Here is a 164,835-nt window from a genome sequence, read left to right as displayed (position 1 = left end):
ATGCCGAAGGCACTCACCCCGGCGATGAGGGGCGTGTCGGGGCGGGGCCAGGGGCCGTTGGTGTTCTGCACGCGGAGGCGCAGGGCGTCGAGAGGGATGTCGGGGTTGGTCGTCCGGTAGTTGAGGCTGGGCGGAAGTTCGCGGTGCTGGAGTGCCAGGACCGTCTTGACGAGGCCGGCGATTCCCGCCGCGCCCTCGAGGTGGCCCACGTTGGTCTTGAGGGAGCCCACGCGCAGTGGCTCGTCGGAGGGCCTTCCCTCGCCAAGGGCCGCGCCGAGGGCGGCTGCCTCGACCGGGTCGCCGACCGGTGTCCCGGTTCCGTGGAGTTCGACGTACTGGATGTCGTGCGGGGCGGTCCCGGCGTTGCGCAGGGCGCGGCGGATGACGTCTTCCTGGGCGCGCGGGTCGGGAGCGGTGAGCGTGTCACCACCACCGTCGTTGTTGACGGCGCTGCCGCGGATGACGGCGCGGATGGGGTCGCCGTCGGCGAGGGCCCGGTCGAGCGGCTTCAGTACGACGAGGCCGCCGCCCTCGCCACGGACGAACCCGTTGGCGCGGGCGTCGAAGGCGTAGCAACGGCCGTCGGGTGAGAGCGCGCCGAAGCGGTGGGGGTAGAGGCTGCTCTCCGGGGCGAGTTGCAGGTTCACGCCGCCCGCGAGGGCGAGGTCGCTGTCGCCGCTGCGCAGGCTTTCGCAGGCGAGGTGGACGGCGACGAGTGAGGACGACTGCGCCGAGTCGAGGGTGAGGCTGGGGCCGCGCAGGCCGAGCAGGTAGGAGACCCTGTTGGCGACGAGGGCGCGGTGCGTGCCGGTGAAGGACTGGTGGGTGACCGCTTCGGGTCCGAGCGCGTGCAGCAGGGTGGCGTAGTCGTCGTGGGCGGCCCCGATGAACACGCCCGCGCTGGTGGAGCGGAGGTGTTCGGGCAGGATGCGGGAGTCCTCCAGGGCTTCCCAGGCGAGTTCGAGGACGAGGCGCTGCTGGGGGTCCATGGCGTCCGCCTCACGTGGCGAGACACCGAAGAAGCCTGCGTCGAAGCGGTCGACCTCGTCGAGGAATCCGCCCTGGCGGGGTACGCCGTCCCCGGACGTGTCCTCGGCGGACGCGAAGGTGAGCCACGGGCGATCGGCGGGAGCCGGACGCACGGCGCTGTCACCGTTGCGCAGCAGGCGCCACAAGCCGTCGGGGTCGGGCGCGCCGGGCAGACGGCAGGCCAGGCCGACCACGGCGATGGCCCGCTGGGGCGTGGCGTTGAGCCCGTACCGTGTGCATTCTGACTCGCTCATTCCACTCCACCAGCTTGTTGGCCCAGCCCGTGTGGACCGCAGACGTCGGGTACGGCATGCGTGCGGCGCACGGCATGGCCGGCGGCCCGCGTCGGCCGGGCAGGGGTCGGACAGCGGATCGCGGGACGCCGGGCTACTCACGCTAGGGGCGCAGGGACTAGGGCGGCCCCTAGATTCATGCCGGGCCGTGGCGTGCCGGGGGCGGCCTCGGGGAGGTGTGTTTCGGGAAACGCCCAGACATGGCCCGGGGCACGGCGTCGGGTGTTGCGTTCGTCGGGGTTCTCCCCCCTCAATGAGGCAACACCGCCCGGGGGCGGTGATGTGTCCGGGTCTCGGGTCGGCGTGCGCGACGGAGCTTTGGCCGGTCCGGAGGAGGCGGAGGTATATCCATGACGAACGCGGAACTCACGGACCTGCGCGGTGCCCTGATCAAGCTTCGTGGCAGCCTGGAGTCGCTGCGGCTGGCCGACGGTGATTCGCCGTACGTCCGCAGACTGATGAACGATCTCGACCGGTTCCAGCTGGACATGGAGGATGTCACCGGCGCCGGAGTTCGCTCGTCGGCGCTGTACCGGAGCAGGCGTGGGCGGGAGGTCGTACGGATCAGCGACGGCCCGTATCAGCATCTGCCGTGGCAGGACGCCGACGACGAGGGGATCGGCGGTCACCGCCGCTGAGTGTGCGGGCGGGGCCTCGGTGACGTCACCGGGGCCGCGGCCGAAAAGCGCCGGACTCCCCCGGCGGGCCTGGGGAGTCCGGTGGCGGCAGGTGGTGCCGCAGGGTCACTTCACGTACTCGGGCACGGCACGGGGCGGCCAGCTGCCGACCGTGAGGACTCCCATCGAGTAGGCGCGGGAGACGAGCGCGGCGCGGTTGGGGGCCTTGAAGCGGCGCAGCATCAGACCGACGTGGTACTCCACGCCCTGCCGGCTGAGGTAGAGGCGCGAGGCGAGCTGGATGGTCGAGGCTCCGGTGGCAACGCCCTCCAGGATGCGGGCGTCCAGGGCGGTGAGCACCGGCGTCGGTTTGGCGGGGCGCTCCGCTGCCTCGGCCGGCTCGTCCTCCGGGCTCATCAGGACGACGACACCTGACAGGTCGTCCCCCTCCCCCTTGACGGCTATGCCGGTGATCTCCGCGGAGAAGACACGGTCGTGCCCGCGCATGGCGACCACTCGCTCGACGAAGCGGCTGCCGTTGCCGTTCGAGAGGTGGGTGAAGTGCTTGGGCAGGATGTTGCGGGCGCTCGGATGCAGGACGTCGTAGATGCTGCGTCCGCAGATCTCCGTGGAGGAGCGGGCGACATGACGGAAGAAGTCGGCGTTCGCCGCTTCTATCTTGAGGCCGGCGTCCAGACTCGCCATGCAGGTGACGTGGTGCGGGGCGCTGTGCCGCCGGTCGCCACGGCGACTATTGCGCGATGCTTCGGGAAGGCCACTGACCAATGCCGACCTGTCGGCGTAGGGGAGCATGGAATTCCTCTCCTGAACGTCAACGCGGAACTATTGCTTCGACAGCGGAAGGCAGAGCAGAAAGCCGCTGCGACGAATATTTCCATTCTTTTTCTGCGCCGCTGTCGGCGACATTAGGTCGGCCGTGTGCGGGGAGTCAACGACGGTCGGGGTCAGCGGGGAAATACTGCGGTGCCCCCGTAGGGCGGGTTCGGTCATCGCGCGTAGCTTCGTTCGGTGGACCGGTTCGGTACGGTCACACATGCACAGCGCGGCGAGGCATGCACCCCCGGAGCCCGTGTTGCGCCGTCGTGGCAAGGATGTGTCGCGGGCGGGAAGGGAACGGCCGGTGCAACACTCCTGTCTGCACTTTCAGTCGAAGATCGGACAATCGTAACGCGAGCGCCCGCATGCAGCAGCGTCGGCCTCACCGCCCACCGAAGGCGTGACATGACGATCCGATAACGACATCGTGATCATGGTTTGGCCACGAAGAAACAGGGGAATCGCGTCGGCCCGTGCGGGCGGGGGCCCGGGGGTTCCACCGGGCTCCACAGGCATTCCGGGAAGCGAAGAAGCACACCGCCGTGGTTGCGTTCGGATGCGTTCAATTCCGTTCGCTCATGCGGTGCGGCAAGGAATATCCCGGCAGGGATAAACCATGAAGACACGAGGGAACCCGGCACTCGTTTTCCGTCTGAACGCGCACCGATCCGCTCGCCGGCTCAGCCGCGCGGTGCCACGTACAGGCTCTGGGTGCTCCGGCCGAGGGGGCCCTTCTCGTCGTGCAGGGCGGACTCGGCGAGGCCGATGCCGGCGCCGTCGACCATCGTCCGGGCGTCCAGGCAGACCCACTCTCCGTCGGGATGGCGATGCATGCTGACGGTGAGGTCGGTGTTGATGAAGACGTACCGGTGGAAGTCCAGCTCGGCGCTGACGCCGTTGCCCGAGTCTGCGGCGATCAGCACCCTGCTGAGCGGTGTGATCTCCTCGCCCGCCACCAGGGGCACCCGCATGCGCATCCACGCCTGCGCCGGGCCGGGCTCCAGGAAGGAACCCGCCGCGAAGCGCACCTCCATGGCGGTGTGGTAGCCGCGGTCCCACGGGACGGGGAAGAACGGCTTCGCGGGCGCGCTCGCCGGGCCGGGCACCTGGGGGCCCGGTGACACCTCGGGGACCGACTGCGGCGCCGTCTTCAGGAGCAGAGCCGTCACGCGCATCACGTCCGCGCCGCCGTCGGGCGTGAGGACGGCCTCGACCAGTTCGGTACTGCGTCCCGAGCGCAGCACGCGCACGGCCACGGTCAGCGGCCGGATCGGGACCGGGCGCATGATCTCGTACGTGAGCCGGGCGACCCGCAGATCCGGCCGGGCCCCGGGCCGCCGCTCTACGGCCAGGCCGAGCAGCGCGGCGGGCGGGCCGGCGTGCTGGGAGTCGGCGTCCCACGGCCCTCGGGTGGAGGGGGTGGGGAGGAACCGGTCCTGGGTCTCCCGCTCGTAGAAAGCCTCTGCTTCCGACACCGGTGTGCCTTCCCTCCGTGGTCCGCCGTCTCTCCCGCACCATGCTACTAAGCGCTTGCTCATTCCGGCAGGAGGCCGGAGCGGGCCGGCGACGCCGCTCACTCTGCCGGACCGCCGAACCAGTGCCCTGCGGCCCGCTCGAACGCGTCCCGGTCGACGTCGCCCTCGCCCTCCCGGGCGACGATGCCGTCGGGGCGGACGAGGACTGGCGCCCAGTCCCAGGTCGTTCCGCGCCGGCCCGGCCATGTACCGGATCCGCCCGGCCCAGCCCTTCGCCGCATCACGCAGACGGCGGTCGGTGGTGACGTCGAGGGCGACGCCGCGGCGGCCGGTCAGCGAGCGGGAGCCGGAGCCGGAGCCGGAGCCGGAGGACGGCTACCTGGAGCGGCTGGCCGGCGGGTATCGCGTCGTGGGCCGGCGGATCGCGCTCGAACGACACGGTCCCACCGGCGGCCTGGCCCGCGAAGCCTTCTCCCCCAGCCTGATGGCGGGTCTCGCCGGAGTCGTCCACACCCTCCTGAGCATGCCTCCCCGCCGCCGACCTGCCCGACCCTCTCCTCCTGGACACTCTCCTCCCGGACCCTCTCCTCCCGGACCACAGCACACCCGGGTGAGGCCCCGGCCGCTGTTCCGGAAGGCCGCCGCGGCCCGTGGCGCGCGGCCCGGCAGAATGGCGGCATGAACGACAACCAGAACACCAGTGCGACGGCCGCCGAGTCCAGGCCACCGCTGACGGCCGGCCTCACCGGCGCCGAGCTGCTGCGCTGGTACTGGACCCTGGACGAGCTCACCGGCCTCGCCCGCACCATGGGCGTCGCGCGCCACGGCGGCAAGGCGGCCCTCACCGCCCGGCTCGCCGCGGCGCTGGACGGCCTGCCCCTGCCCGCCGCCCCGGCCCGCCGCCGCCCGGCGAGCACGCAGTTGACCGGACCCGTCGACGGCGACACCGTGATCCCGGCCGGGCAGCGGTGCAGCCAGGTCCTGCGGAGGTACTTCCTCGAAGCGATCGGCCCCGGCTTCCACTTCGACGCCTTCATGCGCGACTTCATCGCCCGCGGCCCCGGGCGGACCCTGGCGGACGCGGTCGCCCACTGGCACGCGACCCGCCCGGACGCGGCCCGGCCCCGAGAGATCGAGGAGCAGTTCGAGTACAACCGCTTCACCAGCACCTGGCACCGCCGGAACCCGGCCGGCACCCGCGCCCAGGCCCGCGAGGCCTGGCACGCCCACCGCGCGCTGCCCAGACACCCCGGCGGCGACTGACGGCGCGCCCGCTCCTCGGGCGAGGACGCGGGTGAACGTACGACGGCGGCACAGCGGTCTTCCGTACTATCGCTACGCGACTTCGCGCATGTCATGGGGTCGCCGCTCATCGGCGGCGGCACCGAGGAAGGGTGTGAGCGTCATGTCCGAAACCACCACCCGTACCACCGAGTTGACTTCCCAGTACGGCGCCCAGGTGGCCGGCGACCTGGAACGCAACCTCAAGGAGCAGGAACGCCTCAGCGGTGAGATCGAGGCGCTGCACGAGAAGCTGGCCGCCCTGCGGCACGATCACACCGTCCTGGTGAACATCCAGCAGGCCCTCGGCATCCCCGCGGCGCCCGAGGCATCTCCTGTCGAACCGGCCCGGTCGGTGCCCGCTCCCCGTAAGCAGACGGCCGCGGCGCCGGGCGCGGCCGGGAAGGTGAAGGCCCGCAAGCGCACGGGCAGGAAGACCGCCACCGCCGCGCCCTCCCCCGAGCCGGCTCCGCCCACGCTGGTGGACCTCGTACGGGAGCACCTCGCCGGCCAGGACGAACCCCGCTCGGCTGCCGAGATCGCGGTCGCGCTGGGCGAGCGGCATCCCGAGCGGACGGTCAGGACGACCGTGGTGCGTACGACGCTGGAGGGTCTGGTGGCCAAGAGCCAGGCCCAGCGCACCAAGCAGGGCACGTCCGTGTTCTACACCGCGCCCGACCCGGCCGCTCCTGCCGCGCAGGCGTCCCCGCAGTCCGCCTGACTCCCGGACGTCGCCGCCGGGCCCGGCCGGTCGGGCACCGGGTCTGCCCGCGGGTCGGCCCCGGTGGTCCTTGTGGTGCGGTCGTCGGCTGTCGAGGGTGGGCGTGAGGACTGCTCTCGTCCAGGGGCGTCCACCATCGGATCAGGAGTTCCTTTGACGCGCGAGCACTTGGCGATGAACGCATCTGCTCAGCCGAAGCCCCAGGCCAAGCCGGCCCCTCGGGCGGTCGGTTCGAGGGGCTGGACGCCCGGGGCGCCGGTGGACCGGGGCGGTGTGACGGCCCTTCAGTCGGCCGCGGGCAACGCCGTGGTCGCCCGGCTGGTCGAGGAGCGGCGGCACCCGCACGACGGTCCCGACTGCGGACGTACGGACGGCCCGGGGCACCTGCCGGCCGTGCAGCGCGCCCCGCTCCATGTCACGAGCGAGGGGGACGCGACCACGGGCCCGCAGGCCGTGGACTCCGACAACGAGCAGGAGGTCCGCCGGTTCGTCTTCGACTCGATCCTCAAGGGCAACCACGAGGCGGTCTCCCTCGTCATCAAGCGTCTCGAGGCCCTGGTTCCGCAGCCGGCCTACCTCGCCGGCCTTCGCGAGGTGGTGGAGCAGGCCCCCACCGAGGAGCGCCCGCGGATCCCGCCCCTGGTCCACTTCATCTGGATCGGCGGCAACATCAGCAAGGACGCCCTCGACAACGTCCTGGCCTGGGCGGGGAAGGCGCAGAACTCCGACTGGCGCATCAATCTCTGGACGGACCGGCGCAGCAGCTGGTCGCTGGGTGACTCGGCCAGGGTCAAGTGGGCCAGGTCGATCGAGTTCAAGAACATCGAGGACGCGATCGACGACCGGCTGGCGGCCACGTACGAGAAGGCCACCAAGGGGCCGACGAAGGCGTATCCCTTGGCCTCCGACATCGCCCGGTACAGCATCCTCAAGAGGCTCGGCGGGGTGTACGCCGATGTCGACCTGGGGTCAGGGACGATCGATCTCCAGCAGGCCCGGCCCACGCTCCGCGAGAACGACGTCCCGGCCCTCGGACCGCTCATCCGTGACAGGACCAGCCTGAACGCGCCTCTCGCTGCGGCGGGGGCCCCGCCCGTCACGGGGGTGCCGACCGCGGAGCAGGTCAGGACCGCGGCACGCTACCTCCTCGACACGGGCGGGTACGGCAACCACTTCATCATGGCGCAGCGGAACTCCGCCGTCATGGAGAAGCTGATCCAGAAGATCGCGGCGTCCGTCGGGGACATGGACGCCGACGAACTGCACATGGCCGGCCCCGCCGCCACGGGCCCCTTCGCCCTCATCCGGGTGGTCGACGAGCACCTCAGCGCGGAGTTCGGCGTCGAGCGCCTGCAAGCCGGGGAACACCAGCTGTTCCAGCGGGCGGGTCAGCAGTTCCACGACCACATGGAGTGGCTGACCGCGGAGAGCGAGAACCAGGACTACTGACGCGGCCCCGGCACCGGGCGAGGCTCTGAGCTACCTCAAGTCGCTTGGCGCACCGGGTACATGGCGGTCACGATGATCCGTATGACGGGCATCGGCAAACTGAGCGGCAAGCAGAACCTCGTCCTGACGATCCGGGACTCGGACGTGATGGCGGCGGTGCTGCGCGAGGCGCTGGCGCAGGCCACCCCCGAGGAGCGCCCGGGCCTGGAACGCGCGGCCGCCCTGATCGCCGTCACCGCCACGGACACCGACAGCCGGCTGCGCGCCCGTTGGGTGCGTGACCGGCTGGCCGCCACCGGTTTCACGGGCGATGTGGGCTCGGTCGCGGCGGTGAAGGCACTGCGCCAGGCGGAGCCCCGGCTGAGCCTGGTGGCGGCGGTGGAGTTGCAGAAGGCGGCGGTGGCCCATCCCTAGCCGGGGGTCCTCTCGGCTGTGACCAGCAAGTACTCCCACTCCATGGCGCCGTGCGCGAGATGCTGGGCGGCCAGATCCGTGAGGGCCGCGTCCAGGGCGGTGACCTTGTCGGGGTCGTCGGCGACCGCGCCGTAGACGGCGACGGTCGGGCCGTAGCAGTTCTTGAAGAACTCCCGGAACTCCTCCGGCCTGGAGAACCGGTCGACGCGGAGCATCCGGCGACGGGCGTCGACGCCGGTCACCCGGTCGCCGAGCAGCGAACGCACATGGCTCTCGTCGCCCCACAGCGGCGCCGGCTGCGCTCCGGGCGGTGGCGGTGGCGCGTACGGGCGCATCGCGGTGAACATCTGCCCGACGAACCCTTCCGGGGTCCAGTTGGCCAGGCCGATCGTGCCGCCCGGGCGGCACACGCGGACCAGTTCGTCCGCGGCCTGTTGGTGGTGGGGGGCGAACATGACACCGACGCAGGACACCACGGTGTCGAAGTCCGCGTCCGGGAAGGGCAGTTCCTCGGCGTCGGCCTCGCGCCACTCCAGCTCGGCGCCGCGCTCCGCGGCAAGGTGACGTCCGGCCTCCAGCAGTTCCGGGGTCAGGTCCACCGCCACGACGTCGGCCCCTTCGAGGGCGGCGGGGATGGCGGCGTTCCCCGAGCCGGCCGCGACGTCGAGCACCCGGGTGCCCGGGCGGACGCCGCTCTCCCGGACGAGCGCGGGACCCAGGTCCGGGATGACGTCCGTGGCGACGAGGGGGTAGTCGCCCAGCGCCCACATGGCGCGGTGTCTCGCCTTCAGGGCCCGGTCGGCCTGCGCCGCATCACTCGAGTCGGACATGACGGATCCTCCGCTCCCCTGCCGTGCGCGTACGGTCCCGGGCGGTGGCCTGCGCCCGGACGTGTCCACCCGAGCAGCGCCGGCTCCGGCGCTTCCTACGACTGTCTCACGGTTCGCCCCGCTCCGCCGGGCCTCGGACGGGGCCCCCGCGGAGCGGGGGTGGGCGGCCGCGGGCTGCGATCGCGCCCGCGCCCCGTCCGGGCGACCATGACAGGGCCGGCGCAGCCGGCACCCCCTTCCTGCGGATCCCGGAGGTGGCCGCACTGCACACCGCGCTCCCCGTGATCTTCGCGATCTGTGCGGCGCTGAGCAACGCGGTCGCGACGGTGCTCCAGCGCAAGGCGGCGCTGACCGTGCCGCGTTCCCCGGGGTTCCGGGCCGGCCTGATGCTCGACCTGCTGCGCAGGCCCGTCTGGCTGGCGGGGATGCTCGCGGTGGTCACCGCCGCGGTGTGCCAGGCGGTGGCGCTGGCGACGGGGCCGCTGACGATCGTGCAGCCCCTGTTCGTGCTGGAGCTGCCCCTCACCCTCGTCGCCGCCTCCGTACTGCTGCACCGGCATCTGCCGGGCAGGGGCTGGCTCGCCGTGGCCACGGTGGTGGGCGGACTCGCGGTCGCCCTCGCCGCCGCGTCCCCCACCGGCAACCGCACCCAGGTGGCGCTGGACCGCTGGGTCCCCGCTCTCGCCGTCTGCCTGGGGACGGCGGCCGTGCTGGCTCTCGCCGCCCTGCGGCGACCGGAAGGCCGGGCCCGGGCGGCCTGTCTGGGTGCGGCGGCGGCGATCGGTTACGCCGTGACCGCGGCGCTGATGAAGTCCTCCACCCACATCCTCGACGAGCAGGGGCTTGTGGGCTTCTTCACCGCCTGGCAGACGTACGCGTTCGCCGCCACCGGCGTGTGCGCGCTGTTTCTGCTGGAGAACGCGATGCAGGCCGGCCCCCTGGTCGCTTCTCAACCCGCGCTCACCCTCGGCGACGCGACGGTGAGCCTCGTCCTCGGCATCACCCTCTACGAGGAGGTCGTCCGCTCCGGGTGGTGGCTGCTGCCCCAGCTGTGCGGGGTCGCGCTGGTGGTCTCGGGGGTCTTCGCCCTGTCGCGGACTCCCGTCACGCGGACGCTGGTGGTGCCTCGGCCGCCGTCAGGTGCGCCGCGACGGTCGTGAGGCGTTCGGCCGTCGCGCCGGGACGGGATCCGGTCATGGCGGTGAGCCCGACGGCCGCGGTCGCGTGACGGAGGGCTCTGAAGCGGACGGCGGGGTGCGGTGGGATATGGCCGCCGTGGTGCCGCGCACCGGGGCGGTCCGGCGCACGATCGCCCAGTCGGGCGAGCGGCCGAGGAGTCCCGCCGCGGCCTCATGGGGGTCGATCTCCTGGGTGCGGATCCCGACGTCCGGCGGCGGGGGCCAGGAGAAGGCCGAGGCGACGGCGCCGACGCCCGGTCGTCCGCCACGCCCGGTGGCGGCCTGCCGAGCGGCGGTCTCCGCCTCCTCGAGCAGAACAGCACCCCGTCCCGCCTCGCCGCCCTGGCCGAAGGAGACGTCGAACTCCCGTGATCCGCGCCGCCTAGGCCTTCGAACCGGGCTTCCAGTCCTGGGCGAGGAGCCCGAGCAGCACCTCGTCCAGGAACTCGCCCATCACCCAGGCCGAGGAGCGCAGCACGCCCTCGCGGACGAAGCCGTTGCGTTCGGCGGAGCGCAGCATCGGGGCGTTGTCCGCGAGCGTCTCGATCTGCAACCGGTGCAGACCGCGCACGACGAAACCGTAGTGGCACAGCACCGCGACCACGTCGCTGCCGTAGCCCTGGCCGCGGGAGGACGGCAGCAGCCCCAGTCCGATGTGCGCGACCCGGTTGTGGTTGTCGATGCCCCACAGGGTCGCCGTGCCGACCAGCGTGCCGCCCTCCAGCTCCACCACGGAGAACGGGACACTGCCCTGTGCCTGGTCGTCCACCACGAGCCGCGGGTCCTTCGAGCCGGGCGTGATCGGCCGCCACGGCCCGCCCTCGGCCCGCGAGGCGTTGACCACGTCGTTGTAGAGCTCGGCCCGCAGGATCGGGATGTCCTCCTCGTGCCGGGCCCTGAGCCCGACCTTGCTGCCTCTCAGCATGTGAGCTTCCTATCCGGCCGGACCGGCCGACGGCAAACCGATTTCGGCGGCTGCCGCGAGGCCCAACAGGCCTCCGCCGGAGGGAAAACGGAGGGAGAACGGAGGGAAATCGGAGGGAAATCGGTCAATCGGTGGTCTGCCGGCCGTCACCCGCCACCGCCACAATCGCCCGTATGACGATCACCACGGTCGCTCCGCCCACCCGCCCCACCTCCGTCGGCCTGGCCCGCGCGTTTGTGACGGGCGGGGTGATCGGCGCGCTGCGGCCGCTGCTCGCGGAGGACCCCGCCCCGGGGCCGCCGCACGGGTCCCGTGCGGCGGCCCCGGCGTTCTAGTGCCGCGGCAGGCAACGTTTGCCCGTCACGGTGCGGCGTCCGGTGCGTTGCTCTCGGCGTGCCGGCCGGAAGTCCTCGTACTGGACGTACTTGGGCTTTCGGCCGGTGCGGCGAGAGTGCGTGCCGGGCGTCGCGACGGGGCGAACGTTGCCTGCCGCGGCACTAGCGCGCCGTGACCTGGTCGGTCTCCGTCGGGGCCTTCGTGCCGGACGACGTGATCACCTCGGAGTTCCCGCTCCCCCGGTCCATGAGGCCGCCGGTGAAGGCGAGGCCGAGGCCCGCGGCGGCGAGGGCCGCGCCGACCAGGGCGGGCGAGGCCCAGCCCCAGCCGGCCGAGATGGCGAGGCCGCCGAGCCAGGCGCCGCCCGCGTTGGCCAGGTTGAACGCGGAGTGGTTGGAGGCCGCCGCCATCGTCGGGGCGTCCTTCGCCTTGGCCATGAGCAGCATCTGCACCGGCGTGGTGACGAGGGCGCCCATCGCGCCCATGACGACGAGCGTCAGCAGGGCGGGCACGGTGCTGTGGACCGTGAAGTAGAACGCCACGAGCGTCGCGCCGAGCAGGGCGAGCCCGCCGTACAGCGTCGGGCGCAGGGCGCGGTCGGTCAGCGGGCCCGCGATCAGCGTGCCCAGCGTCATTCCGGCGCCGTAGAGCGCGAGGACCAGGGTGGTCGAGGAGTCGGAGAGGCCCGTCAGATGCGTCAGGATCGGCACCAGGTAGCTGTAGACGGCGAAGAAGCCGCCGAATCCGACGACGGCGGTGGCGAGTCCGATGGCGACCTGCTTGTTCCCCATCGCCCGCAGTTCGTGACGGATGCCCGCCCGGGAGCCGCGCGGCTGGTGGGGGACGAAGGCGGCCAGCGCGGCGAGGGCGATCAGGCCGATGACGGCGACCGCGCAGTAGGCGTACCGCCAGCCGAACTGCTGGCCGAGCGCGGTACCGGCCGGGACGCCGACGATGTTGGCGACGGTGAGGCCCAGGAACATCCTCGAGACGGCGCGTCCGGCCCGCTCGGGGGCGACCAGGCGGGACGCCACGACGGCGCCCACGCCGAACAGGGCGCCGTGCGGCAGGCCCGCCAGGAAGCGCGCGGCGAACAGCCAGCCGAAGGTGGGGGCGAGGGCGGACGCGACGTTGCCGATCACGAACAGCCCGGACAGCAGGAGCAGGAGCCGCTTGTGGGGGATGCGGGCGCCGATGCCGGTGAGGACGGGGGCGCCGACGACGACGCCGAGCGCGTAGGCGGAGACCACGTTGCCGGCTTGCGGGACGGACACGCCGATGCCGTCGGCGATCTGGGGAAGCAGTCCCATCGTGGCGAATTCGGTCGTACCGATGCCGAACGCGACGACGGCGAGGGACAGCAGGGCCAGGGGCATGGAGCGGGGGTACCTTTCGGGGGCGGCGATCCGGATGCGGCGGAGCGGGCGGGGGACCGACATCGCCCTGCTCCGGTGGCCAGTCGCGCCGGCCGCCATTGCCCGGTGCGCCCCCCGGGGCAGGGGAGGCCCATCAAGGTCCAGCAGCGGCAGGGGCCTGCGCATTCCAAGATCGGACCCTGCCGCCTATGGCCTTCGTCACAGGCCGGGCGGGAGCTACCAGATCAGGCACCAGTAGCCGTCGGAGGTGCCGACGCCGATACGGCCGGCTTGCGGCACGAGCCGGGGGTCGGGGTCGCCCTGTGCCGACAGCGAGCACACCGGGTCGCCGACCGTCCCCGAGGCGGCCATGCGCTGTGCGGCGGCCTCGGCCACCGGCGACGTGAACCAGACGGTCGTGGGCGCCGAGCTGCTCGCGGCCGCGGAGGGCGGTGTCGGAGCCGGGGTGGAGGGCGTGGAGGGCGTGGAGGGCGGTGCGGAGACGGTCGGCGTCGGGCGTGGCACCGCGGTGGCGGTCTGCGCCGGGCGCGCTGACCGAACGGGCGTGCGGGACGGCGTCGGTTCCGGCGCCGTCCTCCGTGGCGTCGCCGACGACACGGCATGGCCGCCGGGGTGCGTCGTGGCCACCGGTGGTCGGGAGCCCGACGGATGCGGGGGTACGGGCCGCGACGTACTCGAGGTCCGGGGGGAGGCCGTCCGCGACGGCGAGGGCGCGAGGGTGGGCAGGGACAGGTCGGACGAGGCCGTGGGCGACGGCCGGGACGTACCGTCGTCGTCCGAGGCCGTCAGCGCCCAGACGCCCAGGCCACCCGCGGTGAGGACGACTGCCGCACCCACGATCCACGGCGCTCTGTGCGGTGGGCGTCGGTGACGGCTCATGCCTCTCACTGTCGGCCCGCCCGCCGGTCTTCTCAAGCGGTGGGGCACCTTTCGTACCCTTGCGGCATGCGGATACGCCCCACTCTGAGCTGGACGCCCACCGAGGGCCTGCCGCCGGGCACCACGGATCTGGAGCCGGTCGTCGACGCCCTGAGCGGCGGCGGGGTGCTGGTGCTCAGCGGGGCGGGCCTCTCCACGGAATCGGGCATCCCCGACTACCGGGGCGAGGGCGGCAGTCTGAGCCGGCACACGCCGATGACCTACCAGGACTTCACCGCCGAGGCGCAGGCGCGGCGCCGGTACTGGGCGCGCAGCCACCTCGGCTGGCGCACCTTCGGCCGGGCGCGGCCCAACGCCGGGCACCGGGCCGTGGCCGCGTTCGGGCGGCACGGGCTGCTCTCGGGGGTGATCACCCAGAACGTCGACGGGCTGCACCAGGGCGCCGGCAGCGAGGACGTCGTGGAACTCCACGGGAGCCTGGCCCGGGTGGTCTGTCTGTCCTGCGGTGCCTTCAGCCCGCGCCGGGAACTCGCCCGTCGGCTGGAGGAGGCCAACGCGGACTTCGCGCCGGTGGCGGCGGGCATCAATCCGGACGGGGACGCCGACCTCACCGACGAGCAGGTCGGGGACTTCCGGGTGGTGCCCTGCGCGGACTGCGGCGGCGTCCTCAAACCCGACGTGGTGTTCTTCGGCGAAACCGTGCCGCCGGGGCGGGTCGAGCACTGCCGACGGCTGGTCCAGGGGGCGACCTCGCTGCTGGTCCTGGGTTCCTCACTGACGGTGATGTCCGGGCTCCGGTTCGTCCGCGAGGCCGCTCAGGCCGGGAAACCGGTGCTGATCGTCAACCGCGACGCGACCCGGGGCGACCGCCACGCCCTCACCCGCGTCGCGCTCCCGCTGGGCGCGGCCCTCACCACGGTCGCCGACCGGCTGGGCCTCGGCCTCCCCGGCACCCCCTGAGCACCTCACCTCACCCCACCTCGGTAACGCCATCCCGTGACTTGAGCGGAAAACGCGTCGGAGAAATCATCGGTAACGCGTCCGCTCCCTGCGCAACGACATAGGCGACGCGGCATGTTCACGGTATTTCGCGGTGTCCCGACCGCCGTAGCTCCGACCGAGGTGGAGTCATGTCTGCTGCCCAGCACACTTCGCTGCCGTTGACGGCAGCCCAGAGCGGGGTCTGGTTCGCGCACCAGCTGAATCGGAATTCTCCCGTCTACAACGTCGGCGAATTCGTGGAAATCCACGGGCCGGTCGACGGGGACCTGTTCGAGGCCGCCCTGGCGCAAGTGGTCGAAGAGGCCGGGGCGTTGCGCATCCGGCCGGTGGAGGAACGCGACGGTCCGCGACAGGTGCTCGGCGGTCCGCCCGGCCCCCCGCTGATCCGCCTCGACCTGTCCGGCGAGGACGACCCGGAGGGGGCGGCGCGCGCGTACATCGCCGCGGACCTGGCCCGGCCCGTGGACCTGGGCGAGGGGGAGCTGTACGCGTACGCCCTGATCAAGCTGGCCGAGGACCGCCACTTCTGGCACCAGCGCTACCACCACGTCCTCGTGGACGCGTTCGGGGCGGCGGCCGTCACCGGGCGCGTGGCCCGCGTCTACACCGCGCTGGCCGCCGGTGAGCCGGCCGACGAGGATGCCTTCGCGCCGTACGGCGCGCTGCTGGAGGGCGAGAGCGCCTACCGGGCTTCCGAGCAGTACGGCAAGGACCGGGCGCACTGGACCGAACGGTTCGCCGACCGTCCCGACGAGATCGCCACATTCGCCGGCTCCGGGCGCGCCGCCCCGCCCTCGGACTCCTTCCTGCGGCACGTCACACGTCTGTCCCCCGAGGTGCTGGACCGTCTGCGGGCGACCGCCCGCGCCGCCCGGACCTCCTGGTCGGCCGTCGTCGTCGCGGCCGTCGCCGCGCAGCTCCACCGGGTCACCGGGCTGCGGGACATCACGGTCGGCATTCCCGTCTCCGCACGCCATGGCGCCCGGGCGCGGAACATTCCGGGAATGGTCTCCAACGAACTCCCGCTGCGCGTCATCCTTTCCCCGGAGATGACGGTCGGAGACGTGTTACGGAATGTCGCCGGGGAACTCAGGAACCTGCTGCGGCATCAGCGTTATCCGTACGGGGATCTGCGTCGTGATCTGAGACTTCTGGACGAGGGGCGACATCTTTTCGGCCCCATGGTGAACATCATGCCCTTCGATTTCGACGTCACGTTCGCCGGGCATCCGATCACCGTTCACAACATGTCGAACGGGCCGGTCGGCGACCTCTCGATCGCCGTGTACGAACGCTCCGACGGCAACGGGCTCGAGTTCTCGTTCGACGCCAACCCCGCGCTCTACGAGGCGGACGAACTGGCCCGGATCCAGGAGCGTTTCCTCGCCTTCCTCACCGCGATGGCCTCGGCGGACCCCGGTCTCCCGCTCGGCCGACTGGACACCCTGACCGGCCCGGAGATCGAGGCGGCCCGGTCCGGTGCCGGGGAACCGCCCCGCCCGGTCGCCCCCGCCACCGTCGCCGATCTGTTCGCCTCCCAGGCCGCCCGCACCCCCGACGCCCGCGCCCTGGTCTCGCCCGGCCGCACGCTCACCTTCCACGAGCTCAACGCGTCCGCCAACCAGCTGGCCCACCTGCTGGCCGGCCTCGGCACCGGACCCGAGCAGTGCGTGGCCCTGGCCCTCCCGCGCGGCGCCGACACCGTCGTCGCCCTGCTCGGTGTCCTCAAGGCGGGTGCCGCCTATGTACCGCTGGACCCGGAGCACCCGGCCGAGCGGACCCGGCAGATCCTCGCCGAGACCGCCCCGGCGCTGATCCTGACCACCGCCGCACTGGCCGAGGCGCTGCCCCGGGACGACGGCGCGCCGGTGCTGCTCCTGGAGGACGCCGGGCTCGGTCTGCCCGGACTCCCGGTGTCCGACCCCACGGACGAGGACCGCACCCGGCCCCTGCTCCCCCGGCACCTCGCCTACGTCATCCACACCTCCGGCTCCACCGGCCGGCCCAAGGGCGTCGCCGTCGAGCACCGCAGCCTGAGCAACCTCCACGAGCACCACCGGCGCGTCCTCATCGAGCCCGCCGTGGCGGAGGCCGGGGTGGAGCGCTTCCGGGTGGCGCTGACCAACGCGTTCGTGTTCGACGCCTCCTGGACGGCGCTGCTGTGGCTGGTCGCCGGGCACGAACTGCACGTCGTGGACGACGCGACCCGCCGGGACGCGGCTGCGCTCGCCGCGTACGCCGACCGGCACGCCGTCGACCTGCTGGACACCACGCCCACCCATGCGCGCCAGCTGCTCGACGCCGGGCTGCTGGAGGGCGGGCACCGGCCCCGGGTGCTCGTGCTCGGCGGCGAGGCCGTCCCGGACGACCTGTGGGCCCGGCTCCGTGCCACCCCGGGCCTGACCGCCCGCAATGTGTACGGGCCGACGGAGTGCACGGTCGACTCGATGTACTGCGATCTGCGCGCCGCGGCCACCCCCGCGATCGGACGCCCCGTCGACAACCTGGCGGCCCGTGTCCTGGACGGCGCGCTGCGGCCCGTGGCGGACGGGGCCGTCGGTGAACTCTTCCTGTCCGGCGCCGGACTGGCCCGCGGCTATCTGGGCCGGGGCGCGCTCACCGCGGAACGGTTCGTCGCCGATCCGTTCGGCGCTCCCGGCGAGCGCATGTACCGCACCGGCGACCTCGTCCGGCGGGGCGCGGACGGCCTCCTGGTCTACGTGGGCCGGGCCGACACCCAGGTGAAGCTGCGCGGCTTCCGGATCGAGCCCGGGGAGATCGAGTCCGTCCTGGCTGGCCATCCGGCCGTCGCCCAGTGCGCCGTCGTGGTGCGCGAGGACCGGTCGGGGGTACGACGGCTCGTCGCCTACGTCGTGACCGTCCCCGGTGCCGCCCTGCCGGACGCCGGAGTGCTGCGGGAGTACCTGGCCGCGTCCCTCCCCGAGTACATGGTCCCGGCCGGTTTCGCGGCCCTGGACGCCCTGCCCCTGACCCACAACGGGAAGCTCGACCGGGACGCCCTGCCCGCTCCGGAGATCACCGGCGCCGCCGGCAGCCGCGCGCCCCGCACCTCCGTCGAGCGGACGCTGTGCGCCCTGTTCGCCGAACTCCTCGACGTGGACCGGGTCGGCATCGACGACAGCTTCTTCGCCCTGGGCGGCGACTCCCCGCTGGCCGTGCGCCTGGCCGCGCGGGCCCGGGAGGCCTCGGTCGTCATCGCGCCCCGGGACGTGTTCCGGCACAAGACCGTCGCCGGGCTCGCCGAGGTGGCGCGCCGGCACCCCGAGCCGGGCGAAGAGCGGCCGGTCCGCCCGCTGCCCGGCCCGGACGACGCCGAGCGTGCCGCCCTGGCCGCCTCCCACCCCGGGCACACCGCCGTCCTGCCGCTCACCCCGCTCCAGGAGGGGATGCTCTTCCACGCCCACTACGAGGGCACCGCGGGCATCGACCCGTACATCGCGCAGACCGCGTACGAACTGACCGGCCCGCTGCACACGGAGCGGCTGCGGACCGCCTGCGACGCGCTCCTCGCCCGGCACGAGTCGCTGCGCGCGGCCTTCACGCACTCCTCGGCCGGCCGGGCCGTCCAGGTGATCACCGGGGCGCACACCGTGCCATGGACCGAGCTGGACCTGACGGGGCTGCCGGCGGACGGCCAGGAGGCGCGGATCGCCCGGGAGCTGGCCGCCGACCGCACCCGCCCGTTCGACATGGCCCGCGCGCCCCTTGTGCGGTTCCTGCTCGTACGTCTGGCGGACGAACGGCACCTGCTCGTCCTCACCGGCCATCACATCGTCCTCGACGGCGCCTCGCTCGGGCTGGTCCTGGACGACCTCCTCGACGCGTACAGCGGCGGTGACGGGCGCGCACCGGCCTCGCCCTCTCTGCGCGACTACGCCGAGTGGCTCGCCGCCCAGGACGGGCAGGCGGCCGAGAAGGCGTGGGCCGCGGCACTGGAGGGCGTCGAGGAGCCGACGCTCGCGGTGCCCGACGCGGATCAGGACCGGGCGCCCGTCCTGGCCGAGCAGGTCCGGGTCACCCTCGACCCCGCGCGCACCGCCGCGCTGACCGCGACGGCGCGCGCCCGCTCCCTCACGCCCAACACCGTCGTACAGGCCGCGTGGGCGGTGACGCTCGCGCAGCTGACCGGCCGTGACGACGTCGTCTTCGGCACCACGGTCTCCCTGCGCCCGGCCGAACTGCCCGGCGTCGAGCGCCTGGCCGGTCTGCTGATCAACACCGTGCCGGTACGGGTCCGGCTCGACGCGGGCGAACCGCTGGAGCGGCTGCTCGCCCGCGTCCAGGACGAGCAGGCCGCCCTCTCCCCGCACCACCATCTCGGTCTCACCGGCATCGGCCGGACCATCGGAGCGGACCGGCTCTTCGACACCTCCACGGTCTTCGAGAACCACTCCGGGGACACCGGGGCCGTCCGGGAGTCGGCCGGGCTGACCGTGCGCGCCGCCGACGGTTACGGCGCCACCCACTACCCCCTCACGCTGATCGCCGAACCGGGCGAGCGGCTGAGCCTGCGGCTCGCGTACCGGCCCGACCTGGTCGAGCGGACCACCGCGCAGGCCGTCGTCGCGCGCACGGCCCGGTTCCTGGAGGCGTTCACCAGCGCGCCGCACGCCCCGCTCGCCGCCGTGGACCTGCTCTCGGCCGAGGAGCGCGGCCGCGTGCTGCACGCGTGGAACGCCGCCGTCGCGCCCCCGTCGGACACCGCGATCCACCGGCGGTTCGCGGAGCAGGCGGCGCGCACGCCCGACGCCGTCGCGCTCACCGGTGACGCCGGCACCCTCACCTACGCCGAACTCGACGCCCGCTCCGACGCGTTGGCCCACCGGCTGCTCGCCCTCGGAGTGCGGCCCGAGGAGCGCGTCGCGGTCCTCCTGGAGCGCTCGCCGGAGCTGATCGTCTCGCTGCTGGCCGTGCTCAAGGCGGGCGGCGCGTACATGCCGCTGGACGCCCGCTCCCCCGCCGACCGGCTGCGCGCGACGGCGAACGGCACGGGGGCCCGCGTCCTGCTCACCGACCTCGCCGCACGGGACACGGCGCGGGAACTCGCCGTCGGGCGGCTGCTCGTCGTGGACGAGCCGACACCGGAGGTGACCGATTCCGCCGGCCCGCTCCCCGAGGTCCGTGCCGACCAGCTCGCCTACGTCCTGTTCACCTCCGGGTCGACCGGTGAGCCCAAGGGGGTCGGCGTGACCCACCGGGCGGTGCTGGACCTGGCCGGGGACGGCGCGTTCGGCGGCGAGGCCCACCGGTCGGTGCTCCAGCACTCCACGCAGGCCTTCGACGCGGCGACGTACGAGATGTGGGTGCCGCTGCTCTCCGGCGGCCGGATCGTGCTCGCCCCGCCCGGACAGCTGGACGGACCGTCCCTGGAGCGGCTGGTCGCCGGGCACGGCGTCACCGCGCTGTGGCTGACGGCCGGGCTGTTCCGGCTGCTCGCCGAGGAGTCGCCGGGCGGTTTCGCCGGGCTCCGGGAGGTGTGGGCGGGCGGTGACGTCGTCCCCGGCCAGGCCGTGCGGGCGGTCATGGCCGCGAACCCGGGGCTGGTCGTCGTGGACGGCTACGGACCCACCGAGACCACCGTGTTCGCCGCGCGCCACCGGATGCGGGCCGGGGACGCGATACCGGCCACGGTGCCCATCGGGCGGCCGATGGACGGCATGCGCGCCTACGTCCTCGACGGCGCGCTGCGGCCCGTACCGCCCGGTGTGGCCGGTGAACTGCACCTGGCCGGCGCCGGACTGGCCCGCGGCTATCTGGACCGCCCGGAGGCGACCGCCGAGCGCTTCGTCGCCGACCCGTTCGGGGCACCGGGCGGGCGCATGTACCGCACCGGTGACCTGGTCCGCTGGAACGACCGGGGGGAACTGGTCTTCCTCGGCCGCGCGGACGATCAGATCAAGATCCGCGGATTCCGGGTCGAGCCGGGGGAGATCGAGGCCGCCCTGGTCCGGCACCCCCTGGTGGCCCAGTGCTGTGTCGTGGCGCGCGAGGACAGTCCCGGCGTCAAGCGGCTCACCGCCTATGTGGTGCCGCCGCCGGGCGGCGAGGCGCCCACGGAAACCGAACTGCGCGCCCATCTGGCCCCGTTGCTCGCCGACTACCAGGTGCCGGCCGCGTTCCTGCCGCTGCCGTGCCTGCCGCTGACCCGCAACGGCAAGATCGACCGGCGTGCGCTGCCCGCCCCGTCCGTCACGGCAGACGCCGCCGGACGCGCCCCGGCCACGCCTCGTGAGGAACTGCTCTGCGCCCTCTTCGGCGAGATCCTCGGCCTGGCCTCGGTCGGTCCCGACGACGCGTTCTTCACCCTCGGCGGCGACTCCATCCTCTCGGTCCGGCTGGTCGCACGGGCCCGCGGGGCGGGGCTGGTCCTCACCGCCCGGGACGTCTTCACCCACCGCACACCCGCCGCGCTCGCGGTGATCGCCCAGGACCTGGCGGCCGAGCCGCCCGCCTGGGCCGAGGAAGCCGAACCTCCCCCGATCGCCCTGCCCGACGACGAACTGGCCGAACTGATGGCCGCATGGGAGTCCGCCCAGTGAACGCGACGCCGCACGCCGCGCCCCGGTCCACCGCCGGGAACCGCCCGGACCTCGACATCCTGCCGCTGACACCTCTCCAGGAGGGCATGCTCTTCCACGCCCTGTACGACGACGAGGGCAGCGACGTGTACACCGTCCAGACCTCGCTGGAGCTGACCGGCCCGCTCGACCGGAGCGCCCTGCGGACGGCCTGCGAGGCGCTGCTGACGCGGCACCCCGCCCTGCGGACCGGGTTCCTCCAGCGCGGGACGGGGCGGGCGGTCCAGATCGTGCCGCGCACGGCGGAGGTGCCGTGGGCGGAGGACGACCTGAGCCCGCTGCCGGCGGCGGAGCGGTCCACCGCGCTCGACCGGATCACCGCCGAGGACCGGGAGCGCCGCTTCACCCTCTCCGCCCCGCCGCTCGTCCGGTTCCGGCTGCTGCGCATGGACGCCGAACGGCACGTCCTGCTCCTGACCAACCACCACATCCTGCTGGACGGCTGGTCGCTCCCGCTGGTGCTGCGGGATCTGTTCGAGCTGTACGACCGTGGCGGCAGCGCCGACGGGATGCCGCCGGCGCCGTCCTTCCGCCGGCATCTCGCCTGGCTGGCCGCACAGGACCGGGAGAGCGCGCGGGCGGCGTGGCGCGCGGCCCTCGGCGGCCTGGAGGAGCCCACGCTCATGGGGCCCACCGGTGCGGGCGGCGGGGCGTGCGGGTTCCCGCGGCGTCTGGTCACCCGTCTCACGGAGTCGCTGACCGCCGAGCTGACCCGCTCCGCCCGTTCCCGCGGTGTCACGGTCAACACGCTGGTGCAGACCGCCTGGGCGTTGCTGCTGGCCCGCGCGACCGGCCGGCAGGACGTGGTGTTCGGAGCGACCGTCTCGGGCCGGCCGGCGGAACTGCCGGGCGTGGAGGAGACGGTGGGCCTGTTCATCAACACCGTGCCGGTCAGGGTGCGGCTGGACCCGGCCGAATCGCTCGGCGCCCTGCTGGAACGCGTCCAGGAGGAGCAGGCCGCGCTGCTCCCGCACCATCATCTCGGTCTCGCCGACATCCAGCGGCTGACCGGTCTCGGCGACCTGTTCGACACGGCGGTCGTCTTCGAGAACGCCCCCTTCGACGAGGAGTCACTGGAGCGGACGTTCGGCGGGGTGCGCGTCGCGCTCCTGGAGGACACCGCCACCACGGGCACGATGCACTACCCACTGAGCCTGGTGGCCGTACCGGGGCGGCGGCTGCGCCTCGACCTCAGCCATCAGCCCGGTGTCGTGGACGCGGCGGCGGCGCGTGGGCTGGCCCGTGCCCTGACGCGGATCCTGGCCGCCCTGGCCGCCACCCCCGGCCTGCCCTGCGGCGGCGTCGGCGCGCTGGACACCGAGGACCGTGCGGCGCTGTCGGACGCCGGAACCGGCCCGGCCGTCGCGCATCCGGCGACCACCCTGCCCGAGCTGTTCGCCGCGCAGGCCGCGCGCACGCCCTCCGCCCCGGCCGTCGTCTTCGAGGGCACGACCCTGACGTACGCCGAACTCGACGACCGGGCCTCCCGGTTGGCGCACGCCCTGGTGGCCCGGGGCGCCGGGCCGGGGCGGATCGTCGCCGTCGCCCTGCCGCGTTCCCCGGACCTGCTGGTGACGCTGTACGCCGTGCACAAGGCGGGGGCCGCGTATCTGCCGGTGGACCCGGACTATCCACGGGACCGGGTGCGCTACATGATCGACGACGCGTCCCCCGCGCTGGTGGTGACCCCGGAGCTGTACGGGCGGCTGACCGAGGAGGCGGTGGCCGACGGCGGGGAACTGCCGCGCGTGGACCCGTCGGCGCCCGCCTACCTGATCTACACCTCCGGTTCGACCGGCCGCCCCAAGGGGGTGCTCGTCCCCCACCGGGGCATCGTCAACCGGCTGCTGTGGATGCAGTCCGCCTACGAACTCACCCCGGCGGACCGGGTGTTGCAGAAGACCCCGTCCAGCTTCGACGTGTCGGTGTGGGAGTTCTTCTGGCCGCTGATCACCGGGGCCGCGCTGGTCGTGGCCCGGCCGGAGGGCCACAGGGATCCCGCGTACCTGGCGGAACTGATCCGGCGCGAGGGCGTGACGACGCTGCACTTCGTGCCGTCCATGCTGGAGTCCTTCCTGCGCACTCCGGGGGCCGCCCGCTGCACGGGCCTGCGCCGGGTCATCTGCAGCGGCGAGGCGCTCCCCACCGCGCTCGCCGACCGCTTCCACGACCTGTTCGACGCCGCCGGCACCGAACTCCACAACCTGTACGGCCCCACCGAGGCCTCCGTCGACGTCACCCACCGGCGCAGCACGCGCGGCGCGTCGACCGCCTCGGTGCCCATCGGCCGCCCGGTCGACAACACCGGCGTCCGCGTCCTCGACGCGGGACTTCAGCCCGCCCACCCGGGTGCCCCCGGCGAGCTGTACCTCTCGGGGGTCCAGTTGGCCCACGGGTACCACGGGCGGCAGGCGCTGACCGCCGAGCGGTTCGTCGCCGACCCGTTCGGCCCGCCCGGGTCACGGATGTACCGCACCGGCGACATCGTGCGCTGGACCGAGGAGGGCGAACTGCTCTACCTGGGGCGGGCGGACGACCAGGTCAAGCTGCGCGGCTTCCGGATCGAACTCGGTGAGATCGAGTCCGTCCTGGCCCGTCACCCGTCCGTGGGCACCCCGGCGGTCGTCGTCCGCGAGGACCAGCCCGGCGTCAAGCGCCTGATCGCGTACGTCGTCCCGGCGGACCCGGCCGGTGCGGCGGAATTCGACGCCGAGGAGCTGCGCGCCCACTGCGCCGACGGTCTGCCGGAGCACATGGTCCCGCAGGCGTTCGTACCGCTGGCGGACCTTCCCCTGTCGCTCAGCGGGAAGCTCGACCGCAAGGCGCTGCCCGCGCCCGCGTTCACCGCCGTCGGCGGACGGGCCGCGCGGGGCCCGGTGGAGGAGACCCTCTGCGCGCTCTTCTCGGAGGTCCTCGGGGTAGCGGGCGTCGGGCCGGACGACGGCTTCTTCGAACTCGGCGGCGACTCCATCCTGTCCATCCAGCTCGTCACCGGGGCCCGCCGCGCCGGACTGGCCCTCACCCCGCGCGACGTGTTCCGGCACCGCACGGTGGCCGCGCTCGCCGCGGTGGCCGGACCGGTGGGCACCACGCCCGCCGCCGAGCCCGAGGAGGCCGGCACCGGGCCCGTGCCGCTCACGCCCATCGCCCACTGGCTGCGCGAACAGGGCGGCCCGGTGGCCGGGTTCCACCAGTCCCAGCTGGTGCGTGTCCCGGCCGGGCTGCGCGAGGAGGATCTCGTCGCGGCGCTCCAGGCCGTCCTGGACCGGCATGACGCGCTGCGGCTGCGACTGGGCGACGGCGGTGGCGCCGAGTGGGCTCTGGAGGTGACCGAGCGGGGTTCCGTGCGGGCGGCGGACTGTCTCACCCGGCAGAGCGATCCCGGCGGGACACTCGCGGACCTCGCCACGGCGGCGCAGCGGGACCTCGACCCCCGGGGCGGCCGGCTCCTGCGGGCCGTCTGGCTCGACCGGGGCGAGACGGAACCGGGCCGACTGCTGCTGGTGGTGCATCACCTCGCGGTGGACGGCGTGTCCTGGCGGATCCTGCTGCCCGATCTCGCGGCGGCCTGGCGGGCGGCGGTGGCCGGGAAGGACGCGTACGCCGCGCTGGACCCGGTGCCGGCCTCCCTGCGCACCTGGTCGCACCGGCTCACCGAGGCCGCCCACTCCCCGGCGCGCACGGCGGAACTGCCCCTGTGGCAGGCGATGTCGACCGCCGAGGACCCCTTGCTGACCGAGCGGCCGCTCGACCCGGCCCGCGATGTCTACGCCACCCGCGAGGACATCACCCTCACCCTGCCCGCCCCGGAGACGGCCGCGCTGCTGACGACCGTGCCCGAGGCGTTCCACGCCGGAGTCGACGACATCCTGCTGACGGCCCTCGCCCTGGCCGTCGCGCACTGGCGGGGAGGGGAGCGAGGGGGCGGCGTCCTCGTCGACCTGGAGGGCCACGGCCGGCGGGAGGAGCTCGCCCCCGGGCTCGATCTCTCCCGTACGGTGGGGTGGTTCACCGCCCTGTATCCCGTACGTCTCGACGCGACCGTCACCGACTGGGACGACGTGTGGTCCGGCGGGGCCGCGCTCGGCCGCGCCGTGAAGACCGTCAAGGAACAGCTGCGGGCGGTACCGGACCGGGGCATCGGCTACGGACTGCTGCGCCATCTCAACCGCGACACCGGTCCGCTGCTCGCCTCCGGCCGCACCCCGCAGATCGGCTTCAACTACCTGGGCCGCTTCGTCACGGGCCGCGCCGCCGACTGGGAGACCGCCGACGAGGGGGACGCCCGTGTCTCCCCGGCCGACGCCGGGATGCCGCTGCCGCACGCCGTCGATCTGAACGCCGTCACCGAGGACGGCCCCGACGGCCCCCGCCTGGTGGCCAACTGGTCCTGGCCCGGCGCACTGCTCGACGCGGCACGCGTGCGGGAACTCGCCGACACCTGGTTCCGGGCGCTGCGCGCACTCGTCGCCCACACCTCAGGCGGCGGCGGAGGCGGTCTGACCCCTTCCGACCTCGCCGTGGTGGCCGTCGCCGGCGAGCGGATCGGGCAGGACGAGCTGGAGTCGCTCGAAGCGCGGTGGGCACGGCACGCGTTGACCGACGTACTGCCCCTCTCACCGTTGCAGGAAGGGCTGTTGTTCCACGCGCTGTACGACGAGGAGACGGCGGACGTCTACCACGTGCAGCTGGCTCTCGCGCTGGACGGCCGACTCGATCGCGCCGCCCTGCGAGCCGCCTGCCGCGACCTGGTCCGCCGGCACGCCCCGCTGCGCACCGCCTTCGGCACACTCGCCTCGGGCACACCGGTGCAACTCGTGCTGCGCGACGTGGAACCGCTCTGGGCGGAACACGAGCTCGCCCCGCTCACCCGGGAGGCCGAGCGGGCGGAGATCCTCGCCGCCGACCTGGGCCGCCGATTCCCCCTCACCGAGCCGTCACTGGCCCGCTTCACCCTCCTGCGAGAGGACGAGAACCGCCACACCCTGATCCTGACGGTCCATCACCTTCTGCTGGACGGCTGGTCCCTGCCGGTGCTGCTGCGCGATCTGTTCGTCCTGTACGAGGCCCGGGAGCGCGGTGCCGGGCAGGTGCCCCGGCCGCTGCCCGCGGCCGGCGTGCGCGACCATCTGGCCTGGCAGGCCGGGCAGGACCGGGACGCCGCGGAGAAGGCCTGGCGGGACGCGCTCGACGGGCTCGACGGTCCGACCCTGCTGGCCCCGCGGGCCGCGCGCGGCGGCACACCGTTGCTGCCGGAGCGGGTCGTGACGGAGCTGACCGAGGCGGAGACCGCCGCGCTGAACGGGCTGGCCCGGACCCACGGGGTCACGCTCAACACCCTGATGCAGACGGCCTGGGCGCTCGTCCTGGCCGAGGCGACGGGCCGGCGTGACGTGGTCTTCGGCGCCACCGTGTCCCTGCGGCCGCCGGAGCTGGCAGGGGTGGAGCACGGGGTCGGGCTGTTCATCAACACGGTGCCGGTGCGGGTGCGGCTGGTGGACGGTGAACCGCTGGAAGGTCTGCTCGCCCGCGTCCAGGACGAGCAGTCCGCCCTCACGCCGCACCACCACCTCGGTCTGCCCCGCATCCACGCGCTGGCCGGCGGCACCCCGCTCTTCGACACCTCGACCGTCTTCGAGAACTACCCGGCGGACATGGCCGAGGTGCGTGCCGCGGGCGTGCGGCTGTCCGGTCTGGAAGGCCGGGACGCCTACCACTACCCGATGACCCTCATGGGCGTCCCCGGCGACCGGCTCCATCTGCAACTGCGCTACCGGCCCGACCTGTTCGACCGCGCCACCGCCGAGCGCACCGCCGCGCGGCTCCGCCGGGTGCTCACCGGGCTCCCCGGGCGGCCGTCCCCGGCGGAGGGTCCCGTGGACGCCGTACGCGCGCTGTTCGCGGAGGTCCTGGGTCTCGACCATGTGGGCCCCGACGACGACTTCTTCGCCCTGGGCGGCGACTCGCCGCGCGCGCTGCGGCTCGCGGGCCGGATCCGCGCCCTCGGCCTCGACCCGCGGCTCCCGGTACGGGCGGTCTTCGACCGGCCGACGCCTCGGGGGCTCGCGGGACGCCTCGGCTGACCGCCGGCACCGCGGTCCCCGCACCTCCCTCACCTCTCGCCTCTCACCACACCCCTGTCCCGACACCCTGGAGGAACCCGTCATGAGCAGCCCCTTCGACAACCCGGACGGCACTTTCCTGGTCCTCGTCAACGACGAGAACCAGCACTCCCTGTGGCCCTCGTTCGCCGAGGTGCCGGCGGGCTGGGCGGTGGCCCGGCCGGAGGGCTCGCGCCAGGACTGCCTGGACTACATCGGCGAGCACTGGACGGACATCCGTCCCGCGAGCCTGGTGCGGGCCATGGACGCCGACGCCGTACGGGCGCGGTGAGCGCGCCCCTCGCGGTGGCGGCCGTCGCCTTCCTGGCCCGTGCGAGCCAGCTCGGTCTGTTCTCGGCGGAGGCGCTCATCCTCCTCGACCGGGGCGTGGCCGAGGGCGCGATCGGGCTGGTGATGGCCGCCGCCGCGGCCGGCGGGGCGCTGGCCCAGCTCGCCGCGGGCCGCTGGGGGCACCGCTGCCGCACCACCCGGATGACCCTGCTCGGCACGGGGGTGCAGAGCGCCGGCTGTCTGGCGTTCGCCACGCTCACCCCGTGGTGGAGCCTGGCCGCCGCCGACTTCCTGCTGATGGCGGGAGCGGCGCTGACCGCCACGGGGCTGCGCGCCACCCTGGCCGCGCGGGCCCCCGGCGGCCGGGTGCCGCGTGCGGACCAACTGGAGCGGGCCTACGGGCGGTTGACGGCCGCGCAGATGCTGGGCGCGCTGGTCGGTCCGCTGGGCGCGGGAGCCGTACTCCTGCACGGGAGTGCGGGGGCGGCGTGGGCCGCCGCCGCGGTCGCCCTCACCGCGACCGCGGTGGCGGGCACGGCTGACCGCCGCGACCGCCACGACCGCGCTGCGGCGGGCCCCGCACACGGCACTGGGCGACCCGCCGACGCGGAGTCGCCGCCGGAGCCGGCGGCCCCGGCCGCCCGGCCCCTCCTGTCCGGTCCCCGGCCCCCGCTCCAGGTCACCCTGTGGCCCCTCCTGGTAGTGCTGTTCGGCATCACCGCCCTCTACGGCGGCTACTCCGTGGTCTGGGCGGTGTACCTCCGTGGGCTGGGCGCCCGGGACACGGTGATCGCCTGGTCGGCGGCCTGTCTGGCGCTGCCCGCACTCGTCCTGTCGCCCCGGGCCGGTGCCGTCCTGCCCCGGGTGTCCCGGCCCGTCCTGATCCGCTGCGCGGCACTGGTCATCGGCTGCTGCGCCTGTCTGTACCCCCTGGTCGGCTCGGTGGCCGCGGCGGTCGCCCTGTCCCTCGCCGAGGGGGTCCTCCTGGCCGTCGCCCTGCCGCTGGTCTCCGCGCAGGTGGCGCGGGAGGCCGGACCCGGCCGCACGGCGCGGGCCTTCGGCCTCCTCGGCACGGCGGACGCCCTCGGCAGCGGCCTGGGCACGGCGCTGGGCGGGGCGCTGCTCGCCCAGGGCGGTGCGGGCGAGGCCTTCCGGTTCAGCGGCGTCCTGTGCCTGCTCTGCGCCGCCGCCTCGCTGGTGCCCGTCCTGCTGCGTCCACCCGTCTCCCCCTCCTCACCCCCGATGTCCTTCTCTTCAGAAACCGGCAGGTCACCGCATGTATCACGGTCTTCCCCTCGAATACGTCCTGTCCGCCGCTGAGACCGAGCAGATCCAGGAGGCGCTCGCCGGCCTCCGCGACTCCTCCCCCACTCCCGCGCAGCCCGCGTTCTACGACCGTCACTGGGACGCCGCGGCCCACCTCCCGCCACGACTGCGCGGCTTCCTGGAGCACTTCCGTCGCACCGAGCCCGCCGCCGCCCTGGTGATCCACGGTTTCCCGGTCGACGACGCGGCCGTGGGGGCCACCCCGGCGCACTGGGCGGACGTACCCGTCGACGGCCCGCCCCTCGACCAGGAGCTGTTCCTGGCGATGGTGGGCACGGCCCTCGGCGACCCCTTCACCTTCTCCACCCTTCAGCTGGGCCGGGTCGTGCAGAACCTGCTGCCCATCCGCGGCGACGAGCTGCGGCAGAGCGGTCACGGCAGCGAGTGCCTGCTGGAGTTCCACACCGAGGACGGCTTCCACCCGGGCCGCTGCGACTATCTGCTGCTGTTCGGGATGCGCAACGACGAGCGGGTGCCGACCATCGTGGCGTCCGTGCGCGACGTCAAGATCAGTGACGAGACGGCGGATCTGCTCCGCACGCCGCGCTTCCTGATCCGCCCCGACGACGAGCACGTGCGTCAGCTCCAGGAGCGCCACCCGGGCCACCCGGCGCTGGCCGGCATGCTGCGGATGCAGTCCGACCCCGAGCCCGTGCCGGTCCTGTCCGGTGACCGGGAGCGCCCCTATCTGCGCGTGGACTATCCGTTCATGACGTGCGCCGGCCAGGACGGGGCCGCCCAGCGGGCCCTGGACGAGCTGATGGAGGAGCTCGAGCGGGTCCAGCTCGACGTGGTCGTGGACCAGGGCAGCCTGGCGGTGGTGGACAACTACGTCGCCGTACACGGCCGCAGGCCGTTCCGGGCCGCGCACGACGGCAGGGACCGCTGGCTCAAGCGCATGATCGTCAGCCGTGATCTGCGCAAGACGACCCCGCACGCCTCGCCCGGCGCCGCGCGGGTCCTCTTCTGACCGCCCTGCGCACACTCCTCGAAGAACTCGATCCCCGCAAGGAAAGGGACTGCACATCATGCGCACCATCGTCGTGTCCGGTGGCTCCAGCGGTATCGGTCTGGCCACCGTCGAGCGCTTCGCGCGCGCGGGTGACCGTGTGGTCAGCCTGGACGTCGCCGAGCCGCGGGACGAGCCCGCCGGCCCGGTCTCGTGGGTCCGCTGCGACGTCGCGGACTGGCAGGCCGTCGAGGACGCCCTGGCCCGGGTGCACCGGGACCACTCCCTGGACGTCGTCATCGCCAACGCCGGCATCAGTGTCCGTCACGGTGTCCTCGACCTCACCGAGGAGGCCGCGCGCCGCGTGGTCGACGTGAACCTCCTCGGCACCCTGGGAATGTGGCGCGCCGCCGCCCGTCTGATGGCCACCGGGGACGGCGGGGTGCTGCTGGCCACCGCGTCCGTCAACGGCCGCCGCGGTTACCCGTACTACGCCGACTACAACGCCACCAAGGCCGGCATCATCGCCCTCACCCAGACCTTCGCCCTGGAGCTCAGCCCCCGTATCCGCGTGGCCTGTGTGAGCCCCGGGGCGGTGCTGACCCCCATGCAGCTCGCCGAGTACACCGACGAGATGCTGGCCGGCGTCAACGCCCGGATCCCGGCCGGCCGGCACGCCTCCCCCGAGGAGATCGCGGCCGCCTTCCACTACCTGGCCTCGCCCGAGGCCGCCTTCCTGACCGGCCAGGAGCTGGTCGTCGACGGCGGTGAGACGGCGGGGGCGACCACCGCCGAGTTCGGTACGGCCGCCCGCGCCTCCGTCCCGGCCTAGGGCGGGTGTCGAAAGTCCCGTCTGGCCCGCGGGCGGACGACGCTGCTTTCGACACACTCCCCAGGGCGCCGCCTCCCGTCCGACCACCGGCCCGCCCGGCCGGGCGGGCCGGTGGTGGTGCCGTACACGCGACAGACCACACGCCCGGAAAGGCAGGACCCGACACATGACAGCGACCACCCAGGACGCCGTCGCTCCCCCGGGCGGCTCCGGCACGGTCCCGCCGGACGCGTTCCGCGCCGCGATGACCCGCTTCGCCCGCAGTGTCACCGTGGTGACCGCCTATGACGGAGCGGACCCGGTCGGCTGCACGGCCACCGCGGTCCTCTCCCTGACCGACCGGCCGCCGACCCTCCTCGTGTCGCTGGCCTCGGACAGCGGAACGCTGGGCCACATCCGGGCCGCGGAACGCTTCGGGGTGAGTGTGCTGCCGTACCGGCTCCGCGCGCTGGCCGCCCGGTTCGCGGAGCTGCCCGCGGCCCGGCGTTTCGACGGGGTCGACCACGACGGCGCGTACGGCGCTCCCCTGCTCGGCGGAGCGGTGGCCGCGGTGGTGTGCCGTGTCACGCGGTACGTGGCCCTGGGGGACCACACCCTGGTCGTCGGCCAGGTGGTGCACGTGGCGACGGACGAGGGCGCGGAGCCCCTGATCCACTTCGCCCGGCGGCAGACCCGGCCCGAGCGGTGACCGGGACGCTCCCGGTGCCGGTGCGCGGGCTCACCAGATCGGCGGGTGCAGCGCGAGGACGAGCAGGGTGCACGGCGAGTGCGCCTCGTTGAGCTCGTAGCCGAAACCGCTCGGCACGTAGAGGGCTTCGCCCACCCTCAGGCGCAGTTCCAGGGGACGGTCCAGCACGGCGCGGGCCCGTCCGGGCGGTGCGGGTTCGACGCGGCCACCGCAGCTGCCGCGCACGGGCAGCAGCACGAGGTCGGTCGCCGCGGTGTTGCCGCCGCTCTGCGTGCCGGGGTCCAGCGTCAGGTACGAGCTCCCGACCCGGCAGGCCAGCAGTTCACCGAGGCCGGAGGTGAGCGCGTCCGTCCCGGCGGCCACGCCGGCCGGTTCGGGGTCCGCGCGCCCGCGCCGCGGGTGGCCGTCCTCCGTCGGATCGCCGTCGACCAGCACGGCGTCGACGCCGTCCGGCCACACCAGGGCCGGCCCCCTGTCGCGGTGCACCGACAGGCACAGGGCCAGATCCCTGACGAACAGTTCCAGACCGGATTTTCCCTGGCCCCGGTCTCCTTCGTAGTCCACGTCCCGCTCCGCTCCGCATCGCACCCGCAACGTCCCGCGTGCCGTGGTTCACGCGCGGACGGCCCGTACGTGGTACACGGGACATCCCGGGAAGGGCAGGTCTCCTGTTCTTCCGCCACATGACCGCAGGGCGAGCGGTGCCGTGGCTCCGGCCCGCACCTGCGGTTTGCAGGAACTCTGCTGCACACGGAGGGAGTTGCGGGAGTCCCGGGATCACGGTACCGAACCGGCGGCGGCCCGTCTCCGCCCCGGCGATGTCCCGGGAGTTCCCCCAGCGATGCGCGCGGACTCAGTCCGCCGGGCCCGTGCCGGAGCCGGCCTCCGGGGTGTCGTCGAGGAGGCCCTGCTGCGCCGCGAGAACCCCCGCCTGGAAGCGGCTCTCGGCGCCGAGGGTCTCCATGATGTCCGCGATGTGTTTTCTCGCGGTGCGCAGGGACATGCCGATCCGGCGGGCGATGCTCTCGTCCTTGAGGCCGGCCGCGAGCAGCCGGACGATCGTCCGGTGGATGTCCTTGGCGACGAGTTCGAGGCCGTCGGCGGCGGCGTCGGAGAACGGCGCGGCCTGCGTCCACGCCTGCTCGAACACCTCGCACAGGTAGTGGACGACCGAGGGTTCCCGGATCACCACCGCGCCCCAGGTGCCGCCGCGTTCGGGGATGAAGGCCACCTTGCGGTCGAAGACGATCAGCCGGCCGAACAGCTCGTGCGCGGTGCGGTACTCGGCGCCGAGGGCGGACACGGTGGCCACATAGGCCTGGCTGGGTCCGTTGAAGCGTGCGGTGTGGTGGTAGAGCGTGCGCATCCGCACCCCGCGGGAGAGCATCGCGGTGTCGCGGGCCAGCGCCTCCTGGAGGACGGCGGGCACCCGGTTGCCGCCGGGCTGGCTGGTGAGCATCTCCTCGGCGCACTCCTCGGCGGCCCGGTTCAGGGCGGCGCGCACCTCCTCCACTCCGGGGATCACCTCCAGATCGACCGACCCGCGGCTGAGGCTGTCCCGGTAGTGGCCGCGCAGATCGGCGAACTGGTCGCGGACGCGGTGCAGTTCGGTCTGCTGGGTGCGGATCGCCGACTCCATGGAGATGGTCACCACGGCGGCCACGAGGTCCGGATCGACCGGGCGCAGCCGCGCGGGGTCGTCTAAGTCGGCCTTGAGCAGGCCGAGTCCGGTCAGGGAGACGACGGCGCCCTCCGCCTCCGCGCGGCTGAGGCCGAGTTCGCGGGCCGCGCGCTCGGGGTCCATGCGTCCGTTCGCCGCCACCCATCGATAGAGGGCGACCTCCCTGTCACTGAGCCGTACAGGCGGGTCTATTGCCCGGTTCTGTTCAGGTATAACCATTACATCCCCTGTTCGCTTTGCTGCGGGGCAGCTTGGTGAGCACCTCGATCGCTGGCCATGACCCCGTCGGGACGGAAGTCTTGAGGCACCGGAGATCGAATACACGGAACTACCGGTTCCGTTCAAGAATTCAGAACCAGGAGTGCCCCATATGAAATCCTTCCGTGCCACCGCCGCAGCGTCCGTCCTCGCGTGCATCGCATTCGGCACGCTTATGGGAGCGACCCACACCCTGTCGGCGCCCGCGCCCGGAACGGCCACGCACTCCGTGCTCGCCGGCACGGTGGAGACCGACGACGACAGCGGCTGGGGCGGTCGGTACGCCAACGACGTGGTCACCGAAGCGGCCGGCATCGTCACCGACGGCGACAGCGGCTGGGGCAGCTCGGGCAGCTGAGCCGGTCCGCACACGGCTCGACGAGCCCCGGGAACGGCGTGACGGGATCGGGCAGACGGTCACCACTCGGCTCGCACCCCCACCGTGTCGTCCCCCGATCACGGCGCACCTTAACCCGCCCCGCCGGAGTCCGGCGCGGCGGCGCGCGCGACACGCCCGGCAGTCCTGACCGTCGAGCCGGCGAAGGCCCGGCCGCGAGGCCCTCGTCTTCACCAAGAAAGGCACACCTGTGAGTCCGTTCACCGTCGAAATAGTGAAGCAGCTCAGCGACCGTGAGCTCGAAGTACTCGGCTATCTCGCCGAGGGCCACACGTATTCCTCCATCGCGCGCAGAATGAATCTCAGTCCGCACACCGTGGACACCTATCTGCGCAGAATCCGGGGAAAGGCGGGAGTCAGCAACCGGGCACATCTGATGGTGCTGGCGCTCCAGGTCTCCCGGCGCCTCGACCTCGGCCTGGCCCAGGCGTAGAGCTGCTTCCCCATGACGGCGGAGGGCGCCGGCGGATGATCCCGCCGGCGCCCTCCGCCGTCGTGCCGTGCCCCTCGGGGCGTGAACCGCTCAGCCGGCTGCCGCCCCGGCCCGCTCGCGCCGCTCGGCCTCCTGCCGTACCAGTGGCAGCAGCGTGCGGCCGAACTCCGCGGCGTCCCGCAGCGGTTGGTAGCCGCGCAACAGGAACGTCGTCACGCCGATGTCCAGGTAGTCCAGCAGGGCCCGGGCCACCGTCTCCGGAGTCCCCACCAGCGCGGTGGAGTTGCCGGCCGCCCCGGTGGCCGCCGCGGGCGCGGTCCACAGGGCCCGGTCGTGGCGCTCGCCCCGCGCCGCGGCCGCCAGCAGCCGCCGCGAGCCGGCGTTCTCGGGGTGCACCGAGGGTCCGAGCGGCAGGGGCGGCCGGGCGCGGTCGAAGAAGGACCCCGCCGTGCCGCGCCGCCGGATGGCGTCGAGGATCCCGTGCGCCCGCTCCCAGGCCTCCTCCTCGGTCCGCCCCAGGATCGGCCGGAAGGACACGCTGATCCTGGGCGGCGCGGTGCGTCCGGCCGCGTGGGCCGCCGCCCGTACGGCCGCGATCTGTTCGGCGGTCCCGGCCAGCGGCTCGCCCCACAGCGCGAACACATCGGCGTGCTTGCCGCCGACCCGGTGGGCGGCTGCCGAGGATCCGCCGAAGTACAGCGGGATCCGCGGGTGTTGCAGCGGCCGTACCTCGGAGCGGAAGTCGTCGAACCGGTAGAAGCGGCCCTCGTGCCCGAACCCTTCCGGTTCGCTCCAGGCCCGCTTGACCACGTCCAGGAACTCGTCGGTCCGGGCGTAGCGGTCGTCCTTGGCCAGGTGGTCGCCGTCGCGCCGCTGTTCGGCGTCGTTCCCGCCGGAGATGACATGGACGGCGAGCCGACCGCCGCTGAGGTGGTCGAGCGTGGCGAAGGACCGCGCGGCGGCGGTGGGGGCGAGGATGCCCGGCCGGTGGGCCAGCAGCAGCCCGAGGCGCTCGGTGTGCGCGGCCACGTGGGCGGCGACCTGGGCGCCGTCGGGCGAGCTGGAACTGTGGCCGATCAGGACACGGTCGAACCCGGCCTCCTCGTGCACCCGGGCGAACCGCCGGGTGAACTCCGGGTCGACGGCGGGCCCGTCGGGGCGGCCCTCGGAGTCCTTGGTCCCGATCATCCCGATGAACTCAACCGGCACGGTGGTCACCGCCTCGCTCTGCGTGGATCCGGGGGTCTCCCCCGCGCGGCCCGGCGCCGGACGCGGCCACCAGGGCCGCGCGGTCCAGCTTGCCGTGCGGGGTGAGCGGCAGCCGGTCGAGATAGTGCAGCCGCTGCGGGAGGAGGTGCGCGGGAAGCCGCCCGGCGAGCCGCTCGCGTACCAGAGGCGGTGGGAGCACGTCACGGTCGGCGACCAGACAGGCGGCGAGCACCGGCGTACGGCCGCTGTCGTCGACCAGGCAGGCGGCCCCGTCGACACCGGGCAGGGCGCGCAACTCCGCTTCGATCTCGCCGAGTTCGACGCGGAACCCGCGCAGCTTGACCTGGCCGTCCATCCGTCCCGCGTAGTACAGCCGGCCGTCGGCGTCGGCGACGGCCCAGTCGCCGCTGCGGTAGTGGCCCCCGGTGAACCGTTCGGCGGTGAGGGCGGGACGGCCGAGGTAGCCGTGGCTCACGCCCGCCCCGCCGACCCACAGCTCACCGGGTTGCCCCGGTGCCACCGACTCGCCTTTCCCGTCGCGCAGTTCGACGGTCAGGTGGCTCAGCGGCCTGCCGATCGGGGTCCGTCCGGGACCGGCCTCGCGCAGTACCTCCGGTGTGAGCGTGCAGTGGGTGACATGCACGGTGGTCTCCGTGATGCCGTACATGTTGGTGAGGGTCGCGGCGGGTGCCGTGCCCGCGGCCCACCAGCGGCGGATGTCGTCGGGCACGAGGGCCTCCCCGCCCAGGACGACATGGCGCAGGGCCGGCAGCCGCACCCCGCCGGCCGCCGCCTCGGTGACGAGGTTGCCGAAGGCGGAGGGCACCTGGTTGAGGACGGTGACCCGTTCGGCCGCCAGCAGGGCGGCGAAGGCGTCCGGGTCGGCGGCGGTGTCCTTGTCGACCACCACCGCGCGGCCGCCGTACAGCAGGGCGCCCCAGATCTCCCAGACGCTGAAGTCGAAGCTCCAGGAGTGGAACAGTGTCCACACGTCGTCGGCGCCGACGTCGAACAGCGGGATCGCGGCGTCCAGCAGGGCCAGCACCTGCGCGTGCCCGACGACGCAGCCCTTGGGCGCGCCCGTGGAGCCGGAGGTGTAGATCGTGTAGGCGGTGTCCGATGGGAGGACGGGGGCTGCGGGGGCGGCGGGGGCGGGCGGACGCGAGGTGAGGACCAGCGGTCCCGGTTCCGCGAGCACGGTCTCGCCCGGTGCCGGGGGACCGTCGGTGAGGACCAGACGGGTGCCCGAGTCGTCGAGCAGATAGCGCTGCCGCTCCTGCGGATACCCGGGGTCGACCGGCAGATAGGAGGCGCCGGCGCCCAGGATGCCCAGGAGTCCGGCGAGCGCGTACCGGGTCCGCCCGGCGCGCAGGGCGACGGGCTGACCGGGGGCGATCCGGCCGTGCAGGGCGCGGGTGACGGCGTCGGCCTGTTCGGCGAGCCGGCCGTAGGTGACCGCGCCCGAGGCGTCGGTGACCGCCGTACGGTCCGGCTCGCGGGCGGCGATCGCGCGGAACCGGGCGTCGAGGCGGTCCCCGGCGGGCGGCTGTGGGGACCTCATACGGCACTCCTGTCGTCCGCAGCGGCGGCGGCCCGCTCGCCGGCCAGGGCGTGGGCGAGGTAGCTGGCCACGTCGTCGGGGGTGGTGCCGCGTCCGAAGACACGGTCGGCGCCCAGTTCGGCGGCCATGGCCGGGTCGAAGCGCGGTCCGCCCACCACGAGCAGGGGCCGGCGGCGCCCGGTGAACGCCGCGTCGAGTTCGGCGCTGAGTTCGCGCACATTGGTCAGGTGCGCGTCGCGCTGGGTGACGGCCTGGGAGACCAGGACGGCGTCGGCGCGTTCGCTCACCGCCCGCCGCACCAGGTCGGCCACCGCGACCTGGGCGCCGAGGTTGACCACGCGCATCGAGTGGTAGTACTCGAGACCCTTCTGCCCGGCGAAGCCCTTGATGTTGAGGATGGCGTCGATGCCGACGGTGTGGGCGTCGGTGCCGATACAGGCGCCGACCACGACGAGTTCGCGGCCCAGGCCCTCGTGGACGCTCTCGTCGACCTCCTGGGCGGACAGCAGCGGGTACTCCCGTTCCACGACGTCCACGGTGTCCAGGTCGACCCGGTGCACGACCGCGCCGTAGACGACGAAGAAGGCGAACTCCTCCCCCACCGGCCGGGCGTGGACGAGCAGCGGGCGTTCCATGCCCATGAGGCGGGCCAGCCGAAGGGCGGCCGCCTCGGCGAGGGGGCCGTGCGGCAGGGGGAGGGTGAACGACAGCTGCACCATGCCGTCGTCGGTGGTGTCGCCGTAGGGACGGACCGCGGGCGGCGGCCCTGCGGGGGTGTTCATGGCCGGTCTTCTCCTTCCGGTCCGGGGTCCGGGGACCCCTCCAGCAGTTCGATGGCGGGATTGCGGTAGCCGGGGGCGCGTTCGGCCACCCCGTCCCGGCCCCGGCCGCCGTCGGCGGGGCGGCGCATCCCGCCGAAGGTGCCCGCGGCGATGGCGTCCAGCAGGCCGCGCCCGTCCAGTCCCTCCAGCAGGTCGACGGCCTCGCGCAGCACGGTGTCCGCGCGCCGGGCGATGACTCCGCCGGGGGCGGGCCGGAAGTCCTCCTCCAGGGCGCCGGCGGCGTCCATCACATAGCGGACGTTCTGCAGCGCGAGGTCGCGGTCGGAGAGGAACGGGGTGACGACGGCCTCGGTCATCATGCCGACGAGCAGGATGTTCTGCCGGGTCAGCGCCCCGGCCAGGTTGAAGAACCCGTTGAGCAGATAGCCGCGGAAGACGTCTCCGGTCATGTGGCGGGTCGGCGGCATCCACTTGAGGGGGGCGTCGGGGAACAGTTCGCGGGCGAGCAGGGCGTGCGCCAGCTCCATGCGGAAGGAGTCGGGCAGGTCCGGGTCGATCTCGAAGGCGTGCCCGAGGCCCAGCTGGGCGTCGGTGAGTCCGGCCTCCTTGCCGAAGTACTCGTTCAGGAGCTGGCTGGCGGTGACCGTGTGGGCCGCCTGCATCGCGTCGGCGGTGGTGAGGTAGTTGTCCTCGCCCGTGTTGATCACGATGCCGGCGCGGGCGTGGAGCTGGCGGGAGAACCGCTGGTCGACGAAGGTGCGCAGCGGGTTGATGTCGCGGAAGAGGATGCCGTACATCGAGTCGTTGAGCATCATGTCGAGCCGTTCCAGGCCGGCCAGTACGGCGATCTCCGGCATGCACAGTCCGGAGGCGTAGTTGGTGAGGCGGACATAGCGGCCGAGTTGCGACGACACCTCGTCGAGGGCGGCGCGCATCAGCCGGAAGTTCTCCTGGGTGGCGTAGGTGCCCGCGTAGCCCTCGCGGGTGGCGCCGTGGGGGACGTAGTCGAGCAGCGACTGGCCGGTGGAGCGGATGACGGCGATGACGTCGGCCCCGCCGCGGGCCGCCGCGACGGCCTGGCGGACGTCCTCGTGGATGTCGCCGGTGGCCACGATCAGATAGACGAGCGGTCCGCGCGGCTCGCCCCACTCCCCGATCAGGCGCCGGCGTTCCCGTCGGCGGCCGTCGATGACCGCGAGGCCCCCGGCCATGGCGTGGCGGGCGTCGCGTACGGCGTGCTCGGCGGCGGCGCCCTCGGGGAGCCGGAAGGACACGTCCCGGGCGGTGGCACGGGCGGCCAGTTCGGTGAGGTCGCGGCTCGGTCCGGTGCGCAGCGCGTGCCAGACCGGCAGCGCCACCCCGTGTTCCAGACCGACCTGGTCGCGTACGGCGTCCACCAGCCGGTTGGCCCAGGGGATGCCCTCGGCGTCGGCGCCGGAGAGCCCGGCCAGCCGCAGCGCGGCCCGCTCGACGGCCACGGTGGTGTGGGAGCGCGCCAGGTCCACCACCGGGCGCCCGGCGCGTACGGCCAGCTCCCGGGCGCGGCGCACCAGGCGGGGGTCGAGGCCGAGCTTTCCGGTGGTGGTGGCGGGCGGCCGGGCGGCGGCGCGGGCCGGTGCGCGCCGGCGGTCGAACAGTGCCCGCACCCCCGGCTCGGTGCGCACCAGGTCCAGGGCCTGTTCGGCGTGGCCGGGCTGGTAGCCGTTGCCGATGAGCAGGGTGACGTCGGCGCGCAGCCCTTCGGCGCCGAGCGCGGCCGCGGGGAACGAGGTGGCCATCGAGAAGAAGACGACGGTGCCGCCGTCGCGGGTCGCCAGCACCGCCGCGTGCTCGCAGCCGGACACGTCGGTGCAGACGACGGTGATGTCGACGGGACCGCCGCATCCGTCGAGCTTCCCGCTCAGCGCGACCGCGTCGCGGGCGTCGGCCCGCAGGACCGTGCCGGCCAGCCCGGAGGCGGTGAGCGCGGCCTCCTCCGCGTGGTCGGGCACGACGCCCACCAGCCGTCCGGCACCCGCGCGGCGGGCGGCCGCCAGTGCCAGGCTGCCCGACTTGCCGGCCGCGCCGAGCACGGCCACCGAGGGCGCGGTGCCGGAGCGGGCGGTGTACTCGGCGACGGTACGGGCCGTCAGCGCGGGCGCGCCGCAGACGTCGAGGACCGCGAGGGACAGCTCGTCGGGCAGGTCGGCGGGCAGGGCCGCGGCGACCGACCGCCCGAAGAGGACGGCGTGCCCGCGGGCCGGTACGCGCTCCCCCAGCCCGTCCCAGTCCCGCAGCCCGTCGGTCAGCGTCAGAGGCGTCAGGGTGAGGGAGACCAGGCTCGCCACCCGGTCGCCGGCCTTGAGCCCGAGCGGGGTGCGCGGCCCGGCCTCGGCGACCGTGCCGATCAGCATGCCGCCGGAACCGGTGACCGGGTTGTGCATCTTGCCGCGCTCGCGCACGATCCGGCACACCGCGTCCCGTATCGCGTCCCCGTCGCCGCCGTGCTCCTCGTGGAGCTGCCGGTAGGACGCGGCGTCGAGGTTGAGGTACTCCACGTCGATGCGCAGCTCGTCCTCGCGCAGCGGGGAGTCGGGGTCGAGCCGGTCGGCGGCCTGCGGCAGCACTCCGGCGGGGGCGAGCACCCGGTGCAGTCCGAGAGGCGAACTCTCCTTGCGCGCACCGGCGTTCACCGGGCCTCCTCCGGCCGCCACCGGGCCCAGTACGCCTGCCCGGCGTCGGGCAGGGTGTGCAGGGGGTCGTAGTAGTGGTGGGTGCGGCGCAACGCCTCGGGGTCGTCGTGCTCGACGGAGGTCAGATAGTTCTTCGACCAGTCGGAGATGCCCCGTTCGCGGTCGTAGGCGTCGGCCTGGTGCACCCAGCGTTTGCCGACGTAGGGCACGTCGCAGACCAGCCGGGGGGTGGCGAAGCCGGGCAGATAGCCCATGACGGCGTGCTGGAGGCGCTGGGCCTCGGCCAGCGGCAGCCGCCAGTGCTCGGCGCCGGGCACGATGTCGCAGAGGTAGAAGTAGTACGGCATGATCTGCGCGCTGTCGAGCAGGGCGAAGCACAGGTCGAGCAGGGCCTCGGGGGTGTGGTTGACGCCGTGCAGGAGCACACCCTGGTTGCGTACGTCGCGCAGTCCGGCGGCGAGCAGGGCGCGGGAGGCCTCGGCGACCAGCGGGGTGATCTGCTGGACGTTGTTGGCGTGGGTGTGCATGGCGAGGCCGACGCCGCGCGCGGAGGCCTTGGCGGCGAGCTGGGCCATGCCGTCGAGGACGTCGGGGGCGAGCCAGTGCTGGGGCAGTCCGACCAGGCCCTTGCTGGCGAGCCGGATGTCCCGGATGTTGTCCAGGTCCAGGAGCCGGTCCACGAAGGAACGCAGCCTGGGCCAGGGCACGTTGGCGACGTCGCCGCCGGAGACCACGACGTCCCGCACGGTCGGGGTGGCGCGCAGATAGGCGATCATCCGGTCGAGGCGGTCCGCCGGGCGCAGGACGAACCGGTATTTGTCGATCTGCGGGGTGGAGGTGCCGACCAGGTCCATGCGGGTGCAGTGCCCGCAGTACTGCGGGCAGGTGGTGACGAGTTCGGCGAGCACCTTGGTCGGATAGCGGTGGGTGAGGCCCTCGACGACCCACATCTCGGCCTCGTGCAGGGAGTCCCGGGAGGCGAGCGGGTGACTGGGCCAGCGGGGGTGGCGGTCGCTGGCGACGGGCAGCATGTAGCGGCGGACGGGGTCGGCGTACCAGGCGGTGGTGTCCGGGGCCGACAGGGGGGCGATGGTGTTCAGGACATGGGGGGTGAGCAGGATCGGCATGGTCGCGAACTGCCGTTGGTCGGCCGCGAGGTCCTCGTAGAACGCGTCGTCGAGACCGGTCCCGGCCACCTCGCGCAACTGCCGTACGCCCTTGACGCAGTGGGCGCGCTGCCACTGCGGGTCGCGCCACTCGGCGGGGGTGACCTGCCGCCAGGCCGGGAAGCGCCGCCAGTCGGGCTCGACGGCCTCGTGCCGTCGGTAGCCGTACGGCTGGGCGAGCGCACCGGCCGTCTCCCGGGTGGGGGGCGCGGCCGGCGGGGGTGCGGTTCTCACGGGGTGCCTCGGTTTCTCCCGGCCGTGGGCGGCGGGTGGGGTCTTGGAGCGGGGCGGACGGTCAGGGCCGTGCGCCGCCGGTGGATCGGGTCCGGGTGGGCGCCCGGTCAGCCGGTGCCGGGGTGGGCGGGTGTCCCATCGACAAGGGCAACAGGGGCGACGACGTCGAGGGCGTCGAGGAGCCGGGCGAGGGCGGCGGGCGCGCCGACGGAGACGCGCAGATGCCCGTCGAGGCCGAAGCGGCCCGCGTCGCGGACGAGGATGCCGTGGTCGCGTTCCAGCAGCCGTTCGGCCCGTGCGGAGTCGGGCACCGGCACGGCGAGGAAGTTGGTCACCGACGGCAGCGCGCGGCGCCCCCGGGCGGCCAGGTCGGCCCGGAACCGTTCGCGGGCGGCGGCGTTGCCCTGCCGTACCCGCTCCAGGTGGCCGCGGTCGGCGAGCGCGGCCACGGCGGCGGCCTGGGCGGCCCGGTTGACGCTGAACGGCATGCTGCCCTGCACCTCCCGCAGCCGCCCCACGAGGTCGGCGCTGCCCACGGCGTAGCCGATGCGCAGCCCGGCCAGCCCGTGCGCCTTGGAGAAGGTGCGCAGGGCGAGCAGGGGTGCGCCGGTGCCGAGGTGGTCGAGGACCTGGGGGGTGCCGGGCGGGGCGAAGTCCAGATAGGCCTCGTCCACCACCAGGGGCGTGCCGGTGGCGGCCGCCCGCTCGACGAGGAGGTCGAACGCGGCGCGGTCGAGGGCGCCCCCGGTCGGGTTGTGCGGGTTGCACACGTACACCACACCGGCCCCGTCGAAGGCGTCCGCGAGGGCGGCGAGGTCGCCCATGGGGACCTCGCGGCAGCCGCGGCGGACGTTCTCCAGACAGATCCGGTAGCCGGGGAAGGTGCCCGCGGTGGTGACCCCGGGGCGTCGGCGGTCGCCCAGGCACAGTGCGGTGAGCAGGACCAGTTCGTCGCTGCCGTTGGCGACGGCGATCTGGTCCGGGCCCACGCCCAGCAACTCGGCGAGGGCCTCCGCGGGTGCGGTGCGGGCGGGGTCGGGGTAGGTCCCGGTGGCGTCGACGGCCGCGTGGGCGGCGCGCAGGGCGTGCGGGCTGGGGCCGAAGGGGCTCTCGCTGAGGTGGAGGCGGACGGGCGCCCCGGTCGGGGTGCGCGGGACGGCGGGGGCGGTCACCGCGCACCGCCGAGCAGAAGGCCGAAGCAGTAGCTGCCGGGCTCTGCCTCCAGGGTGAGGAAGCGGTGCTCGGCCCCGGCGGGGACGCGCAGCAGGGCGGGTGAGGTCAGCTCGTGCCGGTCGCCGTCGACGAGGACCTCGATGCGGGCGCCGCCGGGGTGGGGCGAGACCAGGAAGTAGATCTCGTCGACCTCGTGGCGGTGCGGATCGGCGACCGGCCTGCCGACCAGGTGGTCGATGGGGCCGCCGGCCAGCTCGACGGGGACGCCTCCGAACATGTCGGCGGTGAGGTAGAAGGGCGCCGGTGCGTGATGTCCGGCCACCGGCAGGAACTGCGGGATGTCCGTGCGGATCTCGGCAACCGCCGTACGGGAGGCGGGAGTCGGCGTCTCGGTGGTCATACGGGGGCCTTTCATCGGTCGGTGGGCGCCTTCATCGGTCGAGGGGGCGCCTTCATCGGTCGAGCGGGGCGGGCCGGGCCGGCGCCGCCAGGTCGCGGGCGCGCAGGGTGCGGCCGTCGGCGAAGGTGTAGGTGAGGGCGTCGAGGGCCCGGTCGAGTACGGCGACCATCGCGCGGTGGTCGTCGGCCGTACCCCAGAGCACGGCCAACTCACCGGTGCCGACGCCGGGTTGCACGAGGGTGCCGGGCTGTACCCGGGTCTCGTAGCCGTCGAGGCCGGGCAGGGCGAGCGCGTCGGCGACCCCGTGCACGCCGGTGAGCAGGCCGCCCTCGGCGGGGGTCGGCACCGCACGGGCGTACACCACCCGCTCCTGCGGCGCCCCCGTCCGGGGGGCGGCACCGCCCAGCGCGAGATGCCCCGCCAGCGCCACCGGGTCCAGTCCGCCCGCCAGTCGGCCCAGGCCGCTCTGGAAGCCGCCCAGCCTGCCGTTGACCTCGATCAACCGGGGTCCCCGGGCGGTCAGTTTGATCTCGGTGTGGGTGACGCCGGTGCGCAGGCCGAGTGCCTCGACCGCGCGGCCCGCCAGATCGAGCACCGCCGCCCGTTCGGCGTCGGCGAGCGGCGCCGGCCAGTAGTGGCCGACCTCGCGGAACGGCGGGGCGAGCGGGAACTTGCCGGTGACCGCCCAGTGCGTGACCCGGCCGTCCGCCACCGCGCTCTCCACGGAGACGTGGTCACCGAACGGGGTGCGGTCGACGCCGGCCAGATACTCCTCCAGGACGAGGGCCGTCTCCCGGTCCGGGCCGGTGAGCAGCGCGGCGGCGAGCGCGGCGCCGGTGCCGGCGTCCCGCACCAGGTGGGTGCTGCGACTGCCCTCGCCGCAGGCCGGCTTGAGGACGGCGGGCAGCCCCACCGCGGCGAGCGCGGGCGCCCAGTCGTCCGGGGTGCGCAGCAGCCGGGACCGCACCGGGTCGACGCCCCGCTCACGGAGCCTTCGCCGCTGCGCGTACTTGTCCGTCAGCAGTCGTACGGTGGCGGTGTCGTGGTAGGGCAGCCCGAGCCGCGCGGCCAGTTCGGCCGTCGTTGCGAGTCGGCGCTCGCTGAAGGTGAGCAGGGCGTCGGGGCGGTGCTCCCGAAGGAGCGCGGCGGCCTCTTCGAGATCCTCGTCGACCGGCACGACCGGCGCCAAATCGGCCAGCAGTGGGGCGAGTCGCTCGGTGTGCGCCGAGCGGCACACGGCGAGGAGGACGTCGCCGAGCGGTGCGAGACGGTCCACGACGTCCGCGGGGGCGACGGAGCCGAAGTCGTAGACGACGGCGATGACGGGGCGTGGCATGGCCGGTTTCCTCAGGCGTCGGCGTGGTCGGGGTCGGGCGCGTACCGCACGCCGGAGAGGGTGGCCGCGAGCGCGGTCGACGCGGGTGGGCGGGTGCCGGGCTCGGCGCCGAACATGCCGAGCGCCGGCTCCAGGCCGCCGATCTCGGCGGGAACGACGCGGGCCGCCTCCCAGTCGGCGCGGCGCAGCCGGTAGCGGTCGCTGACGGCGCGCTGTCCGCGTACGGCGTTGGTCTGGGTGCCGTCGTGGGCGAAGCCGAACTTGCGGCACACGGCCTGCGAGGCCGTGTTCTCCCGCCGTACGACGGAGAGGGCGTCCTGCGCTCCCAGTCCGGCGAAGGCCAGTTCGAGGACGGCGGCGCGCGCGTGGCCGCCGAGGCCGAGGCCCTGGTGGCGCAGGCCCAGCCAGGAGGTCAGGAGCACCTCGCGGGTCACGGTGAAGTCGCGTGCGCCCAGGGACTGGGAGCCGACCACCTCGCCGTCGTGCACGACCACCAGGTAGAGCGTCCAGTCCTCGGGGCTCCAGTCGGCCATGGCCTTCCAGTGGCGCTGGAGGACCCGGCGGGCGACGGTGGCCGGGTCGCCGTCGGTCCATTGGGAGAAGAAGGGCATGAACCCGGGGGCGTGCACGCCCTCGGCGCCCAGTGCGGCGAGCGCGTCGAGGTCCCGCGGGGTGGGGCAGCGCAGCTCGACGAGCGGGGTGCGCACGGTGATACCGCTCAGCGGCCAGTGCTGCATGACGGGTTCCTCTCCTGGGAGTCGCCGGCGGCGGGGGCGGGGGCGGCGGTCGCGGGTTCTTCGGTTTCCGGCGCCGGGTCGGGCAGGTCGGCGGCGGCCGGCAGGGTGCGGCGCAGGGCGGGTCCCACGAGGGCGACCGCGGCGCAGGCGGCGACCAGGGCGACGACCAGCGGGAGGCCGTCGGCGAGCGGCAGCGTGGCTCCGGCGAGGAGGGGACCGGCCACCGAGCCGGTGGAGACGGCGACGGACAGCATGGCGTTGACCCGGCCCCGGGCGCGTTCGTCGGCGAGGTCGTTGAGCAGCCCGGTGACCACGGGGAACACCAGGGCCTCCCCCACGGACAGCAGCAGCACCCCGGCCATGGCCGTGACGGTCGCCGGGGTGCCGTGCTGGCGGCCCGCGACCAGGACGAGGGACCAGGCCGCCGCCCACAGGACGCCGGTGAGGGACAGCACGGTGCTGCGGCGCACCCGCTGGATCCGTTCACCGAGGACGACCTGGGTGAGCACGGCGGCGACGATGTTCACCGCGAAGGTGCCGGACAGTCCCTCCGGGCCGACCGCTCCGCCGGCCGTGAGATAGCCGGGCAGCCCCGACCTGAGCTGCCCGTACGACACCAGCGAGCACAGCGCGACCGTGCCCAGCAGCACCGCGAGAGCCCGTTGTCCCAGCACCTCGCGGTAGCCGACCGGCCCCTGCGCCGACGGCTCGCGGTCGCCGCCGCGCCCGATGCGCGGGAGCAGCAGGAGGAGGGCGGCGCCGGCGGCCAGGAAGGTGAGGCCGTCGGCGACGTAGAGCGCCGCGAAGCGGGCCGCGCGGGACCCCGGTCCGGAGGCGGCGACCAGGCCGCCCACGAGCACGCCGAGCCCGGTCATCGCGTTGAACACCGCGTAGTCGGCGGAGAAGGCGAGCCCGCGCTCCCGGGCCGTGGCGGCACCGGCGTACAGATAGCGCAGGACGGTGCCGACCCCGCTGATGCCGAGCCCGTAGACCACGGCGGCGGTGAGCGCGGTCGGGGCCGAGGTGACGAAGGCGTACAGGCCGGTGCCCAGGCCCGCGACGCACATCACCAGGCCGACGACGGTACGGGGCGCGAGGCGGTCCAGGACCGCGCCCCAGGCGAGGCCGCCGACGACGGAGGTGGCGGCCTGTACGGCGAGGGTGGCGGCGGGGATCCAGGACGCGAGGCCGCGGACCTGGTCCAGGTAGATCCAGAGGAACGGCAGGACCAGGCCGCCGCCGAAGGAGTTGACCGCGTTGACGGCCAGCACGGCCCGGGTGCGCGGGGAGAACTCCCGCAGGACCGCGAGGGGGTGGGCGCTCACCGCGCCTCCAGGACGTACAGCCACGAGTGCGGGGTGCCGAACGGGACCGTGCGGACCGGGTGCAGTCCGGCGGCGGCGAACAGCTCCTCGTACGTCTCCTTGGTGTGCAGCGGTACGCCCATGAGGGCGTGGGCGAGTTCGTAGCCGAGGGAGAACACCGGCAGGGTGGCGGAGCCCTCGGCGTCGGGGCGGAGCATGGTGTCGGCGAGGACGAAGGTCCGGGCGGCCGGGAACGCCTCGCGCAGCCGGGTGAACAGCTGGGGGCGGGTCCCGGGGTCGGCGAGCAGGTCGTGCAGCAGGAAGAAGCTCATCACCGTGTCCACCTCGGCGATGGCGTCACGGTGGGCCTCGCGGTGGCACACGTCGAGCACGTCGGTGCGGATCGCCCGGACCCGGTCCGTCAGGCCGGCCTCGGCGATGGTGCGGTGGCCGAGTTCGGTGGCGGGGCCGCTGATGTCCAGGCCGAGGCCGCGGGTGCCGGGGCGGGCGCCGACGACCCGGCTGACCCGGGCGGAGATGCCGCTGCCCAGGTCGGCGAGGGTGTGGAAGTCGATGCCGTCGAGGACCTCGTCGAGGGTGGTGGACATGAAGGAGCGGTCGTTCTGGCCGGAGCCGAGGGCGACCATCGCCTCGTCGCGCAGCAGGGTCTCGCCGAAGGTGGCCTCGCCGGTGGCCAGCCGGGCGGCACCGGAGAAGAGGTCGCTGTAGCCGCCGACGGCCCAGGTGAAGTAGCCGCGCATCCGGAGCGTCTCGCGTCCGGCGTCGGTGAGGACGGCCGTGTCGCCGCCGTCCTCCAGCCGCAGCCAGCCGCAGACGGCGGCGGCGCGCAGGACCTCGCGGACGACGCGGTCGCGGACGGCGGGCCCGGCGGAGCGCACGAAGCCGGCGATGTCCAGGCGGGGGTCGGCGGCCAGCAGGTCCCAGACGCCGAGCCGGTCGAGGGTGTGCACGACGGTGGCGGCGACATAGCCGTTGAAGGCCTGGTCGACACCGATCGGGGCGGGCGCGGCGCCGTACCAGTCGGCGGGCAGCGTGTGCGGCGGGGTGTGCAGGAGCGTCATCGTGATTCCGTTCCGTGTCGGGCGAAGGAGGGTCGCGGGGCGGCGTCGGTCTGGGCCAGGCCGAGGAGTTCGTCGAGCAGCTGCCGGAGGTCGAGCGTGGCGGTGAGCGGTTCGTAGACGGCCAGCGCCAGCGCCCAGTGGGCGGGTCCGGCGCGCAGACAGCAGCGCACCAGGGGCGAGTCGCGCAGCCGCAGCGGCTGTCGTGCCTGGTCCAGGACCGCCGTCCGCAGGGCTTGCGGGCCGCCGTCCGGGTCGGGGGCGAGGTGGGCCGGCCGGGCTTGCGGGGTGGGCAGGGTGCGGGCTCGCCATCGGCCGCCCGGTTCGGCGAAGACGGTGCGCAGGGCCGGGTGCCGGTGCTGGAGTTCGGTGAAGGCGGCGCTGAGGGCGTCCGGCGCGGGGGGCGGTCCGGGGACGACGGCCGCGACGGCCGCGTTGTGGTCACCGGAGGAGCCGTGCCGGACCAGGTCGTAGAACAGCCAGCGCTGTTCGTACGGCGTGAGAGCGCGCGTCGCGGACGCGTCGGCCGGAGCGGACCCGCCGGGTTCGCGGCGCCGGAACGGATGGCCGGGCAGCCGGACCCGGCGCCCGGGGCGGCCGAGCGAGGTGTCGACGTCGTAGCCCTGCCGCCACAGGGCGGCGAGCAGCCGCGCGGGGGACGCGCCGTCGGCCGGGTCGAGGACGAGCGCGTCGGTCGCGTCCGGGTGGGGTGTGCCGATGCGGACGATCGGGGTGTCGGCGTGCTCCTCCGGGAGTTGCTCGCCGGTGGCCGGGGTGCCCGTCGCCGCGGCGAGGAGGGCGTCGGTCAGGGGGAGGTCGCCGCGTGCCGCGGCGGCGGCGAGGGCGCCGGGACCCGTGCCCCGTATGGCGCACGGGGTCACACCGCGAGCGCGCAGCCAGGTCACCAGGCCGTGGAGGACGGCGACGGTACGGGCGGCCGCGCAGTCGGCGTGTTCGCGGGCGAGCCGCAGGGCGTCGGCCACCTCGGGCAGGTCCACCGGCGCCAGGGCCGACGCCGTGCCGTCGAGCAGCAGCAGGGGTCCGCCGCCCGGGGCCCGCACGGGCGAGGGGGTTGTGGTGGGGCCCGTCAGCAGGGCGGCGACGGCCTCGGCGGCCGAGCGGGCGGTGACGGCGTCCCGGCAGGGGAAGCGTTCCCGGCCGGTCCACAGCGTCAGGGCGACGTCGTCGAGGCCGGCGTCCGGCGTGCTCTCCAGCCATGCCGCCAGACGGCGGCGCGTCTCGGCCAGGGACTCGGGGTCCCGGGCGGACACGGCCAGCACCCGGAGGGGGTCCGTCGGGGTCGGGGGTCGGTTCACCGTGGGTCACACCCTTTCCGGCTGCGGGAGGAGGGCCGCCGCCGGAGCGGCCCGGTGCTGCTGCACCACCACGTGGGCGTTGGTGCCGCCCACCCCGAAGGCGCTGACGCCGGCCGTGCGCGGCCGGTCGGCCCGTCCGGTCCAGGCGCGGCCCTCGCCCAGCAGGGACAGCCGGCCGCCGGGGGCCAGCTCGTCGATGGGCTCGGCGACGTTGGGGGTGGCGGGCAGGTGGCCGTGGTGGACGGCGAGCACGGCCTTGATGAATCCGGCGATCCCGGCGGCGGTGTTGCAGTGCCCGATGGAGGCCTTGACCGATCCGACGGCCACCGGCGGGCCCGACCGGCCCAGGGCGTCGGCGAGGGCCGTGATCTCGATGGCGTCGCCGAGCCGGGTCCCGGTGCCGTGGGCCTCGACGAAACCGATGTCGGCGCCGCTGACTCCGGCGGCCGCCAGGGCGTCACGGATGACCCGCGACTGGCCCTCGACACCGGGTGCCGAGTAGCCGATGCGTGCTTTGCCGTCGTTGTTGACCGCGCTCCCCCGGATCACCGCGTACACCGGGTCCCCGTCGCGTTCGGCGTCGGCGAGACGGCGCAGCAGCACCGCTCCGGCGCCGAAACCGCCCACGGTCCCGGAGGCGCGCCGGTCGAAGGGCCGGCACATGCCGTCGTCGGCGTAGAGGAAGCCCGGACGGTAGCGGTAGCTGCCGTCGGAGGCCGGGTCGAGGGAGACCGCGCCGGCGAGGGCGTAGTCGCTGCTGCCGGTGAGCAGGCTGCGGCAGGCGAGGTGGACCGCGTACAGGCCGGTGGAGCAGGCGGTGTCGAGCAGCAGGGCCTCGCCCCACAGGTCGTGCAGATAGGCGAAGCGGGAGGCGACGAAGGTGGGGTCGGCGTTGACGACGTCGTCCACCCGGGCCTCGGGGTCGGTGTCGAGGACCTTGGGGCAGCCGGCGTAGAGGCTGGTGCGGGAGGCGATGTCGGACAGGCGCAGGGAGGCGTCCTCCACGGCCGACCACAGGACCTCGTGCAGTACTCCCTGCTGGGGGTCGCCGTGGCGCAGGTCGTCCTCGCCGAAGCCGAGGAGGTCGGCGTCGTAGCGTGCGCCCTCGGCGGCCATGCCCCAGCGCGCCACCCGCCGCTGCCCGTCGGGCAGTTCGGTGACGAGCGGTCCGGGTCCCTCGGTGAAGCAGTCCCGTCCGGTGCGCAGGTTGTCCCAGAAGGCGGCCAGGTCGGCCGCGCCGGCGAACCGCGCGCCCATGCCGATGACGGCGACGGCGTCCTCGTCCGCCCCGGTCGGCACGGCGAAGCCCGTGCGGCGGGGGGCGGCCGGGCGTGGGCCGTCGCTTCCGTCGCCGCCGAGCAGCCGGGTCTGCGACCGGACGGTGGTGTGGCGCAGCAGATCGGCGATGGAGGGCCTGGTCCCGGTGGTGCGGCGCAGTGCCGCCTGGAGCCGGACCAGGAGGAGCGAGTGTCCGCCGACGTCGAAGAAGTTGTCGTCGGGGCCGAAGTCCCGCTCGCCCAGCACCTCCCGCCACGCGTCGTGGACGGTGTCACCGGGGCCCGGCGCGGGGGCGGTGGCGGCGCGGGTCTCGGGCCGGGCCGGCGCCGGGGTGTCCTCGGGGCCGGGCAGGCGGCGGCGGTCGATCTTGCCGTTGGGGGTGAGCGGGAGTGCGTCGAGGACGATCAGGTGGGAGGGGACGGCGTACGCCGGCAGGCTCGCCCGCAGGTGCCGCAGGACCTCCGGCCGGTCGCCGGGGCGGGCGAGCACCGCGTAGCCGACGATCTCCTTCTCGTCCCGCGCGTTGCGGCGGCTGGTGACGAAGGCCGCGGTGACGTCGGGGTGGGCGCGCAGGGCGGACTCGACCTCGCCCAGCTCGACCCGCTGGCTGCGGATCTTGATCTGGTTGTCGGCCCGCCCGATGAACTCCAGCCGGCCGTCGGCGGTCCACCGCACCCGGTCGCCGGTGCGGTAGAGCCTGCCGCCCGGCTCGACGCCGAACGGGTCGGCCCAGAACCGCTCGGCGGTGCGGGCGGGGTCGCCGAGGTAGCCGAGGGCGACACCGCTGCCGCCGAGGACGAGTTCGCCGGGCATGTACGGCGGCGCGGGGACGAGGGTGTCCTCGAAGACGACGTGGGCGCGGGTGCCGGGGACCGGGGCGCCGATGGACAGGGTGCGGGCGGCCTCGGGCACCTCCTCGACGGGGAACCAGGTGGAGGTGAAGGAGTTCTCCGTGGGGCCGTAGCTGTGCAGCAGGGTGCCGGGACGGGCCCAGCGCAGCGCCTTGCGCAGATGCGGTACGGAGACCAGTTCGCCGCCGAAGTACACCCGGCGCAGTGTCTGGAGGAGGTCGGGTGCGTCCTCGATCAGGCGGTTGAGCAGCGGGGTGGTGACCAGCAGGGTCGTCACGCCCAGGTCGCGCAGGGCGGTGCGCAGGGCGGGCGGGTCGAGGACGAGTTCCTTGTCGAGGACGGCCAGCCGGGCGCCGTGCGTGAGGGCGCCCCAGATCTCGTAGGTCGCGCCGTCGAAGTTGAGCGGGGAGAGGTGGGAGACGGTGTCGTCGGGTCCGAGCGGCAGGAAGTCGGGCCGGTGCATCAGGCGCGCCACGCCGCCGTGGTGCAGCAGGACGCCCTTGGGACGGCCGGTGGAGCCCGAGGTGTAGAGGACGTTGAACACGCCGGAGGGCCGGATGTCGACGGCGGGCGGCGTGGTGGGGAGGACCGCTGCCGCGCGGGCGATGGCCTGCGGGGTGTGGACGGGCAGGCCGTCCGGCACCCCTGCCGTTCCGTCCGTCTCGGCGATGAGCAGCCGGGGGCGGGCGTCGTCCAGGACCAGGCGCAGCCGGGCCTCGGGGTGGTCGGGGTCGAGCGGCAGATACGCGGCTCCGGCCATGGCGACGGCCAGCATCGCGGTGATCGTGTGCGTCCCGGGCCGCAGCAGCAGCGCGACCAGGTCCCCGTCCCGGACGCCGGCCTCGGACCGGAGCCAGTGCGCGGCGCGGGCGGCGTTCTCGGTGAGGGCGCGGTAGGTGAGGGTGTGCTCGCCGTGCACGACGGCGACGGCGTCGGGTGCGCGGCGGGCCTCCCGCAGGACCAGTTCGGGCACCCCGGTCCGCGGGGCGGTGTCCTCGGCGTCCGGGGCCTCGGTGCCGCCTCCGGGTGCTTCGGCCAGCGCGGCCAGCAGTTCCCCGCAGCGGGCGCCCGGGCGCCCGGCGGCCGACAGCAGCGTGTCGAGCTGACGGGCCATCAACGCGGCGGAGGTCCCGGTGTACAGGCCGGCGTCGTAGTCGATGCGCAGTTCCAGCCGGTCGGTGTGCTCCAGGGCGGCCAGGGCGAGGTCGTACTTCGCCGAGGCGGTGTCCAGGTGCACCACGCGCACGGTGGCTCCGGGCACCTCCTCGGCGCCGCCGGTGTGCGGCTGGTGCAGGAACACCGCACGGTACGGCGGAGTCGCCGCCGGGGGCGGGGGTCCGTCGGTGGCGAGCGCCTCCATGGAGTCCAGGACCTGTTCGCCCAACCGCTGTGCGTAGGCGCCGAACTCGTCGTCGGCGGCCATGCGGCTGCGGACCGGCAGCACCCGGGTGAACAGCCCCACCGCGTCCTCGCTGCCCGGCTCGTCACGGCCCGCGAAGGGCATGCCCAGCACACCGTCGCCCTCGCCGGACCAGGCGTGCAGCAGCAGGCTCCACGCGGCCAGCAGCACGACGGCCGGCGAGACGGAGTGACGGACGGCGACCTCGCGCACGGCGGTGAGGCGCTCCGGGGACAGGGTGCGCTTGACCCAGCCGGCCGTGCCCCGCAGCCGCTGCTCGGCCCGGACCAGGTCGGGCAGCGGGCCGAGGGCGACGGGGTCGTCGGCGAGGAGGTCCCGCCAGTGGGCGGCCGGTGCGTGCCCGGTGAGGCCGGGCGCCACGGCTTCCGCGGCCGCTGCGGCTCCCGTGGCTTCCGTGGCTTCCGTGGCTTCCGTGGCTTCCGTGGCGGCGGTGGCGGCGGTGGCGGCTCCGGAGCCGGCGGCGGTGGCGGCACGGGTGCGGTAGGCGGCGAGCACGTCGGCCGCGAGGACGTCCAAGGTACGCCCGTCGGCCACGATGTGATGCACCGTCAGGACGACCAGGGCGCCGTCGTCGTGGAGCAGTGCCTCGGCCCGCAGCAGGGGCGCGCCGCTCAGGTCCAGGGGACGCTGCGCCGCCCGGACCGCCTCCTCCCGCGCGGCTTCGGAGCGGCACGAGCCGGACCGCCGTACGACGCTCAGCGGAAGCGGCGCCGCCGGCTCCGGGCGGAACCGGAGTTCGCCGTCGTCGGTGTCGAAGCGACCTGCCAGCGCGGGCCGTCGCACCAGCAGGCCGGCGAGGGCCGCCCGCAGGGCCGGGACGTCGAGGTCGCCGAGGAACTCCAGGGCCAGCGGTACGTTGTAGCGGCCCGACTCCGGCTCGCTGCGGTCCGCGAGCCAGATCTCCGTCTGGGCGGCCGAGACCGGCAGCCCCGCCGTGGGGCCGCTCACGCCTCGGCCGCCAGCGTCTCGGCCAGCTCGCGCACCGTGGGGTTGCGGAAGAGGGTGCGCACCGGGATCTTCCGGTCCAGCTCCGCGCCCAGGTCCCTGACCACGTGCAGGGCGCCCAGGGAGTGGCCGCCGACCTGGAAGAAGTGGTCCTCGTCGGTGAATTCGTCGTGCCCGAGCGCGTCGGCCCAGGCCTTGCGCACCAGGGCGGTGAGCGCGCCGGTGCCGCGTGTCTCGGATTCGGTCGCCGTCACGGCAGTCGTGTCCTTCCGTTTCTCGTCTTGGCCGTGTCCCGCGGGGGATCGGCGCTCGTCCGCTCAGGCGGGCGGTGTCTGCTCGTCGGGCACCAACGCCCGGTAGGTGTCGTCCACGGAGTCCCACAGCCGCGGGAAGAGGCTCCGCTCGGCCATGGCACGGACGCCCGCCGTGGACTGGCCGCGCAGGCTCTTGGGCAGGTCGTCACGGCCGACCGAGGGGCCGGCGGCCGGGCCGGTGGCGGGGGCGTTGGCAGGGGCGGTCTCGGGGTGGCCGCCGAGTTGGGACCACACCAGCCGCAGATGGTGGTGCTTCCACGCGGCGACCGCGCCGTCCAGCCTGAGCAGCGCCTGCCGTACGAGGGCGAGGTCGGGGGCCCGGTCCTCGCGGGCCGGGGACGCGGCGCGGCCCTGCGCCGTGACGACTTCACGCATGCCGATCCCCTCGCGGGCGAGGGCGGCCTCCGTCTCCTGCCACAGCGCGGCGGCCGCACGGCGCAGATTGCGGGCGCCGGGCGAGTCGAGACCGGTGGTGTTCTCCGGGAAGGTCTCGCGCATCCGCAGCAGGCTCTCCTGCGGCAGGAAGTCCAGCAGCACGCACAGGGCCCGGACCGCGACGTCTCCCGTCGCGGCCGCGCGTTCCAGCAGCTGGGCGGCGAGGAGGTAGTCGCGCCCGCCCAGCCCCTGGGCCGCCCGCCGCATCTCGTAGTGCATCTCGCACCACGCGTACTCGGTGATCAGATGGACCGTCTGGAACAGCCGCTGGTCCGGGTGGACCAGTTCGTCCTCCGGCAGCAGCGCCGACAGTGCGGCGGTGAGCCGGGTGTCCTCCTCGTAGTTGCTGCCCCGGTCGTACTCGTACACGAAGAGGCGGTTGCTCTCCGCGGGGTTCATGGTCCGGCGGGCCGTTCCGGGCCTGCCGGGCTGTGCTCGTCTGCTCATCGCTGTGGACGCCTCCGGGCGGGTGTGCGTGGGCGTGGGGGGGCCGGTTCGGCCGGTTCGGCCGGTTCAGCCGACGAGGGCGCCGTGCCGGTCCCGGGCCGGGAACAGCCGGTTGTCGAGGACCGCCGCGAGGTAGGGCACGCCCTGGGTGTATCCGGTGCCGGAGCGCTCGCCGATCATCCGCACGGCCAGGCGGTAGTGGGTCTGCTTCCACCGCTGGTGCACCGATTCCAGCCGGTCGGCCGCCGCCCGGAGCACCGCGTCGTCCGCGGCGTCCAGCCGGTGTGCGGAGATCAGACCGTGCCAGGTGTCCTCGACGGTGGCCTGTCCTTCCGTCACCCATGCGTGCACCTGCGGCACGGAGGTGTAGGCGGAGGAGGCGAGCCGTGCGCGGCTGGGTGTGGAGCACAGGGACTCGAAGGTCTTGTAGCCGGCGGACTGGATGGCGCTGGCGCCCTCGGTGAACACCCGGAAGGCCTGGAAGGCCTCCGGGCGCATGGTCGCCAGCAGCGAGAACAGCGGCAGGGACTCCTTGAGGATGTCGGCGACGGCGCCGACGAGGTCGGCGGCCTCCCGGGGCCGGTCGCCGTCGAGCCGCCGTACCGCCGTGGCCAGGGCGGACGACATGAACGTGAACGTCGTCTCGAACGACTGGAGGGTGCGCAGGAACAGGTATTCGTCGTGGAGGACGTACACCGGCTGCACGCTGCCCGCCAGCACCCGTGCCTCCTCGGGGCCCGCGGTGCGCAGGATCTCCGCCGCGAGCGGGCCGGCGGGGGTGCGGCCCGGTACCGCGGCGACGGCCGCGGGGTCCACGGCCGCGCCCGGCGGCAGCGTGCGCAGGGCGGCGGGCTCCATCACCCGCACGGCCAACCGGGCGCGCTTGGCGACCAGTTCGGGCGAGGGGGGCATGCCGAGCGGCGCGTCCGGGGTGTCCGTCTCCGACCGTCGCTCGAAGCGCAGGAGGTCGGCGAGCAGGAGCAGCAGCACCTCGTCGCGTGAGCGGAGCGCCGCGCGCCAGTCGGCCGGGGCGGGCCGGGTCAGCAGGGACAGAGCGGTGTAACTGGCGTAGTCGTAGCGGTCGTCGTGCTTGTCGAGGACGACGTCGAGGAACCGGTGCAGGAAGGAGGGACCGTCCGGGCCCTCGGACTCGGGGAGCGCCCCGCGTATCCCGTCCAGCAGGCGCAGGAGGGCGGGGTCGAGGAAGTGCTTGCCGACCGACCGCAGATGCGTGAGCAGCGGGGTGTAGGGGAACTCCGCGGGGGTCCCGGACACCGTCCAGGCGCGCAGTTCCTCGACGACGTCGCATGCGTTCCGCACACGGGAAGGGGAATTTCGAGAGCCCATGGAGAGGTGTCCTTTACTCGGGACGAGTCTTTCTGGACGAGATCCTCCGCCTCCCGCCGCGGGCCTTAAAGTCACCGATATCCGGTCACGTCGCCTCGGTCACGCACACCCGGTTCCGGGTTCGCGTGACACATTCCCGCGAAGCGAAAAAGCTCACAACGCAATGCGCTGAGACAGCCCCCCGAAAGGGGTGTCCGGCCCGCCCGGACGCCATTTACATGCAGCACGCAACGAAGTGCGTACGCCCCGTGAGCGGCACCGCTGCCTCTATGGTCGCTCTCTGGCCTGCCGCCGACGCCGCCGAGCAGGCCCGTCCCTGTCCCCGACGAAAGCAGGCGAGCGAAGTTTTGCCGACCGCGACACCCACCTCAGCGCCCCCGGCTCCCCCGACCGCTCCGAAGACGGTCACCGTCACCGACCCCGCACTCGTGAAACGCGCCGTAAAGGCCGCCGCAGTGGGGAACGCGATGGAATGGTTCGACTTCGGCGTCTACAGCTATATCGCGGTCACTTTGGGCAAGGTCTTCTTTCCGTCCGGGAATCCGACCGCCCAGCTTCTCTCCACCTTCGGCGCGTTCGCCGCGGCCTTCCTGGTCCGCCCGCTCGGCGGGATGGTCTTCGGGCCGCTGGGCGACCGGGTCGGCCGCCAGAAGGTGCTGGCCCTCACCATGATCATGATGGCCGCGGGCACCTTCGCCATCGGGCTGATCCCGTCGTACGCCTCGATCGGCGTCGGAGCCCCGCTGCTCCTGCTGGCCGCCCGGCTGGTGCAGGGCTTCTCCACCGGCGGTGAGTACGCGGGCGCCTCCACCTTCATCGCCGAGTACGCGCCCGACAAGCGGCGCGGCTTCCTCGGCAGCTGGCTGGAGTTCGGCACGCTCGCCGGATACATCGGCGGCGCCGGTCTGGTCACGGTGACGACCGCCCTGCTGTCCACCGAGGACCTGCTGAGCTGGGGCTGGCGGATCCCGTTCCTGATCGCGGGCCCGATGGGCATCGTCGGCCTCTACCTGCGGATGCGTCTGGAGGAGACTCCGGCGTTCGCGGCGGAGATCGAGAAGGCCGAGGCAGGCCGGCCGAAGGTGCCGCTGCGCCGGATGGTCACGGGACAGTGGCGGGCGCTGCTGCTGTGCGTCGGCCTCGTGCTGGTCTTCAACGTCACCGACTACATGCTGCTGTCGTACATGCCGAGCTATCTGACCAGTGAACTCGCCTACGACGAGACGCACGGTCTGCTCGTCGTGCTCGGCGTGATGACCCTGATGATGGTCGTCCAGCCCTTCGCGGGCGCCCTCACCGACCGGGTGGGCCGCCGGCCGGTGATCGCCGCGGGCTGCGCGGGCTTCCTCCTGCTCTCCGTCCCCGCCCTGCTGCTGATCCGCCAGGGCGGTCTGCTCGCGATCGCCCTGGGCATGGGCGCGCTGGGTCTGCTGCTGGTCTGCTTCACGGCGGCGATGCCGGCCACGCTGCCGGCACTGTTCCCGACGAACGTCCGCTACGGATCGCTGTCGCTCGGCTTCAACGTCTCCGTCTCCCTCTTCGGCGGCACCACCCCGCTGGTCGTGACGGCCCTGATCGGGGCGACCGGAAACATGATGACGCCCGCGTACTACATGATGGCCGCGGCCGTCGTCGGCGGCGTCGCGGTGTGGTTCACGACGGAATCCGCGGGCCACCCCCTCCCCGGCTCGGCCCCGTCCGTGGAGGGCCGGGACCGGCGCGGTGAGGCTGTGCCCCATCGGCCGCGGCCCCGGGCGTAATTCGCTTGACCTGGTCGTGGGTCGACGCGGCATGGTGTCACCCGCACCGCGAGGCCTGGTGCGGGTGACACGGGGAGGCTGCGGCAGTGACGGAGATCCGTTCCACGAACGAGCAGGACCTGGGGGTCTTCGTCGACACGCTCCACGCGGCGTTCGGGCGCTTCCCGGAGACACCGGACGAGGGCCGGGGCGTGTGGTGGTCGGCGCTCGAGATGGACCGCGGCGTACTCGCGACGGCGGCGGACGGACGGCCCGTCGGGACGGCCGGCGCGTACTCCTTCGAGCTCACCCTGCCCGGTGCGATCATCGTCCCGGCCGGCGGGGTGAGCGCGGTCGGGGTCCTGCCCTCGCACCGACGCCGGGGCGTGCTCACCGCGATGATGCGGTATCAGCTCGCCGAGCTGCGGGCCCGAGGGGAGTTCCTGTCCGTGCTGCTGGCCACCGAGGCCACCATCTACGGCAGGTTCGGCTACGGACCGGCGACCTACACGCGACAGCTGACGGTGCCGCGCCACCGGGGCGACTTCGCCCTTCCCCGGGCGGGCGGAGCGGCCGGCCCGGACACCGGCACGATCGAGGTGCTGCGGCGCGCCGAGTGCGGCGAGATCCTGGAAGAGGTCTACGACCGCTACCGCCGCGCGCAGCCCGGCGCACTGTCCCGGCCGCACCGCTGGTGGGACCTGGGCGCCGGTCAGCCCCCGGTCTCTCCGGCGCCGCGCCATGTGGCCGTCCACCGTGACGCCGACGGTGTCCCGGACGGCTACGCCAGCTATGCGATCGGGGAGTCCGACACCCTGACCGTCGACGAGACCATCGCCACCGACGACGCGGTCTTCACGGCCCTGGCCCGGTTCGTCCTCGGACACGACCTGGTCGGTCAGGTCGTGTTCAAGCACGTCCCGCCCGGGCACCCGCTGCGCCGGCAGCTCACGGACTTCCGCGCCGGGCAGGTGGGCGGCGACACCGACTGGCTCTGGGTGCGGCTGCTGGACGTGCCCCGGGCGCTGACCTCGCGCGGCTGGTTCACGGACGGCGAGCTCGTCCTCGACGTCGACGACCCGTTCCTCGGCGAGCACGGCCGCCACCTGCTGACCGTCCGGGACGGCAAGGCCGACTGCGTCCCGACGGACCGGGAGCCCGACCTCTCCCTGGACGTGCGCGACCTGGGCTCGCTCTACCTCGGGGGCACCACCCCGAGCACGCTCGTACGCGCCGGCCACATCCGGGCCCACCACCCGGACGCGGCCCCTCTCGCCGACGCCCTCTTCCGGGCCGAGCGCCCGCCGCACTGCCTGCACTGGTTCTGAGCACCCGCCAGCCGTCACGCCGAAGCGGCGGAGAACTCAGCCGGCCGTCAGCTGTCGCAGCGGGTCGCCGGCGAGGAAGGCGGCGATGTCCTCCACCGCCTGCGTGTAGAAGGTGCGGTAGTTCCGCTCGCTGACGTAACCGAGGTGGGGCGTGGCGAGGACGTTGGGCAGGGTGCGCAGGGGGTCGTCGGCGGGCAGTGGTTCGGTGTCGAAGACGTCGAGGCCCGCTCCGGCGATCCAGCCTTCGCGCAGGGCGCGCAGGAGGGCCGTCCGGTCGACCAGGCCGGCGCGGGAGGTGTTGATCAGATGGGCGTGGGGGCGCATGACGCGCAGTTCGGGTTCGCCGAGCAGGCCGCGGGTGCGGTCGGACAGGACGAGGTGGAGGGACACGAAGTCACTCCGGTTCAGCAAGTCCTCCTTGCTGCCCGCGAGTTGGGCTCCCGCTTCGGCGGCGCGCGCTGCGGTGAGGTGCTGGCTCCAGGCGAGGACCCGCATGCCGAAGGCGGTGGCGACGCGGGCGACCCGGGTGCCGATCCTGCCGAGGCCGAGCAGGCCCAGGGTCCGGTCGGCGAGGTCCTGGCCGACGGTGGACTGCCAGGGGCCGCCCTCGCGCAGGGACCGGCTCTCGGTGGTGATGTGCCGGGCCAGGCCGAGCAGGAGCGCCCAGGTCAGCTCCACCGGCGGGGTCGGGCTGCTCGCCGTACCGCAGACCGTCACCCCCTGCGCCGCCGCGGCGGCGAGGTCGACGGAGGCGTTGCGCATGCCCGTCGTCACCAGCAGACGCAGACGGGGCAGGCGGCGCAGGAGGTCCGCGTCGAAGGGGGTGCGCTCCCGCATGATCACGACGATCTCGCAGTCGGCCAGTGCGGCGGCGAGCACGTCCCGGTCGGTGACGTGCTCGCGGAGGACGCGCACGTCGACCTCGTCGTCGAGGACGCTCCAGTCCGCCAGGGCCAGGGCGGCGCCCTGGTAGTCGTCGAGCACGGCGCAGCGAAGGGTCATGCGGACATTCTGCCCGGCAGGGATGATCACCGTGCGGTCGGGCGATCATGGCCCTTGCTTCAGGTGGTGGGCGGGAGGCTCCGCAGGGCCGCGCCGAGGACGGCGACGCCCTCTTCGATCTCGTGGGCGGGGCCCGCCGCGTAGCCGAGGACCAGGCCGGGCCGGCCGGGACCGATGCGGTGCCAGGACAGGGGGTGTGCCTTCACGCCCCGTTCCAGGGCGGCGGCGGCCAGGTCGACGTCGCGCAGGCCGTCGTCGCCGAAGGTGACCATGAGGTGCAGCCCGGCGGCCGCCCCGTGCACCCGGGCGCCCGGCAGGTGTTCCTCGATGGCCCGCAGCATCACGTCCCGGCGGCGGCGGTGGCGGCGCCGGACATGGCGCAGGTGCCGTTCCAGGTCGCCCGAGTCCATCAGCCGGGCGAGGACCAGCTGGGTGAGGATGCCGTTGCCGAGGTCGGCGTACCGTTTGGCGGTCACCACCGCGTCCAGCCGGTCCGGCGGGACGAGCAGCCAGCCGACACGGAGCGCGGGCGCGAGCAGCTTGGAGACGCTGCCCGCATAGCAGACCCCTTCGGGCATCAGGGAGCGCAGCGCCGGGACCGGTGGCCGGTCGTAGCGGTGCTCGGCGTCGTAGTCGTCCTCGATCACCACTCCGCCGTCGGCCGCCCAGCTCAGCAGTTCGCGGCGGCGTTCCCCGTCGAGGACGACACCGGTGGGGAACTGGTGGGCCGGGGTGAGCAGCACCGCCCGGGCGCCGCCGGCGCGCAGTGCGCCCACGTCGAGGCCGCCCGCGTCCACGGGAACGGGCGCGAGGCGGTGGCCGCCGTACTCGAGCTGCTGGCGTGCCCCGAGCGACCCGGGGTCCTCGACGGCGACACGGCGGATCCCCTCCTCCCACAGAAGCCGCCCGAGCAGGCCGAGCGCCTGCGCCACCCCGGCGACCACCACGACCTCGTCCGGGTCGGCGCGGATGCCGCGGTTGCGGGCCAGCCAGCCGACGACCGCCCGGCGCAGGGAGGGGGCGCCCCGGGGATCGCCGTAGCCGAAGTCGGCCGGACCGACCCCGGCGAGGACGGCTCGCTCGGCGCGCAGCCACGCGGTGCGGGGGAAGGCGGCGAGGTCGGGGACGCCCGGGGAGAGATCGATACGGCAGGGCGTGGCACGCAGGGCGTCGACGACGCCCTCCCGGTCGACCGAACGGAAGACCGCGGGCCCGGGCACCGGCGGCACGGGGACGGGTGACACGGGCGCGGGGCCGGAGCCCGGGGTGTCGCGGGCCGGGCCACCGGGCCGGGCGGGGGCGCGGGGTGGGGCCGGGGCCGCCACGACCACCGTGCCGAGCCGGCCCCGGCCGGCGATCTGTCCGGACTCGGCGAGCCGGCGGTAGGCCTCGGTGACCACCCCCCGGGTGACGTGGAGCTCCTCCGCGAGGACCCGGCTGGCGGGCAGCCGCGTTCCGACGGGCAGCCGGCCGTCGGCGACGGCGGACCGGAGCTGGTCGGCGAGCCAGGCGATCCGTCCGCCGGGCGGTGCCTGCCCGATGTCGAGCTGGAGGAAGTCCGAGCCGACCGCCCCGCCCGGCGCGGACGCGTCTGCCGGTTTGGACCCCTGTACCGGTGACTTCTTGGACCTGCCCATGACGTCCATTGTGCGGGCACCGTGGACGCCATGGACACACCTTCCGCACCTTCCGCGCCTTCCGCTCCTTCCGCTCCTTTGGCCCGGCTCGTCCCCGGCATGGTCGGGATGACGCTGGTCGGCAGCAGCGTCACCGTCTCGCGCACGCTCGTCGACGCCCCGTTGTTCACCACCCAGGCGGTCCGGTACACGGCCGCGACCGCGATCCTCCTGGTCATGGCCCGGCTGGCCGGTGCCCGGCTGCTCCGGCCGCGAGGACGGGAGTGGCTGTGGCTGGCGGGGATCGCGGTGAGCGGTCTGGTGCTGTTCAACGTGGCCGTGGTGCGGGGCGTCGCCCATGCCGAGCCCGCGGTGATCGCCGTCGCGGTCGCGTGCGTACCGCTGGTCCTCGGGGTGCTGGGCCCGGTGCTGGAGCGGCGCGGGCCGAGCCGGCAGGTGCTGCTGGCGGCACCCGTCGTGATGGCGGGTGCGGTGCTGGTGGAGGGAACGGGCCGCACCGATGCCGTCGGGGTGGCCTGGGCGGCGCTGGCCCTGGGCTGCGAGGCCGCGTTCACCCTGCTCGCCGTACCGGTGCTGCGACGGCATTCCCCGTGGGGGGTGTCCGTGCACGCGATGTGGCTGGCGGCCGTGCTGCTGGCCGTGCTCGGCGCGGTGTCGGAAGGGCCCTCGGCGGTCGGGGAGTTGTCCGGCGTCCAGTGGGCGGCCGTCGGATATCTCGCGCTGATGGTGACGGCGGTCGCCTTCGTCCTGTGGTACTCGACGGTCCGCGCCGTCGGCTCCGGCCGGGCCGGGCTGCTCACCGGCATCGCGCCGCTCGCCGCGGCGGCCGTCGGCACGGTCTCCGGCGGCGGCACGCCCAGCGCGTCGGTATGGCTGGGCATCGTCGTACTGATCCTCGGCCTGGTCGGTGGCATCCGCCCACGCCGCGTGCCCGCCGGGGAACGGCACCCGCACCGCACGGAATATCCGGTGCCGCCGCGCCGCCCGGATGCCAAGGTGTGAGGGTTCGTATCCGCCCGAAGGAAGAGAACCCCCTGGCATGGCCGTCATCCACCGCACCGTCCTCGAGCCGACCAAGCTGGAACTGCTCACCGCCTGGCTGCCCTCCCGCCCCTGGTACCGCGGGGGCGCGGGTGAACCGCGGTTGACGAAGGCCGGCGGCTTCCGGCTGGACGATCCGCAGGGCGAGGTCGGGATCGAGTTCATGGCGGTCACCGACACCTCGGCTGCTCCCCCGGTCACCTACCTGCTGCCGCTCACCTATCGCGGCGCCGCGCTCGACGGCGCGGAACACGCCCTGGTGGGCACCATGGAGCACGGGGTGCTGGGCCGGCGATGGGCCTACGACGGCTGCCACGACCCCGTGCTGGTCGCGCAGTTGGCGGCCCTGATCGAGGGACGCGCGCAGGCCCAGGACCAGAACGTCAGCGACACCCCCGACCGGGAGGTCGTCGTCTCCCGCACCGGTGAGGGCTCCCTCCCCACGGACTTCACCGCCGCCGACGACCGGGAGGGCACCGCGCTCACCTCACCGCACGGCACGGCCCTGCGGCTGCACCGCGTCCTGCAGCCCGCCCCGGACGGCCCGTTCGTCGCTCCGCGGGGAGCGGTCGGCCAGGTCACCGGCTCCTGGCAGCTCCCGGACGCCACCCGGGCCCGAGGCGTGTTCGCCGTCCTGCGCACCGGCACCCGGGCGTAGCCCTCCTGCCTCCGTGCGGCTCCGGCCGGAGACTCATGTGCACGATCCCCCCGACGGCGCTCGTCCTGCTCGGCATCGTCCGCGTCCAGGTGGGCTCGGCCCGGGCCAAGCACCGGTCCGTGTCCCACAGCTGGTCGAGCAGCGCCGTCTGGAGGTCCCCGGCGGTCCGCGTCCACCGCCGGGACTCCTCCTGTCTGCCCGACTCATCGGCCAGTTCGCCGAGTTGCCGGAGCTGGAGGACGAGGAAGGCGGCCAGGTCGGCGGTGACGACCACGCGCTCGGGGTCGAAGGTGGTGGCGTTGTCCCAGCCGCTGTCGTTGCCGTGCTGGTAGTGGGGCAGTTCAGCGTCCGGTGCTCGTCGCGCGGTGGGCCAGAAGTCGGTCCAGCGCCGCAACCGGTCGTAGGTCGCGGCCAGTTCGGCCCGGCTGGGCGGGGCGGGGAGCCGGCGGCGCAGCTGGCCGAAGGCCCAGCCGTGGATGGGCGGCTTGACGAAGTTGTGGAGGACCGAGATCGTCCTCAGCCCGGCCGGGAAGGCGAAGGGCACCCAGTCCGCGCCCGTGCGCCGGCAGGCGTCGTACGAGGCGGAGGACGCCGCGCACACCGGGTCCGGCTACTCCAGGAACGGTCCGGAGGGCTCGACTGGCGACGTGTCGAAGTTCTACACCTCGGGCGGCTACGACGTGGGCGGACTGCGCACCGGCTCGGACGTCACGCTCGACTTCACCGTGGACGTGCCCGAGGACGGCGACTACGACCTGCGCGTCTTCGCCAACTCCCTCAACACCTTCGACAAGGTGAAGGAGCGGGCACCCACCAACGCGTCCTGCGGGTGGACGGCGAGGCGGACACCGAGCAGGAGCTGTACCTGCCGCTCGGCTACAAGTGGGTGGTGTGGGACCACACCGACACCGAGGTCCACCTGACCAAGGGCAGGCACACCCTGACGCTCGCCGCGAGGAGCCTCGACGGCCGGCGCGCCACGCAGGGCGACGCGATCGTCGACCGCCTCACCCTGTCCCTGCCGGACGCCTCGGCCGGCACCCGGGTGTACGAGGGCGAGCTGGCCTGGCTGGGCGGCGGGGCGCGCCCCGTCTACACCCTGCCGAAGCACACCCCGGCCCCCGCCACCGGCTCGGGCGCGGCCCGGCTCGCGAAGGGCCAGACGGCCACGTTCTGGGTCTGCTCCCCCGCCGACCGGGAGGCCACACTGAGGGTCGACACCCTGGACGGCTCGGGCGCCCTGCTCTCCGTCGACGGACACGACGTCCTGCGTCTGGCCAAGGGGCGCGACGCGGTGGCGGTCTCCCTCTCGGCCGGCGTCAACAAGGTGACGGTGACCGGGGGTTCGTCCGCCACGCTCGTCGACCGTCTCACGGTCACACCCTCCGAGGGCGCGCTCCCGGTGCGTACGTACGAGGCGCAGGACGCCACGGTGGCGGGAACGGCCTCGCTCGTCCCGCTCTCCCTGGCCACCGACGGCACGGCGATCACCGGCATCGGCGGCGATCCGGGCAACGGCAACACGGCGACGTTCACCGTCTCCGCCGACCGGGCCGGTCTGTACGCGCTGCGGATCCGCTACTCCGACCCCGAGCAGTCCCCGGCCACCCACTACAACCCGGACCCGCTCGCCCGGCACGCCGACCTCTCCGTCAACGGCGGCGCACCACGGCGGGTCGGCTTCCCGCACACCTTCCACCAGAACGACTTCTGGGAGCTGACCGTCCCGGTCCGGCTCGTCGAGGGACGGAACACGATCGCCTTCCGGTCCGAGGAACTGCCGAACTTCGACGGCACCACCTACGCCTCGGACACCTTCCCCGGTGTGCTCCTGCGCTCCCGCTACGCACCGCTGATCGACCGGATCGCGGTCGCGCCGTACGCCGAGGAGGTGCGCTTGAGGTGACCTGACCGGCCCCGCGTCCCCGTCGGCCGGTTCAGCCGTCCGCCGGGGCCGGGTCCGGCCAGGCCCCGCGGTCCAGCAGGTCCAGGACGAGTGCCGCGATGTTCCAGGCGTCGTCCTCGCCGCGGTGATGACGCCCTTCGAGGGGCAGTCCGGCGATCTTCAGGGCCTGGCTCATGCCGGGCTTCCTGCGCAGGCCGTGGGCGGTGGTGAAGACGGCCTTGGCGTTGGTGTGGCCACGCTCGACGGGATACCCGAACGGGTACGCCACCCGGTCGGCCAGGCTCTGGCGGGCGAACTGGCGGCGGTCGTAGTCGCCCCAGCTCGCCCAGGGCCGCTCCGCCGCCGCGTACTCCTCGGCGAGCAGGCGGCACGCCTCGGCGAAGGTCATGCCGTGCGCCACGTCCGCCTGGGTCAGGCCGGTCAGTTCGGTGCAGAAGGCACTGACGGTCGACCGGGTGGGGCGGACCATGATGCCGTGCCGGGACAGGCGGCGCCGGGCCCGGAGGTCGACGACCGTGAGACCGATCTCGATGATCTCGTTCACCGAGCCCGGCGGGGGTTGTCCGTCCCAGCAGGTGGCTTCGACGTCGATGACGTTCAGGAGGGTCGGGTGGTCGTCGCGCATGGCGCGAGGCTACGAGGGGGCGGGACCGTTCGGCATCCGTATTTCCGCCCCGGCGGGTCATGGCCGGGTGCCGCGGGTGAGGACGACGGCGTAGCGGCACTCGGTGTCGGTGGTGTTGGCGAAGGCCCGTTCTTCGGGTTCGCCGAGTTCGACGGTGTCGCCGGCGTCGAGTTCATGGACGGTGTCGCCGTCGTGGAAGGTCAGGTGTCCGTCGAGGACCCACACGATCTGCCGTACGAAGGCGAAGGCCGCGGCCGGATACGGCACATGGGCGCCGGCGGGCAGACGGATCTCGGCGACCTCGGCGGGGAAGTGCGGGCCGGTGATCTGGCGGCGCCGGTAGCCGGTGCCGGGGTCCCGCCACTCGGGCACCTCGGCCCTCCGGCGTACGCCGGTCCCCGCCGCCCCTCCCGGGTCCTCCCGCGCGGCTTCGGCCTCGGCCTCGGCCTCGGTGAGGGCGAGCAGGGAGGCGACGCTGAGCCGGAACGCGGCCGAGAGCTTGCCGAGGACGACGGCGGTGGGGCTGCTCTCGCCGCGCTCGATCCTGCTGATCATGGCCTGGGAGACACCGGAGGCGTCGGCGAGCTGGGCCAGGGTCCAGCGGCGGCGTTCCCGTTCGGCGCGGACTCGGATGGCGATCTGCCGCACCAGGGGATCTACTATGTTGGACATGAATCCAATATACGAGAGAAGCGGGGCGGTGGTGACCGTCCGGCGCGCACGGCCGGATGACGCCGAGGCGGTCCGCGCGATCCGCAACCACGCGGTCGAGCGGTCGACGGCGCTGTGGACGGACACCCCGCAGTCCCCCGCCGAGGGGGTGGCCTGGCTGGCCGCCCATCTGGAGCGCGGCTCGGCGTTCGTGGCCGAGGTGGAGGGCGAGGTCGCCGGGTACGCCGTCTACGGTCCGTGGCGGGAGCTCGACGGCTACCGCGACACCGTCGAGGACTCGGTCTACGTCCGCGAGGGCCGGCACGGGCTCGGCATCGGTTCGGCGCTGCTCGACGCGCTGGTCGCCGCGGCGCGCGAGGCCGGCCATCACATCATGATCGCCGCCATCGAGACGGAGAACGCCGCGTCCGTCCGGCTGCACGAGCGGTTCGGCTTCCAGGACGTCGGCACCGTGCGGGAGGCCGGCGTCAAGTTCGGCCGCCGGCTCGATCTGACGCTCATGCGGCTGGCGCTGAGCCGCTGACCGTCAGCCGGTGGGCCCCGGCTTCACCAGGCCGCTCCGGTACGCCATGACGACGAGCTGTGCGCGGTCACGGGCGTCGAGTTTGGTCATGGCCCGCTGGATGTGGCTGCGGACGGTCAGCGGGCTGAGGACCAGCTCGCCCGCGATCTCCGCGTTGGACTTGCCGTACGCGGCGAGCGCCATGACCTCGCGTTCGCGCTCGGTGAGCGATCGGACGGCCTCGGGGAGGTCACCGAACTCGGGGGCCTCGGGTGTGGCCAGGAAGCGGGTGATCAGGGCCCGGGTGGCGGCCGGGGACAGCAGGGCGTCGCCGGCCGCGACCGTGCGGATGCTGGACAGCAGCACCTCCGGACTGACGCCCTTGCCGAGGAAACCGCTCGCTCCCGCGCGCAGCGCCTTGGCGACGTTCAGGTCGTTCTCGAAGGTGGTGAGAATCAGCACGCGGCTCTCCGAGAGCTCCGGGCGCGCGCAGATCGCGGCGGTGGCGGCCACACCGTCCACGTTCGGCATACGGATGTCCATGATGATCACATCGGGCCGGTGGGCGTCGGCGAGATCGAGGGCCTCCTGGCCGTCGGCCGCCTCCGCGACCACGGTCATGTCCTCGACCGAGTCGATGAGGATGCGGAACGTGGCCCGCAGCAGAGCCTGGTCGTCGGCGAGCAGGACACGGATGGTCATGGGGCGCGGCTTTCGTCGGGGCTGTCGAGCGGAAGGGTGCAGGAGACCTCGAAGCCGCCGTCGGGGCGGTGGCCGGCCTCGAAGGTGCCGCCGACGGAGGCGGCCCGCTCCCGCATGCCGACCAGGCCGAACCCCCGTACGGCCCCGGGCGGTTCCGGCGTCCGCCCGGCGGCGGTGGGGTTGGTCACGGTCAGGGTCAGCGACCGGGGGGTGAAGGCGAGCCGGACGCGCGCGGTGCGGGGCGCGGCATGTTTCGCGACGTTGGTCAGCGCCTCCTGGACGATCCGGTAGGCCGTCAGATCGAGTACGGGCGTGAGGGTGCGGGTCGGCCCCTCGGCGGTGACGGTGACCTCCAGGCCCGCCGCGGCGCAGGCGTCGGTGAGGTCGGGCAGGTGGCCGAGTCCGGGGGCGGGGGCCAGTTCGTCGGCGGGGTCGCTCTCCTGCCGCAGCAGGCCGACGGTGGCCTTGAGCTCGCGCAGGGCCGCCGCCGTGGTCTCCGGGAGCTTCCCGACGATCTCCAGGGCCTTGTCCGGGTCGTGCCGGGCGAGGTGGGCGGCGGTGCCGGCCTGGGCGTCGGCGAGGGTGAGGTGATGGGCGACCACGTCGTGCAGCTCCCGGGCGATGCGCATCCGTTCCTGGATCACCCGGCGCCGTGCCTCCTCCTCCCGCTGCCGGTCGGCGTGTTCGGCGCGGGCCACCGCGTACTCGCGGCGCACCCGCACATAGCTGCCGAAGGCCGCGGACATGAGGACCCAGGCCGCCGGATTGACGGCGCCGAGGACCACGGAGTCCTGGAACGAGCTGAGCAGCAGGCCGGTGAGGACCATGCCGGCCGCGGTGGCCACGGCGCTGTTCCAGGCCGTCCGTCGGGGGGTGTGCAGGCTCATGGAGTACTGGGCGACGAGCAGCGGTCCCATGAGGAGCGGGGTCAGCAGATAGCCGAGGGCGCCCTGGGCCATGGTGCACAGGGCGGTCACGACGAGGACGCGCAACGGGTGGCGGGTGCGCCCGCGCAGTGCCGCGCAGGTCAGCACGGCCAGCGCGATCCCGGGCCACACGGAGGGGTTCTCCGGCATCAGCGCGCGGGTGAGGAGCACACCGGAGACCGTGAAGGCGAGCAGCAGCGCCTCGGGACCCCTGCGGCGGACCTGGGCCTGCCACCGCCGGCTTCCGCTCATCGCACTCCGCCTCATGCTCACGACGCTCCGTGGGTCACACCATCGTCTCCGGTGCCGTGACCCACGGGGCGTCCCCGGTCACGTCCGGGCCGGTTCCTGGGCCACGGGCTCGCCGCCGGCCGGTGCCCCCGCGCGCACCGGCGGCGCGGTGAGTCCCGAGCCCTCGACGTCGATGTCGGGCAGCAGCCGGTCGAGCCGGCGCGGCAGCCACCACGCCTTGTCGCCGAGCAGGGCCAGCACCGCGGGCACCAGGGTCATGCGTACCACGAAGGCGTCGAAGAGCACCGCGGCCGCGAGTCCGAACCCGATGGTCTTGATCATCGATTCACCGGAGCCGATGAACCCGGAGAATACCGCGATCATGATCACGGCCGCCGCGACGACCACCCGCGCGCTGTGCCGGAACCCGGTGACGACGGCCTGCGGGGCCCGGTCGCCGTGGACGTACGCCTCCCGCATGCGGGCGACGAGGAACACCTCGTAGTCCATGGCCAGTCCGAAGACGATGCCCACCAGGAAGATCGGCATCAGGCTCATGATCGGGCCGGTCTGCTCCACGCCCAGCAGTGCGGCGCCCCAGCCCCACTGGAAGACCGCGACCACCGCGCCGAGGGCGGCCAGCACCGACAGCAGGAACCCGACGGCGGCCTTGACCGGCACGAGCACGGAACGGAACACCACCAGGAGCAGCACCAGGGCCAGCCCGACGATGACGGCCAGGTAGGGCACGAGCGCGTCCTTCAGAGCCTGCGCGACATCGATGTTCATCGCCGTGCTCCCGGTGACCTCGAAGGTCGCCCCCGTCTCCCGCTCCAGGCCGGGGCGTGCCCCCCGGATGGTCTGGACGAGGGCCTTGGTCCGCTCGTCGTTGGGGCCGGTCGTGGGCACCGCCGAGAACAGCGCGGCGTCACCGGCCCGGTTGAACTGCGGGGCGGAGACGGACACGACCCCGCGGGTCGCGCCGATCCGCTCCGCGATCCCGCTCACGGCCGTCTCGGGATCGGTCGCGTCCTTGACGTCGACGACGATCGTCAGCGGACCGTTGAAGCCCGCCCCGAAGCCTTCGGCGAGTGCGTCGTAGGCGCGCCGCTCCGTGGACGACACGGGTTTCGACTCGGCCCCGGGCATGCCCATCTCCAGGTGGGCGGCGGGTACGGCGAGGGCGCCCAGGCCGGCGACACAGGCCAGGAGGACGGCGACCGGGCGGCGCAGCACGAACCGCGCCCACCGGGAGCCGCGGTTGTCCGGGCCCGCCTCGGGGCGGCCCCTGCGGACCGAGCGGGCCAGGACGGCGTCGGGCCACATCCCCAGCAGGGCGGGGACGAGGGTCAGGGCGATGAGGACGGCGACGACGACGGCACCGGCGGCGCACAGCCCCATCTTGGTGAGCATCGGCACGCCGATCACGGCCAGACCGGCCAGGGCGATGACGACGGTGAGGCCGGCGAAGACCACGGCGGAGCCGGCCGTACCGACGGCGAGCCCGGCCGCCTCGCCCGGGGCATGGCCCCGGGCGCGTTCCTCCCGGTAGCGGGAGACCACGAAGAGGGCGTAGTCGATGCCGACCGCGAGGCCGAGCATCGAGGCCAGCGTGCCCGTGGTCAGCGACAGACCGAAGGTGCTGCCCAGGGCCATGATCGCGGCCGTGCTGACCCCGACGCCGATGACCGCCGTCAGCAGCGGAAGGCCCGCGGCCGCGAGCGAGCCGAAAGTGATCAGCAGGACGACCGCGGCGAGGGCGATGCCGATGACCTCGGACGAGCCGCCGGCCGCGGGCTGCTCCGCCAGCGCGGTCCCCCCGACCTCCACGGTGAGGCCGGCGGCGCGCGCCTCGTCGATCGCCTTCTCCAGTGCCTTCTTGTCGGCGTCCGTGAGGTCCGAGGCCCCGACCTTGAAGTTCACCGTCGCGTAGGCGGTGGTGCCGTCCTTGCTCACCGCGCCCGCCGTGAACGGGTTCACGGCGCTCACCACCTCGGGCTCGCCCGCGGCCTCCTTCACGAGCGCGTCGACGGCGGCGCGGTTCGCGGCCGCGGTCACCTTCTCGCCGTCGGGTGCGACGAACACGATCCGCGCGTTCGCGCCGTCGGCGGAGGAGCCGGGGAAGCGCTCCCCGATCAGGTCGAAGGCCTTCTGCGCCTCGATGCCGGGCATGAAGGACGTGCCGTCGTCGGAGGAGGCGGGGGCCTTGGCCGCGCCGAGGCCGACGGCGCCGAGTATCACTGCCCACAACAACGTCACGAGCCAGCGCCGCCGGAACGCGGTGCGGCCCAGGCGGTAGAGCAAGGTAGCCACGGAAAAAGGATCTCCAGGTCGGTGGTGCTGGTCTGGTTTCGGGTCGACGACCAGCCTGACCGGAGAAGGGGTGCCCGGACATCGTGCGCGTGCTGGCACTTCCGCTTGGTGCCAGGGCACCAGCCGGGCCTTCGCGGATCAGCCTCGAGGAGGAGATCGGATCGTGCGCAGGGACGACGGACCGCCGGTCCCCGTTCCGACGAACCGGCGGCGGCGGTGCTCAGCCGAAGTACGCCTGCTCGTTGACGTGGAACATGTAGTTCCGCCAGTTCGCCCGGATGTAGGTGAACCGCGCGGGGTCGTAGCTCCACAGCCGGTCCAGCGCGCCGGTGATCAGGCCGTCGTTCGCCCGGACGAAACCCAGGACCGCCTCCGCGACCGGGGCGTACGACCAGTGCCAGCGTTCCTGGCTGATCGCCGGGGTGTCCTGGGCCGACGCGGCCGAGTACGTCTGGAGGAAGCCGTAGCGGGACGCGTTCGCGCGCAGCCAGGCGTAGTGGGCGGCCTGCGGGCCGTCGTCCGTCCAGTTCTGGGGGGTGGTGTCGAAGAAGTCGGCGTCGGAGCCGAGGTGGTGGCGTGAGACGCCCGGCGCGGTGGAGGTGCGGAGTATCTCGATCTGGCGCTCGTCCGGGGTCATGGACGCCCAGACCGTGCGGTGGGATGCCTTGTCGGGGTCCCACTGCGGGTCCGTGCCCAGCTCGGTGGGGTACGTGGCGCGTGTCTCGTCGGTGATGACGCCGAAGGTGCCGGCGCCGCCCGAACCGGTGCGCAGGAAGTCGTACTTGCGGTCCCATATGGTCCGCTGGGTGGCCGCGGTCCGCACCCGGGAGACGACGACCGCGGCCCGGTCGGTGCCCGTGCCGGCCGCCGCGGCGTCCGCCAGGGCGTTGACCTGGGTGTCCAGCTCCGTCGGGATCGCGTCCGGGGCGGTGCCCGTGCCGGTGATCCAGGCCGCGACCGCCGCCGGATCCGCGGCGTCCAGCAGGGCCGTGATGTCGCTTCGGCGACCGTCGATGTCCTGCTGCGAGGAGAACACCCGCGGCGGCGGGGTCTCGTCCCCGAAGGCCGACCAGCCGACCCCGGCCGTGCCGAGGGCACCGGCGCCGGCCGTGGCCAGCAGCAGGAACCTTCGCCGACTGGGCCTTCTGTGGCGCCCCGGGACCGGCTCGTCGTTCGTGCCCTGCATGGTTGGCCCTCTCTCGACTCCACGCGGACGCGCCCTGCCCCTTGCCCGCCCCCGAACTCAGGGCACTCTAAGGGATACGAGCGGAGTTTCCGAGTCCGGGTCCCGTCAACCTCCTTTTCGGACAGGGCTGTTGACCAGCCGCGCGGCCGTAGCGGCACAGCCCTATGACGATGGTCATAGAATGGGCCGGTACGGGTTCCGAACGGCCGGACGAAGGGGCGGGGGTCAGGGATGGCGACGTCCGGGCGCGGGCCGCGCGAGCGGATGGTGTTCAGCGCGGCCCAGCTGCTGCGGCGCGGCGGGGTCGCCGCCACCGGGATGCGCGAGGTCGCCGTGCATGCCGCGGCACCGCGCGGCTCGCTCCAGCACTACTTCCCCGGCGGCAAGGAACAGCTCGTCAACGAGGCCGTGGGCTGGGCCGGACGGTACGCGGGCAAGCGCGTCGCCCGGCTCCTGGCCGCGCTGCCGGAGCCCACGCCGAGCGCGCTGTTCGCGGAGATGGTGCGCCAGTGGACGGACGAGTACGAGACCGCCGGCTTCGCGGGCGGCTGCCCGCTGGCCGCCGCCACCGTGGACTGCGCCGGGACCACCGCGTCCACGAGGGAGGCCACGGCCGCCGCCTTCGCCGCGTGGACCGCACCGCTGGCGGCGGCCCTGACCGGCATGGGCGTACCCGGGGGGCGGTCGGACGCGCTCGCCACGCTCATGATCAGCTCTCTGGAGGGCGCGATCATCATGGCCCGGGCGGAGCAGGACGTACGGGCCCTGACGACCGTGTCCCGGGAACTCGGCCCGCTGCTCGACGCGGCGGCGGGCAAGGCCGGTTGACGGCTTCCCCGGCGCGGACGCGCCCACCCCCCGACGACTTCGAGAGGGACGTATGACGGAAGCACACGACTGGGTGGGCGAGGCGGTCGCGGTACGGCGGTTCCAGGAGCGGCTCGGGCTGCCGGGACTCGTCGACGTGCACGTCCACTTCATGCCCGAGAACGTGCTGCGCAAGGTCTGGGACTACTTCGACGCGCTCGGCCCGCTGACCGGTGGCGTCGAGTGGCCCATCACCTACCGCGCGGAGGAGACCGAACGCCTCGCCGTGCTCCGGGACTTCGGCGTCCGCGCCTTCACGTCGATGGTCTATCCGCACAAGGAGGAGATGGCGCGGTGGCTGAACGGCTGGGCCGCCGGCTTCGCCCGCCGCACCCCCGACTGCCTGCACACCTCGACCCTGTTCCCCGAGCCGGGCGTCGAGTCCTACGTCAGGGAGGCGATCGAGTCGGGCGCGCGCGTCTTCAAGGCACACGTCCAGGTGGGGGCGTACGACCCGGCGGACGACCTCCTCGACCCCGCCTGGGGACTGCTCGCCGAGGCCGGGGTCCCGGTCGTGATCCACTGCGGCTCGGGTCCCGCGCCGGGCAAGTACACCGGCCCCGAGCGGGTGGAGCGGGTCCTCGCCCGGCACCCCCGCCTCCGGCTGATCGTCGCGCACATGGGGATGCCCGAGTACGAGGACTTCCTGACCCTCGCCGAGCGGTACCAGGAGGTCAGACTCGACACCACGATGGCCTTCACCGACTTCGCGGACCGTTTCGCCCCGTTCCCCCCGGACGCCCTGTCCCGGCTCTCCGGCCTGGCCGACCGTGTCCTCCTCGGCAGCGACTTCCCCAACATCCCCTATCCGTACGTCCATCAGCTGGAGGCTCTGGAACGCCTGGGGCTGGGCGACGGCTGGCTGCGGGGCGTCTGTCACGACAACGGGGCGCGTCTGTTCGGGCTGGAGTGAGCGCGGTGGGTCCACGGCGTTTGATTGCCCCGGCCGGGGAATCCGTGGTAATTCTCCGCCATGACCGCGATTTCCCCGTTCACCCCTGACGCCGTCGACTGGCGCATCCTCGACGTCCTCCAGCGCGACGGCCGGGCCAGCTTCGCCGACCTCGCGCGGGCCGTCTCCATGTCGCCCAGCGCGGTCACCGAGCGGGTGCGACGACTGGAGGAGGCGGGGATCATCAGCGGCTACGCGGCGGTCGTGGACCCGGAGAAGGTCGGGCTGACGATCCTGGCGTTCGTGCGGCTGCGCTACCCCAACGGCAACTACAAGCCCTTCCACGACCTGGTCGAGGCGATGCCGGAGATCCTGGAGGCCCATCATGTGACCGGTGACGACTGTTTCGTCATCAAGGTCGCGGCGCGTTCCATGCGCCATCTGGAGGAGATCTCCGGCCGCATCGGCACCCTGGGCTCCGTCACGACCAGCGTCGTGTACTCGTCCCCGCTGCCCCGGCGCCCCGTGGGCCACTGAGACGCACGGTGCCCCGTGCGGTGGACCGAGGGCCGAGAATCCGACGGAGCGGGCCGTCGTCGACGAGCACGGCACGGTCACCGAGTGGTGCGCTGCCCGGCCACCCGGCGGCGGAGATCGTCGGCAGTCGGGCCGTCACCCCTGGCCGACGGGGAGCCGCCCGGCGAGGCACCGCCCGGAGGCGTTCGGCGCGGGGGCATCCGCCGCCCGCGTGACCGCAGTCGCCCTCATGCCACGCCCGCGGCGTCGAGCAGGGTGACGACCGTCGGCGTGATCAGGCCGGACAGGGTGTCGGCCTTGATGCCGGCCCGGGCGCTCGCCCCGTCGAAGAGCAGGATGAGCTGACGCGCCAGCAGCTCCGGGTCGTGCGCGCCGCCGCGGACGGCCTCGGTGCGGAAGAAGTCGGTGAGGCCCAGCTTGATCCTCCGGGCGACTCGGCTCGCCGGATGCTCCGGGTCCTTGAGCTCGATCTGCACGGCGAGATACGGGCAGCCCCGGAACTCCGGCGCGGCCGACTGCGCCGCCAGCTCCGCGAAGACGTGCAGGATCCGCTCGCGCGGTGTCCCGGCGGCGTCGCCCTCGGGCAGCAGCCGGGCGGCGTAGCCGGCGGCCCGCCGCTCCAGGCTCGCCGCCAGCAACGCGTCCTTGCTCTCGAAGAGCTGGTACATCGACCGTTTGGACACCCCCGCCGTCCGGCACAGCGCCTCGACACCGATCCCGACACCCTCGGTGTAGGCCAGCGTCGCCGCCGCGTCCAGCAGCCGCTCACGGGAACCGGGCTTCGCGTCCATGGTCATGGGGAGAGGCTAGCTCCGGGGAGCGCCGACCCGGAACCGCGGCGTCTCACGGGGCGAGCTGGGAGTGGAGGGACACCACGTCGCCCGTCGGCGCGCCCTTCACCCAGCGGGTGATGTCGTCGGCCAGGACCAGGACGGAGTGGACGGTGAGGACGTGGCCGCCGCCGTTGGCCTCGAGGACCGGGACGAAGGCGCGGGTGAGCAGGAGCGGGCCGTAGAAGTTGATCTCGTCAGCGCCCTCCTCGGCCACTCCGCCCCGTAAACCGTTGGAGGCCCCGTTTCCCCCGCTCCTATAGTGGCCGCCATGCGCACCGCCTACCCCCGAACTCCCCATCTGCCCTGGTCACCCGGTGTCTCCGCCGACGATGTGCGGGCCACGGGCCTCGAGGGGTTCGCCGGGCGGGAGGTCGTCGTCACCGAGAAGCTCGACGGGGAGAACACCACGCTGTACGCGGACGGACTGCACGCGCGGTCCGTGGATTCCGCGCACCATCCGTCCCGGGCGTGGGTCAAGGCGCTCCAGGGGCGCGTGGCGGCGCGGATACCGGCGGGATGGCGGGTGTGCGGCGAGAACATGTACGCCCGCCACTCCCTCCCGTACGACACCCTGGACGGCTACTTCTACGGCTTCTCCGTCTGGGACGCCCGCGACCGGTGCCTGGGCTGGGACGAGACCGTGCGGTTCCTGCGCGGGCTGGGGGTGCCGGTGCCGCCGGTGCTGTGGCGCGGGGTGTTCGACGAACGGGCGCTGCGGCGGCTGCGGGTGGAGACCGGGCGGCAGGAGGGGTTCGTCGTACGGACCGCGGAGGGCTTCGCACGGGCGGAGTTCGCCGGGCGGGTGGCCAAGTGGGTGCGGTCCGGGCATGTCACGACGGACACCCACTGGATGCACACGGCGGTGGTGGCGAACGGACTCGGCCCCGCCGCGCCGCTGTGGGCCGTACGGTCCGGAGCGGCGCCGGACGCGCGGGCGCTGGCCGCGCGTCTCGGCATCCCCCGCCTCGACGCGAAGGCGAGCGGCGACGCGCACGCCGCTCTCGGCACGGCCCCCGGCCCCGGTGCGGCCGCCGGCTCAGGTGCGGCCCCCGGCTCAGGTACGGCCCCCGGCTTCGACGCGGCCGCCGCCGAGGACGTGGCCGCCCGGCTGGACGTGCTCGGTCGCGGCGGGGACGCCCGGCTCGCGGGGGTGCTCGCCGCGCTGCTGCACCGCACACCCCGGGCGAGGCTGCTGAGCGGGGCCGCCGGGGCGCTGGGGGTGCCGCTCGCGCGGCGGGTCGCCGATCTGGTGGGGCTGCACGGCGCGCTGCACCGGCCGTACCCGGACGGGGAGCGGCGGGCGGGGCTCGTGCGGATGTCGTTCGCGGCCGATCTCGGAGTGCTGCACGCCGTCGCGGGGGCGGTCGCCGGGGACGACGAGGCGCGTGAGCAGGTGGAGTGGTCCGCGCTGCACGCGCAGGAGGCCGGGCTGTTCGGTGAGGCGCCGCTGGGCGCGCTGCGGGCCGGGCTGCGCGAGGCGCTGGAGCGCGACGGGATCGGCGGCGCGGCGGCGGACCGCTGCTGGACGGAGACGCGGGAGGCGTACGCCCGGGGGCGGGTCCGCACGGTGGCGGAGGCCGTCGCGGCGACCTGGCGGTGGCGGGGCGGACAGTCGCCCCGGCTGGTGCAGCTCGTGGGGCCGTCCGGCAGCGGCAAGAGCGCCTTCGCGGCGCGGCTGGAGGGCGTCTCGGCGTGTGTCTCGCTGGACGGGCTGCGGGAGGCGCGCGGCGCGCGGGCGGACCAGAAGGCCAACGGGGAGGTGCTGCGGGAGGGCCTGGACCGGCTGGACCGGGCGCTGGCGGCCGACGCCGGCCAGGTGGTGTGGGACGCCACCTCGCTCAACCCGCACCAGCGGTCCCTGGTGCACGCCGTGGCCCGCCGCCGCGACGCGCTGGTCACGCATGCCGTGCTGGTCACGGGCGAGGACGAGCTCGTACGACGCAACGCCGGGCGTGCGCATCCGGTGCCGGCCGACGTGCTGGCGGGGCAGCTGCGCCGGTACGTGCCGCCGTACCCCGGCCAGGCGCACCGGACCTGGTACGTCGGCGCGGACGGGACCGTGCAGGACCGTGACGGCACACTGGAGGGGGAGGACGGCTGATGCGTACCAGCGAGGAGATCTACCACCGGGTGCGCTGGGATCCGCGGTTCGACCCCGCGCGGTTCGTGCTCGGCATCAACCAGCGCCATGCCGCGCCGAAGCGGGTGCCGCTGCCGGCGTTCGTGCCGGGCGGCGAGATCCCCTGGCACCGGGTGCTGTTCGTGGAGGCGGACGGCGAGCTGGTGTGGGACCGCGCCACCGGGGTGGACCGCATCGACGCCTCCGGCGCCGGCCGGGTGCGCGAGGCGCGGCGACTGCGGGCGCCCTTCTTCACCGCGCGCACCCCGCACGCCTGGGACGCGGTGGCCGGACGATGGCGGCCCGCCCCGCCGTCCCCGGCGCCGGCGCCGGACGCGGGGCGCGACCGGGTGCGGATCCTGACCTGGAACACGCTCTGGGACCGCTACGACAGCGACCGCATCGACACCGCCCGGCGCCGCCCGCTGCTGCTCGAGGCGCTGGAGCGCGCCGACGCGGACGTCATCGCCCTCCAGGAGGTCGAGGCGGGGCTGCTGACCATGCTGCTGGACGCGGACTGGACACGCGCGGGCTACACCCTCGCCACCGACCCCTACGGGAAGGACGTCGACGACTGCGGGCTGCTCCTGCTCAGCCGACTGCCCGTGCGGGAGGGGGCCCTGCACGTCCTCGGGCACCACAAGGCCGTCACCGCCCTCGTCGTGGACACCGCGTCGGGACCGCTGACCGTGGCCGCCACCCATCTGACGAGCGACCACTCCGAGGACGGGCCGGCCCGGCGCGCCGCCGAACTGACCCGGCTCGCCGAGGGGCTGTCGGGTGTGCCGGGCGGTCTGGTCCTGGTCGGCGACTTCAACGACGGCGGGCCGGGACCGGCGCGCACCCTCGGCATGCTCGACGCCTGGACCGAGACCCACGGGCCGGGCGACGACTCCCCCACCTTCGACCCCGGCGTGAACCCGCTGGCCGCCGTCTCCTCCCTCAGCGGCCGGGCCTCCCGCCTCGACCGGGTCTTCGTCCGCCCCGCCGACGGCCCGCGCGTGACCGGCGCCGCGCTGCTCGGCGACACGCCCACCCCGCAGGGGCCGTACCTCTCCGACCACTACGGGGTCGCCGCCGAGCTGTACTGCGGCACCGGTGCGCCCGTCGACATGCTCGACCTCGCGCCGACGCCCCGTACGGCACTGGCCTGGGTTCCGCCGCGTGAGCTGTGGCCCGCGATCCAGGATGTGCGCCGGGACCACGATGTGCAGATCCGGCGCTGGCCGCCGCACGTCAACGTGCTGTTCGGCTTCGTCCCCGAGTCGGAGTTCGAGCGGGCGGCGCCGCTGCTCGCCACGGCGGCCGCGCAGGTCCAGCCGTTCACGGCCCGGCTCGACGGGCTGCACAGCTTCGGGCACCGGCACGGCGCGACCGTGTGGCTGGACCCCGCCGCGGCCGACGAGACGCCGTGGGCGGAACTGTGGCAGGCCCTCGTACGGCGCTTCCCGCGCTCCCGGGGGCACCACGAGGGGTTCACCCCGCATCTGAGCCTCGGCCGGACCGCGGACCCGCACGCGGTCGAGGCCGACTGCGCGGCCCGTCTCTCCCCCATGACCGCGCGGGTCGGCGAACTGGTCCTGCTCTCCCGGCGCGGCGACGAACCGATGCGGCCGCGGGCCACGGTCGCCCTCGGCACCGGCGAGGTGCGCTGGCTGCCCGAGCCCGCGGTCGGCCGCCCCGACCGGGACTGGGCGGACTGGGCCGGACCCGCCGCCGGCCAGGACGTCCTGCCCGCCGCGGACGGGGCGGCGGCCGAGCGGGTCGTACGGCGCCTGGCGGACGCGTTCGCCGAGGGCGCGGTCGAGGTGGCCGGGTCCCGGCGCATGGGCTGCGCGTTGGCGGGCGCCGACCTCGACGTGGTGGCCGCGCTGCCGGGGGCGGTCGACCTCGCGGCCGTACGGGAGCGGGTCACGGCGGCGCTGCCGGACGCGGCGCGGGTGCGTGAGGTCGTCGGCGCGCGGGTGCCGGGGCTGCGGTTGCGTGCCGAAGGGCTCGACGTGGACCTGGTGGTCGTGGGGACGGGGCCGGTGCCGCCGCGGGACGCGGTGGCGCGGCGGGCCGAGCTGGGCGAGGCCGCGGCGGTCGCGCTGAGCGCGGTGTCCGACGCCGACGCGGTCCTGACGGCGGTGGGCGCGCAGGGAGCGCCGGGGTTCGCTTCGCTGGCGCGCACCGTGAAGGCGTGGGCGCGGGCGCGCGGGCTGGACTCCGCGCCGTTCGGCGGGCTGCCCGGGGTGGCGTGGGCGGTGCTCGCGGCCCGTACGGTCCGGGAGGCGCCGGCCGGCGCGGACGACACCGAGCTGCTGCGGCGGTTCTTCGGCACCTGGGCCGCGTGGGACTGGCGCGAGCCCGTCGCCCTCACCGGGGAGGGCCCGGCGGACGGGGGCGCGCTGACCGTGCTGACCCCCGGCGCGCCCGTGCGCTCCTGCACCGGGCAGGTCGGGGCCGGTACGCGGGATCTGCTGAGCCAGGAGCTGTACCGGGCCTGGGACCTCGTGGAGACCGCGGCCGGGTCCGGGACGGATCCCCGGCCGGCGCTGCTGTCGCCGCCGCCCCTGCACCGGCGCCACGCGGCCTGGGCGGTGGTGACGGTCCGGGCCCGCCGCCCGGAGGACTTCGACGAGCTGAACGGGCGGGTGCGGGGACGGATGCGGGCGCTGCTCGCGGCGCTGGAGGAGTCGGGCGTGCCGGAGGCCCACGCCTGGCCGCGGACGCTGCTCGCCGAGCCGGCGACCGCGCGGTACGCGATCGGGCTCGGGCGCACCTCACCGCGTGCCGGGGAGCGGCTCGCGAGCGTCGCCGACCGCTGGCTCACGGGCCTGCCCGGGGTCGAGTGGGAGTGCGTCGAGGGCGGGGCGCTGCCCACGCCGAAGTGATCCCCGCCGGTTCCGTGGAGTCCCAAGCCCGAGCAAAATACATACATTTGTGCGACAAGTCGATGCATATCCCCTGGGGGGATTTTCGCCAGTATGGTGGCGGGCGAATCCACGGCAGCCGGTACGACGTCGGGCTGCCGCATGCCGTCAGGGGGGCAGAGCCATACGGGTGCTCGCGGAGAGATACGAACTGGTGGAGGCGGTGGGGCGCGGTGGCATGGGGGAGGTCTGGCGCGCCACGGACCGGGAGCTCGGCCGTACGGTGGCGGTCAAGGTCCTGCCGCCGGACCTCACCCGCCACGAGGAGTTCCGCGTCCGGTTCCGCCGGGAGGCGCGCACGGTCGCCTCGCTCAACCACCGCAACGTCGCCGTCCTGCACGACGTCGGCGAGGACACCACGGACGGCGAGACGACGCCGTTCCTCGTCATGGAGTTCATCGAGGGGCGCACGCTGACCGACGCCCTCACCGAGGGGCCGTTCACGGTCGAACGGGCCCTGGCCGTCGGCAGGGACATCGCCGACGCCCTCGCGCACAGCCATGGCCAGGGCCTCATCCACCGGGACATCAAGCCGTCCAACGTCATGCTGACGTCCGGGGGCGACATCAAGGTCCTGGACTTCGGGATCGCCAAGGTCGTCGCGGAGACCACCACCCGGCTCACCGCCACGGGCATGACGGTCGGCACCCCCGCCTATCTCTCCCCCGAGCAGCTCACGGGGCGGCCGGTGGACGGCCGTTCCGACCAGTACTCCAGCGGCTGCCTGCTGTACGAACTGCTGACCGGCCGTCCGCCGTTCGTCGGCGACTCCCCGTTCGCGGTGATGCACCAGCACATCAGCCAGGAGCCTCTCGTACCGTCCCGGCTGCGCCCGCAGATCCCGGCCGCCGTCGACGCTCTCGTGCTGCGGACGCTGGCGAAGGACCGCGAGGAGCGGCTCGGCAGCGCGGCGGAGCTGCGGGAGGCGCTGGCGCAGACCCTCGCCGCGCTGAGCGCGCCGGTGACGGCACCGGCCCGGCAGGCCGCCGCCCCGGTGCCGGCCGCGCCTCCCGCGCCGCCCGCCCCCACCGTCCCGCCCGCCCGCACGTCCGCCTGTCCCCAGGCGGGACCGGGCCACACGACACTGGCCCGGCAGGAGACCCGCACCGCTCCCACACCGCCGAGGCCCGTCGGCCCGCCACCGGGTGAGCCGCCCGGCCCGGACGCCTCCGACGGCGGCTCGCCCCCGGACCCCGGCGCCTCGTCCCGTACGCGACGCTTCCCCCTCGGCACCGGACGGCTCGTCGCCCTGCTGGGCCTCGCCGCCTCCGGTGTCGTCACCATCGGCTACCAGGATCTGTACGACGACTCCCTCGCACCGCTCATCGGCGTGTGGGTGGCCACCGCCGTGCTCGGGCTCGCCCTGTTCCGCTGGTTCCCCCTCACCTCGACGTGCCTGTGGTGGGGCGCCGGGGCCCTGGCCGTCGCGAGCGTCACGGCGGGCGGTGCGGCCCCCGACTCCGGCTACTCGTCCGAGTACGGATCGCTCTACTACTACGACTCCTACAGCAGCGAGTACTACGGGGCCTCGCCCGACGGGTTCGACCGCGTCGAGATCTTCGCCGCGCCGCTGCTCGCCCTCGCCGTGCTCTGTCTGGTCCGCGCACTGCGCCCCCGGACCCCCTCACCGCTCGCGGCGGCCTGCGCGCTGACCCTGGGCGGCACCGGAGTCGGCTGGCTGGCCTTCGACGACGAGGGCCAGACCGGGGTGTTCTCGGTCGCCTGGGGCCTGGTCGTGATCATGGCCGTCCTCCTGGAGATCCGTGCCCGCCGGAACACCCCGCCCCGCGCCCGCCGCCGGCTGCGGTTCGTGGCCGAGTAGCGGCGGGCCGCGGCTCGCCGCGCACACTTCCCTCGAACGGTCAAAGGAGCAGGGTGACCCCTCGTACGGATCTTGCGGACTCGGTCGAGTCGATGCAGCAACTCGCCACCGTCTGGCGGGCCATGGTCCTCGACCGGGACGCCGAGGCGGACGTCAGGGACCTGCCGGGGATCGCCGTCCGCTGGGCCGACTGCCGCTTCGCCTTCTGGAACTGCCTCACGCTCACCGAGGTGGGGGCGGACGCGGCCCTGACCCGACGGCGCCTGGCGGAGGCGGCGGACATCATGCGGGCGAAGCGACACCCCGGCTTCCTCTGGGTCTTCGAGGACCTCCTCGGCACCGGGGCACGCGCGGGTCTCACGGAGGCGGCCGAACGAGCGGGCCTCGCCTACGCCTTCCCCGGCACCGGCATGGCCGGTGATCTGCTCCCGCTCCCCGAGCCCGCCCACCCCGACCTCACGTTCGTCCGCGTGAGCACCGACGAGCACCTGCGCGCCTACGCCGACCTCAACTCCCGCGCCTACGGCTTCCCCCTGGCCGACGGCCGCGACGGACTGGCCGGCTCCACGCTCTGGAAGCGGGGCGTGCACGCCTGGCTGGGCCTGCGGGAGGAGATCCCGGTGACCTGCGCCGCGACCGTCGAGGCCGACGGCCGGCTGTTCGTCGTCCTCGTCGCCACGGACCCGCGGTGGGAGCGCAGGGGCTACGGCGAAGCCGTGACCCGGAAGGCCCTGTACGAAGGCGCCCGGGCCACCGGACTGACCCGGGCCACCCTGCACGCGACCGCGGCGGGCGCCCCGGTCTACCCCCGCATCGGCTTCGCGCCGAACTCGCCCCTGCGCTTCTACGGCCTCCGGTAGCCGCCCGCCCCGGCACGGCGGCGGGCCAGGCCCGCGTACGTCACCGCGAGGACGACCGACAGGGCGACGATCCCGGTCGGCGCCACGGCGAGCGACAGCAGGTCAGGGCCCCGCTCCCGCGCCACGGCCATCTCCAGTGCCGCCGTGGTCACCGCCGTGAACAGCCCACAGGCGAGGAGCACGGCGACGACCCGCCGGCTCCGGCCGGGGCCGGCGGGACGCGGGTCCGCGCGCAACTCCGCCCAGTCGTGCGCGGCCTGACGTGCCTCACGCCGCCGCTGTACGACCGCACGGCCCCGCAGGACCGCCGTGACGGCCGCTCCGGTGACCGCCGCGGCGGCGGGCGCCCACCAGGCCTCCGCCAGGACCAGCAGCAAGGCGATGACCCCGGTCGTGCTCCAGCCGCTCAGACAGGCGGCCGCGGCGGTGCGGCGGGAGTCGGGACGGTCGGCGCCGGCCCGCAGGTCGACGAGGGCCGGCAGATACCAGACACAGCCGGACACGGTCACCATCGCGGCGCCGAGAGCGGCGACGGGCTGGACCACGGCCTAGCCCTCCGCCTCGAGCGCGGCGATCTCCGGGTGGCGCAGGTCGAAGGCGGGCGACTCGCTGCGGATGCGGGGCAGGCTGGTGAAGTTGTGGCGCGGGGGCGGGCAGGAGGTGGCCCACTCCAGGGAGCGGCCGTAGCCCCAGGGATCGTCCACGGTGACCGGCTTGCCGTACTTGGCGGTCTTCCAGACGTTGTAGAGGAACGGCAGGATCGACAGGCCGAGCAGGAACGCCCCGATGGTGGACAGGGTGTTGAGGGCGGTGAAGCCGTCGGCGGCCAGGTAGTCGGCGTAGCGGCGGGGCATGCCCTCCGCGCCCAGCCAGTGCTGGACCAGGAACGTGAGGTGGAAGCCGACCGTGAGCGTCCAGAAGGTGATCTTGCCGAGGCGTTCGTCGAGCATCTTGCCGGTGAACTTGGGCCACCAGAAGTGGAAGCCGGCGAACATCGCGTACACGACCGTGCCGAAGACGGTGTAGTGGAAGTGGGCGACGACGAAGTACGAGTCGGAGAGGTGGAAGTCCATCGGGGGTGACGCGAGGATCACTCCGGTGAGGCCGCCGAAGACGAACGTGACGAGGAAGCCCGTGGTCCACAGCATCGGCGTCTCGAAGGACAGCGAGCCCTTCCACATGGTGCCGATCCAGTTGAAGAACTTCACGCCGGTCGGGACGGCGATGAGGAACGTCATGAAGGAGAAGAAGGGCAGGAGCACCCCGCCGGTGACGTACATGTGGTGGGCCCACACGGTCACCGACAGGCCCGCGATGGCGATGGTCGCGCCGATCAGGCCCATGTAGCCGAACATCGGCTTGCGGCTGAAGACGGGGATCACCTCGGAGACGATCCCGAAGAACGGCAGCGCCAGGATGTAGACCTCGGGATGTCCGAAGAACCAGAACAGGTGCTGCCAGAGCAGGGCGCCGCCGTTCGCCGCGTCGAAGACATGGCTGCCGAACTTGCGGTCGCACTCCAGCGCGAACAGGGCCGCCGCGAGGACGGGGAACACGATCAGGACCAGGACGCCGGTCAGCAGCACGTTCCAGGTGAAGATCGGCATGCGGAACATGGTCATGCCGGGGGCGCGCATACAGATGATCGTGGTGATGAAGTTGACGGCGCCGGCGATCGAACCGAACCCCGACAGCGCCACGCCCATGATCCACAGGTCTGCGCCGAGGCCCGGCGAGTGCACGGAGTCCGACAGCGGCGCGTAGAGGAACCAGCCGAAGGACGCCGCCCCGCCCGGGGTGAGGAAACCGAAGGCCGCGATCGACGAACCGAACAGGAAGAGCCAGAAGGCCAGCATGTTCAGCCGGGGGAAGGCGACGTCCGGGGCGCCGATCTGGAGCGGCATGATCCAGTTGGCGAACCCGGTGAACAGCGGCATCGCGAACATCAGCAGCATGATCGAGCCGTGCATCGTGAACGCCTGGTTGAACTGCTCGTTCGACATCAACTGGAGTCCCGGCCGGGCGAGTTCGGCCCGCATCAGCAGCGCCAGCACGCCGCCGACGATGAAGAACACGAACGCGCTGACCAGATACAGCGTGCCGATCCTCTTGTGGTCGGTGGTCGTCAGCCACTCCACCCAGGAGGGCCGGGCCGGAGTCTCCGCGTCCCTCCCCCGCGTGGTCTCCACCAGTTCTGTACGTACCTCGTCCACCGGTGCGTGTCCTCCCCTTGCTTTCCTGACGGCCTTGCTTTCCTGACGGCCTGGCTTCCGGCCGGCTCGGTTCCCGCCGACCCAAGATCACCGCAGGGAGGGAGACGCCGATAGGGTCGAACGGCCCCCGGCTGGTCCCGGGCCCGGGGCCCGAAGGTCCCGGACCGGGACCCGGCCGTCACCGTCGGCCCGGCGCCACGCGCAGGCCGGTGCGGGTCGCGCCCGCCGGCCAGAGCACCTCGACCTCGACGCCGCGGGCACGGGCGTAGGCCACCAGATGCGCGGTGGCGTCCCTGCCGTTGGAGGGCGAGCCGTCCCACACGGCCACCAGGCGCCGGCAGCCCGCGATGATCTCCTCGTCGGCGCCGACGCACGCGTCGCGGTCGCCGGGGTCGTACGTCAGCAGCCGTACCTCCCGGGCGAGCAGCAGCAGCTCCCCCGTCGGCACCCGGTCCCGCTCGGGCAGCAGCGCGGGCACCATGCCGCTGGTGGGGATCACCACGACCAGGTCGCGCCCCGCCACCCGCAGCGCCCGGGCGAAGGCCACCGGGGCGCCGCCACCGGCGCGCACCACTCCCGGGTCGCCGCCGGGCTCCCCCTCCAGCCGAGCCACCAGTTCGGCCTCGATCAGCCCAAGGCTTTCCGAGGTCACGTCGGCGTGGCCCACCACCGCGATCATCCACCGCTCCTTCCGTTCGGTCCTCGCGCTCAGTGAAGTCAGGGCCGCGCAGGCGCGGCTAGGGTCGAACGGCCCTGACCCGGAGCACTCCGCACACCGCCGCCCGGCGCCGGGCGGCGCTGCCGCCGGACACGGCGGTCGCCGCGGTTCCGGATATGGTGTTTTCGTATGAAATGTTGCCCAGGGTGAGGTCGTACGGTGGATACTCCCCGGAGAACGGGCCAGGTGCCGGAACGGCCCTTGGAGGCGGTCGGGTACGCGGGTGTGCTGCGCGAGCTGCTGCCGATCGCGCTGTGGCGGGAGGACGCGGACGGCCGGATCGTGGAGTGGTCGCTCGCGGCCCAGGATCTGCTCGGGTACCGGGCCGAGGACGTGCTCGACCGGCCCGCGTCGGCGCTGCTGGTGCCCGAGGGCAACCGTGCGCTGGCCGATGAGCTGACGTACCGCGTGCACAGCGGGGAGACGGTCGTCGGGACCCTGTCCGTGCGGCATCGCGGCGGGCATCAGGTCACGATGGAGATGTGGATCGTCCCGGCCGCCGGTCCGGACGGGCGGGCCGGGGCGATGCTGATCGCCGTGGAGACCTCCCAGGTCCTGCGGATGCGGGACTCGCTGGCGGCGCTGGAGAGTCTGTTCAGCCAGTCGCCGATCGGGCTGGCCACGCTCGGCACCGATCTGCGCTTCCTGCGCGTCAACGACGCGCTCGCCCGGATGAACGGGGTCTCGGCCGCCGAGCACGTGGGCAAGCGGCTGACGGAGGTCGTGCCCGGGGTCAACGCGCTGGCCCTGGAGTCGACGATGCAGGAGGTGCTGGACCGGGGCACGGCCGTGGTCGACGTCCGCCGCAGCGGACGCACCTCCGCCGACCCCCACCGGGAGCGGACCTGGTCGTGCTCCTACGCCCCGCTGCTCGACGGCGCGGGCCGCACGCTGGGGCTGATCGCGTCCCTCATCGACATCACCGAGAGCCAGCAGGCCGAGCGCGACGCGGAACGCGCCCGGCGCCGCTTCGCGCTGCTGGCGGAGGCCGGCACCAGGGTCGGCACCACCCTGGACCTGCAGCAGACGTCCGAGGAGATCGTCCGGATGCTGGTGCCGCAGCTCGCGGACTCCGCCGACGTACAGCTCCTGGAGGAGGTGATGGCACCCGACGAGCCCACCGACGCCGTGCACGGGGTGGTCCGGCGCATGGCCGCCCTGTTCGCCGACCCCGCCGCGCCGCGGGCGAAGCTGCGCCCGGGTCTGACGTCCCGGCTGGAGCAGGGCTCCCTGTACGAGCGGGTCATCACCGAGGGGCGCCCCACCAACCTGTACCGGTCGGACGTCCGGGCCCTGGTGACCGACCCCCGCGCCGACGAACTGCGCGCCTACCTGATGAGTCTGGGCTCCGCGCGGCTCGTCCCGCTGGTGGCCCGGGGCAAGGCGCTGGGCGCGATCGTGGTGACCCGGCTGCGCAGCCGTGAGCCCTTCGACGAGCAGGACTGCGTGCTCATCGACGAACTGGCCGCACGGGCCGCCCTGAACATCGACAACGCGCTCATGTACACCCGCCAGCGGGCGGCGGCCCTGACCCTGCAACGCAGCCTGACGAACAGCGCGCTGCCGGACGTGCCCGGACTCGATCTCACCGGACGGTACCTGCCCGCCAGTGAGCACGACGTCGGCGGCGACTGGTACGACGTGATCGCACTGCCGGACAACCGCACCGGGCTGGTCATCGGCGATGTGATGGGCCACGGCATCCATGCGGCGGCCGTGATGGGCCAGCTCCGCGCGGCGGTGCGGTCGCTCGCCCGGCACGGCATCCGTCCGGCCCGGATGCTCCGCTCGCTGGACGCCGTGGTGGCCGACATGGGCGAGGACCAGATGGCGACCTGCGTGTACGCCGTGCACGATCCGGCGACCGGCGGCTGTCTGATCGCCCGGGCCGGGCATCCGCCGCCGGCCGTGGTGACCCCGGGCGGCGCGATCACCTTCCTGGACGGGTCCCCGGGCACCCCGCTGGGCACCGGTGGGCGGCGGTTCGCGACCGAGGAGGTCCCGCTGCCGCCCGGCAGCCTGCTGGTGCTGTACACCGACGGGCTGATCGAGGCCCGCGGCAGCGACCTCGACCAGGGCCTGGACCGCCTCGCCCGGGCCCTGCGGCGCCCCGCGCCGTCGCTCGCCGCGCTCTGCGACGGCGTCCTCGAACAGATGCTGCCGCACCCCGCCCAGGACGACGTCGCGGTGCTCATGGCCCGCCCCCAGTGACCGGGGGTCCCCTCGGTCCTGGGACGGCGTGTGATGCTGGCGGCATGACTGATCAGCACGAGGTCGCCATCGTCCGCCGGGCGGGCCAGGACCTTTCTCCCGACGACGGACTCTCCGGGCTGCTGGCGGCCTACCACCTGCGGACCCAGGACGAGAAGGGCGAGGGCGTCGAGCGGGTGGAGGAGCTGCCGGAGCGCTATCGCGAGGAGGTGCGGGACCCGCGGGGCGCGTTCGGGAAGGACGTGGTGCTGCTCGCGGTGAGCGGGGGCACCGCCGTGGGCTGTCTGGTGGTGACCGGGCCCGTGGCCGGGCGGTGCGAGGTGAAGCGGCTGTGGACGCAGCCGGCCCTGCGGGGCCGCGGTGTCGCGTCCGCGCTGATCGGAGCCGCACTGGCCCAGGCCGGGGAGAGCGGCGTGAGCGCGGTGCGGTTGTCGGTGTGGCAGTGGCGGACGGGGGCGATCGCGCTGTACGAGCGGCTCGGATTCACCGTCGTGGAGTCGTGGGACGGGCGGGAGCGGCTGGTGTGCATGGAGCGCGCCCTCTGAGGGTCCCCGGCCCGTTCGGTGACCTGTACGGCCCAGCGCTCGCTCCCTCCCGGGTGGTCCCGGTGGCGGGACTGCACGGATCACGGGTGTCTGGACCCAAGAGGTGTGCAGAGAGAGCGGGAGACCATGGAGCGCAAGCGCGAGCGCCTCGGGACGCCCCGGGCCGCCGGGATCGCCGGTGTCGTCTTCGCGATCCTGCTGGGCGTGGCGATCGTCCTGTTGCGGACCGCCCTGCCCGGCGGGGCCGACGGGCATCACATCACGGTCGACGCGGCGCAGCGCAAGACCGTGCAGACGGCGCTGGGGCTGCTGCCGTACGCCGGGATCGCGTTCCTGTGGTTCATGGGGGCCCTGCGCGAGCAGGCCGGGGAAGCGGAGGACCGGTTCGTGTCCACGGTGTTCCTCGGCAGCGGCCTGGTCTTCGTCGCCACCTTGTTCGGGTGCGCCGCGGCGGCGGTGACCGTGCTGGACGAGAACCAGCAGGACGCCCCCTTCGGCCGCCACTTCGCGTACACCCTGCTGACCACGTACGCGATGCGGATGGCGGCGGTGTTCATCCTCACGACCTCGACCATCGGCCGCCGGCTCGGCGTCCTGCCGCGCCCGCTGGTGCTCCTCGGGTTCGCCGCGGGTCTGACGCTGCTGCTGGTGGGGGCGAGTCTGCCCTGGTCGGAGCTGGTCTTCCCGGCCTGGGCGCTGATCATCGGTCTGGACATCCTGCGGGGCCGGCGCGCCTCGGCTGCGGGGCGGCGGACCACCTCGGCATGAGCGGGCCGGACGCCGGCCTCACCCGAACGGGCCGCTCCTCGTCGCCGCCCGCCCGGTGACGCCCGACGCTGGTCGCAGGGGGCTCGACAGGGCCGTAGGAGAGGACCGATCCCGTGCCGAGGATTGCCGTCGATCTGAACCGCTGTCAGGGATACGCGCAGTGCGCGTTCCTCGCCCCCGAGGTCTTCGCCCTGCACGGCGACGAGGCGCTGCTGTACGACCCGGAGCCGGACGAGGGTCAGCGGGAGAAGCTGGCGCAGGCGGCCGCGGCCTGCCCGGTGCAGGCCGTGCTCGTCGACGCGGTGGACTCCGTGGACTCCGTGGACTCCGTGGCCGCAGCGGCCGGGGCGGTGTCCGACCGGTGAGCGGTGACGGGTCCCTGGAACGGTTCCGGCGCGAGGGTCGGGTCGTCGTGGTCGGCGCCTCGCTGGCGGGTCTGCGGGCCGCGGAGACCCTGCGCGAGAAGGGGTTCGCGGGCTCCCTCACGATGATCGGGGACGAGCCCCACGAGCCGTACGACCGGCCTCCGCTGTCCAAGACGGTGCTGCTCGGCCGGGCGGCCGCCGAGCGGACCGCGCTGCCCCGGCTGAAGGAGGTCGACGCGACCTGGCGGCTGGGCGTCGCCGCGACCGGGCTGGACATGGCGGGCCGACGGGTGCGGCTGACCGACGGCGACGAGGTGCCGTACGACCGGCTGCTGATCGCCACCGGTGTGCGGGCGCGGCCGTGGCCGCGCGAGGCGGAGGCGGAGCTGGACGGTGTGTTCGTGCTGCGGACCCGGGACGACGGCGCGGCGCTCGCGCGGCGGCTGGCGGCGGGGCCGAAGCGGGTGCTGGTCGTCGGGGCCGGGTTCACCGGCTCGGAGATCGCCGCCGCGTGCCGGGAACGCGGTCTGGCCGTCACGGTGGCCGAGCGCGGGGCCTCGCCCCTGGTCGGCGCGCTCGGCGGGGTGGTGGGCGCGGTCGCCGCCGACCTCCAGCGCCGGCACGGTGTGGATCTGCGGTGCGGGGTGATGGTGACCGCGCTGGAGGGCGACGCCGCGGGACGGGTGCGGGCCGCGCGGCTGTCCGACGGCTCCACCGTGGAGACGGACGTGGTGGTCGTCTCGCTGGGCGCCACCCGCAACACCGAGTGGCTGGCCGGGTCCGGACTCGGGGCCGGGCCCCGCGGTATCGCCTGTGACGCCGGCTGCCGTGCCTTCGACATCCGCGGGATCGTCACCGACGACGTGTTCGCGGCGGGCGACGTCGCCCGGTGCCCGCACCCGCTGTTCGGCTACCAGTTCCTGTCGCTGGAGCACTGGGGGAACGCCGTCTCCCAGGCACGGGTGGCGGCGCACAACATGCTGAGCGAGAGCACCGACCGGATCCCCCACCTGGAGGTGCCGGCCTTCTGGTCCTCGCAGTTCGGGGTGAACATCAAGTCGGTCGGGGTGCCGTCGCTGGGGACGGAGATCCTGATCGCCCAGGGCTCGCTGGAGGAGCGCCGGTTCGTCGGCGTGTACGGCTACCAGGGGCGGATCATCGGCGCGGTCTCCTTCGACCAGGCCCGCTGGCTGCCGTTCTACCAGGAGCTGATCGAGACGACCGCGCCGTTCCCGCCGGAGTTCGCCACGGTCGACCGGCGCGCGGAGGGCCGGCGGCCGCTCGACGCGGACTTCCCCGACCCGTCGGTGCCGACCCACGGCCCCACCGTGACCCTCAGCGGGTACTCGCCGGCCGACCGCCGGATGACGTTCACCCCCGCGCACTGACCCGCCACGGCCACGAGCCACGAGGACCCGCCATGACGCCATCGCCGCTGCACCAGATCCTGGACTACGCCAACCGCGCCGACCCGTACCCGATCTACGAGGAGCTGCGCAGGACACCGGTCCATCACGAGGGTGACGGGCCGTACGTCGTCAGCACCTACCACGAGATCCTCGGTCTGCTGCACGATCCCCGGGTCAGCTCCGACTCCCGGACCGTGGCGCGCACCCCGCACGATCCGCTGGCCGAGCCGGACCAGCAGGAGAGCGCGCTGCCGCCGAGCTTCCTGCGGCTCGACCCGCCGGAGCACGACCGGCTGCGCCGGATGACGAACCGTCCGTTCGGACCGCCGCACTCCCCGCACCGGGTCGACGGGATGCGCGGCGAACTGCGGGACATCGTCACCGGTCTCATCGACGGCATCGGCGATCCGGACCGCTTCGACCTGGTGGACCAGTTCTCGTACCCCTTCCCGGTGACGGTGATCTGCCGGCTGCTCGGGATTCCCCGCGAGGACGAGGCGCGGTTCCACACCTGGGCGGACGCCATCGCCGCGAGCCTGGACCCCGACCCGGACGCGGATCCCGCCGAGCGCGGCAAGGGCGCGCACGACGCGCGGATGCAGTTGGGCATGTATCTGGCCGGGCTGATCGAGGAGCGCCGCAGGAACCCCGGTGACGACATGCTCTCCGCGCTGGCCACGGCCCAGGGCGAGGACGGCTCGATGACCACGATGGAGCTGCTCAGCACCGCCGCGCTGCTGCTGATCGCGGGCCACGAGACCACTGTCAACCTGGTCACCAACGGCATGCTGACCCTGCTGCGCAACCCCGGCTCACTGCAACGGCTGCGGGCCGACCACCGGCTGGCCGTGCCGATCGTCGAGGAGCTGCTGCGCTTCGAGCCGCCGGTGCAGCTGGTGCCGCAGCGCGTCACGCTCGCCGATGTCGAGGTCCGGGGCGTCACCATCCCCAAGGGCTCCTCCCTGTGGCTGGTGCTGGCGTCCGGCAACCGGGACCCGCGGCGCTTCGAGAACCCGGACCGCTTCGACCCGGACCGCCGGGACATCCAGCACCTCGGCCTCGGCAGCGGCATCCACAGCTGCTTCGGCGCGCCCCTGGCCCGGCTGGAGGCCCAGTTCGCCCTGTCGGAGCTGGCCCGGCGGCTGGAGAACCCGCGGCTGCTGGAGGACCCGCCGCCGTACCGCCGGAACGCCGTGCTGCGCGGGCCCCGGCATCTGCGGATCGCGTGCGACGGGATCCGGGCCTAGGCATCGGCTGCCCGGGCCCGGTCCCGCTCCGCCTCCCGCCAGCGCGGCACCTGGCTCGCCTCGGTCAGCTCCTTGAGCTCGGAGGGGACCTCGGCCTTCGGGAGCCGTGGCGTCATGGTGTTCTCCTCGGTGTGAGCCGGTTCGGCCGTTCGGCATGAAGACACCGGCGGAGGACGGGATGTGACAGGGGTGGTTGAGGGGCCCGATAACCCGCATGCCCGCAGGGGTGTGGTTCTGCGATCATGCCGGGATGTTCCGGTCGCTCGAACACCTGGTCATCCGTCACACGTACCGCCTCCCCGCCCCCGTCGGCCCCGCCGGTGAAGGAGGCGGCGCGGCACGGCAGTTGGACGCCGCTCTGATGTCGGTGGGCTTCAAGCTCTCGGCGGACCTGCTCGGGCATCTGTCGGGGCTGTCCGAGAAGACGGTCGCCGAGACCGCCGTACGGACGCTTCGGACCGTCCGTGAGCTGGTCGGCGACCATGTCCGGCACAACGTCTACTTCGTCGACTTCCCGGCCAACGTGCCGGACACGTACGACTTCTGGACCCGCTGCATCAACGAGGCGCTCGCCGACGACGCGTCCCGCGCGAGCACGCTCGCCCAGCTGAGCACGGGCGTGGTCGACCTCCTCACCCTGCCGTCGTACGGCACCTTTCAGCACTCCTACGAGGAGATGCTCGCCGCGCACGAGGAGCTGATCGCCGCCGCGGGCGACCGTCTGACGGTCCTGCACCTGGGCGGCGCTCCGCAGGACGAGGTCACCGCGCTGTATCTGGCCCTCGCGGGCAGCGTGACCCCGCTGGGCGAGGACGGCCTGCGCGACCTCGGAGTGCTCGCGGAGCACTGCGCCGGCGGCCCCCAGCCCGAGGCGATCCCCGTCCGGGAGAACCGCGCCGTCGTCAACCTCGCCCGTCTGCGCGTCGGCGCGGACCTGCTGCTGGACACGGTCACCGATGTGCTGCGGCTGGCCTGCGCGCTGTCGGGCGGTGATGCGACCCTCGTGGAGCCGACCCGGTTCCGGTCGCCGTCCCGGGCGGTGCGGCGGGCCCTGCTCGCCGGTCTCGACCAGGTCGTGGCCGCGGCCCCCGCCAAGCTGGCCGACGTCACCGCGCACCGCGAGGCGTTCAAGCGTCTCGGCGAGCGGCTGCATCCGCACGAGTACCCGCACTGGCCGCACGCCGCCGAGGTGTTCGCGGTGGCCCGGGGCGAGCGGGAGGCCCCTTCCCTCGACCGCCGCGTGGAAGAGCTGCTGGACGCGGACGACGTCGGCGCGGCGGCTCAGTTGCTGACGGCCGCCCCGGGCCGGCTGTTCCGCTCGCTGGACCGTCTGCTGCGCCTGTGCCGTACCCAGGACGAGCGCGACGCCGTCGTGGCCGCTGCCGAGCGGGTCGCCCCGAAGGTCTCCGGGCGGGTGCTGCTGTCGGTCCGCGAGCACTTCCACAACCGGGCCGAAGAGCCCGCCGAGAGCCGGGTGTTCGTCAACCGCATGGGCCGCGGCTGGGTCACGGCCGACACCCGGCCGCCGGTGGGGGCGGCGCAGCGCGAGCGGCTGATCGAGGTCCTGGACGCGCAGACGCGCCACCGCCTTCCGCGGCCGGGGCACCTGCTGGTCGACCCCGACGTCCTCGACGTGGCGCTGCCGCTCAGCGGCAAGGCGACCGCGGCCGGGCTCGGCGTACTGCCGCGCGGCTCGCTCTCCCGGGTGGACGGGGAGCTGTTGCGGTTCTTCGTGTACTGGAAGCAGACGAGCCGAACCACCGACTTCGACCTGTCCGCACTGCTCCTGGACGCCTCGTACGAGAGCCTCGGCTGGCTGTCGTACACCGAGCTCACGCAGGTCGAGGGCGCCCACTCGGGAGACGTCACCGACGCGCCGGACGGTGCCTCGGAGTTCATCGATCTACGGCTGGGGGCGGCGCGCGGGGACTTCATCGTCCCGCAGGTCAACATCTTCTCGGGAGAGGGGTTCGAGGAGGTCGAGGAGTCGTTCTTCGGCTTCATGCTGCGGGACGCCGAGCAGCGGGGGCGGCCCTTCGAGGCGCGGACCGTGCGGATGAAGTCGGAGCTGCGGGGCCCGGGCCGGGTCGCTCTGCCGCTGGTGTTCCTGCGCGGCCCCGGCGGCGACTGGCGGGCGAAGTGGCTGCACCTGCATCTGCGGGGCAGGGTGGCCTTCAACCGTGTCGAGGAGAACCGGGTCTCGGTCGCGACGCTGGTGCGTGCGGTCGTCGAGCGGGAGCAGCTCACGGTCCGGCACCTCGTCGGCCTCATGGGCGCCGGGACCACCACGGTGTGGGACGGCGGGACGGTCCCGGACGGGCCGGTCACGTACGTCGGTCTGGAGCGGCCCGAGGGGCTGCACCCGGATTCGGTGGTCGTCACGCGGGAAAACCTGCGCGACCTGATCCCGCGCTGACTGCTACCGTTGCCTTCGGGCGAGGCCATGAACGGGCTTCCTTCTCCTCACTCTCACTGATCCAGTCCGTTCGCTTTCCTCCCCTCTCGACCTCACGCCGGGGTGCCGCAGGGCACCCCGGCGTCGTCATGTCGTCAGTGGTGCGGGTGGTGCGGGGCGGTGAGCGCCTCGAAGGTGTGGCTGAAGTACCAGGTGTCCTGGGCGATGCCGGAGCAGGAGTCGGAGCCGCCGGTGCCGACGCAGCCGCCGTTGTCGCGCTGGAGCGCCCAGAAGGAGAGGGTGTTGATGCCCTTGGCGGCGGCCCACTTCCCCACCGTGACGGCGTCCTCGGTGGTGAAGGTCTCCTCGGGGCCGTAGTCGTCGATGCCGGGCATCTCGATGACGCCGATCATGTTCCAGAGCCTGGTGGAGCTCTTCTTCGGGTAGAGCGCGGCCAGTTGGTCGTGGAGTCCGGCGGCGGCCGTCGCGGTGTCGGCGGCCATGTCGTGGGGGGCGCCGTCGTAGTAGTCGAAGGTCATGAGGTTGACGACGTCCACGCGTGCGCCGTTGTCGACGGCGTTGCGGAGCACGGCCAGGCCGTTGGCCTGGAGTCCGGTGGTGGAGGTCGGCAGGGTGTAGGAGAACTGGACGCTGTGGCCGGTCCGCTCCGCCCAGCGCTCGACCTTGGCGATCGCCTTGTTGCGGCGGTCGATTCCGGCGGCGTTGTCGATGGAGTCGCCTTCGATGTCGAGGTCGATGCGGGTGATGCCGTAGGTGGTGACGAGGCTCTTGAAGACGGCGGCGATGGCGTCGACGTCGGTGCAGCTGTCGGCGAGTTCGGTGCCCGTGGTGTCCGCGGACCAGCCGCCGAAGGACGGGACGGCGTTGCCACCGCGGGCCTGCATCTGCGCGATGTCACGGCCGAAGGTGTCCTTCGAGATCGGCCGGCCGGTCTCACCGTCCCAGTACGCGGTGCAGGAGCCGGGCACGGCCGTCTGGAGGAAGGCCAGGGTGAGGTACTTGTTGCCGGAGGCGGCGGCGAGCTCGGCCGGGCTCTGTCCGGTCCAGGTCTCGAAGTACGGCGCCACCACCTGGGCCGGCATGGGCTTCGCGGCGGCCGGCGGCGTGTCCGGCGCGGCGAGTGCGGCCCCTCCCCCGAGGGCCATGAGTCCGACGGACAGAGAGGTCGCGCTCAGACAGGACAGCAACGTACGCACAGAACCAGGTCGTCTCACTGACGCTCCCGTGGTGAAGGGACGTGACGGGGCCACGGAGGCACGGGGCCCGCGGGGTGAACAGCGACCATATTTGGACTAGACCATTTAACTGTCAAGGTTCTTTACAGTTATCTGACCTCAGCGGGCCGGAGGGTGGCGACGGAGGGGCCCTCCGGGCGGACCGTGATGCCGTAGGACGTCCTGGTGGGGGTGCGGTGGAAGGTCACGGTGTGGGCGGGGAGGAGGTGTTCGAGGAGAACCGTGGATTCGCGGAGTGCGAACTGCACGCCGAGGCAGGCCCGGGGGCCGATGCCGAAGGGGAGGTAGGCGCCCGGGTGGGTGGGACGGCCTTCCGCGGTGCTGAAGCGGCGGGGGTCGAAGCGCTCCGGGTCCGGCCAGAGTCCGGGGTCGCGGTGGGTGAGGTACGGGCAGACCAGGAGGTCGGTGCCCGCCTCGACCGTGCAGCCCGCGAGGACGTCGTCCTCGGCGGCGTGGCGCGGCAGGATCCAGGCGGACGGGTACAGCCGGAGCGTCTCGTGCACCAGTGCCTGGAGCGCCCGGCGGCGCTGCGCGGAGCCCTCGGCGCCGGCGGCGAGGGCCTCCGCACGGGCGGCGGGATTCCGGTCGAGGAGGAGGTGGAGCCAGGTGAGGGTGGTGGCGGTGGTCTCGTGCCCGGCGACGAGGAGCGTGACCAGTTCGTCACGGATCAGCCGATCGGTGTACTCGGGGCGCTCGGTGGCGGCGTCCAGCAGCACCTGGAGCAGGCCGGGGCCGTCGGGGCCCGCCGCCCCCTCGCGGGCCGCCTCGACGGCACGCCGGGCGACCGCGTCGATCCGCGCGAGGTCGGCGGCCACCGCCTCCCGCGCGTCGGTGGCGTCGGCGGGCAGCGTCGGCAGGGCGGCCGCCACGGCCGCGACCGCGGTCAGCTCACGCTCGGTCTCCTCGTCGACGGCGTACCCGGTGAGGGAGCGCCAGATGGCGTCCAGGGCGAACCGGCGCATCTCCCGCCCGACGTCGAAGGTCTCCCCGGTCCGGGCGTACGCGCTCCAGCGGGCCGCCGTGGTCCGGGCGGCCCCGTCGATCCGCCGTTCGTAGCGGCGCATCCCGGTCCCGGTGAACTGGGACTGAAGCAACCGGCGTTGCCGCTTCCAGGCCTCACCGGTGGCGGAGAGGACACCGTCACCGACCAGCAGCCGGGCCCGGTGCGAGCGCTTGACGTACCGGTCCGGCCGCCGGGCGAGCACCTGCTGCACCGCGTGCGGGTCGGTGACGAGCACTGTGAGGCCCGGCCCGAGCCGCACCCCGGCGACACCGCCGACCTCTTCGCGCAGCCGAGTGAGCAGGTCGACCAGTTCGCCGCCCGCCGCGCGCCAGCGCGCCACGAGCCCCGGATCGGCCTCCGGTACCGGCTGCCCCGTCCCGGGAACGCACGACGGAGGGCTGAGGCTTGCTTCGCTGTCCACGTTCCTTCTCCTGGTCGGCCGTTGCCGTGGCGCTCGGACCGGAGCACCGGCACCACGGACTGTACGGGAGAAGGCACACCTGGTGACAGCCCGGTGACAGTCCGTCAGGGGCGTACCGGGGAGGTGTCCGACGGGGGTCCTACGCGACGTCGTACGCCTCGGGGTCGAACCGCGCGAGCCTGCGGCGCAGCCGGCCCGTCGACCAGGGCCAGCTGAAGCTGTTGAGGCCGTTGGCGTCGAGGTAGTAGCTCGAACAGCCGCCCGCGTTGTACACGGTGGCGGGCAGGGCCTGCTGGACCTCCGCACCGAAGGCGGCCTGCACCTCGGGGCGCACGTCCATGCTGGTCCAGCCCGCCGAGCGGAAATGCCGTACCGCTCCCGTCAGATAGGCGAGTTGGGCCTCGAGGATGGTGTACGCGGAGGAGTGGCCGGTCCCGAGATGCGGGCCGAGCAGGATGAACGCGTTGGGGAATCCGGTGACCGTGGTGCCCAGGTAGGCCTCGGGGCTGCCCTTCCAGTGGTCGTCGAGGCTCACGCCGTCGGCGTCGAACACGCGCCCGGCGATCGGCATGTCGAGGATGTGGAAGCCGGTGCCGAGGATGATGGTGTCCACGTCCGCCGTACTGCCGTCCGCGCCGGTCACGCCGCTGCCGTCGACGGCGCCGACCGCGGTGGAGTGGACGGTGACGTTGGGCCGGGTCAGGGCCGGATAGTAGGTGTTCGACAGCAACAGGCGTTTGCAGCCGAGGGTGTGGTCGGGCGTCAGGGCTCGCCGCAGCCGCGGGTCCTTGACGGCGGCCCGGAGGTGGAGTGCGCCCACCTTCTGCACCGCGCGCAGGAGGGAAGAGTGGCGGAACCCGATGCCGAGGGCCTCCAGAGCGGCGTACTCCGCCCCCCGCAATGCCTGTTGGGCCCCCGGAAAGTGCCGCAGCAGCCGGCGCTCGGCGGCCGGCACTCCGCAGCAAGGGCCATCTGTGCCTGGCCGTCCTCGACGACATCCGGGCCGAGCAGCTCGCGCTGCTCACGGAGTCCGTGCTGCGCGACCCGGGGGCCGAGGACCGGCTGGCGGCCTTCGCCGCCTGGAGCGAGGCCCATGTCGGCGCCGAGACCTGGACCGTGCTGGAGGTCGAGTTCCTCACCGGCGTACGGCACGACGAGGAACTCCGGCGAGAGATCACCGCCCGGGTCACCGCGATCCGCGAGGCGCTGGCCCTGCTGATCGAGGCGCTGGCCCAGGAACTGGGCACCACACCGGCGATGCCGCCCGAGCAGGCCGCGATGACGCTGCTCAGCCTGGGCATCGGCCTCGGTCTTCAGCGCGTGGCCGACCCGTCCGTCCCGACGGCCGTCCTCACCGACACCCTGCGGCTGGTACTGCGGCTGGACCGGTAGGTCCTACCGGCCGCCGGTTCTGGCGTCGTACGCCCGGCGGGCCTGTTCCACCCTGTCCAGGTTGGGCGACCAGTCGGCGAGGGTCGCGAACAACGGGGCGAGGCTGCGGCCGAGTTCACTGATCTCGTACTCCACGCGCGGGGGCACCTCGGCGTGATAGGTCCGCACGACCAGGCCGTCGCGCTCCAGCTGACGCAGTCGCTGGGTGAGCACCTTGGGGGTGATCGTGGCGATCCGGCGTTCCAGCTCCACGAAGCGCTGGCGGCCGTACTCGTTGAGCGTCCAGAGGACCGGCGTGGTCCAGCGGCTGAAGACGATGTCGACGACGGGGGCGATCGGACAGGCATTCTCCGGGGCGATCCCGGCCCCTTGCGCTGTGCTCTCCGTCACATCCAGCCCCTTCTCCCGATACTTTCCTCTAGGTACCTACTGTCCTTCCGATAGTAGCTTCGCCGTGTCCCGAGGAACCCGGAACACGGAACGGAGTGAGTGCAGATGATCGTGGTGACCGGTGCGACGGGCAAGGTCGGGCGGCCGCTGGTGCGGGCGCTGGTGGCGGCGGGCGAGGAGGTGACGGCCGTCTCCCGGCGCATCTCGGCGGACGAAGCGCCGGCGGGGGTGCGGTACCACCAGGGGGACCTGGCCGATCCGCGGAGTCTCGCACCCGCCCTCGACGGGGCGGCGGCGCTGTTCCTGCTGACCTCCGGCGACTTCGTGGCGGCGGGCGGCACTCTCGGCCCGGCCCTCGAAGCGGCGCGGGCCGGCGGCGTCCGACGGGTCGTGCTGCTGTCCTCGCAGGGTGTCGGCACGGGGGACCACTCCCCCGAGCTGGAGGACGCCGTCACCCGGTCGGGCCTGGACTGGACGCTGCTGCGGCCGGGCGGCTTCCACTCCAACGCACTGCTGTGGGCCGACGGCGTGCGCGAACGGCGCGTGGTGACGGCCCCGTTCGGGGACGTGGCGCTGCCGGTCGTCGATCCGGCCGACATCGCCGAGGTCGCCGCGACGGCCCTGCGGGACGCCGCGCACGTCGGCCTCACCCATGAACTCACCGGTCCGGCCGCGGTCTCGCCCCGGCAGCAGGCCGCCGCGATCGGGGACGCGCTGGGCGAACCGGTGCGGTTCGTCGAACAGAGCCGGGACGAGGCCAGGGCGGCGATGGTGCGGTTCATGCCCGAGCCGGTCGTGGACCGCACCCTCGACATGCTCGGCGCACCGTCCGCCGCGCTGCGGCGCGTCAGCCCGGACGTCGAACGGCTCCTGGGCCGCCCGGCCCGCGCCTTCGCCACGTGGGCGGCCCAGCACGCCCCGGCCTTCAAGTGACCTCGGACGACGGCCGGGAACCATGGCCGAGCGGGACTAGGACGCCTTCTTGGCCGCCGCGTCCAGGGCACTCTTCAGAGCCGGCAGCCCCTGCCCAAGGAGTGTCTTCTCCAGGCTGTGGTCGCTCCTGCGGCCCGTCCGCTCGCCCTGGGCGAAGCCGTCGGTGTCCACGACCTGACCGCACCACTCACCGTTCCCGACGGACTGCCCGTCGAACGGAACGACCGCGCCCTCCCCCAGTGACACCCAGCGCTCGTCCTCCCAGCGCAGGGCGAGGACGTAGGTGTGGTCCGGCACGACCCGCGGGGCGTCGCCGGTCAGCTCGGGGATCAGGGTCTTGCCGTCGGAGCGCAGCACGTTCCAGCCCAGGCCGATGTAGTCCAGGGAGGACCCCACGGTGGGATGGGAGCGGGTGGTGGAGGTGAACGGCTTGTCCTGGACCTCCAGTTGGACCGTCCGGTCCACCTCGTAGCTGTAGGTCCCGGCCGACAGCTCCTCCCGCCCGCTCTCCCGCTCCTCGACCGCCCGGCCCACGACCACCACGTCCGCGTACCGCACCCAGTCCTTCGCCGTCTCCGACGGGTAGCGGTTGACCGCGAGCCCGCAGCCGTTGACGGTGTCGAGACCCGGCCAGCCGATCAACACGCCCGCGACCACGCCGATGGCCGCCGCGCCCGCGACGACCGGACGGCCCGTCAGACGGGCTGGTAAAGAGTTTCTTCGCACCCGATGATCTTGATGCGCGCGCGATCCGCCGGCCGTGACGCAGGTCACTTTTCCAGTCACAGCCCTGTCACAGCCCGACCGGCCACGGCCATCTGTCCGAATCGCGGGTCCGAACGGCCAGGCCACCTGGTCGCGGCCTGGTCCGCACGCCTGGTAGGAAGGGCAGATGGCCCCTCATGATCTCGACCCGTCGGAGCGACTTCTCGCCGAACGCGCCTGCGAGCGGGTGATCCTGGAGTTCGTCCGCCGGCTCGACCTCGGTGACCCGAGCACGGTCTGCGACCTCTTCACCCCCGACGGCAGCTGGGAATGGCCGCACGACTCCCGGCGCGTCGAAGGCCGCGAGGCGCTCCGCGCGTACTTCGGCTCCCGCCCCGCCGACCGCCTCTCCCGCCGCATCTGCACCAACATCCTGGTCACCGTCGACTCCCCCGACACCGCCACCGCCACCACCTACTTCGCGACCTACCGCGTCGACGGCCACACCGAGGGAACCTTCGTCACCCCCCGGCTGCCCGCCAACATCGGCCACTACGAGGACACCTTCCGCAGAGTCGAGGGCACCTGGCTCCTCACCACCCGAACCCTCCACCTCGCGTTCGGCGGCCCGACGGAACGCCTGGCTCCCGTCGACCGGGACGCATGAGCAGGGCCCAGGGGTACGGGGTACGTCGTCCTGGAACGCCGCTCCTGAGCGCACCGGACCGGGGCGGCCGCCCTGGCCAGCCCGCCGACGGCGCGCCGCGGGCAGCCGTTCGACGGCGGTGCCGGATTGCGACTCGCCGAACTCCCAGCCCGCGACGAGGGAGCAGCGGCGGTCGTCGAGGGCATCGGTCGTGAAGGGCCGGCGGTCGCCGCCGCTGTAGTGGGCGCCGCCGCTGTAGCGGGCGCCGCGGTCGCGGGCGTCCTCCTCGTCGAACGGCGTCAGGTGGTCGGGGCCGTGTGCGGTGCAGGTCTCGGCGCGCGTCGCGTCGCGTCGGTGAGCGTGCCGTCGGTGGCTACGCGCAGCAGCACGGTCAGCCAGACGTCGAGCTTCCCGGCCGCCGCCCGGGCGAGCGCGCGGGCGATGTCCTTGGGCCGGCGGTCGTTGGTCAACAGGCCGAGCCCGTATGCGAGTTCGGGGAAGTCGGCGAGCTCGCGGGACACGTCGTGGGAGCACCACCAGGTGATGCCCCACAGGTCGGGGCAGTCGAGGGCGTGGCGTACGGTCGCCGGCCGGGACGAGGGGCGCGGGGGCGCCGACCTCCTGGAGCCGGACGGGGCGGTGCGGATCCTCGGCCCGGGCCTTGCTCAGTTCGACGAGGTGGGCCGCGTGGTGCTCGGCGGGCACGGAGGTCCGGCCGTGGCGCTGGGCCGTGCCGTTGAAGACCCCGGAGTGCACGGTGGACGGACGGCGCCGGGGCCATGGCATCGGTCGTGGACGAGCTGTACGCGCTCGGCCACCAACGGATCGTGCACATCGCCGGACTGCCCGACCTCGCCCACACCCGGCGCCGGATCCGCACCCTGCGCGCCGAGGCGGAGCGGCGCGGGCTGACGGAGGTGCGGTCGGTGCCGACCGACCACTCGGACGCGGAGGGCGCGGCGGTCACCCGCGCGGTCCTCGACGGCCCCGCTCCCCCGACCGCCCTGATCTACGACAACGACGTGATGGCCGTGGCCGGCCTCGCGACCACGGCCGAACCCGGATTCGCCGTACCGGCCGACGTGTCGGTGGTGTCCTGGGAGGACTCCGCCCTGTGCCGCACGGTCAAGCCGTGGCTGTCCGCGCTCTCCCGGGACAGCGTGGAGTTCGGGCGGACGGCGGCGCGCGAGCTGGTCGCCCTGCTGGACGGCGGGCCCGCGGGGACGGTGCGGGTGCCGGTGCCGGGGTTGATCGTCCGGGGCAGCGCGGGGGTCCTCCGGGAGGGGGCCGGGCCGATTGCGCCACCAGGGGGAAGGCGCGTCCATGCGGGTGGCAAACGCGGCCGCGGCAAGCCGACTCCGGCATGACCGGCGTTGTACAGGACACCCCCTCCACCCGCTAGGGAAAGGCCGTTCCATGCTCCGTACCACTCTGCTCGCCGTCTGCGCCCTCATCACCGCCGCCGCGACCGGTTTCCTCGCCACGACGGCGATCCGCAGCCGCTGACCACCCGGGCTCGCCGCGCGCGTGCGCGGGGCGGGCCCGGGCGTCACGGCGCCCGGCGGCACGGCGACCGTCACTCTGCCCCGCGAGGGCGAACATGCGTGGCGTGCGGTCCGGGTCGCCCGCCGGCGCTCAGCCGGAGAAGTGCCGTACCAGCTCCTGGGCGACCGCCTGTGCGGCCGGTGCCGTCCATCGCCTGCGGTGGCGCGCCAGCCGTACCGGGACATCGGCGAACCGGGGTCCGCCGAGCCGCACCAGCCGTCCCTGGTGCAGCTGTTCCTCCACGGTCGTGAGCGGCAGCAGGGTCAGTCCCAGGCCGGCGGCGACGCAGGAGCGGGCCGCGTCCACGCTGCCGAACCGGGTCAGCCGTGGCCGGGCCCCGGGCACGGCGAGCAGCCGGCTCTCCAGGGCGTCGCTGTAGGAGCAGCCCTGCTCCAGCAGGAAGAAGCTCTCCGCGGCGAGGTCCGCCCAGGTCACCTCCTGGGCGGGCACGGCGAGCGGGTGGCCGGGGGCGCAGACGAGGGCGAGGGGCTCGTGGGCGAGGGGCTCGGTGGTGACATCGGGGAAGTCGGCCTCCTCCTCCAGCAGCAGCGCCAGGTCGAGGCGCCCGGACCGCAGACCCTCGAGGCACTCCGCCGTGCCGGCGGCGTCCAGGTGGATGTCCACCTCGGGGTGGCTCGCGCGCAGGGCCGCGATCACGTGCGGCAGCCGGGTCGCGCACAGGGACTCGGGCGTCCCCACGGCCACCCGTCCCGCCACCGCCCCGCCCCCACCGCCGTCGGCTCGCAGCCGGGCCACGGCGTCGAGGACGTCCTCGGCCCTGCCCAGCAGCCGCCGGCCGGACTCGGTGAGCAGCGCGCCCGTGGGAAGGCGGTCGAAGAGGCGGGTGCCGAGCTCCCGTTCCAGGGTGCGGATGTGCACGGTGACCGTGGACTGGGCGAGGTGCAGCTCGGCGGCGGCAGCGGTGAAGCTGCCGGTCCGGGCGAGGGCGGCGAAGCTGTGCAGCAGGCGGGTGTCCACGGGGTTGAGGGTATGCGACCTCCCGATCGATGGGATCGGTCTTCATCGTTGGACCCGATGGGCCCGAGGATGGCAGCGTGGGGACATGACCACCGACGCGAGCGGGACGAGCCCCGTGAACCACTCCGAGCCGACCGGCGAGATCCTGCGCTACGCGGCCTTCACCCACGATCCGGCGGGCGGGAATCCCGCCGGGATCGTGCTGGACGCCTCCGGGCTCGACGCGGCGGAGATGCTGGCCGTCGCCGCCGAGGTCGGCTATTCGGAGACGGCCTTCGTCACGGAGCGGGACGACGTGGCGCGGCGGTTCCGGGTGCGCTACTTCAGCCCGCTGGCCGAGGTGGCCTTCTGCGGGCACGCGACCGTCGCCCTCTCCGTGGCCCTCGCCGGGCGGCTCGGTCCCGGTGAGATCGTCCTGGACACCCCCGCCGGTGAGATCCCGGTGGCGACCAGGGTGGGCGAGGACGGCGCGGTGCTGGCCACGCTCACCAGTGTCCCGACGCGTTCCCGCCCCGCCTCCGGCGCCGAGCTGGACGCGACGCTCGCGGCCCTGGGCTGGGCGGCCGGCGATCTCGACCCGGCGCTGCCGCCGCATGTGGCGTTCGGCGGCAATGACCACCTGGTGCTCGGCGCCGCCTCCCGGGCCCGCCTGGCGGACCTCGACTACGACTTCGACGCTCTCGCCGAGGTGATGCGGCGGCACGGCTGGACCACCGTCCACCTGGTGTGGCGCGAGTCGCCGGAGCGCTTCCACGCCCGTGATCCGTTCCCCGTCGGCGGTGTGGTGGAGGACCCGGCGACCGGCGCGGCGGCCGCGGCCTTCGGCGGTTACCTCCGCGCGCTCGGGCTCGTCACCGCCCCGGCCAGGATCACGATCCGCCAGGGAGAGGACATGGGCCGCCCCAGCGACCTGCTGATCGACGTGGACCCGGAACGCGAACGGACCCGGGTGACGGGCCGGGCGGTGCCGATCGCCCAAGACCTGTCCCCGGCCGGGCCGGGGCGCTAAGGCAGCCCCGTCGCCTCCGCCGTGATCGAGCGCAGCAGCCGGTCGGCGTAGGCGCGGAAGCGGCTGACCATGTCGAAGCGCCGGGGGTCGAGGACCCACTGGAGTTGCAGCCCGTCCATCACCGCGGCGGTCTCCTCGGCCACCTCGATGACATCGGTTCCCTCCTTCAACTCGCCGCTGTCCACGGCGCGTTGGAGGGAGGCCGACATGACGGCGACGAGTTCGGCGTAGCGCCGTACGAAGTAGGGGTGGGCGGGGTGCCCGGGGTCGCCGGCCTCGGCCGCGAGGACGTTGAACATGCGGGTGCGGCCGAGCCGGGCGGCGTTGTACTCGGTGAGCCGGACCAGGTTCGCGTAGCACTCGGCGGCCGTGGAGAAGTCCTCGTCGAAGAACTTCTCCTTGTCGTGCTGCTCGGTGCGTTCCAGGACCTGGACGAGGAGGTCCTCCTTGCTGCGGAAGTGGTGCAGCAGACCTCCCTGGGTGATGCCCACGTCCTTGGCTATCCGGGCCAGGGAGGAGGCGTGGAAGCCCCACTGGGCGAAGTGCTCGACGGCGGCGTCCAGAATGCGCAGCCGCCGCTCGTCACCGACGGCGTATGTTCCGCGGCCGGCGGCTTTGCCCGCCCTGCTGCTTTCCTTCTGCTCCATGCCGGTCACCATAGCCCGCCCACAGACCGCTCCCTGATGATGCGGGGCACAGGTCCGGGACCGCCGGTTACACGAGTAACTTTCCCCACTTTTCAAGCCACGTGCAAAGTGATTCAGGCCACTTGAATAAAACCTAGTACCCACTCGGTTTTGCTGCTTCCCTGATCAGGCCGGTGCGGCGAAGAAGCCGCCCCCGTCCCCATGGAGAGCCGCCATGGCCCTGAGCCACGACGCCCCGCTCGGCGAGTCACCCGCCCCCACGCCCGAATCCGCTCGCGCGGGGGGACCCCCGTCGACCGCCGTCACGCCCGTCGCCCCTGTCACCCCCGCCGACGCCTCCCCCAAGGCCTCCCCCAAGCTGATCCTCGCCCTCGCCTTCGCCCAGTTCGGCGCCTACCTCGCCGTGCTCACGCCGGTGATGGTGACCCTCGCCCTGCGGGTGAGCCAGATCGTGCCGGAGGCCGACCGGGGCACCGCCCTCGGGCAGGTGCTCAGTGTCGGCGCACTGCTCGCGATGCTCGGCAACCCGGTCTTCGGCGCCCTGTCCGACCGCACCACCAGCCGCTTCGGCCGCCGCCGCCCCTGGCTGGTCGGCGGTATGGCCGCCGGGCTCGTCGGACTGCTCGGCGTCGCCCTCGGCGGCAGTGTGCCGGTGCTGATGGCCGGCTGGGCCGTCGCCCAGCTCGGCATCAACGCCACCCTGGCCGCCCTGACCTCCTGTGTCCCCGATCTGATCCCGCCGCAGCAGCAGGCCCGGGTCTCCGGCTTCATCGGCATCACGACCTCGCTCGCGATGATCGGCGGCTCGGTGCTCGCCCAGGTGTTCAGCGGCTCGATGGCGCTGGCCTTCCTGGTGCCCGGGGTGATCGGCCTGGCCGCCGTCGGCTGCCTCGCGGTCGTCATCAAGGACCTGCCGGCCCGCGCCGGCGCCTTCGAGCCGTACGGCGTCCGGGAGTTCCTGCGGAGCTTCTGGGTGAACCCGCGCCGGCACCCCGACTTCGCCTGGAACTTCGCCGGCCGGTTCCTGGTCTTCACGGGCGCCTCCTGTGTGACCAGCTACCAGGTCTACTTCCTGATGGACCGCCTCGGGTACGACGACACGGCGGTCACCGGGAAGGTCCTGGTCGGCACCCTCGCCATGGTGGTGTCGATCGCCGCCGGCTCGCTCCTCGGCGGTCAGCTCTCCGACCGCTCCGGGCGCCGCAAGCCGTATGTGCTGGGGTCCTCCCTGGTCATGGCGGTCAGCCTGGCGATGATCGCCACCGCGCAGAGCTTCGGGATGTACGTCGCCGCCCTGGTCGTCTTCGGCTTCGGCGAGGGTCTCTATCTCTCCGTCGACATGGCGCTGGCCGCCGCGGTGCTGCCCAACCCCGAGGAGTCCGCGAAGGACATGGGCGTGCTGAACATCGGCAACGCGCTCCCCCAGTCCCTCGTGCCCATCGTCGCCCCCGCCTTCCTCGCGATCGGCGGCGGCGGGAACTACGGCGCGCTGTTCCTCTTCGGCGCGGTCGCCGCCGTACTGGGCGCGCTCGCCGTCCAGTTCATCCGCTCGGTCAAGTAGCCGACCCCGGACCCCGTCCCGCACCGTCCCCCGTCCAAGGAAGAAGCCCGGATGACCACCCCCGCGTACCGCGATCCGAACCTCCCCGTCGAGCAGCGGGTCGAGGACCTGCTGGCCCGGATGACCCTGGAGGAGAAGGCCGGCCAGCTCTTCCACACCATGCTGAGCATGGCGCCGGGCGGCGCTCTCGCCGAGGACGGCCCGTTCCTCCGGTACGGCACGACCGAGCTGGTCACGGGCCGTCATCTGACCCACTTCAACCTGCTGGGCCAGGGCGACGCGGGCGCCATGGCCCGCTGGGCCAACCGGATGCAGGAGCTCGCCGCGGCGACCCGCCTCGGCATCCCGGTCACCCTCTCCACCGACCCCCGGCACGCGTTCACCGACAACCCGGGCGCCTCCTTCAACTCGGGGGCGTTCTCGGCCTGGCCCGAACCGCTGGGGCTGGCCGCGATCGGGGACGCGGAGCTGGTGGAGCGGTTCGCGGACACCGTCCGCCGCGAGTACCTGGCCGTCGGTTTCCGGGTCGCGCTGCATCCTCAGATCGACCTGGCCACCGAGCCGCGCTGGTCACGCCAGTCGGGCACGTTCGGCTCCGGCGCGGAGCTGAGCGGCGAGCTGGTGGCGGCGTACGTACGGGGGCTCCAGGGGCCGCGGCTCGGCCCGCGGTCCGTGGCCGCCATGGTCAAGCACTTCCCCGGCGGCGGCCCGCAGAAGGACGGCGAGGACCCGCACTTCCCGCACGGCAAGGAGCAGGTGTACCCCGGTGGGATGCGCGAGTACCACCTGGCCCCGTTCCGGGCCGCGATCGAGGCCGGGTGCTCGCAGATGATGCCGTACTACGGGCAGCCCGTCGGCACCGACTGGGAGGAGGTCGGGTTCGGCTTCAACAAGGACGTGCTGACCGGGCTGCTGCGCGAACGTCTCGGCTTCGACGGCGTGATCTGCACCGACTGGGGTCTGCTCACCGACGCCGAGATCCTGGGCGAGCCCGCCGAGGCCCGCGCCTGGGGCGTCGAGCACCTGAGCGTCGCCGAGCGCGCGGCGAAGGCGCTGGACGCGGGCACCGACCAGTTCGGCGGGGAGCAGTGCCCCGAGGTGATCGTGGAGCTGGTGCGCTCCGGCCGCGTCCCGGAGGAACGGATCGACGCCTCCGTACGACGCCTGCTGCGCGAGAAGTTCGTGCTGGGGCTGTTCGAGAACCCGTACGTCGACCCCGACCGCGCCGAGGAGATCGTCGGCGCCGCCGAGTTCACGGCCGCGGGCGAGGCGGCCCAGCGGCGCTCGCTGACCGTCCTCACCGGCAACGGCCTGCTGCCCCTGCGGGGGCGCCCCGACCTGTATGTCCGGGGCATGAGCGCGGAGGCGGCCGCGGCCTACGGCAATGTCGTCACGGACCCGGCCGACGCGGAGGTCGCCGTGCTGCGGCTGCGCACCCCGTACGAGCCGCGTCCGGGTGCCTTCGAGTCCTTCTTCCACGCGGGGTCGCTCGCGTTCCCCGAGGAGGAGCTGAAGGAGATCCTGCGGCTCCTGGACACCGTGCCCACCCTGGTCTGCGTCAATCTGGAGCGGCCCGCCGTGCTCCCCGAGATCGCGGAGCGCGCGGCGGCCCTGGTCGCGGACTACGGCGCGTCCGACGCGGCCCTGCTGGACGTGGCCTTCGGCCTCTCCCGCGCCGAGGGCCGGCTGCCCTTCGAGCTGCCCCGCTCGATGGCGGCCGTCGAGGCGTCCCGCCCGGACGTGCCCAACGACACCGAGGACCCGGTCTTCCCCTACGGCCACGGCATCGACGTGCCGTAGGGGACGGAAGGCCGCGGGGTCAGCGGGCGGCGAGCAGCCGCAGGGTGTCGATGACCCGGTTGGAGAAGCCCCACTCGTTGTCGTACCAGGCGACCACCTTGATGTGGCGGCCGTCGACACGGGTGAGCTCGGAGTCGAAGATCGACGAGGCCGGGTTGCCCGTGATGTCGGAGGAGACCAGCGGGTCCTCGGAGTATTCGAGGATGCCCGCGAGGGGGCCCTCGGCGGCCGTGCGGTAGGCGGCGAGGACCTCGTCGCGCGTCACGTCACGGGCGACGGTGGTGTTCAGCTCCACGATCGAGCCGACCGGGACGGGCACCCGGATCGAGTCGCCGGACAGCTTGCCGTCGAGGTTCGGCAGCACCAGACCGATCGCCTTGGCGGCGCCCGTCGTGGTCGGCACGATGTTGACGCCGGCGGCGCGGGCGCGGCGGGGGTCGCGGTGCGGGCCGTCCTGGAGGTTCTGCTCCTGGGTGTAGGCGTGCACGGTCGTCATGAAGCCGTGCTCGATGCCGGCCAGCTCGTCGAGCACCGCGGCCAGCGGGGCGAGCGCGTTGGTCGTGCAGGAGGCGTTCGAGACGATCGTGTGCAGTTCCGCGTCGTAGGCGTCGGTGTTGACGCCGTAGGCGAGGGTGACGTCGGCACCGTCGGAGGGCGCGCTGACGAGGACCTTGCGGGCACCCGCGTCGAGGTGGGCGCGGGCGGCCTTGGCGGAGGTGAAGCGGCCGGTCGCCTCCAGCACGAGGTCGACGTCGAGCGCGGCCCACGGCAGCTGGGCCGGGTCGCGCTCGGCGAGCACCTGGATCCGGTGGCCGTCGACGACGAGCGCGCCGTCCTCGACGGTGACCGGGCGGCCGAGACGGCCGGACGTCGAGTCGAAGGCGAGGAGGCGGGCCAGGGCGGTCGGCTCGGTGAGGTCGTTGACGGCGACGACCTCGAGGTCGGTCTCGCGCTCCAGCAGCGCGCGCAGCACGTTGCGTCCGATGCGGCCGAATCCGTTGATGGCGATGCGAGTCATGAATCGTGTCCCTTCGAGTCGCCCCCAGCCTCGCGTGCGGCGGACATCGGTGGCCACGGCGTGAGCGCCATGGTTCGCAAGGATCTCGCCAGGCCGCGGGAGGCTGTGGAGGGCACCGCGGAGGGCGCCGCTACTCGCCCCGGGTGAAGGTGCGCCGGTACTCGCTGGGGGTGGTGCCGAGGATCTGCTGGAAGTGCAGCCGCAGGTTCGAGCCGGTGCCGAGGCCGACGTCGCCGGCGATCTGCTCGACACCGCGCTCGGAGCGTTCCAGCAGTTCCCGGGCGCGGTCGATCCGGGCGCGCATCACCCACTGCATCGGGGTGTAGCCGGTGTCCTCGACGAAGCGGCGGGAGAGGGTGCGCGGCGAGACGGCCGCGTGCCGGGCGAGGGTGTCCAGGGTGAGGGGTTCGTCGAGGTGGTGCAGGGCCCATTCGCGGGTGGCGGCGAACCGTTCGCCGAGGGGCTCCGGCACGCTGCGCGGTACGTACTGGGCCTGGCCGCCGCTGCGGTAGGGCGCCGCGACCAGCCGCCGGGCGGCGTGGTTGGAGGCGGAGACACCGAGATCGCCGCGCAGGATGTGCAGGCACAGGTCGATGCCCGAGGCGGCCCCGGCCGAGGTGAGGACGCTGCCCTCGTCCACGAACAGGACGTTCTCGTCGACCCGCACGAGCGGGTGTTTCGCGGCGAGGGCCCGGGTGTAGTGCCAGTGGGTGGTGGCGCGTCTGCCGTCGAGCAGACCGGTCGCGGCGAGCGCGAAGGCCCCGGTCGAGATGGCGGCCAGCCGGGCGCCGCGGGCATGCGCGGCGCGCAGTGCGTCGACGACCCGCGGCGGCGGGTCCTCGCGGTCCGGGGACCGGTAGCCGGGGAGGAAGACGATCTCGGCCCACTCCAGGGCCTCCAGACCGTGCGCCACGTGGTACGACAGCCCGTCGCCACCGGTGACCAGACCGGGTTCCGCCCCGCACACCCGGACCTCGTACGGCATGCTGGCGCGGGTCGTGAACACCTGGGCGGGGATGCCGACGTCGAGCGGCTTGGCGCCTTCGAGCACGAGGACGGCGACGCGTCGGAGGCGGGAGGACGACACGCGCCCCAGCCTACGGCGTGCCCGGCCTCAGGCCTCGACCGTCACGTCCACCACCGCGTCCCGCTCGTCGAGGCGGACGGCCGGCCAGTACCCGTCCAGCAGATGCTTTCCGCAGGAATCCGTGAAGTGCAGGACCACCTCGCCGTCCCCGTCGACCACCATCGTGTTGAGCACCAGGTCGGCCGCCGCCTCCGCCAGGTCCTCGGCCGTCGGCGGCTCCACGCTGAAGCGGCGCACCACGGCTTCGACCGCTCTTCGTTCCAGTTCGGCACGGTGCTCGGCGGCCCGGCGCAGCCGCGGCGCCAGCCGCTCCGCCTCCGCGGGATCCTCCGTGTCGATCAGCAGGACGACGTCGCCGGGGCCGTCGTAGGTGATCACAGCCCCGTGGAGCCGTCGAGGCGTTCGCGCAGGAGGTCCGCGTGGCCGTTGTGCCGGGCGTACTCCGCGATCATGTCGACGAGGATCCGCCGCAGGGAGATCGGCTCCCCGGTGCTCCTGCGGATGCCGGTCTCCTCCAGGGAGGCCGCGGCCCCGGTGATCCGCCGGGAGCGCTCGCACTCCTCCTGCCAGACGGCGAAGTCCTCGGTGACCTCGCCGTCGAGCCTGTCGAAGTCCTGGTCGGGGTCGTCGTCGGAGTAGTGGAGCAGGGGAACGTCCTCGCCGGCGAACTGGATGCGGAACCACCAGCGCTCGGCGCCCGCCAGATGCCGTACGAGCCCGTGCAGGGACAGGGCGGACGGCGGGACCGCCCTGTCGTTGAGCTGTTCCGGAGTCAGGCCGGAGCACTTGAGCGCGAAGGTCGCCCGGTGCCAGTCCAGGACCGCGCTCAGGGTCTCCCGCTCGCCCCCCGTGTACGGAGGGGCGGGGCGGTCGTCGTCGCTCCACCTGGGTGCGTAGTGCAGCGGTGCGGGTGTGTCGGTCATGCGGCCGAGTGTGTCAGGCACCACTGACAACGGGGCCGGACGAGCGGCGCAGGCGGAGGGTGAGGATCTGGAAGGGGCGCAGGGCGAGGCGGACCTCGCCGTCGGTGACCTGATGGCTCGCCGGGTCGGGCAGGGGGCGTTCCAGCAGGTCGGTTGTCTCGGCGGAGACGAGGGGGAAGCCGGGGGTGAGGGTGGCGCGGGCGCGGACGCCGTGGGCCTCGAAGAGGCGGACGACGACGTCTCCGCTGCGGTCGTCGGCGAGTTTCACGGCCTCGACGACCACGCCCGGGTGGTCGACGGTGACGAGGGGGGCGACCGGGGTGCGGCCGGTCCGGGTGCGTTCGGGGAGGTTGAGGTGGTAGCCCTCACGGACGGCGTCGGCGAGGTCCGCGCCGATCAGCAGGGCGTAGCGCAGCCGGTGCACGCCCTGGTCCTGGTCGGGGTCGGGGAAGCGGGCGGACCGCAGCAGGGAGAGGCGGACCGTGGTGGTGGTGCCGCCGTCAGGGCGGACGTCACGGGTGATGTCGTGGCCGTAGGTGGAGTCGTTGACGAGCGCGGCGCCCCAGTCGCGTTCGCCGACGTGGAGGAAGCGGTGGGCGCAGACCTCGAACTTGGCGGCGTCCCAGCTGGTGTTGGTGTGGGTGGGGCGTTCGACGTGGCCGAAGGGGATCTCGGCGGTGGAGTGCGCGGCCCGCACGTCCAGCGGGAAGGCGGCCTTGAGGAGCTTCTCGCGCTCGTGCCAGTCGACGACCGTGTCCACGAGCAGGCGCCGGGACCCGGCGGGGAGGGTGAGGGTCTGCTCGATGCGGGACGCGCCGAAGGACCGGACGACGCGTACGGCGCCGTCCTCGGTGGCGGTGACCGAGTCGGCCTCGGTGAGGTCGCGTACGGAGGTGCGGTAGAAGGCGTCGATGTCCCAGGCGTCCCACTGGTTGGGGAAGTCCTGGTGGAGCTGGAGGAGGTTGGCGCGGGCGCCGGGGGCGAGGGCCTCGCGGTCGGCGGTGAGGTCGTGGGCCGAGGTGATCAGGCCGTGGTGGTCGACGGTGACCCGGACGAGCCCGTTGTCGAGGACGAAGCCGTCGTCGGTGGCGCGCGGGCGCACCGGGGCGGCGGGGTCGTCGGTGCGGGGCGCGGCACCGAAGGCGGCGATGCCGGCACGGGCGTGCGGGGCGGCGTTGAAGACCAGGGTGCCTTCGCCGTCGTCCGCGAGGCTCCCCTGGGCCGCGTCGATCAGGTCCTCCAGTTCCCGGGCGACGGCCGCGTAGGTCTCCTCTGCCTCCCGGTGCACCCAGGCGATGGAGGTCCCGGGGAGGATGTCGTGGAACTGGTGGAGCAGGACCGTCTTCCACAGGCGGTCCAGGGCGTCGTACGGATAGGGGTGCGCGTGCCGTACGGCGGCGGTCGCGGCCCACAACTCGGCCTCGCGCAGGAGGTGTTCGCTGCGCCGGTTGCCCTGCTTGGTGGCGAGCTGGCTGGTGAGGGTGCCGCGGTGGAATTCGAGGTACAGCTCACCGGACCAGACGGGGGCGCCGCCGGCCGCCTCGTACTCGGCGTGGGCGCGGGGGAAGAAGTCGGCGGGGCCCTCGACCGCGATGCGGGCGGAGCCCTCCAGGTCCTCCATCCGGGCGGCGCGGGAGAGCATCTCGCGGGTGGGGCCGCCGCCCCCGTCGCCGTAGCCGAAGGGGATGAGGGAGCTGTTGCTGCCGGCCTTGTCCTGGAAGTTCCTGACGCTGTGGGCGACTTCGGCGCCGGAGAGTTCGCCGTTGTAGCTGTCGACGGGCGGGAAGTGGCTGAAGATCCGGGTGCCGTCGATGCCCTCCCACCAGAAGGTGTGGTGGGGGAACTTGTTGGTGGTGTTCCAGGAGATCTTCTGGGTGAGGAACCAGCGCACCCCGGCGAGCTTCATCAGCTGCGGCAGGGCGGCGTTGTAACCGAAGGTGTCGGGCAGCCACATCTCCTCGGTCTCGACGCCGAACTCCTCCAGGAAGAACCGCTTTCCGTGGACGAACTGGCGGACCAGGGCCTCGCCGCCGCTGATGTTGGTGTCGGGTTCGACCCAGAGGCTGCCGGTGGGCAGGAACTGCCCGGTCTTCGCCTTCTCCTGGGCGCGGGCGTAGACCTCGGGGCGGTGTTCCTTGAGCCAGGCGAGCTGCTGTGCCTGGGACATGACGAACTTGAACTCCGGGTGGTCGTCCATGAGCTGGGTGACGTTGGAGACGGTGCGGGCGACCTTGCGGACGGTCTCGCGCAGCGGCCAGAGCCAGGCGGTGTCGATGTGGGCGTGTCCGACGGCGGAGACGCGGTGGGCGCTGGCGTGCGCCGGGGCCGCGAGGGCGGGGGCCAGGGCGGCGCGGGCGGCTGCCGCGCTGCCGCCGACGTCCTGGAGGTCGACGGCGTCCAGGGCCTGTTCGGCGGCGCGCAGGAGCTGCCAGCGGCGCGGCGAGTCGGGGGAGAGTTCCCGCATGAGCTGGTCGAGGACGTCGAGGTCCTGGACGAGTTCGTACACCGGCCGGTCGACGACCGCGAGGTCCAGCCGCCGCAGCCGGTACAGGGGTTCGCCCGGGTCGGCGGCCGGGTCGCCGAGCCAGGGGGCGCGGCCGCCCACCGAGGTCGGGCCGAAGGTGAGTTCGCCGGGCGCGGTGTGCATCACGACCGGGTTGGCGGCGGCCTCGATGTACGCCGTGAACTCCTCTCCCCCGGCGGCGGATCCGGTCACCGGCAGCCAGGTGTTGCGGGGGTTGAGGGCCTTCACGGCGGTGCCGTCGGCGCGGTAGACGAGCCCTTCGGCGGAGAAGCCGGCCGAGTGGGTGGCGAAGCCGAGGTCGAGGACGGCCTCGACGGGGAGTCCGGCCCAGTCGGCGGGGATCGTGCCACTCACCTTGAACCAGCTGGTCGTCCAGGCCGGCCCCCACCGGTCGCCCGTGCGGGCGGGGCGGTAGGGGGCGGTCAGGCCCTCGCGCACGGGCACGGGTTCGCCGGGAACGTCCCAGACCTCGATGCGCAGCGGGACCGAGCGGGCGTGGACGGCGGGCCGTATGCGCTCGTCGAGCACCCGGCGCAGTCGCTGCTCGGTGAGTTCACGGTCGTTGTGCATGGCTGTCTTCTCCGTGGGGGGTCGTGGGAGGGGTGCTCATCCCTTGAGGGCGCCGCCGAGGGCGAAGCCGCCGCCGAGCTTGCGGGAGAGCAGCAGGTAGAGCATGACGACGGGCAGCGAGTAGAGGAGCGAGAAGGCGGAGAGCTGTCCGTACTGCGTCTGGTCGTGGGCGCTGAGGAAGGTGAACACGCTGACGGACGCGGGGAGTTTCTCCGGGGACAGCAGCAGGATGAAGGGGACGAAGAAGTTCCCCCACATGCCGATGAAGGTGAAGATGGTGACCACGGTGACGCCGGGGCGCATCAGCGGCAGGACGACCCGCCACAGCACCTGCATCGCGTTGGCGCCGTCGATACGCGCCGCCTCCTCCAGGACGATCGGCACGCCGTCCATGAAGTTCTTCATCAGCCAGATCCCGAACGGCAGCGCGGACGCGGCCAGGAACAGGGTCGTGCCGGGCATCGAGTCGATCAGGTTCACCTGCACGAACATGCTGTAGACCGGGATCATCACGGCGGTGATGGGCAGTCCGGTGGAGAACAGGATCGTGTAGAGGAACGGCCGGCGCAGCCGGGAGCGGTAGCGGGACAGCGGGTAGGCCGCGAGGATCGAGACGACGACGGTGATCAGGGTGCCGAAGCCGCACAGGAGCAGGCTGTTGAGCATCGGCCGGTAGGTGGTGTCGACGTTCAGGATCGCGTCGAAGTTGTCGAGGGTGAAGGTGTCCGGCCACTTCAGCCGGAAGGTGTTGAGGTTGCTGACGGAGGCGAGGGCCATCCACAGCAGGGGCAGGACGTAGGTCACCGACACCGCCAGCAGGACGAGGTTCACCCCCAGCCGGCCGAGGCGGGAGCGGCGTCGCGGGGACGCGGGGCGGGTGGCGGACCGGTCGCGGCGGGCGGAGCCGGTGGGCGTTTCGACGGCGACGGCCATCACTCGTCCTCCAGTCGGAGCAGCCGGATGTACACGGCGGAGAACAGGGCGCCGACCACCAGCAGCACGAGCGCGATGGCGGTGCCGTATCCGATGAGGCTGTTCTGGAACGCCTGTTGGTACATGAACACGGGAAGGGTCTCGCTCTTGTTGCCGGGGCCGCCGCGGGTCATGGTGTAGATCAGGCCGAAGACGGAGAGCGTCTGGAGCGTGATCAGCATCAGGTTGGTCAGGATCGACCGGCGGATGACCGGCAGGGTGACCCGCCACAGCCGCTGCCAGGGGCCCGCGCCGTCCATCTCGGCGGCCTCGACGAGTTCTCTCGGCACGTCGTTGAGGGCGGCGGAGAAGACCATCATCGAGAAGGCGGTGCCGCGCCAGACGTTGGCCAGGCAGACCGCGAGGATCGGCAGGGTGTAGAGCCAGTTCTGCCGCGGCAGGTGCAGGGCCGCCAGGAGCGAGTTGAGGGATCCCTGGTCGTAGAAGAAGGCGTACATCAGGTAGCCGGCGACGACCTCGGGCAGTACCCAGGCGGCGATGACCACGCCGTTGGTGAGCGAGCGGACCGGCTTGGACGCCTTCTCCATCAGGACGGCCAGGGCCAGTCCCAGGGTGTTCTGTCCGACGACCGCGGAGCCGATCACGAACACCAGCGTGAGGCGTACGGAGTTGAGGAAGTCGGAGTCGCCGAAGGCGCGGGTGAAGTTGTCGAGGCCGGTGAAGTGGGTGCCGGAGGCACCGGTCAACTGCATGTCGGTGAAGGCGTAGTACACGCAGTAGGCGATCGGGCCGGCGAGGAAGACGACCAGCAGGACCACCGCCGGCAGCAGCGGCAGGCCCCGCAGGAGGCCGCGGACGGGCACGGGGACCCCGCGGGACCGGCGGTGGCCGTCGGTCCCGCGGGGAGCTTGGGCGAGTGCGGTCACGAGGTGCCCTTGGCCGTCTTGTCGTCACCCACGGCGGCCGCCACGTCGCTGTCGTAGGTGGCGGCGGCCTTGTCGACCGAGGCCTGGCCGGTGGTCACGGACTCCATGGCCTTCTGGATGGCGGTGGAGACCTGGTTGTAGGTGGGCAGGCCCGGCCGGTAGTGGGTGTCGGCGACGAGGGCGGTGAAGAACTCGTTGGTGGGGACGGACTTCAGGTACGTCTCGTCGGTGGCGACGTCGGTGCGGGTGGCGATGGTGGCGTTGAGGGCGTTCCACTTCGCCGAGTTGGTCTTCGTCTGGATGGACTCCAGGAACTTCCAGGCGAGGTCGGCGTTGCCCGCCTTCGCGGGGATCGACCAGGCCCAGCCGCCTGACATCGATGTCTTCCCGGGCGCCTGTCCGTTCTGCGTCGGCATGGCCGCCGTGCCCATGGTGCTCTCCCACGCGCTCCACGGCTTGGCGCTGGTCGAGCCCCAGTTGTTGGGCATCCAGGAACCGTCGATGTCGATGGCGAGCTTGCCCTCGGGGATCAGCTCGGTGCCGACGGTGGTGCCGAAGTTGGCGCCGAGGGCCTGGTCCACGGACGGGCCGAGCTTCTCGCTGAAGACGGTGTGGACGAACCCCAGCGCGTCCTTGAAGCCCTGGCTCCCGACGACCCACTTCTTCTGGCTCGCGTCGTAGAGGGACTTGTCGCCGGCCGGGGTGCCGTACAGGAGCATCTCGAAGCCCTGCATGGAGGAGGCCTCGCCGCCGGCGGTGCCGGTGTAGATGTTCATGGGGGTGACGCCGGGCAGCTTCGCCTTGATCTTTCTGGCGGCGGCGAGGACGTCGTCCCAGGTCTTGGGCTGCCAGGGCACGGAGATCCCGGCCTTGGCGAGGAGCGTCTTGTTGTACCAGATCCCGCGGGTGTCGGTGTTGTCCGGGACGCCGTACACCTTGCCGTCGGAGGCGCCGGTGACCGCGCCCTTGGCGGCGGTGGCGTACTGCGACCAGTCGGCCCACTTCGCGGTGTAGGCGTCGAGGGGCTTGAGGTAGCCGCCCGCGATGTCGGAGTTGATCAGCGCGGTGTCCTCGTAGACCAGGTCGGGGGCGGTCGAGGGGGACCGCATCATGAGCTGGATCTTGGTGTAGTAGTCGTTCTCGGAAGCGGTGACGGGGACGAGCTTCACCGTGGTGCCGGGGTTGGCCTTGGTGAACTCCTTGACCATCGAGGCGAGGTAGTTCGCCTGGAGCTTGTTGCTGCTGTTGAGGTTCTGCCAGTAGACGACCTTGACGGTTTTGCCGGAGCTCCCGGAGGAGCCCGATCCGCAGGCGGTCGCGGTGAGCGCGGTGGCGGCGGTGAGGGCGGTGACGATGGCGAGTTTCGAGCGCACTGGGGTTTCCTCCGGAACGAAAAAACCTGTGGGAAGCCGCGCGGGACGCGGACGCGCCGGCTCGGTGCGGGCGGCGCCTCCCTCGCGTCACCCTGCGCGTCCGGTCCGTTCGACCCGGTTTGGTGGGCGACAGCTAAATCCAATGGATGGATTAAGTCAACGCTTCCGGCATGTAAACTTCCGGCCGTGCGGCGTGATGTGATGGCGGGAACGTCGCGATGTGGACATGAGGCGGGGGTCAGGTGATGGACAGGTGACGAGGCTCGGCGGCACGAATCTGCCGCGGGTGGGCGGCTACAACCAGGCCGTGGTGCTGGACGCCATCCGCACACGCGGCGCGGTCAGCCGTGTCGAGCTGGCCGCGCTCACCGGCCTGACCAACCAGACCGTGTCGAACGTCGTCCGCAAGCTGCTCGACGCCGGTCTGGTCACCGAGACCGGGCACGCCCCGTCCAGCGGCGGCAAGCGCCGCACGCTGCTCTCGCCCCGCCCGGACGGCGCGTACGCGGTCGGCGTCCATCTCGATCCCGACTCGGCCGTGATCGTGCTGGTGAACCTGGCGGGCGAGGTGATCGTCAGCCGCCGGCTGCGGCTCACCGCGCCGGACGTCCCCGCCGACGTCGTGGACCGGGTCTCCCGTGCGGTGCAGCGCCTGATCGTCCGCTCCGCGGTGGACCCGGCCCGGCTGCTCGGCCTGGGCATCGCCGCGCCCGGCCCGATCGACGGCTCCTCGGGCTGTGTCGTCAGGCCGCCGAACCTTCCCGGCTGGGACCGGGTGCCGCTCGTCGAGATGTTCGCCAAGGCCACCGGTCTGCCCGTCGCGCTGGACAACGACGCGACGGCCGCCGCGATAGGCGAGCGCTGGATCGGCGGCGAGGCGCGGGCCGGCAGCTTCCTGTTCATCTACCTGGGGACCGGCATCGGCGCCGGGATCGTCCTCAACAACACGGTCCTGCACGGGGATTCGGGCAACGCCGGGGAGTTCGGCCATATGCCCGTCGAACCCGGCGACCGGGTCTGCCACTGCGGCGCCACCGACTGCCTCGGCCCCTACTGCAGCCCGGCCGCGATCATCGACGACCTGCTGCGGCGCTACGGCCCGGTCGCCGCCGACCGCATCGGGGTGACCGGTGCCGCCGCCTCCCTCCACGACGACTGGAAGGCGCTGCGCCGGGCCGCCCGCGCCGGTGACCCCGACGCCGAGGACGTCGTACGACGCGCCGCTCGCCTGATCGCGCAGGCCACGCGCGGTGCGGCCAGCCTGCTGGACGTCGGCCGGGTCGTCCTCGGCGGGGAGGCACTGCGCGGCATCGAGCCGATCCTGCTGGAGGAGATCGACAGCGCCGTCAACCGCACCTCGGTGGCCCGCTCCATCCGCCCCGTGGTGATCGAGCAGAGCGTCATCGGCGACACGGTGGGGGCGATCGGGGCGGCCTCACTGGTCCTGCACGGGAACTACGCACCGGGCTGGCGAATGCTCACGGACGGGGCGGGCTGAGGGCACCCGCCGGAGCGGGGGTGGCACAGAAGCTCACGCATGCCTGTCCCGAACGGGGGCCCACCGCTGTGATCGGCTCTGGGGGGCAAGCCGACGCGATGCCAGTCCCGGACGGCCGCCTCGGTCACTCCTGCGGGGGGCCGAAATCGACGCGATGCCAGTCCCGGACGGCCGCCGACCGCCGCGGTCACCCCTGCGGGGCCAGGGCGGGGCGGTACCCGGTCCCAGACGGGGGCCCACCGCCACGCTCAACCCTGCGGGAGCGAGAACGGCGCAGTACCAAATCCCGGACGAGGGCTCCCACGCTCCCCCTGCGGAGCCGAGGGCGGCGCGGTGCCGGATCCCGAGCCGCGCTCAGCCCTGCGGGGGCGAGGGCGGGGCGGCACGGGGTCCCGGACGAGAGCCCACCCCCACGCTCCCCCCTGCGGAGCCGAGGGCGGCGCGGTGCCGGATCCCGAGCCGCGCTCAGCCCTGCGGGGGCGAGGGCGGGGCAGCACGGGGTCCCGGACGAGGGCCCGACTCCGCGCTCAACCCTGCGGGAGCGAGGGCGGCGGGGTGGCGGTCTCCGGGATGGTTCGGCCTCCGTGGTCGCCCGGGTGGCGTAGGGCGCAGAGGAAGCCGATGGCGAGGGCGACGGCCATGCCGTAGAAGACCCATTGGTTCGCTTCCGCGAAGTCCATACGGATCGCGGACATGGCGTCCCGCATGGTGGTCGCGACCGGCCCGGTGCCGGTGGGGGTGCGCGCGTCGCCGTTGCCGGTGATCGCCTGGGTCACGTCCCGAGCCACGGAGTGCGCCGTGTCGGACGGCACCCCGCGTGTCTCGAGGGTGTCCACGACGTGGTCGTTCATGGAGTGGGTCAGCATGGTGCCGTAGACGGCCAGGCCGACGCTGGCCGCGTAGTTGCGGACGGTCTGGGTGATGCCGGTGACCTCGCCGTAGGAGGCGTCGATCGCGCGGTTGACGGCGTCCGTGGAGGCCGGGGCGAGGATGAAGCCGATGCCCGCGCCGGCCAGGGCGGCGTAGGGCCACTGGTCGTGCATGGACAGGTCGGTGAGTTTGCCGGCCCACAGCGCGAAGCCGACGGCGCCGACCACGCAGCCGGTCTTCATCGCCGGGCGGGCGCCCCGCTTGTCGAGGATGCGGCCGCCCCACTGGGAGGCGACGGCGAACCCGACGAAGAAGTACAGCAGATACAGGGCGGCCTGGTTCGGCGAGGCGCTGAGGGAGACCTGGGCGTACACGGATGCGAAGAAGAAGACCGGGACGAACGCCAGCATGGCGAAGAACAGCACCAGCGTGTCCACGGTGAAGGCGCGGTCGCGGAAGACCGCGAGGTCGACCAGCGGGTGGCGAGTGCGTGGTTCGAGGCGGCGGAAGACGTACAGGACGGCGAGGCCGCCCACGATGCAGGCCCAGGTCGCGGCGCTGTCCCAGCCCCAGACCGAGGCCTGCTGGAAACCGAGGACGCTCACGCCCATGCCGACGGCGATGAGCAGCGCGCCCCGGACGTCGAGCGGCTCGTCGCGGCGCCGGTCGGAGATCCGGGCGAGCGCGGTGAGGATCAGTGCGACGAGCGCGACGGGGACGTTGACCCAGAAGATCGCCCGCCAGGTCCAGTCGGTCAGCCAGCCGCCGAGCAGCGGGCCGAGCGCGGTGAGGGCACCGGTGATGCCGAAGAACAGGGCGAGGGCCCGCCCCCGCCGCTCGACGGGGAACACCGCGACGACGACGGCGAGCGCGGCCGGGAAGAGCAGCGCGGCCCCCAGTCCCTGGGTCGCCCGGAAGACGATCAGCCAGGTCAGCGCGTAGTCCCCGGTGGGGACGCAGCCGCACAGCACCGAGGAGATCACGAAGATCAGCGTGCCCGCGACGACCACGCGGCGCGGGCCCCACAGATCGGCGAGGCGGCCGCCGAGGGCGAAGAACGCGGCCAGGGCCAGCAGATAGGCGTTGACCACCCACTGCATGCCGGAGCTGGACAGTCCGAGTTCGGAGACGATGTCCGGCGCCGCGATCGACACGATCGTCTGATCGATGAAGGTCATGGCGACCGCGAACATCATGGCGGCGAGCGCCAGCGGCTGGGAGGCCGCGCGCCCGGCACCGAGCGCGCTCTCGTCGCGTCGCGTGTGCGTTCGACTCACCCGGCCAGTCTGCGACGGCCGGCGCGCAGGCGCACTCCGAGCCGGGGCGCCGGGCGAGCGGCGAGGGCCGGAAAGGTTCCCGATGACGGCTTGAACGACCCCCGGACGTACGGCAGTTGAACACTCGGCGCGCGGCCCGCAGGGGACGCGGGGCGTCCTTACGCTGACGCGCGTGCGAGATCCACTCCAGGCGGACCACGACCGCCACGGCACCCCCCGATCCTCCTTGACGGCTCCGGCGCCCCGCTCGGCCGGCCGCCGCGGTCGCCCGAACCCCCTGCTGGGGTTGCAGCAGACGGCCGGCAACGCGGCGACCGTCGCCGCCCTGGGCGCGGCGGGGACGTCCACCGCTCGCGGCCGCTCCCCGATGGCGGCGCTGCCGGCCGTCGTCGAGGAGGGAGCCCTGGAACTCCCGCCGTATCTGTGGGACATGACGGCGCCGGGGCTGTCCACGGCGTACGGTCTCACCGGCGACGCGTTCGTCACCGCCACCCTGGCCGACGCCGTCGGGCGCCGCGACGGCGTGGTCGCGGAGATCGCCGCCGAACTCGCCGGGCGGCCCGAGTCCTTCTACGGGAGCGGCCGGGCCTTCGCCGTGACCGGTGCGCGGGGCACGGACCGCTACGACGTCACGGTCCGCGTCTCCCGCGCCGACGACGACCGGCACGCCCTCTTCTCCCCCGACGGTCCCGGCGCCGAGGACGCCGCCACCAAGGTGGACGTGCAGCACAACACCGCCGCCACGGTCGCCCAGAGCACGGGCTCGTCCGCGTCGAAGGGCGCCGCCTTCACCGCGTTCGGGATGGCACCGGTGGCGCCGGGCGTCTGGGTCGGCGGAGCGGCGACCGTCAACGCCCAGCCCTTCCAGTCCTCCCGGGACTCCCGCAGCCAGCGGAACATCGCGGAGCCGCGCGTCCTGCGCAGCGACAAGGGGTCCGTCGAGGTGCCGCGCAAGGTCCGCTACCGCGTGCGGATCATGAAGGACGGCGCACGGGAGGCCCAGCACTTCAGCGGGCCCGGCACGCTCACCATGCGGGTGCCGGTGGAGCATCTGGTGCCGGCCGCCGCCGGGCCGGCGCCCCGCCCGGCTCCGGTGGCCCCCGACACCGCGCGGGCGGTGTCGCTGGCCGACTCCATGGCCCCGCTCGCCGTCTCCGACACCGCCGCCCCGCACCAGGGCGGGGGCGGGCTGTTCGACGCGGTCGCCTCGGCCCTGCACCCGTCGCTGACCTGGCCCGGCGCACCCGGCCGGGCCCGGCTGTACGAGGCCACGGCCACCGCGACCGTGCTGGAGGACCTGCCCCGGCTGCTGCGGGACGGGGTCGTGGGCGAGGACCTGACCAGCCGGGACGGCACCACCACGGGCACCTACCGGATGCACGCCACGATCACCGGACTGGCCCCCGGCTGGAGCACCGGCAAGACACAGCTGCGCACCCACCAGCAGGCGCAGCACGGGGTGACGGACACCGCGGGCAAGGGGCGCGGCGGCACGTTCGGCGTCGGCCCCGCGGGCGGCTTCGGTGTCCTGGGCAACGCGGCAGCCGTCCGGGGCACCGTCATGCCCGTCGCGGGCGCGCGCCAGACCCGGTTCAGTGTGGCCGAGCAGACCGTGTCCAGCCGGCAGGGCGCGGAGGTGCGCGGCGACAAGGTGCTCTATCTGGGCACGGTGCTCTTCACGATCGAGGGCACCGGCCCCTCGTCGCCCCTCACCCGGGCCCGCGGCGGCGGTCGTACCGCGCACCACGGCATGCAGGTCTGGATCAGCCTGCGCGCCGACGAGGCCCAGGAGCTGGGGCTGCCGCTGCCGGAGGGCGTGACGGCCGGGGAGTTCGTCAGGCGTCCGCCACAGGTCCCGCAGGACACCGAGGGCGAGCAGCGGCAGGGGGTAGGGGACACGAAGGGCAAGGCCCGGGCGACCTCGCGGGACACGGCCGGGCAGGAGGCGGCCGGGCAGGAGGCGGCCGGGCAGGAGGCGGCCGGGAGCGAGGCCGCCCCCGGGCACGTCGTACGGCATCTGCCCTTCGGCGCGATGGGCTCCAGTGTGGCGATCAGCCGGCTGGACACCGCGCCGATGATGCGGGCCGTACGGGAGCTGTTCGCGACGGACGCCCGGCTCGTCGGCTATCTGCCCGCCTTCGGCGAGGAGGCGCAGCCGCGTGAGCCCGGCGCGGAGGAGGCGGAGGTCCAGCGGCGCAACTACCGCGAGCTGGTCACCGTCCTGTCGGAGACCAATCTGCGCGTCCACAAGGACCAGTTGCTGTCGACCGGCATCCGGGTACGGCTGCGCCGCAAGTCCCGCCTCCACACCCACGACGTCCAGCTGAGGGTGACCGGCTCGCTCCGGGAGACCGGCCACCTGGGCGACATCAAGGACTGGCTGGTGCGCAGCCACTCCGGTGTCACCAGCAACCTCCAGAGCGGGCGGGCCAGTTCGCGCAGTGTCGGCGGGATGGCACTGGGTCAGTTCCGGCTGATCCCGGGTGCCCTCACACTGTCGGCGCGGGGCGAGAAGGGCCGTACGACGACCCGGCGCGGCCAGGCGGGGCCGACCCTGCGCACCGATGTCCTCACCAACGGGTCCGAGGACGCGAGCGTGTTCGGCGGCGCGCTGAGCCTGAACGTCGGCGTGACGATGACGACCCGGCAGCGCAAGACGGCCCGCTCCCTCACGCCCGGCGCGCCGGGCCGGGACGTGCCCGAGCCCGAGTTGCTGACGACGCTGCCCGTCGACGCGCAGGACGTGCGGCTGCTCACCCCCACCGCGTTCACCCTGGACGACGAGGCCAAGGGACGGCTGGACGCCGGGACCTCCGCGCGCACGGCCGGCCGGGCCGGCGCACCCGCCGACTTCGCGGCGGCGGGCATCGGCGATCTGGCCGGCCTCGCCCCTCGGCAGCCGGGTGGGCGCAGTGTTCGGGACTGGACGCTGGTGGAGACCGTCGGGGACGGGCAGCCGCTGCGGGACCTGGCGTTCGAGCTGCTGGCGCGGGCGGCCGCCCGCAACCAGGAGGCACGGGAGGACCGGGCGCTCCAGACGGAGGGGCTCGCACCCCGGCTGGCGATCGAGGAGCGGTTCGCTCCGCAGGCGGTGACGGCGGCGCTGCGGCAGGCCGTCTCCGCGGGCTGGGTGGTGCGGAACCTGCGGTACGCGCGGCGGCTGGCCGCGCTGAACGGCGCCGTCGGCACCCGCCTCGCGCTGACCGCGCCACGGGTCGTCCACCAGGGCACCGGGGCGGGCACCGAGACCTTCGTGCTGGGCGGACACCAGGTGACGGGGCAGGAGGGCATGAGCCACACGGTCTCGGCGCAGGGCGGCCTGACGGGAGCGGAGAACGGCACCGAGTGGCGTATCGCCGAGGGGGTCATGGCCGGCCGTTCCCTGGGCAGCGGCGACACCACGGCGTCCACCCTGGTCGGCACCGTCGAACGCAACGCGCACACCTCGCGCAAGAGCCCGCTGTACCTGGTCCAGTGCGACCTGGTGGTGCGGATGGTCGCCGAGGTCGCGGTGGCCGGCGGCGGTCCGTACGTGGCGCGGGGCGGCCGTACCGTGCCGGCGGCCGTCGGTGTGTGGCTGACCGAGCGGCAGCTGCGCGCGGCGGGTCTGAAGGTGCCGGGCGAGGAGGGGCGCGAGGCCGCCTCCGGGTCGGGCACCTCGTCGGCGAAGCAGGACAGCGGCGCGAAGGCCGCCGGGAAGAGCCACGCCCCGGAGACCTCCGGTGGCGCGTCCGCGGGCTCGTCCATGCTGCCGCCGGTCACGGTCCCGGCCCTCGCGCAGTCGCTCCCCCTGGGCTTCGGCATGATCGAGGACCTGCCGGACTTCGTGCCGCTGCTGGACCGGATCCGCGGCCGGCTGGGGGCCTCCCTCGCCGACGACCTGCTGCCGCGCACGCGGCTGACCGACCGCAACGACAATGTGCAGCGGCTGTTGCGGGTGCTGGACCGGGACGGTTCGGCGGGTCTGCTGTCGAGCGCCATGGACGGCGGCGTGGACGTCGAGCTGTTCGACGGGCGCAAGCGGCCGTACCGGGCGGTGTTCGGCATCCGCAGGACCGGGCGGGGCAGCTTCGTCGAGACGGCGTCCGACGGCCGGGACATGGAGTACATCACCTCCGCCGCCGCCCAGCGGGCCGCCGCCCACGACGAGAGCGACACCCGGGGCGTCGAGGCGGTCCTCGCGGGTTCCGGGAAGCCGGACGGCGGCACCGGTCAGGTGAAGAGCGTCGGCGCGGCCGCCGGTCTCGGCGTCTCGGCGAGCGACGCCCGCCGTTCGACGAGCGTCGGGCGGGCCCAGCTCGGGGTGAAGACCGTCGCCGAGGCGTCGGCCGCGCCGTCGGCCCGGATGCACGTACCGATCGAGGCGACGCTTCAGATCTTCTCGGGCAACCGCCGGGTCGCCCTGGCGCGTCTGGACGGTCTGAGCCTGACGCACCGCGTCCTGGCGGCCGATCTGCGGGCGCTCGCGCGGCTCGCGCCCGTGCCGCCGCAGCAGGTCGGCCGGCACGCGGCCGACCCCGAGGAGGGCGGCGCCGACCGGCTCGGCCCGTGGCGGCGCACCGGGGCCCGGCTGCCCATGGAGGCGCAGGTCAACGGGTTCACGGGCACACCCCGGGTGCGGCAGGCGGTGGACGACGCGGTCGCGCGGGCGGGCGGGAGCGCCCGGTTCCGGACCGGCGGCGAGGCGGCGTTCCATCTGCTGCGCGAGGCCGTGTCCACGGAGTGGCTGATCGCGGCCCTGCCCCTGCTGACCTCGGCGGGCGTGGATCTTCCGCCGGTCCACGCGACCGGTGCGACGGGGCAGGACCTGCGCACCTCGCTGCACGCCCGGCTGCGCGCCGGGCGGGTGCTGGGCGTCGGGGACAAGATGACCTTCGAGACGGTGGCGCAGAGCGGGCTGGACGCGCCCCGGCCGACGGGTGCGGACGGTCAGCAGGCGAACGAGCACGGCAGGTCGGCGCGCGGTCTCTTCGGTGCGGGCACGCTGAACGCCGACGAGTTCCGGATGAACCAGCTCCTCGGTGTCGTGGACGGGTCCGGCAGCGCCGCCTCGACGGCGGCGAACGCGGCCGGTTCCCTGCCGCTGCACAAGCCCAAGTCCGAAGCGGTTCTGGTGCAGTTCACGCTGGACGTCCGGGTGGTGGCGGAGGTGACCGACCGGGTGCGCTCCGGAAAGCGGTCGACGGCCGTGCGGGACGTGACGCTGCCCGACCCGGTCGTCATCCGGATGCCGGCACCCGCGGTACGCCGCATGCTGTCCGACCCGGCCCACGCCGCGCTGCTGCGGGACCCGCAGAACCACCTCCGTACCCGCCCGGACGCCGACTGACCGAGAGCTCCCCGGGCGGCCACCCCTTCCTCGCATGGTCGACGGCGAGGGGTGGTGGGACGCTGGAGGTGAGGGGCGTCCTCGGAGCAGCCGGGAGGATCGATGGGGCGTGACGTCCCGGCGCTGGTCTTCACCCGCGAGGACCGTCGCCGCTACCGGATCAAGATGCAGGAGTGCCTGGAGGTCCTCGCGCAGATGCTGCGCGAGGAGCGGTTCGAGTCGGAGCGGCCCCGGGTGGGGCTGGAGATCGAGCTGAACCTGGTCGACGACGAGGCCGAGCCGGCGATGCGCAACAGCGAGGTGCTGGAGGCGATCGCCGACCCGGCGTGGTCGACCGAACTGGGCCGGTTCAACCTGGAGATCAATGTGCCGCCCCGGCGGCTGACGGAGGGCGGCCCCGACGCCTGGGAGTCCGAGATCCGGGACGCGCTGAACCACGCCGACCAGCGGGCCAGGACCGCCGACGCCCGGCTCATCATGATCGGCATCCTGCCCACCCTGCGCCAGGAGGACGTCGGCGAGGACACCCTGTCGGAGAACGCGCGCTACCGGCTGCTCAACGACCAGGTCTTCGCGGCACGCGGCGAGGATCTGCGGATCGAGATGGACGGTGTCGACCGGCTGCGCACCTATGCCGACACGATCACCCCGGAGGCCGCCTGCACCAGTACCCAGTTCCATCTCCAGGTCTCCCCGCAGGAGTTCGCCGGCTACTGGAACGCCGCTCAGGCCATCGCCGGGGTACAGGTCGCGCTGGCGGCCAACTCGCCGTTCCTGTTCGGCAAGGAGCTGTGGCACGAGACCCGCGTCCCGCTGTTCGAGCAGGCCACCGACACCCGCCCGCAGGAGATCAAGGCGCAGGGCGTACGGCCCCGGGTGTGGTTCGGGGAGCGGTGGATCACCAGTGTGTTCGACCTGTTCGAAGAGAATCTGCGCTACTTCCCCGCGCTGCTGCCGCTCTGCGACGAGCAGGACCCGGCCCGGACCCTAGACGAGGGCGACATCCCCGAGCTGGGTGAGCTGACCCTGCACAACGGCACCATCTACCGCTGGAACCGCCCGGTCTACGCGGTCGCCCACGACCAGCCGCACGTCCGCGTGGAGAACCGCTGTCTGCCGGCCGGGCCGACCGTCGCCGACACCCTCGCCAACGGCGCGTTCTACTACGGGCTCACCCGTGCCCTGGTCGAGGAGGAGCGGCCGGTGTGGTCGCGGATGTCCTTCCAGGCCGCCGAGGACAATCTGCACACCGCCGCCCGCCACGGCATCGAGGCCCCGCTGTACTGGCCCGGCATGGGCGAGGTGCCGGTGCCGGAACTCGTCCTGCGCCGGCTGCTGCCGCTGGCGCACCGCGGCCTGGAGCTGTCGGGCATGGACGCGGCCTGGCGGGAGCCGCTGCTCGGCGTCATCGAACAGCGCTGTGTCACCGCGCGCAACGGGGCGGTCTGGCAGAAGGAGATGTTCCACCGCATCGGCGCGGCGGCACACCTGGACCGCCATGAGGCGCTGCGGCTGATGACCCAGCAGTACATCGACTACATGCATCTCAACGCCCCTGTGCACACCTGGCCGGTCGACTGACCGGTCGCTGAAACGCCCTCAGGCACCGGGAGGCACCCGTGGCGCACACACCGACCGTCGACGTGCTGATCGCGGGGGCGGGCCCGGTCGGGCTCAGTGCCGCCGCCGAGCTGGGCCGGCACGGCGTCCGGTGTCGGCTGGTCGACCGGCTGCCGGCCCGGCTGCCGTACGCGAAGGCGGTCGGCATCCAGCCGCGCACCCTGGAGATCTGGGACCGGATGGGCCTGGCCCGTACGGTCCTGGAGGTGGCGGCCGTGGTGCGCGGCCAGCTGGTCCACGTCAACGGCCGGGAGACGGCGCGCATCGAGACGGCGCTGCCGCCCGAGGTGCCGTACGGCTTCGCCGCGCTGCCGCAGTACGAGACCGAACGGCTGCTGGAGGAGTACCTCACGGGCCTCGGCACGGTCGTCGAGCGCGGTACCGAGCTGCTGTCCTTCGGCCAGGACCCGGACGGGGTGACCGTACGGCTGCGGACCGCCTCCGGTGCCGGGGAGGAGCTGCGGGTGGGGTATCTCGTGGGCTGCGACGGGGCGCACAGCACGGTCCGCAAGGGGCTGGGGCTCGCCTTCGAGGGGGACGCCTTCGGCGAGGAGTACATGCTGGGCGATGTCGAGGCGGACTGGGATCTGCCGCACGGGTACGGCATCCGGTCCAGCCATCGCGCCGAGGACGGCAGCACGGACGATGTGCTGGTGTGCGTCCCGCTGCCGGGTGCCGGGCGTTACCGCATGTCGATGCTGGTGCCGCCGGAGCTGTCCACGCGGGCGTCCGGCACGGGGGACGGGGTCGCGCACGGTCTCGAGGGCGGGCGGGCACCCGAACTGTCGCATCTCCAGGCCGTCGTCGACCGGCTCGCCCCGAAGCGGGCCACCCTCTCCCGGCTGCGCTGGTCCTCGGTGTTCCGGATCAGCCATCGCATCGTGGACCGGTACGGCGACGGGCGGGTCTTCGTCGCGGGCGACGCCGCCCACATCCATCCGCCCACCGGCGCCCAGGGCATGAACACCGGGATCCAGGACGCCTGCAACCTGGCCTGGAAGCTCGCCCTCGTCGTCCGGGGGCAGGCCGGGACCGCGCTGCTGGAGACGTACGACGCCGAGCGCCGGCCGGTGGGCGAGGAGGTGGTCGGGCGGACCGTGCGGCACGCCACGCAGGGTTTCGAGGCCGACCCCGACGACCCGCGGACGATCCTGTTGCGCGAGGCCCAGCTGCTGGTGGGGTACCGGGGCGGCCCGCTCGCCGGCCGGCCGTACGGGCCCGCCGACGCGCCCCAGCCGGGCGACCGGGCACCGGACTGCACCGGACTGACGCTGCCCACGATGGCCTTCCCGCTGCGGCTGCTCGACGTCCTGCGCGGCCGGGCCGGGCACGTCGTACTCCTGTACGCCGCCCACGCGCACGACCTGGCCGAGGCGGCGGACGCGGTCGAATCCGTCGTGGAACCCCTGAGGGCGGCGAGCGGGAACGCGGCTGCCCGGCCGGCGACCGTGGCCGTCCTCGCCCGCGAGGCCGCCGCGGTCGCCCCCGACACGCTGGCCGTCGCCGCGTACCGCGACACCGGCGGGGAGTTCGCCCGGCTGTACCGGCCCGAAGGCCCGACCGGATACGTCGTCCGCCCGGACGGGCATCTCGGCGCGCGCTTCCCGCTCGCCGACACCGCCGCCGCCCTGTCCGAGCACCTCGCGGCGCTCTCCGTACGGCCCCCTGCGCCCGGGTGAACCGTCCGGATCCGGTCACACCTCAACGGATGTTGTGCACTTTCTTGACGAGCATCACGGGAGAGCCTAACTTCGCGGTGTCCCTCCCCCCGCTCAAGGGAGACCGCGATGTCCCCGTCCCCCGCACAGGCCCGCCAGTTGCGCCGGGTCGCCCTCTCCGGACTGCTCGGCACCGCCGTGGAGTTCTACGACTTCCTCGTCTACGGCACGGTCGCCGCCCTCGTGTTCGGCGAGCTGTTCTTCCCTGGCGCCGATCCCGCCGTCGGCACCATCGCCGCGTTCGGCACGTTCGCCGCCGGCTATGTCGCCCGCCCGCTCGGCGGCGTCCTCTTCGGTCACTTCGGCGACCGGCTCGGCCGCAAGTCGATGCTGCTGCTCACGATGGGCCTGATGGGCGGCGCCAGTTTCGTCATCGGTCTGCTGCCGACGTACGACACCATCGGCGTCTGGGCGCCGGTGCTGCTGATCACCCTGCGGGTGGTGCAGGGCATCGCCATCGGCGGTGAGTGGGGCGGCGCCACGCTGATGGTCGTCGAGCACGCCGGGGAGCGGCGGCGCGGCCTGTGGTCCAGCTTCACGCAGATGGGGGCTCCGCTCGGCTCCCTGATCTCCGCCGCGGTCGTCGCGCTCGTCGTCACCCTCCCGAAGGACGAGTTCGCCGCCTGGGGCTGGCGCGTGCCGTTCCTGCTGAGTGTGCTGCTGCTCGGCGTCGGGCTGTTCGTCCGGCTCCGGGTGGTGGAGAGCCCGCTCTTCGCCGAGGTGAAGCAGCGGCGCACCGAGGCCCGGCTGCCGGTCCTCGAGGTCCTGCGGCGGCCGCGTCCGGTGCTGCTGGCCTGCGGTGTCGGCATCGGCGCCTTCACCGCCCAGTCGCTGCTGACGAGCTATCTGATCGCCTACGCCACCGGCATCGGCTACGCCCGGCCGCAGGTGCTGACCGCGCTCACGGTCTCCGCCGCCGTCGCCCTGGCCGTCCTGCCCTGCGTCTCCGCGCTGTCCGACCGGGTCGGCCGCCGGCCGGTCGTGCTCGTCGGCGCCCTGGCTTCGGCGGCGCTGGCCTTCCCCGTCATGGCCCTCGTCGACACCGGGTCCCCGGGGCTGCTGATCCTCGCGGTGGTCCTCGGCCACGGCATCGCCCAGTCCACGATGTACGGGCCGCTGGGCGCCCTGTTCAGCGAGATGTTCGGCACCCGGGTCCGCTACACGGGCGCCTCCCTCGGCTACCAGGGCGCGACCCTGATCGGCGCGGGCTTCTCCCCGATGATCGCCGGCAGTCTGGTGGCCGGCAGCCACAGCGGCACCCCCGTGGCCCTGCTGCTGTGCGGCGGCTCCCTCGTCACCGCGCTGACCGTGTGCTTCGTCCGCGAGACCAGCCGTACGTCCCTCTCCGGCGACCTCGCCGAGAGCTCCTCCGCCCCCCACGCCCAGGAGATCACCGCATGACGACCCGCACCCGCACCGCCTCCGTGGCAGCGCTCCTGCTCACGCTCACCACACTGCCGGCCACGGCCCTGGCGGCGACGGCCGAGCCGGCCCACGTGGAGGGCCGGCTCCCCTCCGGGGCGACGTACCTGATGGACGTCCCCACCGACTGGAACGGCACGGTCCTGCTGTTCAGCCACGGCTACGCGGCCGGCCCGGCCAACCCCGCCCAGGACGCCCCCGACGACGCGACCAAGGCACTGCTCCTCCAGCAGGGCTACGCCCTCATCGGCTCGTCCTACGCCACCACCGGCTGGGCGGTCACCGACGCCGTCCCCGACCAGCTCGCCACCCTCACCACCTTCACCGAGCGGTTCGGCGCGGCCTCCCGCACGATCGCCTGGGGACGGTCGTACGGCGGACTCGTCACCACCGCCCTCGCCGAGCGCGCCCCGCAGCGCATCGACGGCTCGCTCTCCCTGTGCGGACTCGTCCACGGCGGCGTCGCCAACTGGAACAACACCCTCGACCCGGTCTTCGCCCTCAAGACCCTGCTCGCCCCGGACTCCGACCTCCCGCTCGTGGACCTCCCGGACCAGCGGACCGCCACCGCCGCGGCGACCGTGCTGACCGCGGCGGTCGACGCCGCGCAGACCACCGCCCGGGGCCGGGCCCGCATCGCGCTCGCCGCCGCCCTGCACAACATCCCCGTCTGGAACCAGCCCACGCAGGTCCGCCCCGCGGCGACGGACTGGGACGCCCAGCAGGCCAACCAGTACACGGCCGTCCGGGGCCTGCTGAACGCCGGCTTCAACCGGCGGCAGGAGGCCGAGGCCCGCGCCGGCGGCAACATGACGTGGAACACCGGCGTCGACTACGCGCGGCTCCTCGCCCGGTCGTCCGTACGCAAGGAGGTCACCGAGCTGTACAAGGAGGCCGGGCTGTCCCTGCGCACGGACCTGGCGGCCCTCAACCGCGCCCCGCGCATCGGCGCCGACCCGGACGCCGTCGCCTGGATGAGCCGGACCAGCTCCTTCACCGGGAAACTGACCAAGCCGCAGTTCTCCGTCCACACGATCGGCGACGCCCTGGTACCGGTGCAGACCGAGAGCGCCCTGCGCCGGGCCGTCACCGCCGCCGGGTCGTCGGCGCTGCTGCGGCAGGCGTACACCGACAACGCCGGGCACTGCACCTTCAGCGCCGCCGAACAGCTCGCCGCCCTGCACACCCTGGAGGACCGCCTCACCACCGGCCGCTGGCCGGCGACGGACGCCGGCGCGCTCAACTCCCGTGCGGTGGCGGCGGATTCCACGACACCCGCCCGCTACACCGCCTACCGCCCCGCCCCGTACCCACGGCCCTACGACCTTGCCCACCCGGCCGACGGCCGGTGACCTGGCACGACCGCCCGCGGCAGGACCGGCGGGCGGTCGTACGCTTGCTCCCGTGGCGGACAACGACATCCTGGACACCTCGGACGGCGACGCTCCGGACGGCGACGCCTCCCAGGCCCCGCAGTCGCGCCCGCAGTCGCTCATGCTCGCCTTCTTCGGCAATCACGTGCTGGAGGAGGGCGACCTCTGCGTGTACTCGGGCAGCATCATCGACGTCCTCGGCCGGGTCGGGGTCGGCGAGCAGGCCGTGCGCTCCACCCTGACCCGGATGGTCAACCGGGGGCTGCTCCGGCGGCAGCGGGAGGGCCGGCGGATGTACTTCGGCCTGACCCCGCACGCGACGCGCATCCTGCACGACGGCCGCACCCGCATCTGGAGGCAGGGCGCGGTCAACGACGACTGGAACGGCTCCTGGACCCTGCTGGGCTTCTCCCTCCCCGACTCCTGGAAGCGCCAGCGCCACGATCTGCGCTCCCGGCTGGCCTGGTCCGGGTTCGGCGCGCTGTACAGCGGGCTGTGGATCGCCCCGGGCGACGTCGACGTGTCCGCCGTCGTCGACGAGCTGGGGCTCGCGGACCACGTCAAGATCTTCCACGCGCGGGCCGACCAGGCCACCGACATCGAGCTGATGATCCGCGACACCTGGGACCTGGAGAGCATCGCCGCCCGGTACGTCACCTTCGACAAGCGCTGGACCGCGCACCTGGGCGCCGGCTCCGGGGAGGATCCGATCGGGACCCGGCTGCGGCTGGTCAGCGAATGGCTGTGGACCATCCGCACCGATCCCCGGCTCCCCGCCCGCCATCTGCCGCCCGCCTGGCCGGCCCGCGCCGCCCAGGAGACCTTCCGTCAGGTGGCCGAGCAGACCGAGGCACCCGCCCTGCGCGGGGCTCGCGAGCTGCTGGAGACCGCGCCGCCGCGCTGAACGGCCGCCGTCCTCACGGCTCCAGGGCCGGGATGCCGTCCAGACCGGTGTCGCGCATGATGCGGTCGACGGTCTCGGTGAGGCTGCTGGCGGCGCCGATGACGGTCTCGGCACCGCCGGGCAGCAGGTCCAGCTCCCGGTACCAGGCGCGCAGCTCGCGCTCGCCGACCTCGTGGGCGATCGGCTTGGTCGCGTGCCGGGCGAGGGTCTCCTCCCACGGCACATGGAGGTAGTAGGCGTGGGTGGGGCCGCGGTGGTCGGTGCGCAGCCGCGCGAGCATGTCGCCGTAGCGGTCGGCGTGGAGGATGCCTTCGAGGACGACGTGGTACCCGGCGTCGAGGGCGTAGCGGGCGACGGTGTCGATGAGGCCGATGTTCGCCGCGCCCGGCCGGTCCCGTTCCCGCAGGACGATCCGGCGGAGGTTGTCCTGGCCGACCAGCGCCAGCCCTCGTCCGAAGCGGTCGCGCAGACCGGCCGCGACCGAGGACTTCCCGGAGGCCGAGTTGCCGCGCAGGAGTACGAGCCGGGTCCGTGCGGTGCCCACCCTCACACGTGTCACCTTACCGGCGGCGTCGGCGCCGTCGGCTGTGCGAACCCGTAGATTGGGTGAACTGATGTACGCAGGCCGGACGTTGGGACGTATGTTGTGCGGTGACCGACCCTTGAATCGACCGGAAGACGGACGCTCCTCATGACCGAGCACGTGACGACGCCCGGAGCGGCGGCGCACCAGAAGATCGACACATCGGTGCCCCACTCCGCCCGGATCTGGAACTACTGGCTGGGCGGGAAGGACAACTACCCCGTCGACGAGGAGGCCGGTGACGCGTACACGGCCGTCTTCCCCGGCATCGTGACCATCGCCCGCAGCAGCCGCGCCTTCCTGAAGCGCAACATCACCCATCTGGTGGCCGAGGCGGGCATCCGGCAGTTCCTGGACGTCGGGACCGGTCTGCCGACGGCCGAGAACACCCACCAGGTCGCGCAGCGGATCGCGCCCGAGACCCGGATCGTCTACGTCGACAACGACCCGATGGTGCTGGCGCACGCCCGTGCCCTGCTCTACTCCGCACCGGAGGGTGCGACCGCCTACGTCGACGCCAATGTGCTGGACCCGGACCGGATTCTGGCGGCCGCCGCCGAGACGCTGGACTTCTCCCGGCCCACCGCGCTGATCCTCAGCAACATCCTGGGCCATGTCGCCGATTACGACGAGGCCCGCTCCATCGTCGACCGGCTGATGGGCGCCCTGCCGTCGGGCAGCTACCTGTCCGTCAACGACGGTTCGCTGGGTGTCGACCCCGTCTTCGAGCAGGCCCAGAACGCCTACAACGAGAGCGGGGCCGTGCCGTACAACCTGCGGACGCCCGAGCAGATCACCTCCTTCTTCGACGGTCTGGAACTGCTCGATCCCGGTGTCGTCTCGGTCCCGCTGTGGCGCCCCGAGGCCGGCTCCCCGGAGCCGCAGGTCATCGGCGAGCACGGCGGGCTGGCGCGCAAGCCGTAAGGGGTCACTCCCCCAGGTCGAGGAAGTCCGCGACCAGGAGGGCGAACTCGTCCGGGGTGGCGAGCCGGATACCGAGGGTCTCGGCCTTGGTCCGCTTGGAGCCGGCTCCTTCTCCCGCGACGACCAGCGAGGTCTTCCCGGAGACGCTGGAGGAGGCGCGGCCGCCCGCCCGTTCGACCAGTTCGTTCATCTCGTTGCGGCTGAGCTTCTCCAGCGGGCCGGTCATCGCCCCCGTGACCACCACCGCCATGCCGGCGAGCGGACCGGCGGCGGACGGCTGCGGGGCCGGGGCGTCGGGGTCGCCCTCCGTGGCGGTCCCGGTGTCCTGGGCGGACGGCGGTGTGGCGCCGGGCTCGGTCATGTTGACGCCGGCCGCGGCGAGCTTGTCGATGAGCGGGGCGAGTTCGGCGAGTTCCGCGACGATGGACGGGGCCTTCTCGGTGCCGATGCCCTCGACCCGCTGGATCGCCTCGGCGTCGGCGGCGCGCAGGGCGTCCATCGTGGCGAAGTGGCGGGCGATACGGCGGGACATGGAGCGGCCCGTGCCGCGCACGCCCAGGGCGCAGAGCACCCGGGACAGCGGGCGCTCCTTGGCTCTGCCGAGCGCGGTGAGGAGGTTGTCGGTGCTGGTCTCGCCCATCCGCTCCAGACCGAGGAGCTGGTCCCGGGTGAGGGTGAACAGGTCGGCGAGGTCGGCGACCAGGCCCGCCTCGACGAGCTGCACGACCCGGGTGTGGCCGAGGCCCTCGATGTCGAGCTGGTCGCGCCCGGCGGCATAGGAGAGGGAGGCGACGAGGTGGCAGTTGCGGCCGTTCTCGCAGCGCCAGCGCTGCTCGCCGGTGTCGATGCCGGCGCCGCACCGGGGGCAGGACTCGGGGAAGGCGATGGGCTGTTCGTCGCCGGTGCGCAGATGGGCGACGGGGGCTTCGATGCGGGGGATGACGTCACCGGCCCGGTGGACCATGACGTGGTCGCCGAGGCGCAGATCGCGGCGGGTGATGTCGGCCGGGTTGTGGAGGGTGGCGTAGGTGATGGTGGAGCCGTCGATCGCGACGGGTTCGAGGACACCGCGCGGGGCGATGATGCCGGTGCGGCCGACGTTCCACTCGACCGCGAGCAGGCGGGTGATCTTCTCGACGGCCGGCAGCTTGTAGGCGATCGCCCAGCGCGGGGCGCGGGAGCCGGAGCCGGCGGTCCGCTGGTCGGCGGCCAGGTCGGCCTTGATGACGATCCCGTCGATCCCGAACGGCAGCTCGGCCCGCAGCGCGGCGATCTCCTGGACACGGGCCAGCACCGCGTCGGCGTCGGCGGCCGTGGTGCCGGGGACGGCGGTGGTGGCGGTGGTGTTCACGCCGTAGGAGCCGGTGAGGGTCATCAGGTCGCTGTGCGCGCCGTCGGCGAGGGACGCGGCGAGGGCCGGTTCGGTGGCGGGCAGGGGCAGCAGGCCGTAACCGAAGAACGTCATGGGCACGGTGTAGGCGCGGTCCTTGGCGCGAAGGGTGCCCGCGGCGGCGTTGCGGGGGTTGGCGAAGGGCTGTCCGCCGTGCGCCGTGCGCACCTCGTTGGCGTGCTCGAACTGGGCGGTGGTCATGAGGACTTCGCCGCGCACCTCGACGGTGACGGGTGCGGTGAGCCGGTCCGGGAGGCCCTCTATGGTGCCGATCGCGTGCGAGACGTCCTCCCCGGCCGTCCCGTCGCCCCGGGTGATCAGCCGGGTCAGGCGGCCCTCGGTGTAGCGGGCGGCGATCGCGAGGCCGTCGAGCTTGGGCTCCACGCTGAACCGGGTGACGTCATGGCCGACCCGCCGGGCCAGTGAGGCGGTCCACGCGGTGAACTCCTGCGGCGAGAACACGTTGTCCAGACTGAGCATCGCCACCGTGTGCGGCACGTCCCCCTCGGCGGCGCCTCCGGCGACCTTTCCGGTCGGCGAGTCGGGCAGCGTGTCCTCGGGGTGCCCGGCCTCCCACTCGGCGATGGCGCGCACCAGACGGTCGTAGGCGTCGTCGTCCAGCGTCGACGTACCGCCCGCGTAGTAGGCGGCGGCCGCCCGCACCGCGTCCTGCACCGCACGCGCGTAGGCCTCGGCGTCCGCAATCACTGCAACTGCACCAGGTGTCGTCATGTCCTTCATCCTGCCTGCCACCACTGACAACGCCCCTGCGGGCGGCCGGGGGCGGGGTGCGGCGGCACGGGTGCGGGCGGGCGGACTGGGCGGATGGACAGGGTGCGGCCGATGGGACGGGACCCCGCTCCCGAGTGGTACGGGCGCCTGCGGGTGCGCACCGGGGAGCCGGTCCGGCCGACTGGCCGACCCGGCGTGCGCCGGGGCGGGGCGGTGGCGGCTTCGGCACGGTGGCCGGGGTCGCCGCGCCGCGCCGGGCTTCGCCGCCTACGTACGGGTCCTGCGCGGCCGGTGCGGTGGTCGGAGGCGGCCGCCGGGTACGGCCGGACGGTCGGGCCGGGGGCGGAGTGGCACCGGCTCGCCGGTGTGGACCGCGATGACCCCAACCGGTCGGAGGACGGTCTGCCCGGCGTGTGGGACGAGCACCCCTGGGAGGGGCCGGCCCCGCCGGTCGTGGTGCGGGCCCTCGTCCCGGCCCTGGCCCGGCACACGCGGACGCCGGGACACTGCTGGTTCGGTCTGTGGGAGGGCCACGGCCGCCGGGACTTCGCCGGGGTGCCCGCGTTCCCCACCCCCGGCCGGGACGAGGTGCTGCTCTCCGGGTCCCTCGCCGATGTGCTCTCGCCGGTCTCCGTGGACGAGTTCGCCGAGCTGCCCGATCCGTGGTGGCCCGAGGACCGTGCCTGGTGCGTGGGCGGGGACGTGGACCTGGTCAGCACCTGCGTCGGCGGGTCGCCGGAGCTGATCTCCGGCCTGCTGGCCGACCCCCGGCTGGAGACCCTCCCCGTCTCCCCCGACGACCGGCCCTGCTGACGCGGGTCAGGCCGCGCGGGCCCGGCGCCGTGCCGCGAGCACCGGCACGGTGGCCGGCACGGGCGGGGACACGGGCGGGGCCTGGAGGCGTGGGGGCGCCGCCTGGGGCCGTACCGCACGCACCCGGTAGGTCGTGCGGCTCCGGTCGGCGACGGGCTCGCCCAGGGATATCCGGCCGGTGGCGCGCAGTTGGTCGCACTCGGCGGTCGGCAGGGCCACATAGCAGCCGCCCCTGCCGGTGACGGAGTCCAGCGGCCGCCAATAGCTGTACCGGTGCCGCCCGTTCGGATGCACGGTCACGAAGACGGGATGGCTCGCATCACTGACGATCCGCAGGACATCCGCCTCGGCCCGGGTCAGCGGGGCGTTGCGGCGAGGGGCGTCGGACAGGCGCGGAGCGTCGGCGGGCGGCATGGGCGGTGACCTCTTTCAGGGACAACGGCTGTACACCGTCTACCCCGCAGGAGCGAAGTTGATCTCTGTTCCGCGCATTCTTCAGCAGGACAGTGACATTACTGTTGCGCTGCGACGGGAAGGCTTCCCGGATACGCCGTTTTGTCCGCACCGGGGACCGCCGAGGAACTGCTGCCGGCCGCTCCGGTCGCGGCCGAGGCCGTACGGGCGCTCGTCGTCCGCCGGCGGACGAAGCGGATCAGCAGCGGGGGGAGAAGAGGGCCGGGCCCGTGGCCGGGAAGGCCGACGGGTCCGCCTGTCCGGTGTCGTCGACGGTGAACTCCCGTGTGTCGGGGCCGAGTCCGCGGCCGGGCTCGCCCAGCCGCGCCTCCCAGGCGTACACGCCGTCGCCGGTGTAGGTGTAGGCCGAGAGGTCGGGGTAGCGGTCGTGGTTGAAGTCGGCGACCTCGATGTCCTTGGTGGGGCCGAGGTCCAGCTGCCGGATCCTGCGGGCGCGGCCGGTGTTCGAGAAGGGGCCGAAGCGCAGTTCGGCGAGTTTCGGGGGGATCGGGTCGTCGCCGAGCTGGTTCTCGCCGGCGACGACGACCAGATCGCTCCAGCCGTCACGGTCGAAGTCGGCCACGGCGGCCCGGACGTAGTTCTGGTGGGTCCCCGCGTGATCGGCGAGGGCGCGCCGCCCGGCCCTGTTCTCGTACGGCGTGCCGAACCCGAAGGTGACGGTCAGGCCGGCACCCTGGCGCGTCGGGTCGGCGACCCGGTCGGGGCGGCCGTCGTCGTTGAGGTCCGCGATCAGTTCGCCCGAGTCCGTCACACAGGCCGTGACGGAGGACGGCCCGTCCGGGGTCGGGGGCGGCGGGCCCAGGACGTCCTCGCAGCCGGTGAAGAAGAGCAGACCTGCGGCGACGAAGACTCCCGGGGTGAACCTGCCCATGTGTCTCGTCCGATACGGACGATCGGGCGCCGTGGAGAACATGGCGCCCAACTATCGCACACGGGTGCGATGTTGTTCGGCCCCCTCGCGATCGACGGCGGGGAGTGCAACCGTGGTGGCCGAAAACGTGTCTCAGCAGCCGTGGCCCGACGGTTCCCGGGGCCGGAAAGGCGCGGGCGCGCCGTGGAAAGGGGGTGGCGATGAGCACATGGGCCGTACCGGGGTACTCCGAGTCCCTGGAACTCGGTTCCGGAGCCGGCGGACGGGTGGTGCTCGCCCTGCACGAGCCGACCGGTGTGCCGGTGGCCGTGAAGTACCTCAGCGAGTCGCTGCGGACGCGACCCGGTTTCCTGCGCGGTTTCCGCGCCGAGGCGGAGCTGCTCGGCGGTCTGCACAGCCCGTACGTGGCCGGTTTCTACGAGTACGTGGAGGGCACCGAGGGCGCCGCCATCGTGATGGAGCTGGTGGACGGTGTGTCCCTGCGGACCCTGCTCGCCCGGCAGGGCCCCCTGACGCCGGAGTCGGCGCTGGCCGTCCTGAAGGGCTCGCTGCTCGGTCTGGCCGACGCCCACCGGGCCGGTGTGGTCCACCGCGACTACAAACCGGCGAACGTCCTGGTCACCCCGGAGGGCGCGTCCAAGCTCGTCGACTTCGGGATCGCGGTGGACGCCGGCCTCAGCGCGGGCGTGGCGGGCACGCCGGCCTACATGGCGCCGGAGCAGTGGACCGGCGCGCCGGCCTCCCCCGCCGGGGACGTGTACGCGGCCACCGCCACGTTCTTCGAATGCCTGACCGGCCACAAGCCCTACCCCGGCGACAACATGGCCCAGCTGGCGGTGCAGCACGCCGAGGACCCCGTCCCGGTGGAGGAGGTGCCCGAGGCCGTGCGCGCCCTGGTCCGCCGGGGACTGGCCAAGACGGCGGCGGAACGCCCCTCGGACGCGGCGGCCTTCGTGGCGGACCTGGAGCGGGCCGCCGTGGGGCAGTACGGCGAGGACTGGGAGGAGCGCGGCCGGGGACGGCTGGCCGCCCTCGTGGCGTCGCTGCTCTTCCTCCTGCCCTCGGGCCGCGACCCGTCCGGTACGAGCACCACCACCGACGAGGCACGCACCGTGCTCGGCCGGGACGCCTCCGGCGGACGGCTGCGGCCGTGGCGGCCCACCGTGCCGGGCGCGGCCGTGGCGGCGGCCGCCGTGCTCGTCGCGCTCCTGCTGGGCCAGGGCGTCGGCCAGGGCGCGGGAGCGGCCTCCCGGCAGGAGACCCGGGCACGGGCCACGACCAGCCCCACCCAGACGGCCGACACCGGTCCGCCGCCCTCGGCGTCGGCCTCGCCCTCACCGTCGGCGACCGAGTCCTCCGCGCTCCCCAGCGCCTCACCGTCGGACTCGGCCGGTGACGGGTCCGCGTCGCCGTCGGCGGTCGCCACCGACCCGTCGGCGTCACCGGACGCCTCCTGGACCGCGCCCACCCCGAGCGACTCGGCGAGCCCGACGACGAGCCCGTCCCCGTCGCCGTCCCCGTCCTCCCCCACCGCCGTCAAGGACGTCACGGTGTCCGCCTTCCGGCAGACGGGCCCCGCCACCGCCACCACCACGATCACGGTCACCGCGGACGGCACGGGCCCCGTCACCATCACCCTCGCCTGGTTCACGGGCAACGCGGCCGGGCAGGCGGGGACGGCGGACGGCACCGAGTCGTACCGGCGCAGCGGTGCCCGTCAGTACACGCTGACCGTCGACCACACCTTCCAGGGGACCGGCTGCTACTGGACCGTGCAGGCCTCCACCAGCCCCGCCTCCGCGGACGGCGGCGCCTCCCAGCAACTCCTGACCCGGGGGTGCGAACTCCGATGACCACCCCTCACGAGGACTACGACCGGGACGACTACAGCGCCACCGCACTGGACAGCTTCTGGGTCGAACGCGGCGACGACGGCACCACCGTGGTGCGTGCGCGGTCCGACGACGGCACGGCGGTGATGAACCCCGGGGCCGCGGACGGCACGGCGGTGATGGACCACCGGTCCGAGCACGGCACGGCGGTGATGGACCCCGGATCCGACGAGCGCACGGCGGTGGCGGGAGACCCGTCCGACGCCGGCGATGTCGTTCCGCGTGGGCGGGTCGACGGGACCGTGCTGCGCTTCGGACCGGGCGTCACCGCCCGGCAGGGAGCGACCGCGGGGTCGGCGTACGGGGTGCACACGGTGACCGTGCCGGCCGCGCCCCCGGCCCGTCGGCACCGCCGTCTGCGCCGGCACGCGTTGCCCGCGCTGGTCCTGGTCGCCGCCGTGCTGTTCCTGCTGTGGCGGCAGTTCGAGACGCCCGGCCTCGCGGTGAGGGGCGTCTCGGCGGCGGCCGCCCGAGGCAGCACCGGCTGCGACGCGACGGCGGACGTCGTCGGTGTCGTGCGCACCGACGGCCACGCGGGTCGGCTGTCCTACCGCTGGGTCCGCAACGACGGCACCGAGTCCGACGTCCTGCACGCCACGGTCGCCGAGGGGCACCGTGAGGTGCGGGTGCATCTGCTGTGGACCTTCCAGGGGCAGGGCCACTACGCGGCCACGGCGGAGCTGCGGGTGCTGTCCCCGGACGGCAGGACGGCGCGGGCCGCCTTCACGTACGACTGTCCGTAGCGGGCCGGCGGCCGCGGGCGGCGGCCGCGTAGTGGCGGGCCAGGGCGTGGAAGGCCTGCTTCGGTTCCCAGTGCCAGTCGGAGCGGGGGTCGCCGGGACGGTCCTGGACGGTCCGGGTGATGGCGTAGCTCGCCATGTCGAGGTCATGGCGGGGATCGCCGGCCCGGTGCGGGGTGTCCGGGGTGACGAACTCGAAGGCCATCGCGGCGTACAGGCCCATCGACTCGAAGACTCGCAGCAGTGAGACGAGGTGGTCGGCCTGGGTGCGCTCGCTGCGCACGAGGTCGCCCTTGATCTCCGGCGGTCGCTTGTCGTGGTCGATGACGTCCCAGGCCATGCCGCCGGCCTCGGGGGCGCCGCGGTAGGTGCAGCTGCCGAACTCGGTGACGGCCAGCGGTTTGCCCAGACGCAGGTAGCGGCGGAGTTCGCGCACATGGTCGGCGGGGCGCGGGTGGGCGGAGTAGTAGTCGATGCCGACCACGTCGAACAGGGACCAGTCGACACGGTCGTCCTGGGCTGCGGCGTAGCCGAGGCGGCCGTCGAAGACCGAGCGGGCGGTGCGGGCGGCGCGGGCCGTGAAGGCGTCGAGCCTGCGCTGGGTGACGACGGGGTCGTAGGCGCCGGTCAAGAGGGTGCGGACCCGTTCCAGGACGGTGTCGCCGGGGACGATGCCGGGCACGAACAGCTGGAACTCGCAGCCGACGCTGAGGTCGACGCTCGCCCCCTGGCGGCGCAGTCGCCGGGCGAAGCGGCCGGTCTCGGCGAGGTGTTCGAGGATGTCGCGTGGGGGGATGTCCGCCGGGGTGGGCTGGAGCCATACGTGCAGTCCGTGTTCGGCCACCTCGCACGCGGTGGCCTCGAGGCGTTCCACGCCGTCGCCGGTGACGTCGACCGTGTCGGCGTGCAGGTCGCGTCGGACGGCCCGGATGTCGGCGCGCATCCGGTGGGCGTTCCAGGCGGTCGCCGGGGTCTCGCCCTCCGCCACCGTGTAGACGACACCCCGGTGCCGCAGTCCGCGGCGTCCTTCGGCGGCACGGGCGGCTCCCGCCGGTCCGAGTGCGCCGGCCAGGCCGGCCGCCGCGGCCCCGCCCAGGAAGCGGGCCCGGCTGATCCCTTCGGTTTTCTCCATGCCTCCACGGTGTCGGGGCGAGGAGTCGCGCGCAGTCGGCCGATGGTCGCTTCCGGTACGACGAAGGTGGGTGCCTCGCCCGGCCGCGCTAGCCGGACATCTCGCGCGCCCAGCGTTCCACGACCGGTACGCAGGTCTCGGCGAAGTGCTCGTAGTCCTCGGGCGTGTTGTAGACGTGGGCGGACAGCCGGAGGTGGCCGAGGCCGTCGAAGCTGGTGAACGCTGCCTCGACGCCCAGTTCGGCGGGGGCCCGGTCGCGGAGCGCGTCGGCCGCGATCCGGCTCGCTCCCAGGCCGCCGGGCAGGCGGACCAGGCGCATACCGGGGACGGGCATGCCCACGTCGACCGGTTCGGACGGGGTTCCGGAGCGGGCGAAGGCGGCCGCGACGACCCGGGCGCCGTACTCCGCCAGGTCGTCCATGTAGCGGCGGGCCGTGTCCCAGCCCCAGGTGTCGTCGATGAACCGCAGCGCCGTGGGCGCGGCCAGGGCGCCGGTGGCGTCGAGGGTGCCCTGGTGGTCGAAACGGTCGGGGAAGGGCTCGGCCGCGCCCCAGGAGTCGATCAGCGGGTGGAGGTCGTCCCGCAGGGGGCCGCGGGCGACGAGCACGGCCGAACCGCGCGGTGCGCAGCCCCATTTGTGCAGGTTGCCGACCCAGGCGTCGCAGTCCAGGCCGGTGAGGGGCGCGGCGAGGAGGCCGGGGGCGTGCGCGCCGTCGACGAGCAGGGTGATGCCGCGCCGTGCCGCCTCGGTGGCGACGCGCTCGACGGGCATCAGCCGGGCGGTGGCGGAGGTGATCTGGTCCAGGACGATGAGTGCGACCTCGTCGTCCACCTCGGCCAGCACGGCCCGGTACGCCTGGTCGGCGTCGGCGGCGAGGGGCACCCGCGCGGTGCGCACCCGGCCGCCCCAGCGGCGGGCGAGCCGTTCGGCGCCCATGGTGACGGCGCCGTAGCCGTGGTCGGTGACCACGATGTCCCCGCCGGGCCGGTCGGCGAGCGCGGCGAAGACGACACTGGCTCCGGCGCTGGCGTTGGGGACGAGCGCCAGGTCCTCGGGGTCGGTGCGCAGCCGGCCGGCGATCTCTGCGCGGGCCGCCGCGAGCCGTGCGGGCAGCGTCGGGAACCAGACGACGGGTGCCCGCTCCATCTCTGCGCGCAGCGTGTTCTGCCGTTCCTGTGCCACGCCCGGGACCGCGCCGAACGATCCGTGGTTGAGGTGGCGCAGGCCGGGGTCGAGGGTCCAGCCCGCCGTCGCGGGCCGGCCGTCGGGCAGCGTCAGCGGACGGGGCGCGGTGATCACTTCGCTCTCGCGCGTCAGGAGAAGAAGCCCCTCGGTGCGGGCAGTCCGGGGCTGAGTGAGGGCCCGCCGGCCATGACGCGGTCCAGGTCGCGCTTGATGCGTTCGGCCTCGCCTCGCACCTGCGCGGGGATGTCGCCGCGTTCACTGACGAGGCGGTGGTAGATCGGCGTGTCGTCGAAGACGGAGAACACGGGTGGCTCTGCTTTCGTGGACGGTCGGACGGGCCGACGCGGTGGAACGGCTTCGGACACGGCACCGATCCGGCGGGCGGATCGGCGCTGCCGTGACGTCACCTGACGGCCCGCAGCGAAACCGGTGTCGGCGACATCATCGCATTGTCCCCGGTTCGGCCCGGTGCTGATGACCATGGATGGCCGTCCGTGACAAATCGGAGACTTTGACTCCGGTTTCATGGTGCAGCGATACCGCAACTATGGGCTAAGCTAAGGCCAAAGCTGAAGAGCGGAACTCCCGTTCCTCGGTGACGCGTTGGTGGTCCAAGGAAAGACGCCCCGCTTCCTGCGGGGAAATGCAGGTGCAAGGCCTGCCCGGCGCTCGGATGCGGACCCCGTACCACTCCCGTGGTGCGGGGTCCGCGCGTTACCGGGTTCAGACCTCGAGTTCGGATTCCAGCGCCTTGAGCCGGTGGCGGGCGAGGGCGAGGTTGCTGCGGCCGCGGTCCAGCGCGAGGTACAGGAAGAGCCCGCCGCGCGCCCGGGCCAGGGGCCTGATCAAGTGGTACTGCGTACCCAGGGTGATGAGGATGTCCTCGATCTCCTCCTGCAGGCCGAGCGACTTCAGCGTGCGCTGTTTGGCCCGTACGACCTCGGTGTTGCCGGCCGCGGCCAGCTCCAGGTCCAGCTGGGGCCCACCGCCCAGCACACCGAGCGACATCCCGCTCTCGTAGTCGACGAGGGCCACCCCCAGGGCACCCTCGATGCTCATCGCTTCCTTGAGCGTGCTCTCAATGGTCACGCTGGCGCCTCATTTCCGTACAGACCAACCGGTGTTGATCGTTTACAACGACAGCCGGTGTTAATTCTGGGAGCGTTGATTTCGAACGAGCACATCTTTGGCCAGTCTTGCGATAGTTGGCAAATAAAGTACTGTGCTGGGCAGGGCAAGCGAAGGGGCACAACCAATGGCTCTACTCGAGGCCGCCCTCGCCCGAGTCCTGCAGACGCCCGGCATCGCCGGCGCCGCTGTGGTGGACTCGGTGACGGGCCTCTCCTACGCCTCGCTGGGGGAAACGGGCGCGAGCCAGGACGCCCACGACCTCGTCGGTCTCGCCGACGGCGGCCTCCGGCAGGCGGGATGCGCCGACGAGCTGGAGAGCATCGTCGTCACCACCCCGAGCACACACCATGTGACCCTGAGCGTCGCCCGGGACCGCGATCCGGTCCTGCTGTGCGCGACCGTGGACCGGGACCGGACCAACCTGGCCTGGGTACTGCAGGACCTCACCCGGCACGCGGACGCACTGCTGGCATGAGCCGGAACGACGACGCCGAGAAGTCCCCCGCCCCCCGCAACCTCCCCTCCCTCCTGTCCGGCCTGCACGCGCAGCGCCGTTCCTGCACCGTCTCCGTCACCGGCAGTCCCGGCGGCACCCTGCACGTCCGCGACGGCCTGGTGGTCGCCATGGAGACTCCGGGCGCACCCGGGGCCGAGGCGATCCTGCTCAAGTCCGGCCGCCTCACGGAGGAGGCGTGGACGGCCGTACGCGCCACGGACAGCACCCATGAGCATCTGGCACAGGAGCTGGTCGCCACCGGGCTGATCGGCGCGGGGGAGCTGGAGGTCGTCAGCCTGGGCGCGCTGTTCGACGCGGCCTTCGCGCTCTCCCTCAACCGGCCGACGGACTGGGAGGTCGGCGATCCCGTCCCCGTGCTGTACGCCGGGGGCGGGGTGCCGCCGGAGCGGCTGGTCGCCGAGACGACACGCCGCTTCGGGATGCTGGAGAAGGAGCCCGGCACGATCGCGCGGTCCGCCCGTGACCGTGTCCACCCGACCCCCTCCGCCGGCCTGCCGGAATCCACCGCCCGCCTCTCTCCCCGTCACCTGGACCTCCTGACCGCCGTCGACGGACGCCGGACACCCCGCGACCTCGCGTTCTCGCTGGGTCGCGGTCTGTTCGCCGTCCTGCTCGACCTCCGGCATCTGATCGGGCTGCGGCTCGTCGAGTACACGACCCCGCCGGGCGCCGCCGGACGCCCGAGCACCGCGCCCCGTACCCCCGCCGCCGCGCCGCCCGCCCCCGCGACGACCGGACTCCCCCGGCGCCTGCCGCGCCGCACCGGCTCCCAGCCGGCCTCCCCGGACTCCTCCGAGCACCGCGCCTGACCCGGCCGGTTCCCCCGTCGCGCCCGTCCCGTCCCCGCCCGCACCGCTCACCAGGAAGAAGACAACATGAGCGACCCCGTGAACGACATCCTCGTCTCCTTGCGGGACAAGGTGATGGGTGTCACCGAAAGCACGCTCGCGACCGTCGACGGGCTGGTGGTCGCCAGTGACGTCAGCAAGACACACGCGGAGTCCATGGCCGCCGTGGCCGCGGCCACCCTCTCCCTCGGGCGCCGCCTCGCCGACCAGGCCTCCACCGGCACCCTGCGGGAGATGAGCGCCCAGTGCAGCGCCGGGCATGTGATCGTCACCGCGGTCGGGGAGCGCGCGCTGCTCGCCGTCATGACGGACGAGGGCCTGGACCTGGCCGCGTTCCGCCGGGAGATGCCCGCGCTGGTGGCGGAGCTCGGCGGCATCCTGGACTCCGACACCCCGGACTAGCGGCCCCCCGGCTCATACCGGATCACCGTCGATCTCCACCTCCCCGGCCCTCTCGATCCCCTCCCCGTCCTCGGGCTCGTCGTCCTCCTCCAGCAGATAGGGCGGGCGCATGACCACGAGGCGCTGCACCTCGTAGGACATCTCGGTGACCCCGGGATCGGGCGGCGGGTGGTAGCGGCCCGCGCACACCGACAGGTTGACGATCAGGTACGCGTACCAGCCGCGGCCCACGCCCCGCCGGTCGACGAACACCTGCCGGCCGTTGACCCACCAGACGACGGACCGTCTGCCGAACTCGACGCGCAGATCGATCCAGGCGCCGGGGCGGATCGCCGGGTCCCGGTAGTAGAGGTTGCCGCCGCGGACGTGGTTGGTCAGCTCCAGGAGATCGGGATTGTCGGGGTGGTACTCGAAGACGTCGATCTCCTGGTCGCCGTCCCGCCAGGTCCAGATCGCGGGCCAGGCCCCCATCTCGTACGGCAGTCTCACCCGTGCCTCGAGCACGTCACCGGTGCGGACGGTAAAGGCCTCCTCGCTCCCCTCCGTGGTGAGCAGGCCCGCGTTCCACCGCCCGTCGCGGCGACGGGTGGCCCGGAACGTCCCCGAGCGGGAGTAGGCGGGATCCGAGACCAGGTAGTCCAGTTTGTTGTCGTCGGGATTGATCGGTCCGCCGTTCGGATACGCCCACGAACGCCCCGCCACCCACTGGCTGGTGGAGGTGAAGTCCGCGGTGAAGACGGCCGCGGGTCCGCGCCGGGCCGCGGTGGCCTCGGGCGGACTGTCGGATGCGGGATTCTCCATGGCCGGATGCTGCTCCGCATATGTCCAGGGCATGCGGGCGGGCGGCGGATCCGCCGCAAGGACAACCCGTGTGAGTGACAGCCCTCGGCGTGTCGTGCCTCGCGGTACGAAAAACGGCTCCCAGCAGCGGAAAGGCCGGCCGGCGGATGCCGCCGTCGCTCAGGCGATGCCCCCGTTGGCGAACACGACCTGCCCGTTGATCCAGCGGCCCGGGCCGGCGAGGAAGGCCACGGTGGTGGCGATGTCCTCCGGGGTGCCGAGCCGCTCCAGCGGGGGCTGCGCGGCGAGGCGCGCGATCGCCTCCTCGTCCTTGCCCTCCAGGAAGAGCGGGGTGGCGGTGGGCCCGGGGGCCACCGCGTTCACCGTGATGTCCCGGCCCCGCAGCTCGCGGGCGAGCACCATCGTCATGGCCTCCACGGCCCCCTTGCTCGCCGCGTAGGCGGCATAGCCGGGGAAGGCCAGCCGGGTCACCGAGGTGGAGAAGGTGACGACGGCGCCACCGGCGCGGACCCGCCGGGCCGCCTGCTGGGCCACCACGAAGGTGCCGCGCACATTGGTCCGCGTCAGGCGGTCGAACGCGTCGAGGTCGTATGCGGCGACCGGCCCGAGGACCATGACGCCCGCGGTGTGGACCACGACGTCGATCCCGCCGAAGGCGCGCTCCACCGCGTCGAACGCCGCGGCCATCGCGTCCTCGTCGGCGACGTCCCCGCCGACCGCGACCGCGCTGCCGCCGGCGGCCTCGACGGCGGCGACGGTCTCGTCCGCCGCGGCCTTGTTGCCCGCGTAGTGCACACCGACGGCCATCCCGTCGGCGGCGAGCCGCTGGGCGACGGCCCGGCCGATGCCACCGGAAGCGCCGGTGACCAGGGCGACCCGCACGGGGGTCGGCTTGCTCTCAAACATGGTCATTGCCTCCCAGTCTTTAATGAACGCAACGTCCATATAACCATATGGTGAACGCCGCGTCCATATGTCAGGGTGGGCCGATCGGACGAAACCCGGGAGGTCGGCGCCGTATGACGGAACCAGCAGAACCGGCGCGGACGGCAGGACCGGCGCGGCGCGGGCGGGGACGACGGCCCGCCGACGAGGTGCGCGCCGACGTTCTCGGCGCGGCCGGTGCCCTGCTGCTCGACAAAGGTATGGGCGCGTTCACCATCGAGGCGGTCGCCGAGCGGGCCGGCGCCAGCAAGACCACGATCTACAAGTGGTGGCCGTCGAAGGGGGCGCTCGCGCTCGACGGCTACTTCCACGCCGTGGAGTCCGCGCTGGCCTTCCCGGACACCGGTGATCTGGAGGCCGACCTGACGGCGCAGCTGCGGTCCTTCGTCCGGGTGCTCACCGGGACCCCGGCCGGCCGGGTGATCGCCGAGCTGATCGGCCAGGCCCAGACCGACCCGGATCTCGCCGCCGCCCTGTCGCAGCGCTACTCCGGCCCGCGCCGGGAACTGGCGGTCCGGCGGATGCGGCGGGCGCGGGAGCAGGGGGAGCTGCGCGCCGACGTCGATCCCGAGGTGCTCGTGGACCAGCTCTGGGGTGCCTGCTACCACCGGCTGCTGCTGCCCGGCCCGCCCGTCACCGAGGAGTTCGCCACGAGCCTGGTCGGCAATCTGATGCGCGGCGTGCGCGCCTGACCGGTACGCGGTCAGGGCCCGCCGACCGGCGGCCGGCTCAGCCGCAGACCGCGGCGCTCCCCGGCCGTCATCGCGCCCCACACCCCGTACCGCTCGCCGTTCCGGACCGCCCAGGTCCCGCAGGCGCGCATCACCGGGCAGCGGCGGCAGACCGCCCGCGCCTGCTCGATCTGCCGCCGGGACGGGCCGTCCTCGCCGATCGGGAAGAACAGCTCGGGGTCCTCGGAACGGCAGGCCGCCGCCTCACGCCAGTTCAAGGAGGGGAAGGAGTTCATCGGCACCTCCGGCGAACGCTTCGCCGGCTCCGCCGGGCAGCCAGGCTGCACGACGACGCCCTTCGCATCTGCGGACCCGGCGGAGGTAGAAAGAAATATAGGCACTTCGAACCGTTTCGGCCATGGCCGCGGAGGATGCGGTTCCGGGCGGTGGGCGGCGACGGGCGCCCCCGCGGCGACGAGGAGGTCACGGCAACCATGAGAGCGGCCGGAGCCGGGGGCCGCGGCCCCCGCGAGCGTCTGGGCGAGGGCCTGTTCACCCGGGTCGCCGGGCCGGACGGCGCACGCCGCCGGGCCCGTATCCACGGCACGCCCGGCCCCCGCTGGTTCGGCCCGGAGCGGCCGGTCCGCCGGGTGCACGGGGACGCCTCCATGTTCATCGGCGGTCTGTCCGCGCTGCTGCTGCAGTCGCTGCATCCGCTCGCCATGGCCGCCGTGGCCGCCCACTCGGGGTTCCGGGGCGACCCCTGGGGCCGGCTCCAGCGCACGAGCACCTTCCTGGCCACGACGACGTACGGCACCGCCGAGGACGCCGAGCAGGCGTGCGCCCGGGTCCGGGCGGTGCACGAGCGGGTGCGGGGGCTCACCGGGAGCGGAGAGCCGTACCACGCCTCCGATCCCCATCTGCTCGGGTGGGTGCACGTCGCCGAGACGGACAGCTTCCTGCGCGCCCATCAGCGCTACGGCGCGCGTCCGCTGTCGGACGACGAGTGCGACGGCTATGTCGAGGACATGGCGCGGGTCGCCGTGGAGCTGGGCATCCCCGGTCCGCCCCGGAGCAGGGCGGAACTGGCCGAGCGGCTGACCGCGTACCGGCCGGAGCTGGCGGTCACCGAAGAGGCCCGGGAGGCCGCCCGTTTCCTGCTGCTGCACCCACCCGTACCGCTCGTCGCCCGGCTCCCTTACGGGGTGCTCGCCGCCAACGCCGTCGCGCTGCTGCCGCGTTGGGCCGCCGAGCAACTGCATCTGCCCAGGCTGCCGTTGGTCGAGGACGTCTGCCTGCTGCCGCTCGGCCGCGCCACGACCGCGACGATCCGCTGGGCGATGGCACCGGCCCGCCGGCGCGTGACATCGGCCACCGGCTGAACCCGTGACGTACGGCTCGCACATGCGGGCCCCGGCCCCTCAACTGCCGTACAGACGCGCGAACACAGTCCTTCCCACCTCTGGCCCTGGCGGGCTACCGGGCGGTATACAAAATCCGGCGAACAGCACGGCGGCCGCCCGGGCCGCCGGCGCCGGCCCGGGCGGGCTCGGGGGGAGGAGCTGCGATGCAGCGCGAGGTACGCGGCGAGGCTTCGGTCGGACAGCGTCGCAGAGGGGTCACCTTCCTTGCGGTACTGGGTGGTTGTGCCCTGGTCGCCGCGTCAGCGGTGCCCGCGGCGGCACATGGCGGGGGCGACGGGGGCGGCGGGAAGACGACGGAGTACGTGGCCCTCGGGGACTCGTACACCTCCGGCCCCCTCATCCCCCTTCAGATAGACGCCAACTGCGCCCGGTCCGACCACAACTACCCGTCGCTCGTGGCGGCGCGGCTAGGTACGACCCCCTTCAAGGACGTCAGCTGCTCCGGGGCGACGACCGAGCAGATGTGGAAGGCGCAGGGCACCAACGGCCCCCAGCTCGACGCGCTGGGCCGCAACACCGACCTGGTGACCGTGCAGATCGGCGGCAACGACGTCGGTTTCGGCACCATCATCGGGACCTGCGCCACACTGGCCGCGCAGGACCCGGCCGGCAACCCCTGCCAGAAGTACTACGGGGCCTCCGGGGTGGACCAGTTGAGCGTCACGATCGCCCGGACGGCGCCCAAGGTCGCCCAGGTGCTGCGGGACGTGCACCGCCGGGCGCCGCACGCGCGGGTGCTCGTCGTCGGCTATCCGGACCTCCTGCCCGACGACGGCATCGGCTGCGCGCCCTCGGTGCCCTTCGCGGCGGGGGACTTCCCCTACCTCCGGGACACCGAGAAGCGCCTCAACCTGATGCTGCGTCTGGTGGCGTACGGGAGCCGGGCGGAGTACGTCGACACTTACGGGCCGACCGTCGGCCACGACATGTGCAAGCCCGCGGCGGACCGCTGGATCGAGCCGCTCCGGCCCGCCTCCCCGGCGGCTCCCGCCCACCCCAACGCCAAGGGCGAGGCCGCCATGGCCGAGGCCGTGCTGCACCGCCTCGGCAAGGGACGGCACGGCCGCTGACGGGCTCCTCGGGTCAGGACAGCACCCGGCGGGCGTACGGCACCAGCCGCACCGGCCCCGACAGTCCGTGGTCCTGTCGGGCGACGGTGCCGAAGACGGCGGGCTGCGCCGCCCTCAGGCGGTTGACGAGCGGGGTCGCGACCTCCACCTCGATCAGGTTCCGGCCGGGGCGCAGCAGCGCGCCGACCTCCACCACGGGGTGGAGCCGGTCGACCGCCGGTGCGCGTGTCCCGTTCACCGTGACCCGTACGGTGTCGCTGACCTGGCCGAGCTCCAGCCGGGCGTCGTGGGCGGCCGTCCAGTCGTCCGGCAGGGTGACCGTCGTACGGTAACGGCCGATGCCGGCGGAGTCGGCGAGGCCGGGGATGCGTGACCAGGGCAGCAGGGTGTCGAGCACGAGGGTGCGGTGCAGGCGTTCGGTCTGCGTCGGACCGGCTCCCGGCGACCAGTCCTCGACCTCCAGGTCCCAGCGTTCGGGGGTGATCGGGTCGGGCACGGACGCGACGGTGGCGATGACGGTACGCCCCGTGGAGAGACGGGTGCGATACGTGCCGGGCGCGCCGGCACGTATCGTCAATCCCCTTTCCGTGTACAGGACTTCGGGGGCGTCCGTGGTGACGGCGTGCGGGCGGTTCCCGTGCCGGTCACCGAAGAGACCGGGTCGGCCGAGTGCCACGATCACGGCCTGTCCGGGCTGGAGGGCGACCCGCAGGGTGATGTCGTCGCCGTCCTCGGTGTAGCGGGCGAGGCGTACGGCCCGGCCGGTCCAGGGGTCGAGCAGATACGGCACGGTCGTGCGGCCCCGGGTGCGGCGCAGGGTGACGTCGTGGTCGATCGCGGCCACGGGCGGCTTGACGGTCTCCGCGTGCTTGCCGTTGCACAGGTAGTAGAAGTCGGCGTCCTCGGTGGCGCGGTGGGCGTTGAGGAGGGTGGAGGCGGTGGCGTGGCGTACGTCGGCGGTGACGCCCAGGCCGGCGAGGGCGTCACCGACGGCCGCCTTGTCGGTGACGCGGACGACGGTGGGGAGGGCGAGCAGACGGCCGAGGATCTCCCGCAGCCCGTCGGTCTCGCCCTCGCCCGGCACTCCCGGGGTGAGCGCCTGGTCGAAGGCGCCCAGCAGGACGACGGGCAGTCCGGCGCGGGCCAGGGCCAGCAGTCTGCGGGCGTCGGGGAGGGCGAGGGTGGGGGTGGAGCCGTAGAAGAAGTCCCCTTCGACGAACAGGGCCTTGTAGGCGGGCCCGTCGGGGGCGAGGCGGCCGCCGCGCACGGTGGCGTTCGGCAGGTCCAGCAGGGGGCCGCTGAGGAACTGGTGGGTCCAGCCGAGCGGGACTCCGGTGGCGGTGAACCAGGAGGCGCCGATGCCGGTCGCGGTGTAGCCGGTCTGGCGGAGGACCGCGACGTCCGCGCGGGCGGTGCCGGTCTGGAGGACGGTGTGGACGCGGCCCAGGTAGTCGGCGATGTCGTTCAGGTGGCGCCAGGTCGGCTGGCGCGGTCCCCATGACTCGCCGTAGCCGGGCCCGCCGTTGTACGGGCTGAAGGCGGCGAAGCCGGGCCAGCTCGCCCCGGGGACGGTGGCGTAGGAGAAGCCGTGGACGACGGTCTGGTTGACGCCCGCCGCGTAGGCGCCGCCCATGGTGCGCAGGAACCGGTCCCAAGTGGTGCTGTACGCCGACCCGTTGTAGGCGCCCGCCTCGCAGGACAGGACGGTGTGCCCGGCCATGTCCCGGCCTCCCGCAAGACAGCGGTAGTCGTCGAGGTTCTTGAAGCCGAGCGACTCGCCCTCGGGGATGTCGAGGAGCGCGGCCGAGGCGATGGCGTCGGTCTGCAGACCGTAGGGCTGGGCGCGCAGCTCCATGCCGAAGGAGTGGGCCCAGTCGCGCAGGGCGCGGACGTGGTGCCGGTTGAAGAGGCCGGAGACGGTCTCCCAGAAGTCGTGCCGGATCTGGCGGGTCAGCTGTGCCTCGAAGGCGAACACCTGGTTGGAGCCGTCGAGGATCACGGCGGGCAGATACGGCAGCAGGGGGCGTCCGGTGTGCTTCTCGAAGGCCTCCGGCAGCCCCGGGGTCCAGGTCAGTCCGGCGGTCTCCAGCTCCACGGAGTCCTCGAAGAAGGCCCCGCCCGCCGCCCTCAGCAGGCCGCGCAGGGACGGCGTCAGGATCTCCCGCTCCCAGAAGCCGGTGACGGCGGCGGTGCCGGCCGCGCTGAGGTGGTCGACCACATGGGCGGCGGGCGACGAGTGGGGGCCGGACTCGGGCTGCTGGGCCGAACCGCGCAGCCAGTAGGCGATCAGCACCCAGTCGCCGTCGTCCGGCGCGGTCCAGGTCAGACCGGCGTCGGTGACGGTCGCGGTGAGGTCGCGGACGCTGGAGGGGTCGAGGCCGGTCTCCTTGCGGGTGGAGTACGCGGGCTCGATCCGGGCGGCCTGCACGGCGAGGAGCAGTTGGCGGGTCACGCCGGTCGCGGGGGCGTGGCCGGGCGCGGGCACCGGGCCGTCGTAGCGGGATCCGGCGGTCAACCGGACGCGGCCGAGGACGAGTTCGCGGGCGGCGCCCTCGTCGTCCGGGGTGAGGCCGGGGACGGCGACCGGCCAGCTGGGGCCCAGGGTGAGATCGAGGGTGAGACCCCGGCGGGCGGCGCGGCGCAGGGCCGCCTCGACGCCCTCGCGCCACGGCCGGCTCGCCCAGCCGTGGTGGGCGGTGTCCAGGACCGACTTGTCCTTGACGCTGTGGTGGACCGCGGCGATCTCGGCACCGCCGAAGCCGGCATCGGCGATCGCGTCGACCTCGCGGGCGATCTCGTCGGGGTCGACCAGACCGTCCGGCCACCACCAGCGGAACCTGGGACGCAGGCCGCGCACCGGATGGGCGAACCAGTCGGCGTGCGGGCCGGGGCCGTGGGCGGTTTCCGGCACCCCCGCCACTGCCGCCGCGGCGGGTCCCGGGCCCACCGCCGCGACGGCTCCCGCCGTGAGCCCGGCGGCCAGGACGGTACGGCGGGACGGGCCGCGCGACGAGACGCTCTCCGGCACAGGACGCTCCCCAGGGTGATGACCACGAGTGATTGAATCGTTTCAATCGCCTTCTCAAAACGCCGGAACGTTATGCCGCGCCCTCACACGAGGTCAAGAGGTGTGCGTCCGCGCCTCGTTGGTGTGCCGGATCGGTCATGATGCCGTGATGGAGCGACGTTTCATCGGGACGGCCGAATGGGACGGCGGGGGGAACGGCGTCCTGGACGGCACCGGCATCACCGAGCCGTCCGAGGCCTCCCACGCGGTCGTCGTGATCGACGTGCTGCGGGCCTTCACCACGGCCGCCTGGGCGTTCGCGCGCGGCGCGGAACGGATCGTCCTCGCCGAGTCGCTGGAGGAGGCCCGCGCCCTCAAGTCCCTTCACGCGGACTGGCTCACGCTCAAGGACGGACCGCCCGCGCCGGGCTTCGACACCGTCAACTCCCCCGCCCTCGTGCGCCGTCTCGACCTGACGGGGCGCACCCTCGTACAGAAGACGGCCCACGGCACCGCCGGCGCCCTCACCGCCCGCGACGCACCGCTGCTGCTGTGCGCCGGCTTCACCGTGGCCGCGGCGACCGCCGGCGCGCTGCGGGCGGCACGGCCCCGGCAGGTGACGTACATGATCACCGGCGATGACGGGCGCGCCGAGGAGGACCTCGCCTGCGCCCGGTACATCGCCGACCTGAGCGCCGGACGTACGGCGGACCCGGCGCCGTATCTGCACCGCGCGGCCACCTCCGCCGCCGCGGCCGAACTCGCCGACGGGGTCCGGCGCGGCTATCGCGGGATCCACCCGCGGGACACGGCCCTGTGCCTGGAGGCGGATGTGCACGGCTTCGCGATGGTGGCGGCGGTGGAGGGGGGACGTGTGGTGCTGCGCCGCCGGGACGAGGGCCGATGACCCGCGAAGGAATCATGGAAGGGAAATCCCTTTGCCGGGATTCGCCGCACGAGTCGAGACTGGGAGCATGCTCGGATTCGTGAGGACCGACGACGAAGCCCTCGTCTCGTGCCTGGGTGACCCCCAGCGCACGGTCGCGGCGTACCGCGAGCTGCTGCGACGCGGGGAGAGCGCGGTGGGCGCGATCCGCGCCGGACTGCGGGACGCGGATCCGGCCGTCCGTGAGGGCTGCTGCCGCCTTCTCGACCACCTGGTCGACACCGCGTCGATGGGCGAACTCGTCGCCATGGCGGACGATCCCGACGCTCGCGTCAGGATCGCCGCGTTCCATGCCCTGGCCTGTGACCGATGCAAGGGCGACACCTGCGCTCCGGGCCCCGACCAGGTGCTCGAACCCGCCCTCCGCCATCTGGCCTCGGACCCCGACCCGCAGGTCCGGGCCCGGGCCGCCGAGTTGGTCGGCAAGTTCGCCCACTCCGATGCACGCGCCGTCGCCGCCTTGAGGGCGTCCCACGCCGACGACCCGAGCCGCGCGGTACGGAAGAAGGCGGGCTGGTTCGCACCCGGCGGCACCGTCTACCGCCGGACCCGTCCGACGGCCACCAGGGTGAGGACGGGCCACCGCCGTTCGAGCCGATGACCGGCCCACCGGCTCTGTGACGTCGCCGATGCTCTCGCGGAAGGTGATCAAGTCGACGCAGGTGACGCCCGCTTCCGGCCTGATCCGCCCTGCGCAGGGCGAGCCGATCAGACCCCGGGTGGTCCCGCGCCGCCCTGGAGGCGTTCCAGGTCCGAGGGGCGTACCTGGATGACCACGACGGCGATCAGGGCGGCGAGGGCGGTGAAGATGGCGGCCATGATGAAGGCGGCCGAGACGCCGGCGGTGAGGACGTGGTCGGACCAGGGGGCGGGGAGTTGGCCGGTGCGTTGGAAGCGCAGGCGTTCGGCGGGGGTGGCCTGGGCGAGGAAGGCGGGGATCTGGTCGTTCGCCTCGTTGCGGCTGGCCGTGCCGTACATGGTGACCAGGATGGACAGGCCGAGTGAACCGCCCACCTGCTGGGTCGCGTTGAGGAGACCGGAGGCCGCGCCCGTCTCGGGCGTGGGGACGTTGGAGAGGGCCATCAGGGTCAGCGACACGAACTCCATGCCCATGCCGAGGCTGAAGACGAGCATGGGGCCGAGGATGCTGCCCGCGTAGGTGGAGTCGACGTCCGTGAGCGTCAGCCAGCTCAGACCGGCCGCGGCGAGGATCGCGCCGACGACCATGAAGGGCTTGGGACCGTAGGTCGGCAGGAACCGTGAGGCGAGTCCGGCGCCGACCGCGATGACCGCGCTGACCGGCAGGAACGCGAAGCCTGCGGCGAGCGGGCTGAAGCCGAGCACGTTCTGGACGAAGAGTGTCAGGAAGAAGAACATGCCGAAGATCGCGGCGGCCAGACAGAGCATGATGCCGTAGGTGCCCGCCCGGTTGCGGTCGGCGAACATGTGCAGCGGGGTGATCGGCTGCCGGGAGCGCCGCTCGATCAGGATGAACACGGCCAGGACGACGACGGCCGCGCCGAACGAGGCGAGCGTGAGGGAGTCGCGCCAGCCGTCCTGCCCGGCCCGGATGAAGCCGTAGACCAGCAGCACCATGCCGACGGTGGAGGTGAAGGCGCCCGCGAGGTCGAAGCGGCCCGGGTGGCGCTCGGACTCCTTGATGTAGCGGGGGGTGGCGAGTGCGATGAGCAGGCCGATGGGGACGTTGACGAACAGCACCCACCGCCAGTTCAGGTACTCGACGAGGATGCCGCCGGCGAGCAGGCCGATCGCGCCGCCGCCCGCCGAGACCGCAGCGAACACGCCGAAGGCCCGGTTGCGTTCGGGTCCCTCGCGGAAGGTGGTGCTGATCAGGGCGAGGGAGGTGGGGGAGGCGATGGCTCCGCCGACGCCCTGCAAGGCGCGCGCGGACAGGAGTTGGGCCTCGTTCTGGGCGAGGCCGCCGAGCAGGGACGCGAGGACGAACAGCAGCACGCCGACGATGAACACGCGCCGTCTGCCGAGGATGTCCCCCGCCCGGCCACCGAGCAGCAGCAGCCCGCCGAAGGTCAGCGTGTAGGCGTTGACGACCCACGACAGGCTGGTGGTGGAGAAGTCCAGGGCGCGCTGGATGTCGGGGAGCGCGATGTTCACGATGGTGATGTCGAGGACCACCATCAACTGGCACGAGGCGATGACCAGCAGCGCCATCGCGTTTCCGCCACCGCCGTTCTGCGGGGCGGTGGTCTCGGTCGCGGGGGTCGGCTGCGGAGCGCTGGTCATGACGTCGTGTCGCCCGCCCGGAGCGGGCCCGAGGAAGGTGACCGTGGACGGTGGTGTCCAGGGCCGGATCCACCGTTCGACCGTACGCCCCCGCCCAGACCGTCACCACTCGATCATCCGGGGGACACGGCGGTGCCGGGCCAGGACTCCCCCGCAGTCCTGGCCCGGCCACCGGCCCCGCGGGTATCGGTGCCGCGGTTGATCACCAGCATGCGACAGGTGCGGGCGGTATGTCGTTGGCAGACGGTCCACGGCTCGTTGGCACCGCGTCCACATCCGGCCCGCCGCCGTGAGAATGCGGCGCACCCACAACCCGTCCGCCGCCATGAGAATGCGGCGCACCCACATCCCGTCCGCCGACATGACAGTGCGGCGCGCCCACATTCCGGCCCACCGCCGAGGGAGTTCGGTGCCCCTCCCCCGGAGCGCCGCCGTGCGAAGTCACACCTCCCTCTCACTCACCGCCGCGCGAGGCCGCCGGCTCGGACCCCCGCCCGCACCGCTCCCGCCGCCGCGCGAAGTCACCACACCCCCCTCTCGCTCACCGCCGCGCGAGGCCGCCGGCTCGGACCCCCGCCCGCCCCGCTCCCGCCGCCGCGCGAAGTCACCACCGCGTCCCGGCCATCGCGGCGCGCCGTCACCGCCTCGGCAGCCCCCCGCCCACCACCCTGCGGAGCCATCGTCACCGCACCCCGCCCGTCGTCGCGCGAAGTCAGTGCCTGCTCGCGCACTTCGCTGGGCGGGAGGCCGTAGGCGGTGCGGAAGGCGCGGGTGAACTCGGCGGCGCGGAGGAAGCCCCAGCGGGCGGCGACGGCGTGGATCGGCAGGGCGCGCAGGGCCGGGTCGGCGAGGTCGCGGTGGGCGCCGGCGAGGCGCTGGTCGCGGATGTAGGCGGCGATGCCGACGCCTTCGTCCTGGAAGAGGCGGTACAGATAGCTGCGGGAGATGTGGTGGGCCTCGGCGATCCGGGCGGGGGTGAGGTCCGGGTCGGCCAGGTGGCGGCGGACGTGGTCCTTGATGTGCAGGACGAGGGTGCGGCTGCGGGTCTCCGGCGGCAGGCTCGGGTCGGCGTCCACGGCGTGTGCGAAGGCGACCGTGACCAGGTCGGCGACGACCGTGCCGAGCCGGGGGGCGTCGGAGGGCCGGTAGGGCTTGGTGTCCCCGATCAACTGGCGCAGGAACTGGGCCAGCAGCGCGCCGCTGCCCTCGCGGCCCGAGATGAGACCTCCCAGGATCCGGTCGACGCGGTGCCCCGGTACGGCCACCAGGGTGCGCGGGATCTCCACGCCGACGATCGTGACGGGGTCGGCGCCGGTGGTCACGTCCCAGGACCGCGACGAGGAGTTGGTGTGGAAGTCGTTGATCCGGTAGACGGCCTGGCGCCGGTCCCAGACGGCCGCGCCCTCGCCCTTCAGCAGCAGCGACAGATGGTACGTCTCGGGGTCGGACTGCCGGACGAGTTTGGCCGTGCGGTGGAACGTGAGGGGGTCCATGGTCGCCGGCCACACGACGACCTCGCCCAGCTCGATCACGCGCTGGTGGCCGCGGTAGTCCTCGGTGCGGTCGGTGCTGAGCCGCATGGGTGCGTGGGTGCTCCCCATGCGTTGGGCCCAGGCGTCGAAGCGGTCGCGCGGCGGCAGGTCCATCGTCCGGAAGACCGACTCTCGCAACATTCAAGCAGTCAATCACACAGGTCATCACGCCTGTTGAGGGTGGCTCTCCGAGCACCCGCGGTCATATTACCGAACCGTAACCTACCGACCAGTACCCGCGGTAACCCCCCGGTCGGTACGGTCCTGACAGTTCGTCTAAGAGCGGTACGGGGCTGCGGTCGGGACGACCGGCGCTCCGTGCCGTCCCCCACCCGAGCCGCAGAGGAAGGCTCGGGCCTCCCCTCTCCCCCGGAGGTCCGCCATGCCCGCCCCCACCAGACTGCTGGCCGCGGCCGTGACCGTGGCTGCCTGCCTCGGCACGACGGCCGTCCCGGCCACCGCCGCCGGCGACACGGACACGGACGCCGTGGTCTCCCGCGGTGTCACCATCCCCACCTTCTACAACCCGCCCGCCACCCTCCCGGCTGCCGACGGCACCCTGGTCCGCACCGAACCCCTCCCCCTCGCCCTGAGCCTGCCCGGCGTCGACGGTCCGCTCCCCGGCACGGCGACCCGGCTGATGTACAAGTCCACGGACTCCGCCGGCGGGCCCGTCGCGGTCACCGGCGCCTACATCGAGCCGACGGCCGCCTGGCGGGGCAGCGGGGCGCGTCCGCTGGTCGCGGTGGCTCCCGGCACGATGGGACAGGGTGACCAGTGCGCCGCCTCCCTCGGACTGGAGCATCCCCTCACCGTCAATCTCCAGACCCTGTCGGTCGGTTACGAGAACCTGGCGATCTACCGGCTGCTCGCGCGCGGCATCGCCGTCGTGGTCACCGACTATCCCGGGCTGGGCGCGACGGACCGGCTGCACACGTACGTCAACCGGGTCGACGAGGCGCACGCCGTCCTGGACGCCGTCCGCGCCGCCCGTTCCCTCGGCGGTACGTCGCTCACGACCGCCTCCCGGGTCGCGCTGTACGGCTACAGCCAGGGCGGCGGAGCCACGGCGGCCGCAGCCGAACTCCAGCCCTCCTACGCCCCCGACGTCACGCTCGCCGGCACCTACACCGGTGCCCCGCCCGCCGACCTGGCCGCGGTCACCCGGGCCATCGACGGCAGTGACCTCGCGGGGGCGCTCGGCTGGTCGGTGAACGGGTTCGTGCAGTCCGACCCCAAGCTGAAGCCGATCGCGGAGGCCCATCTCAACGCGGCCGGCAAGGCGGCCCTGAAGGATCTGTCGACCATGTGCGTGGGCGACGCCCTGCTCGCCTACAACTCGGCCCGCAGCACCTCCTGGACCACCGACGGCAGCTCGATCAGCGACATCGTCGAGGAGGAGCCGGCGCTCCAGGCGTTCCTCGCCGACCAGCGCATCGGCACGCTGAAGCCGACCTCCCCGGTGCGGCTGGCGACCGGCACCGCCGACAACCTCGTCCCCCACGCCCAGGCGCGGGCGCTCGCCGTGGCCTGGTGCGCGAAGGGCGTGGACGTCACGTACAAGCCGGTGGTGCTGCCCGGCCTGGGCCGGGCGGTGCTCAACCACTTCGCTCCCCTGCTCATCGACCAGGGCGACGCGATCTCGTGGCTGACCGACCGGCTCGACGGAAAGCCCGCGTCGTCGAACTGCGCGACGCTGCCGCTGAAGCCGTGACGCCGTGACGCCGTGATGCCGTGACGTCACCCGTGGAGGGAGCGGCGGACCGCTCCCTCCACGGGCCTAGGCTGAGGTCATGGCCGAGATCGAGGTGGTGGAGTTGCTGGTGTCCGCCGGGCACCGGTTCGCGGGGCGTCCCTCGGACGGACCGGCGGACGGTCCCGAGGACGAGCGGGCGACGCGGGTGGAGGTCCGGCGGGGCCTCGGGCTGGTCGGGGACCGGTACTTCGGCCGTCCGGCGCACCGGGACGCGGCGGTGACCATCATGGCCGCGGAGAGTCTGCCGGTACGCCCCGGCAGCACCGTGGGGCTGCGGCAGACCCGGCGGAACATCCTGCTCCGGGGCGTCGACATCGACGCGTACGTCGGCTCGACCATCGCGCTCGACAGCGGGACCGGTCCCGTGGTGTTCGCCGTGAACCGGCCGGCCCGGCCGTGCGCCTGGATGGACGTCACGGTCGGGCCGGGGGCGCGGCGGTCACTGCGCGACAAGGGCGGTGTGCGGTGCACGCCGTTGTCCGACGGTGTACTGGCCGTCGGGCGGGCGACGTTCGAGGTGCTCGACACACCGCCCGGGCCCGCCTAGGGCGTGTGCCGAAAGTCCTGTCCGGCCCGCCCTCCGGGCGGACGACGCCGCTTTCGGCACACGCCCTAGGCGAGGTGGTAGCTGTCGCCGTAGACCTTCCAGTCCAGCGGCGGGTCGAGGTCGAGGTTGCCCTTGTGCAGGAAGACCCGCTGGGCGGTGTCGACGCGGCTGGTGTCGCTGTGCGCCTCCTCCTGTTTCATGGCCCAGACGCGCGCGTCGAGGAAGGCGTTGAGGTACGTCGTCTCGTTGCCGCCCTGGGCCGGCGGCTTGGCGCTGCGCAGGGCCCGCTTGCGGATGTTGCGGAAGCTGGTGGGGTCGTCGCCGTCGCCGTGCATCACGATCGCGTCGTAGTACGTGAACTGGCCCAGGGCCCGCAGACCGTCCGCCTTGCCCTGCTTGACGGCCGGGTTGAAGTAGACCCGGTCGCGTTCGTCGTTCTGCGCCTGCTGGAACGCGGTGTCCTGGGCGGCCTTGCGCCAGTCCTTGGGGTAGTTCGGGTCGAGCCCCGCGTGGGAGTCGCTGCCGTCGACCGAGCGGAGCGCCGGGAGGTACTTGGCGAGGACGTTGCCGGGCTTGCGGTCGGTGTAGAGCTCCACGAGGTCGAGCATGTCGCCGGTGCCGGAGCAGAAGCCGATGATCCCGGCGGTGTAGCCGCGGCCGTCGCCGATGTCCTCGATGTACTTGTACTGGGCCTTCCAGTCGAGCGAGGAGTTCTCCGCGCTCGAGACCAGCTTCATCGCGATCTCCTTCTTCGCCGGGGCGTCGAGCCCGGCCGCGGTCACGGCGCCCGCCCGGGACGGGGCGAGCAGCGGGGCGGCCGCGACGGCCCCGGCCAGGGCGCCGGTGAGGGCGAGGAAGGTACGGCGGGAGGCGGGAATGGGCACCACGGTGACTCCAGGGGGAAGTGGGGGGTGGGGCGAGTCTGTGCCTGTGCTGGTGTGCTGCTGTGTCGCCGGACTGAACTGACAGGAAAGTTTCCTATCAAGCCGTCGGCGGAGAAGTAACCCCACCGCAAGAATGTTCGTACGATCGAACGAACACACTTCCGGCCAACTCCGCGCGAGGGCACCCCGGGCTCAGCCCAGCTCGGTGAGTTCCTGATCGTGATGGGTGATCCCGAGGCCGACGGCGCGCAGCGCGATCTCACGCCGCTTCTCGGACGGCCGGTGGTCACCGAAGTCGCGCCAGTACCCGAGGGACA

At 73.5% G+C, this 164,835-nt stretch carries 133 protein-coding genes and 6 pseudogenes; 67 read left to right on the top strand and 72 right to left on the bottom strand.

The genetic code is table 11. From position 1 onward, the window contains the following. A partial coding sequence (locus tag AQJ64_RS38580) for a beta-ketoacyl [acyl carrier protein] synthase domain-containing protein (protein WP_169809756.1) occupies positions 1-1,283 on the bottom strand: 1,283 nt, incomplete at its 3' end. Between the two features lie 389 nt (positions 1,284-1,672). On the opposite strand from AQJ64_RS38580, the gene AQJ64_RS38575 reads away from it, so the two are divergent. Further along, positions 1,673-1,960 (top strand): hypothetical protein, encoded by a 288-nt coding sequence (locus AQJ64_RS38575; RefSeq protein WP_055634125.1) that lies wholly within the window; start codon positions 1,673-1,675, stop codon positions 1,958-1,960. Between the two features lie 105 nt (positions 1,961-2,065). Here AQJ64_RS38575 and AQJ64_RS38570 read toward each other — a convergent pair whose 3' ends face one another. The 3 genes from AQJ64_RS38570 to AQJ64_RS51410 all read right to left on the bottom strand — a co-directional run bounded on the left by AQJ64_RS38570 (position 2,066) and on the right by AQJ64_RS51410 (position 4,532). Next, positions 2,066-2,644 carry a helix-turn-helix transcriptional regulator gene (locus AQJ64_RS38570; protein WP_055634124.1) on the bottom strand — a complete coding sequence of 193 codons (579 nt, stop codon included), beginning with the start codon at positions 2,642-2,644 and terminating at the stop codon, positions 2,066-2,068. 812 nt (positions 2,645-3,456) lie between these two features. Continuing rightward, positions 3,457-4,251 carry a thioesterase family protein gene (locus AQJ64_RS38565; protein ID WP_055634123.1) on the bottom strand — a complete coding sequence of 265 codons (795 nt, stop codon included), beginning with the start codon at positions 4,249-4,251 and terminating at the stop codon, positions 3,457-3,459. 98 nt (positions 4,252-4,349) lie between these two features. Continuing rightward, positions 4,350-4,532 carry an aromatic-ring hydroxylase C-terminal domain-containing protein gene (locus tag AQJ64_RS51410; protein ID WP_206189698.1) on the bottom strand — a complete coding sequence of 61 codons (183 nt, stop codon included), beginning with the start codon at positions 4,530-4,532 and terminating at the stop codon, positions 4,350-4,352. 397 nt (positions 4,533-4,929) lie between these two features. On the opposite strand from AQJ64_RS51410, the gene AQJ64_RS38560 reads away from it, so the two are divergent. From AQJ64_RS38560 to AQJ64_RS38545, 4 genes are all read left to right on the top strand, one after another. Then, positions 4,930-5,514, top strand: a complete 585-nt coding sequence (locus AQJ64_RS38560) for a DUF6434 domain-containing protein (RefSeq protein WP_059203385.1) — start codon at positions 4,930-4,932, stop codon at positions 5,512-5,514. 142 nt (positions 5,515-5,656) lie between these two features. Beyond that, positions 5,657-6,253, top strand: a complete 597-nt coding sequence (locus tag AQJ64_RS38555; protein WP_055635553.1) for a hypothetical protein — start codon at positions 5,657-5,659, stop codon at positions 6,251-6,253. 174 nt (positions 6,254-6,427) lie between these two features. Continuing rightward, positions 6,428-7,702 carry a glycosyltransferase gene (locus tag AQJ64_RS38550; protein WP_099054020.1) on the top strand — a complete coding sequence of 425 codons (1,275 nt, stop codon included), beginning with the start codon at positions 6,428-6,430 and terminating at the stop codon, positions 7,700-7,702. 81 nt (positions 7,703-7,783) lie between these two features. Continuing rightward, the gene (locus AQJ64_RS38545) at positions 7,784-8,116 is read left to right on the top strand and encodes a hypothetical protein (protein ID WP_055635572.1); all 333 of its coding nucleotides are present in this window, start codon (positions 7,784-7,786) and stop codon (positions 8,114-8,116) included. Here AQJ64_RS38545 and AQJ64_RS38540 read toward each other — a convergent pair. Next, positions 8,113-8,946 (bottom strand): class I SAM-dependent methyltransferase, encoded by an 834-nt coding sequence (locus tag AQJ64_RS38540; RefSeq protein WP_055635555.1) that lies wholly within the window; start codon positions 8,944-8,946, stop codon positions 8,113-8,115. The two genes, AQJ64_RS38545 and AQJ64_RS38540, sit on opposite strands and share 4 nt — an antisense overlap. Positions 8,947-9,209: 263 nt before the next feature. Between AQJ64_RS38540 and AQJ64_RS38535 the strand changes: the two genes are divergently transcribed. Continuing rightward, entirely contained in the window at positions 9,210-10,106 is an 897-nt protein-coding gene (locus AQJ64_RS38535) for a DMT family transporter (RefSeq protein ID WP_055635573.1), read from the top strand. Positions 10,107-10,298: 192 nt separating this feature from the next. Further along, on the top strand, positions 10,299-10,496 hold the full coding sequence (locus AQJ64_RS38530; RefSeq protein WP_055635556.1) for a hypothetical protein: 198 nt from the start codon (positions 10,299-10,301) through the stop codon (positions 10,494-10,496). 10 nt (positions 10,497-10,506) lie between these two features. On the opposite strand, the gene AQJ64_RS38525 is transcribed toward AQJ64_RS38530, so the two are convergent. Further along, positions 10,507-11,049 (bottom strand): GNAT family N-acetyltransferase, encoded by a 543-nt coding sequence (locus tag AQJ64_RS38525; protein ID WP_055635557.1) that lies wholly within the window; start codon positions 11,047-11,049, stop codon positions 10,507-10,509. Between the two features lie 173 nt (positions 11,050-11,222). On the opposite strand from AQJ64_RS38525, the gene AQJ64_RS38520 reads away from it, so the two are divergent. Further along, positions 11,223-11,384 (top strand): hypothetical protein, encoded by a 162-nt coding sequence (locus AQJ64_RS38520; protein WP_157880999.1) that lies wholly within the window; start codon positions 11,223-11,225, stop codon positions 11,382-11,384. A gap of 162 nt (positions 11,385-11,546) precedes the next feature. Here the strand turns inward: AQJ64_RS38520 and AQJ64_RS38515 are convergent, their stop codons facing one another. Together AQJ64_RS38515 and AQJ64_RS49875 are read right to left on the bottom strand one after the other, a co-directional pair. Next, positions 11,547-12,761, bottom strand: a complete 1,215-nt coding sequence (locus AQJ64_RS38515) for an MFS transporter (protein ID WP_055635574.1) — start codon at positions 12,759-12,761, stop codon at positions 11,547-11,549. A gap of 216 nt (positions 12,762-12,977) precedes the next feature. Continuing rightward, positions 12,978-13,136, bottom strand: a complete 159-nt coding sequence (locus AQJ64_RS49875; protein ID WP_167738989.1) for a hypothetical protein — start codon at positions 13,134-13,136, stop codon at positions 12,978-12,980. 7 nt (positions 13,137-13,143) lie between these two features. On the opposite strand from AQJ64_RS49875, the gene AQJ64_RS38510 reads away from it, so the two are divergent. From AQJ64_RS38510 to AQJ64_RS38470, 9 genes are all read left to right on the top strand, one after another. Continuing rightward, positions 13,144-13,632: a hypothetical protein gene (locus tag AQJ64_RS38510; RefSeq protein ID WP_157881000.1), complete on the top strand. Its 489-nt coding sequence runs from the start codon at positions 13,144-13,146 to the stop codon at positions 13,630-13,632. A 74-nt stretch (positions 13,633-13,706) separates the two neighbouring features. After that, positions 13,707-14,600, top strand: coding sequence for an NAD-dependent protein deacetylase (locus AQJ64_RS38505; RefSeq protein ID WP_055635560.1), 894 nt, complete (start codon positions 13,707-13,709; stop codon positions 14,598-14,600). A gap of 170 nt (positions 14,601-14,770) precedes the next feature. Then, positions 14,771-21,202 carry a non-ribosomal peptide synthetase gene (locus AQJ64_RS38500; protein WP_079062185.1) on the top strand — a complete coding sequence of 2,144 codons (6,432 nt, stop codon included), beginning with the start codon at positions 14,771-14,773 and terminating at the stop codon, positions 21,200-21,202. Then, positions 21,199-27,324: a non-ribosomal peptide synthetase gene (locus AQJ64_RS38495; RefSeq protein WP_055635562.1), complete on the top strand. Its 6,126-nt coding sequence runs from the start codon at positions 21,199-21,201 to the stop codon at positions 27,322-27,324. The genes AQJ64_RS38500 and AQJ64_RS38495 overlap by 4 nt, the downstream gene beginning before the upstream one ends. 82 nt (positions 27,325-27,406) lie before the next feature. Further along, positions 27,407-27,634, top strand: a complete 228-nt coding sequence (locus tag AQJ64_RS38490) for an MbtH family protein (RefSeq protein WP_055635563.1) — start codon at positions 27,407-27,409, stop codon at positions 27,632-27,634. Further along, positions 27,631-28,953, top strand: coding sequence for an MFS transporter (locus AQJ64_RS38485; protein WP_055635564.1), 1,323 nt, complete (start codon positions 27,631-27,633; stop codon positions 28,951-28,953). The genes AQJ64_RS38490 and AQJ64_RS38485 overlap by 4 nt, the downstream gene beginning before the upstream one ends. Continuing rightward, positions 28,910-29,929: a guanitoxin biosynthesis L-enduracididine beta-hydroxylase GntD gene (gene gntD / locus AQJ64_RS38480; protein WP_055635565.1), complete on the top strand. Its 1,020-nt coding sequence runs from the start codon at positions 28,910-28,912 to the stop codon at positions 29,927-29,929. The genes AQJ64_RS38485 and gntD overlap by 44 nt, the downstream gene beginning before the upstream one ends. 58 nt (positions 29,930-29,987) lie before the next feature. Then, entirely contained in the window at positions 29,988-30,740 is a 753-nt protein-coding gene (locus tag AQJ64_RS38475) for an SDR family NAD(P)-dependent oxidoreductase (RefSeq protein ID WP_055635566.1), read from the top strand. A gap of 166 nt (positions 30,741-30,906) precedes the next feature. Continuing rightward, the gene (locus tag AQJ64_RS38470; RefSeq protein WP_055635567.1) at positions 30,907-31,428 is read left to right on the top strand and encodes a flavin reductase family protein; all 522 of its coding nucleotides are present in this window, start codon (positions 30,907-30,909) and stop codon (positions 31,426-31,428) included. A 30-nt stretch (positions 31,429-31,458) separates the two neighbouring features. Here the strand turns inward: AQJ64_RS38470 and AQJ64_RS38465 are convergent, their stop codons facing one another. Then, positions 31,459-31,992 carry a hypothetical protein gene (locus AQJ64_RS38465; protein WP_055635568.1) on the bottom strand — a complete coding sequence of 178 codons (534 nt, stop codon included), beginning with the start codon at positions 31,990-31,992 and terminating at the stop codon, positions 31,459-31,461. Between the two features lie 289 nt (positions 31,993-32,281). Further along, a complete protein-coding gene (locus AQJ64_RS38460) occupies positions 32,282-33,232 on the bottom strand; it encodes a helix-turn-helix transcriptional regulator (RefSeq protein ID WP_206189765.1) in 951 nt (316 codons plus the stop codon). A gap of 310 nt (positions 33,233-33,542) precedes the next feature. Here AQJ64_RS38460 and AQJ64_RS38455 point away from each other — a divergent pair, with 310 nt between their 5' ends. Then, the gene (locus AQJ64_RS38455; protein WP_159060334.1) at positions 33,543-33,725 is read left to right on the top strand and encodes a hypothetical protein; all 183 of its coding nucleotides are present in this window, start codon (positions 33,543-33,545) and stop codon (positions 33,723-33,725) included. Positions 33,726-33,954: 229 nt separating this feature from the next. Further along, positions 33,955-34,197 (top strand): response regulator transcription factor, encoded by a 243-nt coding sequence (locus tag AQJ64_RS38450; RefSeq protein WP_055635571.1) that lies wholly within the window; start codon positions 33,955-33,957, stop codon positions 34,195-34,197. Positions 34,198-34,287: 90 nt separating this feature from the next. Here the strand turns inward: AQJ64_RS38450 and AQJ64_RS38445 are convergent, their stop codons facing one another. From AQJ64_RS38445 to AQJ64_RS38370, 16 genes are all read right to left on the bottom strand, one after another. Then, the gene (locus AQJ64_RS38445; protein WP_055635575.1) at positions 34,288-35,406 is read right to left on the bottom strand and encodes an LLM class flavin-dependent oxidoreductase; all 1,119 of its coding nucleotides are present in this window, start codon (positions 35,404-35,406) and stop codon (positions 34,288-34,290) included. After that, entirely contained in the window at positions 35,396-36,967 is a 1,572-nt protein-coding gene (locus AQJ64_RS38440) for an amino acid adenylation domain-containing protein (protein WP_059203384.1), read from the bottom strand. The genes AQJ64_RS38445 and AQJ64_RS38440 overlap by 11 nt, the downstream gene beginning before the upstream one ends. After that, positions 36,964-37,749, bottom strand: coding sequence for a lysine 5,6-aminomutase subunit beta (kamE, locus tag AQJ64_RS38435; protein WP_055636811.1), 786 nt, complete (start codon positions 37,747-37,749; stop codon positions 36,964-36,966). Before kamE ends, AQJ64_RS38440 begins: the two co-directional genes overlap by 4 nt. Further along, positions 37,746-40,421: a lysine 5,6-aminomutase subunit alpha gene (gene kamD / locus AQJ64_RS50310; RefSeq protein WP_206189820.1), complete on the bottom strand. Its 2,676-nt coding sequence runs from the start codon at positions 40,419-40,421 to the stop codon at positions 37,746-37,748. Before kamD ends, kamE begins: the two co-directional genes overlap by 4 nt. Next, a complete protein-coding gene (locus AQJ64_RS38425; protein WP_059203383.1) occupies positions 40,418-41,821 on the bottom strand; it encodes a KamA family radical SAM protein in 1,404 nt (467 codons plus the stop codon). Before AQJ64_RS38425 ends, kamD begins: the two co-directional genes overlap by 4 nt. 107 nt (positions 41,822-41,928) lie before the next feature. Beyond that, the gene (locus AQJ64_RS38420; protein WP_055638055.1) at positions 41,929-42,993 is read right to left on the bottom strand and encodes a pyridoxal phosphate-dependent aminotransferase; all 1,065 of its coding nucleotides are present in this window, start codon (positions 42,991-42,993) and stop codon (positions 41,929-41,931) included. Continuing rightward, positions 42,990-43,394: a cupin domain-containing protein gene (locus AQJ64_RS38415; RefSeq protein ID WP_055638056.1), complete on the bottom strand. Its 405-nt coding sequence runs from the start codon at positions 43,392-43,394 to the stop codon at positions 42,990-42,992. The genes AQJ64_RS38420 and AQJ64_RS38415 overlap by 4 nt, the downstream gene beginning before the upstream one ends. Positions 43,395-43,446: 52 nt before the next feature. After that, positions 43,447-44,730 (bottom strand): ATP-grasp domain-containing protein, encoded by a 1,284-nt coding sequence (locus AQJ64_RS38410; protein WP_063788864.1) that lies wholly within the window; start codon positions 44,728-44,730, stop codon positions 43,447-43,449. An 11-nt stretch (positions 44,731-44,741) separates the two neighbouring features. Next, positions 44,742-45,467, bottom strand: a complete 726-nt coding sequence (locus tag AQJ64_RS38405; RefSeq protein ID WP_059203382.1) for a GNAT family N-acetyltransferase — start codon at positions 45,465-45,467, stop codon at positions 44,742-44,744. Next, positions 45,449-46,792, bottom strand: a complete 1,344-nt coding sequence (locus tag AQJ64_RS38400; protein ID WP_059203381.1) for an MFS transporter — start codon at positions 46,790-46,792, stop codon at positions 45,449-45,451. The genes AQJ64_RS38405 and AQJ64_RS38400 overlap by 19 nt, the downstream gene beginning before the upstream one ends. Further along, positions 46,789-47,853, bottom strand: coding sequence for a methyltransferase (locus AQJ64_RS38395; protein WP_059203380.1), 1,065 nt, complete (start codon positions 47,851-47,853; stop codon positions 46,789-46,791). Before AQJ64_RS38395 ends, AQJ64_RS38400 begins: the two co-directional genes overlap by 4 nt. Continuing rightward, a complete protein-coding gene (locus AQJ64_RS38390) occupies positions 47,850-49,166 on the bottom strand; it encodes a CurL C-terminal domain-containing protein (protein WP_107120643.1) in 1,317 nt (438 codons plus the stop codon). The genes AQJ64_RS38395 and AQJ64_RS38390 overlap by 4 nt, the downstream gene beginning before the upstream one ends. A gap of 6 nt (positions 49,167-49,172) precedes the next feature. Continuing rightward, entirely contained in the window at positions 49,173-53,663 is a 4,491-nt protein-coding gene (locus tag AQJ64_RS38385; RefSeq protein ID WP_055635876.1) for a non-ribosomal peptide synthetase, read from the bottom strand. Beyond that, the gene (locus AQJ64_RS38380) at positions 53,660-53,914 is read right to left on the bottom strand and encodes an acyl carrier protein (protein WP_055635877.1); all 255 of its coding nucleotides are present in this window, start codon (positions 53,912-53,914) and stop codon (positions 53,660-53,662) included. The genes AQJ64_RS38385 and AQJ64_RS38380 overlap by 4 nt, the downstream gene beginning before the upstream one ends. A gap of 63 nt (positions 53,915-53,977) precedes the next feature. Continuing rightward, positions 53,978-54,856 carry a hypothetical protein gene (locus AQJ64_RS38375; RefSeq protein ID WP_157881016.1) on the bottom strand — a complete coding sequence of 293 codons (879 nt, stop codon included), beginning with the start codon at positions 54,854-54,856 and terminating at the stop codon, positions 53,978-53,980. A 66-nt stretch (positions 54,857-54,922) separates the two neighbouring features. After that, positions 54,923-56,176, bottom strand: coding sequence for a tryptophan 2,3-dioxygenase (locus AQJ64_RS38370; RefSeq protein WP_055635879.1), 1,254 nt, complete (start codon positions 56,174-56,176; stop codon positions 54,923-54,925). 374 nt (positions 56,177-56,550) lie between these two features. Here AQJ64_RS38370 and AQJ64_RS38365 point away from each other — a divergent pair, with 374 nt between their 5' ends. Both AQJ64_RS38365 and AQJ64_RS38360 read left to right on the top strand, forming a co-directional pair. Then, complete coding sequence (locus AQJ64_RS38365) at positions 56,551-57,963, top strand: MFS transporter (protein ID WP_055635880.1); 1,413 nt, start codon at positions 56,551-56,553, stop codon at positions 57,961-57,963. An 86-nt stretch (positions 57,964-58,049) separates the two neighbouring features. Next, positions 58,050-59,270 (top strand): GNAT family N-acetyltransferase, encoded by a 1,221-nt coding sequence (locus AQJ64_RS38360; RefSeq protein ID WP_055635881.1) that lies wholly within the window; start codon positions 58,050-58,052, stop codon positions 59,268-59,270. Positions 59,271-59,306: 36 nt separating this feature from the next. Here the strand turns inward: AQJ64_RS38360 and AQJ64_RS38355 are convergent, their stop codons facing one another. Continuing rightward, positions 59,307-60,272, bottom strand: a complete 966-nt coding sequence (locus tag AQJ64_RS38355) for a D-2-hydroxyacid dehydrogenase family protein (RefSeq protein WP_206189778.1) — start codon at positions 60,270-60,272, stop codon at positions 59,307-59,309. Positions 60,273-60,331: 59 nt separating this feature from the next. Then, positions 60,332-61,909 carry a MocR-like pyridoxine biosynthesis transcription factor PdxR gene (pdxR, locus tag AQJ64_RS38350; RefSeq protein ID WP_059203388.1) on the bottom strand — a complete coding sequence of 526 codons (1,578 nt, stop codon included), beginning with the start codon at positions 61,907-61,909 and terminating at the stop codon, positions 60,332-60,334. A gap of 99 nt (positions 61,910-62,008) precedes the next feature. On the opposite strand from pdxR, the gene AQJ64_RS38345 reads away from it, so the two are divergent. Then, the gene (locus AQJ64_RS38345) at positions 62,009-62,911 is read left to right on the top strand and encodes a DMT family transporter (protein ID WP_055632741.1); all 903 of its coding nucleotides are present in this window, start codon (positions 62,009-62,011) and stop codon (positions 62,909-62,911) included. 37 nt (positions 62,912-62,948) lie between these two features. Next, complete coding sequence (locus tag AQJ64_RS38340; protein WP_055632740.1) at positions 62,949-63,608, top strand: maltokinase N-terminal cap-like domain-containing protein; 660 nt, start codon at positions 62,949-62,951, stop codon at positions 63,606-63,608. 88 nt (positions 63,609-63,696) lie between these two features. On the opposite strand, the pseudogene AQJ64_RS47040 reads toward AQJ64_RS38340, so the two are convergent. Continuing rightward, a pseudogene (locus tag AQJ64_RS47040) lies at positions 63,697-64,143 on the bottom strand (MGH1-like glycoside hydrolase domain-containing protein); the annotation flags it as partial. Here AQJ64_RS47040 and AQJ64_RS38330 point away from each other — a divergent pair. After that, positions 64,115-65,514 (top strand): annotated as a pseudogene (locus AQJ64_RS38330) (LamG-like jellyroll fold domain-containing protein); the annotation flags it as partial. The pseudogenes AQJ64_RS47040 and AQJ64_RS38330 overlap by 29 nt on opposite strands. 31 nt (positions 65,515-65,545) lie before the next feature. Here AQJ64_RS38330 and AQJ64_RS38325 read toward each other — a convergent pair. Next, positions 65,546-66,139, bottom strand: coding sequence for a 3'-5' exonuclease (locus tag AQJ64_RS38325; protein ID WP_055632738.1), 594 nt, complete (start codon positions 66,137-66,139; stop codon positions 65,546-65,548). 57 nt (positions 66,140-66,196) lie between these two features. After that, positions 66,197-66,811, bottom strand: coding sequence for a helix-turn-helix domain-containing protein (locus tag AQJ64_RS38320; RefSeq protein ID WP_055632737.1), 615 nt, complete (start codon positions 66,809-66,811; stop codon positions 66,197-66,199). Here AQJ64_RS38320 and AQJ64_RS38315 point away from each other — a divergent pair. Then, positions 66,810-67,334 (top strand): GNAT family N-acetyltransferase, encoded by a 525-nt coding sequence (locus AQJ64_RS38315; protein WP_055632736.1) that lies wholly within the window; start codon positions 66,810-66,812, stop codon positions 67,332-67,334. The two genes, AQJ64_RS38320 and AQJ64_RS38315, sit on opposite strands and share 2 nt — an antisense overlap. 3 nt (positions 67,335-67,337) lie before the next feature. Here AQJ64_RS38315 and AQJ64_RS38310 read toward each other — a convergent pair whose 3' ends face one another. The 4 genes from AQJ64_RS38310 to AQJ64_RS38295 form a co-directional block, all read right to left on the bottom strand. Beyond that, entirely contained in the window at positions 67,338-68,015 is a 678-nt protein-coding gene (locus AQJ64_RS38310; RefSeq protein ID WP_055632735.1) for a response regulator, read from the bottom strand. Beyond that, positions 68,012-69,193, bottom strand: a complete 1,182-nt coding sequence (locus AQJ64_RS38305) for a sensor histidine kinase (RefSeq protein ID WP_055632734.1) — start codon at positions 69,191-69,193, stop codon at positions 68,012-68,014. Before AQJ64_RS38305 ends, AQJ64_RS38310 begins: the two co-directional genes overlap by 4 nt. Positions 69,194-69,271: 78 nt before the next feature. Beyond that, positions 69,272-71,485, bottom strand: coding sequence for an MMPL family transporter (locus tag AQJ64_RS38300; RefSeq protein ID WP_055632733.1), 2,214 nt, complete (start codon positions 71,483-71,485; stop codon positions 69,272-69,274). Positions 71,486-71,705: 220 nt separating this feature from the next. Next, positions 71,706-72,671, bottom strand: coding sequence for a D-alanyl-D-alanine carboxypeptidase family protein (locus tag AQJ64_RS38295; RefSeq protein ID WP_055632732.1), 966 nt, complete (start codon positions 72,669-72,671; stop codon positions 71,706-71,708). 231 nt (positions 72,672-72,902) lie between these two features. Between AQJ64_RS38295 and AQJ64_RS38290 the strand changes: the two genes are divergently transcribed. The 3 genes from AQJ64_RS38290 to AQJ64_RS38280 are packed head-to-tail and all read left to right on the top strand — an operon-like array spanning position 72,903 to position 74,967. After that, positions 72,903-73,499, top strand: coding sequence for a TetR/AcrR family transcriptional regulator (locus AQJ64_RS38290; RefSeq protein ID WP_055632731.1), 597 nt, complete (start codon positions 72,903-72,905; stop codon positions 73,497-73,499). A 52-nt stretch (positions 73,500-73,551) separates the two neighbouring features. Then, on the top strand, positions 73,552-74,451 hold the full coding sequence (locus AQJ64_RS38285) for an amidohydrolase family protein (RefSeq protein ID WP_055632730.1): 900 nt from the start codon (positions 73,552-73,554) through the stop codon (positions 74,449-74,451). Positions 74,452-74,511: 60 nt separating this feature from the next. Continuing rightward, a complete protein-coding gene (locus tag AQJ64_RS38280) occupies positions 74,512-74,967 on the top strand; it encodes an Lrp/AsnC family transcriptional regulator (protein ID WP_055632729.1) in 456 nt (151 codons plus the stop codon). A 227-nt stretch (positions 74,968-75,194) separates the two neighbouring features. Here the strand turns inward: AQJ64_RS38280 and AQJ64_RS38275 are convergent, their stop codons facing one another. Further along, positions 75,195-75,764, bottom strand: a complete 570-nt coding sequence (locus AQJ64_RS38275; protein ID WP_055632728.1) for a TetR/AcrR family transcriptional regulator — start codon at positions 75,762-75,764, stop codon at positions 75,195-75,197. Between the two features lie 130 nt (positions 75,765-75,894). Further along, a pseudogene (locus tag AQJ64_RS48640) lies at positions 75,895-75,993 on the bottom strand (short-chain dehydrogenase); the annotation flags it as partial. A 75-nt stretch (positions 75,994-76,068) separates the two neighbouring features. Between AQJ64_RS48640 and AQJ64_RS38265 the strand changes: the two are divergent. The 4 genes from AQJ64_RS38265 (at position 76,069) to AQJ64_RS38250 (ending at position 83,516) form a co-directional block, all read left to right on the top strand. Beyond that, positions 76,069-77,901, top strand: coding sequence for an RNA ligase family protein (locus AQJ64_RS38265; protein WP_055632742.1), 1,833 nt, complete (start codon positions 76,069-76,071; stop codon positions 77,899-77,901). Continuing rightward, positions 77,901-80,795 (top strand): poly(A) polymerase, encoded by a 2,895-nt coding sequence (locus AQJ64_RS38260; protein ID WP_055632726.1) that lies wholly within the window; start codon positions 77,901-77,903, stop codon positions 80,793-80,795. Before AQJ64_RS38265 ends, AQJ64_RS38260 begins: the two co-directional genes overlap by 1 nt. A gap of 169 nt (positions 80,796-80,964) precedes the next feature. Further along, entirely contained in the window at positions 80,965-82,656 is a 1,692-nt protein-coding gene (locus AQJ64_RS38255) for a serine/threonine-protein kinase (RefSeq protein WP_159060333.1), read from the top strand. A gap of 92 nt (positions 82,657-82,748) precedes the next feature. Further along, entirely contained in the window at positions 82,749-83,516 is a 768-nt protein-coding gene (locus AQJ64_RS38250; protein ID WP_206189833.1) for a GNAT family N-acetyltransferase, read from the top strand. Here the strand turns inward: AQJ64_RS38250 and AQJ64_RS47035 are convergent. From AQJ64_RS47035 to AQJ64_RS38235, 3 genes are all read right to left on the bottom strand, one after another. Next, positions 83,501-84,061, bottom strand: a complete 561-nt coding sequence (locus AQJ64_RS47035) for a hypothetical protein (protein WP_206189832.1) — start codon at positions 84,059-84,061, stop codon at positions 83,501-83,503. The genes AQJ64_RS38250 and AQJ64_RS47035 overlap by 16 nt on opposite strands. 3 nt (positions 84,062-84,064) lie before the next feature. After that, complete coding sequence (gene ctaD, locus AQJ64_RS38240; protein WP_099054076.1) at positions 84,065-85,705, bottom strand: aa3-type cytochrome oxidase subunit I; 1,641 nt, start codon at positions 85,703-85,705, stop codon at positions 84,065-84,067. A 202-nt stretch (positions 85,706-85,907) separates the two neighbouring features. Continuing rightward, the gene (locus AQJ64_RS38235) at positions 85,908-86,408 is read right to left on the bottom strand and encodes a hypothetical protein (RefSeq protein ID WP_055637054.1); all 501 of its coding nucleotides are present in this window, start codon (positions 86,406-86,408) and stop codon (positions 85,908-85,910) included. 225 nt (positions 86,409-86,633) lie between these two features. Here AQJ64_RS38235 and AQJ64_RS38230 point away from each other — a divergent pair, with 225 nt between their 5' ends. The 7 genes from AQJ64_RS38230 (at position 86,634) to AQJ64_RS38200 (ending at position 95,408) form a co-directional block, all read left to right on the top strand. Next, positions 86,634-88,658 (top strand): SpoIIE family protein phosphatase, encoded by a 2,025-nt coding sequence (locus AQJ64_RS38230; protein ID WP_240512850.1) that lies wholly within the window; start codon positions 86,634-86,636, stop codon positions 88,656-88,658. Between the two features lie 44 nt (positions 88,659-88,702). Further along, positions 88,703-89,203 (top strand): GNAT family N-acetyltransferase, encoded by a 501-nt coding sequence (locus tag AQJ64_RS38225; RefSeq protein ID WP_055637052.1) that lies wholly within the window; start codon positions 88,703-88,705, stop codon positions 89,201-89,203. Positions 89,204-89,329: 126 nt separating this feature from the next. Then, positions 89,330-89,971 (top strand): hypothetical protein, encoded by a 642-nt coding sequence (locus AQJ64_RS38220; RefSeq protein WP_055637051.1) that lies wholly within the window; start codon positions 89,330-89,332, stop codon positions 89,969-89,971. A gap of 113 nt (positions 89,972-90,084) precedes the next feature. Then, on the top strand, positions 90,085-90,336 hold the full coding sequence (locus AQJ64_RS38215) for a ferredoxin (protein WP_055637050.1): 252 nt from the start codon (positions 90,085-90,087) through the stop codon (positions 90,334-90,336). Continuing rightward, complete coding sequence (locus tag AQJ64_RS38210) at positions 90,333-91,724, top strand: NAD(P)/FAD-dependent oxidoreductase (protein WP_059203377.1); 1,392 nt, start codon at positions 90,333-90,335, stop codon at positions 91,722-91,724. Before AQJ64_RS38215 ends, AQJ64_RS38210 begins: the two co-directional genes overlap by 4 nt. A gap of 32 nt (positions 91,725-91,756) precedes the next feature. Further along, positions 91,757-92,992, top strand: coding sequence for a cytochrome P450 (locus AQJ64_RS38205; protein ID WP_055637846.1), 1,236 nt, complete (start codon positions 91,757-91,759; stop codon positions 92,990-92,992). Between the two features lie 250 nt (positions 92,993-93,242). After that, complete coding sequence (locus tag AQJ64_RS38200) at positions 93,243-95,408, top strand: TerD family protein (RefSeq protein WP_055637845.1); 2,166 nt, start codon at positions 93,243-93,245, stop codon at positions 95,406-95,408. A gap of 134 nt (positions 95,409-95,542) precedes the next feature. Here AQJ64_RS38200 and AQJ64_RS38195 read toward each other — a convergent pair whose 3' ends face one another. The 3 genes from AQJ64_RS38195 to AQJ64_RS38185 all read right to left on the bottom strand — a co-directional run bounded on the left by AQJ64_RS38195 (position 95,543) and on the right by AQJ64_RS38185 (position 98,968). Beyond that, a complete protein-coding gene (locus AQJ64_RS38195) occupies positions 95,543-96,553 on the bottom strand; it encodes a chitinase (RefSeq protein WP_420876577.1) in 1,011 nt (336 codons plus the stop codon). Between the two features lie 179 nt (positions 96,554-96,732). Beyond that, the gene (locus tag AQJ64_RS38190) at positions 96,733-98,067 is read right to left on the bottom strand and encodes a cytochrome P450 (protein ID WP_059203376.1); all 1,335 of its coding nucleotides are present in this window, start codon (positions 98,065-98,067) and stop codon (positions 96,733-96,735) included. Positions 98,068-98,206: 139 nt separating this feature from the next. After that, positions 98,207-98,968 carry an NAD(P)/FAD-dependent oxidoreductase gene (locus AQJ64_RS38185; protein ID WP_240512975.1) on the bottom strand — a complete coding sequence of 254 codons (762 nt, stop codon included), beginning with the start codon at positions 98,966-98,968 and terminating at the stop codon, positions 98,207-98,209. Here AQJ64_RS38185 and AQJ64_RS38180 point away from each other — a divergent pair. Next, positions 98,968-99,459: a TetR family transcriptional regulator C-terminal domain-containing protein gene (locus AQJ64_RS38180; RefSeq protein ID WP_240512974.1), complete on the top strand. Its 492-nt coding sequence runs from the start codon at positions 98,968-98,970 to the stop codon at positions 99,457-99,459. The two genes, AQJ64_RS38185 and AQJ64_RS38180, sit on opposite strands and share 1 nt — an antisense overlap. Positions 99,460-99,462: 3 nt before the next feature. Here AQJ64_RS38180 and AQJ64_RS38175 read toward each other — a convergent pair whose 3' ends face one another. Then, positions 99,463-99,855, bottom strand: coding sequence for a winged helix-turn-helix transcriptional regulator (locus AQJ64_RS38175; RefSeq protein WP_206189944.1), 393 nt, complete (start codon positions 99,853-99,855; stop codon positions 99,463-99,465). A gap of 99 nt (positions 99,856-99,954) precedes the next feature. On the opposite strand from AQJ64_RS38175, the gene AQJ64_RS38170 reads away from it, so the two are divergent. After that, a complete protein-coding gene (locus tag AQJ64_RS38170; protein ID WP_055638712.1) occupies positions 99,955-100,782 on the top strand; it encodes an NAD(P)H-binding protein in 828 nt (275 codons plus the stop codon). Between the two features lie 36 nt (positions 100,783-100,818). Here AQJ64_RS38170 and AQJ64_RS38165 read toward each other — a convergent pair whose 3' ends face one another. Continuing rightward, positions 100,819-101,508: a hypothetical protein gene (locus AQJ64_RS38165; protein ID WP_063788879.1), complete on the bottom strand. Its 690-nt coding sequence runs from the start codon at positions 101,506-101,508 to the stop codon at positions 100,819-100,821. 166 nt (positions 101,509-101,674) lie between these two features. Here AQJ64_RS38165 and AQJ64_RS38160 point away from each other — a divergent pair, with 166 nt between their 5' ends. Next, on the top strand, positions 101,675-102,154 hold the full coding sequence (locus tag AQJ64_RS38160) for a nuclear transport factor 2 family protein (RefSeq protein WP_055638708.1): 480 nt from the start codon (positions 101,675-101,677) through the stop codon (positions 102,152-102,154). A gap of 395 nt (positions 102,155-102,549) precedes the next feature. Here AQJ64_RS38160 and AQJ64_RS48635 read toward each other — a convergent pair. Continuing rightward, positions 102,550-102,895 (bottom strand): annotated as a pseudogene (locus tag AQJ64_RS48635) (glycosyl hydrolase); the annotation flags it as partial. On the opposite strand from AQJ64_RS48635, the pseudogene AQJ64_RS47030 reads away from it, so the two are divergent. Beyond that, a pseudogene (locus tag AQJ64_RS47030) lies at positions 102,883-103,500 on the top strand (substrate-binding domain-containing protein); the annotation flags it as partial. The pseudogenes AQJ64_RS48635 and AQJ64_RS47030 sit on opposite strands and share 13 nt — an antisense overlap. Before the next feature lie 268 nt (positions 103,501-103,768). On the opposite strand, the gene AQJ64_RS38145 reads toward AQJ64_RS47030, so the two are convergent. Then, positions 103,769-104,656 carry a LysR family transcriptional regulator gene (locus tag AQJ64_RS38145; protein ID WP_059203375.1) on the bottom strand — a complete coding sequence of 296 codons (888 nt, stop codon included), beginning with the start codon at positions 104,654-104,656 and terminating at the stop codon, positions 103,769-103,771. A gap of 85 nt (positions 104,657-104,741) precedes the next feature. Here AQJ64_RS38145 and AQJ64_RS38140 point away from each other — a divergent pair, with 85 nt between their 5' ends. Further along, complete coding sequence (locus AQJ64_RS38140) at positions 104,742-105,665, top strand: PhzF family phenazine biosynthesis isomerase (RefSeq protein ID WP_055638782.1); 924 nt, start codon at positions 104,742-104,744, stop codon at positions 105,663-105,665. Here AQJ64_RS38140 and AQJ64_RS38135 read toward each other — a convergent pair. Beyond that, positions 105,662-106,312, bottom strand: coding sequence for a TetR family transcriptional regulator (locus AQJ64_RS38135; RefSeq protein ID WP_055638784.1), 651 nt, complete (start codon positions 106,310-106,312; stop codon positions 105,662-105,664). The two genes, AQJ64_RS38140 and AQJ64_RS38135, sit on opposite strands and share 4 nt — an antisense overlap. A 214-nt stretch (positions 106,313-106,526) precedes the next feature. Here AQJ64_RS38135 and AQJ64_RS38130 point away from each other — a divergent pair, with 214 nt between their 5' ends. Together AQJ64_RS38130 and AQJ64_RS38125 are read left to right on the top strand one after the other, a co-directional pair. Continuing rightward, positions 106,527-107,873, top strand: coding sequence for an MFS transporter (locus tag AQJ64_RS38130; protein ID WP_059203374.1), 1,347 nt, complete (start codon positions 106,527-106,529; stop codon positions 107,871-107,873). Positions 107,874-107,924: 51 nt separating this feature from the next. Then, positions 107,925-109,673 (top strand): glycoside hydrolase family 3 protein, encoded by a 1,749-nt coding sequence (locus tag AQJ64_RS38125; protein WP_055637100.1) that lies wholly within the window; start codon positions 107,925-107,927, stop codon positions 109,671-109,673. A gap of 19 nt (positions 109,674-109,692) precedes the next feature. Here AQJ64_RS38125 and gap read toward each other — a convergent pair whose 3' ends face one another. The 8 genes from gap to AQJ64_RS38085 all read right to left on the bottom strand — a co-directional run bounded on the left by gap (position 109,693) and on the right by AQJ64_RS38085 (position 119,027). Continuing rightward, positions 109,693-110,691, bottom strand: a complete 999-nt coding sequence (gene gap / locus AQJ64_RS38120) for a type I glyceraldehyde-3-phosphate dehydrogenase (RefSeq protein WP_055637101.1) — start codon at positions 110,689-110,691, stop codon at positions 109,693-109,695. A gap of 130 nt (positions 110,692-110,821) precedes the next feature. Then, positions 110,822-111,778, bottom strand: a complete 957-nt coding sequence (locus AQJ64_RS38115) for a GlxA family transcriptional regulator (protein ID WP_055637102.1) — start codon at positions 111,776-111,778, stop codon at positions 110,822-110,824. A gap of 27 nt (positions 111,779-111,805) precedes the next feature. Beyond that, positions 111,806-112,156 carry a hypothetical protein gene (locus AQJ64_RS38110; protein ID WP_055637103.1) on the bottom strand — a complete coding sequence of 117 codons (351 nt, stop codon included), beginning with the start codon at positions 112,154-112,156 and terminating at the stop codon, positions 111,806-111,808. Beyond that, complete coding sequence (locus tag AQJ64_RS38105; RefSeq protein ID WP_055637104.1) at positions 112,153-112,701, bottom strand: DinB family protein; 549 nt, start codon at positions 112,699-112,701, stop codon at positions 112,153-112,155. The genes AQJ64_RS38110 and AQJ64_RS38105 overlap by 4 nt, the downstream gene beginning before the upstream one ends. Before the next feature lie 13 nt (positions 112,702-112,714). Continuing rightward, complete coding sequence (locus tag AQJ64_RS38100; protein WP_055637105.1) at positions 112,715-115,795, bottom strand: alpha-mannosidase; 3,081 nt, start codon at positions 115,793-115,795, stop codon at positions 112,715-112,717. Between the two features lie 36 nt (positions 115,796-115,831). After that, positions 115,832-116,728 carry a carbohydrate ABC transporter permease gene (locus AQJ64_RS38095; RefSeq protein WP_079062180.1) on the bottom strand — a complete coding sequence of 299 codons (897 nt, stop codon included), beginning with the start codon at positions 116,726-116,728 and terminating at the stop codon, positions 115,832-115,834. Beyond that, a complete protein-coding gene (locus AQJ64_RS38090; protein ID WP_055637106.1) occupies positions 116,728-117,591 on the bottom strand; it encodes a carbohydrate ABC transporter permease in 864 nt (287 codons plus the stop codon). The genes AQJ64_RS38095 and AQJ64_RS38090 overlap by 1 nt, the downstream gene beginning before the upstream one ends. A gap of 59 nt (positions 117,592-117,650) precedes the next feature. Then, positions 117,651-119,027: an extracellular solute-binding protein gene (locus AQJ64_RS38085; RefSeq protein ID WP_055637107.1), complete on the bottom strand. Its 1,377-nt coding sequence runs from the start codon at positions 119,025-119,027 to the stop codon at positions 117,651-117,653. Positions 119,028-119,280: 253 nt separating this feature from the next. Here AQJ64_RS38085 and AQJ64_RS38080 point away from each other — a divergent pair, with 253 nt between their 5' ends. Beyond that, on the top strand, positions 119,281-120,525 hold the full coding sequence (locus AQJ64_RS38080) for an ROK family transcriptional regulator (protein ID WP_240512856.1): 1,245 nt from the start codon (positions 119,281-119,283) through the stop codon (positions 120,523-120,525). Positions 120,526-121,052: 527 nt separating this feature from the next. Here AQJ64_RS38080 and AQJ64_RS38075 read toward each other — a convergent pair. Next, positions 121,053-122,591 (bottom strand): MFS transporter, encoded by a 1,539-nt coding sequence (locus tag AQJ64_RS38075; protein WP_055638450.1) that lies wholly within the window; start codon positions 122,589-122,591, stop codon positions 121,053-121,055. A 253-nt stretch (positions 122,592-122,844) separates the two neighbouring features. Between AQJ64_RS38075 and AQJ64_RS38070 the strand changes: the two genes are divergently transcribed. The 6 genes from AQJ64_RS38070 to AQJ64_RS38045 all read left to right on the top strand — a co-directional run bounded on the left by AQJ64_RS38070 (position 122,845) and on the right by AQJ64_RS38045 (position 135,038). Next, the gene (locus tag AQJ64_RS38070; protein WP_157881166.1) at positions 122,845-128,001 is read left to right on the top strand and encodes a hypothetical protein; all 5,157 of its coding nucleotides are present in this window, start codon (positions 122,845-122,847) and stop codon (positions 127,999-128,001) included. Between the two features lie 102 nt (positions 128,002-128,103). Then, a complete protein-coding gene (locus AQJ64_RS38065; protein WP_055638448.1) occupies positions 128,104-129,582 on the top strand; it encodes a glutamate-cysteine ligase family protein in 1,479 nt (492 codons plus the stop codon). A 38-nt stretch (positions 129,583-129,620) separates the two neighbouring features. After that, on the top strand, positions 129,621-131,300 hold the full coding sequence (locus tag AQJ64_RS38060; RefSeq protein WP_055638447.1) for an FAD-dependent monooxygenase: 1,680 nt from the start codon (positions 129,621-129,623) through the stop codon (positions 131,298-131,300). A gap of 108 nt (positions 131,301-131,408) precedes the next feature. Continuing rightward, on the top strand, positions 131,409-132,740 hold the full coding sequence (locus tag AQJ64_RS38055) for an MFS transporter (protein WP_055638446.1): 1,332 nt from the start codon (positions 131,409-131,411) through the stop codon (positions 132,738-132,740). Further along, positions 132,737-134,113, top strand: coding sequence for an alpha/beta hydrolase family protein (locus tag AQJ64_RS38050; protein ID WP_055638445.1), 1,377 nt, complete (start codon positions 132,737-132,739; stop codon positions 134,111-134,113). The genes AQJ64_RS38055 and AQJ64_RS38050 overlap by 4 nt, the downstream gene beginning before the upstream one ends. A gap of 52 nt (positions 134,114-134,165) precedes the next feature. Beyond that, complete coding sequence (locus tag AQJ64_RS38045; RefSeq protein ID WP_055638444.1) at positions 134,166-135,038, top strand: PaaX family transcriptional regulator; 873 nt, start codon at positions 134,166-134,168, stop codon at positions 135,036-135,038. A gap of 13 nt (positions 135,039-135,051) precedes the next feature. Here AQJ64_RS38045 and AQJ64_RS38040 read toward each other — a convergent pair whose 3' ends face one another. Next, entirely contained in the window at positions 135,052-135,597 is a 546-nt protein-coding gene (locus tag AQJ64_RS38040; protein ID WP_055638443.1) for an AAA family ATPase, read from the bottom strand. A gap of 132 nt (positions 135,598-135,729) precedes the next feature. Between AQJ64_RS38040 and AQJ64_RS38035 the strand changes: the two genes are divergently transcribed. Then, positions 135,730-136,545 (top strand): SAM-dependent methyltransferase, encoded by an 816-nt coding sequence (locus AQJ64_RS38035; protein ID WP_055638442.1) that lies wholly within the window; start codon positions 135,730-135,732, stop codon positions 136,543-136,545. 4 nt (positions 136,546-136,549) lie between these two features. On the opposite strand, the gene ligA is transcribed toward AQJ64_RS38035, so the two are convergent. Further along, positions 136,550-138,676: an NAD-dependent DNA ligase LigA gene (gene ligA / locus AQJ64_RS38030; RefSeq protein ID WP_055638441.1), complete on the bottom strand. Its 2,127-nt coding sequence runs from the start codon at positions 138,674-138,676 to the stop codon at positions 136,550-136,552. A 282-nt stretch (positions 138,677-138,958) separates the two neighbouring features. On the opposite strand from ligA, the gene AQJ64_RS38025 reads away from it, so the two are divergent. Then, positions 138,959-139,480 (top strand): hypothetical protein, encoded by a 522-nt coding sequence (locus AQJ64_RS38025; RefSeq protein ID WP_206189929.1) that lies wholly within the window; start codon positions 138,959-138,961, stop codon positions 139,478-139,480. Between the two features lie 6 nt (positions 139,481-139,486). On the opposite strand, the gene AQJ64_RS38020 is transcribed toward AQJ64_RS38025, so the two are convergent. Next, complete coding sequence (locus AQJ64_RS38020; protein WP_055638440.1) at positions 139,487-139,894, bottom strand: hypothetical protein; 408 nt, start codon at positions 139,892-139,894, stop codon at positions 139,487-139,489. 238 nt (positions 139,895-140,132) lie between these two features. Beyond that, positions 140,133-140,825: a hypothetical protein gene (locus AQJ64_RS38015; RefSeq protein WP_055638439.1), complete on the bottom strand. Its 693-nt coding sequence runs from the start codon at positions 140,823-140,825 to the stop codon at positions 140,133-140,135. Between the two features lie 200 nt (positions 140,826-141,025). Between AQJ64_RS38015 and AQJ64_RS38010 the strand changes: the two genes are divergently transcribed. Together AQJ64_RS38010 and AQJ64_RS38005 are read left to right on the top strand one after the other, a co-directional pair. Next, positions 141,026-142,678 carry a serine/threonine-protein kinase gene (locus AQJ64_RS38010; protein ID WP_059203373.1) on the top strand — a complete coding sequence of 551 codons (1,653 nt, stop codon included), beginning with the start codon at positions 141,026-141,028 and terminating at the stop codon, positions 142,676-142,678. After that, entirely contained in the window at positions 142,675-143,460 is a 786-nt protein-coding gene (locus AQJ64_RS38005; protein ID WP_059203372.1) for a hypothetical protein, read from the top strand. Before AQJ64_RS38010 ends, AQJ64_RS38005 begins: the two co-directional genes overlap by 4 nt. Here AQJ64_RS38005 and AQJ64_RS38000 read toward each other — a convergent pair. From AQJ64_RS38000 to AQJ64_RS37990, 4 genes are all read right to left on the bottom strand, one after another. Then, positions 143,441-144,589, bottom strand: a complete 1,149-nt coding sequence (locus AQJ64_RS38000; RefSeq protein WP_055638263.1) for a glycoside hydrolase family 113 protein — start codon at positions 144,587-144,589, stop codon at positions 143,441-143,443. The two genes, AQJ64_RS38005 and AQJ64_RS38000, sit on opposite strands and share 20 nt — an antisense overlap. Positions 144,590-144,677: 88 nt before the next feature. Then, a complete protein-coding gene (locus AQJ64_RS37995; RefSeq protein WP_240512939.1) occupies positions 144,678-145,889 on the bottom strand; it encodes an aminotransferase class V-fold PLP-dependent enzyme in 1,212 nt (403 codons plus the stop codon). A gap of 14 nt (positions 145,890-145,903) precedes the next feature. Then, a complete protein-coding gene (locus tag AQJ64_RS49870; protein ID WP_167739010.1) occupies positions 145,904-146,080 on the bottom strand; it encodes a hypothetical protein in 177 nt (58 codons plus the stop codon). 418 nt (positions 146,081-146,498) lie between these two features. Next, positions 146,499-146,864 carry a hypothetical protein gene (locus AQJ64_RS37990; protein WP_055638261.1) on the bottom strand — a complete coding sequence of 122 codons (366 nt, stop codon included), beginning with the start codon at positions 146,862-146,864 and terminating at the stop codon, positions 146,499-146,501. Positions 146,865-147,030: 166 nt separating this feature from the next. Between AQJ64_RS37990 and AQJ64_RS37985 the strand changes: the two genes are divergently transcribed. The 3 genes from AQJ64_RS37985 (at position 147,031) to AQJ64_RS37975 (ending at position 148,673) form a co-directional block, all read left to right on the top strand. Next, entirely contained in the window at positions 147,031-147,381 is a 351-nt protein-coding gene (locus AQJ64_RS37985; protein WP_055638260.1) for a hypothetical protein, read from the top strand. Then, the gene (locus AQJ64_RS37980) at positions 147,378-148,232 is read left to right on the top strand and encodes a hypothetical protein (protein ID WP_059203371.1); all 855 of its coding nucleotides are present in this window, start codon (positions 147,378-147,380) and stop codon (positions 148,230-148,232) included. The genes AQJ64_RS37985 and AQJ64_RS37980 overlap by 4 nt, the downstream gene beginning before the upstream one ends. 66 nt (positions 148,233-148,298) lie before the next feature. Continuing rightward, entirely contained in the window at positions 148,299-148,673 is a 375-nt protein-coding gene (locus AQJ64_RS37975) for a roadblock/LC7 domain-containing protein (protein WP_055638258.1), read from the top strand. 12 nt (positions 148,674-148,685) lie between these two features. Here the strand turns inward: AQJ64_RS37975 and AQJ64_RS37970 are convergent, their stop codons facing one another. Both AQJ64_RS37970 and AQJ64_RS37965 read right to left on the bottom strand, forming a co-directional pair. Beyond that, positions 148,686-149,474 (bottom strand): LamG domain-containing protein, encoded by a 789-nt coding sequence (locus tag AQJ64_RS37970; RefSeq protein WP_107103438.1) that lies wholly within the window; start codon positions 149,472-149,474, stop codon positions 148,686-148,688. Positions 149,475-149,633: 159 nt separating this feature from the next. Continuing rightward, the gene (locus AQJ64_RS37965) at positions 149,634-150,386 is read right to left on the bottom strand and encodes an SDR family oxidoreductase (protein ID WP_244902716.1); all 753 of its coding nucleotides are present in this window, start codon (positions 150,384-150,386) and stop codon (positions 149,634-149,636) included. Between the two features lie 107 nt (positions 150,387-150,493). On the opposite strand from AQJ64_RS37965, the gene AQJ64_RS37960 reads away from it, so the two are divergent. After that, entirely contained in the window at positions 150,494-151,111 is a 618-nt protein-coding gene (locus AQJ64_RS37960; RefSeq protein WP_055638257.1) for a TetR/AcrR family transcriptional regulator, read from the top strand. A gap of 11 nt (positions 151,112-151,122) precedes the next feature. On the opposite strand, the gene AQJ64_RS37955 is transcribed toward AQJ64_RS37960, so the two are convergent. Then, positions 151,123-151,386 (bottom strand): WhiB family transcriptional regulator, encoded by a 264-nt coding sequence (locus AQJ64_RS37955; protein ID WP_099054138.1) that lies wholly within the window; start codon positions 151,384-151,386, stop codon positions 151,123-151,125. A 198-nt stretch (positions 151,387-151,584) separates the two neighbouring features. Between AQJ64_RS37955 and AQJ64_RS37950 the strand changes: the two genes are divergently transcribed. Both AQJ64_RS37950 and AQJ64_RS37945 read left to right on the top strand, forming a co-directional pair. Beyond that, on the top strand, positions 151,585-152,472 hold the full coding sequence (locus AQJ64_RS37950; protein WP_059203387.1) for an oxygenase MpaB family protein: 888 nt from the start codon (positions 151,585-151,587) through the stop codon (positions 152,470-152,472). A 185-nt stretch (positions 152,473-152,657) separates the two neighbouring features. Next, positions 152,658-153,584, top strand: a complete 927-nt coding sequence (locus AQJ64_RS37945; RefSeq protein WP_079062179.1) for an SGNH/GDSL hydrolase family protein — start codon at positions 152,658-152,660, stop codon at positions 153,582-153,584. Between the two features lie 13 nt (positions 153,585-153,597). Here AQJ64_RS37945 and AQJ64_RS37940 read toward each other — a convergent pair whose 3' ends face one another. Then, on the bottom strand, positions 153,598-156,612 hold the full coding sequence (locus AQJ64_RS37940) for a glycosyl hydrolase (protein WP_055638222.1): 3,015 nt from the start codon (positions 156,610-156,612) through the stop codon (positions 153,598-153,600). Between the two features lie 148 nt (positions 156,613-156,760). Here AQJ64_RS37940 and AQJ64_RS37935 point away from each other — a divergent pair, with 148 nt between their 5' ends. Next, positions 156,761-157,498 (top strand): 2-phosphosulfolactate phosphatase, encoded by a 738-nt coding sequence (locus AQJ64_RS37935; RefSeq protein WP_079062178.1) that lies wholly within the window; start codon positions 156,761-156,763, stop codon positions 157,496-157,498. Positions 157,499-157,565: 67 nt separating this feature from the next. Then, a complete protein-coding gene (locus AQJ64_RS37930; protein WP_055638221.1) occupies positions 157,566-158,138 on the top strand; it encodes a HEAT repeat domain-containing protein in 573 nt (190 codons plus the stop codon). A gap of 107 nt (positions 158,139-158,245) precedes the next feature. Here AQJ64_RS37930 and AQJ64_RS37925 read toward each other — a convergent pair whose 3' ends face one another. Beyond that, the gene (locus tag AQJ64_RS37925; protein WP_240512937.1) at positions 158,246-159,799 is read right to left on the bottom strand and encodes an MFS transporter; all 1,554 of its coding nucleotides are present in this window, start codon (positions 159,797-159,799) and stop codon (positions 158,246-158,248) included. Positions 159,800-160,509: 710 nt separating this feature from the next. Next, a pseudogene (locus tag AQJ64_RS37920) lies at positions 160,510-161,472 on the bottom strand (helix-turn-helix domain-containing protein); the annotation flags it as partial. Between the two features lie 241 nt (positions 161,473-161,713). Between AQJ64_RS37920 and AQJ64_RS37915 the strand changes: the two are divergent. After that, on the top strand, positions 161,714-163,045 hold the full coding sequence (locus AQJ64_RS37915; protein WP_055637262.1) for an alpha/beta fold hydrolase: 1,332 nt from the start codon (positions 161,714-161,716) through the stop codon (positions 163,043-163,045). A 79-nt stretch (positions 163,046-163,124) separates the two neighbouring features. After that, positions 163,125-163,634, top strand: a complete 510-nt coding sequence (locus AQJ64_RS37910; protein WP_055637261.1) for a hypothetical protein — start codon at positions 163,125-163,127, stop codon at positions 163,632-163,634. A gap of 65 nt (positions 163,635-163,699) precedes the next feature. On the opposite strand, the gene AQJ64_RS37905 is transcribed toward AQJ64_RS37910, so the two are convergent. Continuing rightward, positions 163,700-164,521 (bottom strand): chitosanase, encoded by an 822-nt coding sequence (locus AQJ64_RS37905; protein ID WP_055637260.1) that lies wholly within the window; start codon positions 164,519-164,521, stop codon positions 163,700-163,702. Positions 164,522-164,835 lie beyond the last annotated feature (314 nt).

Source organism: Streptomyces griseoruber (genome assembly GCF_001514205.1).
Lineage (GTDB): Bacteria > Actinomycetota > Actinomycetes > Streptomycetales > Streptomycetaceae > Streptomyces > Streptomyces griseoruber.
Note: the sequence above shows the minus strand (reverse complement) of the source record. Positions and strands in the feature narration are given on the sequence as shown.

What these genes read in the sequence shown, in the direction of transcription:
- AQJ64_RS38575 (WP_055634125.1), top strand. Translation starts at nt 1,673, where the DNA reads ATGACGAACGCGGAACTCACGGACCTGCGCGGTGCCCTGATCAAGCTT.
- AQJ64_RS38570 (WP_055634124.1), bottom strand. Translation starts at nt 2,644, where the DNA reads ATGGCGAGTCTGGACGCCGGCCTCAAGATAGAAGCGGCGAACGCCGAC.
- AQJ64_RS51410 (WP_206189698.1), bottom strand. Translation starts at nt 4,532, where the DNA reads ATGCGGCGAAGGGCTGGGCCGGGCGGATCCGGTACATGGCCGGGCCGG.
- AQJ64_RS38560 (WP_059203385.1), top strand. Translation starts at nt 4,930, where the DNA reads ATGAACGACAACCAGAACACCAGTGCGACGGCCGCCGAGTCCAGGCCA.
- AQJ64_RS38555 (WP_055635553.1), top strand. Translation starts at nt 5,657, where the DNA reads ATGTCCGAAACCACCACCCGTACCACCGAGTTGACTTCCCAGTACGGC.
- AQJ64_RS38550 (WP_099054020.1), top strand. Translation starts at nt 6,428, where the DNA reads ATGAACGCATCTGCTCAGCCGAAGCCCCAGGCCAAGCCGGCCCCTCGG.
- AQJ64_RS38545 (WP_055635572.1), top strand. Translation starts at nt 7,784, where the DNA reads ATGACGGGCATCGGCAAACTGAGCGGCAAGCAGAACCTCGTCCTGACG.
- AQJ64_RS38540 (WP_055635555.1), bottom strand. Translation starts at nt 8,946, where the DNA reads ATGTCCGACTCGAGTGATGCGGCGCAGGCCGACCGGGCCCTGAAGGCG.
- AQJ64_RS38530 (WP_055635556.1), top strand. Translation starts at nt 10,299, where the DNA reads ATGGGGGTCGATCTCCTGGGTGCGGATCCCGACGTCCGGCGGCGGGGG.
- AQJ64_RS38525 (WP_055635557.1), bottom strand. Translation starts at nt 11,049, where the DNA reads ATGCTGAGAGGCAGCAAGGTCGGGCTCAGGGCCCGGCACGAGGAGGAC.
- AQJ64_RS38520 (WP_157880999.1), top strand. Translation starts at nt 11,223, where the DNA reads ATGACGATCACCACGGTCGCTCCGCCCACCCGCCCCACCTCCGTCGGC.
- AQJ64_RS38515 (WP_055635574.1), bottom strand. Translation starts at nt 12,761, where the DNA reads ATGCCCCTGGCCCTGCTGTCCCTCGCCGTCGTCGCGTTCGGCATCGGT.
- AQJ64_RS38505 (WP_055635560.1), top strand. Translation starts at nt 13,707, where the DNA reads ATGCGGATACGCCCCACTCTGAGCTGGACGCCCACCGAGGGCCTGCCG.
- AQJ64_RS38500 (WP_079062185.1), top strand. Translation starts at nt 14,771, where the DNA reads ATGTCTGCTGCCCAGCACACTTCGCTGCCGTTGACGGCAGCCCAGAGC.
- AQJ64_RS38490 (WP_055635563.1), top strand. Translation starts at nt 27,407, where the DNA reads ATGAGCAGCCCCTTCGACAACCCGGACGGCACTTTCCTGGTCCTCGTC.
- gntD (WP_055635565.1), top strand. Translation starts at nt 28,910, where the DNA reads ATGTATCACGGTCTTCCCCTCGAATACGTCCTGTCCGCCGCTGAGACC.
- AQJ64_RS38475 (WP_055635566.1), top strand. Translation starts at nt 29,988, where the DNA reads ATGCGCACCATCGTCGTGTCCGGTGGCTCCAGCGGTATCGGTCTGGCC.
- AQJ64_RS38470 (WP_055635567.1), top strand. Translation starts at nt 30,907, where the DNA reads ATGACAGCGACCACCCAGGACGCCGTCGCTCCCCCGGGCGGCTCCGGC.
- AQJ64_RS38460 (WP_206189765.1), bottom strand. Translation starts at nt 33,232, where the DNA reads ATGGACCCCGAGCGCGCGGCCCGCGAACTCGGCCTCAGCCGCGCGGAG.
- AQJ64_RS38455 (WP_159060334.1), top strand. Translation starts at nt 33,543, where the DNA reads ATGGGAGCGACCCACACCCTGTCGGCGCCCGCGCCCGGAACGGCCACG.
- AQJ64_RS38440 (WP_059203384.1), bottom strand. Translation starts at nt 36,967, where the DNA reads ATGAGGTCCCCACAGCCGCCCGCCGGGGACCGCCTCGACGCCCGGTTC.
- kamE (WP_055636811.1), bottom strand. Translation starts at nt 37,749, where the DNA reads ATGAACACCCCCGCAGGGCCGCCGCCCGCGGTCCGTCCCTACGGCGAC.
- AQJ64_RS38415 (WP_055638056.1), bottom strand. Translation starts at nt 43,394, where the DNA reads ATGACCACCGAGACGCCGACTCCCGCCTCCCGTACGGCGGTTGCCGAG.
- AQJ64_RS38410 (WP_063788864.1), bottom strand. Translation starts at nt 44,730, where the DNA reads ATGCCACGCCCCGTCATCGCCGTCGTCTACGACTTCGGCTCCGTCGCC.
- AQJ64_RS38405 (WP_059203382.1), bottom strand. Translation starts at nt 45,467, where the DNA reads ATGCAGCACTGGCCGCTGAGCGGTATCACCGTGCGCACCCCGCTCGTC.
- AQJ64_RS38395 (WP_059203380.1), bottom strand. Translation starts at nt 47,853, where the DNA reads ATGACGCTCCTGCACACCCCGCCGCACACGCTGCCCGCCGACTGGTAC.
- AQJ64_RS38375 (WP_157881016.1), bottom strand. Translation starts at nt 54,856, where the DNA reads ATGAGCAGACGAGCACAGCCCGGCAGGCCCGGAACGGCCCGCCGGACC.
- AQJ64_RS38355 (WP_206189778.1), bottom strand. Translation starts at nt 60,272, where the DNA reads ATGACCCTTCGCTGCGCCGTGCTCGACGACTACCAGGGCGCCGCCCTG.
- pdxR (WP_059203388.1), bottom strand. Translation starts at nt 61,909, where the DNA reads ATGGGCAGGTCCAAGAAGTCACCGGTACAGGGGTCCAAACCGGCAGAC.
- AQJ64_RS38345 (WP_055632741.1), top strand. Translation starts at nt 62,009, where the DNA reads ATGGTCGGGATGACGCTGGTCGGCAGCAGCGTCACCGTCTCGCGCACG.
- AQJ64_RS38340 (WP_055632740.1), top strand. Translation starts at nt 62,949, where the DNA reads ATGGCCGTCATCCACCGCACCGTCCTCGAGCCGACCAAGCTGGAACTG.
- AQJ64_RS38325 (WP_055632738.1), bottom strand. Translation starts at nt 66,139, where the DNA reads ATGCGCGACGACCACCCGACCCTCCTGAACGTCATCGACGTCGAAGCC.
- AQJ64_RS38315 (WP_055632736.1), top strand. Translation starts at nt 66,810, where the DNA reads ATGAATCCAATATACGAGAGAAGCGGGGCGGTGGTGACCGTCCGGCGC.
- AQJ64_RS38320 (WP_055632737.1), bottom strand. Translation starts at nt 66,811, where the DNA reads ATGTCCAACATAGTAGATCCCCTGGTGCGGCAGATCGCCATCCGAGTC.
- AQJ64_RS38310 (WP_055632735.1), bottom strand. Translation starts at nt 68,015, where the DNA reads ATGACCATCCGTGTCCTGCTCGCCGACGACCAGGCTCTGCTGCGGGCC.
- AQJ64_RS38305 (WP_055632734.1), bottom strand. Translation starts at nt 69,193, where the DNA reads ATGAGCGGAAGCCGGCGGTGGCAGGCCCAGGTCCGCCGCAGGGGTCCC.
- AQJ64_RS38295 (WP_055632732.1), bottom strand. Translation starts at nt 72,671, where the DNA reads ATGCAGGGCACGAACGACGAGCCGGTCCCGGGGCGCCACAGAAGGCCC.
- AQJ64_RS38290 (WP_055632731.1), top strand. Translation starts at nt 72,903, where the DNA reads ATGGCGACGTCCGGGCGCGGGCCGCGCGAGCGGATGGTGTTCAGCGCG.
- AQJ64_RS38285 (WP_055632730.1), top strand. Translation starts at nt 73,552, where the DNA reads ATGACGGAAGCACACGACTGGGTGGGCGAGGCGGTCGCGGTACGGCGG.
- AQJ64_RS38280 (WP_055632729.1), top strand. Translation starts at nt 74,512, where the DNA reads ATGACCGCGATTTCCCCGTTCACCCCTGACGCCGTCGACTGGCGCATC.
- AQJ64_RS38275 (WP_055632728.1), bottom strand. Translation starts at nt 75,764, where the DNA reads ATGACCATGGACGCGAAGCCCGGTTCCCGTGAGCGGCTGCTGGACGCG.
- AQJ64_RS38265 (WP_055632742.1), top strand. Translation starts at nt 76,069, where the DNA reads ATGCGCACCGCCTACCCCCGAACTCCCCATCTGCCCTGGTCACCCGGT.
- AQJ64_RS38260 (WP_055632726.1), top strand. Translation starts at nt 77,901, where the DNA reads ATGCGTACCAGCGAGGAGATCTACCACCGGGTGCGCTGGGATCCGCGG.
- AQJ64_RS38250 (WP_206189833.1), top strand. Translation starts at nt 82,749, where the DNA reads ATGCAGCAACTCGCCACCGTCTGGCGGGCCATGGTCCTCGACCGGGAC.
- AQJ64_RS38235 (WP_055637054.1), bottom strand. Translation starts at nt 86,408, where the DNA reads ATGATCGCGGTGGTGGGCCACGCCGACGTGACCTCGGAAAGCCTTGGG.
- AQJ64_RS38225 (WP_055637052.1), top strand. Translation starts at nt 88,703, where the DNA reads ATGACTGATCAGCACGAGGTCGCCATCGTCCGCCGGGCGGGCCAGGAC.
- AQJ64_RS38220 (WP_055637051.1), top strand. Translation starts at nt 89,330, where the DNA reads ATGGAGCGCAAGCGCGAGCGCCTCGGGACGCCCCGGGCCGCCGGGATC.
- AQJ64_RS38205 (WP_055637846.1), top strand. Translation starts at nt 91,757, where the DNA reads ATGACGCCATCGCCGCTGCACCAGATCCTGGACTACGCCAACCGCGCC.
- AQJ64_RS38200 (WP_055637845.1), top strand. Translation starts at nt 93,243, where the DNA reads ATGTTCCGGTCGCTCGAACACCTGGTCATCCGTCACACGTACCGCCTC.
- AQJ64_RS38195 (WP_420876577.1), bottom strand. Translation starts at nt 96,553, where the DNA reads ATGGCCCTCGGGGGAGGGGCCGCACTCGCCGCGCCGGACACGCCGCCG.
- AQJ64_RS38180 (WP_240512974.1), top strand. Translation starts at nt 98,968, where the DNA reads ATGCCTGTTGGGCCCCCGGAAAGTGCCGCAGCAGCCGGCGCTCGGCGG.
- AQJ64_RS38170 (WP_055638712.1), top strand. Translation starts at nt 99,955, where the DNA reads ATGATCGTGGTGACCGGTGCGACGGGCAAGGTCGGGCGGCCGCTGGTG.
- AQJ64_RS38160 (WP_055638708.1), top strand. Translation starts at nt 101,675, where the DNA reads ATGGCCCCTCATGATCTCGACCCGTCGGAGCGACTTCTCGCCGAACGC.
- AQJ64_RS38140 (WP_055638782.1), top strand. Translation starts at nt 104,742, where the DNA reads ATGACCACCGACGCGAGCGGGACGAGCCCCGTGAACCACTCCGAGCCG.
- AQJ64_RS38135 (WP_055638784.1), bottom strand. Translation starts at nt 106,312, where the DNA reads ATGGAGCAGAAGGAAAGCAGCAGGGCGGGCAAAGCCGCCGGCCGCGGA.
- AQJ64_RS38130 (WP_059203374.1), top strand. Translation starts at nt 106,527, where the DNA reads ATGGCCCTGAGCCACGACGCCCCGCTCGGCGAGTCACCCGCCCCCACG.
- AQJ64_RS38125 (WP_055637100.1), top strand. Translation starts at nt 107,925, where the DNA reads ATGACCACCCCCGCGTACCGCGATCCGAACCTCCCCGTCGAGCAGCGG.
- gap (WP_055637101.1), bottom strand. Translation starts at nt 110,691, where the DNA reads ATGACTCGCATCGCCATCAACGGATTCGGCCGCATCGGACGCAACGTG.
- AQJ64_RS38105 (WP_055637104.1), bottom strand. Translation starts at nt 112,701, where the DNA reads ATGACCGACACACCCGCACCGCTGCACTACGCACCCAGGTGGAGCGAC.
- AQJ64_RS38100 (WP_055637105.1), bottom strand. Translation starts at nt 115,795, where the DNA reads ATGCACAACGACCGTGAACTCACCGAGCAGCGACTGCGCCGGGTGCTC.
- AQJ64_RS38095 (WP_079062180.1), bottom strand. Translation starts at nt 116,728, where the DNA reads ATGGCCGTCGCCGTCGAAACGCCCACCGGCTCCGCCCGCCGCGACCGG.
- AQJ64_RS38075 (WP_055638450.1), bottom strand. Translation starts at nt 122,591, where the DNA reads ATGATGTTCGCGGTCGCCATGACCTTCATCGATCAGACGATCGTGTCG.
- AQJ64_RS38065 (WP_055638448.1), top strand. Translation starts at nt 128,104, where the DNA reads ATGGGGCGTGACGTCCCGGCGCTGGTCTTCACCCGCGAGGACCGTCGC.
- AQJ64_RS38055 (WP_055638446.1), top strand. Translation starts at nt 131,409, where the DNA reads ATGTCCCCGTCCCCCGCACAGGCCCGCCAGTTGCGCCGGGTCGCCCTC.
- AQJ64_RS38050 (WP_055638445.1), top strand. Translation starts at nt 132,737, where the DNA reads ATGACGACCCGCACCCGCACCGCCTCCGTGGCAGCGCTCCTGCTCACG.
- AQJ64_RS38035 (WP_055638442.1), top strand. Translation starts at nt 135,730, where the DNA reads ATGACCGAGCACGTGACGACGCCCGGAGCGGCGGCGCACCAGAAGATC.
- ligA (WP_055638441.1), bottom strand. Translation starts at nt 138,676, where the DNA reads ATGAAGGACATGACGACACCTGGTGCAGTTGCAGTGATTGCGGACGCC.
- AQJ64_RS38020 (WP_055638440.1), bottom strand. Translation starts at nt 139,894, where the DNA reads ATGCCGCCCGCCGACGCTCCGCGCCTGTCCGACGCCCCTCGCCGCAAC.
- AQJ64_RS38015 (WP_055638439.1), bottom strand. Translation starts at nt 140,825, where the DNA reads ATGGGCAGGTTCACCCCGGGAGTCTTCGTCGCCGCAGGTCTGCTCTTC.
- AQJ64_RS38010 (WP_059203373.1), top strand. Translation starts at nt 141,026, where the DNA reads ATGAGCACATGGGCCGTACCGGGGTACTCCGAGTCCCTGGAACTCGGT.
- AQJ64_RS38005 (WP_059203372.1), top strand. Translation starts at nt 142,675, where the DNA reads ATGACCACCCCTCACGAGGACTACGACCGGGACGACTACAGCGCCACC.
- AQJ64_RS38000 (WP_055638263.1), bottom strand. Translation starts at nt 144,589, where the DNA reads ATGGAGAAAACCGAAGGGATCAGCCGGGCCCGCTTCCTGGGCGGGGCC.
- AQJ64_RS37985 (WP_055638260.1), top strand. Translation starts at nt 147,031, where the DNA reads ATGGCTCTACTCGAGGCCGCCCTCGCCCGAGTCCTGCAGACGCCCGGC.
- AQJ64_RS37980 (WP_059203371.1), top strand. Translation starts at nt 147,378, where the DNA reads ATGAGCCGGAACGACGACGCCGAGAAGTCCCCCGCCCCCCGCAACCTC.
- AQJ64_RS37975 (WP_055638258.1), top strand. Translation starts at nt 148,299, where the DNA reads ATGAGCGACCCCGTGAACGACATCCTCGTCTCCTTGCGGGACAAGGTG.
- AQJ64_RS37970 (WP_107103438.1), bottom strand. Translation starts at nt 149,474, where the DNA reads ATGGAGAATCCCGCATCCGACAGTCCGCCCGAGGCCACCGCGGCCCGG.
- AQJ64_RS37965 (WP_244902716.1), bottom strand. Translation starts at nt 150,386, where the DNA reads ATGACCATGTTTGAGAGCAAGCCGACCCCCGTGCGGGTCGCCCTGGTC.
- AQJ64_RS37960 (WP_055638257.1), top strand. Translation starts at nt 150,494, where the DNA reads ATGACGGAACCAGCAGAACCGGCGCGGACGGCAGGACCGGCGCGGCGC.
- AQJ64_RS37955 (WP_099054138.1), bottom strand. Translation starts at nt 151,386, where the DNA reads ATGAACTCCTTCCCCTCCTTGAACTGGCGTGAGGCGGCGGCCTGCCGT.
- AQJ64_RS37950 (WP_059203387.1), top strand. Translation starts at nt 151,585, where the DNA reads ATGAGAGCGGCCGGAGCCGGGGGCCGCGGCCCCCGCGAGCGTCTGGGC.
- AQJ64_RS37945 (WP_079062179.1), top strand. Translation starts at nt 152,658, where the DNA reads ATGCAGCGCGAGGTACGCGGCGAGGCTTCGGTCGGACAGCGTCGCAGA.
- AQJ64_RS37935 (WP_079062178.1), top strand. Translation starts at nt 156,761, where the DNA reads ATGGAGCGACGTTTCATCGGGACGGCCGAATGGGACGGCGGGGGGAAC.
- AQJ64_RS37930 (WP_055638221.1), top strand. Translation starts at nt 157,566, where the DNA reads ATGCTCGGATTCGTGAGGACCGACGACGAAGCCCTCGTCTCGTGCCTG.
- AQJ64_RS37925 (WP_240512937.1), bottom strand. Translation starts at nt 159,799, where the DNA reads ATGACCAGCGCTCCGCAGCCGACCCCCGCGACCGAGACCACCGCCCCG.
- AQJ64_RS37915 (WP_055637262.1), top strand. Translation starts at nt 161,714, where the DNA reads ATGCCCGCCCCCACCAGACTGCTGGCCGCGGCCGTGACCGTGGCTGCC.
- AQJ64_RS37910 (WP_055637261.1), top strand. Translation starts at nt 163,125, where the DNA reads ATGGCCGAGATCGAGGTGGTGGAGTTGCTGGTGTCCGCCGGGCACCGG.